The 224,307-nt window shown below is 62.4% G+C and carries 217 protein-coding genes, 1 tRNA gene, 2 pseudogenes and 1 riboswitch (1 of these 221 cut by a window edge); of the genes and pseudogenes, 94 read left to right on the top strand and 126 right to left on the bottom strand.

Annotated elements, in window-relative coordinates; translation table 11 throughout:
- Positions 1–115 precede the first annotated feature (115 nt).
- From ACU5AZ_RS19660 to ACU5AZ_RS19650, 3 genes are read left to right on the top strand one after another with little or no spacing between them, the layout of a single operon-like run.
- Positions 116–850, top strand: coding sequence for a helix-turn-helix transcriptional regulator (locus ACU5AZ_RS19660; RefSeq protein WP_446824001.1), 735 nt, complete (start codon positions 116–118; stop codon positions 848–850).
- Between the two features lie 47 nt (positions 851–897).
- Positions 898–1,275, top strand: coding sequence for a VOC family protein (locus ACU5AZ_RS19655; RefSeq protein WP_446824000.1), 378 nt, complete (start codon positions 898–900; stop codon positions 1,273–1,275).
- 7 nt (positions 1,276–1,282) lie between these two features.
- Positions 1,283–1,744, top strand: a complete 462-nt coding sequence (locus tag ACU5AZ_RS19650) for an EVE domain-containing protein (protein WP_446823999.1) — start codon at positions 1,283–1,285, stop codon at positions 1,742–1,744.
- Here ACU5AZ_RS19650 and ACU5AZ_RS19645 read toward each other — a convergent pair.
- Entirely contained in the window at positions 1,726–2,457 is a 732-nt protein-coding gene (locus ACU5AZ_RS19645) for an ArsR/SmtB family transcription factor (protein ID WP_446823998.1), read from the bottom strand. The genes ACU5AZ_RS19650 and ACU5AZ_RS19645 overlap by 19 nt on opposite strands.
- A gap of 122 nt (positions 2,458–2,579) precedes the next feature.
- Between ACU5AZ_RS19645 and ACU5AZ_RS19640 the strand changes: the two genes are divergently transcribed.
- On the top strand, positions 2,580–2,792 hold the full coding sequence (locus ACU5AZ_RS19640) for a DUF1127 domain-containing protein (RefSeq protein ID WP_446823997.1): 213 nt from the start codon (positions 2,580–2,582) through the stop codon (positions 2,790–2,792).
- 8 nt (positions 2,793–2,800) lie between these two features.
- On the opposite strand, the gene ACU5AZ_RS19635 is transcribed toward ACU5AZ_RS19640, so the two are convergent.
- A complete protein-coding gene (locus ACU5AZ_RS19635; RefSeq protein WP_446823996.1) occupies positions 2,801–3,163 on the bottom strand; it encodes a gamma-butyrobetaine hydroxylase-like domain-containing protein in 363 nt (120 codons plus the stop codon).
- A 173-nt stretch (positions 3,164–3,336) separates the two neighbouring features.
- Here ACU5AZ_RS19635 and moaA point away from each other — a divergent pair, with 173 nt between their 5' ends.
- The 5 genes from moaA (at position 3,337) to mobB (ending at position 7,206) form a co-directional block, all read left to right on the top strand.
- Positions 3,337–4,326, top strand: coding sequence for a GTP 3',8-cyclase MoaA (gene moaA, locus ACU5AZ_RS19630; protein WP_446826062.1), 990 nt, complete (start codon positions 3,337–3,339; stop codon positions 4,324–4,326).
- A 22-nt stretch (positions 4,327–4,348) separates the two neighbouring features.
- On the top strand, positions 4,349–5,011 hold the full coding sequence (locus tag ACU5AZ_RS19625) for a DUF1176 domain-containing protein (protein ID WP_446823995.1): 663 nt from the start codon (positions 4,349–4,351) through the stop codon (positions 5,009–5,011).
- 80 nt (positions 5,012–5,091) lie between these two features.
- Complete coding sequence (locus ACU5AZ_RS19620; RefSeq protein WP_446823994.1) at positions 5,092–6,018, top strand: DMT family transporter; 927 nt, start codon at positions 5,092–5,094, stop codon at positions 6,016–6,018.
- A 28-nt stretch (positions 6,019–6,046) separates the two neighbouring features.
- On the top strand, positions 6,047–6,679 hold the full coding sequence (gene mobA, locus ACU5AZ_RS19615; RefSeq protein WP_446823993.1) for a molybdenum cofactor guanylyltransferase MobA: 633 nt from the start codon (positions 6,047–6,049) through the stop codon (positions 6,677–6,679).
- Positions 6,676–7,206: a molybdopterin-guanine dinucleotide biosynthesis protein B gene (gene mobB / locus ACU5AZ_RS19610; protein ID WP_446823992.1), complete on the top strand. Its 531-nt coding sequence runs from the start codon at positions 6,676–6,678 to the stop codon at positions 7,204–7,206. Before mobA ends, mobB begins: the two co-directional genes overlap by 4 nt.
- A 71-nt stretch (positions 7,207–7,277) precedes the next feature.
- Here mobB and ACU5AZ_RS19605 read toward each other — a convergent pair whose 3' ends face one another.
- Positions 7,278–9,134 (bottom strand): OmpA family protein, encoded by a 1,857-nt coding sequence (locus ACU5AZ_RS19605; protein ID WP_446823991.1) that lies wholly within the window; start codon positions 9,132–9,134, stop codon positions 7,278–7,280.
- Positions 9,135–9,458: 324 nt separating this feature from the next.
- On the opposite strand from ACU5AZ_RS19605, the gene ACU5AZ_RS19600 reads away from it, so the two are divergent.
- From ACU5AZ_RS19600 to ACU5AZ_RS19590, 3 genes are all read left to right on the top strand, one after another.
- Positions 9,459–10,229 (top strand): transporter substrate-binding domain-containing protein, encoded by a 771-nt coding sequence (locus ACU5AZ_RS19600; RefSeq protein WP_446823990.1) that lies wholly within the window; start codon positions 9,459–9,461, stop codon positions 10,227–10,229.
- Positions 10,230–10,323: 94 nt separating this feature from the next.
- Positions 10,324–11,127, top strand: a complete 804-nt coding sequence (locus ACU5AZ_RS19595) for an ABC transporter permease (protein ID WP_446823989.1) — start codon at positions 10,324–10,326, stop codon at positions 11,125–11,127.
- Entirely contained in the window at positions 11,124–11,954 is an 831-nt protein-coding gene (locus tag ACU5AZ_RS19590) for an ABC transporter permease (protein ID WP_446823988.1), read from the top strand. The genes ACU5AZ_RS19595 and ACU5AZ_RS19590 overlap by 4 nt, the downstream gene beginning before the upstream one ends.
- A 48-nt stretch (positions 11,955–12,002) precedes the next feature.
- Here the strand turns inward: ACU5AZ_RS19590 and ACU5AZ_RS19585 are convergent, their stop codons facing one another.
- Positions 12,003–13,454, bottom strand: coding sequence for a diguanylate cyclase domain-containing protein (locus tag ACU5AZ_RS19585; protein WP_446823987.1), 1,452 nt, complete (start codon positions 13,452–13,454; stop codon positions 12,003–12,005).
- A gap of 350 nt (positions 13,455–13,804) precedes the next feature.
- Here ACU5AZ_RS19585 and ACU5AZ_RS19580 point away from each other — a divergent pair, with 350 nt between their 5' ends.
- The 7 genes and pseudogenes from ACU5AZ_RS19580 to ACU5AZ_RS19550 all read left to right on the top strand — a co-directional run bounded on the left by ACU5AZ_RS19580 (position 13,805) and on the right by ACU5AZ_RS19550 (position 20,824).
- Positions 13,805–14,071 (top strand): usg protein, encoded by a 267-nt coding sequence (locus ACU5AZ_RS19580; protein ID WP_446823986.1) that lies wholly within the window; start codon positions 13,805–13,807, stop codon positions 14,069–14,071.
- Between the two features lie 85 nt (positions 14,072–14,156).
- On the top strand, positions 14,157–14,978 hold the full coding sequence (locus ACU5AZ_RS19575) for a methyltransferase domain-containing protein (RefSeq protein WP_446823985.1): 822 nt from the start codon (positions 14,157–14,159) through the stop codon (positions 14,976–14,978).
- Positions 14,979–15,157: 179 nt separating this feature from the next.
- A complete protein-coding gene (locus ACU5AZ_RS19570) occupies positions 15,158–16,066 on the top strand; it encodes a LysR substrate-binding domain-containing protein (RefSeq protein WP_446823984.1) in 909 nt (302 codons plus the stop codon).
- Positions 16,067–16,213: 147 nt separating this feature from the next.
- A complete protein-coding gene (locus ACU5AZ_RS19565) occupies positions 16,214–17,227 on the top strand; it encodes a TAXI family TRAP transporter solute-binding subunit (RefSeq protein WP_446823983.1) in 1,014 nt (337 codons plus the stop codon).
- Between the two features lie 78 nt (positions 17,228–17,305).
- Entirely contained in the window at positions 17,306–19,348 is a 2,043-nt protein-coding gene (locus ACU5AZ_RS19560) for a TRAP transporter permease (RefSeq protein ID WP_446823982.1), read from the top strand.
- Between the two features lie 67 nt (positions 19,349–19,415).
- Positions 19,416–20,297, top strand: a pseudogene (locus tag ACU5AZ_RS19555) (NAD(P)-dependent oxidoreductase); the annotation flags it as partial.
- Between the two features lie 122 nt (positions 20,298–20,419).
- Positions 20,420–20,824: a DUF1810 domain-containing protein gene (locus ACU5AZ_RS19550; protein ID WP_446823981.1), complete on the top strand. Its 405-nt coding sequence runs from the start codon at positions 20,420–20,422 to the stop codon at positions 20,822–20,824.
- Between the two features lie 36 nt (positions 20,825–20,860).
- On the opposite strand, the gene ACU5AZ_RS19545 is transcribed toward ACU5AZ_RS19550, so the two are convergent.
- Together ACU5AZ_RS19545 and ACU5AZ_RS19540 are read right to left on the bottom strand one after the other, a co-directional pair.
- Positions 20,861–21,349: an Lrp/AsnC family transcriptional regulator gene (locus ACU5AZ_RS19545; protein WP_446823980.1), complete on the bottom strand. Its 489-nt coding sequence runs from the start codon at positions 21,347–21,349 to the stop codon at positions 20,861–20,863.
- A gap of 67 nt (positions 21,350–21,416) precedes the next feature.
- Entirely contained in the window at positions 21,417–22,037 is a 621-nt protein-coding gene (locus ACU5AZ_RS19540) for a uracil-DNA glycosylase family protein (RefSeq protein WP_446826061.1), read from the bottom strand.
- A gap of 206 nt (positions 22,038–22,243) precedes the next feature.
- Here ACU5AZ_RS19540 and ACU5AZ_RS19535 point away from each other — a divergent pair, with 206 nt between their 5' ends.
- A complete protein-coding gene (locus ACU5AZ_RS19535; protein WP_446823979.1) occupies positions 22,244–23,782 on the top strand; it encodes a sensor histidine kinase in 1,539 nt (512 codons plus the stop codon).
- A gap of 45 nt (positions 23,783–23,827) precedes the next feature.
- Here ACU5AZ_RS19535 and ACU5AZ_RS19530 read toward each other — a convergent pair whose 3' ends face one another.
- Both ACU5AZ_RS19530 and cobT read right to left on the bottom strand, forming a co-directional pair.
- Positions 23,828–24,208: a diacylglycerol kinase gene (locus ACU5AZ_RS19530; RefSeq protein ID WP_446823978.1), complete on the bottom strand. Its 381-nt coding sequence runs from the start codon at positions 24,206–24,208 to the stop codon at positions 23,828–23,830.
- Positions 24,209–24,293: 85 nt separating this feature from the next.
- A complete protein-coding gene (gene cobT, locus ACU5AZ_RS19525; RefSeq protein ID WP_446823977.1) occupies positions 24,294–25,310 on the bottom strand; it encodes a nicotinate-nucleotide--dimethylbenzimidazole phosphoribosyltransferase in 1,017 nt (338 codons plus the stop codon).
- A 94-nt stretch (positions 25,311–25,404) separates the two neighbouring features.
- Here cobT and cobS point away from each other — a divergent pair, with 94 nt between their 5' ends.
- The 3 genes from cobS to ACU5AZ_RS19510 are packed head-to-tail and all read left to right on the top strand — an operon-like array spanning position 25,405 to position 27,149.
- A complete protein-coding gene (cobS, locus tag ACU5AZ_RS19520; RefSeq protein ID WP_446823976.1) occupies positions 25,405–26,184 on the top strand; it encodes an adenosylcobinamide-GDP ribazoletransferase in 780 nt (259 codons plus the stop codon).
- 36 nt (positions 26,185–26,220) lie between these two features.
- Positions 26,221–26,451: a DUF1289 domain-containing protein gene (locus ACU5AZ_RS19515; protein WP_446823975.1), complete on the top strand. Its 231-nt coding sequence runs from the start codon at positions 26,221–26,223 to the stop codon at positions 26,449–26,451.
- Positions 26,448–27,149, top strand: a complete 702-nt coding sequence (locus ACU5AZ_RS19510) for a retropepsin-like aspartic protease family protein (protein ID WP_446823974.1) — start codon at positions 26,448–26,450, stop codon at positions 27,147–27,149. The genes ACU5AZ_RS19515 and ACU5AZ_RS19510 overlap by 4 nt, the downstream gene beginning before the upstream one ends.
- A 15-nt stretch (positions 27,150–27,164) precedes the next feature.
- Here ACU5AZ_RS19510 and ACU5AZ_RS19505 read toward each other — a convergent pair whose 3' ends face one another.
- The 4 genes from ACU5AZ_RS19505 to ACU5AZ_RS19490 all read right to left on the bottom strand — a co-directional run bounded on the left by ACU5AZ_RS19505 (position 27,165) and on the right by ACU5AZ_RS19490 (position 31,342).
- Positions 27,165–27,926: an ABC transporter permease gene (locus tag ACU5AZ_RS19505; protein WP_446823973.1), complete on the bottom strand. Its 762-nt coding sequence runs from the start codon at positions 27,924–27,926 to the stop codon at positions 27,165–27,167.
- Positions 27,923–28,849, bottom strand: coding sequence for an ABC transporter ATP-binding protein (locus ACU5AZ_RS19500; protein ID WP_446823972.1), 927 nt, complete (start codon positions 28,847–28,849; stop codon positions 27,923–27,925). The genes ACU5AZ_RS19505 and ACU5AZ_RS19500 overlap by 4 nt, the downstream gene beginning before the upstream one ends.
- Before the next feature lie 144 nt (positions 28,850–28,993).
- Positions 28,994–29,818: a sulfite exporter TauE/SafE family protein gene (locus ACU5AZ_RS19495; RefSeq protein WP_446823971.1), complete on the bottom strand. Its 825-nt coding sequence runs from the start codon at positions 29,816–29,818 to the stop codon at positions 28,994–28,996.
- Between the two features lie 276 nt (positions 29,819–30,094).
- Entirely contained in the window at positions 30,095–31,342 is a 1,248-nt protein-coding gene (locus ACU5AZ_RS19490) for an extensin-like domain-containing protein (RefSeq protein WP_446823970.1), read from the bottom strand.
- 208 nt (positions 31,343–31,550) lie between these two features.
- Between ACU5AZ_RS19490 and ACU5AZ_RS19485 the strand changes: the two genes are divergently transcribed.
- The 6 genes from ACU5AZ_RS19485 (at position 31,551) to ACU5AZ_RS19460 (ending at position 40,873) form a co-directional block, all read left to right on the top strand.
- On the top strand, positions 31,551–31,940 hold the full coding sequence (locus tag ACU5AZ_RS19485) for an acyl-CoA thioesterase (RefSeq protein ID WP_446823969.1): 390 nt from the start codon (positions 31,551–31,553) through the stop codon (positions 31,938–31,940).
- Between the two features lie 102 nt (positions 31,941–32,042).
- Positions 32,043–32,876 carry a universal stress protein gene (locus ACU5AZ_RS19480; RefSeq protein WP_446823968.1) on the top strand — a complete coding sequence of 278 codons (834 nt, stop codon included), beginning with the start codon at positions 32,043–32,045 and terminating at the stop codon, positions 32,874–32,876.
- A 182-nt stretch (positions 32,877–33,058) separates the two neighbouring features.
- Positions 33,059–33,556 (top strand): xanthine phosphoribosyltransferase, encoded by a 498-nt coding sequence (gene gpt, locus ACU5AZ_RS19475; protein WP_446823967.1) that lies wholly within the window; start codon positions 33,059–33,061, stop codon positions 33,554–33,556.
- A 295-nt stretch (positions 33,557–33,851) separates the two neighbouring features.
- Entirely contained in the window at positions 33,852–35,744 is a 1,893-nt protein-coding gene (locus ACU5AZ_RS19470; protein WP_446823966.1) for a methyl-accepting chemotaxis protein, read from the top strand.
- Between the two features lie 52 nt (positions 35,745–35,796).
- Complete coding sequence (locus ACU5AZ_RS19465) at positions 35,797–36,369, top strand: hypothetical protein (protein ID WP_446823965.1); 573 nt, start codon at positions 35,797–35,799, stop codon at positions 36,367–36,369.
- Positions 36,370–37,063: 694 nt separating this feature from the next.
- Positions 37,064–40,873: a vitamin B12-dependent ribonucleotide reductase gene (locus ACU5AZ_RS19460; protein ID WP_446823964.1), complete on the top strand. Its 3,810-nt coding sequence runs from the start codon at positions 37,064–37,066 to the stop codon at positions 40,871–40,873.
- A gap of 793 nt (positions 40,874–41,666) precedes the next feature.
- On the opposite strand, the gene ACU5AZ_RS19455 is transcribed toward ACU5AZ_RS19460, so the two are convergent.
- The 7 genes from ACU5AZ_RS19455 to ACU5AZ_RS19425 all read right to left on the bottom strand — a co-directional run bounded on the left by ACU5AZ_RS19455 (position 41,667) and on the right by ACU5AZ_RS19425 (position 47,947).
- The gene (locus ACU5AZ_RS19455) at positions 41,667–42,023 is read right to left on the bottom strand and encodes an endonuclease domain-containing protein (protein ID WP_446823963.1); all 357 of its coding nucleotides are present in this window, start codon (positions 42,021–42,023) and stop codon (positions 41,667–41,669) included.
- A gap of 342 nt (positions 42,024–42,365) precedes the next feature.
- Positions 42,366–42,797 carry an OsmC family protein gene (locus tag ACU5AZ_RS19450; protein ID WP_446823962.1) on the bottom strand — a complete coding sequence of 144 codons (432 nt, stop codon included), beginning with the start codon at positions 42,795–42,797 and terminating at the stop codon, positions 42,366–42,368.
- Positions 42,798–42,960: 163 nt separating this feature from the next.
- Positions 42,961–43,578: an ABC-type transport auxiliary lipoprotein family protein gene (locus ACU5AZ_RS19445; RefSeq protein ID WP_446823961.1), complete on the bottom strand. Its 618-nt coding sequence runs from the start codon at positions 43,576–43,578 to the stop codon at positions 42,961–42,963.
- Between the two features lie 11 nt (positions 43,579–43,589).
- Positions 43,590–44,957 carry an MlaD family protein gene (locus tag ACU5AZ_RS19440; RefSeq protein WP_446823960.1) on the bottom strand — a complete coding sequence of 456 codons (1,368 nt, stop codon included), beginning with the start codon at positions 44,955–44,957 and terminating at the stop codon, positions 43,590–43,592.
- 29 nt (positions 44,958–44,986) lie between these two features.
- Positions 44,987–45,787 (bottom strand): ABC transporter ATP-binding protein, encoded by an 801-nt coding sequence (locus ACU5AZ_RS19435; RefSeq protein ID WP_446823959.1) that lies wholly within the window; start codon positions 45,785–45,787, stop codon positions 44,987–44,989.
- Positions 45,788–45,797: 10 nt separating this feature from the next.
- A complete protein-coding gene (locus tag ACU5AZ_RS19430; RefSeq protein WP_446823958.1) occupies positions 45,798–46,949 on the bottom strand; it encodes an ABC transporter permease in 1,152 nt (383 codons plus the stop codon).
- A 191-nt stretch (positions 46,950–47,140) separates the two neighbouring features.
- The gene (locus ACU5AZ_RS19425) at positions 47,141–47,947 is read right to left on the bottom strand and encodes a UDP-2,3-diacylglucosamine diphosphatase (protein WP_446823957.1); all 807 of its coding nucleotides are present in this window, start codon (positions 47,945–47,947) and stop codon (positions 47,141–47,143) included.
- Between the two features lie 209 nt (positions 47,948–48,156).
- On the opposite strand from ACU5AZ_RS19425, the gene ACU5AZ_RS19420 reads away from it, so the two are divergent.
- Complete coding sequence (locus tag ACU5AZ_RS19420) at positions 48,157–50,469, top strand: NADP-dependent malic enzyme (RefSeq protein ID WP_446823956.1); 2,313 nt, start codon at positions 48,157–48,159, stop codon at positions 50,467–50,469.
- 170 nt (positions 50,470–50,639) lie between these two features.
- The gene (locus tag ACU5AZ_RS19415; RefSeq protein ID WP_446823955.1) at positions 50,640–51,734 is read left to right on the top strand and encodes a DUF2865 domain-containing protein; all 1,095 of its coding nucleotides are present in this window, start codon (positions 50,640–50,642) and stop codon (positions 51,732–51,734) included.
- A 22-nt stretch (positions 51,735–51,756) separates the two neighbouring features.
- Here ACU5AZ_RS19415 and ACU5AZ_RS19410 read toward each other — a convergent pair whose 3' ends face one another.
- Both ACU5AZ_RS19410 and ACU5AZ_RS19405 read right to left on the bottom strand, forming a co-directional pair.
- The gene (locus ACU5AZ_RS19410; protein WP_446823954.1) at positions 51,757–53,244 is read right to left on the bottom strand and encodes a GGDEF domain-containing protein; all 1,488 of its coding nucleotides are present in this window, start codon (positions 53,242–53,244) and stop codon (positions 51,757–51,759) included.
- Between the two features lie 132 nt (positions 53,245–53,376).
- Complete coding sequence (locus ACU5AZ_RS19405) at positions 53,377–55,056, bottom strand: NAD+ synthase (RefSeq protein ID WP_446823953.1); 1,680 nt, start codon at positions 55,054–55,056, stop codon at positions 53,377–53,379.
- Between the two features lie 210 nt (positions 55,057–55,266).
- Between ACU5AZ_RS19405 and ACU5AZ_RS19400 the strand changes: the two genes are divergently transcribed.
- On the top strand, positions 55,267–57,195 hold the full coding sequence (locus ACU5AZ_RS19400; protein WP_446823952.1) for an LTA synthase family protein: 1,929 nt from the start codon (positions 55,267–55,269) through the stop codon (positions 57,193–57,195).
- 35 nt (positions 57,196–57,230) lie between these two features.
- Entirely contained in the window at positions 57,231–57,776 is a 546-nt protein-coding gene (locus tag ACU5AZ_RS19395; RefSeq protein WP_446823951.1) for a DUF1003 domain-containing protein, read from the top strand.
- Positions 57,777–57,782: 6 nt separating this feature from the next.
- Here the strand turns inward: ACU5AZ_RS19395 and ACU5AZ_RS19390 are convergent, their stop codons facing one another.
- From ACU5AZ_RS19390 to rpiA, 5 genes are all read right to left on the bottom strand, one after another.
- Positions 57,783–58,193 carry a GFA family protein gene (locus tag ACU5AZ_RS19390; RefSeq protein ID WP_446823950.1) on the bottom strand — a complete coding sequence of 137 codons (411 nt, stop codon included), beginning with the start codon at positions 58,191–58,193 and terminating at the stop codon, positions 57,783–57,785.
- Positions 58,194–58,289: 96 nt separating this feature from the next.
- Entirely contained in the window at positions 58,290–59,663 is a 1,374-nt protein-coding gene (locus ACU5AZ_RS19385; protein WP_446823949.1) for a class II 3-deoxy-7-phosphoheptulonate synthase, read from the bottom strand.
- Between the two features lie 208 nt (positions 59,664–59,871).
- Complete coding sequence (gene gor, locus ACU5AZ_RS19380) at positions 59,872–61,260, bottom strand: glutathione-disulfide reductase (RefSeq protein WP_446823948.1); 1,389 nt, start codon at positions 61,258–61,260, stop codon at positions 59,872–59,874.
- Between the two features lie 120 nt (positions 61,261–61,380).
- A complete protein-coding gene (locus ACU5AZ_RS19375; protein ID WP_446823947.1) occupies positions 61,381–61,935 on the bottom strand; it encodes a DUF2059 domain-containing protein in 555 nt (184 codons plus the stop codon).
- A 20-nt stretch (positions 61,936–61,955) separates the two neighbouring features.
- Positions 61,956–62,654 carry a ribose-5-phosphate isomerase RpiA gene (rpiA, locus tag ACU5AZ_RS19370; protein WP_446826060.1) on the bottom strand — a complete coding sequence of 233 codons (699 nt, stop codon included), beginning with the start codon at positions 62,652–62,654 and terminating at the stop codon, positions 61,956–61,958.
- A gap of 153 nt (positions 62,655–62,807) precedes the next feature.
- Between rpiA and ACU5AZ_RS19365 the strand changes: the two genes are divergently transcribed.
- Positions 62,808–63,482, top strand: coding sequence for an HAD family hydrolase (locus tag ACU5AZ_RS19365; RefSeq protein ID WP_446823946.1), 675 nt, complete (start codon positions 62,808–62,810; stop codon positions 63,480–63,482).
- Positions 63,483–63,552: 70 nt separating this feature from the next.
- Here ACU5AZ_RS19365 and ACU5AZ_RS19360 read toward each other — a convergent pair whose 3' ends face one another.
- From ACU5AZ_RS19360 to ACU5AZ_RS19345, 4 genes are all read right to left on the bottom strand, one after another.
- Complete coding sequence (locus tag ACU5AZ_RS19360) at positions 63,553–65,454, bottom strand: L,D-transpeptidase family protein (RefSeq protein ID WP_446823945.1); 1,902 nt, start codon at positions 65,452–65,454, stop codon at positions 63,553–63,555.
- 436 nt (positions 65,455–65,890) lie between these two features.
- On the bottom strand, positions 65,891–66,556 hold the full coding sequence (locus ACU5AZ_RS19355; RefSeq protein WP_446823944.1) for an aquaporin: 666 nt from the start codon (positions 66,554–66,556) through the stop codon (positions 65,891–65,893).
- A 175-nt stretch (positions 66,557–66,731) separates the two neighbouring features.
- The gene (locus tag ACU5AZ_RS19350) at positions 66,732–67,235 is read right to left on the bottom strand and encodes an arsenate reductase ArsC (RefSeq protein ID WP_446823943.1); all 504 of its coding nucleotides are present in this window, start codon (positions 67,233–67,235) and stop codon (positions 66,732–66,734) included.
- Positions 67,236–67,247: 12 nt separating this feature from the next.
- Complete coding sequence (locus tag ACU5AZ_RS19345; protein WP_446823942.1) at positions 67,248–67,583, bottom strand: ArsR/SmtB family transcription factor; 336 nt, start codon at positions 67,581–67,583, stop codon at positions 67,248–67,250.
- 171 nt (positions 67,584–67,754) lie between these two features.
- On the opposite strand from ACU5AZ_RS19345, the gene fumC reads away from it, so the two are divergent.
- Positions 67,755–69,155, top strand: coding sequence for a class II fumarate hydratase (gene fumC, locus ACU5AZ_RS19340; RefSeq protein WP_446823941.1), 1,401 nt, complete (start codon positions 67,755–67,757; stop codon positions 69,153–69,155).
- A 9-nt stretch (positions 69,156–69,164) separates the two neighbouring features.
- On the opposite strand, the gene ACU5AZ_RS19335 is transcribed toward fumC, so the two are convergent.
- Positions 69,165–69,458 carry a type II toxin-antitoxin system RelE/ParE family toxin gene (locus ACU5AZ_RS19335; RefSeq protein WP_446823940.1) on the bottom strand — a complete coding sequence of 98 codons (294 nt, stop codon included), beginning with the start codon at positions 69,456–69,458 and terminating at the stop codon, positions 69,165–69,167.
- Positions 69,458–69,721, bottom strand: coding sequence for a type II toxin-antitoxin system ParD family antitoxin (locus ACU5AZ_RS19330; RefSeq protein ID WP_446823939.1), 264 nt, complete (start codon positions 69,719–69,721; stop codon positions 69,458–69,460). Before ACU5AZ_RS19330 ends, ACU5AZ_RS19335 begins: the two co-directional genes overlap by 1 nt.
- A 187-nt stretch (positions 69,722–69,908) precedes the next feature.
- On the opposite strand from ACU5AZ_RS19330, the gene ACU5AZ_RS19325 reads away from it, so the two are divergent.
- Positions 69,909–71,516 (top strand): fumarate hydratase, encoded by a 1,608-nt coding sequence (locus ACU5AZ_RS19325; protein ID WP_446823938.1) that lies wholly within the window; start codon positions 69,909–69,911, stop codon positions 71,514–71,516.
- A 232-nt stretch (positions 71,517–71,748) separates the two neighbouring features.
- The gene (locus ACU5AZ_RS19320; RefSeq protein ID WP_446823937.1) at positions 71,749–72,816 is read left to right on the top strand and encodes a GGDEF domain-containing protein; all 1,068 of its coding nucleotides are present in this window, start codon (positions 71,749–71,751) and stop codon (positions 72,814–72,816) included.
- A gap of 93 nt (positions 72,817–72,909) precedes the next feature.
- On the opposite strand, the gene ACU5AZ_RS19315 is transcribed toward ACU5AZ_RS19320, so the two are convergent.
- Both ACU5AZ_RS19315 and ACU5AZ_RS19310 read right to left on the bottom strand, forming a co-directional pair.
- Positions 72,910–73,527, bottom strand: coding sequence for a pyridoxamine 5'-phosphate oxidase family protein (locus tag ACU5AZ_RS19315; RefSeq protein ID WP_446823936.1), 618 nt, complete (start codon positions 73,525–73,527; stop codon positions 72,910–72,912).
- A 74-nt stretch (positions 73,528–73,601) separates the two neighbouring features.
- Positions 73,602–74,504 carry an alpha/beta hydrolase gene (locus ACU5AZ_RS19310; RefSeq protein ID WP_446823935.1) on the bottom strand — a complete coding sequence of 301 codons (903 nt, stop codon included), beginning with the start codon at positions 74,502–74,504 and terminating at the stop codon, positions 73,602–73,604.
- A gap of 48 nt (positions 74,505–74,552) precedes the next feature.
- On the opposite strand from ACU5AZ_RS19310, the gene ACU5AZ_RS19305 reads away from it, so the two are divergent.
- Entirely contained in the window at positions 74,553–75,020 is a 468-nt protein-coding gene (locus tag ACU5AZ_RS19305; RefSeq protein ID WP_446823934.1) for a MarR family winged helix-turn-helix transcriptional regulator, read from the top strand.
- Positions 75,021–75,123: 103 nt separating this feature from the next.
- Here ACU5AZ_RS19305 and ACU5AZ_RS19300 read toward each other — a convergent pair whose 3' ends face one another.
- From ACU5AZ_RS19300 to ACU5AZ_RS19280, 5 genes are all read right to left on the bottom strand, one after another.
- Positions 75,124–75,375, bottom strand: coding sequence for a DUF1127 domain-containing protein (locus ACU5AZ_RS19300; RefSeq protein WP_446823933.1), 252 nt, complete (start codon positions 75,373–75,375; stop codon positions 75,124–75,126).
- 377 nt (positions 75,376–75,752) lie between these two features.
- Positions 75,753–76,238, bottom strand: coding sequence for a hypothetical protein (locus ACU5AZ_RS19295; protein WP_446823932.1), 486 nt, complete (start codon positions 76,236–76,238; stop codon positions 75,753–75,755).
- Positions 76,235–77,053 (bottom strand): glutamate racemase, encoded by an 819-nt coding sequence (gene murI, locus ACU5AZ_RS19290; protein ID WP_446823931.1) that lies wholly within the window; start codon positions 77,051–77,053, stop codon positions 76,235–76,237. The genes ACU5AZ_RS19295 and murI overlap by 4 nt, the downstream gene beginning before the upstream one ends.
- A 9-nt stretch (positions 77,054–77,062) precedes the next feature.
- Positions 77,063–79,042, bottom strand: a complete 1,980-nt coding sequence (locus ACU5AZ_RS19285) for an FUSC family protein (RefSeq protein WP_446823930.1) — start codon at positions 79,040–79,042, stop codon at positions 77,063–77,065.
- Positions 79,043–79,103: 61 nt separating this feature from the next.
- The gene (locus ACU5AZ_RS19280; protein ID WP_446823929.1) at positions 79,104–79,919 is read right to left on the bottom strand and encodes an RNA methyltransferase; all 816 of its coding nucleotides are present in this window, start codon (positions 79,917–79,919) and stop codon (positions 79,104–79,106) included.
- Positions 79,920–79,984: 65 nt separating this feature from the next.
- Between ACU5AZ_RS19280 and ACU5AZ_RS19275 the strand changes: the two genes are divergently transcribed.
- Positions 79,985–80,260 (top strand): hypothetical protein, encoded by a 276-nt coding sequence (locus ACU5AZ_RS19275; protein WP_446823928.1) that lies wholly within the window; start codon positions 79,985–79,987, stop codon positions 80,258–80,260.
- A 92-nt stretch (positions 80,261–80,352) separates the two neighbouring features.
- Here the strand turns inward: ACU5AZ_RS19275 and ACU5AZ_RS19270 are convergent, their stop codons facing one another.
- Both ACU5AZ_RS19270 and ACU5AZ_RS19265 read right to left on the bottom strand, forming a co-directional pair.
- On the bottom strand, positions 80,353–81,087 hold the full coding sequence (locus ACU5AZ_RS19270) for a class I SAM-dependent methyltransferase (protein ID WP_446823927.1): 735 nt from the start codon (positions 81,085–81,087) through the stop codon (positions 80,353–80,355).
- Between the two features lie 39 nt (positions 81,088–81,126).
- A complete protein-coding gene (locus tag ACU5AZ_RS19265) occupies positions 81,127–81,759 on the bottom strand; it encodes a hypothetical protein (RefSeq protein ID WP_446823926.1) in 633 nt (210 codons plus the stop codon).
- An 81-nt stretch (positions 81,760–81,840) separates the two neighbouring features.
- Here ACU5AZ_RS19265 and ACU5AZ_RS19260 point away from each other — a divergent pair, with 81 nt between their 5' ends.
- The 4 genes from ACU5AZ_RS19260 to ACU5AZ_RS19245 all read left to right on the top strand — a co-directional run bounded on the left by ACU5AZ_RS19260 (position 81,841) and on the right by ACU5AZ_RS19245 (position 85,866).
- Positions 81,841–82,005: a hypothetical protein gene (locus ACU5AZ_RS19260; RefSeq protein WP_446823925.1), complete on the top strand. Its 165-nt coding sequence runs from the start codon at positions 81,841–81,843 to the stop codon at positions 82,003–82,005.
- Positions 82,006–82,065: 60 nt separating this feature from the next.
- Positions 82,066–83,280 carry an NADP-dependent isocitrate dehydrogenase gene (locus ACU5AZ_RS19255; RefSeq protein WP_446823924.1) on the top strand — a complete coding sequence of 405 codons (1,215 nt, stop codon included), beginning with the start codon at positions 82,066–82,068 and terminating at the stop codon, positions 83,278–83,280.
- Positions 83,281–83,401: 121 nt separating this feature from the next.
- Positions 83,402–84,028 carry a glutathione S-transferase family protein gene (locus ACU5AZ_RS19250; RefSeq protein ID WP_446823923.1) on the top strand — a complete coding sequence of 209 codons (627 nt, stop codon included), beginning with the start codon at positions 83,402–83,404 and terminating at the stop codon, positions 84,026–84,028.
- Positions 84,029–84,186: 158 nt separating this feature from the next.
- Positions 84,187–85,866 (top strand): SulP family inorganic anion transporter, encoded by a 1,680-nt coding sequence (locus ACU5AZ_RS19245; protein WP_446823922.1) that lies wholly within the window; start codon positions 84,187–84,189, stop codon positions 85,864–85,866.
- On the opposite strand, the gene ACU5AZ_RS19240 is transcribed toward ACU5AZ_RS19245, so the two are convergent.
- The 3 genes from ACU5AZ_RS19240 to recA form a co-directional block, all read right to left on the bottom strand.
- Entirely contained in the window at positions 85,832–87,085 is a 1,254-nt protein-coding gene (locus ACU5AZ_RS19240; RefSeq protein WP_446823921.1) for a GGDEF domain-containing protein, read from the bottom strand. The genes ACU5AZ_RS19245 and ACU5AZ_RS19240 overlap by 35 nt on opposite strands.
- 327 nt (positions 87,086–87,412) lie before the next feature.
- Positions 87,413–90,076 (bottom strand): alanine--tRNA ligase, encoded by a 2,664-nt coding sequence (alaS, locus tag ACU5AZ_RS19235; protein ID WP_446823920.1) that lies wholly within the window; start codon positions 90,074–90,076, stop codon positions 87,413–87,415.
- A gap of 209 nt (positions 90,077–90,285) precedes the next feature.
- Positions 90,286–91,371 carry a recombinase RecA gene (recA, locus tag ACU5AZ_RS19230; protein ID WP_446823919.1) on the bottom strand — a complete coding sequence of 362 codons (1,086 nt, stop codon included), beginning with the start codon at positions 91,369–91,371 and terminating at the stop codon, positions 90,286–90,288.
- A gap of 231 nt (positions 91,372–91,602) precedes the next feature.
- Between recA and ACU5AZ_RS19225 the strand changes: the two genes are divergently transcribed.
- Together ACU5AZ_RS19225 and ACU5AZ_RS19220 are read left to right on the top strand one after the other, a co-directional pair.
- Positions 91,603–92,547 carry a carbohydrate kinase family protein gene (locus ACU5AZ_RS19225; protein WP_446823918.1) on the top strand — a complete coding sequence of 315 codons (945 nt, stop codon included), beginning with the start codon at positions 91,603–91,605 and terminating at the stop codon, positions 92,545–92,547.
- Between the two features lie 29 nt (positions 92,548–92,576).
- Positions 92,577–93,500 carry a pseudouridine-5'-phosphate glycosidase gene (locus ACU5AZ_RS19220; protein WP_446823917.1) on the top strand — a complete coding sequence of 308 codons (924 nt, stop codon included), beginning with the start codon at positions 92,577–92,579 and terminating at the stop codon, positions 93,498–93,500.
- A 94-nt stretch (positions 93,501–93,594) separates the two neighbouring features.
- Here ACU5AZ_RS19220 and cckA read toward each other — a convergent pair whose 3' ends face one another.
- Positions 93,595–96,204 carry a cell cycle histidine kinase CckA gene (cckA, locus tag ACU5AZ_RS19215; protein WP_446823916.1) on the bottom strand — a complete coding sequence of 870 codons (2,610 nt, stop codon included), beginning with the start codon at positions 96,202–96,204 and terminating at the stop codon, positions 93,595–93,597.
- A 290-nt stretch (positions 96,205–96,494) separates the two neighbouring features.
- Between cckA and ACU5AZ_RS19210 the strand changes: the two genes are divergently transcribed.
- Complete coding sequence (locus tag ACU5AZ_RS19210; protein ID WP_446823915.1) at positions 96,495–97,652, top strand: flagellar biosynthetic protein FliO; 1,158 nt, start codon at positions 96,495–96,497, stop codon at positions 97,650–97,652.
- Positions 97,653–97,848: 196 nt separating this feature from the next.
- On the opposite strand, the gene dksA is transcribed toward ACU5AZ_RS19210, so the two are convergent.
- Positions 97,849–98,268, bottom strand: coding sequence for an RNA polymerase-binding protein DksA (dksA, locus tag ACU5AZ_RS19205; protein WP_446823914.1), 420 nt, complete (start codon positions 98,266–98,268; stop codon positions 97,849–97,851).
- Positions 98,269–98,635: 367 nt separating this feature from the next.
- Here dksA and ACU5AZ_RS19200 point away from each other — a divergent pair, with 367 nt between their 5' ends.
- The 4 genes from ACU5AZ_RS19200 to ACU5AZ_RS19185 all read left to right on the top strand — a co-directional run bounded on the left by ACU5AZ_RS19200 (position 98,636) and on the right by ACU5AZ_RS19185 (position 102,480).
- Entirely contained in the window at positions 98,636–99,136 is a 501-nt protein-coding gene (locus ACU5AZ_RS19200; protein WP_446823913.1) for a SixA phosphatase family protein, read from the top strand.
- 74 nt (positions 99,137–99,210) lie between these two features.
- Complete coding sequence (locus tag ACU5AZ_RS19195; protein WP_446826059.1) at positions 99,211–100,695, top strand: YcjX family protein; 1,485 nt, start codon at positions 99,211–99,213, stop codon at positions 100,693–100,695.
- Entirely contained in the window at positions 100,692–101,765 is a 1,074-nt protein-coding gene (locus ACU5AZ_RS19190; RefSeq protein ID WP_446823912.1) for a YcjF family protein, read from the top strand. The genes ACU5AZ_RS19195 and ACU5AZ_RS19190 overlap by 4 nt, the downstream gene beginning before the upstream one ends.
- A 166-nt stretch (positions 101,766–101,931) precedes the next feature.
- Positions 101,932–102,480, top strand: coding sequence for a hypothetical protein (locus ACU5AZ_RS19185; protein WP_446823911.1), 549 nt, complete (start codon positions 101,932–101,934; stop codon positions 102,478–102,480).
- 51 nt (positions 102,481–102,531) lie between these two features.
- On the opposite strand, the gene folK is transcribed toward ACU5AZ_RS19185, so the two are convergent.
- The 3 genes from folK to folP are packed head-to-tail and all read right to left on the bottom strand — an operon-like array spanning position 102,532 to position 104,292.
- Positions 102,532–103,059, bottom strand: a complete 528-nt coding sequence (folK, locus tag ACU5AZ_RS19180) for a 2-amino-4-hydroxy-6-hydroxymethyldihydropteridine diphosphokinase (protein WP_446823910.1) — start codon at positions 103,057–103,059, stop codon at positions 102,532–102,534.
- Positions 103,043–103,411 (bottom strand): dihydroneopterin aldolase, encoded by a 369-nt coding sequence (folB, locus tag ACU5AZ_RS19175; protein WP_446823909.1) that lies wholly within the window; start codon positions 103,409–103,411, stop codon positions 103,043–103,045. Before folB ends, folK begins: the two co-directional genes overlap by 17 nt.
- Positions 103,408–104,292 (bottom strand): dihydropteroate synthase, encoded by an 885-nt coding sequence (folP, locus tag ACU5AZ_RS19170; RefSeq protein WP_446823908.1) that lies wholly within the window; start codon positions 104,290–104,292, stop codon positions 103,408–103,410. Before folP ends, folB begins: the two co-directional genes overlap by 4 nt.
- Before the next feature lie 94 nt (positions 104,293–104,386).
- On the opposite strand from folP, the gene ACU5AZ_RS19165 reads away from it, so the two are divergent.
- The gene (locus ACU5AZ_RS19165) at positions 104,387–105,025 is read left to right on the top strand and encodes a DUF922 domain-containing Zn-dependent protease (protein WP_446823907.1); all 639 of its coding nucleotides are present in this window, start codon (positions 104,387–104,389) and stop codon (positions 105,023–105,025) included.
- A gap of 283 nt (positions 105,026–105,308) precedes the next feature.
- Here the strand turns inward: ACU5AZ_RS19165 and ACU5AZ_RS19160 are convergent, their stop codons facing one another.
- Together ACU5AZ_RS19160 and ACU5AZ_RS19155 are read right to left on the bottom strand one after the other, a co-directional pair.
- Positions 105,309–105,629 (bottom strand): 2Fe-2S iron-sulfur cluster-binding protein, encoded by a 321-nt coding sequence (locus ACU5AZ_RS19160; RefSeq protein ID WP_446823906.1) that lies wholly within the window; start codon positions 105,627–105,629, stop codon positions 105,309–105,311.
- A 288-nt stretch (positions 105,630–105,917) separates the two neighbouring features.
- On the bottom strand, positions 105,918–106,286 hold the full coding sequence (locus ACU5AZ_RS19155) for an Hpt domain-containing protein (protein ID WP_446823905.1): 369 nt from the start codon (positions 106,284–106,286) through the stop codon (positions 105,918–105,920).
- Between the two features lie 477 nt (positions 106,287–106,763).
- Here ACU5AZ_RS19155 and ACU5AZ_RS19150 point away from each other — a divergent pair, with 477 nt between their 5' ends.
- On the top strand, positions 106,764–112,076 hold the full coding sequence (locus ACU5AZ_RS19150; protein WP_446823904.1) for an apolipoprotein A-IV repeat region-like domain-containing protein: 5,313 nt from the start codon (positions 106,764–106,766) through the stop codon (positions 112,074–112,076).
- A gap of 82 nt (positions 112,077–112,158) precedes the next feature.
- Here the strand turns inward: ACU5AZ_RS19150 and dusA are convergent, their stop codons facing one another.
- Positions 112,159–113,169, bottom strand: a complete 1,011-nt coding sequence (gene dusA, locus ACU5AZ_RS19145; protein ID WP_446823903.1) for a tRNA dihydrouridine(20/20a) synthase DusA — start codon at positions 113,167–113,169, stop codon at positions 112,159–112,161.
- Between the two features lie 120 nt (positions 113,170–113,289).
- On the opposite strand from dusA, the gene ACU5AZ_RS19140 reads away from it, so the two are divergent.
- On the top strand, positions 113,290–113,820 hold the full coding sequence (locus ACU5AZ_RS19140) for a gamma carbonic anhydrase family protein (protein WP_446823902.1): 531 nt from the start codon (positions 113,290–113,292) through the stop codon (positions 113,818–113,820).
- A 174-nt stretch (positions 113,821–113,994) separates the two neighbouring features.
- Here ACU5AZ_RS19140 and ACU5AZ_RS19135 read toward each other — a convergent pair whose 3' ends face one another.
- From ACU5AZ_RS19135 to ACU5AZ_RS19125, 3 genes are read right to left on the bottom strand one after another with little or no spacing between them, the layout of a single operon-like run.
- Positions 113,995–114,420 carry a Fur family transcriptional regulator gene (locus tag ACU5AZ_RS19135; RefSeq protein ID WP_446823901.1) on the bottom strand — a complete coding sequence of 142 codons (426 nt, stop codon included), beginning with the start codon at positions 114,418–114,420 and terminating at the stop codon, positions 113,995–113,997.
- Entirely contained in the window at positions 114,417–115,229 is an 813-nt protein-coding gene (znuB, locus tag ACU5AZ_RS19130; protein ID WP_446823900.1) for a zinc ABC transporter permease subunit ZnuB, read from the bottom strand. The genes ACU5AZ_RS19135 and znuB overlap by 4 nt, the downstream gene beginning before the upstream one ends.
- Positions 115,222–116,130, bottom strand: a complete 909-nt coding sequence (locus tag ACU5AZ_RS19125) for an ATP-binding cassette domain-containing protein (RefSeq protein ID WP_446823899.1) — start codon at positions 116,128–116,130, stop codon at positions 115,222–115,224. The genes znuB and ACU5AZ_RS19125 overlap by 8 nt, the downstream gene beginning before the upstream one ends.
- A gap of 95 nt (positions 116,131–116,225) precedes the next feature.
- On the opposite strand from ACU5AZ_RS19125, the gene ACU5AZ_RS19120 reads away from it, so the two are divergent.
- Positions 116,226–117,134, top strand: a complete 909-nt coding sequence (locus ACU5AZ_RS19120) for a zinc ABC transporter substrate-binding protein (protein WP_446823898.1) — start codon at positions 116,226–116,228, stop codon at positions 117,132–117,134.
- A gap of 3 nt (positions 117,135–117,137) precedes the next feature.
- On the opposite strand, the gene ACU5AZ_RS19115 is transcribed toward ACU5AZ_RS19120, so the two are convergent.
- From ACU5AZ_RS19115 to ccoG, 9 genes are all read right to left on the bottom strand, one after another.
- Positions 117,138–118,748, bottom strand: coding sequence for a glycoside hydrolase family 43 protein (locus ACU5AZ_RS19115; RefSeq protein ID WP_446823897.1), 1,611 nt, complete (start codon positions 118,746–118,748; stop codon positions 117,138–117,140).
- 30 nt (positions 118,749–118,778) lie between these two features.
- Positions 118,779–119,831, bottom strand: coding sequence for an L-glyceraldehyde 3-phosphate reductase (mgrA, locus tag ACU5AZ_RS19110; RefSeq protein ID WP_446823896.1), 1,053 nt, complete (start codon positions 119,829–119,831; stop codon positions 118,779–118,781).
- 137 nt (positions 119,832–119,968) lie between these two features.
- Positions 119,969–120,331, bottom strand: coding sequence for an RcnB family protein (locus tag ACU5AZ_RS19105; protein ID WP_446823895.1), 363 nt, complete (start codon positions 120,329–120,331; stop codon positions 119,969–119,971).
- Positions 120,332–120,612: 281 nt separating this feature from the next.
- Complete coding sequence (locus ACU5AZ_RS19100) at positions 120,613–123,033, bottom strand: glycosyl hydrolase 2 galactose-binding domain-containing protein (RefSeq protein WP_446823894.1); 2,421 nt, start codon at positions 123,031–123,033, stop codon at positions 120,613–120,615.
- Positions 123,034–123,080: 47 nt separating this feature from the next.
- Positions 123,081–124,514 (bottom strand): NADP-dependent phosphogluconate dehydrogenase, encoded by a 1,434-nt coding sequence (gndA, locus tag ACU5AZ_RS19095; RefSeq protein ID WP_446823893.1) that lies wholly within the window; start codon positions 124,512–124,514, stop codon positions 123,081–123,083.
- 94 nt (positions 124,515–124,608) lie between these two features.
- Positions 124,609–124,767 carry a cbb3-type cytochrome oxidase assembly protein CcoS gene (ccoS, locus tag ACU5AZ_RS19090; protein WP_446823892.1) on the bottom strand — a complete coding sequence of 53 codons (159 nt, stop codon included), beginning with the start codon at positions 124,765–124,767 and terminating at the stop codon, positions 124,609–124,611.
- Positions 124,764–127,079, bottom strand: coding sequence for a cation-translocating P-type ATPase (locus ACU5AZ_RS19085; RefSeq protein ID WP_446823891.1), 2,316 nt, complete (start codon positions 127,077–127,079; stop codon positions 124,764–124,766). Before ACU5AZ_RS19085 ends, ccoS begins: the two co-directional genes overlap by 4 nt.
- 21 nt (positions 127,080–127,100) lie before the next feature.
- Positions 127,101–127,595, bottom strand: a complete 495-nt coding sequence (locus tag ACU5AZ_RS19080) for a FixH family protein (protein ID WP_446823890.1) — start codon at positions 127,593–127,595, stop codon at positions 127,101–127,103.
- The gene (ccoG, locus tag ACU5AZ_RS19075) at positions 127,592–129,178 is read right to left on the bottom strand and encodes a cytochrome c oxidase accessory protein CcoG (protein WP_446823889.1); all 1,587 of its coding nucleotides are present in this window, start codon (positions 129,176–129,178) and stop codon (positions 127,592–127,594) included. The genes ACU5AZ_RS19080 and ccoG overlap by 4 nt, the downstream gene beginning before the upstream one ends.
- Positions 129,179–129,493: 315 nt before the next feature.
- Between ccoG and ACU5AZ_RS19070 the strand changes: the two genes are divergently transcribed.
- Complete coding sequence (locus ACU5AZ_RS19070) at positions 129,494–130,645, top strand: efflux RND transporter periplasmic adaptor subunit (protein WP_446823888.1); 1,152 nt, start codon at positions 129,494–129,496, stop codon at positions 130,643–130,645.
- On the top strand, positions 130,642–133,797 hold the full coding sequence (locus ACU5AZ_RS19065) for an efflux RND transporter permease subunit (protein WP_446823887.1): 3,156 nt from the start codon (positions 130,642–130,644) through the stop codon (positions 133,795–133,797). The genes ACU5AZ_RS19070 and ACU5AZ_RS19065 overlap by 4 nt, the downstream gene beginning before the upstream one ends.
- A 204-nt stretch (positions 133,798–134,001) precedes the next feature.
- Here the strand turns inward: ACU5AZ_RS19065 and ccoP are convergent, their stop codons facing one another.
- The 4 genes from ccoP to ccoN are packed head-to-tail and all read right to left on the bottom strand — an operon-like array spanning position 134,002 to position 137,407.
- Positions 134,002–134,874: a cytochrome-c oxidase, cbb3-type subunit III gene (gene ccoP, locus ACU5AZ_RS19060; RefSeq protein ID WP_446823886.1), complete on the bottom strand. Its 873-nt coding sequence runs from the start codon at positions 134,872–134,874 to the stop codon at positions 134,002–134,004.
- 3 nt (positions 134,875–134,877) lie between these two features.
- Positions 134,878–135,030, bottom strand: coding sequence for a cbb3-type cytochrome c oxidase subunit 3 (locus ACU5AZ_RS19055; RefSeq protein ID WP_261929849.1), 153 nt, complete (start codon positions 135,028–135,030; stop codon positions 134,878–134,880).
- Between the two features lie 13 nt (positions 135,031–135,043).
- Positions 135,044–135,775 carry a cytochrome-c oxidase, cbb3-type subunit II gene (gene ccoO / locus ACU5AZ_RS19050; protein ID WP_446823885.1) on the bottom strand — a complete coding sequence of 244 codons (732 nt, stop codon included), beginning with the start codon at positions 135,773–135,775 and terminating at the stop codon, positions 135,044–135,046.
- Between the two features lie 12 nt (positions 135,776–135,787).
- On the bottom strand, positions 135,788–137,407 hold the full coding sequence (gene ccoN, locus ACU5AZ_RS19045) for a cytochrome-c oxidase, cbb3-type subunit I (RefSeq protein ID WP_446823884.1): 1,620 nt from the start codon (positions 137,405–137,407) through the stop codon (positions 135,788–135,790).
- A gap of 203 nt (positions 137,408–137,610) precedes the next feature.
- Here ccoN and ACU5AZ_RS19040 point away from each other — a divergent pair, with 203 nt between their 5' ends.
- Positions 137,611–138,147 carry a hemerythrin domain-containing protein gene (locus tag ACU5AZ_RS19040; RefSeq protein ID WP_446823883.1) on the top strand — a complete coding sequence of 179 codons (537 nt, stop codon included), beginning with the start codon at positions 137,611–137,613 and terminating at the stop codon, positions 138,145–138,147.
- Positions 138,148–138,181: 34 nt separating this feature from the next.
- Here the strand turns inward: ACU5AZ_RS19040 and ACU5AZ_RS19035 are convergent, their stop codons facing one another.
- The 7 genes from ACU5AZ_RS19035 to hemN form a co-directional block, all read right to left on the bottom strand.
- Entirely contained in the window at positions 138,182–139,156 is a 975-nt protein-coding gene (locus tag ACU5AZ_RS19035; RefSeq protein ID WP_446823882.1) for a lipid A biosynthesis lauroyl acyltransferase, read from the bottom strand.
- A 4-nt stretch (positions 139,157–139,160) separates the two neighbouring features.
- Positions 139,161–140,189, bottom strand: a complete 1,029-nt coding sequence (locus ACU5AZ_RS19030; RefSeq protein WP_446823881.1) for a zinc-binding dehydrogenase — start codon at positions 140,187–140,189, stop codon at positions 139,161–139,163.
- A gap of 58 nt (positions 140,190–140,247) precedes the next feature.
- On the bottom strand, positions 140,248–141,534 hold the full coding sequence (locus tag ACU5AZ_RS19025; RefSeq protein ID WP_446823880.1) for a beta-ketoacyl-ACP synthase: 1,287 nt from the start codon (positions 141,532–141,534) through the stop codon (positions 140,248–140,250).
- 13 nt (positions 141,535–141,547) lie between these two features.
- Positions 141,548–142,753 (bottom strand): beta-ketoacyl-ACP synthase, encoded by a 1,206-nt coding sequence (locus tag ACU5AZ_RS19020; protein ID WP_446823879.1) that lies wholly within the window; start codon positions 142,751–142,753, stop codon positions 141,548–141,550.
- Positions 142,754–142,765: 12 nt separating this feature from the next.
- On the bottom strand, positions 142,766–143,248 hold the full coding sequence (locus ACU5AZ_RS19015; RefSeq protein ID WP_446823878.1) for a beta-hydroxyacyl-ACP dehydratase: 483 nt from the start codon (positions 143,246–143,248) through the stop codon (positions 142,766–142,768).
- Positions 143,249–143,348: 100 nt separating this feature from the next.
- Positions 143,349–143,633: an acyl carrier protein gene (locus ACU5AZ_RS19010; RefSeq protein WP_003495848.1), complete on the bottom strand. Its 285-nt coding sequence runs from the start codon at positions 143,631–143,633 to the stop codon at positions 143,349–143,351.
- A gap of 126 nt (positions 143,634–143,759) precedes the next feature.
- Complete coding sequence (hemN, locus tag ACU5AZ_RS19005) at positions 143,760–145,106, bottom strand: oxygen-independent coproporphyrinogen III oxidase (RefSeq protein WP_446823877.1); 1,347 nt, start codon at positions 145,104–145,106, stop codon at positions 143,760–143,762.
- Positions 145,107–145,337: 231 nt separating this feature from the next.
- On the opposite strand from hemN, the gene ACU5AZ_RS19000 reads away from it, so the two are divergent.
- Positions 145,338–146,060, top strand: a complete 723-nt coding sequence (locus tag ACU5AZ_RS19000; RefSeq protein WP_446826058.1) for a Crp/Fnr family transcriptional regulator — start codon at positions 145,338–145,340, stop codon at positions 146,058–146,060.
- Between the two features lie 81 nt (positions 146,061–146,141).
- Here ACU5AZ_RS19000 and ACU5AZ_RS18995 read toward each other — a convergent pair whose 3' ends face one another.
- From ACU5AZ_RS18995 to cobA, 5 genes are all read right to left on the bottom strand, one after another.
- Positions 146,142–146,570, bottom strand: coding sequence for a L,D-transpeptidase (locus ACU5AZ_RS18995; protein ID WP_446823876.1), 429 nt, complete (start codon positions 146,568–146,570; stop codon positions 146,142–146,144).
- 130 nt (positions 146,571–146,700) lie between these two features.
- Complete coding sequence (gene cbiB / locus ACU5AZ_RS18990; RefSeq protein ID WP_446823875.1) at positions 146,701–147,675, bottom strand: adenosylcobinamide-phosphate synthase CbiB; 975 nt, start codon at positions 147,673–147,675, stop codon at positions 146,701–146,703.
- Positions 147,675–148,679: a threonine-phosphate decarboxylase CobD gene (cobD, locus tag ACU5AZ_RS18985; protein ID WP_446823874.1), complete on the bottom strand. Its 1,005-nt coding sequence runs from the start codon at positions 148,677–148,679 to the stop codon at positions 147,675–147,677. Before cobD ends, cbiB begins: the two co-directional genes overlap by 1 nt.
- The gene (locus ACU5AZ_RS18980; RefSeq protein WP_446823873.1) at positions 148,676–149,983 is read right to left on the bottom strand and encodes a cobyrinate a,c-diamide synthase; all 1,308 of its coding nucleotides are present in this window, start codon (positions 149,981–149,983) and stop codon (positions 148,676–148,678) included. The genes cobD and ACU5AZ_RS18980 overlap by 4 nt, the downstream gene beginning before the upstream one ends.
- Positions 149,980–150,786, bottom strand: coding sequence for a uroporphyrinogen-III C-methyltransferase (gene cobA, locus ACU5AZ_RS18975; RefSeq protein WP_446826057.1), 807 nt, complete (start codon positions 150,784–150,786; stop codon positions 149,980–149,982). The genes ACU5AZ_RS18980 and cobA overlap by 4 nt, the downstream gene beginning before the upstream one ends.
- A gap of 94 nt (positions 150,787–150,880) precedes the next feature.
- On the opposite strand from cobA, the gene ACU5AZ_RS18970 reads away from it, so the two are divergent.
- Together ACU5AZ_RS18970 and ACU5AZ_RS18965 are read left to right on the top strand one after the other, a co-directional pair.
- Complete coding sequence (locus tag ACU5AZ_RS18970) at positions 150,881–152,011, top strand: cobalt-precorrin-5B (C(1))-methyltransferase (RefSeq protein ID WP_446823872.1); 1,131 nt, start codon at positions 150,881–150,883, stop codon at positions 152,009–152,011.
- On the top strand, positions 152,001–152,675 hold the full coding sequence (locus ACU5AZ_RS18965) for a cobalt-precorrin-6A reductase (RefSeq protein WP_446823871.1): 675 nt from the start codon (positions 152,001–152,003) through the stop codon (positions 152,673–152,675). Before ACU5AZ_RS18970 ends, ACU5AZ_RS18965 begins: the two co-directional genes overlap by 11 nt.
- Positions 152,676–152,686: 11 nt before the next feature.
- Here ACU5AZ_RS18965 and ACU5AZ_RS18960 read toward each other — a convergent pair whose 3' ends face one another.
- The 10 genes from ACU5AZ_RS18960 to ACU5AZ_RS18915 form a co-directional block, all read right to left on the bottom strand.
- Entirely contained in the window at positions 152,687–153,064 is a 378-nt protein-coding gene (locus ACU5AZ_RS18960; RefSeq protein ID WP_446823870.1) for a helix-turn-helix domain-containing protein, read from the bottom strand.
- Between the two features lie 8 nt (positions 153,065–153,072).
- Positions 153,073–153,384: a type II toxin-antitoxin system HigB family toxin gene (locus tag ACU5AZ_RS18955; RefSeq protein ID WP_446823869.1), complete on the bottom strand. Its 312-nt coding sequence runs from the start codon at positions 153,382–153,384 to the stop codon at positions 153,073–153,075.
- 81 nt (positions 153,385–153,465) lie between these two features.
- A complete protein-coding gene (locus ACU5AZ_RS18950) occupies positions 153,466–154,419 on the bottom strand; it encodes a nucleoside hydrolase (protein WP_446823868.1) in 954 nt (317 codons plus the stop codon).
- 102 nt (positions 154,420–154,521) lie between these two features.
- Positions 154,522–154,977, bottom strand: a complete 456-nt coding sequence (locus ACU5AZ_RS18945; RefSeq protein WP_446823867.1) for a GFA family protein — start codon at positions 154,975–154,977, stop codon at positions 154,522–154,524.
- Between the two features lie 36 nt (positions 154,978–155,013).
- On the bottom strand, positions 155,014–155,805 hold the full coding sequence (gene cobM, locus ACU5AZ_RS18940) for a precorrin-4 C(11)-methyltransferase (protein ID WP_446823866.1): 792 nt from the start codon (positions 155,803–155,805) through the stop codon (positions 155,014–155,016).
- Entirely contained in the window at positions 155,802–157,748 is a 1,947-nt protein-coding gene (cobJ, locus tag ACU5AZ_RS18935; protein ID WP_446823865.1) for a precorrin-3B C(17)-methyltransferase, read from the bottom strand. The genes cobM and cobJ overlap by 4 nt, the downstream gene beginning before the upstream one ends.
- Positions 157,738–158,487 (bottom strand): precorrin-2 C(20)-methyltransferase, encoded by a 750-nt coding sequence (cobI, locus tag ACU5AZ_RS18930; protein WP_446823864.1) that lies wholly within the window; start codon positions 158,485–158,487, stop codon positions 157,738–157,740. Before cobI ends, cobJ begins: the two co-directional genes overlap by 11 nt.
- Before the next feature lie 150 nt (positions 158,488–158,637).
- Complete coding sequence (gene cbiE / locus ACU5AZ_RS18925) at positions 158,638–159,864, bottom strand: precorrin-6y C5,15-methyltransferase (decarboxylating) subunit CbiE (RefSeq protein ID WP_446823863.1); 1,227 nt, start codon at positions 159,862–159,864, stop codon at positions 158,638–158,640.
- On the bottom strand, positions 159,857–160,504 hold the full coding sequence (locus ACU5AZ_RS18920) for a precorrin-8X methylmutase (protein ID WP_446823862.1): 648 nt from the start codon (positions 160,502–160,504) through the stop codon (positions 159,857–159,859). Before ACU5AZ_RS18920 ends, cbiE begins: the two co-directional genes overlap by 8 nt.
- Positions 160,504–161,787 carry a sirohydrochlorin chelatase gene (locus ACU5AZ_RS18915; RefSeq protein WP_446823861.1) on the bottom strand — a complete coding sequence of 428 codons (1,284 nt, stop codon included), beginning with the start codon at positions 161,785–161,787 and terminating at the stop codon, positions 160,504–160,506. Before ACU5AZ_RS18915 ends, ACU5AZ_RS18920 begins: the two co-directional genes overlap by 1 nt.
- 316 nt (positions 161,788–162,103) lie before the next feature.
- On the opposite strand from ACU5AZ_RS18915, the gene ACU5AZ_RS18910 reads away from it, so the two are divergent.
- Positions 162,104–162,889 carry a TSUP family transporter gene (locus tag ACU5AZ_RS18910; RefSeq protein WP_446823860.1) on the top strand — a complete coding sequence of 262 codons (786 nt, stop codon included), beginning with the start codon at positions 162,104–162,106 and terminating at the stop codon, positions 162,887–162,889.
- Positions 162,890–162,900: 11 nt separating this feature from the next.
- Here ACU5AZ_RS18910 and ACU5AZ_RS18905 read toward each other — a convergent pair.
- The 9 genes and pseudogenes from ACU5AZ_RS18905 to ACU5AZ_RS18865 all read right to left on the bottom strand — a co-directional run.
- Positions 162,901–163,086: pseudogene (locus tag ACU5AZ_RS18905) on the bottom strand (EamA family transporter); the annotation flags it as partial.
- 1 nt (position 163,087) lies between these two features.
- A complete protein-coding gene (gene cobO, locus ACU5AZ_RS18900; RefSeq protein ID WP_446823859.1) occupies positions 163,088–163,714 on the bottom strand; it encodes a cob(I)yrinic acid a,c-diamide adenosyltransferase in 627 nt (208 codons plus the stop codon).
- Positions 163,715–163,760: 46 nt separating this feature from the next.
- On the bottom strand, positions 163,761–164,069 hold the full coding sequence (locus tag ACU5AZ_RS18895) for a HigA family addiction module antitoxin (protein ID WP_446823858.1): 309 nt from the start codon (positions 164,067–164,069) through the stop codon (positions 163,761–163,763).
- Positions 164,070–164,080: 11 nt separating this feature from the next.
- Positions 164,081–164,377 (bottom strand): type II toxin-antitoxin system RelE/ParE family toxin, encoded by a 297-nt coding sequence (locus ACU5AZ_RS18890; protein WP_446823857.1) that lies wholly within the window; start codon positions 164,375–164,377, stop codon positions 164,081–164,083.
- Positions 164,378–164,425: 48 nt separating this feature from the next.
- Entirely contained in the window at positions 164,426–168,424 is a 3,999-nt protein-coding gene (gene cobN / locus ACU5AZ_RS18885; RefSeq protein ID WP_446823856.1) for a cobaltochelatase subunit CobN, read from the bottom strand.
- Positions 168,425–168,430: 6 nt separating this feature from the next.
- On the bottom strand, positions 168,431–169,504 hold the full coding sequence (cobW, locus tag ACU5AZ_RS18880; RefSeq protein ID WP_446823855.1) for a cobalamin biosynthesis protein CobW: 1,074 nt from the start codon (positions 169,502–169,504) through the stop codon (positions 168,431–168,433).
- 4 nt (positions 169,505–169,508) lie between these two features.
- Positions 169,509–170,036 carry a bifunctional adenosylcobinamide kinase/adenosylcobinamide-phosphate guanylyltransferase gene (gene cobU / locus ACU5AZ_RS18875; RefSeq protein ID WP_446823854.1) on the bottom strand — a complete coding sequence of 176 codons (528 nt, stop codon included), beginning with the start codon at positions 170,034–170,036 and terminating at the stop codon, positions 169,509–169,511.
- Entirely contained in the window at positions 170,033–170,785 is a 753-nt protein-coding gene (locus tag ACU5AZ_RS18870) for a CbtA family protein (RefSeq protein ID WP_446823853.1), read from the bottom strand. Before ACU5AZ_RS18870 ends, cobU begins: the two co-directional genes overlap by 4 nt.
- 18 nt (positions 170,786–170,803) lie before the next feature.
- Positions 170,804–170,977, bottom strand: a complete 174-nt coding sequence (locus tag ACU5AZ_RS18865; protein ID WP_446823852.1) for a CbtB domain-containing protein — start codon at positions 170,975–170,977, stop codon at positions 170,804–170,806.
- A gap of 50 nt (positions 170,978–171,027) precedes the next feature.
- Positions 171,028–171,397: riboswitch (cobalamin riboswitch) on the bottom strand.
- A 154-nt stretch (positions 171,398–171,551) separates the two neighbouring features.
- On the opposite strand from ACU5AZ_RS18865, the gene speB reads away from it, so the two are divergent.
- A complete protein-coding gene (gene speB / locus ACU5AZ_RS18860) occupies positions 171,552–172,517 on the top strand; it encodes an agmatinase (protein ID WP_446823851.1) in 966 nt (321 codons plus the stop codon).
- Positions 172,518–172,735: 218 nt separating this feature from the next.
- Here the strand turns inward: speB and ACU5AZ_RS18855 are convergent, their stop codons facing one another.
- Positions 172,736–174,196, bottom strand: a complete 1,461-nt coding sequence (locus ACU5AZ_RS18855) for a cobyric acid synthase (RefSeq protein WP_446823850.1) — start codon at positions 174,194–174,196, stop codon at positions 172,736–172,738.
- 669 nt (positions 174,197–174,865) lie between these two features.
- On the opposite strand from ACU5AZ_RS18855, the gene ACU5AZ_RS18850 reads away from it, so the two are divergent.
- The 3 genes from ACU5AZ_RS18850 to ACU5AZ_RS18840 all read left to right on the top strand — a co-directional run bounded on the left by ACU5AZ_RS18850 (position 174,866) and on the right by ACU5AZ_RS18840 (position 177,912).
- Positions 174,866–175,864 carry an ABC transporter substrate-binding protein gene (locus ACU5AZ_RS18850; protein WP_446826056.1) on the top strand — a complete coding sequence of 333 codons (999 nt, stop codon included), beginning with the start codon at positions 174,866–174,868 and terminating at the stop codon, positions 175,862–175,864.
- A gap of 88 nt (positions 175,865–175,952) precedes the next feature.
- Positions 175,953–176,864 carry an ABC transporter permease gene (locus ACU5AZ_RS18845; RefSeq protein ID WP_446823849.1) on the top strand — a complete coding sequence of 304 codons (912 nt, stop codon included), beginning with the start codon at positions 175,953–175,955 and terminating at the stop codon, positions 176,862–176,864.
- Entirely contained in the window at positions 176,857–177,912 is a 1,056-nt protein-coding gene (locus tag ACU5AZ_RS18840) for a quaternary amine ABC transporter ATP-binding protein (protein WP_446823848.1), read from the top strand. The genes ACU5AZ_RS18845 and ACU5AZ_RS18840 overlap by 8 nt, the downstream gene beginning before the upstream one ends.
- A 27-nt stretch (positions 177,913–177,939) precedes the next feature.
- Here ACU5AZ_RS18840 and serA read toward each other — a convergent pair whose 3' ends face one another.
- Positions 177,940–179,178: a phosphoglycerate dehydrogenase gene (gene serA / locus ACU5AZ_RS18835; RefSeq protein ID WP_446823847.1), complete on the bottom strand. Its 1,239-nt coding sequence runs from the start codon at positions 179,176–179,178 to the stop codon at positions 177,940–177,942.
- A 218-nt stretch (positions 179,179–179,396) separates the two neighbouring features.
- Here serA and bmt point away from each other — a divergent pair, with 218 nt between their 5' ends.
- Complete coding sequence (gene bmt / locus ACU5AZ_RS18830; protein WP_446823846.1) at positions 179,397–180,404, top strand: betaine--homocysteine S-methyltransferase; 1,008 nt, start codon at positions 179,397–179,399, stop codon at positions 180,402–180,404.
- 21 nt (positions 180,405–180,425) lie between these two features.
- Here bmt and ACU5AZ_RS18825 read toward each other — a convergent pair whose 3' ends face one another.
- Positions 180,426–181,361, bottom strand: a complete 936-nt coding sequence (locus tag ACU5AZ_RS18825) for a hypothetical protein (RefSeq protein ID WP_446823845.1) — start codon at positions 181,359–181,361, stop codon at positions 180,426–180,428.
- A 4-nt stretch (positions 181,362–181,365) separates the two neighbouring features.
- A complete protein-coding gene (locus ACU5AZ_RS18820) occupies positions 181,366–182,364 on the bottom strand; it encodes a hypothetical protein (RefSeq protein WP_446823844.1) in 999 nt (332 codons plus the stop codon).
- 181 nt (positions 182,365–182,545) lie between these two features.
- Between ACU5AZ_RS18820 and ACU5AZ_RS18815 the strand changes: the two genes are divergently transcribed.
- The 3 genes from ACU5AZ_RS18815 to ACU5AZ_RS18805 all read left to right on the top strand — a co-directional run bounded on the left by ACU5AZ_RS18815 (position 182,546) and on the right by ACU5AZ_RS18805 (position 186,409).
- Positions 182,546–184,258 (top strand): O-linked N-acetylglucosamine transferase, SPINDLY family protein, encoded by a 1,713-nt coding sequence (locus ACU5AZ_RS18815; protein ID WP_446823843.1) that lies wholly within the window; start codon positions 182,546–182,548, stop codon positions 184,256–184,258.
- Positions 184,255–185,973 (top strand): O-linked N-acetylglucosamine transferase, SPINDLY family protein, encoded by a 1,719-nt coding sequence (locus ACU5AZ_RS18810; RefSeq protein ID WP_446823842.1) that lies wholly within the window; start codon positions 184,255–184,257, stop codon positions 185,971–185,973. The genes ACU5AZ_RS18815 and ACU5AZ_RS18810 overlap by 4 nt, the downstream gene beginning before the upstream one ends.
- An 88-nt stretch (positions 185,974–186,061) precedes the next feature.
- Positions 186,062–186,409 (top strand): hypothetical protein, encoded by a 348-nt coding sequence (locus tag ACU5AZ_RS18805; protein ID WP_446823841.1) that lies wholly within the window; start codon positions 186,062–186,064, stop codon positions 186,407–186,409.
- Between the two features lie 5 nt (positions 186,410–186,414).
- Here the strand turns inward: ACU5AZ_RS18805 and ACU5AZ_RS18800 are convergent, their stop codons facing one another.
- From ACU5AZ_RS18800 to ACU5AZ_RS18790, 3 genes are all read right to left on the bottom strand, one after another.
- Positions 186,415–187,170: a phosphodiester glycosidase family protein gene (locus tag ACU5AZ_RS18800; protein ID WP_446823840.1), complete on the bottom strand. Its 756-nt coding sequence runs from the start codon at positions 187,168–187,170 to the stop codon at positions 186,415–186,417.
- Positions 187,171–187,230: 60 nt separating this feature from the next.
- Positions 187,231–187,923: a ferredoxin gene (locus ACU5AZ_RS18795; protein ID WP_446823839.1), complete on the bottom strand. Its 693-nt coding sequence runs from the start codon at positions 187,921–187,923 to the stop codon at positions 187,231–187,233.
- 98 nt (positions 187,924–188,021) lie between these two features.
- Positions 188,022–189,602, bottom strand: coding sequence for a trimethylamine methyltransferase family protein (locus ACU5AZ_RS18790; RefSeq protein WP_446823838.1), 1,581 nt, complete (start codon positions 189,600–189,602; stop codon positions 188,022–188,024).
- A gap of 273 nt (positions 189,603–189,875) precedes the next feature.
- On the opposite strand from ACU5AZ_RS18790, the gene ACU5AZ_RS18785 reads away from it, so the two are divergent.
- The gene (locus ACU5AZ_RS18785) at positions 189,876–190,577 is read left to right on the top strand and encodes a corrinoid protein (RefSeq protein WP_446823837.1); all 702 of its coding nucleotides are present in this window, start codon (positions 189,876–189,878) and stop codon (positions 190,575–190,577) included.
- A gap of 84 nt (positions 190,578–190,661) precedes the next feature.
- Here ACU5AZ_RS18785 and ACU5AZ_RS18780 read toward each other — a convergent pair whose 3' ends face one another.
- Complete coding sequence (locus ACU5AZ_RS18780) at positions 190,662–190,823, bottom strand: entericidin domain-containing protein (protein ID WP_446823836.1); 162 nt, start codon at positions 190,821–190,823, stop codon at positions 190,662–190,664.
- A 114-nt stretch (positions 190,824–190,937) separates the two neighbouring features.
- Complete coding sequence (locus ACU5AZ_RS18775; protein WP_446823835.1) at positions 190,938–191,099, bottom strand: entericidin domain-containing protein; 162 nt, start codon at positions 191,097–191,099, stop codon at positions 190,938–190,940.
- A gap of 54 nt (positions 191,100–191,153) precedes the next feature.
- Here ACU5AZ_RS18775 and ACU5AZ_RS18770 point away from each other — a divergent pair, with 54 nt between their 5' ends.
- The 10 genes from ACU5AZ_RS18770 (at position 191,154) to ACU5AZ_RS18725 (ending at position 199,152) form a co-directional block, all read left to right on the top strand.
- Complete coding sequence (locus ACU5AZ_RS18770) at positions 191,154–191,795, top strand: DUF1638 domain-containing protein (RefSeq protein WP_446826055.1); 642 nt, start codon at positions 191,154–191,156, stop codon at positions 191,793–191,795.
- A gap of 100 nt (positions 191,796–191,895) precedes the next feature.
- Entirely contained in the window at positions 191,896–192,543 is a 648-nt protein-coding gene (locus ACU5AZ_RS18765) for an exopolysaccharide biosynthesis protein (protein ID WP_446823834.1), read from the top strand.
- A gap of 4 nt (positions 192,544–192,547) precedes the next feature.
- A complete protein-coding gene (locus ACU5AZ_RS18760; RefSeq protein ID WP_446823833.1) occupies positions 192,548–193,327 on the top strand; it encodes a formyl transferase in 780 nt (259 codons plus the stop codon).
- A gap of 136 nt (positions 193,328–193,463) precedes the next feature.
- The gene (locus tag ACU5AZ_RS18755) at positions 193,464–193,766 is read left to right on the top strand and encodes a virulence factor (RefSeq protein ID WP_446823832.1); all 303 of its coding nucleotides are present in this window, start codon (positions 193,464–193,466) and stop codon (positions 193,764–193,766) included.
- A complete protein-coding gene (locus ACU5AZ_RS18750) occupies positions 193,759–194,352 on the top strand; it encodes a methylenetetrahydrofolate reductase C-terminal domain-containing protein (RefSeq protein WP_446823831.1) in 594 nt (197 codons plus the stop codon). Before ACU5AZ_RS18755 ends, ACU5AZ_RS18750 begins: the two co-directional genes overlap by 8 nt.
- Complete coding sequence (locus ACU5AZ_RS18745) at positions 194,349–195,446, top strand: methylenetetrahydrofolate reductase (RefSeq protein ID WP_446823830.1); 1,098 nt, start codon at positions 194,349–194,351, stop codon at positions 195,444–195,446. Before ACU5AZ_RS18750 ends, ACU5AZ_RS18745 begins: the two co-directional genes overlap by 4 nt.
- A gap of 58 nt (positions 195,447–195,504) precedes the next feature.
- Positions 195,505–196,473 carry a methyltetrahydrofolate cobalamin methyltransferase gene (locus tag ACU5AZ_RS18740; protein WP_446823829.1) on the top strand — a complete coding sequence of 323 codons (969 nt, stop codon included), beginning with the start codon at positions 195,505–195,507 and terminating at the stop codon, positions 196,471–196,473.
- Positions 196,474–196,528: 55 nt separating this feature from the next.
- Positions 196,529–196,816 carry a BrnT family toxin gene (locus ACU5AZ_RS18735; protein WP_446823828.1) on the top strand — a complete coding sequence of 96 codons (288 nt, stop codon included), beginning with the start codon at positions 196,529–196,531 and terminating at the stop codon, positions 196,814–196,816.
- On the top strand, positions 196,803–197,063 hold the full coding sequence (locus tag ACU5AZ_RS18730) for a BrnA antitoxin family protein (protein WP_446823827.1): 261 nt from the start codon (positions 196,803–196,805) through the stop codon (positions 197,061–197,063). Before ACU5AZ_RS18735 ends, ACU5AZ_RS18730 begins: the two co-directional genes overlap by 14 nt.
- Positions 197,064–197,124: 61 nt before the next feature.
- Positions 197,125–199,152, top strand: coding sequence for an ASKHA domain-containing protein (locus tag ACU5AZ_RS18725; protein ID WP_446823826.1), 2,028 nt, complete (start codon positions 197,125–197,127; stop codon positions 199,150–199,152).
- On the opposite strand, the gene ACU5AZ_RS18720 is transcribed toward ACU5AZ_RS18725, so the two are convergent.
- Complete coding sequence (locus ACU5AZ_RS18720; RefSeq protein WP_446823825.1) at positions 199,153–199,608, bottom strand: acyl-CoA thioesterase; 456 nt, start codon at positions 199,606–199,608, stop codon at positions 199,153–199,155. It abuts the gene before it with no gap.
- Between the two features lie 10 nt (positions 199,609–199,618).
- Positions 199,619–200,521 (bottom strand): LysR substrate-binding domain-containing protein, encoded by a 903-nt coding sequence (locus ACU5AZ_RS18715; protein WP_446823824.1) that lies wholly within the window; start codon positions 200,519–200,521, stop codon positions 199,619–199,621.
- A 122-nt stretch (positions 200,522–200,643) separates the two neighbouring features.
- On the opposite strand from ACU5AZ_RS18715, the gene ACU5AZ_RS18710 reads away from it, so the two are divergent.
- Together ACU5AZ_RS18710 and ACU5AZ_RS18705 are read left to right on the top strand one after the other, a co-directional pair.
- A complete protein-coding gene (locus ACU5AZ_RS18710) occupies positions 200,644–200,847 on the top strand; it encodes a hypothetical protein (protein ID WP_446823823.1) in 204 nt (67 codons plus the stop codon).
- Positions 200,848–201,039: 192 nt separating this feature from the next.
- Positions 201,040–202,050 (top strand): GlxA family transcriptional regulator, encoded by a 1,011-nt coding sequence (locus tag ACU5AZ_RS18705; protein WP_446823822.1) that lies wholly within the window; start codon positions 201,040–201,042, stop codon positions 202,048–202,050.
- Between the two features lie 48 nt (positions 202,051–202,098).
- Here the strand turns inward: ACU5AZ_RS18705 and ACU5AZ_RS18700 are convergent, their stop codons facing one another.
- The 5 genes from ACU5AZ_RS18700 to ACU5AZ_RS18680 form a co-directional block, all read right to left on the bottom strand.
- A complete protein-coding gene (locus ACU5AZ_RS18700) occupies positions 202,099–203,436 on the bottom strand; it encodes a GGDEF domain-containing response regulator (RefSeq protein WP_446823821.1) in 1,338 nt (445 codons plus the stop codon).
- A gap of 133 nt (positions 203,437–203,569) precedes the next feature.
- Positions 203,570–204,427 carry a response regulator gene (locus ACU5AZ_RS18695; RefSeq protein ID WP_446823820.1) on the bottom strand — a complete coding sequence of 286 codons (858 nt, stop codon included), beginning with the start codon at positions 204,425–204,427 and terminating at the stop codon, positions 203,570–203,572.
- 160 nt (positions 204,428–204,587) lie between these two features.
- Positions 204,588–204,851: a hypothetical protein gene (locus ACU5AZ_RS18690; RefSeq protein WP_446823819.1), complete on the bottom strand. Its 264-nt coding sequence runs from the start codon at positions 204,849–204,851 to the stop codon at positions 204,588–204,590.
- 131 nt (positions 204,852–204,982) lie between these two features.
- Complete coding sequence (locus ACU5AZ_RS18685; protein WP_446823818.1) at positions 204,983–207,580, bottom strand: mechanosensitive ion channel domain-containing protein; 2,598 nt, start codon at positions 207,578–207,580, stop codon at positions 204,983–204,985.
- A gap of 93 nt (positions 207,581–207,673) precedes the next feature.
- On the bottom strand, positions 207,674–208,234 hold the full coding sequence (locus ACU5AZ_RS18680) for a DUF924 family protein (RefSeq protein ID WP_446823817.1): 561 nt from the start codon (positions 208,232–208,234) through the stop codon (positions 207,674–207,676).
- A 200-nt stretch (positions 208,235–208,434) separates the two neighbouring features.
- On the opposite strand from ACU5AZ_RS18680, the gene ACU5AZ_RS18675 reads away from it, so the two are divergent.
- Positions 208,435–208,566: a hypothetical protein gene (locus ACU5AZ_RS18675; RefSeq protein WP_446823816.1), complete on the top strand. Its 132-nt coding sequence runs from the start codon at positions 208,435–208,437 to the stop codon at positions 208,564–208,566.
- Here the strand turns inward: ACU5AZ_RS18675 and ACU5AZ_RS18670 are convergent.
- From ACU5AZ_RS18670 to ACU5AZ_RS18655, 4 genes are all read right to left on the bottom strand, one after another.
- A tRNA-Lys gene (locus ACU5AZ_RS18670) sits at positions 208,557–208,632 on the bottom strand. The genes ACU5AZ_RS18675 and ACU5AZ_RS18670 overlap by 10 nt on opposite strands.
- Before the next feature lie 149 nt (positions 208,633–208,781).
- Positions 208,782–209,702 (bottom strand): PhzF family phenazine biosynthesis protein, encoded by a 921-nt coding sequence (locus tag ACU5AZ_RS18665; RefSeq protein ID WP_446823815.1) that lies wholly within the window; start codon positions 209,700–209,702, stop codon positions 208,782–208,784.
- A gap of 70 nt (positions 209,703–209,772) precedes the next feature.
- Positions 209,773–210,492: an NUDIX hydrolase gene (locus ACU5AZ_RS18660; RefSeq protein WP_446823814.1), complete on the bottom strand. Its 720-nt coding sequence runs from the start codon at positions 210,490–210,492 to the stop codon at positions 209,773–209,775.
- An 8-nt stretch (positions 210,493–210,500) separates the two neighbouring features.
- Positions 210,501–211,613: an endonuclease/exonuclease/phosphatase family protein gene (locus ACU5AZ_RS18655; RefSeq protein WP_446823813.1), complete on the bottom strand. Its 1,113-nt coding sequence runs from the start codon at positions 211,611–211,613 to the stop codon at positions 210,501–210,503.
- 174 nt (positions 211,614–211,787) lie between these two features.
- On the opposite strand from ACU5AZ_RS18655, the gene ACU5AZ_RS18650 reads away from it, so the two are divergent.
- Positions 211,788–212,852: an aldo/keto reductase gene (locus ACU5AZ_RS18650; protein ID WP_446823812.1), complete on the top strand. Its 1,065-nt coding sequence runs from the start codon at positions 211,788–211,790 to the stop codon at positions 212,850–212,852.
- 32 nt (positions 212,853–212,884) lie between these two features.
- Here ACU5AZ_RS18650 and ACU5AZ_RS18645 read toward each other — a convergent pair whose 3' ends face one another.
- Together ACU5AZ_RS18645 and ACU5AZ_RS18640 are read right to left on the bottom strand one after the other, a co-directional pair.
- Positions 212,885–214,105, bottom strand: coding sequence for an aminotransferase-like domain-containing protein (locus ACU5AZ_RS18645; RefSeq protein WP_446823811.1), 1,221 nt, complete (start codon positions 214,103–214,105; stop codon positions 212,885–212,887).
- 140 nt (positions 214,106–214,245) lie between these two features.
- A complete protein-coding gene (locus tag ACU5AZ_RS18640) occupies positions 214,246–214,851 on the bottom strand; it encodes a TetR/AcrR family transcriptional regulator (RefSeq protein ID WP_446823810.1) in 606 nt (201 codons plus the stop codon).
- Between the two features lie 69 nt (positions 214,852–214,920).
- Here ACU5AZ_RS18640 and ACU5AZ_RS18635 point away from each other — a divergent pair, with 69 nt between their 5' ends.
- The gene (locus ACU5AZ_RS18635) at positions 214,921–215,412 is read left to right on the top strand and encodes a cupin domain-containing protein (protein WP_446823809.1); all 492 of its coding nucleotides are present in this window, start codon (positions 214,921–214,923) and stop codon (positions 215,410–215,412) included.
- 26 nt (positions 215,413–215,438) lie between these two features.
- Positions 215,439–215,822 carry a hypothetical protein gene (locus ACU5AZ_RS18630; protein WP_446823808.1) on the top strand — a complete coding sequence of 128 codons (384 nt, stop codon included), beginning with the start codon at positions 215,439–215,441 and terminating at the stop codon, positions 215,820–215,822.
- A gap of 81 nt (positions 215,823–215,903) precedes the next feature.
- Here the strand turns inward: ACU5AZ_RS18630 and ilvC are convergent, their stop codons facing one another.
- The gene (ilvC, locus tag ACU5AZ_RS18625) at positions 215,904–216,923 is read right to left on the bottom strand and encodes a ketol-acid reductoisomerase (RefSeq protein WP_446823807.1); all 1,020 of its coding nucleotides are present in this window, start codon (positions 216,921–216,923) and stop codon (positions 215,904–215,906) included.
- A gap of 52 nt (positions 216,924–216,975) precedes the next feature.
- A complete protein-coding gene (locus tag ACU5AZ_RS18620) occupies positions 216,976–217,617 on the bottom strand; it encodes a TetR/AcrR family transcriptional regulator (RefSeq protein ID WP_446823806.1) in 642 nt (213 codons plus the stop codon).
- 614 nt (positions 217,618–218,231) lie between these two features.
- Here ACU5AZ_RS18620 and ACU5AZ_RS18615 point away from each other — a divergent pair.
- The 5 genes from ACU5AZ_RS18615 to ACU5AZ_RS18595 are packed head-to-tail and all read left to right on the top strand — an operon-like array spanning position 218,232 to position 219,662.
- A complete protein-coding gene (locus ACU5AZ_RS18615) occupies positions 218,232–218,480 on the top strand; it encodes a hypothetical protein (RefSeq protein WP_446823805.1) in 249 nt (82 codons plus the stop codon).
- Between the two features lie 29 nt (positions 218,481–218,509).
- The gene (locus ACU5AZ_RS18610) at positions 218,510–218,758 is read left to right on the top strand and encodes a hypothetical protein (RefSeq protein ID WP_446823804.1); all 249 of its coding nucleotides are present in this window, start codon (positions 218,510–218,512) and stop codon (positions 218,756–218,758) included.
- 52 nt (positions 218,759–218,810) lie between these two features.
- The gene (locus tag ACU5AZ_RS18605; protein WP_446823803.1) at positions 218,811–219,059 is read left to right on the top strand and encodes a hypothetical protein; all 249 of its coding nucleotides are present in this window, start codon (positions 218,811–218,813) and stop codon (positions 219,057–219,059) included.
- Between the two features lie 51 nt (positions 219,060–219,110).
- Positions 219,111–219,359, top strand: a complete 249-nt coding sequence (locus ACU5AZ_RS18600) for a hypothetical protein (protein ID WP_446823802.1) — start codon at positions 219,111–219,113, stop codon at positions 219,357–219,359.
- A 51-nt stretch (positions 219,360–219,410) separates the two neighbouring features.
- On the top strand, positions 219,411–219,662 hold the full coding sequence (locus ACU5AZ_RS18595) for a hypothetical protein (RefSeq protein WP_446823801.1): 252 nt from the start codon (positions 219,411–219,413) through the stop codon (positions 219,660–219,662).
- Between the two features lie 105 nt (positions 219,663–219,767).
- Here ACU5AZ_RS18595 and ACU5AZ_RS18590 read toward each other — a convergent pair whose 3' ends face one another.
- Entirely contained in the window at positions 219,768–220,136 is a 369-nt protein-coding gene (locus ACU5AZ_RS18590) for a winged helix-turn-helix transcriptional regulator (protein ID WP_446826054.1), read from the bottom strand.
- Between the two features lie 200 nt (positions 220,137–220,336).
- Here ACU5AZ_RS18590 and ACU5AZ_RS18585 point away from each other — a divergent pair, with 200 nt between their 5' ends.
- A complete protein-coding gene (locus tag ACU5AZ_RS18585) occupies positions 220,337–221,218 on the top strand; it encodes an SDR family oxidoreductase (protein WP_446823800.1) in 882 nt (293 codons plus the stop codon).
- 81 nt (positions 221,219–221,299) lie between these two features.
- On the opposite strand, the gene ACU5AZ_RS18580 is transcribed toward ACU5AZ_RS18585, so the two are convergent.
- Positions 221,300–222,052: a pyridoxine 5'-phosphate synthase gene (locus ACU5AZ_RS18580; RefSeq protein ID WP_446823799.1), complete on the bottom strand. Its 753-nt coding sequence runs from the start codon at positions 222,050–222,052 to the stop codon at positions 221,300–221,302.
- Between the two features lie 432 nt (positions 222,053–222,484).
- On the opposite strand from ACU5AZ_RS18580, the gene ACU5AZ_RS18575 reads away from it, so the two are divergent.
- Positions 222,485–223,168, top strand: coding sequence for a MerR family transcriptional regulator (locus ACU5AZ_RS18575; RefSeq protein ID WP_446823798.1), 684 nt, complete (start codon positions 222,485–222,487; stop codon positions 223,166–223,168).
- A gap of 135 nt (positions 223,169–223,303) precedes the next feature.
- Positions 223,304–223,810, top strand: coding sequence for a DUF4405 domain-containing protein (locus ACU5AZ_RS18570; RefSeq protein ID WP_446823797.1), 507 nt, complete (start codon positions 223,304–223,306; stop codon positions 223,808–223,810).
- A gap of 25 nt (positions 223,811–223,835) precedes the next feature.
- Here the strand turns inward: ACU5AZ_RS18570 and ACU5AZ_RS18565 are convergent, their stop codons facing one another.
- Positions 223,836–224,307 carry the final stretch of an AraC family transcriptional regulator gene (locus ACU5AZ_RS18565; RefSeq protein WP_446823796.1) on the bottom strand. Its footprint extends 509 nt past the window's final position, so the window shows 472 of its 981 coding nt (coding positions 510–981); the start codon falls outside the window, past its right edge; the stop codon is at positions 223,836–223,838.

Here is a 224,307-nt window from a genome sequence, read left to right as displayed (position 1 = left end):
TTCCAGCAAAAGACGGCCTTCGCCTAGTGCAAATACTGACAATAGGAGCGCAAAACAGGAGCCAGTTCATCGACTGCTGACAATATATGTCATCAGTGATAACTATCTCTCCAAGATGTCACGCTCCGAACGCCTGCTGGATCTCCTGCAAATCCTCCGGCGCCACCGCAACCCGGTGGCGGGACAGACCCTTGCCGACGAACTGCATATTTCGCTGAGAACCCTCTACCGCGACATCGCCACTCTTCAGGCGCAGGGCGCCGACATCGAGGGCGAAGCGGGCCTCGGCTACATATTGAAGCCAGGCTTCATGCTGCCGCCGCTGATGTTCACCGAAGACGAGCTGGAAGCCCTCGTGCTCGGCTCGAAATGGGTGGCGGGCCGCACGGACAACGAACTCGCCTTCGCCGCCCGCAACGCGCTCGCCAAGATCGCCAACGTCCTGCCGCAGGATCTGCGCGACAATCTCGACGCCAACAACCTGATGGTCATTCCCGGCGAACCGGTCGCCGCGGGGCCCGTCGACCTGGCGCCGATCAGAAAGGCCATTCGCGCGGAGCGGAAACTGGAGATCACCTATCGAGACGAACGCGGCACCGATACACAACGGATCATCTGGCCGTTTGCGCTCGGCTTCTTCGAAAAGGTGCGCGTTGCCGTCGCATGGTGCGAGTTGCGCCAGGATTTTCGCAACTTCCGCGTCGACAGGATTGCCGATCTGACCGTCACTGAAACGCGTTATCCCCAGCGGCGGGCGGTTCTGTTGAAGAATTGGCGGGACAGGGAGTTCACCGAACACGGCAGGCTCCGGCGCAAGCAACCAACCGGAACAGATGCTGACAAAATCTGACAGCATCTGAATGTATGGTCTCCCCGTCACCAACAAGGAGCCCACCGATGCATACTCCCAACTTCAACCTTCTCTATGTTTCCAACCCGACCGAAAGCGCCGCCTTCTACAGCGACATCCTCGGCCGCAAGCCGGTCGAAGCCTCTCCCGGTTTCGCCATGTTCGTCCTCGACGACGGTTTCAAGCTCGGCCTCTGGCTGAAGAACGCCGTCCGCCCGCTGGTCTCCGCCGAAGCCGGAGGCAGCGAGATGATCCTCGCCTGCGACAGCGACGCCGAAGTCGATCAGCTCCATGAGGCCTGGAAGTCGAAGGGCATCGCCATCCTGCAGGCGCCCGAGACGATGGAATTCGGCTACACCTTTACGGTCGCCGATCCCGACGGTCACCGCCTGCGCGTCTACTGCGTCTCGGAAAATCCGATGTGAGGCGACAATGACCCGCTTCTGGATCGCCGTCGCCTCCGCCGATCACGTCCGAACCGGTCGGACGGGTGGCTTCATGCAGGTTTGCCACGGCAAGTCTGCGCCGCTTGCAAGGCTCCACCCCGGCGACGGGGTGGTCTACTACTCGCCGAAGGAGACGTTTGCCGGCAAGGAGCGGCTGCGGGCCTTCACCGCCATCGGCCGGCTGAAGGCGGGCGCACCGTATCAGGCGGACATGGGCGGCGGATTTTACCCGTTCCGCCGAGACATCGACTGGATGCAGGCGACGGAAGCCTGGATCGTTCCGCTGCTTCCGCATCTGGAGTTTGCCGCCGGCAAGGCGAACTGGGGCGCGCAGTTCCGATATGGGCTGTTCTCGATCAGCGAGCAGGATTTTGTGCTGATCCGAAGCGCCATGAATGCGCTCGAAGTCCGTACGCCGGACGCAAGCGACTATCGCCGCTCGGCGTGAGGGCCGAGGTCCAGCAGGTCCCGGGAAACGCCGAAGACTTCGGCGAAACCCGCCTGCCCCTTCCGCGTCAGGGCAAGCGCCCGGCTGTCCGGCTTCCGCTTCAGCCAGTCGAGTTCGTTTGCCCGGCGCAGCATATCGGCGCCCAGCCGCCCGCCGATATGATACCGCCGCTCGCTCCAGTCGAGACATGTCCGGCAGAGCGGGCGGCGGCTTTTCCCGTCATCGGCGGTGTCGATGCCGAAATCGCAGAAGAAGCGCTGCCCCTCCTCCGTCACCATGCCCGCCCCCTCGCCGAGCCGCAGCAAGCCCTTTTCCACCAGCCGGTCGGTCAGCGCCACCGCCAGACCACCCGCCATGTGGTCGTAGCAGGTGCGGATGCGCCGCATCGCCTCGTCGCGTGGCCCCGTCGGCCGATGTCGCCTGGGGCCGGCCGCCGCGAGCGCTGACAAGGCCTCGATGGCGCTGGCAATCTCCGCCGATGCGAGGCGGAAATAGCGGTGGCGTCCCTGCTTTTCCGGCAGGACGAAGCCGGCGTCCGACAGTTTTGCCAGATGACCGCTGGCCGTCTGTGCCGTGATGCCGGCGCAATGGGCGAGTTCACCGGCGGTCAACGCCCGGCCGCCCATCAGTTCGCACAGCATGTTGGCGCGCGCCGCATCGCCCATCATGGCGGCGATCTCGGCAATCGAATTGGCGGAAGCGAAATTAGTCATGGAGGAAGACTACCGGAAAGCGCCCGTCCCGGTCACGCGCTTTCACTTCGGCCCTCGCCGAAGCATGGACCACGCCGCAACCGCTATGCCTCGGCCTCCCGATCACGAGGAGACAGCCACCCATGTTCCCGTCCGACTTGAAATCCGCCCGCCTCGTCTGGCTGACCATCCAGACTTCGACAGTCCTGAGCGTCCTTCATCGCCACTTGCGGCTTTGGTGGCGCAACGGCTGGAGCCGCTCGCAACTGCGCGATCTCGACGATCATCTGCTGCGCGACGTCGGGCTGACACGAAAGCAGGCCGAGAAGGAAACGCTGAAATGGTTCTGGCAGTAGGCGGTGCTTTAGCGCGGATCGCGGCTCAGCCGCTTTTCCGCCAGTTCGCGCTCGTATTCGGCAAACAGCGCGTCACCCTTTTCGCCAAGCTCGCGCAGATAGGTCCAGGTGAAGATGCCGCTGTCGTGCCGGTCGTCGAAGACGATCCTGACGGCATAATTGCCGACCGGCTGCACCGCCACGATCGTGATGTTACGCTTGCCCGGCACGGTGACCTTCTGCCCCGGACCATGCCCCTGAACCTCCGCCGAGGGCGAAAGAACGCGCAGCATCTCCGCCGGCAGCGCAAATGTCTTTCCGTCGTTGAAGGTGACGGTCAGGCAGGTCTTCTCCCGGTTGACGCGCAGTTCGGTCGGCCACATATCACTCATGAGCACTCAATTCCCTGTTATCCGGGCTCCAACTATGCCTCCGCCACTGGAGGCGCAAGCGCAGTCTGCTATATATGGGCCCGAGAGACCGAAAGAAACCGATCGGAGAAGACGTGAACAGCGTTCCCGGAACATTCGACAAGGCAGCGGAACTTCCGCGTGCTGACGGACCGATGGTCGACCCGTTCGGCCGTCATGTCAGCTATCTGCGCGTGTCGGTCACCGACCGGTGCGATTTCCGCTGTACCTATTGCATGGCGGAGAACATGACCTTCCTGCCGAAGAAGGACCTGCTGACGCTGGAGGAATTGAACCGCCTCTGTTCCGCCTTCATCGCCAAGGGTGTGCGCAAGCTGCGCCTGACCGGCGGCGAACCACTGGTGCGCAAGAACATCATGTTCCTGTTCCGTGAGCTCGGCCGCCATCTGGAAACCGGCGCGCTCGAGGAGCTGACGCTGACCACCAACGGCTCGCAGCTCGCCCGCCACGCCGAAGAACTCTATGATTGCGGTGTCCGCCGCATCAACGTCTCGCTCGATACGCTCGACCCGGAAAAGTTCAGGGCTATCACGCGCTGGGGCGATTTCTCCAAGGTCATGGAAGGCATCGAGGCGGCGCAGAAGGCCGGGCTGAAGATCAAGCTCAATGCCGTTGCGCTGAAGGATTTCAACGAACATGAAATCCCCGACATGCTGCGCTTTGCCCATCAGCGCGGCATGGAGCTGACGCTGATCGAAACCATGCCGCTCGGTGAAACCGGCGAGGATCGCACGGAACAGTATCTGCCGCTTTCCAAGGTGCGTGCCGATCTCGAACGTCAGTTTACGCTGACCGATATCGCCAAGCGCACCGGCGGCCCCGCCCGCTACGTATCGGTCGCAGAGACCGGCGGAACGCTCGGCTTCATCACGCCGCTCACCCATAATTTCTGCGAAAGCTGCAACCGGGTACGGCTGACCTGCACCGGCACGCTCTACATGTGCCTCGGCCAGGAGGATGCCGCAGACCTGCGCGCGCCGCTGCGCGCCAGCGAGGACGACGCGCTTCTGTTTCAGGCGATCGACGAGGCGATCACCCGCAAGCCGAAGGGTCACGACTTCATTATCGACCGCGATCACCGCCGCCCGGCCGTATCGAGGCATATGAGCGTCACCGGCGGGTGACAAAGGCCTATGGGGGGCACACATGAGGCTATCGCGGACCGCACCGCTCGCCGTTTCGGCGGCATTCTTTCTGTTGGCAGGCGTGGGTCACGCTGAAGAAGCCGCGCCCGACGATGATTTGAAGGCCGCCGCCGCTTTCGTTTTCCAGGCTCTTCCCGGCCAATGCGACGAACGTGACGACAGCGATGCGTCAGGGTTCGTTGAGGACGACCAGTCCTACAAGATGAGTTGGAAGAGCGGCTACGACGAAAGCGGTGACGAACAGAAAGCGGTGCTCTTCCGAATCTTCTGCTATGCCGGCGCCTACAACATCGCCAGCGTCTTCGCCATCCGGCCCGCTGACGGCGATTTTGCCCTCGTCGCCTTTGCCGAACCGACGTTCAAGGTCGACTATGTCGAGGGTGACGAGACCTACACGAAACTCAAGGCGGACCCGGCCGCGACGGGATTCGGAACCACCTATCTGCTGGTGAATGCCGATTTCACACCCGAAAACAACACCATATCGAGCTTCTCGAAATGGCGCGGCATCGGCGATGCCTGGACGCAGGGCGAATGGCAGCTGCGCGACGGTCAGTTCGTGCTTACCGGCTTCTCCATCGACCCGATCTACGAGGGCAACCTCGACAATCCGTCCAATGAAGAGATCGACAAGCATTTCCAGCTTTATCCGGAAACAAAATAAGATCATTTCGCAGGATGTCGCCTTGGCATCCACAGTATCGCAGGGCTATGACTTGGTCCGAAACTCACCGGACATGATTCATGGCACTTTCCAACAACGTCAAAGGCGCCCTCTACATGATGATGGCGATGGCGACGTTCACCTGCAATGACGCTCTGGTGAAATCGCTGACGCCGGTGATGAACACCGGCCAGATCATCTTCCTGCGCGGGCTGTTGACCACCGTGCTCCTGCTGCTTCTGGCGTGGCGGCTGAGGGCGCTCAGGCATCCGCGCGTGATGTTGCAGCCGGCCCTGATCGGCCGCACGATCTTCGACGCACTGGCAACGGTCGCCTACCTTCTCGCTCTGCGCGACATGCCGATCGCCAATACCTCGTCGATCCTGCAGTCGCTGCCGCTTGCGGTCACCTTCGGCGCCGCCATCTTCCTGCACGAGCCGGTCGGCTGGCGGCGCTGGTCGGCGATCCTGGTCGGCTTCCTCGGCGTTCTGGTCATCCTGCGGCCGGGACCGGAGGGCTACGGGCTCTCGGCCATTTTCGTGGTCCTGACCGTGCTTTTTGCCGCCGGGCGTGATCTGACCACCAAGCTGGTTCACGCCGACACGCCGTCGACCACGGTCAGCGCCTACAGCTGCGCCATCATCACCGTCGTCGGCGCGGCACTGATCGAACCGCTCGGGGAGTGGCAGCCGGTCACCGGCCATTCGTGGGCCGTTCTCGCGGTGACCTCCGTCCTCGTGCTCGGCGGCTATCAGGGCATCGTCATGGCCATGCGCACCGGAGAAATCTCCTTCATCGCCCCTTTCCGCTACACAAGCCTCCTCTGGGCGATCCTGATGGGGTATCTTATGTTCGCGGATGTACCGGACAGGTGGATGCTGGTCGGCGCGGCCATCGTCATCGGTTCGGGTCTCTACACGTTCTACCGCGAGAACAAGACCCGGTCGAAGAGCGCCGTCAGCCAGCGTTCCTCGGTCGGTCCCAATCCCTGGAAGGTTCGTCCGTAAGGTCGACGCCCAGCAAGGAGACGAAGCGATGCAATGCGCCCTGCCCCACGGAACACGGCCCGGACTGGTCCTCGCCGGCGGACTGTCGCGGCGGATGGGCGAGAGTAAGGCCGACCTTTCCTTCGACGGATCTTCGCTTCTGGCCTTCGTCGCCCGCCGGCTGGCCGCCCAGGTCTCCGATCTCGCCATCAATTCCGACAGCGCGTCGGCAACCGAACTCGCGCTCCCCGTCGTACCCGACATCATCCCCGACCATGCCGGTCCCTTAAGCGGCGTGCTCGCCGGCCTTCGCCATTTTTCCAGCCTTTGCCCCGCCGCCACCCACATGATCACCGTTCCGGTCGACGGCCCGTTCTTCCCGGCCGACCTTGGCGCACGCCTGATGGCGCTTGCCGATACCGACGGCATTGCCATCGCCAGTTCGGCGGGTCGCAGCCATCCGGTCTTCGCGGCCTGGCCCTTCTCGCTCGCCGACGACCTCGAGGCATGGCTTTCCGACCCCCAGAACCGGCGGCTGACCAGCTTCCTCGCCCGCCATCCGCATCGCGAGGTCGCCTTTGCCCTGATCGACACGCCCGCCCGGCCCGTCGATCCCTTCTTCAACATCAATACGCCCGCCGACATGGCCGAGGCGGTTTCTCTGCTGGACGCGATCAGATGAGTACAGAACCCAGGATCTTCGGCATTGCCGGATGGAAGAATTCCGGCAAGACCGGGCTGATGGTCCGCCTTGTCTCCGAATTCACCGCCCGGGGCTTGAAGGTCTCGACCATCAAGCATGCCCACCACGACTTCGACATCGACAAGGTCGGCGCCGACAGCTACCGCCACCGCGAGGCCGGCGCACACGAGGTGGCCCTCGTCTCCGGCACGCGCTACGCTATCATGCACGAGCTGCGCGGAGCGCCCGAACCCTCCTTCGAAGAGATCCTTGCCCGCCTCGCCCCCTGCGATCTCGTGCTGATCGAAGGCTACAAGCGCGAGCCTGTGCCGAAGATCGAAGCCAGGCGCAGCGAATCGCGGCGCAACGAGCCGCTCGCTCCCACTGATCCGCACATCATGGCCATCGCCGCCGACCACTCCGTAACCGGTACGGACCTGCCCGTGTTCGATCTGGACGATACGGCGGCGATCGCCGATTTCATCGCTGCAACGTTGCAGCTGCCGCAGACGTCCACCACGAAATGATCACGCCTTGAACGGCGAAGGCCGCCGGACTTGCGTCCGGCGGCCTTCCTGTTGTCTTTGCTGTCAGTCACTTACTGGTTGGAAGCGACCGGACGGACCAGCGCGGTGATCCGGCGGATCGTGACGCGGCGGTTTTCCTGCGACGCGCCTTCCGTCTGGATCTTCAGGTAGCGCTCGCCATAGCCCTGGGTCACCAGGTTTTCCGGCGGGATCTTGTAGAAGCGGCTCAGCACTTCCGCGACCGACTCGGCGCGTTCATCCGAAAGCACCAGGTTCGATTCGTCTGAGCCGACGGCATCGGTATGACCTTCGATCAGGAAGGTCTCGCCCGGATCATTGTCGATGATCCGCTTCATCGCCTCGGCGACGTTTTCCAGCGAGTCGGCCTGGTTCATCGACACATCGGCACTGCCGGTGGCGAAGTGAATCGTGTCGAGGTCGATGCGACGCATCTTGTCACGGACACGGGCCGAATAGCGGACTTCGTCGAGCGAGTAGACGCGTTCAACATTCTCGACCGGCGGTTCACGCAGGAAGTCGTAGTAGTCGCGATCCGGATCTTCGCCGGCATCGATGATGTACTGGTCGACCGGGATGCGCAGGCGCATCGGCGGCAGGTCGAGACCCGGGTCGCGATATACACGCTGCTCGTTCGGACGATCGTTGAGCTCCGGCGAATAGAACAGCACGGTCTCACGGCCACGGCGATCGACACGCGAACGCTGGATGATGTCGCCGTAGCGGTTGCGGATCGTCACGATCTGCACACCGTTCGGACGCGTCACCGTTTCGCGGACACGGCCATGGGACAGCTGATCATAGGTCGTCTCGCGATCATCACCGAAGCGGCTGGTATCGTCGCTGCGGACGATGATCCGCCCGTCAAGACGCAATACGTCACGACCACGAACACGCTTCTCGACGCTAGAGCCCTGCGGCTCGTCGAATTCCGGCGCACGGCGAATACGCTTGCCTTCTTCTTCTGTCGCCTTCTCGATAATGATCGGCTTTGCCTGTTCGGCGCCGGTACGCTGGGCGTCGGCGTCAGACTTCGGAGCCGGCGGCGGTGGCGGAGCCGAAGGATCGGGTGCCGGAGCAGCCTGCTGCGTGGCCGATGCATCGCCGTCCTTGGCGCTGTCGAGCACCGGACGACGCTTGCCTTCTGCAGTCTTGTCGCGCTTGCGGTCCTTCCGCGGCGTGGCGTCCTGGGTCTGATCGGGTGCCGGGGCCGGGACAGCGTCCTGCGTCTGCGGAACGATCGCCTCAGCCGGCTTCTGTTCCGGTGCGGGAGCGACTTCCGCCGGTGCAGCCTGCTCTTCGGCAGGCTTTCTCTTCTTCATGACCGGCTTGTCATCCGGCTTTGGAGCGGCCTCGGGTGCAGGCGCGGCAGCTTCCGGCTGCGGCTTGACCTCTTCAGGCTTCGGAGCCTGTTCCGGTTCAGGAGCGGGCGCTTCAGCCTTCGGTTCCGGCGGCGGCGGCGCCGGTGCGGGCTCCGGAGCAGCTTCAGCCGGTGCAGGCGCTTCGGCCGGCGCCTGTTCGTTCATTTCCGGCTTGCGGTCGCGCTTCTTGCGCGGTGCTTCGCCCTGATCCGGAGCGGCCTCGGGTGCAGGCTCGGGAGCGGCCTGATCGGCATTCCGGTCCCCGCCGCCGGCAGCCTGAGCCGCCTCGAGTTCGGCTTCCGCCTGCTGCAAGGCAGCCTGCGCAGCCCCCACGTCTCCGCCGTTGGCCATGGCGTCTTCCAGGTCCTTGCGAGCCCTGCGCACGGCCTGGCGTGCCTCCTTGACGCTCATCGCTACCGTGACGACGGCGCCTTGCGAGATGCCGACGGCCGGCTTGAGAGCAGGCATCGCGGCAGCCGGCGACAGCATCAGCGGCAAGCCGACGATCGGCATGAACACGTGTGTAAGCAGAAATTTCTTATTCGTCATTCGGGGGTTTCCTCTCTTTATGATCGGGCACATTGGCTGCGCACTGCAAGAACAGTTCGATCCAATTTTCGTTAGACTATGTGGATGGCCGTGAACCCTGCATGAACGAACGATACAGGCGAAGTTCATGCGATCCGCGCTTTGACCAATGACAATTCATCCGCAAGAACGCGGGGCCTGGCCGTCCGGTTCCCAGTAATCGCCATTGCAATTTCCCCAAAAAAGGTTTGATTATCACCAAAGTTGGTTGCTTTTTCTCAGCCAGCAGCTACGTCCGCATCGAAAAACAAGCAAACGGACGTCAACAGAGAGGAACTATTGAACATGTCCAAACGTCTGATCGCGGTCGCCTCCCTTATTGCGGCCAGCCTCTTCGCCGGCTCGGCTCTCGCCGAAGGGGAGAAATATGTGATTGGCACCGACTCGACCTATCCGCCGTTCGAATATGTCGACTCCGCCGGTAACTTCCTCGGCTTCGACATGGATATCGGCCGGGCGCTCTGCGAAGAGATGAAGGCGGAATGCACCTTCGTTTCCAACGACTGGGATGGCATCATCCCGGCCCTGCAGGCCAAGAAATTCGACATGATCCTGTCGTCCATGTCGATCACGGACGAACGCAAGCAGCTCGTCGACTTCACTGACAAGATCTATAACACACCGCCGGCCATCGCCATTCCGAAGGACAGCGACGTCAAGAGCGTCGAAGACCTTGCCGGCAAGACCATCGGCGCGCAGACCTCCACAACCCACGCCAACTATGTCGAGGCGCACCTGAAGGATTCCGAGCTCAAGCTTTATCCGAGCTCCGACGAATTCAAGCTCGACCTGTCGGATGGCCGCGTTGACGCCGTCATGGACGACGTTGTCGTGCTGACCGAATGGGTCAAGTCGGAAGACGGCGCTTGCTGCAAGATCCTGACGACCATGCCGGTTGATCCGAAGATCAACGGCGCGGGCGCCGGTATTGCCGTGCGCAAGGGTGACGACGCCCTTCGTGAAAAGCTGAATGCGGCCATCGCCGCCATTCGCGCCAACGGCAAGTACAAGGAAATCCAGGACAAGTACTTCGATTTCGACGTCTACGGCGACTGAGCCGGGAAAGTCTAAGGGGCGGGACGCAAAGTCCTGCCCTTTTAAAATGCCAAAGGGCAGACGATGAGCGGCAACGACCGCAAGGGGAATTGGCATGAACGACATCCCGTCCGCGGGCATGTCCTGGTGGGACAGCGTTCTTTACTGGCTTGATCCGCTCTGCGGAAAGATCGGCCTCTTCACATGGCTCGGAGAGGGACACCTCCTCTCCTGCGGCGACACCGGCTGGGGCGACGAACTGGCGAGCGGCGTGCTGATCACCGTGACGCTGGCGATTGCCACGCTGCCGGTCGGCGTCATTCTCGGCTTCCTGATCGCGCTTGCCATGCGCTCGCAGGAAAAATCGCTCCGCCTGGCCGCCGGCATCTACACGACCATCTTCCGCGGCCTTCCCGAACTGCTGACGCTTTTCATCATCTATTACGGCGCGCAGATCCTGGTGCAATCGCTGCTGGCGAGCCTCGGCTACGAACAGGGCGTCGAGATCAACGCCTTCGTCGCCGGCATGGTGGCGCTGGGCGTGGTCAGCTCGTCCTACTTTTCCGAAGTCATCTACGCCGCCATGCAGGCGATCCCGAACGGCCAGTTCGAGGCCTCCGCCTCGCTCGGGCTCAGTCGCCGTCGCACCTACGGCCTGGTGATCATCCCGCAACTTGTCCGCATCGCGCTTCCCGGCGCGACGAACCTCTGGATGATCCTTCTCAAGGACACCTCCTACGTCTCGATCGTCGGGCTGGCGGAACTCCTGCGCCAGACATCCGTCGCCGTACGCGTGACCAAGCAGGCCTTCTTCTTCTACTCGATCGCCTGCCTCATCTACCTCGTCCTCGCCGTCCTGTCCTCGTTCGCACTGCGCTATATCGAAAACTGGGCCAAACGTTCGGAGATCAGCCGATGAGCGTCGCGGAAAAACTCATACCAGCCCAACCGGCACCCCCTCTCCCGCCGCAGAAAATGTCGGGCGCTCGCCTCACTGGCTACACTCTGCTGCTCCTCTGGGGCCTCCTTGCCATCAGTCTCGTGATGATGGTCGTCAACGGCTTCGATCCGGAAAAATTCGCCAAGTACGGACCGCGCTATCTGCACGGGCTGATGACGACGCTCATCCTCGTCAGCATCTCGATGGCCGGCGGCGCGATCCTGTCGCTGCCGCTGACCTTCGCGCGCATGTCCAGCAATCCGTTTCTCAATGGCCTTGCCTATGCATATGTCTACGTCTTCCGCGGCACGCCGCTGCTCGCGCAGCTCTATCTGATCTATTACGGCCTAGGCAATTTCCGCCACGAGCTGGAAGCTGCCCATCTCTGGTGGTTCTTCCGCGATGCCTGGTATTGCGGACTGTTCGCCATGTCGCTCAATACCGCCGCCTATCAGACGGAAATCCTGCGCGGCGCCATTCAGAGCGTTCCAAAAGGGCAGCGCGAGGGAGCGTCTTCGCTGGCCATATCGAAGGCGGTCACCTTCTGGAAGATCATTATGCCGCAGGCGATGATCGTGGCGCTCCGCCCCTACAACAACGAGTTGATCCTGTTGATCAAGGGCTCGGCCGTGGTCGCTATCATCACCGTCTTCGATCTGATGGGCGAAACGCGCTACGCCTTCTCGCGCACCTTCGACTACCAGACTTATCTCTGGGCGGCGATCTTCTATCTGGCGATCGTCCAGACGCTCAGCAACGGCGTCGATTTCATCGAGGCAAGGCTCACCCGCCACCTCAAGCGCTGATATGAAAAAGCCGGCAAATCGCCGGCTTTTTTTTCATCGTGTTCAGGATCACGCCCGCCTGCGGTTCTTCTCGATCGCTTCGTAGTAGCGCTGCTTCTCGAGATACATTTCCGCATCGGCCCGTTTGACCACCGATTCGATCTTCTCGTTGGGCTCGCTGGTGGCCGCCCCCATGGAAACGCTGAGCGTCAGGTCCGAATAGAACCTGTTGTTGATTTCCAGGAGCTTGTTGATGTTGTCGATCAGCGCCAGCGTCGCCGGACGATCATAGCCGGGCAAGAGGATGGCGAACTCGTCGCCGCCGATGCGGGCGCAATGGTTCGGCGGCGTGACGACGCCGTTCAGCACTTCGCCGATGCGCCGCAGAAGCGAGTCGCCGGCATCGTGACCCAGCGTGTCGTTGGCTTCCTTCAGCCCATTGAGATCGAGCAGGATGGCGGATACCGGCCTCAGCGACTTGCGCTCCAGCCGGTTCATCTCGTCCATGTAGAAGGCGCGGTTGTGGAGCTTCGTCAGCACGTCGTGCTTGCCGAGATATTCGAGATAGGCCTCCGCCTTCTTGCGGGCGGTGATGTCGGTCAGCGCCACCTGCACCAGCGACCAGTCCATCTCATGGCCAGGCAGCACGGAGAACTGCAGAAGCACATGCCGTTCGGTGCCGTCGAGGGCGTAGTTCACCACCTCACGGGAATGGAACAGGTTGTTGTTCCAAAGCTCGATTAGCTGCTCGCGGAAGTGATGCTCCATTTCGTCCCGGAAGACATCGCCCAACCGGTGCATGATCGTGTGCTTGTCAGGGGCCACAAAGAGGCTCAGGGTCGCCTTGTTAACGTCGATCAACCGGATTTCACTCATGCACTGGCGAACGAATTCCGGATGAACATCGGTAAAGACGCGGAAGTCGATGATACCGCGCGCCCTCACCTCTTCCAGCAGTGTCCTGATGCGGCTGAAGTCCTCGACCCACAGCGACACCGGAGAATGCTCGAAAATACCCTCGGCATATTGCCGGCTGGCGAGCTCCTGCCGGCGCGCCGTCTCGCGTTCGGTCACGTCCTCCGTTGTCAGCAATACGCGATCGAGCGAATTTTCGGAGCCCGGCAGCACGGCGCCGCGCAACTGGATGTCCAGCCGACGGCCGGAAAGCGTGTAGTTGATGGCGGTGCCGGAAAACTGCTGCTTGCCCTCCCACAACTGCGACAGCTCGTTGACATGGCTTTCCAGCATCTCGTCGCGGAACACCAGTCCGAGATTGCCGACAAGATGGTCGAGGTCACGGGCTTCGAACAGTTCCAGGGTCGCGCGGTTGACCTTCAACACCTTGATCGCCTGCGAACACGCCATGACACGGGACGGATCCTCCCGCAGGAACGCCTTGATGTCGATGACGCCTTCGGCCTTCCACCGGTCGAACAGCGCCTTCACACCGCTGAAATCCTCCACCCACATCGCAATGGGAGCAAGGTCAAACGTGGATTCCGCCGCATCGAAAACAGGCATGGTCAGTCTCTTCAGAAAGTGGGATGTCAAAAATGGTCCAATACAAATGCTGCACTAAACGTTACCGCGAAAGCTAAATATTTGTTAAACCTCACGCTGTCCCGAGGCCTGAAATGCGGCAATCCTCAATCAATTTTGGTAAATAAGCCCGCGGTCTGCATCCCGGATCGCCACTCTCGAGCCTGGCAGCACTCGCGCCACGCGGATGCTAACATATTATTTTAAAAAGAGAAAATACGAACAAGACAGAATTGTAAAGCCTCGGTTAATGATGGCATGCTCAAATCGCTGAAGACCGGGGCCACCCGGCGACAAGAGCGGGAACCATTGATGAACTGCGAGGTCATTGCATGAATCAGGACATGGAAATGCAACTCAAGGGCTATGGTGTGACCACGGCCGAGATTCTCTACCGCATGCCCGATCACCAGACCCTTCTGCAAAGCTATATCTGGCAGCATTATGATCTGGCGCCGGATTTCCCCGAGATGAAGAACTTTCTCAAGTTCTGGCAGGAAAAGCTCGACGGTCCGTTGCATTCCGTCCGCTACGTCCATCGACGGCTGATATCGGCCAGCGAATGGCGGGCGCTGAAAGGGGAATTCATCCTCCACTAGCCTCTGGTCCCCGATTTCGGTTGCGCTGCCCACCCTGGCCGCGTAGATCAGGGCCGACTTGAAGACGGCACCGGAAATTGGGACCATGACTGCGAAAAAGATCGACGAAGAAGCATTGGCCGAGGCCTACAACCGGGCGCTGGCGCTCGAAAAGGCCGGCGACATCGACGCCGCCGTCAAGGCCTATGAAGAGGTGCTTGCCCTCGATCCCGAAGACCATGGCGGCGCGGCCGTGCGCATCGCCTCCATGGGGCGCGGCGAAACCCCGCCGAAAGCACCCGATGCCTATGTCGAGACGCTGTTCGACCAGCACGCGGAAGCCTTCGAGGACATCCTCGTCGAGCAGCTTGGCTATTGCGTCCCGCTGCTGATGCGCCAGCGCCTTCAGGCGCTCGAGCTGACCGGCCCCTATGCCCGCATGCTCGACCTTGGCTGCGGCACCGGCCTTGCCGGCGGCGCGATGCGCGACATGGCCGGCGACATCACCGGCATCGACATTTCCGAAAACATGGTCGAGATCGCCCACGAAAAGGATCTCTACGAGACGCTCTACGTCGCAGAGGCCGAGGACTTTCTCGAAGACAACGACGAGGAACCCTTCGATCTCGTCACCGCCACCGACGTGCTGCCCTATCTCGGTGCGCTGGAGCCCTTGTTCTTCGGCGCCGCCGAAAACATGAACTCCGGCGGCCTGTTCGTCTTCTCGTCGGAGACGGGAAGCGACGAGCTGATGGCCGGACGTCCCTATGCGGTCGGACCGCATCAGCGCTTTCTGCACACCGAGGCCTATGTCCGCGAGCGCCTTGCCGCGACCGGTTTCGAAGTCGTGGAAATCACCGACATCAACGTCCGCATGCAGGACGGTCATCCCTCGCCCGGTCATCTGGTGATTGCCCGCCTGGCCTGAGCGAAGCGGAGCGCGGGGGCGCCTGAAAGGTCAACAGCCGAACGGCGGCGGCGAGTATCTCGAAAATGGCGGACATTGCATGGGCTCCTTTTCAGGAGCTTATGCATCCGCTTGCGCTTTCCGCTCAAACGAGCTTATCGTCGACATCGATTGACTTGAAGTTATGCGAGGGTGAAGAGATGAAGCGCGGACGTCTGCCGCTGACGGCACTCAGAAGCTTCGAGGCCGCCGGCCGGCATCTGAGCTTCACCGCCGCCTCGGAGGAGCTTTTCGTCTCGCAGGCGGCCATCAGCCGGCAGATCCGCCAGCTGGAGACCTTGCTCGGCAAACCGCTCTTCGAACGGCATCACCGCTCGGTGACGCTGACCGACACCGGGCAGAACCTGCTCGACGTGCTGACCACCTCCTTCGACATGATCGGCGGCGTGATCGACGGGATTGCTGCGACGCCTGCCCGCGGACGCGTCAAGGTCAGCTGCGAGCCCGCCTTCGCCTCGAACTGGCTCGGCCCGCACCTGCCGGATTTCCATCATCGCCACCCCGATATCGACGTGCTTGTCGAATCCGACATGCGGATCATCGAGTTCCGCGCAAACGAGGCCGAGCTCGCGGTTCGATTCGGCAGGTCCGACGAATCCTGGCCACGAACACAGGCCCATCGCCTGACCGGCGTCGAAATGAGCCCCGTCCTCTCCCCGGACCTCCTGCACAAGGGGCTGCCGATCAGGACACCGGAGGACCTTCTGAACTTTCCGCTGCTGCACGAAGACGACCGGGCTTTGTGGGGTGCATGGTTTGCCGCCGCCGGCCTCGGCTCGCTGCCAATACCGTCGGGTCCGTACTTCACCGATTCGGCGCTGGTTCAGCAAAGCGCGCTGCGCGGCAGCGGCGTGGCGCTCGCAGACGCGCGCCACGCCGCCGACGACATTGCAGCCGGCAGGCTGGTTCAGCCCTTTGACCTCAGCATCGCCTATGGCGCCTATCACCTCGTCGCCCGCAATTTCTCACGCCTGTCGCCGGCCGCCGCCATTTTCGCCGCATGGATCGAAGCGCAAATGAGGCGCGACGAAACCATCAACGCCGTCTGAGGACTCATCACGAAACGTCATGCAAGGACAGTTTCGGTTGCCAGCGGCGCGCTCAACGCGTTTACTGGCGCCGTTAATATAATTTGATCGACGACCGCGGGAGGGGACCTGCCCAAGGCCGGAGATCATCATAAAGGAGAGGCACTAATGACTATCGTGAACTTCGCGAAGACTGTCGCCGCAGGCGCATTCGCCCTTGCGTCGCTATCGCTCACGGCATCCGCTCAGGATCTCAACTTCTTCACGATCGGCACGGGCGGTACCGCCGCCACCTATTATCCGGTCGGCGGCGTCATCGCCAACGCCATTTCCAACCCGCCGGGTTCGCGCCCTTGCGCAGAAGGCGGCAGCTGCGGCGTCGAAGGCCTGATCGCCTCCGCCGTTTCGTCGCGCGGCTCGGTCGACAACATCAACGCCATCGTCTCCGGCTTGCGCAATTCCGGCTTCGCCCAGTCCGACGTCGCCTACTGGGCCTATTCTGGCACCGGCACGATGGAAGGCAAGGAGCCGGCAACGGACCTGCGCTCCATCGCAGCCCTGTTCCCCGAACACATCCACCTGGTCGCCAGCAAGGACAGCGGCATCAACTCGGTCGCCGATCTCAAGGGCAAGCGCGTCTCGCTCGACGAGCCGGGCTCCGGCACCTATGTCGACGCCAAGCTGATCCTGGAAGCCAACGGCCTGTCGACCGACGACATCGAAGCCGAAGCACTGAAGCCCGACGCATCGTCTGACGCGCTGCGCAACGGCAAGCTGGACGCTTTCTTCTTCGTCGGCGGTTATCCGACCGGCGCCATCGTCGAACTTGCCGCCTCCGCGCCGATCAAGCTCGTGCCGATCGACGGAGCCGCCTCCGACGCTCTGACCAGCGAATACAGCTTCTTCTCGGTCTCCGATATCCCGGCCGGCACCTATGAAGGCGTCGACACCGACACCTCCACGGTCGCCGTCGGCGCCCAGTGGCTGACCAGCGCCAAGGCCGACGACACGCTGATCTACAACATCACCAAGGCGCTGTGGAACGACAACACCCGCAAGCTGCTCGACACCGGCCACGCCAAGGGCAAAGTGATCACGCTCGACACCGCGCTGGACGGCCTCGGCGTTCCGCTGCATCCGGGCGCAGAGAAGTTCTACAAGGAAGCCGGCCTGATCAAGTAAGGCCGATTGCGACGACAGCGAGCCCGGAGCGTCACCGCCCCGGGCTCTTTCTGTCTTGATAATTGCGGGGACAAGAACATGACACACGACGCGACCGGCCACACCCTGACAGCCCAGGAGCTGGAAGAACTCGAGCGCCGCTACGATCCGGAAACAGCCTACCGGCCAACCGGACCGCAAATCGGATTTTTCATCGCGTCGGCGCTCGTCGCCATGTCCGTCTATCATTTCTATGCCTCGGGGTTCGGCAACATACCGGAACTCCTGCACCGCGGCATTCACCTGTCCTTCGTACTCGGCCTCACCTTCCTGCTGTTTCCGTGGAAGAAGGCAGACAGCAACGAGATGCCGCCGGCCGCCTGGTACCGTTTCCAGGGCGTGGCGCTTGCCGACATCCTTTTCAGTGTCCTCGCCGTCGCCGCCGCCATCTACCTGCCGCTCTTGCCGCCGCAGATCGTCGCCGAAAGGGTCGGCAATCCATCGACCTCCGACATTTACCTCGGCACTATCCTGCTTCTGGTGACGCTCGAAGCGGCCAGGCGCTCGGTCGGACCGACGCTGCCGGCGATCGCCATCATCTTCATCGGCTTCGCGATCTTCGGGCCATGGATGCCCGGCGCGCTGAAACACGGCGGCGCCAGCTGGCTCGGCTTCATCAACCACATCTACATGACCAACCAGGGCATTTACGGCGTCGCCATCGGCGTCATGGCCCAATACGTCTTCCTGTTCATCCTTTTCGGCGTGCTGGCGACGCGGATCGGTCTCGGCCAGCTGTTCATCGACCTCGCCATGGTTCTCGCTGGCCGCTATTCCGGCGGCCCCGCCAAGGTGGCGATCTGCGCCTCCGCCTTCATGGGCTCGATCTCCGGCTCCTCGATCGCCAATACGGTGACGACCGGAGCGCTGACCATTCCCGCCATGAAGCGCATCGGCTATCCCGCGCACTTCGCCGGCGCGGTCGAGGCGACGTCCTCGACCGGCGGCCAGATCACCCCGCCGGTGCTGGGTGCCGCCGCCTTCATCATGGTCGAATACCTGCAGGTGCCGCTGCGCGACATCCTCGCCGCTGCCCTCGTCCCTGCCCTGCTCCACTACTTCGGTATCTTCGTCATGGTGCATCTGGAGGCCAAGAAACTCGGCCTCCGCGGCCTGACCAAGGACGAACTGCCGAATGCGCTTCTGGTGCTGAAGGAAAACTGGCTGGCGGTCGTGCCGCTGATCATGCTCGTCTACTTCATCCTTTCCGGCCGCACGCCCGACTTTGCCGCCGTCTACGGCATCATCGCCTGCGTCGTCGTCGGCTTCCTGAAGCCCACCAACCGGCTGACCATCAAGGACCTGTGGAACGCGCTCGCCGACGGCGCCCGCAACACGATCGCAGTTGGCGCGGCCGCTGCCTGCGTCGGCATCATCGTCGGCATCGTCACTCTGACCGGCGTCGGCTTCCGCCTCGGCTTCATGGTCGTGCAGACGGCTTCCGACATGGGCTCGATGTTCTCTGCCATCTGGCCGCTGAGCTACATTCCGCTCAACGAATGGACGTTGTTCTTCTCGCTAGTGCTGATCGCCTGCGCCTGCATCATCATGGGTGCCGGCATTCCGACGACGGCGACCTATATCATCCTCGTCGCGGTCGCCGGCCCGGCCCTGCAGCAATTGCAGGTCCAGCAGCTCGTCGCCCACTTCTTCGTCTTCTACTACGGGGTCCTGGCCGATATCACGCCACCCGTGGCGCTCGCGGCTTATGCGGCGGCAGGAATCGCCGGCTCCAACCCGTTCACCACGGGCAACACCGCCTTCCGCCTCGGCATCGCCAAGGCGCTGGTGCCGTTCGTCTTCGTCTATTCGCCCTCGCTTCTGCTCGTCACCGACGGCTTCACCTGGACCGCCTTCGTCATCACCGTGATCGGGGCCGCTGCCGGTATCGCGCTGATCGGGATCGCGTTTTCCGGCTATCTCTTCGGCCGCATCGGCCGCTGGCAAAGACTGTGGACGGGCCTCGTGTCCTTCTTCTTCATCGCCCCCGGCCTGACGACCATGGCGATCGGTGCGCTTCTCTTCGCACCGGTGCTGATCTGGCAGATGAAGGCACGTGATCCGGCCGGAGCGAACGGATAGCGGCAGGGAAAGACTTGGCCGCCCCCGGCCTTTCCTCTAAACCCGTCGGCAAGGCAAATATCCAAGGGAGTATGTGCATATGGCAAAGGTTGCTTTCATCGGTCTCGGCGTCATGGGTTATCCCATGGCCGGTCACCTGAAGACCAAGGGCGGACACGACGTCACGGTCTACAACCGAACCGCCGCCAAGGCCGAGAAATGGGCCGAGGAATTCGGCGGCACCTCTGCCGCAACGCCCGCAGAGGCCGCGAAGGACTGCGATTTCGTCTTCATGTGCGTCGGCAATGACGAAGACCTGCGTTCGGTTTCGCTGACCGAGACCGGTGCCATCGCCGGCATGAAACCCGGTGCCATCCTGATCGACAACACCACCGCCTCGGCCGAAGTCGCCCGCGAACTGGCGGAGGCCTGCGCGGCCAAGGGCGTCGGCTTCATCGATGCGCCGGTCTCCGGCGGACAGGCAGGCGCGCAGAACGGCGTGCTGACCGTCATGTGCGGCGGTGACGAAGACACCTTCAAGAAGGCCGAGCCGGTGATTTCCGCCTATGCCCGCATGGTCGGCCTCATGGGTCCGGCGGGATCCGGCCAGCTCACCAAGATGGTCAACCAGATCTGCATCGCAGGCCTCGTCCAGGGCCTTGCCGAAGGCGTCCACTTCGGCAAGCGTGCCGGCCTCGACATCGAGAAGGTGATCGAGGTCATCTCCAAGGGTGCGGCCGGCTCCTGGCAGATGGAAAACCGCTACAAGACGATGAACCAGGGCAAATACGATTTCGGCTTTGCCGTCGACTGGATGCGCAAGGACCTGTCGATCGTCCTCAACGAAGCCCGCAACAACGGCGCCAAGGTTCCGGTCACCGCCCTTGTCGATCAGTTCTACGGCGACGTGCAGGCCATGGGCGGCAAGCGCTGGGACACGTCCTCGCTGCTCGCCCGGCTGGAGAAATAACGACTGCCGCCGCGGCTTGCAGAGCGAACCGCGGACGACATCGTGGCCGGCATCCCCGCATGATTGCGCTATGCCGGCCATGCCCTTGCAGGTCCAGCCTCGAACTGAAGGACGGCAAGCCAATGCTCGATCATTTTCTCGCGGCCCAGGCGACGGTCCATGAGACGGCGCTTGCCGAACTTGCGGCCGGCCGCAAGCGCAGCCACTGGATGTGGTTTATCTTCCCGCAGATCGAAGGCCTCGGCACCAGCGAGATGAGCCGGCGTTATGCCCTGCACTCCCTCGACGAAGCCCGCGCCTACCTCGCCCACCCGGTGCTTGGCGAACGGCTGCGCGAATGTACCCGCGCCATGCTGAAGCATTCCGACCGATCCGCACGCCAGATTCTCGGCAGTCCCGACGACATGAAGTTTCATTCCTCCATGACGCTCTTTCACCGCGCGGCTCCAGACGACAAGCTGTTTGCCGACGCCCTTACGGCCTTCTTTGACGGCATGGAGGATGCGGCCACACTGACGCGATTATAGACTCGGGCCGGTCTATCCAAAGACTTCGCTACGGCTTCAGTCGTCGTTCGATTTCGACGCGTCGAGCACCATGTAGTCGAGCGGCAGTTCGGTCGTGTACTTGATCTGCTCCATCGCGAAGGCCGACGACACGTCGCGGATCTCGATCTTGGCGATCATCCGCTTGTAGAAGGCGTCATAGGCGGCAATGTCCGGCACCACGACCCGAAGCAGGTAATCGACGTCGCCGCTCATGCGGTAGAACTCCACGACCTCGGGAAACTCCCGCACGACTTCGGAGAAGCGCTTCAACCACTCCACCGAATGGCTGCTGGTGCGGATCGACACGAAGACGGTGACCTTGGTGTTGACCTTTTCCGGATTGAGCAGCGCCACACGGCGGCGGATGACGCCATCCTCTTCCATCTTCTGGATGCGCCGCCAGCAGGGCGTGGTCGACAGGCCGACCTTCTTGGCGAGGTCGGCAACGGCAAGGGTGGTGTCTTCCTGCAGCAGGCGCAGGATTTTCCGGTCAAGTCTATCCATGGGGAAAGAGCCTTTCGAATATTTTCCTCCCTATACCGCGATTCCGGCGCGGATGAGGAATGCTTTTTCAATGCGTGAGCAAAAATACCTTCTCGCGCAATACCGGCAGAAGTTCGGACTCGAACCAGGAATTTTTCTTCAGCCATCCGGAATTGCGCCAACTCGGATGCGGCAAAGGCAGGACCTGCGGTTGTGTGGAACCTTCGAAGATCGCCTTCCAGTCCCGCACCGTCTCGGTCAGGTTCGCTCGCCGTTCGCCCGGCATATGCCAGGCCTGGGCATACTGGCCGATCGCCAGCACCAGCTCGATCTGCGGCATCGCGGCCATGACGGCTGACCGCCATTGCGGCGCGCATTCCCTGCGCGGCGGCTTGTCGCCGCCCTTGGCGTCGTAGCCGGGAAAGCAGAAGCCCATCGGCACGATGGAAAATTTCGCCGGATCATAGAACGCATCGCGATCGACCCCGAGCCAGTGGCGCAACCGATCGCCGGACGGATCGTTGAACGGAATGCCGCTGTCATGTACGCGAATGCCGGGCGCCTGGCCGGCAATCAGGATCCGCGCCGTCGACGACAGTACCGCGACCGGACGTGGCTCTTGCGGCAGACGGTCTTGCGGTCCCCTGGCGGGGTTGTCACGACAGAGACGGCAAGCCGCAATATCAGCCGACAGCCTCGCGGTATCCACAGTGTTTCTCACGTAACGTAATGCCCTAACGAAAGTTGGTGTGCTGCGCCGGCTTTCAGTCCCCCCGGCCGCGACCGTCGCCTTCTCCACGCCACAGGTCGAAATGAAACCTTGAGAAAGATGGCAAACAAAATCTTAGCTGGCAGCATCTTCTTAAGATTTGTCCGATAGCGTCTCTTCATCCGGATTGTAGCTTGTTTGGAACGATGAGTAAGGGCGTAGTCAGTACCAGTACCGACAAGATCATTGTCGACAAATCGCGCAGCCACCGCAACAAGCCGGTGTCCAAGGCTGTGCGCGCGACCCGTGAGCGTCTGCAAGCCAACCACTCCGGCGCCGGCGTCTTCGACCGCGACGCCATGAAGATGTATGCCGAGGCCTGCCTGCAGGGCGCGGCCATCGCACCTCTCCTCATTGTCCTCATCACCATTGCCGGCCTCCAGTTGACCAGCGACGTCAGCTTTGTCGCCTGGGCCGCCTTCGCCCTGACGGCCAATGCCGTGAACATCCTGATGATGCGCCGCATCAGCCAGTCGGAGATCACCGCCGCCAATATCGGCAAGACCCGCAGACTGATGCTGACCGGACAGGTCCTGATCGGCCTCGGCTGGGCCGGCCTCGTCATCATCGACCATCCGGAGCTGGGGCAGAACTACCAGTTCTTCAAGGGCGTCGCCCTGTTGATCGCACTGTCGGCCAACTCCATGTCCGGCTTCATGCTGCGTCAGGCGACACTGTTCTGCTTCTCGCCTGTTGTCATCGTCCTTGCGGTGCGCGCCGCCGCCAGCCGGGACGTGCACGAGATCGTCCTGACCTCCGGCTTTGCCACCGCCGTCATCTTCTTCCTCTACATCACCGACAAGCTCTACAAGTCGAACATGCGCCTGATCGCCATCCAGTCGGAGAAGGACGATCTGATCGCCGAGCTCGAAGTCGCCAAGTCGATGTCGGACGAAGCACGCCGCCGCGCCGAGGAAGCCAACCTTGCCAAGTCGCGCTTCCTCGCCTCCATGTCGCATGAACTGCGGACGCCGCTGAACGCCATCCTGGGCTTCTCGGAAGTCATGTCGGCCGAGGTGATGGGACCGCTCAACAACCCCTCCTACAAGGAATATGTCGGCGACATCCATCGCTCCGGCCAGCATCTCCTGAACCTCATCAACGAAATTCTCGACCTCTCCCGCATCGAGGCCGGACGCTACGAGTTGAACGAGGCGGCCCTGTCGCTGACCGAGGTCGCGGAAGACTGCATCGGCATGGTGCAGCTGAGGGCGCGGTCGAAGAACATCACCATCAACGAACAGTTCGAGCCGGACATGCCGGACATCTGGGCCGACGAGAAGTCGATGCGCCAGGTAATCCTCAATCTTCTGTCGAACGCGGTGAAGTTCACGCCGCAGAACGGCACGGTCACCGTCAAGGCCGGCTGGACGGCCTCCGGCGGCCAGTACGTCTCCATCAAGGACAACGGACCGGGCATTCCGGAAGAGGAAATTCCGGTTGTCCTCTCCGCCTTCGGACAGGGTTCGATCGCCATCAAGAGCGCCGAACAGGGAACCGGCCTCGGCCTGCCGATCGTTCAGGCGATCCTCGCCAAGCACGAGGGCAAGTTCGTCCTGAAGTCGAAGCTGCGCGAAGGCACGGAAGTCATCGCTATCCTGCCGGCAAGCCGCGTCATGCAGGGCCTTCCGGCTGCCGAAGAGGCAGCCGTCATCCAGCAGCCGCGCAAGAAGAGCTTTGCCTGACCACGGATTCGGGCTCAATCGGCCCCATCAAGCCGGAACGGATATTCAGGACAGGAAGCTGGAAATCACCACATAGGCCGCAAACAGGCCATTGGCGATCAGCATGCAGAAGACGGCGAACGAGCCGAGGTCCTTGGCATGCTTGCCGACCGACGAGATCTCCGGCGAAACCCGGTCGACCAGTTCCTCGATCGCCGTGTTCAACGCCTCAGTCGCAAACAGCACCATCATCAGTACGACGTAGATCAGGAACTCGATGATGGTCGCGCCAATGAGCGCGAACAGGACAAGGCCGACGACGAAGGCGAGCAACTCGTGCCGGAAGGCCGATTCCTTCAGCAGTCTGACGAAACCCTGTCTGGAATATTGAGCGGCGGCAAAGAGGTGGCGCAGGCCGGTTTGCTTCTTGATCGGACCGGAGTCCATGGCGGTGTCCCTGACGTCGATGGTGGCGATGCCGGAGCCCTTGCCCCGGCATTGAGCCGAAAAAGTGGCGATCGGCGCTAAGATGTCAGTCCTTGTTGCTGACGCCGGCGCTTTCGAACGTTGCCATGCCCGAATGGCATGCCGCAGCCGCTTTGACAATACCTGCCGCAAGTGCGGCACCGGTGCCTTCGCCAAGCCGCATGCCAAGCGCCAGAAGCGGCGTCTTGCCGAGCTTCTCGATTGCCCGGAGGTGACCCGGCTCGGCCGAGACATGGCCGATCAGGCAATGATCGAGAGCGGACGGATTGGCAGCCTTCAGGATGGCCGCGGCCGACGTTGCGACATAGCCGTCGATCAGGACGGGGATCTTTTCCATGCGGGCCGCCAGGATCGCGCCGGCCATCGCTGCGATTTCACGTCCGCCAAGGCGCCGCAACACTTCCAGCGGATCGTCGAGGTGATCCTTGTGGAACGCCACCGCCGTCTCAACGGCATGGATCTTCTTCTGCAGGAGTTCGCCATGCGAGCCGGTGCCGGGGCCGACCCATTCTTCCGCCGTGCCGCCGTAGAGCGCGAGATTGATGGCGGCGGCGATCGTCGTGTTGCCGATGCCCATTTCGCCGATGCAGAGCAGGTCCGTGCCGCCGGCGATCGCCTCCATGCCGAAGGCCATGGTTGCCGCACAGTCGCGCTCGGACAGGGCCGCCTCGCAGGTTATGTCGCCGGTCGGATAGTCGAGCGCCAGATCGAACACCTTCAGACCGAGGTCATGGGTGACGCAGATCTGGTTGATCGCCGCACCACCGGCCGAAAAATTCGCCACCATCTGCTTGGTGACGTCCGGCGGGAACGGCGTGATGCCATGCTTGGTAACCCCGTGGTTACCGGCAAAGATGGCGACCAGCGGACGGTTGACCGACGGCGTCCGGCCTGTCCAGGCGGCGAGCCACATGGCGATTTCTTCCATCCGCCCCAGCGCGCCCGGCGGCTTCGTCAGTTGCGAATCGCGGGCTCTGGCTGCGGCGAGCGCCGCCGTGTCCGGACCCGGCAATTCCTTGAGCAGGGCGCGAAAATCATCGAATGGCAGGCCGGTAACACTCATCGAACGACTATCCTTGTAATTCCATTTCAAATGGGCTCTGGTGGCCCGTCTTACCGAGAGGCGAACCGCCCCACAAGAGAACAATGAGCCACAGATGTTCAGCGACTATGGCAAGGACATTTTGCGATCGATCGCCTTTTTGAGCCGGTTACCCGTCCCGGCGCGACTCTTTGACGGCCAGGACCACAGCCTTTCGGTGATGATCCGCGCCTTTCCGGCGGCCGGCTTCATCGTCGCCCTGCCCGCGGCCCTTGTCCTTTTCGTCCTTTCCGCAGCCCACGCCCCGCCTCTGCTCGCCGCCCTGATCGCGCTTGCCGTCAACCTGCTTGTCACCGGCGCGCTGCATGAGGACGGGCTGGCGGACGTCGCCGACGGCTTCGGCGGTGGCCAGAAGAAAGACCGCATCCTCGACATCATGCGCGACAGCCGCATCGGCACCTATGGCGGTCTGGCCCTCATCCTGACGCTGGCGATCCGCGCGACCGCCCTCTCGAGCCTCATCGCCGTCATGTCACCGGTCGGAGTAGCGCTTGTTTTCCTCGGCGTCGCCGCTGTATCGCGCACGCTGATGCTCTGCCACTGGTACGCCCTGCCCGCCGCCCGCATCGACGGTGTCGCGGCGAGGTCCGGTCTGCCGGATCGCACGGCGCTGCTCACCGCTCTCGTTGCCGGAACGGTCATCGCCATCTGCTGCTTTGGACCGGTCATGCCGGTCTATTCCTGGACGACGGCCATCGTGATGGCTCTTGTATTGGCCGGCCTTTTCACCATCTTTTCAGACAGGAAGATCGGCGGCCATACGGGTGACACGATCGGCGCCTCGGAACAGATTTCCGAGATGGCGCTGCTTGCCACGCTCGCCATCGTCGCCTAGCAACGGTCAAAAAGGCCCGGAAAGAAACGAACGCCCTTGGAAACGCCCTGCATCAAACTCTGCGTGATCGACAACCTGACCGGCTATTGCATGGGCTGCGGCCGCACGCAGGCGGAAATCGGCGCCTGGACGGCCATGTCGGACGGAGAACGCCGGGCGCTCATGGACCGCCTGCCCGAACGCCTTGTCGAGATCGCCGAAACACCGCGCCGGCCGCGCCGCATGACCCGGCGTCGGCAGATGACCGGCAAGGATGCCGGCCAATGAACATGCTCACGATCATCCTTGCCATTCTCGGCATCGGGCTGGCGGTCCTGATGTTCAACAACTCCGCCGGCCAGACCTTCGGCATGGACAACGACCGCTTTGCAAGCCTTCTGTACCTGCTGCCAATTACCGCGATGGTGGCTGTCGCCGTCCTGCGCAGCCGGCGATCGCTGAACCAGACGCTGCAGCAGTTCATGGTCTGGGTGGTCATCGTCATGGCGCTGGTGACCGGCTACCTCTACCGCGACCAGTTGCGCCCGATCGCGGAACGGGTGCTGGCCGGCCTGATGCCCGGCCGCCCGGTGATCGCGACGGCCGTCGACGGCGGCAGCGAGGTCATCGTCCACAAGGGGCTGAGCGGTCATTTCCAGATCGAGACGACGGTCGACAAGACGTTTGTCGACATGATGGTCGACACCGGCGCAAGCTCGGTCGTGCTCACCTATGACGACGCCAGGCGCATCGGACTGCCGGTCGACACGCTGAGCTTCACCATGCTCGTCTCGACCGCAAATGGCGAGGCCCACGCCGCCGCCGTGCGCCTAGACAGCATCTCCGTCGGCCCGATCACCCGGACCAACGTTCCGGCGATCGTCACCGAGCCGGGCAAGCTCGACAAGAGCCTGCTCGGCATGAGCTTCCTGTCGACGCTTTCGTCGATGCAGATGCAGCCGGACGAACTGAGGCTCAGGGACTGAGGCCCGCCGTCGCGGTCAGTTCTTCAGCCGGTATCCCGTCTTGAACATCCAGAAGACGATCGACAGGCAGACGAGGAGGAACAGCGAGATCATGCCGAGGCTGATCAGCGGATTGACGTCCGAGACCTCGTAGAAGCTCCACCGAAAGCCGCTGACGAGATAGAGCACCGGATTGAGGTGGCTCACCCACTGCCAGAACGGCGGCAGCATGTTGATCGAATAGAAGCTGCCGCCAAGGAAGGTCAGCGGCGGAATGACCAGCATCGGAATGAGGTTCAGCTGCTCGAAATTCGTCGCCCAGATGCCGATGATGAAGCCGAGCAGGCTGAAGGAAATCGCCGTCAGCGCGAAGAACAAGACCATCAACAGCGGATGCGCGATCGAGATGTCGACGAACAGCGTTGCCGTCAGGAGGATGATCGCGCCGATCATCATGCCCTTCGTTGCCGCGGCCCCCACATAGCCGATGACAATCTCCGTCATCGCTACCGGCGCCGACAGCACTTCGTAGACCGTGCCGGTGAAGCGCGGAAAATAGATACCGAAGGAGCCGTTCGACACGCACTGGCCGAGCAGCGTCAGCATGATCAGCCCCGGCGTGATGAAGGAGCCGTAGGACACGCCGTCGATCTGCTCGATACGCGACCCGATCGCCGTGCCGAAGACGATGAAATAGAGCGACGTGGTGATGACCGGCGAAATGACGCTCTGCAGGATGGTGCGCCGCGTGCGGGCCATTTCGAAGAAATAGATGGATTTGATGGCCTGGAAATTCATGACGCTTCTCCCACCAGCGATACGAAAATGTCTTCGAGCGAGCTCTGCCGGGTCTTCAGATCCCTCAGATGCAGCCCTTCGCTGGAGACATGCCCGAGCAGCGCATTCATTTCGGCCTGTTCGCCGTTCTCGACATAGTCATAGGTCAGCTGATGACCGTCCTCCGAGAGGCTCATGCCGTAGGGCTGAAGCGCGGGCGGAATGTGGGCCAGAGGTTCGCTGAGCTCGAGAATGAGCTGCTTGCGCCCCAGTCGCTTCATCAGCGTTGTCTTTTCTTCGACCAGCAGCAGTTCGCCACTACGCACGACACCCACGCGATCCGCGATCTCTTCGGCTTCCTCGATGTAGTGCGTCGTCAGGATGATCGTCACGCCGGTTTCCCTCAGGCGTTCGACGACCCGCCACATGTCCTTGCGGAGGCCGACGTCGACGCCTGCCGTCGGCTCGTCGAGGAACAGGATGCGCGGTTCGTGCGACAGGGCCTTGGCGATCAGCACGCGCCGCTTCATCCCGCCGGACAGCTCGCGCAGCATGTTGTCCTTCTTGTCCCACAGCGACAGGTCCCGCAGCACCTTTTCGATATAGCCGGCATCCGGCTTCTTGCCGAACAGACCGCGCGAGAAGCTGACCGTGTTGATGACGGTCTCGAACTGGTCGGTCGTCAGCTCCTGCGGGACCAGGCCAATCAGCGCCCGGCTCTTGCGGAATTCCTTGACCACGTCGTGGCCGTCGACCAGAACCTGCCCGGACGACGGATTGACCAGGCCACAGATGATCGAGATCAGAGTCGTCTTGCCCGCCCCGTTGGGACCGAGCAGCGCCAGGATCTCGCCCTCGCGAATGTCCAGATTGACGCCCTTCAAGGCCTCGAATCCATTGCCGTATCGCTTCGTCAGGTCTTTGACGGTGATGATGGATGTCATGATGTCTCACAGATGTTTCATGCGCCGGACGCATGGAATTGGACGGCTCGCCCTCTGCCCCGAAAGAACGCGCGGACACACATATAGAACGCCTGTGACGGTTTGCCACCCAAGGCGGGAATAAAATCAAACAAACGCTGGAATTCAGTCGATGACCGAATAGAAGAAGCGCAGTGCGACAATCAGCAGAAAGATGCCGAAGCCGATCTCCAGCTGCCGGCGGCTGAGCGCGTGCGCGATACGGGCGCCGACCGGTGCCGCCACCATCGTCACCGGAATGACCAGCGCCACGGCGACCCAGTTGACGAAGCCGGTCGAAAGCGGCGGCAGGCCGGGATCGCCCCAGCCGGCGACGATGTAGCCGACAAGTCCCGGCAGCGAGATCAGAACGCCGACGCCCGCCGAAGTCGCGATCGCCTGGTGGATCGGCCGGCCATAGGTCGTCATGAAGGTATTGTTGAGCACGCCGCCGCCAATGCCCATCAACCCGGACAGCAGTCCGATGATGCTGCCGGCGAGAAAGCGGAAAGGATTGGGAGGCAGGTCGTCGCCAAGCTTCCAGTGGCTGCGGTTCGCCAGCATGCGGAAGGCGAGCAGCAGTGCAATCACCGCAAACGTCAGCCGCAGCACTTCGCTGGACGCATAGGCCGCGATGGCCGACGCTGCGACGACGCCGAGCGGAACGGCGATCACCCAGCCCTTCAAAAGCGCCATGTCGGCGAGCCCGCGCCGATGGTGCGACTGGAACGATCGCAGCGACGTCGGAACGATGATGGCAAGCGAGGTGCCGACGCAGAGATGCATCCGCACGCTGTCGTCGACACTGGCGAGCGCGAAGATCTGGTAGAAGACCGGCACGAGGATGGCGCCGCCGCCGATGCCGAAGACGCCGGCAAGCAGGCCCGCGACGACGCCGGCCGCGAGCAGCGCCACGACGAAGGGCGCAATTTCCGAGAAAGAGGCCGTCATCCCATTCCGCTTCCGTTTGAACAGATCCACCAGCGTCGGACGAAAAACCGTCATCACGCTGCAATCTTCTTAGGACATGTTCGACAGGCGACGGCAATGCAGGCAGAGGCGATTTCGGTACGCCGCCCCGATCTCCGGCTGCTGAAGCATTGTGTCATACGGCATGGCCTCGAAACGACCGCCGATGAAGACCGTCGCGCCCGGACCGCCGCTGCCCCCCGCCCCGACCGGGCTCATATTCAACCGGCTCTCGCAGCCGGTTTCTTTATATGTACGTCAGCTGCAATGCCGGTAGCCGGACTTGCGGGCCCTGAGGTCGAGATGGAAATGATCCTTGTGATTGGGATCGCTGCCGGGGCCGAGAACGGTGTTGAAGTATTTGCAGCTGTCTGTGCGCACGGCCTTCAGCAGGCCCTTTTCGCGAAACGCGAAGAAGCCCTTCTTGCTGACATCGATCTCCTTGCCGTTGTTGAGCACGATGCTGCCGATATCGATGGCGTTGCCATGCGCGTGCTCGGACCAGGGGTTGGAGGAACGGCTGTTCATCCGCCGGCAGGAATAGCCGCCCATCGAGACGATCTTCTTCACGCCCGACAGGTAGCGCGTGCGAGCCGCTGGGACCACTTCCTTGCGGACCCACTTGGTCAGCGTCAGCGCCATCTGGCAGTTGAGCGTGGTGTCCGGCGTCACATCGATGCCGCCGCCGAGCCCCTCCAGCTTGATCGGATGTGCGATACCGCAGCTGCCTCCCTTCGAGATCGGGTCGATCTCGTGATACTTGACGCCAAGGCGGTCGAGTTCGCGCCGGCACTGAAGCTCGGATGCAGGCATCGGTTCGAATTGCGGCTGAGCCTGTGTTCCGAGCAGCATCGGATTGTCCGGACGCGACAGCATGGCCACCTGCCGCTCGCCCTCGGCCGGCTGCGGCGCAATCGATACCTGACCGTTTAGAAGCTGCGGGCTGTCCGTGCCGATGCCGTCGACGACCGGCTCGGTCGTCGTTCCTTCGGCGATCTGCAGCGTGCCGAGCGGCTGAGCCGGTGCGCCCCTGCCGCTGACCCCGACCGCATTGTCGATATTGATGCCTTCCGACGTCACGACAAGGCCGTTCGCGCCGGCCTGCTGCACCGGTGCCGGCATGGCCTGTCCCTGGCCACCGTTCAGCGCCAGCGCCTCGTCGCTGTCGATCATCGGCAGGCCCGACGAACGGCGCGGTGCCGCCTGCATTTGCGGCTGGGCATCCACGGCGGGGGAAGTCGCCAGATTGGGGCTGTCGAGATAGCCGAGCGTACCATTGGCGCGCGTCACCGGAGCCGGACCGGAGGAATAGCCGATCTCGTCGACCAGGCCGGCGTCGCGCATCGCCGTCGGCTGCATCTGTGCGGCAGGCACCGGACGGATCGCGCTCACCTGCCCGCCATCGATCGGTGCTGGCGGCACAAGCGACGCCGCCGAGCAGGCCGTCAGGCCGCAGGATAGAAGAAGGACGATCGACCGCCGTCTAAGAAGGGTGGAATACGCCATACAGTTTGACCACTTCTTCGGCAGACCGGATCGGCGGCCCGCATTTTCAGGAAAATCCCCCGAATTTTAGAAAGAAGCGGTAAACGAACCGTTGCCGCGCCGACGGACAAAGGACGGTTACCGGCAACCGCCTCCTTGCATCCGCAAAACGGCCCGCTTACGCTCGCGACAGACGATCGAAAACCGATACTGTTTCAGGAGGCTGCTGATGGCGGAAAAGACGGGTGGTCCGGCGGGTGAACTCACATTGCGGACGCTCGCCATGCCGGCTGACGCCAATGCGGCAGGCGATATCTTCGGCGGCTGGGTCATGGCGCAGATGGACCTGGCCTGCGGCATCCGCGCCGCCGAACGCGCCCGCGGCCGCGTGGTGACCGCCGCCGTCAAGGAAATGGCCTTCGAACTGCCGGTCAAGATCGGCGACACGCTCTGCATCTATACGGATGTCGTGCGCGTCGGCCGCACCTCGATCACCCTGTGGGTCGAGGCCTGGGCGCAACGCTACCTGACACACACGATGGAGAAGGTGACGGACGCCACATTCGTGATGGTCGCCCTGGACAGCAACGGAAAGCCGCAGGCCGTGCCTGTCGAATAGACGCTTTTTCAGGGTTGATCTTTGTCAAGGCAGAAAAAGCCGCAGGTTTGCACTATATTCTCATAGACGAACCGAAACGGCCTTCCCAAGGAGGAAACCGACATGTCCTACCGCACCATCCTGGCAATCCTCGACTCGGCTGCAGATGCAGCACAGACGACCGACTTCGCCGTGGCGCTTGCCCGGCAGTTCGACGCCCATGTCATCGGTCTGCATGTGGAATCCTACGCGACCATGCCGGTGGCGGCGCCGATGGAAATTCCGGACCCGGCGGCCACGCTCGCGCTTCAGGAGCAGGAGCACTCCGTCACCAACGAGGTCGAGAAGATCTTCAAGGAAAAGGCGCGCCGGGAAGGCATTTCCCACGAATGGCGGACATTCGTCACCATGGGCGGCTACAGCGCGGCGCAGGCGATCGACAGCGCCCGTTGCGCCGACCTGATCATCGCCCCGCAGCTCGACAAGAACAGCATGCGCAGCGACTACGACCAGTTGCTGCATGAAGCCGGGCGCCCGACACTCTTCGTTCCCTACATCCTCAAGACGCCAAAACCCGTCAAGAAGGCGCTGATCGCCTGGAACGGCTCGCGTGAAGCCGCCCGCTCGACCTTCGACGCCATCCCGCTTCTCAAGATGGCAGAAGACGTCGAGATCTACACCGTGGACGCCAAGGACAGCGCCAGCCAGTCGGCGGAAACCATCGGTGCCGAGATCGCCTCGACGCTGTCGCGTCACGGCGTCAAGGTGACGCTGGAGAGCCAGAAGAGCGACGGCACCAAGCCGGCCGTGATGATCGAGAACCGGCTTGCCGACGGCAATATCGACCTTCTGGTCATGGGTGCCTACACGCATTCGCCCCTGTGGGAAGTACTGTTTGGCGGCGTGACCAAGGAATTGCTGACATCGATGCCGGTCATGACCCTGATGTCGCGCTGAGCGCATCAGCGCCTTACCTGCCTAAGCTGACGAAAAGGCCCGGCCCCCTTGGACCGGGCCTTTTAGCAACATCCGCGATCTTGCCTTTCGCCCGCAATTGTCGCTAATGCTCTTTCCAACGACAGCCCGTCCAACATGTTGAGGACCGGGCAATGATGGACGATTTTCGACGGAGCAACGACATGTCCCTTCCCGACAAGGCCTTTCCGGTTTCCTGGGATCAATTTCACCGCGACGCCCGGGCGCTCGCCTGGCGCCTGGCGGGCACCGGAACGGAATTCAGGGCCATCGTCTGCATCACCCGCGGCGGCCTCGTACCGGCGGCGATCATCTCGCGCGAATTGAATATCCGCCTGATCGAGACGGTCTGCATCGCCTCCTATCATGACTATGTCAATCAGGGCGAAATGGTGCTGCTGAAGGGCATTACTCCGGACCTCCTGACCGATGGCGGCAAGGGCGTGCTCGTCGTCGACGACCTGACCGATACCGGCAAGACGGCCGCAGAAGTGCGCGCCATGCTGCCCGACGCCCATTTCGCCTGCGTCTACGCCAAGCCCAAGGGCGTGCCGGTGATCGACACCTTCGTCACCGAGGTGAGCCAGGACACCTGGATCTATTTCCCCTGGGACATGGGCTTCACCTATCAGGAGCCGATCGCCAAGGGCCACAAGGGCTGAGCGGCTCCGCAGCCTATCCGGCAGAAATCCAGACAGTCTGATACGACGGCGCTCCACAGCGAGCGCCGTCATTTGTTGTGCGTTTACGGGATTCGCGAACACCCACGAAAATGTCCAATAAATTAATGAGTGCTTAAATATTCATGGTCCATTGTTGCACTCGAGACAAAGTCAGACCTTGTTCGGCATGACGCCGGGCATGTTCGCCCCAGCACTGACCTCATGACGAATTCAAGCAGCATGCGCCCTCCGCAGACGGGAGCCATGCCATGTTATGATGCCAATGAGGGTGTTAATGCGCCATACTCCGTTCTCCCGCCTTTCCCTGACTGCCCGCATCGCCAGTATCATCATCGCCGTCAACGTCGTCGGCCTTGCGATCAGTGCCTATTTTTCCTGGTCGTCCGATGTCGGAACGGCCATCGAACGTGCCAGCGACGATTGGACCAAGAGCACAAGGCAGATTGCGGACGTCGCGCAAGGCGGCATCAAGTGGAAAAAGGCCGAAGTTGTCCAGGATGCCTATTCACTTTACCGCAATGATCTGAACCTCGGCATGACCGATTTCGTTGCGATCAGCGGCGCAAGTGACGTCGTCGACAGATGGAAGGCCGCCGACAACGCCAATCCGGACTTTGATGCCGGCATCACAGCCGTCATCGCCGGCGATCCGCAGGACGTCGTCGTCAATCGCCAGCCGGGACGCATCGATGTCGTCGTGCCGCTCGGCAAGAACAAGAAGGGCGAACAGGTCGGCTATGTCGCCACGTCCTGGTCCACGCAGCCGATCGTTCAGGCGGCCAATACCAAGGCAATGCTGTTTGCCGCCAAGCAGGCAGCCGTCATCGCCGCCGTTCTCGTCGTCTTCCTCATCGCCATGCGGATTTATGTCAGCAAGCCGATGACGGCGCTGTCGGGCCGCATCCGCGCCTTCCAGCAGGGAGATTGGGAGACCCCGGTCCAGTATGCCGACCGAACCGATCACGTCGGCATCATCGCCAAGGCGATCCGCGATGCCATCGAGACCAGCCGGGCCAAGCACCAGCAGGAGCTCCAGGCCGAAGGCGAGCGCCGCGCCATAGACGAAGAGCGCAGCCGTTTCACCGAGAAGGTGCAGGAAACCGCCGCTCACCAGGTCACCATCGTCAACAATATCGGCGCGGCCCTCGCCGCCCTTGCGACCGGTGACTTCACCGTCGAACTGTCGGAACAGGGCCAGGAATTCGAAAAGCTGCGCCGCGATTTCCAGCGCATGGTCCAGGCCGTCTCCGCTTCCCTGCAGGAGATTGCCGGCGCCACGGCACTGATCGAATCGGGTTCGGCCGAGCTTGCCAAGGCCGCCGACCAGCTCGCCCAGCGCACCGAAACCCAGGCAGCATCCCTTGAAAAGACCGTTGCCGCCGTCGACGAGATCACCGTCACCGTCCGCAACACGATGAACATGGCGAACGCCGCCGGCTCACAGGTCTCGACCTCGCGCGAAAGCGCCCGCAAGTCGGCGGACGTCGTCGGCCAGGCGATCGGCGCCATGGACAAGATCCAGACGTCCTCGCATGAGATCGGCGAGATCATCGGCGTCATCGACGATATCGCCTTCCAGACCAACCTGCTTGCTCTGAACGCAGGCGTCGAAGCCGCCCGCGCAGGCGATGCCGGCAAGGGTTTTGCCGTCGTCGCGCAGGAAGTCCGCGAACTCGCGCAACGGACCGCCGAGGCGGCCAAGCAGATCAAGACGCTGATCTCTGCGTCCGGAACCGAAGTTGCCTCCGGCGTCGAGCTCGTCAACCGCACGGGTGAAGCGCTGCGCCACATCGAGGTTCAGATCGCCGAGATCAACGAAAGCATCGACGCCATCGTGGTTTCAGCCCGCGAACAGTCCGCCGGTCTCGACGAGATCAACGGCGCGCTTAAGAACATGGATGCGACCACCCAGCAGAATGCGGCGATGGTCGAGGAAACAAACGCGGCCTGCCAGGAGCTCAGAACGCTCGGCAACAGCCTGAAATCGGCAGTCGGACGGTTCTCGATCCCCTCGTCCGGTAGCCGCATGGCACCGACGGCCAGCCAGCAGCCTGCGAGCCAGTCCCGTCCGGCATCCCATGCCCCGACCCCGCGGCCGCGCGCGCCGGCAACCGCCTATCGTGGTGCCAACGCGCTGGCGGCCGCATCCGACTGGGAAGAATTCTGAGACCCCGTTCCAACCGGCAATACCATTTGAAGCTACCGAGAGGAGACACACCATGAAACTGCATGCCATTCTCGCATCCGCCGCCCTCATCGCACTGCCCGTGCTCGCCCATGCCGAAGAGCCCTATGTCGCCGCCGTCACAGAATATGTGAACAGCGACATCAAGCCCTGGCTGTCCGATCCGACGGTCATCGACGCCATCAAGGCGCAGAACGCCGCCAACGCCAATCTGCAGCAGTCCGACATCGACGCCCTCGACCAGAAATGGCGCGCCGAAGTCGAAGGCAGCGACCACCCGACGGTCGATGGCGTGCTCGCCAATGCCCTTTCGAAATTCCTGGCGGAAAAAAAGGCCGGCTCCGAGGGAGTCGTCACCGAGGTTTTCGTGATGGACAGTCACGGTCTCAATGTGGGCCAGAGCGACCCGACCTCCGACTACTGGCAGGGTGACGAAGCGAAGTTCCAGAAGACCTACGGCGTCGGTGCCGATGCCCTCTTCGTCGACGAAGCCGAGAAGGACGAATCAACCCAGATGCTGCAGTCGCAGGCCTCGATGACGATTGTGGACGAAACCGGCGCACCGATCGGCGCCATCACCGTCGGCGTCAACCTCGACGCGCTTTGAGCGCTCGTTCAATATAGAGGCACAACATCCTGTGCGGGCGGCATTTTTGCCGCCCGTTTTCGTTTTCAGGCCGAGGCGCCCCAATCTGATTCGGCAGCCGCTCACAGTCGGCCGCCGACGCCAATACCGGGAAAGCGGGAGCGGCGAATATTTCGCCAGATTTTCCTCTGCGGTTCATATTCAGGGTTAACGCCCGCCAAGGAACCGCCCGCAAGCGGTTGATTCTAAAGGCCTGTCGCGCTGTCCCCGTTTTCCACAGCTTCAGACCACAACATATAGTGTATAAAAATCTGACACAAACCAGCCCTTGACGAAGCAGGCCGAGTCAAACTTAATGGGCGTCATGTTGCGGCGGCGACTGGATCGGCATGAACGAGGCCGGTTCTTCCTCAAATCGCTGGGTGTTCAGCGGCTTTTTGGCCCATGACGGGCAAGACAGCCGATGCGGTTTAGTGCGCTTTGAAAAAACGTCGCAACTTCGGGGCTTGGGGACTGGCGCAATAATCTGTTAATACTATATTTAGTGTTTGCAGCCACCATCCACACAAGATACAGGGTTCACATCTCACCGAGTTGAACCCAATGTGACACGGACTGAGCACTGGCTGCGCGGATGAAACCGGGCCGCCGGAGATGACATTTGCGCCCGGAATTTAGGCCCGGCGACGCCAGACTTTTTAAGGGGATGAATACGATGCGGATCGAACGGCGATTCACCAAAGACGGCCAGTCACGCTATGCGGAGATCGAATTCCGCAAGGCGGTCAGTGAAATCAAGAACCCGGATGGCTCGATCGTCTTCCGGCTGGCCGACATCGACGTGCCGGCGCAGTTCAGCCAGGTGGCGACCGACGTTCTGGCGCAGAAGTATTTCCGCAAGGCCGGCGTGCCGAAGATCCTGAAGAAGGTCGAGGAGAACGACGTTCCGTCGTGGCTGTGGCGCTCGGTCCCCGATACCGCGGCCCTCGAAGCCCTGCCGGAAGACGAGCGCTACGGCTCCGAAGTCGACGCCCGCCAGGTCTTCGACCGCCTCGCCGGCACCTGGACCTATTGGGGCTGGAAGGGCAAGTACTTCTCCACCGAAGAAGACGCCCTCGCCTTCCGCGACGAACTCGCCTACATGCTTGCCACCCAGCGCGTTGCCCCGAACTCGCCGCAGTGGTTCAACACCGGCCTGCACTGGGCCTATGGCATCGACGGCCCCGGCCAGGGCCATTTCTACGTCGACCCCTTCACCGGTGAACTCAAGCAGTCCGAATCGGCCTACGAGCATCCCCAGCCGCATGCCTGCTTCATCCAGTCCGTCGGCGACGACCTCGTCAACGAGGGCGGCATCATGGACCTGTGGGTTCGCGAAGCCCGTCTCTTCAAGTACGGCTCCGGCACCGGCTCCAACTTCTCCTATCTGCGCGGCGAAGGCGAAAAGCTTTCGGGCGGCGGCAAGTCCTCCGGCCTGATGAGCTTCCTGAAGATCGGCGACCGCGCTGCCGGCGCCATCAAGTCGGGCGGCACGACGCGCCGCGCCGCCAAGATGGTCGTCGTCGATATCGACCACCCGGATATCGAGGAATACATCAACTGGAAGGTCAAGGAAGAGCAGAAGGTCGCGGCCCTCGTGACCGGCTCGAAGATCGTCGCCAAGCACCTGAAGGCCATCATGAAGGCCTGCGTCAACTGCGAGGCCGACAACGACGCCTGCTTCGACCCGAACGAGAACCCGGCCTTGAAGCGCGAAGTGCGCGCCGCCAAGAAGTCGCTGGTTCCGGAAAACTACATCAAGCGCGTCATCCAGTTCGCACGTCAGGGCTACAAGGACATCGAGTTCAAGACCTACGACACCGACTGGGATTCGGAAGCCTACCTCACGGTTTCGGGCCAGAACTCCAACAACTCCGTCTCGATCAAGGACGAGTTCCTGCGCGCTGTCGAAAATGACGGCGACTGGAACCTGACCGCCCGCCGCGACGGCCGCGTGATGAAGACACTGAAGGCCCGCGACCTGTGGGACAAGGTCTCCTACGCCGCCTGGGCATCGGCCGATCCGGGCCTGCACTTCAACACGACGATGAACGACTGGCACACGTGCCCGGCGGCCGGCCCGATCCGCGCCTCCAACCCGTGCTCGGAATACATGTTCCTCGACGACACGGCCTGCAATCTGGCTTCGCTGAACCTCCTGCAGTTCAAGGACCAGGCAACGAAGAACATCCACATCGCCGACTACGAGCATGCCGTCCGCCTGTGGACCGTCGTTCTCGAAATCTCGGTGATGATGGCACAGTTCCCGTCGCGTCAGATTGCGGAACTCTCCTACAAGTACCGCACGCTCGGCCTCGGCTATGCCAATATCGGCGGCCTCTTGATGTCGTCCGGCATTCCGTATGACTCGGACGAAGGCCGCGCGATTGCCGGCGCCCTGACCGCGATCATGACCGGCGTCGCCTATGCGACCTCGGCGGAAATCGCTTCCGAGCTCGGCCCGTTCCCGGAATACGCGCCGAACGCCAAGAACATGCTGCGGGTGATGCGCAACCATCGCCGCGCCGCCTATGGCGAAAAGCAGGGCTATGAAGGCGTCGCCGTCAACCCGGTCGCCCTCATCCACGACGATTGCCCGGATGCCGACCTGATCGCCCACGCCAAGGCTGCCTGGGACAAGGCGCTGGAGCTCGGCGAACAGCACGGCTACCGCAACGCCCAGTCGACCGTGATCGCGCCGACCGGCACGATCGGCCTCGTCATGGATTGCGACACCACCGGCATCGAGCCCGACTTCGCCCTGGTGAAGTTCAAGAAGCTCGCCGGCGGCGGCTACTTCAAGATCATCAACGGCGCCGTGCCGGAGGCGCTGCGCACGCTCGGCTACACCGAAAGCCAGATCGCCGAGATCGAGGCCTATGCCGTCGGCCACGGCAACCTCAACCAGGCGCCGGGCATCAACCCCTCGACGCTGAAGGCCAAGGGCTTCACCGACGAGAAGATCGAAGCCGTCAACGGCGCGCTGAAGGCCGCCTTCGACATCAAGTTCGTCTTCAACCAGTGGACGCTTGGCGCCGACTTCCTTAAGGACACGCTGAAGGTCTCCGACGAGCAGCTCGCCGACATGAGCTTCAACCTGCTCGATCACATGGGCTTCTCGAAGAAGGACATCGAGGCCGCCAACATCCACGTCTGCGGCGCGATGACGCTTGAAGGCGCGCCCTTCCTCAAGGAAGAGCACCTCGCCGTCTTCGATTGCGCGAACCCGTGCGGTAAGATCGGCAAGCGCTACCTGTCGGTCGAAAGCCACATCCGCATGATGGCGGCCGCCCAGCCGTTCATCTCGGGCGCCATCTCCAAGACGATCAACATGCCGAACGAGGCAACCGTCGAGGATTGCGGCGCGGCCTACATGCTGTCCTGGAAGCTCGGCCTGAAGGCGAACGCCCTCTACCGTGACGGCTCCAAGCTGTCGCAGCCGCTCAACGCCTCGCTGATCGAGGACGAGGACGACGAGGACGATGCCGTCGAGGCGCTGGTCGCCGCTCCGGCTGCCGCCCAGGCCGTCACCGTCACCGAGAAGATCGTCGAGCGCATCGTCGAGAAGATCGTCCGCGACCGCGAAAAACTGCCGAACCGCCGCCAGGGCTACACCCAGAAGGCCGTCGTCGGCGGACACAAGGTGTACCTGCGCACCGGCGAATTCGGTGACGGCCGCCTCGGCGAGATCTTCATCGACATGCACAAGGAAGGCGCGGCCTTCCGTGCGATGATGAACAACTTCGCCATCGCCATCTCGCTCGGCCTGCAATACGGCGTGCCGCTGGAAGAATATGTGGAGGCCTTCACCTTCACCAAGTTCGAACCGGCCGGCATGGTGCAGGGCAACGACGCCATCAAGAACGCCACGTCGATCCTCGACTACGTGTTCCGCGAACTGGCCGTCTCCTACCTGAACCGCCACGATCTCGCCCATGTCGACACCTCCGACTTCGGCAACACGGCGCTCGGCAAGGGCATCCAGGAAGGCAAGACCAACCTGATCTCGACCGGCTGGACCCGCGGCCACAAGCCGACGCTGGTCTCCTCCGGCCACGGCCCCTCCTCCGAGCCCAAGGGTTCGGCGGCAGGTGCCCCGGCAACGGCGCGCGTCTCCGGCGGCAACGTCACCGCGATCGGCGCCACCGCGCGCAAGATCGATGCCGTCGCCGTGACCGAGACGGTCACCTCCACCTCGGAAGTCGTCGCCTTCAAGCGTGACTACGAGGAACGCGCCGCGGAACTGGCGGAAGAGATCGCCGACGAGTCGGCCCAGGAGGCAACCGCCCTGTTCTCCGACAAGGCCGCCGCCGACGCCGCCTCCGCCAAGGCCGACGCCAAGAAGCTCGAGACCGAACGCCGCATGCGCTCGATCGCCCAAGGCTACACCGGCAACATGTGCTCCGAGTGCCAGAACTTCACGATGGTCCGCAACGGGACTTGCGAGAAGTGCGATACTTGTGGTGCGACCAGCGGGTGCAGCTGATCGCAATCGCCGGGGATAAGCGGCACTGACCGCTTATCTTCCAGTTGAATTAGCCTAAACTTCTCCCCGCGGTGATTGGGTTCACCGCGGGGATTTTATTATGATTAAAAATATCTCGAAAATTCCACCACAATTGAAATGCACAGCGATGACATCCGGATCTAAAAGACATTTGATGAATGAAGCCCTATCAGCATTTTCCATAGCAGCTACAATATTTTCAGCAATAATTCCTCGTTACTTTCTCAATCAAAATCTCGCACAGCAACAAATTTACATAACAATATCGACATGTATAATTATATCGTTATTGCCAATAATTTTTAAGATCGAAATAGAATTTAGATACGTGGTCGGGCACATCGCTTCATCTGTATTCATACTGTATTTAGCTGGACCACTTCAGCATGGCATTCATATAAAAAATATGATGGCATTGAACGCCGCGCCAGCTGAATCAAAGCTAGGATTCTGTATTTATTTCGCCTCGATCGGTTTGGCTTGCCATAGCATCGGATTGCTGTTGGGCGCCATTTGGCGAAAAGCGAAGCAAATGAAATTTTAAACGCGCGCTCAATCACCGAACCTATGCCGCGCTCTCCCATCTCCCCCTTGGCGGGGGAGAATGGAATTTCAACATCTTAGCGCCAGCTAAGTGTTAGAAATTCCAAGAGAGGGGGTCGGTAAGCGTGGCAACGAAACAGATCCCCTCACCTGAAAAATCTAGCGCTTAGCGCTGCGCGCTAAGACACTGATTTTTCTTCCTCTCCCGCAAGGGGAGAGGCGAAACCCATCATTCACCCGTATTCCTCAGCTCCAGCAATATCTCCCGACAAACATCGGCGACATTGCGTTCAATCTCGTCGTTCCAGAAGCGCAGTACCCGGAAACCGGCCGCACGGAAATGACGATCACGTTCAATATCCCGAACGCTCTCGGCATGTTGGCCACCATCGGCCTCAATGATCAGCCGAGCCTCGAAGCAGACGAAATCGAGAATATAGCCGTCAAGCGGCACCTGGCGTTTGAACTTGAAGCCGTCCAGCTGGCGGTTCTTCAACGCCTGCCACAAGATGGACTCCGCCACCGTGCTATCGGCACGCATGGAGCGGGCGAAATTACGGTGCTGAGGCGGAATGAACTGGCGCATGCAATATGATTGCAGAGGGCTTGCGGAATGCAACCCGTTTTCCAACACGATCCCCTCACCAACAAAATCTATGACTTAGCTGAAGCTAAGATCATGATTTTGTATCCTCTCCCGCAAGGGGAGAGGTGAAGCGCTGAGTTCGCCGCGCTCTCCCATCTCCCCCTTGGCGGGGGAGAATGGAATTTCAACATCTTAGCGAAAGCAAAGTGTTAGAAATTCCAAGAGAGGGGGTCGTGCGGCATGACACGCCGATACCCCCGCCCTTCGCATGGCTTCGGGCGTTCGATGCTTGAAACGATTCACAGGATCGTTTCATCGGCAAAGCCGACCGCATCTCACCCCTCACCCGAACGTCGTCTTCAGGCTGATCGGCACCGCCGCAAGCGCCTTGGAAACCGGGCAGCCGACCTTGGCCTTGTCGGCGATTTCCTTGAACTTGGCCTCGTCCATGCCGGAAACCGTGCCGGCAAGCGAGAGTTCGATGCCGGTGATGGCGAAGCCGTCGTCCTTCTTGTCGAGCGAGACGCTGGCGGTGGTTTCCAGGCTGTCGGCCTTGAAGCCGGCCTCTTCCAGCATCAGCGACAGGGCCATGGTGAAGCAGGCGGCATGCGCCGCGCCGATCAGTTCTTCCGGATTGGTGCCGGGCTGGCCTTCGAAGCGGGTGCGAAATCCGTAGGGCTGCTTGTCGAGCGCGCCGCTTTCGGTAGACACCTGCCCCTTGCCGTCCTTCAGTCCGCCGCTCCAGTGAGCCGAGCCTTTTTTGACGATAGCCATCGCTTCCTCCTGTTGTCGTTGTCGAATGGGTACACCCTATCAATGGCCGGCAGCGCATTCGGTTCCGAAACGCGTGCGAAACACGGCGAAACATGCGCAGCGAACCGGCCAGGCCGATGCTACCCGCAGATCGTGACAGGGGAGAGACCGACGGAAAGGCCGGTCAGATGACGCCGAGCGACCAGCTGACGATCTGGTTGGCGATGTCGGCGAAGGCGCGGTCGAGACCATCGACGAAAGCCGGCGGTTCCGAACCGGAGACCGGCGCCGTCGCGGTGAAGAGCTTCGTCGCCTTCACGCTGCCGTTGCGGTCGTTGAGGATCTTCACCGAAATGGCGATATTGGCCTGCTTGACGCCGCCATAGGCCTGCACCTCGAAGGCGCGGATTTCGGTGACCACCTGCTCGTCGATCGCCAGCCCCTGCCCCGGCACGCCGACGCCGGCAAGCTTGCCGGTCGCCTCGAAGGCCTGCACGAGCTTGGCCTGCACCATGCGCGGCAGCGTGTCGCTCCATTGCGAGCCGGAGAGATACTGCACCTCCGACGGCGAGACGCGGACCATGATCTTCTCGCTGTTGATCGCCTTGATGGCGGACGGCACAGGCACGAGAATCTGCCGGCGCTGGGCGGAGCGATCGGTGGAAACGACGGGAGCGGCCAGATCGAACGTGTCGCTTGGCGGCGTCGTGGAACAGCCGCTCATCAACACCGTTGCCAGCACCCCGGCAGCCAGTGCGGGCATTCCCTTGCGCATGATCGCCAACCTTGCCACTCCACTCATTAAGCCACTCCTCAGCGACGGGTACGCCCGTCATATTCCTTGACACCGCCGCCGCCGAACAGGAGCCGCTGCGGATTGTCGTCAAGATTGTTGATCGTGTCCTCAAGGGACTTCACCGTGCGCCGCGCATCGTCCACCAGGCCCTCGACGTCACGCAGACCGCTGGACGAGAACTTGTTGAGATTGGCTGCGATCGGCCCGACCTGCGCATTCAGGTTGTCGGCCAGCGTCTTGATCGACTTCAGCGTCTCGCTCGCCTGAGCGAACATGCCCTGCGAATCGTCCGAGCTGACCATGCCGTCGACCTTGGCGAGAATGCCATCCACGCGGTTGGAGGCCGCGTTCAGCTTCTTCGCCATTTCGGTGACGTTCTGAATCGTGTCGTCGATATCCTGCTGGTGCTTGTCGACCGTGTCGCCGACATTCTTGAACGAGGCGATCGCCACGCGCGCATCGGCGGCGGCGGCGGCGATGTTGTCGACGGCCATGCCGAGCTTCGCCGGGTCGATCTTGACGATCAGCTTGTCGGCATTGTCGAGCACGTTGGCCGCCTTGTCGCCGGCCTTGCTGATCGATTCCGCCGTGGTCTTGAAGCTCTGGACGGTGGATTTCAGCTCGCCGGAGGAATCGGCCACGTCCTTGCTGACCTTCTCGGCATTGGCGAGAATGTTGTTGATGCGCTCGGCGTCCACCGCCTTGACCAGCTTCTCGATCGCATCAAGCGTCGAATCCAGCCGGCCGGAAAGCCCGGTGACGCTGTCGGAGAGCGCCGAGACGCTCTTCAGGAACTTGTCGATGCCGTCGGCATTGCGGGCGAGCGCATCGGAAAACGTCTTGGCGTTGTTGACGGTCTGTGTCAGCGGCTCGCGCGCATCGCTGATGAAGCCCTGCAACTGGCCGATCGCATCGTCGGCGCGATCGAGGATCTTGTCGGCGGTCGCCAGCAGGTTGGTCACCGACGACTGGTCGGCGACGATGACCGCGCGCTTGCCGGTCCGCATCGCCTCCTGCAGGATGTTATCGTTCGACTTGTCGCCGCCCGAAAGCTCGATATACGCAGCGCCCGTCAGACCCTGGATTTCCAGGACCGCCTTGGTGCTGGAATAGACGGGGGCATCGGCCCGCACTTCCGTGTAGGCGACGGTGAAGCGCGGGTCGTTGTCGATCCTGAGGTCGCGCACGGAGCCGATGGCAATCCCGTTGAAGCGCACCGGCGATCCGACGCTCAGCCCGTTGGCGGATCCGGGAATGCGCACGAGCAGCTCCACGGTCGGTCCCTTGCCGCCGAAGCCGGACATCCAGTAGACGAAGCCGAACGCCGCCGCGATGATGAGCAGCGTGAATATGCCGACGATGGTGTAGTTGGCTTTCGTTTCCATTCAGTCCTTCCACTGTACCGACATGGCGCTCATGTCCGGCCGACGATCGAGCGGGCCCGCTTGCCGCGGAAATAGGATTGCACCCAGTCGTCCTCGAACGAGAGCATGTCTTCCAATGTTCCCTCGACCAATACCCGCTTCTGTCCAAGCACCGCAATACGGTCGCAGACGGAAAACAGGCTATCGAGGTCGTGTGTTACCATATAAACGGTCAAACCCAGCGTATCGCGCAGCCGGGCGATGAGTTCGTCGAATTCCGCAGCGCCGATCGGGTCGAGACCGGAGGTCGGCTCGTCGAGAAAGACGAGGTCGGGATCGAGCGCCAGGGCCCGCGCCAGCGCCGCGCGCTTGATCATGCCGCCCGACAGTTCCGAAGGATATTTGTCGGCAGCGTCGGGCGCGAGGCCCACCATCTGGATCTTCAGATAGGCGAGTTCGTCCATCAGCTCCTTCGGCAGATCCAGATATTCGCGCATCGGCACCTGGATGTTTTCCTTCACCGTCAGCGACGAAAACAGGGCGCCATGCTGGAAAAGGACGCCGAGGCGCATGTCGAGCTGGAAGTGCTCCTTCTCGTTCAGCTCGTCGTAGTTCTTGCCGAGAATGCTGATCGTTCCAGACTGGCGCGGCAGGAGACGCAGCACCGTGCGCATCAGCACCGACTTGCCGGTACCCGAGCCGCCGACGAAACCGAGGATCTCTCCACGATAGACATCGAGGTTCAGGTTGTCGAGCACCAGCTTTTCGCCGAACCCGACGGTCAGGTCGCGCACGGAAAGAATGACCTCCCGCTCGCCCTCGCCTGCCTTTGCCTGTGTGGTCTCATCCATGCCCGCGCCCTCAGAAATCGATGGCCGCGTAGAACATGGCAAAGAGCCCGTCCACGAGAATGACGACGAAGATGGATTTAACCACGGAAGCGGTCACGTGCTGGCCGAGCGATTCCGCGCTGCCGCCGACCTTCATACCCTCGAGTGCGGCGACCACACCGACAATCAGCGCCATGAACGGTGCCTTCACCATGCCGGAAATGATCGTCGAATAGTCGATGGCGTCGCGCAGGCGCGTCAGGAACACCTCGAAGGTGATGCCGGAATAGACCCAGGCGATGATCGCCGCCCCCCCGAGCGCCGCGAAATTGGCGACGATGGTCAGCAGCGGCAGGGCGATGGTCAGCGCCACCAGCCGCGGAAAGATCAGCACGCCGACGGGATTGAGCCCGATAACCTTCAGCGCGTCGATCTCCTCGCGCATCTTCATCGAGCCGATTTCCGCGGTGATGGCGCTGCCCGAACGGCCGGCGATCATGATCGCCGTCAGCAGTACGCCAATCTCGCGCAGCTGCAGGATGCCGACAAGATCGACCACGAAGACCTCGGCGCCGAAATAGCGCAGCTGGAAAGCGCCCTGCTGGGCAATAATCGCACCGATCAGGAACGACATCAGCAGGATGATCGGAATGGCCCGAACGCCCATGCGGTCGACCTGGTTGGCAATCGCCGCCGGCGAAACGCCACTGCCGCGCCCGAGCTTCATCTGCGCCCCGCGTACGGCGGAGCCGAGAATGTACATCGACGCTTCGAAGTCGTTCCAGAAGGCGATCGTCAGACGACCGACGGGTGCAAAGATGCGCTCGGCAAGTGCCATCTGCCGCGGCGCCACCTTTCCGTCCGACACCTTCTCGGGGATCGCGTCAAGCAGTTCCTTCAGGCCGGCGCGTTCGCCCGTCAGGCTGACGCGCGCACCGGATTCGCGCGCCTTCATCTCGATCCGGCGGATAAGCCATGCTCCGGCCGTATCGATGCTGCCGAGGCCGGCGACATCGATCTCCAGAACCTCTGGAAGCCCCTTGGCGGCGAGTTCGCGCAACGGGTCGATGACCGGGGTGATCGTCGTATTGCGCCAGTCACCGGTCAGCACGAGCCGACTGGTGCCCGACGCCCCGGGCGTCTCGAATTCGAAGGCTGCAGGAGTACTCGTTTCGGCTGACAATATGCGCCAATCTTCATTGAATTACTGAGTCTTGCCTATTTACCCTCCGGCAGGCCCAGTGTCACGGCTGCCGGTCGAGACAGTCCCCCATGTCGCGGGAATTTACCGCTCGCATTGCAAACGTGCCACTGTGGTTGCCACCGACAGGACAGGGCCCGGGCCCCTCCTGCAGCGGAAGTCTGCCTCTCGCCTCAGGCCGCCTTGTCGGAACGCAACTTCAGCGGCGGAGCAAGCTGGATCGGCGAAGGCTCTTCGGCGGTCACCTGTTGCCAGGTGATCAGCTCAAAGGTGCCGTCGGCATGCTCGGCAACGGCCGTGCAGCTTTCCACCCAGTCACCGGTATTGATGTAGCGGATGCCATCCAGGTCTTCCATGACCGCGTGGTGGATGTGGCCGCAGATGACGCCGTCGACATTGTGGCGGCGGGCCTCGTCGACGACGCACTTCTGGAACTCGCCGATGAAGTTGACGGCGTGCTTGACCTGCAGCTTGGCCCATGCCGAAAACGACCAGTAAGGCAGGCCGATGCGGCGGCGGACGGCGGCGATCACGATGTTGAGCCGGATGGCCGCATCATAGGCCCAGTCGCCGAGATAGGCGAGAAGACGGATGTTGCGGACGACGACGTCGAATTCGTCACCGTGCAGGATCAGGTATTTGCGGCCATCGGCGGCCTCGTGGATGGCGCGCTCCATGACCTCGATGCCGCCGAAGTGCATGCCGGGAAAATCGCGCAGGAATTCGTCGTGATTGCCGGGGATGTAGATGATGCGCGTGCCCTTGCGCGCCTTGCGCAACAGCTTCTGGACCACGTCGTTGCAGTTCTGCGGCCAGAACCAGCTGCGCTTCAGCCGCCAACCGTCGACGATGTCGCCGACCAGCACGATCGTCTCGGCCTCGTGATAGCGCAGGAAATCGAGGAGGTAATCCGCCTTGGCAGCCTTCGAGCCGAGGTGCACGTCCGAAATGAAAAGGGTCCTGAAACGTCTGGTTTCCATCTTGTCATCCACCGTTCGACTGGTTCACTCCAATTATGACTGTCAAAAACAGAGTCTTGTTTCAGGAAGATGACAATGGCCCTGGCAGGCGTCACGCAGACCGAAAATGCGCGCAATATTGCCGCTGGGACGATATTTTGGATACCGCCGGTTGACGGTTTGATGTAACAGCCATCGGCAAAGCGCCACAAAAGACGGAGAAGCATGGGATGAACGCTCCAGAAAAGCCGAACAACACCACTGGCCCGCGCAGCGGCGATCTGGACGAACAGGCACTCTTCTATCACCGCTATCCTTCGCCCGGGAAACTCGAGATCCAGGCGACCAAGCCGCTCGGCAACCAGCGCGACCTGGCGCTCGCCTATTCACCCGGCGTCGCAGCACCCTGCCTTGCCATCCGCGACAATCCGGAGATGGCTGCCGACTACACCTCGCGCGCCAACCTCGTCGGCGTGATTTCCAACGGCACCGCCGTCCTTGGCCTCGGCAATATCGGCCCGCTGGCCTCCAAGCCGGTCATGGAAGGCAAGGCCGTGCTTTTCAAGAAATTCGCCGACATCGATGTCTTCGACATCGAAGTGGATGAACCGACCGTCGACGGCATGGTGAGCACGATTTCCGCGCTCGAACCGACATTCGGCGGCATCAACCTTGAAGACATCAAGGCGCCCGAATGCTTCGAGGTCGAGCAGCAGCTGCGCGAACGCATGAACATTCCGGTGTTCCACGACGACCAGCACGGCACCGCGATCATCGTCGCCGCGGCAGTGCTGAACGGCCTTGAACTTGCCGGCAAGGAAATCGACAAGGTCAAGATCGTCGCATCCGGCGCGGGTGCGGCGGCGCTCGCCTGCCTCAACCTGCTCGTCAGCCTCGGCGCCAAGCGCGAGAACATCTGGGTCCACGACATCGAGGGCCTGGTCTACGAGGGCCGCGAGGTCCTGATGGACCGCTGGAAGTCGATCTACGCGCAGAAGAGCGACAAGCGCGTGCTGGCCGATTCCATTGCCGACGCCGATGTCTTCCTCGGCCTTTCAGCCGCAGGCGTCCTGAAGCCTGAACTCCTGGCCCAGATGGCCGAAAAGCCGCTGATCATGGCGCTCGCCAATCCGACGCCGGAAATCATGCCGGACCTCGCCCGCGAGGCGCGTCCCGACGCGATGATCTGCACCGGGCGATCGGACTTCCCGAACCAGGTCAACAACGTCCTCTGTTTCCCTTACATCTTCCGTGGTGCGCTCGATTGCGGCGCAACGACCATCAACGAAGAGATGAAGCTCGCCGCCGTGCGGGCGATCGCGGCACTCGCCCGCGAGGAAGTGTCCGACGTGGCGGCCCGCGCCTATTCCGGCGAGACGCCGGTCTTCGGCCCGACCTACCTCATCCCGTCGCCCTTCGACCCGCGCCTGATCCTGCGCATCGCGCCGGCTGTTGCGAAGGCGGCCGAAGAAAGCGGCGTCGCGAGCCGGCCCATCACCGATTTCGACGCCTATCTCGATCAGCTGAACCGCTTCGTGTTCCGCTCCGGCTTCCTGATGAAGCCGATCTTCGCGGCCGCCAAGAGCGCCGAGCGCAAGCGGGTGATCTTCTCCGAAGGCGAAGACGAGCGCGTGCTGCGCGCCGCCCAGATCCTGCTTGAAGAAGGCATTGCCCGACCGATCCTGATTGGCCGTCCGCAGATCCTCGAAATGCGCCTGAAGCGCTACGGCCTGAAGATCAGGCCCCATACCGATTTCGACGTGGTCAACCCGGAAGACGATCCGCGCTTCCGCGAATATGTCGACGATTATTTCGCGCTGGTCGGTCGCCGCGGCGTCACCCCGGAAGCAGCCCGCACGATCGTGCGTACCAACCCGACGGTCATCGGTGCGCTAGCGGTCAAGCGCGGCGAAGCCGATGCGCAGATCTGCGGTCTCGAAGGCCGCTACGACCGGCATCTGCGCGATATCCGCCAGATCATCGGCAAGAAGGAAGGCGTGCTCGACTTCTCCGGCCTCAGCCTGCTGATTTCGCAGCGCGGCGCCACCTTCTTCACCGACACCTACGTCACCTACAATCCGTCGGCCGAAGAGATCGCGGAAATGACCATCATGGCCGCCCAGGAAATCCGCCGCTTCGGCATTACGCCGAAGGCCGCCCTTGTCTCGCATTCCAACTTCGGCTCGCGCGATTCGGAAAGTTCGGCGAAGATGCGCCGCGCCCTGGCGCTGGTGGAGGAAAAGGCGCCGGACCTGGAAGTCGACGGCGAAATGCATGGCGATTCTGCCATTTCCGAGGCATTGCGCAAGCGCGTCATGCCGCAGAGCCGGCTGACGGGCGAAGCCAATCTCCTGGTGTTTCCAAACCTCGACGCAGCCAACATCACGCTCGGCGTGGTCAAGACGATGATGGACGGCCTGCATGTCGGCCCCATCCTGCTCGGCGCCGCCCTGCCCGTGCACATCCTGTCGCCTTCGGTGACGTCGCGCGGCGTCGTCAACATGGCGGCCCTCTCCGTCGTCGAGGCATCGCAGCCGATCTGAGGGCACCCATGACACTGTTGCGGGCAAGCTGTCCCGTTTTGGTCAGCTTGCCGCAACGCACGCCTGTATTATGATGGCCTGCAAAGATCAGGTCCGCCTCTGCTTGCGGCGGGCGCATGGGATGGGCTGCGTGAGATAGGCGCCCGCCTGAAAAACCGGAGGCCTCCGACGTGGCTGCCAACCAGTTCGGCCTGATGATCCTGTCAATCTGCCTGGCTTTGCCGACGGCGGATCGGGCGCTGGCGCAGTCGGACGAGGTTTGCACCACGCTGTATCAGCAGTTGACCTCCGGCACCGAAGTCATCGGCACCACTATCCAGACCCGAGCCCTTCGCCGCGCACTGTTGGACAAGGACCAGGAAATCCGCGCCGCCCGCCAGCGGCTGAGGGACATGGGCTGCTCGTCGGGCAGCGTCGTCGTCATTGGCGGCGCCAACCAGGATGCCTGCAGTGCCCAACAGTCGGCCATCGACGGCATGCGAAAGGCACGCGATGAAATGGCCTCCGGCCGCTTGCCGATCTCCAACCGAAGCGGAGCGACGCGCGAGCAGCGGCAGAAAATCCTCGACGCCATCGCCGCCAACGGATGCCAGAGCGACACGTTTCCAACGCTCGCCTCCACCGACCCGGACAGCGACACCGACATACGCCGGCCCGTCGAGACCTTCATCCCGCCACGCGAGGACAAGAAACACTTCTGGCCATCGGTGATCCGCCCCACGCTCGGTTTCGAAGTTGGCAGTCCATTGAAGACCATGTGTGTCAGGACCTGTGACGGCGGCTTCTTCCCGATCTCGTCCAATGCCAGTCCCGCATCCTTTCAGCGGGACGCAGAGACCTGCGCGGCCATGTGCCCCGGAACGCAAACCGAACTGTTCTATTCCTCGCTTTATGACACCGAGACCGGCGACATGATTTCCGCCGCCACCGGTGAGCCATATTCGCAAATGTCGACGGCCAACCTCTACAAGCAGCGCAAGCCGGGCGCGGATCCCCAATGCGGCTGCGAGATGGAAGCCTATTACAAGGACATCATGCGGCGCGAGAAGCTGCAGCAGACACCTTCCGGCGAAGGCTACTCGACGATAACCACTGTCCCGCCGCCCGCAAAGAAGCCGGTCGCGGAGGCGGTGACCCCATCGTCGCCGCTACCGGCTGCAGACGAACGCGACTATGATCCGGAAAAGCGGAATATCCGTCAGGTCGGCCCGTCCTTCATCGTCGGCGACGACATGACTGAAACGCCCGAAAATCAGGAAAACTGAGCGGACAGACGGGCGTGGCTTTTCAGGCGAACTGCTTGACGATACCCGCCACCGGATGCTCGCCCGACATGACGGCGCAGTTGCGTCCGGCGTCCTTGGCGGCATAGAGCGCCTCGTCGGCCAGCAGCACGAGCTCGCGCACGGACTGCGCCTGCTTGGGGAAGATCGCCGCCCCGGCACTGCCGCCCACCTGAAGGATCACGCCGTCATGGAGCACCGGAACCTGCGCGTCGCGCACGAGGCCGGTGGCGATCGCCATGACCTCGTCGCGGTCGATAACGCCATCGAGGAACGCCATGAACTCGTCACCGCCCAGACGCCCGACAAGTCCCTGCTTGCCGATACGGTCGCGCAGTCTGTTGGCAATGTCCTTCAGCACCGCATCGCCGGCGGTGTGTCCGTAGCGGTCGTTGACCGCCTTGAAGAGGTCAAGGTCCATGGCGATCAGGGAGAACGGCCGCCGTTCGTCCGCCGCCTTGCCAAGCACAGCATCGAAGCCTGCCCGGTTGGCAAGACCGGTCAGCGCGTCATGATTGGCAAGAAAGCTGTTTCTCGCCTCGCTGCGCTGCAAGGCGTGCACCACCGAGCCGAAACGTACGGCGATATAGCCAAGGACCAGAAGCGCGATCAGGACGGCGACGACCACCTTGGGGCCGGCCTTCGACCAGATATAGGTGTCTGGCGTGTTCGGTGTCCAGGCGACGAGATAAGGCCCATCCGTAAAGCCGTTGCCGACAGGCGTCGACGCATCGGCCGGATCCTTGCCCGCTTCGCTGACCACATGCAGGTTGCGGATATGCAGGCGCGTGTCCATCCCGGCAAGCATCGCCTTGGAAATCGGCTTCACGGTGATCAGGAGCCTCGGCCCGTTGAATGGCAAGACGCCGTCCGGGCTGCGCGGCACGACGCCCTGGACGACCACGATGCTCATCTCACCGAAAAGCATCCGCATGTCTGACGCATAGATGTCCGGCATCGGAAGCTCGAGCGAATCCGGATTCGGCGCCGAGCGCGTGATCGACAGACGGCCGCCATCATCCTTCAGGGCAGCGCGAAACTTCTGCTTCGCTTCGAAGATCAGATCGTCGATCCAGAACATCAGGTCGCCGGCGCTGCTGTCTTCCACGCGCTTGCCCTCCTTGATGGCCAGCAGCGGCGTGTTTCCGGCGGAGGTGAAGACGACCCAGGCAAAGCCGAGATCGCTCCATATCGAACGAACGGTAGGATCGGCGGCAAGAAGGTCAGCGCTGTTGGGCGCGCGCAAATAGTCAACGGTCCGGTCGGAATAGGAGAGTTCGGCCTGCAGCTTGGCGACCTGATCGATCTGATGCTGGAATTCCTGCTGCACCAGCTTGCGCTCGCTGGCGATCGCGAAGACTTCCGCCTGCTTGACCGAATAATCGAGGACCATGAAGCCCGCAGCCGCAAAGACACCCGCGATGACGGCACAGGCGAGATAGATGACCGGCACCATCCGGCTGCCCATCACGCTGGCACTTCGATACTGCATACTTGCCCCCTAGGCCACGTCCGGCGGAGGGAACATCATGCCCAACCACCTGATTGTGGAGCAAACGTTAGCATGCAAGCAGCAACGAACGCTTAAACTGCAGAGTAAACAAACGCTAAAAGCACTACGAAATCAGCGGTCGCGGAACCGGTTGGTGATCGGATAGCGGCGGTCGCGGCCGAAGTTCTTCTTGGTGATCTTGACACCCGGGGCGGACTGCCGGCGCTTGTATTCGGCAATGTAGAGCAGATGCTCGACCCGATGCACGGTCGCCGCATCATGGCCACGCGCGACGATATCCTCGACCGACATCTCGCCCTCGACGAGGCATTCGAGAATGTCGTCGAGCACCGGATAAGGCGGCAACGAGTCCTGGTCCGTCTGGTCCGGCCGAAGCTCGGCGGACGGCGCCTTGTCGATGATGTTCTGCGGAATGACCTCGCCGGACGGTCCGAGGGCACCCGGCGGCACGTGCGCGTTGCGCCAGCGCGACAGCGCATAGACCTGCATCTTGTAGAGGTCCTTGATCGGATTGAACCCGCCGTTCATGTCGCCGTAGAGCGTGCAGTAGCCGACCGACATTTCCGACTTGTTGCCGGTCGTCACGACCATCGAGCCGAACTTGTTGGAGATCGCCATCAGGATCGTGCCGCGCGTGCGGCTCTGCAGGTTCTCCTCGGTGATTCCGGCTTCGGTGTCCTCGAAGAGTTCGGAGAGCGCGGAGGTGAAACCTGTCACCGGCTCCTCGATCGGCACCGTGTCATAGCGGCAGCCGAGCGCCAGCGCGCAGGCGGCCGCGTCTTTCAGCGAGTCCTGCGAGGTGTATCGATATGGCATCATCACGCAGCGCACACGCTCTTCGCCGAGCGCATCGACGGCGATTGCCGCACAGATGGCCGAATCGATGCCGCCGGACAGGCCGAGGACGACGTTGCGGAAACCGTTCTTGTTCACATAGTCGCGGAAACCCAGCATGCAGGCACGGTAATCCGCCTCCTCCGGCTCCGGTATCTTGGACATCGGCCCGCCATCGCAGCGCCAGCCGTCCTCGCCAAGTCGCCAGGTGGTGACGGCGAGCGTTTCCTCGAACTGGCTCATCTGGAAGGCGAGCGTCTTGTCGGCGTTGAAGGCAAAGGAAGCGCCGTCGAATACGAGCTCGTCCTGGCCGCCAACCTGGTTCGCGTAGACAAGCGGCAAGCCGCTTTCGATCACCTGACGCAGCGCCACCTGGTGGCGGACGTCCAGCTTCTCGCGGTAATAGGGCGAGCCGTTGGGCACGAGCAGAATGTCGGCGCCAGCCTCGGCCAGCGTTTCGCAAACGCCCGCATCGTTCCAGATTTCCTCGCAGATCGGAATGCCGATGCGCACGCCCCGGAAATTGTAAGGCCCGGTGATGCTGCCTTCGGTGAAGACGCGCTTCTCGTCGAACTCGCCGTAGTTCGGCAGGTCGATCTTGTCGCGCACGGCAACGATCCTGCCACCGTCAAGAAGGGCTACCGAATTGTGCCGGCCCTTTTCACCTTGGCGCGGGAAGCCGATGACGACGCCCGGACCGCCATCGGCCGTGTCGGCCGCCAGCTCCTCAACCGCCTTCAGGCAGACCTTCAGGAACGCCGGTTTCAGCACCAGATCCTCGGGCGGATAGCCGGAGATGAAAAGCTCCGTCAAGAGCAGAAGGTCCGCGCCCTGCGCCGCCGCGTCGGCACGGGCGGCACGGGCTTTTTGCAGGTTGCCGGCAATGTCGCCAAGCGTGGGATTGCCTTGCGCAATCGCAATTCGAATGAGCTTTGGATCGGGCGTTTCTGTCGTCATGAGCGACGTTTAGCGCGACTTGCGCCGACCTGCAACGCGAGATCACCGGGTGCTTCGCATTTGCCGGTTTTGCCTGCTGTCCGAGCGGCAACGCAACAGAATTGCCACGCACGAAATATTTCATTCATGCTCGGTTCAGGCGCCCTTCTGTAAGTATCATGACAGTCGTATGACGCTTGCATGAAACTTTTGTGAAATCTGGAGATTTCCTTGGCCTATTTCATATCCGGTGCACCTGCCCAGAATGCTTATCTTGACGCAGGCGGCACCGCTACCCGCCGCGGTCATCAGGCAACGGTTTTTGCATCGGCCCTGCTCGCGACACTGTTCCTGTCTTTCCTGACGGTCTTCGTCGTCGAATGGATCTCGCGCGGATCGCTGCCGGAAGCACTCTCCTATTTCGCAACCTTCGCCCAGCCGTCCTGGACCACCGTTGGCGTCGTCTTTCTTGCCTATCTGGCCGGTGACGCGCTGCTCGGCCGCGAGCACAAGGCTATCCTGATCTTCGCGCCTCTGCTGGTCGGCATGGCGGTCGTCAACTCGCAGAAGCAGCTCTATCTGTCCGATCCCTTCTACCCGTCCGACATGCTGTTCGGCCGGCAGATCATGGAACTGATGCCTGCTCTCGTCAGCGACCGGCCGCTCACCGCAATCCTGCTTGCCGTGGGCACGATCGTCGTCGCCGCAGCGGTCATCGGCTCTTGGATTTTCGCCTGGCGCACCTTTCCGCGGCTTTCGGCTCGCCAGCGCATCCTGCGGCTTGCCGTCGCCCTGCCGCTGATCGCGGGCTTTGCCCACATGATGGACTACTCGAAGTTCTTCTGGCTGCGCGACCGCCTGCAGGCCGTGCCGATGATGTGGGACCAGAAGGAGAACTACAAGCACAACGGTTTCATCCTTGCTTTCCTCTTCAACGTGCCGATGGCCCACGTCGCCGCGCCCGCCGGCTACGGCCCGGATGCGATCGGTGCGATCCAGAAGGAGCCTGTGGGCCTCGCCGTGCCGGCCAACTACCGTCAAAAGCCTGACGTCATCGTGCTGATGAGTGAATCCTTCTGGGATCCGACCCGGCTGCCGAATGTGAAGCTCTCGCCCGATCCGATGCCCTTCATCCGTTCGATCCAGGGAGGACACGTCTTCTCGCCGGAATTCGGCGGCATGACGCCGAACATCGAGTTCGAGGCGCTGACCGGCTTCTCCAACGCCTTCCTGCCGTGGGGCAGCATTCCCTACCAGCAGTATGTCCGCCGCCCCCTGCCCTCGCTCGCGACCTTCTTCAAGAGCGAAGGCTACACAACGCGCGCCATCCATCCCTTCCAGGAATGGTTCTGGAACCGCTCGAACGTCTACAAGGACTTCGGCTTCGACGAGTTCATGTCCGAGGACAAGATGCCGCCGATGGAAAAGCGCGGGATCTTCGCCTCCGACGAGTCGCTGATGAAGGAAATCATGCGCGAAGCCGACGAGGTCGAAGAACCCTTCTTCTTCTTCGCCGTCACCCTGCAGGGCCATGGCCCGTATGAGCCGCACCGCTACAAGGTCAACACGATCTCCGTCGATGGCAACATTCCGGAAGACGACCGCGAGCGCATCGCCACCTATGCCCAGGGAGTCAAGGAAGCCGACGACAGCCTCAAGCGTCTGACGGAATGGGCAAAGACGCGCGATCGCGAGACGATCATCGTCCTCTTCGGCGACCATCTGCCGCCGCTCGGAACCGCCTATGTCAGCGGTGGCTACATGGAGCAGCAGACAGCCCTGCGCCGCGCCCCCGCCGACCAGATGAAACGGGAACACGAAACGCCGCTGCTGATCTGGTCGAGCAAGACCGGGCCGGTCAAGGACATCGGCACGATCAGCCCAGCATTGCTGCCCTATCGCATCCTCAAGCTCGCCGGCATGGAACATCCCTACTACACCGGTTTCCTTGGCGACGTGTCCAAGCACTACGACATCCTCGACCGCTATATGCTGGAACAGGCCTCCGGCAAGGATGTCTCCGGCTGGCAGCAGAAGAAGGGCGTGGCGCCGTTGATCCGCGATTACCGCTTCCTCCAGCATGACATAATGTTTGGCAAAGAATACGGTTTGAAGCGGTTCTTCCCCGAAAGGGGCGGTGCTATAGATATCGGCACCTGATCCACCGCGCCCATCGGCCATAGACGGTTGACACCATGAAACCGATCGACCTTGCCCAGAAACTGTTCGGCAAATCGCATGAGCAACTCGGCGAAACCGAACGACGGGTGCTCAAGCACATCAGCGAGCGTCGCACGCTTTCGACTGACACGAACGAAGCGTTCGACGCCGACAAGACCTTCGGCGAGCGGCTTGCCGACAACATTGCCACCTTCGGCGGCTCGTGGAGCTTCATCATCAGCTTCGGCGTCTTCATGGCCTTCTGGGTCATCGCCAACACCATCCTGCTCACCCGTGACGTCTTCGACCCCTACCCCTTCGTCTTCCTCAATCTGGTGCTCTCCATGCTGGCGGCCCTCCAGGCGCCGATCATCATGATGTCGCAGAACAGGCAGGCGGCCCGCGACCGTTTCGAGGCCGCAAAGGACTACGAGGTCAACCTGAAGGCCGAGCTGGAAGTGCTCGCCCTGCACCAGAAGATCGACATGCAGGTGCTCGGCGAGATCGCAAGGCTGCGCGAGGACGTCGCCCGCCTCACCCAGGCGCTCGACCGACGATCTGACGACGCGACCTTGCAGTAAGGAATATCACCCGGCGCTCGAGCCGGGAAACTGCGGCAGGCCGTCCTTGATCTCGTAATAGTCGCCCTTGTCGGCGCAATAGATGTGCCGCGTCAGAACGAGCGACGTCGGCAGCTCGAATACGCCGGCGCCGACCGACGTATAATCCCGACCTTCCCTCTTCCAGAACAGGAACGAGCCGCACACGCGGCAGAAGCCGCGGAGAATACCGGGTGTCGCGGAATACCAGGTCACGCCGTCCGCGCCATCAATCTCCAGTTCCTCGTCAGACACATTGATCGACGCCCAGAAGTGGCCCGACTGACGGCGGCACTGGCTGCAGTGGCAGGCGACGACCTTGCTGAGTTCGCCGTGCGCGCGAAACCGCACCGCGCCGCAAAGGCATCCGCCCGAATGGATCTGAAAGTCTGTCGACATTGCCGTAGTCTCCCCGCAAATGATGAAGGGCCAGCATCGCTGCCGGCCCTTCGAATGCAAGTTCAATCGACTGAAACGATCGATCAGCGCCGCTGATCAGCCGTTGACGACCATGCGCTTCTCGTCATGGGCTTCCTTCATGCGCTCGGCGAGAAGGAAGGCGAGCTCGAGAGCCTGGTCGGCGTTGAGACGCGGGTCGCAATGCGTGTGGTAACGGTCGGCGAGATCGTCGCCAGTCAGCGCGCGCGCACCGCCGGTGCATTCCGTTACGTTCTTGCCCGTCATTTCGAAATGGACACCACCCGGGTGGGTGCCTTCCGAACGGTGGATCTGGAAGAAGCTTTCGACTTCCGACAGGACGCGTTCGAACGGACGGGTCTTGTAGCCGTTGAGCGTGATCGTGTTGCCGTGCATCGGATCGCAGGACCAGACGACCTTGCGGCCTTCCTTTTCGACGGCGCGGATGAGGCGCGGCAGATTGTCGGCGACCTTGTCGTGGCCGAAGCGGCAGATCAGCGTCAGGCGGCCGGCCTCGTTGGCCGGGTTCAGGATGTCGATCAGCTCGATCAGTCCGTCGGCGGTCATCGACGGGCCGCACTTCAGGCCGATCGGGTTCTTGATGCCGCGGCAGAACTCGACATGCGCATGGTCGGGCTGACGGGTGCGGTCGCCGATCCAGATCATGTGGCCGGAGGTCGCGTACCAGTCGCCAGAGGTGGAATCGACGCGGGTCAGCGCCTGTTCGTAGCCGAGCAGCAGTGCCTCATGGCTGGTGAAGAAATCCGTCTCGCGCAGGGAGTGGTTGTTTTCGGACGTGATGCCGATCGCCCGCATGAACTGCATGGTTTCGGAAATCCGGTCGGCGAGCTTGCGGTAACGTTCCGCCTGCGGGCTGTCCTTGACGAAACCGAGCATCCACTGATGCACGTTTTCCAGATTGGCGTAGCCGCCCATCGCGAAGGCGCGCAGCAGGTTGAGCGTCGCCGCCGACTGACGGTAGGCCATGATCTGGCGTTCCGGGCTCGGAATACGGGCTTCCGGCGTGAACTCGATGCCGTTGATGATGTCACCGCGGTAGCTCGGCAGTTCCACGTCACCCTGCTTCTCGATGTTCGAGGAGCGCGGCTTGGCGAACTGGCCGGCAATGCGGCCGACCTTGACGACCGGCAGCTGCGCGCCGAAGGTCAGCACGACGGCCATCTGCAGGAAGGCGCGGAAAAAGTCGCGGATGTTGTCGGCGCCGTGTTCGGCAAAGCTTTCGGCGCAATCGCCGCCCTGCAGCAGGAAGCTGTCGCCATTGGCGACGCTTGCGAGCGCGGACTTCAGGCGACGCGCCTCGCCTGCAAATACCAGCGGCGGATACGTGGCGAGCCGCTCCTCGGTCGCCTTGAGAACCGCCTGATCCGGATAGTCCGGCACCTGCTGGATGGGCTTGTTGCGCCAGCTGTCGGGTGTCCAAATCTGTGCCATGTCAATCACCTACTCATGTTCCGGCCGATCGTCCGGACGTACGTCTTCTTCAAGTTGGCGGCTTATAGCGTCTGAACGGCCGCATGTATAGCGCCAATCGCCGGCAATGCCTGCTGCTCCTGCGACAACAACCGGTGGCAACTGCGATCGATCAGGACGCGGGACGCCGGCACTTCTGTCGGCGTCTCCGACTGTATTGAAAAGGTCTTCAGACCCGCGCGCCGTTCCGGATCCGGTATGTCGGCGAATACATCGTCACCAGTTCCTCCGACGCCGTCGGATGCACGGCCATGGTGCGGTCGAAGTCGTCCTTCGTGCAGCCCGCCTTGAGCGTGATGCCGAGGAGCTGCGCCATTTCGCCTGCGTCGTGGCCGAGAATATGCGCACCGACGACCTTCCGGTCCGCGGCATTGACGATCAGCTTCATCAGCGTCTTCTCTTGCCGCCCGGAGAGCGTCGCCTTCAGCGGCCGGAATTCCGCTCTGTAGACCTCGATCTCTTCAAAGGCCTTCGAGGCATCCTCCTCGCTGAAGCCGACGGTACCGATTTCCGGCTGGGAGAACACGGCGGTCGCGATCAGATCATGATCCGGCGACGTCGGGTTGCCCTTGAACTCCGTCTCGATGAAGCACATCGCCTCGTGAATGGCGACCGGGGTCAGCTGTACCCGATCGGTGACATCGCCAAGCGCAAAAATGGATGGAACGTTCGTGCGGGAATATTCATCGACGACGATCGCACCCTTCGAATTCGTCTCGACGCCAGCATTCTCCAACCCGAGCGTCTTGGTATAGGGATCGCGGCCGAGCGCCAGCATCACCTGGTCGACATTCAGCACCTCGCCGCCCTTCAGCCGCGCGGTCCGGCCACCGCTCGACGTCTCGCGCACATCCTCGATAACGTCTTGGCAGATGATGCGGATGCCCTTGGCTTCCATCGCCTCATGCAGCTTGCGGCGCAAATCCAAATCGAAGCGCGACAGGATTTCCTTGCCGCGGTAGACGAGCGTCGTCTCCACGCCGAGGCCGTGAAAGATATTCGCGAACTCGACCGCGATATAGCCGCCACCGGCGATCAGGATGGACTTCGGCAAGGCCTCCAGATGGAATGCCTCATTCGACGAAATGCAGAGTTCGTGGCCCGGCAGGGAGTCATGCGGGTTCGGCGCGCCGCCCACGGCGATCAGGATGCGCTCGGCGGTGACCACCTGCCCCGTGCTGACCAGCCGCACCGCGTTCGGCCCCTCGATCAGCGCCCGCGTCTCGAATACCTCGGCGCCGGCGTTGGTAACGCCCTTGCGATAGAGGCCTTCCAGCCGTTCGATTTCCTTGTCCTTCGCGGCAATCAGGACCTTCCAGTCGAAGCGGCTCTCGCCGACGGTCCAGCCGAAGCCGGCGGCATCCTCGAAATGCTCACTGAACTGCGAGGCATAGACGAAAAGCTTCTTGGGAACGCAGCCGCGGATGACGCAGGTGCCGCCGAAGCGGTACTCCTCGGCGATCGCCACCTTCTTTCCCATGGACGCCGCGAGCCGGGCGCTGCGCACGCCGCCGGAGCCTCCACCAATGACAAACAGATCATAATCGAAGGAAGGCATGGGCGACTCCGGAGTGCAGCAGGAACTTTGAATGTGAAATGCCTAAGCCATATGGGCATGTCAGGCAAAAAAGAAAAGCCCGGCGGACCGGGCTTTTCATGGGATATGACGTAACGGCAATCAGGGCTTGGGAGCCGGCGCTGCGTCGGTTGCGGCCGGTGCCGGCTGCTGAGCCTTGATCTTGGCGTCCATCTCCTTGGCCACGGCTGCCGACAGGTCGCGCGACACACCGGACGCCCAAATCTGAGCCGCCTTGTTGAGTTCGCGGGCGGCGATCGGATTGTACTTCAGGAACTTCTTGCCGAGATCCGAGGAATAGAAGGTCGAGATCTGGTTGAGTTCCTCGAGCGTGAATTCCTTGGCGTAGATGATCGCGGCTTCATGCTCGAGGTCGCCGCGACGCTTGGCAATTTCAAGCGCCTGCTCGTCAACGGTTTCGTTGATTTCCTTCTCCAGGTTCGGAGAAGCCTGGATGAGCTGCGCCTTCAGGCTGGAAGCGATCTGCGGAAGGATGTTGTCGAACGGAGTGGTGGCGCCAAGTGCGTCGAGAACGGTGTAAGCCGCCTTGACCTGCGCTTCGCTCGGGTCGTCCGCCCTTGCCACGGATCCGAAAGCCAGACCGGAAAAAATAAGGGTCACGATTGCCGCCCGGCCAAGACCAGCGAATTTCATCATGCGCTTCAAGCTCCTGTTTTCTATTCTGCCTGCAGGGACCGCACGCCGTCGGCGCCGGCTATGATTGCAAGCGAAGCGATGTTGATAAACAGCCCGTGTTCCACCACACCGGCTATTGAAAAAAGTTCTGCCGACAAGGCCTCTGCATCAGGAATACGGCCAAATGATGCATCCAGAATGTAGTGCCCGCCGTCGGTCGTAAACAGCTCGTCGTCCCGTGTATGCCGCCACGTAAGGGCACCGGGAAGACCGAGCCGGGAGGCCGCTTTCTCGACCGCGAGAAGCGTCGAGGCACTGCCGAACGGGTTGATCTCGATCGGCAACGGATAGGCCCCGAGGGTCTCGACCACCTTGCTCTCGTCGGCGATGACAATCATCCGGTCGGAAGCCGTTGCGACGATCTTTTCGCGCAACAGCGCCCCGCCGCCGCCCTTGATCAGCCGCAACCGGCTGTCCAGTTCGTCCGCGCCGTCGATCGTCAAATCGAGATGGGGAAGTTCGTCCAGGGATTTCAATGGGACCCCGAGTTCGAGGCAGAGCCTGGCGGTCCGTTCGGATGTAGGCACGCCCTCGACCGACATGCCGTCGGCGACCTTCTCGGCCAGCAGCCGGACAAATTCCTCGGCCGTCGATCCTGTACCGATGCCGAGACGCATTCCATTCTCGACGTGAGCAAGCGCCGCCGCGGCAGCCTTGATCTTCATTTGACGGGCGTCCATGCGCCACGTTCCTCCCTTTATTGCACCGGAGTGCTGTTTACACGGCTGAAGCGCCAAACGAAAGCCCCAAGCGCGATCGAAACCGGACATTGCATTCCGTACCGCCTTCCCTTACCGAACCTCAATCGCTCCCGCTTCAAAGAAAGGCCACCCATGACCTCGCCCGTAGTCGTCTTTGACCTCGATGGCACGCTCATCGACACCGCCACTGACCTCGTGACGACCATCAATTACACGATCGGCACGGCCGGCCTCGCCCCCGTCACCTATGACGATCTGACCTTTCTCGTCGGCCAGGGCGCGCGCACGATGATCGAGCGCGCCTTTTCCATGCGCGGTGAAAGCCTCGACGAGGCGCGATTGACCGAATTGATGGGCGTCTTCGTCGAGCACTACCGCGCCGGCATGCCGGGCGAGAGCGCGCCCTACCCCGGCGTCGTCTCGGCCATGGAGCGGCTGACGGATGCCGGCTACAAGCTGGCCGTCTGCACCAACAAGATGGAATCGCTCGCGGTCCGGCTGCTGGACGGCCTCGACCTATCCAAGCATTTTGCCGCGGTCACCGGCGGAGATACCTTCCCCGTTCGCAAACCCGATGCCCGTCACCTGACGGAAACGATCGCGCGCGCCGGCGGCACGCTGAACGGCAGCGTCATGATCGGTGACAGTGTCAACGACATCATGGCCGCCCGCAACGCCAACGTTGCGTCGATCGCCGTACCGTTCGGCTATTCGGACGTACCCGTCGCCGAACTCTCTCCGGGACGGATCATCGCCCATTACGACGAACTGACGCCCGGCCTCGTCCGCGAGCTGACGCGCGCCTGAGCGCCTGATCGTCCAATGAAAAAGGCGGCCCGAGAGCCGCCTTTTCTGTGCGAAAATTTCCGCTTCCCGCTCAGCTGTTTGCGCGGACGTCGCTCGTCGCCTTGAAGGCGCGATCGAGATACATGTCGCGGCTGTAGACATCGTCGAAATATTCCACGACGCCGTCCTTGTTCGGCCAGGCGGTGAAATAGGAAACGTAGACCGGGAACTTCTGCGGCAACGGCACGGCGCGGTTCTGGCCGCTGGCAATTTCCTGGTTCACGTAATCGACGTTCTCACCGAGTACCGCCGCCGCCATCTGGCGCGGTTCGGCAAGGCGCACGCAACCATGGCTGAGGGCGCGCACGTCGCGCTGGAAGAAGCTCTTGGCCGGCGTGTCGTGCATGTAGATCGCATGCGCGTTCGGGAACAGGATCTTCAGGTCACCCAGCGCATTGCTGCTGCCCGGCAGCTGGCGCACGTCAACGCGCGGCGCGCGGCTCCAGTCGATTGCCGAGGACGACACCTTGCGGCCGTTATAGCTGACTTCGTAGCCGTTGCGGTCGAGATAGCTCGGATCGCGGCGCAGCTTCGGCAGCATCTCGTTGATGATGATCGACTGCGGCACGCCCCAGTACGGATTGAACTCAACCGTCTGGATCTCGTCCTGGAAGAAGTAGGTCTGGTGGTTCGGCTGGCCGACCACGACCTTCATAGACAGCTGCTCCTGGCCACCATTGATGTAATAGGCCTTGTAGGCGGGCTGGTTGATGAAGACGTAGCGAGGACCGAGATTGTTCGGCAGCCAGCGGGAACGCTCCATGGCGGCAACTATCTTGTTGATCTTCGCCTGGTTGGTTTCGCCGACCATCGCGTTGATCGTGTTCTTGCCGATGATGCCGTCAGGGCCAAGGCCCGCTTCCTTCTGGAAGCCCTTGACGAGGTCGACCAGTTCCGGCGTGTAGTCCGGGGTCCCCTGGTAGCTTGCCAGTACCGGCGCAAAGCTGGTCTTCAGCTCCTCGGTACCGTGCTTGCGGATCGCGGCAACGACGTTGGCGAGTTCCGGATCGCTCATGCCGGGCTTGATGAAGGTGCCGGGCGCGATCACGATCTGGTCCTGGTCCTTGGCTTCCGCCTGCAGACGCGCCAGTTCAGCCTTCAGTGCCTGGAAATGCTTTTCGGTCGGCTGGCGCTTGTCGAGATAGCTCGCAACATCGGTCGACAGCGACAGAATCGGCAGGATGGCCTTCAGGTTTACGGTCTTCAGCTTGAAGTCGTGATAGCCGGAAATCTTGTTGGGATCGACGCGACCGCGAATGTCGTCCTGCACATAGGCAAGCACCTTCGTCGACAGCTCCAGTTCGAACTGCATGAGCTCATGGTTGCGCGCGACCGGATCGGCGGCGTCATAGCTGTCGGACGGCACCTTGACCGAATAATCGGACGGGTCGAGGCCAACGGATGCTGCTTCCTCGAGCTTGGCAACGGCGGCCTTTGCCTTGTCCGTCACCGTCATGCCGGAGACCCAGATCAACGGCTGGCCGCCGCTGTAATAGGCTTCAACGGCGGCAGCGATATCGTTGGTGGCCCGCACGCGCGCATCGGCCAGCGACTGGCGCTGGTTCGCCCCCGCATCGGTCGACACCTTGACGACGCTGGAACCGTCTTCGTTGACCGAACCGGTGGTGATTTCGTCGGTGGCGTTCTCGGCCTTGACCGCGATCTTCACCAGCCGCATCGCTTCCGGCTTGTAGGTGTAGTAGCGCGGCGAGGATACCGTCGGCGTCGGATCGTAATCATCGGCGCTGATCAGGTTGCGGGACTGGGACTGGCCGGGAGGGGGAGTGAGAACACTGCGGTCACGTTCGCTCGTCCGACCGCGGATGATGTCCATCAGCGTGAGAGCATGTGCCGGCGCCGCTACGCCTGCCGCCGCCGCGCAGCCGAGCATGATTGCCAACATTGACGCGGATGCATGTTTAGAAAGGGTCATACGTGTTTCCAGTTCCCGTAATTCAGTCCAGTTTTGGTGCCGGCCTCTAGCCTTCGTCGAAAGCGGAGCGGCACCGTTTCATTGGCATTCTGCGATGATTTCCCGGTCTACCGCTGCCCAAGCAGACCGTAACGCCCATCGGCCGCAAATCAGCCAGGACTCCCTTTGTCCTGTTTAGCCGATAAGACTTAAATTGAAAAGAAATTGGCAAAACCGTGACCGTTGTTTGACCTGTCACAATTCCGTGAAATGTCTGCACTCCATCCCGATTTCTTAGTTAATTTTATGAAAATACATCTTAATTTTTTATGAATACCTCAAGCCCCTACCCCGCCCATTTCGCGCTGCTGTCGGCCGCGGGCCTGCAAAGCGAAACGCCGTGTCAAAAATGGCACGATCATAAAGCGAACAATTGGGGGCAGAGGCGGTGAGCCGCTCAGATTTCCGACTTCGGCTCGGCCAAAAACCACCGGCAGAACAGGAATGCCACGGCCGCCGAAGCAAGCTGCGCGGCGATGAAGGCTGGCGCGTCGGCGGGCCGAATGCCCGCGAATGTGTGCGAGAAGGCACGCGCAATGGTCACCGCCGGATTGGCGAAGGACGTCGACGCGGTGAACCAGTAGGCGGCCGTTATATAGAGCCCGACGCAGGCCGGCACCGCCTGGGGTCTGGATTTCAGCGCTCCGAGGATGACGGTGACCAGCCCGAAGGTGGCAACCCCCTCGGCCAGCCATTGGCCCGGCCCGCTTCTGATCTTGTCCGAATGCTGCAGTAGATCGAGCCCGAACATCATGTGCGCCGCCCAGACGCCGGCGATGGCGCCAAGCACCTGCATCACGACATAGCCGAGCGCCAGATCGAGGCGGATATCCCTCCGAAGACAGAAGACCAGAGTAACCGCGGGATTGAAATGCGCGCCCGAGACCGGACCGAACACCGTGATCAGCACGAACAGGATTGCGCCCGTCGGGATCGTGTTGCCGAGAAGCGCGACGGCAACGTTACCGCCGGCCAGCGCCTCCGCCATGATCCCCGACCCGACGACGGTCGCCAGCAGAAATGCGGTACCAAGAAACTCGGCGACGAAGTTACGAGAAATCATCAACCGAATGTCCACACATTTCCATTCGCGTCAGACATACCGCCAATCATGACGCGTTCGGCCTTCAGCAAAGTCACGTTCACGCTAACGGCCGACAGCACACGAAACCCATATGCCTCCCTGAACGCGGCGCGGCGATCCCGTACCGAATTATCCGTGTGGAGAATACCGACGCTCAATGTACGGCTTCCTGACTGCCAATAGAATCTATGTGCTTCTGCAGGGACAGACGGTCCAGATCCGCAAGGGGCAGATTGACGAAAATCGAAATTCGATTGTTCAGCATGCGGTATGTCTCCGCGAATGCCAGCCCCTTCTGACTGTCGTTGCCCTCGACCGCGGCGGGGTCGGGTACGCCCCAGTGCGCGGTCATCGGCTGTCCGGGCCAGACCGGACAACTTTCTCCCTTCGCATTATCGCAAACCGTGAAGACGAAATCCATCTGGGGCGCATCCGGTCCGGCAAACTCGTCCCAGCTCTTGGACCGGAGACCGGAGACATCGTAGTGCAGCGACCTCAAAAGCTCGACGGCATGGGGATTGACTTCGCCCTTGGGGTAGGAACCGGCCGAATAGCCGATGAACTTGCCCGCCCCTGCGCGGTTCATGCAGGCCTCAGCGATAATCGAGCGCGCCGAATTTCCGGTGCACAGAAACAGGACATTGTAGATCTTCCCCATGGGCCTCTCTCCTCAGCAACCGCATGCTTTCAACTGATCGAACACTGGTGCGCAAAGATTGCTGTCCCCGCCGCAGCAATCCTCGAGCAGAAATGAAACCAGGCCTGCCATCGTCTCCATGTCCGCCCGATAGCGAATATACCGCCCTTGCCGCTCGCTAGCGATCAGCCCGGCCTGCATCAGCACCGACAAGTTGGCCGACAACGTATTCGGCAACACCTGCAGCCGCTTCGCAATATCGCCCGCGACCAGCCCGCTACCGCCGACTGTGACCAACAGACGGAAGATTCCGAGCCTTTGTTCATGACCGAGCGCCGATAGCGCGACGAGCGCCTTGTTTATTTCCATATTTCCAGAAATCACGAAATTATGAGAACTTCAAATGAAATTTTGATGACAGGGCGACTTCGTACGCCGACCCTACCCAGACAAAACGCCCGACGATTTCCAATGTGGCAATTCCAATATTCGGCAGCCTGCCCTATATGTTCCCACAAAACATGACACGGAGAGTCAGCTATGAGCACGGACAAGACCACCAGGACGGAAACCGACACCTTTGGACCGATCGAGGTTGACGCGAGCCGCTACTGGGGTGCCCAGGCCGAGCGCTCGCGCGGCAATTTCAGGATCGGCTGGGAGAAGCAGCCGCCGGCCATCGTCCGGGCGCTCGGCGTGGTCAAGCAGGCGGCGGCACTCACCAACATGGAACTGGGCCAGCTCGACAAGGATCTGGGCAAGGTGATTGTCACGGCGGCACAGGAAGTGATCGACGGCAAGCTCGATGACCACTTTCCGCTCGTCGTCTGGCAGACGGGATCGGGCACGCAATCCAACATGAACGCCAACGAGGTCATCTCCAACCGGGCGATCGAAATGCTGGGCGGCGAGATGGGTTCGAAGAAGCCGATCCACCCGAACGACCATGTCAATATGAGCCAGTCGTCGAACGACACCTATCCGACGGCCATGCATATCGCCTGCGCCGAGGAAACGGTCCGCCATCTCATCCCGGCGCTGCAGCACCTGCACGACGCGCTCGACGCGAAAGCCAAGGCCTTCACCGATATCATCAAGATCGGCCGCACCCACACGCAGGATGCCACCCCCCTCACCCTTGGCCAGGAGTTCTCCGGCTACGCGGCCCAGGTCGCCTCGTCGATCAAGCGGATCAAGGTGACGCTTCCCGGCCTCTACGAACTCGCCCAGGGCGGCACCGCCGTCGGCACCGGGCTGAATGCACCGGTCGGTTTCGCCGAGAAGGTTGCCGACCACATCGCCAAGATCACCGGCCTGCCCTTCGTCACCGCACCCAACAAGTTCGAAGCGCTGGCCGCCCACGACGCCATGGTTTTCGCGCACGGAGCGATCAACGCGGCGGCTGCCGCCTGCTTCAAGATCGCCAACGACATCCGTTTCCTCGGCTCCGGCCCGCGCTCCGGTCTCGGCGAACTGGCCCTGCCGGAAAACGAGCCGGGTTCGTCGATCATGCCGGGCAAGGTCAACCCGACCCAGTGCGAAGCGATGACGCAGGTCTGCGCCCACATCTTCGGCAACAACGCCGCGCTGACCTTCGCCGGCAGCCAGGGCCATTTCGAGCTGAACGTCTTCAATCCGATGATGGCCTACAACTTCCTGCAGTCGGTCCAGCTTCTGGCCGATGCCGCCGTCTCGTTCACCGACAATTGCGTCACCGGCATCGAGGCGCGCGAGGACAACATCAAGGCCGGGCTCGAACGCTCGCTGATGCTGGTCACCGCACTCGCCCCGAAGATCGGCTACGACAACGCCGCCAAGATCGCCAAGACGGCGCACAAGAACGGCACGACGCTGAAGGAGGAGGCGCTGGCAAGCGGACTGGTCTCGGCGGAAGACTACGACGCCATCGTCCGGCCGGAGCTGATGATCGGGCCGAAGTGAGGGACGGGTTCAGACATCGTCGAAAATAGCATAGATGTCGCGAGAACCGTGGAGAACACGCTCGATGCGAACGGCATCTTTCGTCAAAGAATAGAAAATGAGGTATCGGCGAAAAGGAACAGACCGCAATTCCGACGACAGTTCGGGACGCGGTCTGCCTGCCTCCGGTGCGTCGGCAATACGCTCACATCGCATTCGCAGCTCCGTGATGAATCGTATCGCCGCAGTTGGGTTTTCCGCGTAAATGTAGTCGCCAACCTCCTCGACATCCTGGACGGCCGCCGGAGCAAAGGAGACCAGCATTACCGGTCGCCGCCGCTTCCGCCGTATTTGGCCTCAAGCCTTGCGAACACCTCATCGGCAGGAATGGCAGGCCCGCTCTCGATCCCAGTCCGAATTTCGGCGCGCAACGCCTCCAGGCTTGCTTGACGCCGCTCCTCCCGCTCCTCCCAAAGCCTGAGGGCATCGCGGACGACCTCACTATTGGAGGCATAGGCGCCGGATTTCACCGCGCCCTGCAGCCGCAGTATCTGCTGCGCCGAAAGAGAGATGGTGAGGGTTTTCATTGGTTCGTTCTTCATGAGGATGATGATAGTCGAACTAACAAGAACTAACAATATTTGTTGGCACCCGTCTTACTCTCGCCCGCCCCACGCTCGGACGATCCCGCGTTCGAAACAATTGCATTTGCGCGATGCAGCGCATAGAGAAAGCGGGATTTTTTCCGCTTTCTCGGCTTGAAAGGCATTGCATATGGCTGACGACCTTTTTCCGCTTGGCAAGGACGAAACCCCTTACCGCAAGCTCTCCTCCGACTATGTTTCGGTCGACACCTTCAAGGGTCAGGATATCCTGACGGTCGAACCCGAGGGCATGCGGCTGCTCGCCGAGGCCGCTTTCGCCGACATCAACCACCTGCTGCGCCCGGCGCATCTCAAGCAGCTTGCCTCGATCCTCGAGGATCCGGAAGCCACCGACAATGACCGTTTCGTCGCCTACGACCTGCTGAAGAACGCCAATATCGCCGCCGGCGGCGTCCTGCCCATGTGCCAGGATACCGGCACCGCCATCATCATGGGCAAGAAAGGCCGTCGCGTGTGGACCGAAGGCGGCGACTATTCGGCGCTCGCCAAGGGTGTGCTCGACGCCTACGAGCACAAGAACCTGCGCTACTCCCAGCTCGCGCCGATCAAGATGTTCGAGGAGAAGAACACCAAGAACAACCTGCCGGCACAGATCGACATCTACGAGGAAGGCACCGACGCTTACGACTTTCTGTTTGTCGCCAAGGGCGGCGGCTCGGCCAACAAGACCTTTCTCTACCAGGGAACGCCCTCGCTGCTCACCCATGACCGGATGATAGACTTCCTTAAGGAGAAGATCCTCACGCTAGGAACGGCAGCCTGTCCCCCCTACCATCTGGCGATCGTCATTGGCGGTACGTCGGCCGAGATGAACCTGAAGACGGTGAAGCTCGCCTCCACCAAGTATCTCGACAATCTGCCGATGGAAGGTTCGGAGAGCGGCCACGCATTCCGCGACGTCGAGATGGAGAAGGAAATCCACAAGCTCACCCAGCAGATGGGCGTCGGCGCCCAGTTCGGCGGCAAGTATTTCTGTCATGACGTCCGCGTCATCCGCCTGCCGCGTCACGGGGCATCGCTGCCGATCGGGCTCGGGGTCTCCTGTTCCGCCGACCGCCAGGCCAAGGGCAAGATCACCCGGGACGGCATCTTCCTCGAGGCGCTGGAAACCGATCCGTCGAAATACATGCCGGAGGTAGACGAAGCCGCCCTCTCCTCCTCGGTGGTGAAGATCGACCTGAACCAGCCGATGAGCGCCATCCTTGCCGAGCTGTCAAAGCATCCGGTCAAGACGCGGCTGTCGCTGTCCGGCACGATCATCGTCGCCCGCGACCTGGCCCATTCGAAGATCCGCGAGCGCCTGGAAAAGGGCGAAGGCATGCCGGAGTACATGAAGAACCACCCGGTCTACTATGCCGGCCCGGCCAAGACGCCTGAAGGCATGCCGTCCGGCTCGTTCGGACCGACAACGGCAGGCCGCATGGACTCTTACGTCGACCAGTTCCAGTCGTTTGGCGGCTCCATGGTCATGCTCGCCAAGGGCAATCGCTCGCGCCAGGTGCGCGAAGCCTGCAAGACGCATGGCGGCTTCTATCTCGGCTCGATCGGCGGGCCGGCCGCGCGCCTTGCCCAGGACTGCATCAGGAAGGTGGACGTTCTGGAGTATCCGGAACTCGGCATGGAAGCGGTCTGGAAGATCGAAGTGGAAGACTTCCCCGCCTTCATCGTCATCGACGACAAGGGCAACGACTTCTTCCAGGAACTGAACCTCGGTTAGTATAAAACCCAAAAATGATCGCGGCGACCGAGGACACGGTCGCCGCGCCCTTTTCGGAACAACGAATAAAATCGTTTCAGATCAATTGTTTATTTTTAAGCATATAATCGGTTGACGCACAGGAACGTCTATAAGCAATAGATCACATATTGCTGATTTAATCCTTTCCAAAGAATTCCTGCCTATGCTGCACCAATAATTGCATAGCTGAATTCTTTCTTCGGAGCCTGTCATGAGTGGCCTACCAGCCTCTAAGGCGCAAGTGCCTGATATCGCGGGGCAAGTCACCTACGCCATGCGGACAATGGGCGTCGCGCCCATTCCCAGGAACTACGAACTCTTCTACGAAGCCTATATCGGCTCCAATCCGACTCTGACGAAGGAACTCGCGAGCCTCGGCGGCAAGGCGACCCAGGCGGAACTCGATTCCATCGGCGAGCGCTACTTCGCCACCCATCAGCCGCGTGTCGTCGACAGTGCCCACAACCGCATTCTCGGAGAGCTGGATTCGGTAATGCGCCTCCTGAAGCAGGAGCAGACCTCGCTCGAAAGCTACAGCAAGCTGCTCGGCGAGACCTACAGCCGCATCTCGACCAAGAACACCTCGAGCGCCGACCTGCTGCGCAACGCCATACAGCTTCTGAGCGACGCAACCGGCAACACGATGGCCCACGGCGCCAAGACGGTGGAGAGCGTCGCTGTAAAGTCCCAGGAGATGGATCAGGTCCGCCAGGAACTCGACGAATACAAGCGCATCGCCAACACCGATTCGCTGACCCGCCTGAGCAACCGGCGAGCCTTCGACGAAAAGCTGGCCTCGATCTACAACAGCCCGCTGGGCCGCAGCAATGTCGGCCTCGTCATCGCCGACATCGATCATTTCAAGCGTGTCAACGACACCTATGGCCACCCGGTCGGCGACAAGATCCTGGCGACCGTCGCCAACGTCATCAAGGCGAACCTCCGCCGCGACGTCTTCGTCGCCCGCACCGGCGGCGAGGAATTCGCCCTGATCATTGACGGGACGAGCGAAGAAGAGCTGGTCAACATCTGCGAGCGCATCCGCATGTCGCTCGAACGCACACCGTTCAAGAATTCCAAGACGGGTGTGAATTACGGCCCGATCACCATGTCGCTGGGCTCCTGCCTTGCCGCCCAGGCGGACGATCCGGGCGATCTCTACAACAAGTGCGATATCGCGCTTTACTGCGCCAAGAATGCCGGCCGCAACAAGTCGGCTCACTTCGAGGACGGCATGAAGAAGGAATTCCAGAAGGGCTGGCTGATCTACAAGCGGTAGCAGCAGCACAGAACACCGAGATTGGAAGCGCCCCTCGCGGGCGCTTCTTGCGTTTGGAGCCCCAGTATCCGGCTGCGCTTGAGAGTGGCCGCGTTACCACATGGTCTTGCGGGCGCGCTCCGGCCATTCGCGGTCGTAGCTATCCTTGTCGAAACCAGCCTTTGCCGCCTTGATCATCGCCCCTGCGCTTGGCAAAGCGCTCACGTCATGGAACCGCTCCGGGTTCCACAGATCCGCCCGCATGACAGCGCGGGCACACTGGAAATAGACTTCACCGATCGTTATCACCACCACCGTCCGTGGCCGCTTTCCATCGATCTCGAAGCGTTCGACGACCGCAGGTTCGGTCGTGATGACGGCATGGCCGTTGACCCGCATGACGGTTGCCGAACCGGGGATCAGGAACATCAGCGACACGCGCGGATCGCGCACGATGTTGCGCAGCGAATCGATCCGGTTGTTGCCGCGCCAGTCCGGCAGAAGAAGCGTCCGGTCGTCTTCGATGGTGACCACGCCATCCGGCTCGCCGCGCGGCGAACAGTCGAGCCCCTCCGGGCCGACAGTCGCCAGAGCCATGAAGGGCGAGGCTTCGATCAGTTGGCGGTATTCCGTGGTCAGATACGATGTGACCTTCGCCACGGACGCCTCCGCAAGCCCCGACAATCCGCCGTAGATGGCCTCAAGCGCTTCGATCGACGTAATGGTGGACACGGTGATGGAGCCTCCGACGGGTTGCAGAGCGATATCCGTTGCTATCACAATGATCGGCCAAGGCAAATGCGCTGCTACGCCACAGCACTGTCTTGCGCATGGCTGAGGAAGGCCGACACCTCGGCAATGACGCCAGCATCGCTGATGATCCGGCGATGCCCGAGGCCATTCGCCCAGTAGAGCCGCACGTCGCCGCCGCTATTGGCATAGCGCACCGCATGAGAAGCCGCGACCTCCTTGTCGTCCTCGGCATGCACCGTCAGCACCGGGATCGACAGCCGGTCCATGCCGGCGGCGATGTCGAAAGCCTCGATGCCGACGCCGACCACATGCCGCACATGATCCATCATATGGCCGAGCCCCCTGCGGGAAAGGCCGGTCATCCCGGCAAACCGCCGGAAGACGCCCGCCATCTCGCTCGGCGAGGCGATCGTCACGATCCGTCCGGGTATCACCGGCGGGATGGACGGAATGATGCCGCCGGCAGCCACCATCAGCGCCGCGCCGCCGAAGGAATGACCGACGGCACTGTCGAACGGACCGTATTGATCCGCCGCTGCGGCGATCGCCTGCACCGCCTTCATCATGTTGAAGCGCTTGCCCGAAGATCGGCCGTGACCGGGGAAATCGAGGACGATCACCTCGAAGCCCAGCTTTGCGATGGCCGCAGACAGGGGCGCCATATACTCCGCCCGCGATCCCCAGCCATGAACGACCAGCACGCGCGGCGCGTCCGCGGCATGAGCGCGGAACCGGTAGCCTGCCACCCTGTCCGGGCCCGCCACGAAACTGATCTTTTCCGCCGGCGAAAACAGGGCCTCGCCCGCCTGGAATACCTGCCTCGCCCGGTCCCCCTTCGGCTGCCGCGCCGGGGTACGGCTGAAGAGCTCGAAGGCCAGCCGTCCGGCCAGCCTCGGCGAAACCTTTTCGGTCGCATGCAGCGCCAGGCGGGTGACCTTCAGCGAAAACGATGCCATAGTTGAGATATCCAATTAATGTTCAATTATGAACAATAAAGTACAACGATGAACGAAAATCAATCCCTACCCTGGGATCATCCACGGTTTCGCAGCTGGATCGCCGTCGGAAGGGCCTGCCAGCTCATGCAACAGGTTCTCACCCGCGCCCTGGCGGACCTAGACATCAAGCCGCCGCATCTCGACATTCTCGCCAATCTCTACCGGCACGACGGACTGACCCAGCAAGAACTTGCCCGCAAGCTTCTCGTCGGCCGTTCCAACATGAGCATGCTGCTGCCGCAGATGGAAAAGCGCGGCCTGATCGCGCGCAAGGGCGATCCGCGCGACAAGCGGGTGCTACGCCTCAGCCTGACAGAGCACGGCCGCGAGACAGCGGAGAAAGCGCTGAAGATTCAGACGGAAGTCATCGACAGGACGTTGTCGCCGACGCCCATCGAGCAATGCCTGCAACTGGCCGAAGTGATGGAAGAAACCTTCCACAGGCTTCAGAAGATGGAAGACCAGTTCGACTGAACCATGGCCGGGCGGCCGGCCGTCACAGCACTTGCACGCCCGAAGGCCTTCCTCCGCGAGAACACAAAGCCCCGGACCGCGTCTGCGGCCCGGGGCATGGGTGTTACCACCTGACATCCCACACGCTCAACGGAACGTGCCCGTTGAGACGAGTGGGTCCGCGCGGTTCGGCGGGCAGGCCGATGTCGCGCCGGAGACGATCGTCAAGATGCGCCTCCCTCAGCTTGACGACGGTCTGGCGACGCCGATGCAGCGCCTTGGCGAATGCAGCGAGCATCTGCCACACGCCGTGCTTGTTGAACATGTCATCCAGTGCGAAAGCGAGGCTGTCCGCACGAACAGTTTGCTGTTCCATAACGTTACCTTTTGCACCGGCCCGACTTTAGACGGACCGATCCCTTGTTGAGGTTGGAGTTTTGGACCGATCGCCGGAAATGAGGACGCAATTGTCCCCTGTGGCGAAACGTCATTCAGGTTTTAGGAGGGTGCCCCGTAAGGCGATCACATGCGGGTGAGATAACCCACAATGCCCACGACGATTCCGGCTGGGAAGAAGCCACGTCGCGAGGCGCCAACACCGAGGCGTGTCGTAGAAAAAGCATGAAACATCTTACGCCTCCTTTTGAGGTTGGTGTTGGATGGTGGCAGGATACATGAGGACCGCCGTTGCACAAACCACTTTTTCCCGCATCACGCGCAGGAGCTCAACCTGTGGTTTTTCTGCCACATGATCTATTGCGACAGCCTGGCCAGAAGAGCCAGCCGGGCCAGATCTTTCTCACGGCCGAACTGTCGGCACATGTCGATGATCTCGGCAATCGAGGGGACGTAAAGCATGCCGCCCGCGTGGGACACGACAATCCTGTCGCGCGGCTCCACAGGCGTCCATCCACCCACGGTCATCACCTCGAAACCGCCCATGACTTCGGCTTCGCGTGCAGCGAGCGGCTTTCGCAGGAACACCTCCGAACGAAACCGAGGATGCGGCGGCATCGCGAGAGGCTCGATATTCCAAAGCGTCGAAAGACGGCGCGCATCGTCGGCGCTGACAAGGATGTCGATATCGTTCGGATCGATGCCCTCTACCCCATGCAGCGCCATGGCGGCACTGCCGATGATCCACCAGCGCCCTTCGAAACCCGACATTGCTTCGACCAGCCGGGACAGATCGAGCGCCAGATCCGCGGGAACGGTGGCGATCTGTGGCGCGCCGCTCAAGCCGGCGCCACTTTCAGGCCGAAGCCCTGCATCAGCCGAATGGTCGAAAAATCTGGGTTGCCGGAGGTAAAATAGGCGCTGTCCCTGGCTTCCCCTGCCCCGCCGGCCGCCAGTTCCGGAACCACGCGGCGCACCTGGCGCGCGATCGCCTCCGCCGGATCGAGCCAGTCCACCGGCCAGGGCGCGAGCTTGCGAAACACGTTCGCCATGAAGGGATAATGGGTGCAGGCGAGCACGACGATATCGGTCCGACGACCGTCCTTGTCGAGGAAGCACTGGCTGATCTCGGCCAGGACGGCGTCGTTGTCGACGGGATCCCGGCGGATATAGGCCTCCGCCATGGCGGCCAGGTTGACCGAACCGACGAGCCGGACATGACACTGACTGGCGAAGGACTGGATGAGGTCGCGCGTGTAGGCGCGCTTCACGGTGCCCGGCGTCGCCAGCACGGAAACGAGGCCGGAGCGCGTCCGCTCGGCCGCCGGCTTGATCGCCGGCACCGTGCCGACGAAGGTCATGGCCGGAAATGCGGCCCTGAGCGCCGCGCCCGCCAGCGTGAAGGCGGTATTGCAGGCAATCACGCAAGCAACCGGATCATAGGTCGCGATCAGATTGGCAAACAGGGTCAGAATGCGCTCCGTCAGCGCCGCCTCTTCCCAGTTTCCGTATGGGAAACCGGCGTCGTCGGCGACATAGACGAATCGGCGCTCCGGGATCAGCACGCGCGCCTCGCGCAGGACCGTCAGCCCGCCGATCCCCGAATCGAACACCAGAACCGGCCGGTCGCCCCCATCACTCTGCGCATTCAAAACCATTGCCGCCCGTCACCCCGCCATGGAAGGAGCATCGGCATCGGGGTAGAAGCGCGTGAGCGTCGCCTCCAGCATGCCGAGACTGTCGCTTATCTTCCGCCTGTCGAAATTGGCAGCATCAAGGCGCGCGGCGGTGCGAAGGCGTTCAAGATAGAAACAATCCGCCTTTCGCTCCGCCAGACCTTCGATCTCCTGCAACAGGTCGTCGATCAGCGCCAGAAGCGGTGCGCCCTTCTCGACATGGCCGACCGAGACGTTGCGCGCGAACAGCCGTGCCCAATAGGTCGCCGCGCGGTGCAGTCCGAGCGTCTGGCGCACATGGCCGGGCCGGACCACCAGCTGCCACGGCGCGCCAAGCGGACGGGCCGCCGTCACCAGGTTGCCATAAGCCTCGTCCAGCCGGTGCGACAGGTCGATCAGCTCGCCACCGCGCTCCTCAGACCGCGTCGCCTCCAGCAAGGACTTCAATGCCGCATACCAGCGCGCTTCCGCCTGGTTGAGCGTCGCCCGGGTACGCGTCGGAAAGACCGTCGCCGACACCAGGATGCCCGCGATTGAGCCGATCAGCGTCTCCTCGACGCGCAGCCACATCAGGTCGAGGGTCAGAACGCCCATCAGCGCATAGGCCAGCGCGATCACGATCGAGATGAAGAAGGTCATCCGGCCGTAGGAAACCGGCAGATTGTAGAAAGCGAGGAAGATGCTGGCGAGCGCCAGCAAGGCGATGATCAGCGGATGCGCGCCGAAGGCATAGGCGAGAACGAGCCCGGCGACGATGCCGACCGGTGTGCCGACTGCGCGCTGCACCGCCTTCATCGCCGTATCGCCACGCGACTGCGTGTTGATGAACACGAGAAAGGCGGAGAGCACCGCCCAGAACCAGCGTTCGCGCGACAGGGCCAGTCCCGCCGCCATGGCGATGGCTGCCGCAAGCGTGATCTGGATGGCCGTCCGGACAGCCGGATGCTTCAGGTTAAGCCGCACCGGGCCGGAACCGCCGGTGACCGGCGACGCCGGTGCAAGGGCGGAGATCCTCGCCGCCTGCTGCAACACGTTCGAGCGCGCATCCGCCAGCCATGCGATGGTTGCCGCGCTCTGCTCCGCCTCGGTGCCGGAAGGCTCGGTTTTGCCGTCGCCGGTTTCGACGCCGTCCCTGTTGAGTGCAGCCCGCAGTATGCCGCGTGGCGGCAGCGCCTTCTGCGCCGCGACGATCGCGCTTTCGGCTGCGAGCTGCAGCTCGATCAACCCGACCCGCAGATCGACGACATCGCCGTTCTCTCCACCCTCGTCCGGGCCAAGCGCGCCTATGGCGGACAGCACTGTGCCCTTCAGCCGCTGCGCCTGCATGCGCAGCGTATCGCTGTCGGCCTTGGTCAACTCTCCACCGCGCGCCGATGCCTCTTCCAGCGTGACGAGAATTTCCTCGCAGCGATGCAGCGTCGCCCTCACCGCCCCGCGCATGCTGGCCACCGGATTTTCACGGATGACGGCGAAGCGCACCGTCTGGGAAACGCCTGCCGAAATCGCGATGCCAACGATCGCCCAGGGGACGTCGGCAATGGACGGATGGAAATAGGCGGCCATGAAATAGGCCATGAAGGCGTACATGCCGACGGCGTTCCAGCGCGGCCCGAAGGCACGCGCGACGCAGGCGACGAAGATGACGGCCAGAAAGGCAAGATCGGACATCAGGCGATCGGCCTCCAGCAGCGTGGCAAGCGTCACCGAAAGCCCGGCCGCGAGGACGCCAGCGGCGCGGGTCAGGAACTGCGCACGGCCGGACGTCTCCCGCACCGTCAGGATGCCCTGCACCGAGAGGATGATGCCGAGCCCATAGGCGGCGACCGGCAGCGTGTGCAGATGAGCGGAGAACAGGTAGATGAGCCCGAGCGACAGGCAAACGCTGACGACGACGCGGCTGCCAAGGCGAAGCCGCATCAGCGTGGGGTCCCCGGCAAGAAGCAAGTTTCTCAAACGCAGGCGTTCGAGCATCAGTGGCGGCTCCATTTTACCCTGGGATGGAATAGACCCGGCTGAGGACCGTCAAGGCCGCTCAACCCTCGTTTTCGTCGTCGAAGGTTTCGGGTGGGGCTTTTCCCCGGGGGTTTTTACGGCTGTAGCGGTCGAATGTGGCAAATACACCGCGCATCACGCTGATCTCCTGGCCGGTGAAGGCCCGACGCGACAGCACGGCACGCAGGTTCTCGATCATCCGCGGCTTCTTGGGTTCCGGACGGAAATAGCCGCGCGCATCGAGTGCCTCCTCCACCTGTCCGAAGAGCCCGAACAGCTCCTCCTTCGTCGCGGGGCGCTGCGCGACGGCGCCAAAAGGCGTGTCTCCCAGGTCGTCCATGCCGGACTTCATCCATTCATAGGACATCAGCAGCACCGCCTGGGCGATGTTGAGCGATGCAAACGCCGGATTGACCGGAAACGTGACGATTTCGTCGGCCAGCGCCACCTCCTCGTTCGTCAGCCCCCAGCGCTCGCGTCCAAAGAGGATGCCGGTGCGTTCGCCCGCTGAAAAGCGCCCCCGCAAGGTCGTGGCGGCCGTCACCGGCGAACGCACGGGCTTGAACCCGTCGCGCTCGCGCGCCGTCGTCGCGTAGACGAAATTGAGGTCGGCGATTGCATCCTCCAGCGTGTCGAACACCGTGGTGGCTTCGATCACGTGATCGGCCTTGGACGCAGCCGATCGCGCCTTTTCCGATGGCCAGCCGTCACGCGGATTGACCAGGCGAAGCTCCGCCAGCCCGAAATTCGCCATGGCGCGCGCCACCATGCCGATGTTTTCGCCAAGCTGCGGCTCGACGAGAATGATCGCCGGGCCTTCGGCCAGAAGTTCGCGTTCGCTGTTGGTGCCTGCCATGGGATGCCTTCGGTCTTTGCAAAATCCGGCGTCTCACTGGCACAAAACGACCGGGAAATCAAAGCGTGTCGGCTGCGATGCTATTTGAAATAGCCATAATGCTGCTGCGCCATTCCGATAAACAAACCACCGATTATGAAGGCATCTCCTACCAGAAGGATAAGGAAGTCTCCCGGCGTCTCAAATCGACGCCATTGAAAGCGTCCCGTCCGGAAAAGGCGTGCGATATGAAGAAGCGCACACAGCCCACAGCCAATAAAAAAGGTATAACTCAAAGGCGGCGGCAGCATTTTCTTCTCCCGATTGCAGAGTACGGGAAAGACGTCAACATAAGCGAGTAAACAAATTCCTGCACATTTGTATCGGAGATTTCGTCACACCTCCTGTGCACTCCCACTGCCCGCCACATTCATGCCCTCGAAAGACTGAGCCGCTAGAGCGCGCTTGCCGCGACGAACACCATCTCCTCATGGCGCGTAGCATCGAAGGCCTCGCCCGAAAAGTCACCCTGCAGTGACTTCATCACAAGGCCGCAAGATGCCATCTCCGCCTGTATCGCCTCCGGAGAGAAGAAGCGCAGGCGGCTCGTCGACACCGTCTCGCGATCCGGAAAGATGTAGCGAGTCTCGAAATCGACGAACCCGTTGCCGGACGACAGGATGCGCCTCGAAACGGTGATCGGGCCCGCCTTCGTCTCCAGCAAGTGATCGTGGTTCCAGCGGGTCGGCCAGTCGATCGCCGGATTGCGAGTCTCGAAGACCACCCGGCCCCCATCGGCAAGATGCAGGCGCATCGTCGCAAACAGCGCCCGCACCGCCTCTTCCGTGAGAAACACCTGAAACGCATTGCCGGTCATGACGATGAGATCGAAACGCTCCTCCGAGCGAAACGTCTCGGCGTTCGAACACACCCATTCGATCGCCTCGCCATGCGGTTCCCGCCGGCCGATCTCGATCATCGGCAGCGCCGGGTCGACCGCCGTGACGCGATGCCCGCGCGCCGCATAGGCACGGCTCAAGAGACCGGTGCCGCAACCGAGATCGAGAACCCGGATGGGCGTCACGCCGGCAAGATCGAGGAAATACTGGCGATCCGCGCCCCAGCCGCTGTCGAGATCGTAAAGCGCGGCGAGCGCCGGATCGCTGTAGTGCCTGTCCACCTCTGCCATGTCGCCTGCCCTTCGCGTCCTTCGTCACCCAGCGGTGACCTAGTGCTGCTGCGCGAGATAGTCCTGCATGATCTTCTTCAACGAATCCTGCTCTTCGTCGCCGCGCTTGACGACGATGTCGTCGATCACCGGCTTGCCGTTTTCCTCGATCACCCGGAAATGCGTCTGTGTGACGGATTTCGAATCGCCGTCGTCTCCGAAGCAGCTTTCCGCCTTGAAGCTGGCGACGACATCATAGACACCGTCCTTTTCGCCGGCGAGCTTCACGTCCACATCCTTCAGCGGGCAGAAATCCTGGGCGCCGATCACCGGTTCGTAGTCGATGAAGGGCTCGTCCTTCTCCGCCGCGGTCTTCGAACCCTCGCGATAGAGCTTGGCGATCCCGGCACTGAAATCACGGTCGAGCCATTCGTCGGAGAGGTAGTCGATATAGGGAATGTCGGAATCCTCATCGCCGCCGTCGGTCGCCTGCGCGTCGCTGTTTGCGCCCTCAGCGGACTGGTCGTCGATCCCGGTGTCGCCATCTTCGCCGGTAGCGCCATCCGGGCCGGCATTGGTGACGACCGCCTGCATGACTTCCTTGACCGGCACGAGCGGATCGACGCCGGCCTGCGCGACGGTCGAGGACAGCAGCGAAGCAAGAAAAAGGGCGCAAAGGGATCTGGTTTTCATCAGTCTGACCTTCCTGAAAAGGCCGTGCCGGACGACATATCCGGCGACGCGGCGCGATCGACCGTCGATTAGCAGTTTTTCATGACGATCCCTATCGGCCAGAAAGCCGCGGACGGCAAAAAATCACCGGCCGTTGCAGCACTGCACGCGGCCCCGGCGGCCGGCGCGAAAATTGCCGTCGACAGCGTGATTTTCTCGCACTTTCGCCGCTCCTTATCTTTGCCTTGCCGCGTCACAATGCTATAGGCGACCGGATTTCATTCTTCCGGGCGTTGCGCCCCATTGAGCGAACAAGAAGAGGCATTCATGGAAAAGATCAAGGTAGCAAACCCTGTCGTCGATCTCGACGGCGACGAGATGACCCGCATCATCTGGCAGTTCATCAAGGACAAGCTGATCCTCCCCTACCTTGATCTCGAGATCGAATACTACGACCTCTCGGTCGAAAACCGCGACGCCACCGACGACCAGGTGACCGTTGATGCCGCCAACGCCATCAAGAAGCACGGCGTCGGCGTCAAGTGCGCGACCATCACGCCGGACGAAGCCCGCGTCGAGGAATTCGGCCTGAAGAAGATGTGGAAGTCGCCGAACGGCACCATCCGCAACATTCTCGGCGGCGTCATCTTCCGCGAACCGATCATCATGAAGAACGTTCCACGCCTGGTTCCGGGCTGGACCAAGCCGATCATCGTCGGCCGTCACGCCTTCGGCGACCAGTACCGCGCCACCGATTTCAAGTTCCCGGGCAAGGGCAAGCTGTCGATCAAGTTCGTCGGCGACGACGGCCAGACGATCGAGCATGACGTCTTCGACGCCCCCTCCTCCGGCGTCGCCATGGCCATGTACAACCTCGACGACTCGATCAAGGATTTCGCCCGCGCATCGTTCAACTACGCCCTGCAGCGCGGCGTTCCCTGCTACCTGTCGACCAAGAACACCATCCTCAAGGCCTATGACGGCCGCTTCAAGGACCTGTTCCAGGAAGTCTTCGACGCCGAGTTCAAGGACAAGTTCGAGGCCGCCAAGCTGTGGTACGAACACCGCCTGATCGACGACATGGTCGCTTCCGCTCTGAAGTGGTCCGGCGGCTATGTCTGGGCCTGCAAGAACTATGACGGCGACGTGCAGTCCGACATCGTGGCCCAGGGCTTCGGCTCGCTCGGCCTGATGACCTCGGTCCTGATGACGCCGGATGGCCAGACGGTCGAAGCCGAAGCCGCCCACGGCACGGTGACCCGTCACTACCGCCAGCACCAGAAGGGCCAGGAAACCTCGACCAACTCGATCGCCTCGATCTTTGCCTGGACCCGTGGCCTCGCCCACCGCGCCAAGCTCGACGACAACGCGGCGCTTGCCAAGTTCTCCGACACGCTGGAAAAGGTCTGCATCGAAACCGTCGAGTCCGGCTTCATGACCAAGGACCTGGCGCTGTTGATCGGCCCCGATCAGCCTTGGCTCTCGACCACCGCCTTCCTCGACAAGATCGACGAGAACCTCAAGAAGGCCATGGCGGCCTGATCCGGCTAACCATCGACTTTGACGGAAACCCGGCCTCGCGCCGGGTTTTCTTTTTTCGTCACCGGCTTTTCATCCATGGGCAAAGACGGCAAAGTCTCCCGAAAACGGACGGGAGGCCGACATGTCACAGATCATCTTCTACACGAACCCAATGTCGCGCGGCCGAATCGCGCGCTGGATGCTGGAGGAAGCCGGCGTTCCTTACAAAGCCCGGATCATCCCCTTCGGACCGCCGATGAAGACGGACGCCTACAGGGCAGTCAATCCGATGGGCAAGGTGCCGTCCATCCTGCACGGCGACGCCGTCGTCACCGAATGCGCGGCAATCTGCGCCTATCTCGCCGATGCCTATCCGGAGGCGGGCCTCGCACCCCGCCCGCACGAGCGCGCCGCCTACTACCGCTGGCTGTTCTTCGCGGCCGGACCGCTGGAAGCCGCTGTCACCAATCGGTCGCTGGCCGTCGAAATCCCTTCCGAGCGCCGCGGCATGGTCGGCTACGGCAGCTACGAAGCGGTAATGGACACGCTGGAAGCGGCCGTCTCCGCACATCCCTTCATCGCGGGAGATCGCTTCACCGCGGCCGACGTCTATGTCGGCTCGCATATCAGCTGGGGGCTGAAATTCGGCTCGATGGACGACCGGCCCACCTTCCGCGACTATCATGCACGGCTCTCCGCGCGACCGGCATACCAGCGCGCCGAGGCGCTGGACAACGAAGCGGCGGCCGAACTTCAGAGGAATGGCTGAGGCTCTGGATTGCCACGGCGATCAGAGATCCCTCCAGCGCGATGATCGAATAGCTCACCCGGAAGGAGCCCTCTTCTTATTCGCGAGACTCTGGTGCATCATCGGTCATCTTTCATTGGCCGATGTCCCGACCAATCCTTCAGGACCGAAGTTTAGCCATGACCGACCGCCTGGTTCCAAAACTCGTCACTGTACTGCAGGAAGGATATTCCTCCGCGCGCTTCAAGCAGGATGCGCTGTCGGGGCTGACAGTGGCGATCGTTGCCCTGCCCTTGTCGATGGCGATCGCGATCGCCTCCGGCGTCACCCCGGATCGGGGCCTGTTCACGGCGATCATCGGCGGCTTCTTCGTCTCGGCACTCGGTGGCAGCCGTCACCAGATTGGTGGACCGGCCGGCGCCTTCATCGTTCTGGTCGCGGCGACCGTCAACCAGTTCGGCATTGACGGCTTGTTGCTGGCTACAGCGCTTTCCGGCCTGATGATGATGGCTGCCGGCTGGCTCAGGCTCGGCAACTACATCAAGTTCATCCCCTATCCGGTCACCGTCGGCTTTACCGCCGGTATCGGCGTCATCATCTTTTCCAGCCAGATCAAGGATCTGCTGGGACTGACGCTCACCGCGCCCGAGCCTGGTCCCATCATTCCCAAATACCAGCAGCTCATCGCATCGCTTCCGACATTGAACCCGTCGGCGCTCGCCATTTCGGCCGGAACGATCCTGCTGATCCTCGCCGTCAAGCGGCTGCGCCCCAACTGGCCGAACATGCTGATCGCCGTGGCGCTCGCATCGCTCGCCGCCGCCCTCCTGTCGCTACCGGTCGAAACCATAGGCAGCCGCTTCGGTGGCATTCCCCGCACCCTGCCCGCACCGAGCCTCCCGGAAATCAGCCTCGACAAGGTGCTGGCCGTCCTGCCGAGCGCCTTCTCCTTCACGCTTCTCGGCTCGATCGAGTCGCTGCTCTCCGCCGTCGTCGCCGACGGCATGACCGGGCGCCGCCACCGCTCGAACATGGAACTGGTCGCCCAAGGCGTCGCCAACATCGCCTCGCCGCTCTTCGGCGGCATCTGCGTGACCGGCACCATCGCCCGCACGGCGACGAATGTGCGCGCCGGCGCCACCAGCCCGTTTTCCGGCATGATGCACTCGCTGTTCCTGCTTGTCTTCATGCTCGTCGCAGCCCCGCTCGCCGCCTACATTCCGCTGGCAGCACTTGCCGGCCTGCTGGCGGTCGTTTCCTACAACATGATCGAGAAGCACGCCTTTGCCGCGCTCATCCGCTCCTCCCGCGGCGACGCCATGGTGCTGATCGTCACGCTGGCGCTCGTCATCTTCCGCGATCTGACGGAGGGCATCATCGGCGGCTTCGCGCTCGGTGCCATGCTGTTCATCAATCGCATGAGCAAGGCAATCGTCGTCAGCGAGGCCGCGCGGCGCAATTTTGCGGTGGAGATGAGGGAAGAGGACAGCGAGAAGGAACGGCCGGTTGCCGCCGACGATCCGGATACCGTCGTCTACCACATCAACGGCGTCTTCTTCTTCGGCGCGGCGGCCACGGTCGGCTCGGTGCTGGACCGCATCGCCGACCAGCGTCGCAACTTCGTGCTCGACTGCTCGTCGGTGCCGTTCATCGATTCCACCGCCGCCAGTGTGATTGAAAGCTCCCTGCGCAAGGCCGCGCGCCACAACGTGACCTACATGATCTCCGGGGCAAGCTATGACACGGCGAAAATGCTGCGCGCCCACGGGGTCGCGGAGCCGCGCGTGGCGTTCTACAACACGGTGGAGGATGCCTTGAGCGCGATCAGGACGTCTCGACCAGACGATCCCGGCGAATAGCGGGCGTGCGACCCGGCTTTACAGGAGCACCGTCCACCTCGCCTGCGGCACGAAGCATCAAGGCGGGTTGATAGACGCAAAGCCGGTTGCGGCCCTGTCCCTTGGCCGAATAGAGCGCTAGGTCGGCCGCCGCGGCAAGACCGTCGAAAGCCATAAGACCGCTGGTGCTGGCGACGGCGCCGATGCTGACCGTCACAGCGGGAACGCCCGCCATGCACGACTGATCAAGCCGCTCGGTTTCTCGCCGGATGGTTTCCAGGACTTCGAGCGCATCCTGTTCCGTCAGCCCACCGATGAGCATTGCGAATTCCTCGCCACCGATCCGGCCAAACATGGACGACGGCGGCAAGTGGGCCATCAGGAGCTCGGCAAACCCCTTCAGAACCGCATCGCCGGCCAGATGGCCGTACTGGTCATTGATCGCCTTGAAATTGTCGAGGTCCATCAGAGCGAAGACGAAGGGTTGAGGCTTGCCCGCCAGATGCCGCTCCACGCGGCGGACAAAATAGCCGCGGTTGGGCGCGCCCGTCAGGCTGTCGGTTTCGGCGGCCCGCCGATATTTCGCCTCTGCCCTTTCCTTCACCAGGACGATGATCGCAATGGTCGTAAACAACACGTGTATGAAGGCTTCCAGGGTCAGGAATGCGAACCAGGGCGACCAGGCCGTGCCGAGATATTCGTCTGCGGGGCGGATATAGGCGAGCGGTATGCGGACCAGGTAGGTGACGGCGTGCGTCAAGAAAAACAGGCTGCAGACGAGCGCAGTCGGCAGCCCTTCCCTCTTCCATCCCTTCCAGCATTCGAAAGCGATCGGCAGCGTGTACCCCGACATCAGCAGGGCCATCAGCATGATACGGTTGTTGACGTCCGTTCTGATCCAGTCGAACCCGGCAAGACTGCCGAGCCAGATCAGCATGCCGATGAGGGCGAGCGGCCATTTTGACGTCTTGCCGAAAAACACCCGGAACCCCGACAAGAGAAATCCGTACGCCGCGACAGTCAGAGCGTTGCCGAAACCGACAGTCAGCCAGAACGGCCAGAAGGACCGGGAGGCCAGAAGGATCATCGCGCCCGTTCCAAGCCACATCGTCGCGGCCCACCAGCGCACTGCCGGCTCCTGCGGACGAAAAATGGCATGCATGGAAAAGCCGATGGCGACGAAGACCGTGATGATCGACGTACAGATCATCATCGTCGCGATATTGAGCAGATTTTCCAACGCGTCGCCTTCGAGCCGCTACGGCATACTCAGAATTGAGGCGTCCAATCCGCCGCAACCATCACCAAAATTGATCCTAAAACCATAGCCAAAAGAGATAAATCTTTGGCTAATCTGCAATGACAAATTGAACTGATCAAGGGCGTGGCAGCCTGAAATCGGGGACGCGCAGCGCTTGGACTTGTCACAAGTCAAGCCGGCGACCAGCCTCGAAACAAGACGGAATGACCTGCCTGTCCTGGCGCGGCAGCCGCGATCGACTTCAGAAAGAAAGGGCCGCCCTTGCCGGCGGCCCTTTGCAGGATATTCACTCCAGCGGTGGCAGCGTCAGCCGGCCAGCGCTTCGGCCACGGCCTCGATCGCCGCATCCGCCTTCGTCGCATCCGGACCGCCGGCCTGTGCCATGTCGGGACGACCGCCGCCCCCCTGACCGCCGAGTGCGGCAGACGCCACGCGCACCAGATCGACAGCGCTGAAACGCGCGGTCAGATCCGGCGTAACCGCGACGACGGCGCTTGCCTTGCCGTCTTCGGAAATGCCGATGAAGGTGACAACGCCCGAACCGAGGCCGGCCTTGCCGTCATCCGCCAGACCCTTGAGGTCGCGCGGTGCGACGCCGTTCAGAACCTTGCCGAGATACTTGATGCCGCCGACTTCGCGAACATCGTTTGCGCTGTCGCTCGAATTTCCGCCGCCAAGCGCCAGCTGCCGCTTGGCCTCGGCCAGCTCCTTCTCGAGCTTGCGGCGCTCGTCCATCATCGCGCCGACGCGCGACAGGACGTCCGCAGGCTGCACCTTCAGCGTCGCCGCGAGCGTCTTGACCCGCTCGTCCTGCTCGGCCAGATAGGCGCGCGCACCCTCGCCCGTCACCGCCTCGATGCGGCGAACGCCGGCGCCGACCGCGCTTTCGGAGAGAACCCGCACGAGACCGATCTCGCCGGTCGAGCCGACATGCGTGCCACCGCACAGTTCGACAGAATAAGGCCGATTGGCCTTGGCGCCGCGCACGCCGGTGCCCATCGACACGACGCGCACCTCGTCACCGTATTTTTCACCAAACAGCGCCATGGCGCCCTCGGCAATCGCATCGTCGACGCTCATCAGGCGCGTCGTGACTGGCGAGTTCTGCAGTATGATCTCGTTGGCCATATCCTCGACGACCTTCAGCTCCTCGGCCGACATGGGCTTGGGATGCGAGACGTCGAAGCGAAGCCGCTCGGGCGCGACCAGCGAGCCCTTCTGGGCCACGTGGGTGCCGAGCACCTCGCGCAGCGCCTCGTGCAGCAGATGGGTTGCCGAGTGGTTGGCGCGCAGGCGCGACCGGCGGGCGTGATCGACGGTCAGGACGACCTCCTCGCCGCTCTTGACCACGCCTTCGCTGACCGTGCCGTAATGGACGAAGACACCCTCGCCCTTCTTCTGCGTATCGGTCACAGTGATTGCAAAATCTTCGCCTGTGATGACGCCCGTGTCGCCCATCTGGCCGCCGGATTCACCGTAGAACGGCGTCTGGTTGACGACGACCTGGATTTCCTCGCCCGACTTCGCCTCATTGACGGCAGCGCCATCGCGGACGATCGCCTGGATTACGCCTTCGGCAGTCTCGGTGTCATAACCGAGGAATTCGGTCGCGCCGAACTTTTCCTTGAGCTCGAACCAGATGGTCTCGGTTGCCTTGTCGCCGGAGCCGGACCAGCTGGCGCGAGCCTCGGCCTTCTGCCGCTCCATGGCGTCGGTAAAGCCGGCGAGATCGACGCCGATGCCGCGTGCGCGCAACGCGTCCTGCGTCAGGTCCAGCGGGAATCCATAGGTGTCGTAGAGCTTGAAGGCGGTCTCGCCGTCGAGCATGCCGCCCTTGGAAAGGTCGGTCGTCGCGTCGTTGAGCAGCACAAGGCCGCGCTCGAGCGTCTTGCGGAAACGGGTCTCCTCGAGCTTCAGCGTCTCGGAAATCAGCGCCTCGGCGCGCACCAGTTCCGGATAGGCGCGGCCCATCTCCTGAACCAGCGTCGGCAGCAGCCGCCACATCAGCGGATCACGCGAACCGAGCAGTTCGGCGTGACGCATGGCGCGACGCATGATGCGGCGCAGCACGTAGCCACGGCCTTCGTTCGACGGCAGCACGCCGTCTGCGATCAGGAAGGCGGCTGAACGCAGGTGATCGGCAATGACCCGGTGGCTCGCGCGCTTGTCGCCCTCGGCCTTGACGCCGGTCGCTTCTTCGGACGCCGCAATCAGGGCCCGGAACAGGTCGATGTCATAATTGTCGTGCTTGCCCTGCAGGAGTGCGGCGATACGCTCAAGCCCCATGCCGGTGTCGATCGACGGGCGCGGCAGTTCGAGGCGCTCTTCCTTCGTCACCTGCTCGTACTGCATGAAGACGAGGTTCCAGATCTCGATGAAGCGGTCGCCGTCTTCTTCCGGGGAGCCGGGCGGCCCGCCCCAGATGTGGTCGCCGTGATCGTAGAAGATTTCCGAACAGGGGCCGCACGGGCCGGTATCGCCCATCGCCCAGAAATTGTCGCTGGTCGGGATGCGGATGATCTTTTCGTCCGGCAGGCCGGCGATCTTCTTCCACAAATCGAAGGCCTCGTCATCGGTGTGATAGACGGTAACCATCAGCCGGTTGCGGTCGATGCCGAATTCCTTGGTGATCAGGTTCCAGGCAAGCTCGATCGCGCGATCCTTGAAATAGTCGCCGAAGGAGAAGTTGCCGAGCATCTCGAAGAACGTATGGTGGCGCGCGGTGTAGCCGACATTGTCGAGGTCGTTGTGCTTGCCGCCGGCGCGCACGCATTTCTGCGCGGTCACGGCCGTCGAATAGGGACGGCTTTCCAGACCCGTGAAGACGTTCTTGAACTGCACCATGCCGGCATTGGTGAACATCAGCGTCGGATCGTTGCGCGGCACGAGCGGGCTGGAGGCAACCACCTCGTGTCCGTTCGTCTTGAAATAGTCGAGGAATGTCGACCGGATGTCGTTCACGCCGCTCATGCTTGACCCTTCACTGCCGCCCGCCGTCCGGCGGATTATTCAACAAAACCACTGGCTTTTATCCAACGCCCCCATGACTGTCCAGAACAAACGGAAACGGCTGCACATCGCCTTGATGTGCAGCCGTCAAAGCCATCGATCCCGGGGCTCACCCCGTCCGGATCGTCAGCGGACCGGCGAACGATTGCCCGCCAGGTCGCGTATCGGTCTCAGCCCTCGGCGGCGGCGTCGCCGTCGTCCTCGTCACCGCCCTTGTCCAGGAACTGCTCGGCGATCAGGCCGGCATTCTGGCGCAGCGCCATTTCGATTTCGGCCATCGTGTCGGGATTGTCGCGCAGGAACTGCTTGGCATTCTCACGACCCTGACCGAGACGCTGGCTGTTATAGGAGAACCAGGCGCCGGACTTCTCGACGATGCCCGCCTTGACGCCGAGATCGACCAGTTCGCCGGTCTTCGAAACGCCTTCGCCATACATGATGTCGAACTCGACCTGCTTAAAGGGCGGTGCCATCTTGTTCTTGACGACCTTGACGCGCGTCTGGTTGCCGACAACTTCGTCGCGGTCCTTGACGGAACCGATCCGGCGGATGTCGAGGCGAACCGACGCATAAAACTTGAGCGCGTTGCCGCCGGTCGTTGTTTCCGGCGAGCCGAACATGACGCCGATCTTCATGCGGATCTGGTTGATGAAGATGACCATGCAGTTCGAACGCGAGATCGAGGCGGTCAGCTTGCGCAGCGCCTGGCTCATCAGGCGGGCCTGCAGGCCCGGCAGGCTGTCGCCCATTTCACCTTCGATTTCCGCGCGCGGCGTCAGCGCGGCGACCGAGTCGATGACGAGAACGTCAAGCGCGCCGGAACGCACCAGCGTATCGGTGATTTCCAGAGCCTGTTCGCCGGTGTCCGGCTGCGAGATCAGAAGGTTCTGAAGATCGACGCCAAGCTTGCGGGCATAGATGGGATCGAGCGCATGCTCGGCGTCGATGAAGCCGCAAATGCCACCCTTCTTCTGGGCTTCCGCGATCGTCTGCAGCGCCAGGGTCGTCTTGCCGGAGCTTTCCGGTCCGAAAATCTCGATGATGCGTCCCTTCGGCAGACCACCGACGCCGAGCGCGATGTCGAGCCCGAGCGAGCCGGTCGGAATGGTTTCGATTTCGACGACGTTTTCATTGGAACCGAGCTTCATGATCGATCCCTTGCCGAACGACCGTTCGATCTGGGAAAGTGCAGCTTCCAGTGCCTTGCTTTTATCCACGGATTTGTCCTCTACGAGCCGCAAAGAATTTTGTGCCATTTGATCCACCTTTAGGTTATTGAAGCCGCACAGGCAATGAAGCCGTCGATGACGAATATGTACACATTTTGTTCTCGTTTCGCAAGACCCTTGCAAGCCGATGAAAGAAAATAACAATATGACATTTGTTCTCTTTTCGTTTTCGGGTGTGGAAACAAGAGCTTGCCGCATGCGGCCTCGCGCCTCCCAAAGCCCTGTTTTGTCCGAATCGCGCTCATCAGGCAGGCTCCCATGACCAAGAAAATCCTCGTCATCGGCGGCGCCCATATCGACCGGCGGGCGCGCATTTCGACTGCGACGGTGCCAGGCGCGTCCAATCCGGGCCGGTGGTTCACCGAACCCGGCGGCGGCGGCTTCAATGCCGCGCAGAATCTCGCCCGGCTGGGCCACGCCGTCACGCTCGTCTCGCCGCGTGGCGGCGATCAGGCCGGCGACATGGTTGCGGACGCAGCCAAACGGGCGGGTATCGACGACCGCCCCTTGACCTTTCTCGACAGGCAGACGCCGAGCTACACCGCGATCCTGGAGAAGGACGGCAATCTGGTGATCGGCATCGCCGACATGGAGCTCTACGCCCTCTTCTCGCCGCGCCGCCTTGCCATGCGCCAGATCCGGGACGCGATCGAAGCGGCCGACCTCATCCTGACCGACGGCAACATGCCCGCCGAAACGATCACCGCGCTCGCGGACGTGGCGGCGAAACGCGGCATCCCGCTTGCCGCGATCGCCATCTCGCCGGCCAAGGTCGTCCGCTTCCGTTCCGCGTTGCCGCGCCTCCACCTCCTCTTCATGAATGAGGCCGAGGCCGAAGCCATCGCGGGATCAAGGCCGCAAGAGCCCGCCGGTTGGCCGGACCTGCTGCGCCGCCAGGGATTGCGCGGCGCAGTCGTCACCCGCGGCCGGAGCGATGTCGTCGCCTTCCAGGACGAGACCGTCGCATTGCTCACGCCTCCGGTGCTCGCGGAAATAGCCGATGTCACCGGCGCCGGCGACGCCTTCGCCGCCGGCGTGATCGCGGCGACCCTCGACGGCGATAGATTGCCTCAAGCGTTGCGCACCGGTGCGGCTGCAGCAGTGATCACCCTTCAATCGCCTCTGGCCGCAGCCGAAAATCTCGGCCGTGCCACGCTCGACGCCACCTTGGCGCTTGTACCCGAACCCCGCCTTCTGGCATGAACAAGAAAACAAGTCTGATGGATCCGATTATGACCACACCCGCCCACAATTTCCCGATCACCTACTCGAAGGAAGTCGCCGACGCCAAGGCGCAGGGCCTGCCGATCGTCGCGCTCGAATCGACCATCATCACCCATGGCATGCCCTATCCGGGCAACCTGCAGATGGCGCGCAGCGTCGAGGCGATCATCCGCGCCGAGGGCGCGGTTCCGGCAACGATCGCGGTCATCGCCGGCAAGCTGCATGTCGGCCTGGAAGACACGGAACTCGAAGCGCTGTCGCAGACGACCGGCGCCATGAAGGTCTCGCGCGCCGACATTGCGTTTGCCATGTCGGAACGGCGCACCGGCGCCACCACGGTCGCGGCGACCATGATCGCCGCAGCCCGCGCCGGCATTCGGGTTTTCGCCACCGGCGGCATCGGCGGCGTGCATCGCGGTGCGGAGCTCAGCTTCGACATCTCCGCCGACCTCGAGGAGCTTGCCCGCACGGCTGTCATCGTCGTCTGCGCCGGTGCCAAGGCGATCCTCGACATTCCGAAGACGCTCGAAGTCCTCGAAACCCGCGGCGTGCCGGTCGTCACCTACGGCTCGCATGAATTCCCGGCCTTCTGGTCGCGCTCATCCGGCCTGCCGAGCCCGCTGATGCTGAACAGCCCTGAGGCGATCGCCCATTTCCAGAAGACCCGTGAAGCCATGGTTCTCGGCGGCGGCATGCTGATCGCCAACCCGGTGCCGGAAGAAGCCGAAATCCCGCGCAAGGAAATGGAAATCTACATCACCCGCGCGCTAGCCAATGCCGAGGATGCCGACATCAAGGGCAAGGAAGTCACACCCTTCCTGCTCTCCGACATCTACCGGCTGACCGACGGCCGCAGCCTGAAGACGAACATCGCGCTGGTCGAAAACAATGCCCGCCTCGCCGCCGGCATCGCCGTCGCCATGGCAGGCTGACAGTCACACATCACCGATACAAACAAAAATGCCGGCCCTCGTGGCCGGCATTTTCATGTCTGTAGAAGGCAGCGCTGTTTGCACCGCGACGCGATCAGTCCTTCTGGCCGAGCATGTCCCAGACGGCTTCCGCCAGCTGTTTCAGCGAGAAGGGTTTGGGCAGGAAGCCGAATTTCGCATCTTCCGGCAGGTTCCTGGCAAAAGCGTCTTCCGCATAACCGGAAACGAAGATGAACTTCATGTCCGGATAGATCTTGCGGATTTCCTTCAAGAGGCTCGGCCCGTCCATTTCCGGCATGACGACGTCGGAGACGACGATATCGACCTCGCCGTTCAGCTCCTCGATGATCTCCAGCGCCTCAACGCCGGAGCCCGCCTCGTGAACGGTGTAGCCACGGGTTTCCAGCATGCGCTTGCCGCCACGGCGAACCGCCTCCTCGTCCTCGACCAGGAGAACGACGGCCGACTTGCCGGTGAGGTCCACCTGCTCCGGTGCCTTTGCCGGCGCCAGCGGTGCGGCGCTGGCCGACGCTCCGTCGACTTCGACGACCGTGGGCTGAACCTCCGGAATGTGGCGCGGCAGGAAGATGCGGAAGACGGTGCCCTTGCCGACTTCAGACTCCGGATAGATGAAGCCTCCGGACTGCTTGACGATGCCGTAGACCATGGCGAGGCCGAGACCCGTGCCCTTGCCCACTTCCTTCGTCGTGAAGAAGGGCTCGAAGATCTTGTCCATGATCTCCTTCGGAATGCCCGTACCCGTATCGGCGACCTCGACGGCGACCATTTCCTCCGCCGGCATGCCGGGGTAATTGAAAGCGCCAACCTCGGCGGCGGACAGGTTGCGGGTCCTGATCGTCAGGGCCCCACCCTCCGGCATGGCATCGCGGGCGTTGACGCAGAGATTGATCAGCACCTGCTCGAACTGCGACAGGTCGGTCTTCACCGGCCAGAGATCGCGCCCGTATTCAACCGTCAGCTTGACGTTGGTGCCTGAAATCAGCCGTTCGACCAGCATGCGCAGGTCGCCGATCACGTCGGTCAGGTTCAGGATCGCCGGCCTGAGCGTCTGCTTGCGCGAGAAGGCAAGCAGCTGGCGAACGAGCACGGCGGCGCGGTTGGCGTTGCGCTTGATCTCCATCAGGTCGGAGAAGCTGGCGTCCGACGGACGCGCCTGCAGAAGCAGGTGGTCTGACGAAAGCAGGATCGCGGTCAGCACATTGTTGAAGTCGTGCGCGATGCCGCCGGCGAGCGTGCCCACGGCGTTCATCTTCTGCGTCTGCGCCATCTGCGTTTCGAGCGCCTTCTGCTCGGTCACCTCGACCGCATAGACGATAGCCGCCTCTTCCGGCGCCTCGTCGCTCTGGTCGATGACGGCATTGACGTAGAAGCGGAAGTGCCGCGTCTCGTCGCCCGGATGGCGGCTGTCTATCGGGGCGATGTCACCCTGACGGTCGCGCGCGGCGGCCAGCGCCGCCTCCATCTTCGGACGTTCCACCTGCGCCAGAACCGTCTCGATCAGCGCGCCCTGCCCGACATCGTCGCGGCTGACGATATCGGAAAACAGCTTGAGGAACGGCGCATTGGTCCTGAGAATCCGACCTTCGCCGTCGACCGAGGCGATCGCCATCGGCGTATTGTTGAAGAAGCGGGTAAAGCGCATCGAAGCCGCCGTTGCCGTTCCGTCGCCGCTGGCGGATGCCTGCCGCGTCAGGATCACCGTGCGGCTCTCGCCCGGTGCGCCGTCGCGCGTCGAGCGCACCTGGTGGACCAGATGCACCGGCAGGCTGCGTCCGTCCGAGCGGCGCATGTCGAGGTCGAGGGCCTCCGTCTTCTTTGTTCCGGGCTCGGCCTGGACCGAGTTGATGAGCGACAGCCCCTCGCCCGCCACCAGATCGGCAATCGCCATCGAACCGGGAGAGAAGGTAGCGAGATCCAGTCCCAGCCATTCGGCAAGCGTCGCGTTGATGTAGAAGATCTCGCCCTTGCGGCCGGCCGAAAAGAAGCCGACCGGCGCATGGTCGAGATAGTCGATCGCGTTCTGCAACTCCTTGAAGAAACGCTCCTGGTCTTCCCGCTCGGCGGTAATATCGGTGATCTGCCAGATGAAGAGTTCCGGCTTCTGCGTTCCCTGCGCCGGAAGCGCCCGCGCCTTCAGCCTGTACCAGTGCGCGCCGGATCCCGAGCCGGTCACAGCTCCGCCGAATGGGCGCAGCAGGCGGAATTCCTCCTGGCCCTCCGTCTTTTCCCTCAGCGCATTGGTCAGTTTGTACAGCGCCTCGTTCGACTCGTCGCTGCGCGACAGAAGCGTTTCCAGCGTCTGCACCTCGGTCGCCTTGGTCGCCCCCGTCAGTTGCCCGTAGGCGGCATTGGCATAGATCACCCGGCCGCGAATGTCGGTGATCAGCATGCCGTCCGGATGGCTGTCGAGATACCCGCGTGCCAGCGTGTCGGCCGAGGCCGGCGGCATCACCGAAACGAAGCCGATCACGGTGGAGACCAGGAAGAAGATGCCGACCATGGCGAGAATGCCCAGCAGGCCGAGCACCAGTTCGCTGTCGAGAGATGCCTGGAAATACACGATCGCCGCCGCTGCCACGATCAGTGTCAGCGCCAGGAGAACGATGCGAAGGCCAAGACCCGATTGAGCGCTCCGGTCTATCAACGGTGCGCGTCTTATGTCGCCTGCTTGCAGTCTCGTCATCGACTCCTCGTGTCTGGCGCCCTGTTCGTCCCAGCGAAAAAGGTGGCATGTGATGGAATCGGCGCAGCAACCCTGTTTAGCAATTTGTCAGAAGCGCCAAAAGCTTCCAATGCATCATTAACGCACACATTCACAGACATTCATGACCTTTTGCCGATGTCGTTCGGACAAAAGTCACAACGGTGCCTCTTTGGTGCCAATTTATCTCTGGACAAGTTTCGAAGAATGATTGCGCGTTACACCCAAAAAAGGTTCAATCGAACCGGGCGACACAGGAGTGACTGACGAAGATGGACGACGTGCTGGCGGGCTATGGCGGACGGTTCCTTCTTGCGACGGCGATCGTCTCGGTCGCCCTGATCGTATTTGTAGGCATGCTTTGGATCCTGAAGCGGCGCGCGCCCACCTCCTTCGTCCGCGTGAAGAGGAACAAGAAGAGCCGCCTTCAGGTTCTCGACCACGCCGCCATCGACACCCGCCGCCAGATCGTGCTGATCCGCCGCGACGACGTCGAACATCTGTTGATGATTGGCGGATCGAGCGACATCGTCATCGAAAGCAACATCCCCAACCGGTATTCGGCGGCCGACGGCCAGAATGCCGGCACCTTCGAGAACCCGAGCGCTGCCGACACCTTCGATGTCGGTGCCGCGCAGCCTGTCAGCCCGCAGCCCCCGAAACCCTCGCCCAGGTTTCCGCTGGCGGCGCGCCAGACCGACAACGAACCGACGTTGCGCAAGGTCGAGGACATGGAGCGCGGCCTCGACGAGGCGGTCAGCATGTTGCGCAGCGAAGCGGAACTGACCCGCGTCAAGCCCGATGATGCCGCCCCGCCGGTTTCGGCGCCCGACCAGCCGGCACAGCCTGCCAGTCCGGGCCCCAAGCCCGGCGACCAGACCATGTCCGCCACCGTCACGCCGCAGACGGATGTGTCGCGAGGCAATCCCGTTTCCGTCGAACCGATGGGCTTTTCCACGCCGCCGATGCAGCCGGCCAAGACCATTCTTACGGGCACGGGAAGCATTTTCACGGATGAAGCAGAGGATGTGTTGGAGCGCGCCCGTCAGCGCATCATGAAGCCCTCTCCCCGCCCGCAGAGCGGCGCGAACCACAATCACGACGCACTCCCCGCGGCAGCCAAGGCTGGCCCTGCCATCGACGGCTCGCCGGAGATCAAGGCCCAACAACAGTCATGGACTGCGACCGCTCGGAGCGTTGAGGCGGCCACGCATGAGGTACCGCTGTCCACAACGGACTTCGAGAGCATCCTGCAGGCGGAGATGGATCGCATCCCGATGTCTGCCGCCCCCTCGTCACCATCGGAAGGCCGGCCGGCCCGCACGAGCGCCGCGCCGCCGATCACCGGCGTCAGCCGTGACGAACAGATCCTCCAGAACGAGATCGCGAAAATCTTCGGCGAGATGACCTTCGACCGCAAGAAGAACTAGGCGCGAACACTCTCTTCCGGCAATCCTGCCGACAAAGCCACACGGAATTATAAAGGCCGCGCCTCCCAACCGGAGCGCGGCCTTCGTTAATGTAACCTGCCCTTGAGGCGAATTCAAAATCGAGCGCGCGGCCTCGTGCCGGCGAGACCCGCTCGGTCAGGCGAAACCGACTGCAGCAGACCCGTCGCGGGACGGATCACTCGTCGCGGTAGACCTTCTCGCGCCGCTCGTGGCGCTCCTGCGCCTCGATCGACAGCGTCGCGATCGGCCTTGCATCCAGACGGCGCAGCCCGATCGGCTCACCCGTCTCTTCGCAATAACCGTAAGTCCCGTCATCGATCCGCTGCAGGGCGGCGTCGATCTTGGAGATCAGCTTGCGCTGCCTGTCGCGGGCTCTCAGTTCGATCGCTCGGTCTGTTTCGGAGGATGCCCGGTCCGCAAGATCGGGATGGTTCGCGCTTTCCTCGGCCAGATGGTCGAGGGTTTCGCGGGCTTCACGGAGGATGTCATTCTTCCACGCAACCAGCTTGGCCCGGAAGTATGCCCTCTGATTTGCATTCATGAACTCCTCGTCTTCCGAGAGCTCATAAGTGCTAAGATCGATATTCTCACTCAACGCGTTTCTCCAGCAGAACATCTCACATGGCGGGTGTATATCCCAAGCAACATGCATTATTCAAGCCAAATGCCACCATCATCAACATTTTTGAAAATAATATGAAAATCAGTAGGATAGATGGCATATCAGGCAAAAATCGTCTGAAGCCTGAGGTTGGTTCTGATCAAATTTAGGACAATCGGCGGCTTTGAGACTTTCCGAGGCAAAATGTGGAGGAGAGTCGTGAGTCTTTCATCGCACGAAATTGCCTGATCGCTTGCGGCTGCCCTTCACGGCCTAAAATTTCCGTGAGGCCGCGCAAAACGCGTTCCGGTTTGGCCGCCGATACGCTAAGGCAGAGTGAGTTGCACACCGGGACCGTTCCATGGATCTGCTGACACCGCCTCCCTTCCGCCTCTACCTCATGCGCCATGCGAACGCCGCCTGGCCGGGGCCTGGGCAGAGCGACTTCGACCGCCCGCTCGACGCACGGGGTTTTGCGGAAGCAGAACTGGTCGCCGAAAGGGCGGCGGACCTCGGATACCGCCCGGACCGGGTGATCGTGTCGACCGCCCGCCGTTGCCGGGAAACGGCCGAACCGCTCAAACGCGTCTTCGATGAAGACCTGGACATCCGCTTTTCCGACTCGCTCTATCACGGCTCGGCGAGCGTCTACGCCGAGATCATATCCGCCCAGAGCGACTGCCAGTCCGTTTTGCTGATCGGCCACAATCCGTCCATCGAAGAGCTGTTCGGGGATCTCGCCGGCGCGGAAGCCGTGGCGAAATACGCCGGCTCCGGTTATCCGACGGCAGGCCTTGCCGTCCTCGATGCCTCCGCATCCGTCTGGTCGATCATCCGTTTCATCACCGACATGGACCACTGAAACCGGCACGGGCCTTTCGGCGGCTGGCGACCTTCCCTATATGTTCAGTCGTAACCGCAACCTGAAACGCTGACCTGCCGCCATCCATGACCTCATTCTCCGACGCCGCGCTGATCGCCCTCGACAATCTGGCCGATCGCGCCTCCAATCTGGTCAACCCGTCCGTTCGCCTGGGCGTGACCGGCCTGTCGCGCGCCGGCAAGACGGTCTTCATCTCCTCCCTCGTCCACAATCTGCTGCATGGCGGCCGCCTGCCGATGTTCGAACCGCTGCAGTCCGGCCGTATTTCCGCGATCCGTCTGGAGCCGCAGCCGGACGATACCGTTCCGCGCTTTCAGTACGAGGATCACATCAAGGCACTGGTCGAGGACCGCATATGGCCGGATTCCACCCGCGCCATCTCGGAACTGCGTCTGACCATTGCCTATGAAAGCGCCAGCACCTGGAACCGCCTGACCGGTCCCGGTCGGCTATCGATCGACATCGTCGACTATCCTGGCGAATGGCTTCTTGACCTGCCGCTTCTCGATCAGGACTACGACACCTTCAGCCGGAAGACGAGCGAACTCGCGCGCACCGGCGTGCGCGCCGAGCTGTCGCGAGAGTGGCTGGAACTTGCAGAGAAGGCTGATGCCGATGCTCCCGCCGACGAGATGCAGGCGCGGGCGCTTGCCGAAGCCTTCACCCGCTATCTGAGGGCCTGCAAGACGGACGAGCGCTCACTTTCGACCCTTCCCCCCGGACGGTTCCTGATGCCCGGCGATCTTGAGGGTTCGCCGGCGCTGACATTCGCGCCACTGCCGGATCTGGAAGAAAAGAGCGCCATCCGCGGCTCGCTTCGGGCGATGATGGAGCGCCGCTACGAGGCCTACAAGACGTCCGTCGTCAAACCCTTCTTCCGCGAACACTTCGCCCGGCTCGACCGCCAGATCGTGCTGGTAGACGCGCTGCAGGCGATCAATCGCGGGCCGGAGGCCGTCGCCGATCTCGAACGCGCCCTGACTGACGTGCTGGCCTGCTTCCGTGCCGGCCGCAACACCTTCCTCTCTTCGCTGGTGACGCGGCGCGTCGAAAAGGTGCTGATCGCCGCGACCAAGGCCGACCACCTGCACCATGAAAGCCACCGGCGGCTGGAGGTTCTGACTGCCCGCCTCGTCGACCGCGCCGTCAAGCGCATCGGCATGTCCGGCGCCGGTATCGACGTCATCGCCATGGCCGCCGTGCGCGCCACCCGCGAAGGCACGGTCAAGCATGACGGACAGGAGCTGCCGGTCATCACCGGCACGCCGATCGCCGGCGAGACGATCGCCGGCAAGACCTTCGACGGCAACGAGAAAACCGCCATATTTCCCGGTGACTTGCCGGAGAATCCTGAATCATTCTTTCAACATATGGATGCCGACGCGGCCGGCTTCGGCAACTGGCAGAAGCCGGAGGTCAATGTCGTCCGCTTCCGCCCGCCTCATCTGGAGAAGACCGGCGAAGGCGTCACGCTTTCGGTGCCCCACATCCGCCTTGACCGCGCCATGCAATTTCTGTTCGGAGACCGCCTGGAATGACCGCCGACGAGAATAGACAGCGCCGCGCGCCGGCCTCCTTTCCAATGATGGAGGATCCCACGCCGTCAAAGCCGCAGGGCGCCAAGCCGCGCCAGCCGGAGAGCTTTTCGGTCGAGGTCGTCCCGACGCCCGACCATGAAGACCCCTTCCTGTCGGAAAGCATTGCCGAAGAGAAGCTGCCGGTCGCCGTGCCGAAGCCGCGCAAGCGCTTCTCCTTCGCCAAGCTCGCGGCAGGCGCGTTCGGCGCGGTACTGTCGCTCGCCGCCTGGCTGTGGATCGATCAGCTCATCCGAGACCTTTTCAGCCGGGCCGACTGGCTGGGCTATACCGCGATCGCGCTCGTCTGCCTCGGTGTCCTCGGCCTTCTCGGCATCGTATTGCGCGAAACCATCGGCATTGCGCGCCTGAATGCCGTCCAGAAGATCAAGCAGGAGGCCGCCGAAGCCGCGGCACACACCAGCGCCGCGCCGGCGCGTAAGGCGGTCGCGCACCTCGTGTCCCTCTCCGCCAGCCGCCCGGAAACGGCGAAGGGCCGCGCCACGCTGGCCGCGACCGAAGGCGAGGTCGTCGACGGTGCCGACCTCATACGTCTTGCCGAACGGGAACTGATGGGGCCGCTCGACCGGATCGCCGCCGCGGCCGTCCTCTCGTCCGCCAAGCGTGTCTCGGTCGTCACCGCCGTCAGCCCGCGCGCCATCGTCGATCTCGCCTATGTGCTCTACGAGGCCGCCAGGCTGATCCGAACCATCGCCGATCTCTATGGCGGCAGGCCCGGCTCGCTCGGCATGCTGCGGCTGATGCGCGACGTCTTGGCCCATCTCGCCGTCACCGGCTCGATTGCCGTCGGCGACAGCCTCGTCCAGCAGGTGCTCGGCCACGGCCTGGCGTCCCGTCTTTCCGCCCGGCTCGGCGAAGGCGTCATCAACGGGTTGATGACCGCGCGCATCGGCATCGCCGCCATGGACCTTTGCCGCCCGCTGGAGTTCAAGGCGCTGAAAAGGCCCGGAATTGGCGAATTCTTAACCAAGCTCGCTCCGGAATTCCGTTCCAGCAAGACGACGAAAGAATAGAGATACGCCATCTCCGTCAATGGCTTATGCGAGGATTTCGCGCTGCACAGCGTCTTCCACGGAAGCGGCATCGAAAGCCTTCGCTTGCATCGATTGAAACAAAGCATTAACCATTATCGTGCAAGTATCGGGGTACTTGCAAAGCTGTTTCATTCGGGGAATTTCCATGTTTTCGCACCGCTTCGTCAGTGCAACCGCGATCTTTGCGCTCACGCTTACACTGCCCTTGGCGAATGCCGGCACCGCGCTGGCCTCTTCTCGCGACAAGGCCTTCTTCTCGTCCGTCTCAGGACAGTGGAAGGGTCCGGGAGAAATCGTCGCCGGCAAGTACAAGGGCACGAAGTTCACCTGCAACCTGACCGGCGAGACACCCGGCAGCAGCGTCGGCATGTCGCTCGACGGATCCTGCCGCGTCGGCGTGTTCAGCCAGCCGATGAAGGCGGTCGTCGCGCAGGCCGGCGGCGGCTACAAGGGCAAGTTCCTCGACGGCGCAGCCGGCAAGGGCCTCGACATCGTGTCCGGCACCGTGCGCGGCAACAGCGTCGTCATGGGCATCAACCGCCAGAAGCTGAATGGCGCGATGATCGCCCGCATGGCCGGCGACAACACCATGAACATCACGATCTCGGTCAAGGTCGGCGAAACGCTGGTGCCGGTCATCGGCCTTACCCTGCAGCGCGATCCGGATTCGATTCAGGTCGGCGCCATCAAGTAGGCAGGACGAAAGTCCAGCAGACAGTGCTCAAGGCCGCGGATGCGGCCTTTTTCATGCCGTTCGCCACCAGTCACTGTCGGCGTCGGCAACCTCTATTCCCGCGCGATCCACGCCTGCAAGCCAGTCAGCGACCGATTTGCCCGCGACCGTCAGCTCAGCGGCGATATCGGCGAGCGGCAACAGCACGAAGCCGCGCTCCGTCATGCGCGGATGCGGAATTTCCAGCGGCTTGCTGGAGATTTCGAGAGCGCCATAGGTGAGAATATCGATGTCGATCGTCCTAGGGCCCCAGCGCTCCACCCTCACCCGCTTCATGTCGAGTTCGGTCGAAAGGCAGAGCTCCAGAAGCTCGTCGGCTTCGAGGCTGGTTTCGATCAGCGCACAGGCGTTGAAGAAGTCCGGCTGATCTGTCTTGCCCCAGGGCGGCGTGCGGTAAAGCTTCGAGACGGCGACGACGGACGTGTCGCCACGTCCGTCGATCATGCGCAACGCCTCGCCCATCGCATGCGGCGGATCGCCGATATTGCCGCCAAGCCCGAGCGTCGCGGCAATGCGTGCGCCCTCAGACAAAGTGCTCAATGCTCACCTGTACGTAGTCCAGAACGCCCGGCACCGGCGCGCTCGGCTTGCGCACCGTGATGTGGGCGCGCCGGATCTGCGAGAACCGGTCGCACAGCGCCTTGGCGATCTCGAGCGCCAGCGCCTCGATCAGGTAGCGCCGCTCGCCGGTGACGATGCGCTCGATGACCTGAAAGGCGACGCCGTAGTCAACCGTCGACGTGATGTCGTCCGTCTCCAGCGCATCGCCGGGTTCGACGTCGAGCTCCGCGTCGACGAAGAAGCGCTGGCCCAGCACCTCCTCCTCCGTGTGCAGCCCGTGGCGGGCGAAGAAGGCACAGTTCTTCAGGGTGATCGTATAGGTCTTGGTCATTGCTGCGGCCTCCAGGCCATGCGTTGTTTGGCGACCAGCATAGCATCCGCAACCGCGAGTGCATCCCGGTTCATTGCGACATTATGCACCCGGAAGATCCCCGCCCCCATCAACCGCAGCATCACGGTGGTCGCAGCGGTGCCGGCATCACGGTCCGCCGCCTCCCGTCCGGTCAGCGCGCCGATGAAACGCTTTCGCGAAGTACCGGCCAGAAGCGGCAGCCCGAGCGCATGCAATTCGTCGAAGCGGGCCATCAGGTCAATGTTCAATTCGACGGTCTCCTTGGCGAAACCGAAACCCGGATCGAGAACGACCTGATCGCGCGAAACGCCCGCCTTGTCGGCAATCTCAAGCGACGTCGCGAAGAAGGCTCTCTGATCGTCGATCACGTCAGGAAGCACCGCGCGTCCGCGCCCGGTATGCATCAGCACCAGGCCGGCGCCGGTCGCAGCCGCGACCGCGGCGATGTCGGGCTCGCGCTGCGCGCCATGCACGTCATTGATGATGTGCGCGCCCGCCTCGATGGCCAACCGGGCCGTCTCCGCCCGGTAGGTGTCGGCCGAGATCAGCACGCCCTCATGCGCGGCCAGAGCGGCAATCACGGGAAGGATGCGCTCCTGTTCTTCGCTTGCACTGACCGGGGCCGCCCCCGGACGGGTCGATTCCCCGCCGACATCGACGATCAGCGCGCCCTGCTCCACGCAGGAGAGCGCATGCGCGATGGCCTCATCGGTCGCCTGGTAGAGACCGCCGTCGGAAAACGAGTCCGGCGTCACATTGACGACGGCCATGATATGGCCCTTCGCGCCAAGCGTCGCCGTACGACCATGCGCCAGCCGCCATTCTCTTTCCCGCAGCACCGCTGATGCGAAATCCGTCACTTGACCCGCCTCGTGAAATTATCGCCGCGCCATGTTGCGCTGTCCCCGGCTATGCAGCAAGCTCGCGCCAAGTGCAAGCATACGGAACTGACACATGCGCCACATCCGCCGCCGGACCAGAGCCTCGATCATACTCGCCGCAGCATTGATTGCAGCTGTCGCAATCCCGGAGCGGTCGCAGGCGCAGCCGGTCATTCACAAGTCCTATCGCTACTTCTCGATCCACGGCAAAACCGCCGAGGATCTCGACCGGGAACTGACCCGCCGAGGGCCGAAGAGCCGGACGAGCGGCCTTCATCATCCGGGGCTGACGCGCATCCGTTTCGATGGCAAGGTGACCTACGAGCAGTCCGCCGGCAGATGCCGCGTGTCGAAGGCGCTTGTCATCCTCGACATAAAGATCTTCCTGCCCAAATGGGCCAATCGCCGCCATGCTGACCGCGGCCTCGCCCTCGTCTGGGACACGCTGTCGACCGACATTCGCCGGCATGAGGAGCGCCATGCGGAAATTGCCCGCTCGCACGCCTTCGAAACCGAGCGTGCGCTCCTGGCTTTGCCGCCCCAGCGCGATTGCGACCGGATGAAGGAGAAGGTGGATACCGTGTCCGCCGAGATGCTGATCGCCCACGATGCCGACCAGAGCCGCTTCGACCGGCTGCAGGCTGCTACATTCGATCGTCGTATGATTCGCATGCTGCGGATGAAACTCGACCGCAAAAACCAATCTCAATAGACACGTCTATGAAACTACACCCGCAAGTTCTTCTAGTTTGAAGTTAAAACTTATCTGAAACTTGCGGACAATACTGTGAATAACTGGTCAAATCTGGCGATGGATATTGCCAGCGGGTTCGTTTAGAAATCAAATCAACAAAGGCAGAAATTCACAAGAGTTTTCAATGTTCTCCTGGCGCGTCCTATGCCGCAGGTGTTTCCTCCCTCGCCTGACTGGCGACGTGCCCGACTTGCCTCGCTCCCACAACAGAGCGAGGCTTTTTTTTGCCAGCGTCTGCTGATCAGGCCTGCTTCTCCGGAGTATAGACGATGAGGCCGTCGAGATCCGGCGTCATCTTGATCTGACAGGAAAGCCTGGACGTCGGGCGCACATCGTAGGCGAAATCCAGCATGTCTTCTTCCATGGGCTCCGGCGGTCCGACCTTGTCGGTCCAGGCGTCGTCCACATAGACATGACAGGTGGCACAGGCACAGGCGCCGCCACATTCTGCCTCGATGCCCTGAACGGAATTGCGAACGGCGTTTTCCATGACGGTCGAGCCGTCTGCCACGTCGAGATCGACCCGGCTGCCGTCGAAAGCGACAATAGTCAGTTTGGTCATTGCTACCCTTGTCCGACGAAATTGGGAGGATGTTATTATCCGAACGGTTTCTTCCGACAAAAACACCAGTCAGTCAACCATTGGCGACGGCAATCTCAGGGCCCGCATCGGACCCAGCGGCCCCTCTCCTTTGTCGCCGAGATCCCGGCCGGCAAGGCGCGATACAACACTTCATTAACCAGAATTATGGCTGGACGCGCAAAAGCGGCCGCCGGAGCACGACGGTCGGAAATCGGTGACACCAACGCGGCAATCAGCACCAATTCGGCACGTGCACCGCGGGGACGGTCAGCGGTCGAGTGCCAATATGAAATTGTGGACGTCGATGACGGCGGCGCTGACGGCGGCAAGCTGCGCCGGATCGGTGGGCTTGGCCTCCAGAAGACCGGCCGCCTCGGCGAGTTGGAACGCCCCGATCGATGCCGCCGAGCCCTTGAGCCGATGGGCCGTTGCCGAGGTCTTCTCCGGCTCCGGACCGGACAGCTCGGTCATGTAGATCCGGACCTGCCGGGCAAATGCCCTCAGCACTTCTATTTCAAGGGCCTTGTCGCCCATGGTCTGCCGGGAAAGATGAACCATATCGACCGGCCGTGCCTTGGATGAAAGGGCGCCCGCAGCGTTGTCCGGTGCCGCGAAGGCGATATTGTATGCCGCCATGACTTAACCTCGTCTCCTGTTTGGATGATCGAGTGTGGCGCCGAATATGTGGCTTAAAGCTGAACTGGCTGAATTCGGGACAATGTTTTTGGCGATATGGTTAACAAAGTGTGAGTGCCCGTATTTCCTAGTGTTTTTGGGCTTAAGGATTGTTTATAAAGTGTTAACGACCAGCAGTGACCCTGCCGCGCGACCGGGGGGTTGATTGTGTCTTCGATATGAATGTGTCAGTACGATACTGTTTGGATCAACCGGATTGGCACGCCGCACCGACCAGTGAAAAAAGCTTGGGAAACACGAGCTTCGGTCATATCGGTGCCAGAATGTTGCTTGACGGCTGTGACATATGAAGCAGAAGCTTCTCTTTTGTCACTTCCATATGGGATCCGGCCGCATCAGCCGCCGGACGGAATGTGAAAGTACAGAGATGCCTGGCCGGTGCATGATGCCGACCGATTTGGAGTGAGGCGTAATCGAATGGCGAACAAGAAATCCAGCGGCTCCCTTGATGATGCAGCGTTCAAGGCTCTCGATGACGCCTTGAAGATCGATTTCGATGACGAAGACGACGCGGTAGCCGCCGCGGGCAACAAGTCGACAGCGCAGCGCGCCCAGCCGCGGCAGCAACCTTCGCCGGCCCCGGCCGCCGAGGCGCCGCGCCGTGCCGCGACCCAACCCAAGTCCCCGTCGCTTGCACCCGCCAACGACCGCAGCCGCCGCAACCCGGCGGCCATCATGCGCTCGCTGGAAGGAACGGCGGCAGGTTCGGCCATTCTGAATGCCGTCATCGTTTCGCTCGTCTGGGTCGTCGCCTGCGTCGGCCTCGCACAGCTGGTCTATGGTTCGGACATGTGGAAGGTCGGTTCCGCCGCCGGCTTCATGGCCCTGCCCGGCGCCATCGCCATTGTGCTGATCACCGTCATTCCCGTCATCATGTTCTTCGCGTTTGCGCTGATGATGGCGCGCGCCCAGGATCTGCGCAATACCGCGCGTTCGATGGCCGAGATCGCCATCCGCCTCGCAGAGCCGGAAACCTCGTCCGCCGACCGCATCATGACCGTCGGCCAGGCCGTGCGCCGCGAAGTCTCCGCCATGAACGAAAGCATCGAGCGCACGATCGCCCGCGCCACCGAGCTGGAATCCATGGTTCATTCCGAAGTCTCGGCACTGGAACGCTCCTTCTCGGACAATGAGATGCGCGTACGCGGCCTCGTCCACGAGCTCGGCTCGGAGCGCGAAGCGATCGTCAACCACGCCGAACGCATCCGCTCGTCGATCGTTCATTCCCACGAGCAGCTCAAGGAAGACCTGTCGCTGGCAACCGAGGAAATCTCGGTCCGCCTGGCAACGTCCGGCGAAGCCTTCGCCTCGCTGATCGACACCCGCGTCGCCACACTCATGGAAAAGTCCGACGCGATCACGCAGGACATCGGTTCGCTGCTCTCCGAGCGCGCCGACGCGCTGCTCGACGTCATCAACAATTCCGGCTACGCACTCACCAACGAGTTCGACAACCGCCTGGATTCGCTTGCCGAGAAGCTCTCCACGCGCGGATCGGAACTGCTGACCCAGTTCGAGACCCGCGCCTCGACGCTCGACGCCAACACTGAAAAGCTGAACGCCGCCCTGATGGAACGCGCCCAGCAGTTCAATGAATCGCTGATGGCCCGCACCAAGGAAATCAACGACACGCTGACCGATGGCGGCCGCACGATTTCCGGCACGTTGGAGAGCGTTCTCAACAGCCTGAACACGCAGCTCGAAGACAAGTCGCAGAGCTTCCGCCAGAACCTGCAGGCCAGCGCCGAAGACGCCTTCACCGACTTCGACATCCGCTCGGGCATGATCGAAGGCCGTCTGCAGGGCACCATCAGCCAGCTCGCCACCATCTTCGACGACCGCATGTCGGAACTGACGCAGTCCTTCTCCGACCAGTCGGCCGCCCTCTCGTCCGCCCTGCAGAACGGCCAGTCGCTGTTCGACGCCGCCATGCAGAGCCAGACGGAAAACATCACCCGGACGATCGAAAGCACCTCCAGCCGCGCCGCAGCGGCCATGGAGAACAGTGCTGCCGCGCTCGACACCGCGATGGAAAACCGCACCGAGGAGCTCGCATCCGTCCTCTCCGGCTCGCAGCAGCGCATCGAGGAAATCCTGTCCGACCGCAGCGACTCGCTGCTCAAGCGCTTCGACGACCGCCATGCACGCCTTGGCGAAACCTTGACGAGCAAGGCGCACGTGATCGGCGAAACGATCGACGAAGCAGCAGCCCAGCTGTCGCTGTCGATGGAGAGCCGCACCAGCGCGATCGCCCAGGCGCTTGCCGACGGTCAGCAGAACATTGACCTGTCGCTGGAAGTCCAGACCAGCACGCTCCTGGAAACCGTCAACGAGGCGGAAACGCGCATTTCCTCAAGCTTCGCCGAAAAGGCCGACGGCATCCGCAGCGCCTACTCGGATGGCCAGGACCGCCTCGACAAGTCGCTTTCCGCTTACGGCGAAAACGTCTCCGACATGCTCGCCTCCGGCTCCAAGCGGATCGAAACGACCATCGGCGCATCCACCGACCGTATCGAGACCGTTCTCGGCTCCTCGTCCGAACACATCGAGCAGTCGCTCGCCAACAACCTTTCGCGCATGGAAGGCAGCCTCAACAGCGGCCTCTCCCATCTCGATCATTCGCTCGAGAGCGCGCATGACCGCATCGAGGCGACGCTGCAGGACCGCAGCGAGGCGATCTCTGTCGCGCTCAAGGACGGCAATTCCGCCCTGCACATCACGCTCGGCGACCACGAGGCTTCGCTGCGCGAAACCCTCCACAGCGCCAACAAGGACTTCGACGAACAGCTCAACAGCACCGTCAAGGCCATCGACACCCGTATCGACAGCGCCGCGAAGTTCATCGACCAGAGCGCGGACAAGGCAGCGACCCGCGTCGAGCAGTCGGTAGCGGAAGTCGGCACCCGGTTCGGTTCCCTCGAGAACCGCATCGAGCAGAGCGTCGCAAGCGTTGCCGGCCACCTGGAAGACGGCGCGTCGAAGATCGACGAACGCCTGAGCACCATGGACCGCGCGCTAGAAATGGGGCTCAATAGCGTCCACCAGATGATCGACGGCAAGGCCGCCGGTCTCGCCAACACGCTGCGTTCGTCCGTCATCGAGACGACCCAGGCCATGGACGAGCGCACAGCCGCCCTTGCCGAAACCCTGCGCTCGAGCCTGATCGAAGTCGCCGCCACGTTTGACGACAAGACGACGCGCCTCAACAACGTCGTCCGTTCCAACCTTCAGGAAACCTCGGAAACGATCGATCAGAAGACGACGCAGATCAACGACGTTCTGCGCTCCAATCTGCAGGAAACCGCGGACACAATCGACGCCAAGACGCAGCACCTCAACAATGTCCTGCGTTCGAACCTGCAGGAAGCCGCCGAAACGATCGACGCCAAGACCCTGGCGCTGTCGGAAGACTTGCGCCGCACGGTGCTCGACACCACGCAGTCGATCGGCAGCGAAGCGGAGCGCACCGCCGCCCTGCTCTCGTCGACCGGCGCCGAGTTCTCCGAAACGGTCCACGGCCGCAGCGAGGCATTTGCCGAGAACGTCGAGGCCCGCAGCCGCCAGATCCTGGAAAACGTCGCGGACTCGCAGAACCGCCTGTCCGCCCAGGCAGCCGCTGTCGCCCAGACCTTCGCCGAGGCCGGCAACTCGATCATCGGCAAGGTCGCCGAGGCCGAGACGGTCGTCACCGGTCACATCGCCAGCATCAGCCAGACGCTGGTCGACGCCGAGCAGTCGCTTGAGGATCGCAGCCATTCGATCCGCTCCAGCCTGCTGTCGAGCACCGAGGAACTGTCCTCGACGCTCTCCAACGTCAACCGCGCCCTCGAAGAGCGCTCCAACCGCATCCGCACGAGCCTCGAAGAGAACGCCCGCACGATCGACGCCTCGCTGGCCGATGTCGACAAGGCGCTCGAAGCCCGCGGCGCGGCAATCCGCTCCTCGATCGACGAGCGCAGCCGCGAACTGAACTCGCTGCTGTCCGAGCACTCCACCGAGCTTGCCCGCATCATCGACGAGAAGGCCCGCCCGGTCGTCGACGAATATGCGACAATCGGCCAGACCGCTGCCGAACAGATCTCGTCGGCCGCACAGATGAGCGCCGACCGCCTGCGCAGCGAAAACGCCGCTCTCATCGAGGCGATCTCGTCCCGTTCGAACAGCACCGCCCAGGCGATCAACGAACTGGAAGGCAGCCTGCGCGAAAGCGTCGACGCCCTCGTCGACCGCATCGACCAGAGTAATTCGGGCGTCGTCGACAGCATGCAGCGCGCCAGCGCCGAGTTCCTGTCCTCCAGCGAACATCTCGACGGCGTGTCCAACCGCTTCACCGAGACGGCCGCTCGCGCCACCGACATGGTCTCTGCCTCCACCCGCCTGCTCGAAGGCAAGGTCGACAAGCTGGCGCAACTGTCGGGCGACACGCTCACCCAGATCGGCGAGATCGTCGGCCGCTTCGATGACCACTCCAAGGTTCTCGGTCGCGCCTCCGAGCTTCTCGGCGCCGCCCAGTCGAACCTCGCCAACACGCTGGAAGAACGCCAGGAAGCCCTGCGCAGCCTGTCCACCGGCCTGGTTCAGCGCTCCGAAGAGATCGAGCGCAACATGCAGGGTCTCGCCTCCATGATCGAAAACGCCTTTGCCGGCGCGGAAGACATGGCGAGCGGCTTTGCCAACCGCCTGCGTGGCGGCGTGCAGGAATCGCTGACCGGCATCGGCTCGATGCTCGACGACGCCGACCGCAAGTCCGCCGACACCGCCAACAGGCTGCGCGAGACCATGCGCGAGGCCGTCGAAGAGGCCGCATCCCGCTTCGCCGGCGCCACCGATGACATCCGTCGCTCTGCGCAGGAAATCCGCAACGAGCTCGACATCACCCGTGGCGAACTCAAGCGTGGCGCCTTCGACCTTCCGGAAGAAGCCAAGGAAAGCGCTGCCGCCATGCGCCGCGCCGTTTCCGAGCAGATCCGGGCGCTGCAGGACATCGCCTCGCTCGTCGGCCGCTCCGGCCAGCAGATGGAAGTCTCCGGCCCGACAGTCAGCCAGCCGAAGCCGCGTGCCTATGCAACGGCAGCAGCACCGCAGCCTGCCCCCGCGCCGGCCCCGGCCGTCGCCGCCGCACCGCAGATCGACCGCACCGCGGCAACCCTGCGCGGCACACTGACGGCAGAAGCACCGGCAACGGCGCGCATGCCGACACCGGCGCAGACGGTACAGACGCCGGCACCGGCGCCCGCCGCCGCCCAGGGTCAGCAGGGCGGCTGGATCTCCGACCTCCTGCGCGGCGCCTCGCGTGACGCACAGGCTCCGGCCCAGCAGCAGCCGGCCCGTCCAACCGCCGCCGAAGCCCCGGCCCGCGCGGCCGGCGACAAACGCAACCCGCAGCACGTCGTCGAATCGCTGAACTCGCTGTCGGTCGATATCGCCCGCGCCATCGATCATGACGCCTCGGTCGAGCTGTGGCGCCGCTACCAGCGCGGCGAGCAGGACGTCTTCACCCGCCGGCTCTACACGCTGAAGGGCCAGCAGACCTTCGACAACATCAAGCGCAAGTACGAGACGGAACCGGAATTCCGCAAGGCCGTCGACCGCTACATCGGCGATTTCGAAAAGCTGCTGGGCGACGTTGCCCGCAGCGATCCGGACAAGTCGATCACGCAGAGCTACCTGACCTCCGACACCGGCAAGGTCTACACCATGCTCGCCCACGCCGCCGGTCGCTTCGGCTGATCCGGCAGACAAGCCAGAATACGAAACGGCGCGTCGAAAGACGCGCCGTTTTCATTTGGGTTCATCGAAACGGAGAAACGCTTCAGGCGCTGACGGCATCCGCCGGGGAAAGATCGAGCGCGGCAAAGGCATTGGCGATCACCTCCGGACCGGCACCCGGCCTGGTGGCGTCCGTCGACAGGATCTGCCGGTAGCGCCGCGCGCCGGGCACGCCCTGGAACAGTCCGACCATGTGGCGGGTGATATGGGACACCCGACCGCCCCGGCCGATATGCTCTTCCGCATAGGCCATCATCCGGTCGCGCACCAAGGTCCAGTCCGCTTCGCGCGCTTCTGCGCCGTAGAAGCGGTGATCGACATCCGCAAGCATCGCCGCATGATGATAGACTGCGCGGCCCAGCATCACGCCGTCCATGTGCCCAAGATGCGCCTCCGCCTCGTCGAGCGAGAGGATGCCGCCATTGATGCCGATGAAGACGTCGGGATAGCGCTGCTTCATCCGGTAGACGAGATCATAGTCGAGCGGCGGAATATCTCGGTTTTCCTTGGGGCTCAGACCCTGCAGCCAGGCCTTGCGGGCATGGATCCAGACGGCGGAGGCACCGGCTTCGATCACGCGCTCGAGAAAATCCGGCAGGACGACTTCGGGATCCTGGTCGTCGACGCCGATCCGGCACTTGACCGTCACCGGCAGGCCGGTCACCGCCTTCATCGCCCGAACGCCGGCGGCAACCGTCTCTGGTTCCTTCATCAGGCAGGCGCCGAAGGTCCCCGACTGCACCCGGTCAGACGGACAGCCGACATTGAGATTGATCTCGTCATAACCGTAGTCGCTGCCGATCCGCGTCGCCTCGGCAAGCTTGCCGGCATCCGAACCGCCAAGCTGCAGCGCGACCGGATGTTCACATTCATCGAAGCCGAGAAGCCTCTCGCGATCGCCATGGATCACCGCATCCGCCACCACCATCTCGGTGTAGAGCAGCGCATGACGCGACACCAGCCGGTGCAGGAACCGGCAGTGACGGTCAGTCCAATCGATCATCGGCGCAACGGCGAAGATCTTTTGACCGGTTTTCAGGGCTTCAGCGTACATTCGTTCATCCTTTGGCCGGCCAGATAGCGCATGTCTGGGCAAAAAACCAGTTTTCATCGCTGTCCGCTTTGATGCTAGCATCCGCGACGCATAAACAGAAAAAGCAGCCGGAGGAATCGCATGCCGCTTTACGCGCTCGCAAACACTCAGCCGAAAACGCCGGAAGACGGCAAATACTGGATTGCTCCAGATGCGCAGGTCATCGGCAATGTCATCCTCGGTGAAGACGTCGGCATCTGGTTCGGCGCGGTGCTTCGCGGCGACAACGAACCGATGACGATCGGCGCGCGCACCAATATCCAGGACGGTGTGGTCATTCATTCCGATCCCGGCGCGCCGGCGACGATCGGCGAAGGCTGCACGATCGGCCACCGCGCCATCGTCCACGGCTGCGTCATCGGCGACAATTCACTCGTCGGCATGGGCGCCACCATCCTCAACCGGGCGAGGATCGGCAACAACTGCATCGTCGGCGCCAATGCGCTGGTGACCGAAGGCAAGGAGTTCCCGGACAATTCCCTCATTGTCGGCAGCCCGGCACGGGTGGTCCGCACGCTGGACGCGGACGCTGTAGAAGGCCTGAAGAAGTCTGCCGCACACTACGTCGCCAACTGGCAGCGGTTTGCCAAGGACCTGCGGCGTCTGGATTGAGCGGGAAGGACGCATCCGCAGAAGCACCCCTCATCCGCCTGCCGGCACCTTCTCCCCGCTTGCGGGGGAGAAGAACGCGAGACGCTGACGTCTCGCTCTGTCGGAGGCCATGGGCATTCCCACTCCCCGCCTGCGGGGAGAGGGTCAGGATGAGGTCAAATCAGAAAACGAGGATCAGGCCGCTGCCGCCGCGCAGGCCTCGCACAGGCCGCGGATTTCCACTGTCGTCTTGGTCGCTACAAACTTTTTCGCCTGCGTCAGTGCCGTCAGGCGATCCTCAAGGCCATGGTCGTGAAACTCGCTGACATGGCCGCACTTCTCGCAAATGGCAAAGGCGGCGATGCCGGCGCCATGACCACCGCAGCAGTCCTTGTGGCGATGGGCACAGGCGATGAAGGCGTTGATGCTTTCGAGCCGATGCACCAGCCCCGATTCGGTGAGCTTTTCCAGCGCCCGGTAGACCTGCAGCGGCGCGCGAAAGCCGTCATCGCGCAAAAGGTCGAGGATCTGGTAGGCCGACAGGGCACCGTCGGCGTCGGACAGCGCGCCCAGCACCAGTTCCTGGTTCTTCGTCAGTTTGATCATCTCGTTCATGGTCATGCTCCGGAGCGGCTGCGGGACAGTTTGCGTGAGACCGGCAGCAGTGACAAGAGGAACAGGATCAGCGCCGCGACGACAATCGACGGGCCGGACGGCGTATCATAGGTCAGCGAGCCGTAGAGGCCACCGGTGACTGCCAGAACGCCGATGATCGAGGCCATGACCGCCATCATCTCGGGCGTAGCGGAAAAGCGCCGCGCCGTCGCTGCCGGAATGATCAGGAGCGAGGTGATCAGCATGATGCCGACGATCTTCATGGCGATGGCAATGACGAGCGCCATCAGCACCATGAACAGGAAGCGCGCCCGTTCCGGCTTCAGTCCTTCGGCTTCGGCCAGTTCCGCATTGACGGTTGCCGCCAGCAGCGGCCGCCACAGCGCCACGATGCAGCCGATGACGATGGCTCCGCCGCCCCAGACCATGGCGATGTCGCTCTTGTTGACGGCCAGGATGTCGCCGAACAGATAGGCGAGAAGATCGATGCGCACCCAGGTCATGAAGGCGACGAGTACGAGGCCGATCGCCAGCGTCGCATGTGACAGGATGCCGAGCAGCGCATCCGCCGACAGCGCCTGCCGGCGTTGCAGCAGGATGAGGATGACGGAGATCGCGACGGCGACCGCGAAGACTGCCGCCACCATGTTGAGCTGGAACATCAGATGCAGGGCGACGCCGAGCAGCGCCGAATGCGCCATCGTGTCGCCGAAATAGGCCATCCGCCGCCAGACGATGAAGCAGCCGAGCGGCCCGGCCATCAGCGCCACCGCGATACCGGCGATCAGCGCGCGAACGAAGAAATCGTCAAGCATGGCGTGCGCCCTCTCCGTGATTGTGACCATCATGATCGTGGCCGTGTCCATCGCCATGGGTATGACCGGTGTGGTCATGGGCATGATCGTGATCGTGATGATGGCCGTCGTCGGGATGGCAGTGTTCCGTCACGCTGCCGTCGGCATGGCGCACGCGCCCGTCCGGCAGGTGCGTGTGGTCGTGCTCGTGCGAATAGACCGCCAGCGTCTGCGCGCCGCGCATGCCGAACAGGCTTGCATATTCGGCGCTCTGGCTGACGCTCTGCGGCGTGCCGCGGCAGCAGACATGGCCGTTGAGGCAGATGACCGTATCGGTCGCCGCCATGACGATGTGCAGATCGTGAGAGATCATCAGGATGCCGCAGCCGGTCTGGTTGCGGATCTCGCGGATCAGATCATAGATGGCGATCTCGCCGGAATAGTCGACGCCCTGCACCGGTTCGTCGAGCACCAGGAGGTCGGGCTTGCGGGCGATCGCGCGGGCAATCAGCGCCCGCTGGAATTCGCCGCCGGAGAGCCCCTGCACGGCCGCATCGGCCATATGGTCGATACCGGTCGCCTTCATCGCCTCATCGATGTCAGCGGTCGGCAGCGGCCCGGTGAGCGTCATCAGCCGGCGCACGCTCAAGGGCAGCGTCCAGTCGATAGCGAGCTTCTGCGGCACGTAGCCGACCTTCAGGCCCGCCCGGCGCGTCACCCTGCCCTCGTCCGGCTTCATCACCCCGATCGCCATTTTGGCGCTCGTCGACTTGCCGGAGCCGTTCGGTCCGATGAGCGTGACGATTTCACCCGGCGCGACACTGAACTCGACGCCGCGCACCAGCCAGCGGCCATTGCGGCTGACGCCGGCATTGTCGAGCGAGACAAGCGGCCCGCCATCGCCTTTTATTTTTTTCAGCATATTCGCTCTCATTCAATCTTGCAGGCTCATATCGCATACGTTATAGCATTACACAAGATATGTAACTTTATAACATATTCATCAAGGAGCCTCCCATGAAACTCACCTCCCTCTTCGCCTCGGCTGCCATTCTGTTTGCCGCCGGCCAGGCCGCAGCCGCACCGAATGTCGTGGTCTCGATCAAGCCGATCCACTCGCTTGCTGCCGCCCTCATGGAAGGCATTGGCAAGCCCGGCATCATCGTCGACGGCGCCTCCTCGCCGCACGCATTCTCGCTGAAGCCGTCGGACGCCGGGAAGCTGCAGAAGGCGGATGTCATCTTCTGGGTCGGGCCGACGCTGGAGGCATTCCTGGAAAAGCCGCTCTCCTCTCTCGCCGGCAACGCGACCGTGACCCAGCTCGACGAGGCCAAGGGCCTGATCAAGCTTCAGCCGCGCGAAGGCGGCACGTTCGAGGCGGATGATGACGGCGACGACGATGGCGCCTATGATCCGCATCTGTGGCTGGACCCGGAAAATGCCAAGGCGATTGCCCGCGACATGGCCGCCACGCTGGAAAAGGCCGATCCCGAAAACGCCGCCAAGTACCGCGCCAACGAGGCCAAGCTTGAAAAGCGGCTCGGCGAACTGGACGCGCAGATCACCACGATCGTGGCGCCCATCAAGGACAAGCCCTTCATCGTCTTCCACGATGCCTATCACTATTTCGAGAAGCGCTACGGAGTGAACGAGGCCGGCTCGATCACGGTCAGCCCCGAGACTGCCCCGGGTGCCGCCCGCATCAAGGAAATCCAGGACAAGATCGCCAGCCTCAACGCCACTTGCGTCTTCGCCGAACCGGAATTCGAGCCGAAGCTCGTCAGCGTCGTCATGGAGGGCACGAACGCCAAGGCTTCGACCCTAGATCCGCTCGGCGCCGCCATTCCCGACGGTCCGGACCTCTACTTCACCCTGCTGCACAACCTCGCGACATCGCTCAACGACTGCCTTGGCAGCCAATCGTAAACCTCACTCGAGGATCTGATACAGGAACCGGCTGAAATCGGCCGGTTTCCCTCTGCCCGTCATGTCGAAGGCGAACATGCCGACAAAGGCGCCGGTAAACGAGCAGTGTTCGCCAAGCCCACCCTCGTCCGAGACGACGCTTGCGTCGAGCACCGGGCCGATCGCGTTCCAGTCGTCGGAACCGTCCAGCTTCCAGAAGAAGCGCAGATCGTTGTCCCGTACCTCCATCGCCAGATGCAACGGCCCGTCCGGCACCGAAATACCCATGCCGACGGGATAGGAAAGCTTCATCGACGGATCGCCGGCGCAGGCAAGCACCGTCAGGCAAGGCCCGAGTTCCGCATCCACCGTCGCGGCAAGCGCGAAGAGCTTGTTGCGGTTGTAGTAATGCGTCAGCCCCGCCATCTGCTGATAGGTGTCCGGCGAGAATTCCAGCACGGTTTCGGCCCGGAAGCGATGGTGTTCCTGCCGCCGCGCCACCAGCGCCTGCTCGAACCACGAACCGATGCTTTCCCGCCCGTAGAGCCGAAGCCGTCCAGGACGATCCGTCAGGCTGAAGATGCGCTCCGGCGCCGGTGTGCGCAGCCACTGGAAATCGTCGGGCAGGTCGGGCGTATCGAAGACATGTTCGATCACCGTGGGTTTTTCCACCTGTGCTGCGCCGGAAAGTTCCGGCACTTCCAGCCGCGCGACCGGTGAACCGCTCAGCGGATAGAGCCAGCCGTCCTCCTTCCACACACAGGCCTCCAGCCCCGTCTCGCGGCCGAGCGTGCAGCGGCGAAGCGGCGACAGCGGCCGGCCGCAGAGAAAGGTCGTTCCCGGACGCCCGTCCGGCGTCTCGAAATATTGTCCGTGCCCGGTCCGCTGCAAGGGCGCGTCGCCATGGCCCTTCGCGCTCAACAGATGCTTGTCCGGGTGGGTCTCGTAGGGGCCGGTGATCGACCGCGACCGCGCCAAGGTGATCGCGTGTTCGTAACCCGTGCCGCCCTCGGCAGTGGTCAGATAATACCAGCCGTTATTTTTGAAGACGTGCGGCCCCTCGACGAGCCCGCGATCCGTGCCGGCATAGATGTTGTGGATGGGACCCTTGAGGCTCTTTGTTTCGGCGTCCCACTCCTGCAGCAGAATGCCGTCAAAGGCGGTGTTACCACCGATTGTGCCGTGCGCCACCGGCAGATGGTTCCAGTGCATGTTCATGAACCACTTGCGGCCGTGGTCATCGTGAAACAGCGACGGATCGAAACCGGACGAATTGACATAGACCGGATCGGACCACTCGCCCTCGATCGACGCGGCGGTGACGATATAGTTGTGCGCATCCTTGAACGAACCGTCGAGCCGCTTAACGTCGGTGTAGACGAGCCAGAACAGCCCGTCGGCAAAGGAGAGGCACGGCGCCCAGATGCCGCAGCTGTCGGGATTGCCGCGCATGTCGAGCTGGCTTGCCCGCTCCAGCGGCCGCCGCACCAGCCGCCAGTTCACCAGATCGCGAGAGTGGTGGATTTGCACACCCGGAAACCATTCGAAGGTCGAGGTGGCGATGTAGTAGTCATCGCCAACCCGGCAGATCGACGGATCCGGATTGAACCCCGGCAGGATCGGATTGCGTATCATTAAGGTCTCCTCCCAAAGGCCCCTTGGATCTTACTTCTTCTTGCGCTGCGGTCCCTTCCGTTCGGCGGACGCGGCCCACAGATTGATGTCCGCTTCGCGTGCATGGCGATCGATCTCGGCCAGTTCTTCTGCAGTGAAATCGGGATTGTCGAGCGACTTGACGCAATCCTCGACCTGCGAGGCCCGGCTCGCACCGATCAGCGCAGTGGTGATGCGGCCTTCGCGCAGTACCCAGGCAATCGCCATCTGCGCCAGCGTCTGGCCGCGCCGCTCGGCGATGCGGTTGAGCGCGCGGATGTTTTCAAGGTTTTTCTCGTTCAGGAAGTCGGGATTGAGCGACTTGTCCTGGGCCGCCCGGCTACCCTCGGGAATCCCGTTCAGGTATTTCGACGTCAGCATGCCCTGGGCAAGCGGCGAGAAGACGATCGAGCCCATGCCGAGCGACTTCAGCGTGTCGATGAGGCCGTCCTCCTCGATCCAGCGGTTGATCATCGAATAGCTTGGCTGATGGATGAGGCACGGCGTGCCGAGGCTTTTCAGGATTTCCGCGGCTTCCTGCGTCCGGCGCGAATTGTAGGACGAGATGCCGACATAGAGCGCCCTGCCCGAACGCACGATGTGATCGAGCGCAGCACAGGTCTCTTCCAGCGGCGTGTCCGGATCGAAGCGGTGGGAATAGAAGATGTCGACATAGTCGAGGCCCATGCGCTTGAGGCTCTGGTCGCAGGAGGCGATCAGGTACTTGCGGCTACCCCACTCGCCATACGGCCCCGGCCACATCAGGTAGCCCGCCTTCGACGAGATGATCATCTCGTCGCGATAGCCACGGAAGTCGTTGCGCAGGATTTCGCCGAAGGCGGTCTCGGCGGAGCCGGCCGGCGGGCCGTAATTGTTGGCGAGGTCGAAATGGGTGATCCCGAGATCGAACGCCTTGTGGCAGATGTCCTGCTTGGTCGAATGGGGTGTGTCGTTGCCGAAATTGTGCCAGAGACCGAGAGAAATCGCCGGCAGCTTCAGGCCGGAATTTCCGCAGCGGTTGTACTTCATCTTCTCGTATCGGTCTTCGGCCGGGTGCCACGCCATGAGTGTCTCCTCCCTCGTCGGTTTGGCGGCTAAACTAGTGCGCGCGCATCCGATTGGGAACCACTGCCGAAGAAATTTTTGAAAACGATTTCAGAGAATCTGGAGGCGGACCGAAATCCGCCTCCGTGAGGTCGGCCTTAGTTGCCGAAGATGCTGATGATCAGGCGCGTGCTGCTGTTGATCAGCATGTAACGGCCGTCGACGACCACCCATTCCTGACCACGCGGCGGGGCGTTCAGGTGATGGCGGCGCCACTCGTCACGGGAAGCGACGCGGTAGTCGTGGCGGTCGAGGCGGTGGCCGCGCTTATAGGACTTCTTGATGACTTTCTTCGTCTCGCCATTCTTCTTGTGCTTGACGGTCGTTTCCTTGCAGACGGTCATGCGCGGGTTTTCGCGGCACGTGGTCTTCGTCGTCGTCTGCATGTGCGGCTGAGCGGCGAAAGCCATCGGAGCGCCAAGGACCGAAGCGGAGATAAGGGCTGCAAATATCGCTTTCATGGGGTGTTTCCTTTCCCTTTGTTGATGAGCCGAAGCTAGCGGCTAAATGATGAACCGTAACTGAACGGGAAGATTACAAATAGGTAATGCAACTATCTGGAATCTCTAAAAATTACGCGAGTCCCCAAGCCACCGCAAAATATCGCGGCTGCCCGATGGAGGAGCTCTCGGGATGCAAATCAAGATATCTCGCAGACCGCTTTGCGGCAGCACGTGCTGCATTGCGGCCTGCAGGACAAAGAACGTCCGAATCGTCGCAAGGTTCCCTTACGAAGACAAGTTTACGTTGCGGAATAGCAGGACTGGAGATCGCGCAGCGAAACCGTCGTCCGCGTCCCGGCAACTGCCGGCGTGAACAGGACCGTCCTTGCTTCGCCAGCCGTCAGGTCGAAGACATTGTCGCTGAACGCGCCGGCAACATCGGCTTCGAGCGACACGAACAGCGCGAGACCTTCGGCACGGACGATCACCTCGACAACACCGTCTTGCAGCACCTTCTGCTCGACCACAAGCCCCGCCGGTTCAAGCTCCAGCGCCTTGTAGGTGCCGTGGCAGTAGTGCCCCTCGCCGGCCATCCCGTTCGCCCCGCTGAAACGCCAGAACAGGAGCTCTCCCGCCGCAAGCGCGTCAACCGGCAAGGTGCAGGCTGCAACCGCCCTGTCGGCCGGCACGTCCACAGTCACGGAGCGCAAGGACCGCCGGCGCCCATCCAGCGATACGGCATCGAGGGACAGGTCCATGGTCAGCGCATCGCCCGTATCGTTGACGGCCGAAAGCACGATCTCGGCGCCATCCTCGGACGGGATGGCCGCGACGTTCAGCGGCTGGAAGAAGCGGCGGGCAAAATAATGCAGCGCCTTCCAGCTGCCGCCATAATCGAGGCTCGACCAGGATGCGACGGGCCAGGTATCGTTCAGCTGCCAGTAAAGCGTGCCCATGCAGTGCGGTTTGAGCGACCGCCAGAAATCGACGGCGGTCCTGATCGCCAGCGCCTGCTGGACCTGGCTCAGATAGACGAAATTCTCAAAATCCTTCGGAAAGCGGAAATAACGGAACATCGTTCCGGCAATCCGCTCGTTGCCACCGGCATTCTTCTGGTGAAGCTCGATCACCGGCGAGGCGATGTTCATGTCCTTTTCCGCCGCGAAGTCACGGATCACCGGCATCGACGTATAGGACTGGAAGCCGAACTCCGAGCAGAAGCGCGGGCGCACGGTCCGATAATTGTCGAACGACTTGTTCTCGTGCCAGACCGACCAGTAATGCATGTCGCCGGAGCCGTCGGCGTGCCAGGCGTCGCCAAAATCGAGATAGCCCGACGCCGGGCTTGACGGCCACCAGATGGCGTCCTTGGAGGCAGCCTTCAGCGCCTGCTCGATCGTCCGGTTCAGACGGTCGTAGGACACAAGATAGCGGTCGCGGTTTTCCAGCGACTCCTTGAACCAGGTGAGCGCGCCAACGAGTTCGTTGTCGCCGCACCAAAGGACGATCGATGGATGCGAGATCAGCCGCCGGACCTGATAGTCGACCTCGGCGGAGACGTTTTCCAGAAAGTCGTCGGTCGACGGATAGAGGTTGCAGGCAAACATGAAGTCCTGCCAGACCATCAGCCCCAGCCGGTCGCACATGTCGTAGAACCAGTCATGCTCGTAGAATCCGCCACCCCAGATGCGGATCATGTTCATGTTGGCGTCGGACGCCGCCTGCAGCAGCGCCTCGGTCTTCTCCGGGCTGGTGCGCGAAAACAGCGCGTCGGCAGGAATCCAGTTGGCGCCGCGGCAGAAGATTTCGCGGCCGTTGACCTTGAGGACGAAGCGACTGCCGGCCTCGTCCTTGTCGGTCACCAGTTCCACTTCGCGGAAGCCGATAAGACGCGTTATGCTCTCCGAAGCCGTGCCGACCATCAGCGTCGACAGCGCCTGCTCGCCGCTTCCTGCCGGCCACCAGCGCTTCGGATTGTCGACGCGGAAGACGTGGCGGATCACCGTCTCGCCGGCCCCGATCCCGCAATCGAGCCGCACCCGTTCGCCGTCGAGATCGAAATGCACCGGCAGGATGCCCGGCTCGGCAGCGTGGAAGGTCACCGATACATGCAGGTCGACGCCGTCTTCGTCCCAGACTTGCCGCGTCTCGACATGCTCGATGCGAGCGGTCTCCAGCTTCTTCAGCGCGATCGTGCCGTAGACGCCCAGGGGCGCGATCGCGATGTTCCAGTCCCAGCCGAAATGGCATTGTGGCTTGCGCAGCATGTTGCCATTCGGGATAGGCGAATTGGCCTGCTGGTAGGGAATGTAGAAGGGCTGCGCTGCCTGCCGCTCCGCGCCGACTGCAATGCTGGAATGGATGACGATGCGGATGATGTTCTCGCCGGCCTTCAGCGCCTTCGTCACATCCGGACGATAACGACGGAAGCAGTTGTCGGCCTCGAGCACGACGACGCCGTTGACGGCGACAGTCGCGACCGTATCGAGATAGTCGACATCGAGATACCAGTCACCATCGGCGTCATCGAGCGTGAAGCTGCGCTCCAGCGTCCAGTCGCGATGCGCCACCCATTGCACGACCTCTTCGTTGCGGCCGGCATAGGGGTCCGGGATCACGCCCGCCGCCTGCAGCGCCGAGTGGACGTCACCGGGAAGTGATATGGCGACAGCATGCTCGCCATCGCTCAGCCGCCATTCTCCAGCCAGATCGACCGTCATGATCCCCTCCCAAGGTTGTCAGTGTAGTATCGTCGGAACCAGGGGCCTTACGCCCCCGCTCCTGCACCGCTGCCCCACGGACCATGGTGGCTGTCGGCACCGTCGACGCGGTCGAAACCATGCGCGCCGAAGAAATCGCGCTGCGCCTGAATCATGTTCGCCGTGCCGCGGCTGCGGCGGTAGCTGTCGAAATAAGTGAGCGCCGACGCGAGCGCCGGAACCGGCAGGCCGGCGGCAAGCGCCGCGGTAACGACACGGCGCAGGCTCGGCAGCGATTCCTTCAGCATGGCCGAAAACGCCGGCGTGACGACGAGGTTCGCCGCATCCGGCGTCTCGGTGAACGCCTTGGTGATCTCGTCGAGGAACTGCGAACGGATAATGCAGCCGGCGCGCCAGATCTTGGCGATCACCGGCATCGGCAGCGACCAGTCGAATTCCTTCGACGCGGCAGACATGACTGCGAATCCCTGCGCATAGGCGCCGATCTTGCCGGCAAACAGCGCCAGTTCGAGGTCCTTGAGCAGGTCCGGGCCGTAGCTCGCCGGATAGGATGCGGATTCGAGGCCGAAGATCTTCTCGGCAGCTTCGCGCTCGCCCTTCATCGATGACAACGAGCGTGCAGCCACGGCTGCCTCGATCGCGGTCGCCGGGATGCCCATCTGCTGGCTTTCGATCACCGACCACTTGCCCGTGCCCTTCTGGCCGGCCTTGTCGAGGATCATGTCGACCATCGGCTTGCCGGAAATCGGATCGGCGGCCGACAGCACCTTTTCGGTGATTTCGATGAGGTAGGAGTTGAGGCGACCCTTGTTCCAATCGCCGAAGACGTCGGCCATCTCGCCAGCCGTCTTGCCGAAGCCGTCGCGCAGGACGCCGTAGATTTCGGCGATCATCTGCATGTCGGCATATTCGATGCCGTTGTGGATCGTCTTGACGAAGTGGCCTGCGCCGTTTTCGCCGAGCCAGGCGCAGCAGGGATCGCCGTCATACTTGGCGGCAATAGACGTCAGCACCTTCTCGACGCGCTTGTAGGAGGCCTCCGTGCCGCCGACCATGATCGACGGGCCGTGACGTGCACCCTCTTCGCCACCGGAAACGCCCATGCCGATAAAGGTCAGCTCGGTGTCCTTCAGCCGGTCGAAACGGGCCATGGTGTCGCGGAAATTGGCATTGCCGGCGTCAATCATGATGTCGCCGGAGGAGAGATACGGCTTCAGGTGCTCGATCTGCTGGTCGACGGCCTCGCCGGCCTTGATCATGATGATGATCGGCCGCGGCGGCCGGATAGCGGCGACGAAATCCTCGATGGTCTCGCAAGGAATGATCTTGTCTTTGAGCGCGCCCGCGTCCTTGAAAAACTCGTGCGTCTTCTCGACGGTCCGGTTGAACACCGCGATCTTGTTGCCCTTTTCGGCGATATTGAGCGCGAGATTCGCACCCATGACACCGAGACCGATCAAACCGATTTCTGCCTGTTCCACGTCTTCAATCTCCCTAGAGTCTTGCGGGGGGAGTTGTGGCACTTAGGGTCCGAGACGACAAGTGTCAAAATAATCGATTGAATAACTTGTGATCTCAACCGGCCGCCGGCCTGTCGTCATCGTCGTCGAGCACGCGCCAGGCAGCGCCGTCGAGATCCTCGTACTGGCCACTTTTCAGCGACCAGAGGAAGGCAAAGAGACCGAGACCGCCGAGAAACAGCGCAATCGGGATCAAAAGGACGAGATTGCTCATGACAAAGCCGCCTTGGCATCCACCCTCGGCGCGGCCGTCGAACCGGCCTTGGGCTTTGCGTCTTCCTGCGCCCTCGCACGGCCGAGCCGGTTCAACCGCAGCGCGTTCAGAACGACGATGATGGACGAAGACGACATGGCGATGGCGGCGATCAGCGGCGTTGCCAGCCCCATCAGCGCGATGGGCACTGCGATGACGTTATAGACGATCGCGAGACCGAAATTCTCGCGGATCAGCCGCCCGGCACGCCGAGACACAGCAATCGCCAGCGGCACGGCCTCAAGGCTTTCATGCATGAAGACGAAGTCGGCGGCTTGCCGGCCGATATCGGCGGCCGTCGCCGGGGCCATCGAGACATGCGCCGCCGACAGCGCCGGCGCATCGTTGATGCCGTCGCCGACCATCAGCACGCTGCGTCCCTCTTCCTTCAGCCGCGCGCAATGCTCTGCCTTGTCCTTCGGCGACATGCCGGCTCTCCAGTCGGAAATGCCGAGACGCGCGGCAAACGCTTTCACCACCGGCTCGCGGTCGCCCGAAATCATCGCGGTGCGGATGCCCTTTCCGGCAAGCTCCGCGAGAGCCCGACCGGCATCGGCGCGCATGTGGTCGCGGAACCGGAACACCTGCAATTCGCGACCATCGAGCGACAGGACAACCTCCGAATAGGCTTCCGCCGACGTGTCCGCATGGGCGCCCGCACCGCAGGCGAAGAGACGGCTGCCAAGCCGGTAGACGCCCTCGGCCGTTTCGGCTTGGAGCCCGGCGCCGGGAACCTCCTGAATGGCATCGAAGCGCTGTCCGCTTGCCCGGCCGTGCCGCGCCAGCGCGGCCGACAGAGGATGATTGGAATGTCTGGCGAGCTCCGCGGCAATATCGAGATAGCCGGCATTGAGCTCGTCCTTGCCGACCAGTTCCGGCCGTCCGGCGGTCAGCGTGCCGGTCTTGTCGAAAAGAACGGTGTCGATCTCGGCAAGCCGTTCCATCGCCGAGCCGTCCTTGACCATGATGCCGTTCTTGAACAGCCGTCCGGCAGCAACGACCTGGACGACAGGCACCGCCAGCCCGAGCGCGCAGGGGCAGGTGATGATCAGCACGGCGATCGCCACCAGAAGCGCATGCTTCCAGTCGCCGCCGTAAAAACCCCAGAACAGGAAGGCGCCAAAGGCCAGCAGATGAACGGCAGGCGCATAGATTTCCGCGGCCCTGTCGGCAATCCGGCGATAGCGCGCCCTGCCCCCTTCTGCCGATTCCATCAGGCCGATGATTTCCGCCAGGAACGAGTCGCGCGCCGTCGCGGTCGCCTTCAGGACGACGGGGCCGGTCAGGTTGACGACGCCGGCCTGCAGCGCGTCTCCCGCCACGGCCCTCACCGGCACGCTCTCGCCGGTGACGATCGACTTGTCGAGATCGCTGACACCGCTTTCGATCACGCCGTCGACCGGCACACGCTCGCCGGCGGCAATGGCGATCCTGTCGCCCGGCCGTACATCCTCGATCGGGCGGTATTCGCGGCCGCCCTCATCCGTGATGATCATCGCGCCGCGCGGCGACAGTTTCGCCAGTCCGGTGATCGCCGAACGCGCCCGGTCGCGCATCATATGGTCGAGCGTGCGGCCGATCAGCAGGAAGAACAGGAGTGTGACGGAGGCGTCGAACCAGGCATGCGCGCCGTGATGCATGGTTTCCCACAGCGACATGCCATAGGCGAGAATGACGGCGAGCGAGATCGGCACGTCCATGTTGGCGCGGCCATGCTTCAGCGCGCCCCAGGCGGAGATGAAGAAGAAGCGGCCGGAATAGATCAGCGCCGGCCCGGCAATCATCGCCGAAATCCAGTGGAACATGTCGCGCGTCGCGGCTTCGGCCCCGGACCAGACGGAAACCGACAGCAGCATGATGTTCGCCGCCGCAAAGCCGGCGACCGCGACGGCGCGCAGCAGCTGGTTCAGCATGCCGCGGCTTTCGTCCTCGCCCGGCACGAAGAGATGCGCCTGATAGCCGGTATTGGCAATTGCCGTGGCAAAGGTCAGCGGATCGGTCCGCCGTCCATCGACCTCCTCGCGCCAGACGAAGGAAACCCGTTTCGACGACAGGTTCACGCGGGCGCGCACGATGCCCTTCTGCTTCCGCAGCGCGTTTTCGACTGTCGAGATGCAGGCGCCGCAATAGACGCCGGGCACGCTGAGATCTGTCTGGCGCTCGCCCTGCCCGAGATCACGGGAGGCGAGCCACAGTTCCTCGCGCGAAGGCAGGCTGTGGCTGGCCTGTTCGGCTTCCAGTGCGGCTTCGGTTCCCGGCGCGCAGCAGCTCATCGGGTCATGCTCCTTGGGGTTTCAGTTGGGTTTCACGTAGAAACGGCGGGCTTCGTGCATCACCACGTCCTCGCCGCGCTTCGCAATGATCTCGACAATCCACTGTCCAGCGGGAATGTCATGCGTAGCGGTAAACTCGCCCGGGCCGATCGGCGTCAGAGCCATCGAGAAGTCCTGGTGCTCGCCGACCGGACGGCGGAAGTTCGCCGTCACGTCATCGGCCACCACCGGCCCTTCGCCGGGGATCGCCAGCGCATAATGGACATCGGGGCTGTTGACGGTGAGCACCCCTTTCACCCCGGTTTCAGTGATCGCCCGCATGGCGGCCGCACGAGCATTGAACTTCTGGCTGGCGACGTAGGTGTCCTTGTCCACCAGACCGCTCCAACTGGAACTGGCGAAATAGGCCATGGTGAAGTTGACCGCAATGATCACGCCGAAGAAGCTGACCATGATTGCCAGCATATGCCAGCCGGTGAAGCGGAATTCCCGTTTGGAATTGATGGCGGTGCTCATTTCGTACCCTCCGGGGCGTTGAAGACGGCTTCGTAGCTGTCCTTCTCGAAGCTCGACTTGTCTTCGGCGATGAAGTGGAATTCAGAGACGGCACCCGAGATGCGCTCCTTCGGCACGGTCACGAACACCTTCAGCGGGTCGGCCCTGTCCGGCTGGACCGGGATGGCGAAGCTCACGCCTTCCGGCTGGTCGATGCCGTTGACCTTCATGGTCGCGCCCGGCAGCCCCTCGATCGACAGGAAGATCACCCGTGGCTCGGGGATCATGTTGAGGATCTTCAGCGTGTAGCCGTTGCGGATCGAACCGTCCGACTCCATCACATATTGCGGGTTTCGGTCGTGCAGCACGTTGAGACCCAGCCGGTCGCGCGACAGGAGCGCCACCAGAAGCCCGATGCCGACGGCCGACCAGACGCCCATGTAAAGAAGCGTGCGGGCGCGGAAGATCACCCGCCAGTTGAAATGACGGATCTTGTCGTTGAACGTGCCGTCTTCCGCGCGGATGTTCGAGGGCGTGATCGGCAGGGCGCCGTTGCTGGTAGCAAGTGCCATGTTGGACTGGTACTCGTCGAGCGTCGCATAGGCGATCAGGCCGCGCTCCTTGCCGATCTTGTCCATGACGCCGTCGCAGGCGTCGATGCAAAGCGCGCAGGTGATGCATTCGAGCTGCTGGCCGTCGCGAATGTCGATGCCCATCGGACAGACCGCCACGCAGGCATTGCAATCGACGCAGTCGCCGACCGGCTGGCCGGCAGCCGCCATCTTCTTGGCATGGCGCGAACGAGGCTCGCCGCGCCAGTCGTTATAGGTGACGACCAGCGAGTTCTCGTCCAGCATCGCCGCCTGGATGCGCGGCCAGGGACACATGTAGGTGCAGACCTGCTCGCGCATCAGCCCGCCGAACACATAGGTGGTCGCCGTCAGGATGGCGACGGTCATGTATGCCACCGGCGGCGCACTGCCTTCGACAAAGCTGAGCGCAAGCGCCGGCGCGTCGGCGAAATAGAAGATCCAGGCGCCGCCCGTGGCAACCCCGATCAGGATCCAGATGGCGTGCTTGCTGACCCGCCGCCAGAGCTTGTCGAAGCTCCACGGCGCCTTGTCGAGGCGCATGCGCGCATTGCGGTCGCCCTCGATCGCTCGCTCGACGACGAGGAAGAGATCGACCCAGACGGTCTGCGGACAGGTATAGCCGCACCAGGCGCGGCCGACGGCAGACGTGATCAGGAACAGCCCGAACCCGGCCATCACCAGCAGGCCGGCGACGAAGAAGAACTCCTGCGGCCAGATTTCGATGAAGAAGAAGTAGAAGCGCCGGTTGGCGAGATCGACCAGCACCGCTTGATCCGGCGCATAGGGACCGCGATCATAGCGCAACCACGGCGTCAGATAGTAGATGCCGAGCGTGATCAGCATCACGATCCATTTGAACTGGCGGAATCGCCCCTGCGCACGCTTCGGAAAGATTTTCTTGCGCGCCTCGTAAAGCGGCTTGCGAACCTTGGCGGAGTTGACCGGCTGTGCTTCGAGCCGCTCGACGTCTTCCGCCTGGGTTTCCGGCTTGTCCGACGTGTAAATGTTCATGGAAACAGACCTCGTGAATCTGTCGCCTTTCTCCCATCGGCACCGGCTTGCTGCCTTGACTTATGTCAAGCTGCGGCAAAGCGTCACAAACATATGAAATAGTGAATACAAATGCCGATGATGCTTTCGGATCGTGTCGAAGCGAACGGAGGTGATGCCAACTTGCCACAACCGGGCTCGGCTTTTGCCCCATTTTCTCCACGTTTAATCAAATGATTATTTACATCCAAAATGCCGCCCTTATAAAGTGCGCGGCAACATGCCCCGCTTCAAAGCGATTTTTCAGCCTCACATATTCAGTCAAGGTGATCATTGATGTTTCGAAATTTGACGAAGAAGACCGGTCTGACCGCGGGTCTCGCCATGCTCACGGGCGTGCTGACAGCCCTTCCGGCGATGTCCCAGCAGGCGCCGCCGCCTCCCGCCGTCACAGTGCTCGAGATCAAGCCGCAAACGGTTCCGCTGACATTCCAGTATGCCGCCCGCATCTCTGCCTACAGCAAGGTGGAGGTCCGCGCCCGCGTCGGCGGCATCCTGCTGAAGCGCAATTTCATCGAGGGCTCCGAGGTCAAGAAGGGCGATATCCTCTTCAACATCGATCCGGCTCCCTACGAGGCAGCGCTGGCGCAGGCGAAGGCGCAATTGCAGCAGGCACAGGCCCAGCTCGACCAGGCCAAGCGCGAAGAGGCACGCGCCACCAGCCTGTTCGACCAGAAGGTCGGCAGCGAAAAGTCCCGTGACGACGCCATTTCATCCCGCGAACTGGCCGAGGCGACGGTCGCCGCCGGCCGCGCGACGGTGCAGACCGCGGAATTGAATCTCGGCTATACATCGGTGACCGCGCCGATCGGCGGCATCACCAGCCTTCAGCAGGTGCCGGAAGGCAGCCTCTTGAGCGCCAGCGAGTTCCTGACCAGCATCACGCAACTCGATCCAGTTTACGTCAACTTCTCCTTTTCCGACAGCGAGGCCGCGGAAGTCCGCCACCTGCTCGACATGCGCAAGGCCAAGGGCGAGGAGCCCAAGCTGACCGTCGACATTTCCTTCGGCGACGGCACCAAATATGACAAGAAGGCAGCCGTCGACTTCACCTCCTCGTCGATTGACGTCGAGACCGGCACGCTGCAGGCGCGCGCCATCGTCGCAAACCCGGAAAAGCGTCTCCTTCCCGGCCAGTTCGTGCGCGCCACGGTGACCGGCGTCTCGCTCGACGACGCCATCCTCATCCCGGACGTCGCCCTCATGCAGGGCGCCAAGGGACAGTTCGTCTACACCGTCGGTGACGACGGCAACGCCAAGATTTCTCCCGTCACGCTCGACCGCAAGGTCACCGAGGGCTGGATCGTCGACAGCGGCCTCAAGGCGGGCGACAAGCTGATCGTCGAGGGCATCATCAAGGTGCGTCCGGGTGGACCGGTTCAGGCGACACCGGCCGCCGACGCCGAGAAGGTGGCGGAAAGCAAATGAATTACCGCTTCTTCATCGACCGGCCGGTCTTTGCCGCCGTCATCTCCATCGTCATCGTTCTCGCCGGCTTCGTCACGCTTCGGCTGCTGCCGATCGCCCAGTATCCGGAACTGACGCCGCCGCAGGTGGTGGTCTCTGCCAATTATCCGGGCGCCAGCGCCGAAACCGTCGCCCAGACCGTCGCCGCCCCCTTGGAGCAGCAGATCAACGGCGTCGAGAACATGCTCTATATGCAATCGTCCAGCACCAATGCCGGTACGATGCAGTTGACCGTCACCTTCGCCCTCGGCACTGACGCCGACCAGGCGGCGATCGACGTCAACAACCGCGTCCAACGCGCGACGTCCACCCTGCCCCAGGACGTGACGCGATTGGGCGTCGTGGTCGCAAAGCGCTCCACGTCGATCCTCGGCCTCGTCGCCATGTACTCCCCCGACAACAAGTACGACCGGACCTACATCGGCAACTATGCGCTCTTGAACGTCATCGACGATCTCAAGCGCGTGCCGGGCGTCGGTGACGCGCAGCTTCTCGGTGACATCGACTACTCGATGCGCATCTGGCTGAGGCCGGACAAGCTGGCGCAGTTCAACCTGACGCCAAGCGATGTCTCCAATGCGATCCGCGAACAGAATGCCCAATTCGCCGCCGGTCGTTTCGGCGACCAACCCGATCCCAACAATCTGGCCTTCACCTACTCCGTCACCACGCAAGGCCGTCTTCCGGACGTCGCCGCCTTCGGCAATATCATCCTGAAGTCGGATTCGAACGCCGCGACCCTTCGCCTGAAGGACGTCGCCCGCATCGAACTCGGAACCAAGAGCTACGCGGTTTCGAGCACCCTCAATGGCACGCCGGCGATCCCGATCCTGATCTACCTGCAGTCCGGCGCCAACGCGCTCGACACCATGAGCGGCGTCAGGGCCCGGCTCGAAGAGCTGAAGACCGCCTTCCCCGAGGGCATTACCTACCAGATCCCCTACGACACGACGAAGTTCATCCAGGTCTCCATCGAGGAAGTCATCCATACCTTCATCGAGGCGATCATCCTGGTTGTCGCCGTCGTCTTCATCTTCCTGCAGAACTGGCGGGCGACCTTGATCCCGGTCATCGCCGTGCCGATCTCGATCATCGGCACCTTCGCCGGTATTTACATCCTCGGCTTCTCGATCAACCTTCTGACCCTCTTCGGACTTGTGCTGGCGATCGGTATCGTGGTCGACGACGCGATCGTGGTGCTGGAAAACGTCGAACGTCTGATGTCGCAGGAAAAGCTGCCGCCACGGCAGGCTGCGATCAAGGCGATGAGCGAAGTGACCGGTCCGGTCATCGCGATCGTGCTCGTGTTGTGCGCGGTGTTCATCCCGGTCTCCTTCATGGGCGGCCTCGCCGGCGCCATGTACAAGCAGTTCGCCGTGACGATCGCCATCTCCGTCGTCCTGTCCGGCATCGTCGCCCTGACACTGACGCCGGCGCTCTGCGCGCTCATCCTGAAGCCCGGCCATCAGGAACCGCTTCTGCCGTTCCGCATCTTCAACCGGTTCTTCGACAGCGTCACGGCGGGCTACACGGCCGGGGTACGCTTCCTCCTCAAGCGCTTCGTGGTCGGCCTCGTTCTCGTCTGCGGCCTGCTCGGCGCGACGGCCTACATGTTCACCACCCTGCCCGGATCGCTGGTCCCTTCCGAGGACCAGGGCGTGCTGTTCCAGATCGGCATTCTGCCGCCGGCAGCATCGCTGACGCGCTCCGAAGCGGCCATGGAACAGTCGAGCCAGATCACCCGCCAGCATCCGGCCGTCAAGGACGTCTTCTCGGTCGCCGGCTACGATCTCATTTCCGGCGGCCTGAAGACCAATGCCGGAACGGCATTCGTGACGCTGAAGGACTGGGACGAGCGCAAGACGCCCGATCTTGACGCCCGCAACCTCGCCGGCCCTCTGATCGGCATGAACATGGGAATCAAGGACGCCCTGATCCTCACATTCAACCCGCCGCCGATCCTCGGCCTGTCGACCACTGGTGGCTTCGAAACCTACCTGCAGGACCGCACCGGCCAGGGCGTCGCCGGTCTTGCCGACCAGACCCAGAAGCTCGTCGCCGCCGCGGCAAAGCGTCCGGAGCTGACGAATGTTCGCACCACCTTCGACTCCAACGTGCCGCAGTTCCGGGCCGATCTCGATCGCGCCAAGGCCAAGGCGCTTGGGGTGCCGATCAACTCGGTGTTCGAAGCCATGCAGGCGACCTTCGGCAGCCTCTACGTGAACGACTTCACGCTTTACGGCCGCAACTATCAGGTCAACCTGCAGTCCGAAGCCCTCTTCCGTGAATCGCCGAGCGATCTCCGGCAGGTCTTCGTGCGCTCCGACAGCGGCAAGATGATCCCGCTCGACTCGCTCGTGTCCGTCGAGCGCATCGTCGGGCCGGACCAGCTCGAACGCTTCAACGCCTTCATCGCGGCGAAGATCACCGGCGAGCCGGCGCCCGGCTACACCTCCGGCGACGCGATCAAGGCCATGCAGGCGGTTGCGAAGGAAACGCTTCCGACCGGCTACAGCATTGCCTGGACGGGCTCCGCCTACCAGGAGCTCGAAACCAGCGGCTCCGGCAACCAGGCGATGATCTTCGGCGTCATCATGGTCTTCCTGATCCTGGCGGCGCAGTATGAAAAATGGAGCCTGCCGCTCGCCGTCATCACCGCGATCCCGTTCGCCCTCTTCGGCGCACTGGCGGCGACAATGCTGCGCGGACTGACGAACGACGTCTACTTCCAGATCGGCATGGTGACTCTGATCGGCCTGGCGGCGAAGAACGCGATCCTGATCGTGGAATTCGCCGTCCTGAAGCGACAGGAAGGCAAGAGTGCGGTCGACGCCGCCCTGGAGGCAGCCCGGCTGCGCTTCCGACCGATCGTCATGACCTCGCTCGCCTTCATCCTCGGCGTCGTGCCGCTGGCGATTTCCACCGGTGCCGGTTCGGCAAGCCGGCACGCGATCGGCACCGGCGTCATCGGCGGCATGCTGGCAGCGACCTTCATCGCCACCTTCTTCATCCCCATGTTCTACCGGCTGATCGCCTGGAAGGACCCGAAGAAGGTCGACGAGCACGACACCGCCCATGTCCCGCATGGGGCAAAGGCCGATCCGCAGCACTAACCAGCGGATCGATCAGAACCAGCAAGGCCGCCCGGCTTCAACTCCGGGCGGCCTTTTGTCTTGCCTGCTGGCGGGCTGGTTACCACGCCAAATCTCCTGCATCGGTGATCACCGACTCTGCTGCCTCGCCTACGCCCACGAAAAAGCCGCCCGGCGATACCGGGCGGCTTCGTGTATTCGATACTGCGCGTTGCGAGCTTCGGCTTATTCGCCGCCACCCAGCGAGTGGACGAAGACGGCCAGTTCCTTGACCGTGGTGTCGCCGAGGCGTGCCGTCCAGGCCGGCATGACGCCATGCTTGGGAGCAGCGACCTGTGCCGCGATACCCGCCTCGCCGTCCGCCTTCAGCCAGATGGCATCGGCGAGGTTCGGCGCACCGAAGTCGCGTCCGCCCTTGGCATCCTCGCCGTGGCAGGATGCACAGTTTTCGGCGAAGACCTGCTTGCCGGGCTCGACGAGAGCCGGATCGGACGGCGTACTGGTCAGGCTCCAGACGTAGGCCGCGACTTCCTTGACCTGCTGCGGTTCCAGAATGTCGGCGAAGGCCGGCATTTCGGAGACCCGGGTATCCGGATCCTGGTCGTAGCGGATGCCGTGCGCGATCGTGGTGTAGATCGCATTGACGTCACCGCCCCACAGCCAGTCGTCGTCGTTCAGGTTCGGATAGCCCATGCCGCCGGCAGCACCCGAGCCGTGGCACGGCGCGCAGTTGACCTTGAACGCAGCCGCACCGCCGGCAATCGCAAACTGCGACAGTTCGGGATTGGCGGCGATCTGATCGACCGGAGTGGCGGCGATCTTGTCGAGATACACCGCCTGCTCAGCCTTGGCGTCCGCCATCTGGGCGGCGAAATCGGACCGGTTGGTCTGGTTCAGCACGCCCTTGGTGTTGGAGGTCAGAAGCGGCCATGCCGGATAGAAGATCGTGTAGACGATCGCCCACAGGATGGTTGCGTAGAACGTCCAGACCCACCAGCGCGGCAGCGGGTTGTTGAGCTCTCGGATCCCGTCCCACACGTGGCCGGTGGTCTCGACGCCGCTCAGGTCGTCGACATGCTTGTCATGTTTGTCCGACATCTCTTAGTCCTCCTTCAGAGGGATGGATGCGGCCTCGTCGGCGGCTTTCTTGCCGCCGGGGCGTAGGGTGAAAAGGATCACGCCGGTGAAGAAGAGGAGCATGGCAAGCAGCCCCCAACTGTCGGCGAAGTGACGCATGGCGGTGTAGGTTTCCATGGATCAGACCTCCTTACCGGTAGCCCGAGGCATCGTCGTAGGTCGAGAAATCGACCAGCGTGCCGAGCATCTGCAGATAGGCAACCAGAGCGTCCATTTCGGTCAGCTCCTTGGGGTTGCCGTCGAAGTCGCCGAGGACGGCCTTCGGGTAGCGGGTCTCGATACCGGACGTATCGGCGTCCGGATTGGCCTGCGCCTCCAGGTCTGCCTGGGCGTTGTCGATCATTTCCTGGCTATAGGGAACGCCGACCGTCGCGTTTGCCTTCAGATGTCCCGAGACATCATCGAACTTCAGCGGCGTGGTCTTCAGGAACGAATAGCTCGGCATCACCGATTCCGGCACCACGTCACGCGGTTCCGTCAGGTGCTGGACGTGCCACTCGTTCGAGTAGCGGCCGCCGACGCGGGCGAGATCCGGACCGGTACGCTTCGATCCCCACTGGAAGGGATGGTCGTACATGGACTCCGCCGCCAGGCTGTAGTGACCATAGCGTTCGACCTCGTCGCGGAACGGACGGATCATCTGGCTGTGGCAGACATAGCACCCTTCGCGGATGTAGATGTCACGGCCGGCAAGCTCCAGCGGCGAGTAAGGCCGCATGCCTTCCACCTTTTCGATGGTGTTCTGGAGGTAGAACAGCGGAGCAATTTCCACGATACCGCCGATCGTGACCACCAGCAGGGACGAGACCAAGAGCAGGGTCGCGTTGCGTTCGATGACGCCGTGTTTTTCAAGTATGGACATGGGTCCGGCTCCTTATTCTGCGGCCTGCATCGCGGGCTCCGCACCGGGAATGGGTGCTTCGTTCCGCTGATGGCCAAGAATGGTCATGGTGACGTTGAAGGCCATGATCAGTGCCCCGGCCAGGTACATGGCGCCACCGACGGCACGCAGCACGTAGTAGGGGAACATGGCGGCGACCGACTCGGCGAACGAGTAGACCAGGAAGCCCTGGCTGTCGTATTCGCGCCACATCAGGCCCTGCTGGATGCCTGCGACCCACATCACGGCGGCGTAGACCACGATGCCGAGGGTAGCGAGCCAGAAGTGCCAGTTGACCAGGCGCAGGCTGTAGAGCCGTTCACGGTTCCACAGCTTCGGCACCAGGAAGTAGATCATGCCGAACGAGATCATGCCGACCCAGCCGAGCGCGCCTGAGTGAACGTGACCGATGGTCCAGTCCGTGTAGTGGCTGAGCGAGTTGACGGCCTTGATCGACATCATCGGACCTTCGAAGGTCGACATGCCGTAGAAGGCGATGGCCATGACCATCATGCGGATGATCGGGTCGGTGCGGATCTTGTCCCAGGCGCCCGAGAGCGTCATCAGGCCGTTGATCATGCCGCCCCAGGAGGGCATCCACAGCATGATCGAGAACACCATGCCCAGCGTCTGTGCCCAGTCCGGCAGAGCGGTGTAGTGCAGATGGTGCGGACCGGCCCAGATGTAGAGGAAGATCAGCGCCCAGAAGTGCACGATCGACAGGCGGTAGGAATAGACCGGACGGTTGGCCTGCTTGGGAACGAAGTAATACATCATCCCGAGGAAGCCGGCGGTCAGGAAGAAGCCCACCGCATTATGGCCGTACCACCACTGCGTCAGAGCGTCCTGCACGCCCGAGAAGGCCGAATAGCTCTTAACGCCGAGGAAGGAGACCGGCATGGCCATGTTGTTGACCAGGTGCAGCATGGCGATGGTGACGATGAAGGACAGGTAGAACCAGTTGGCCACATAGATGTGGCTTTCCTTGCGCGTCAGGATCGTTCCGAGGAAGACGACGAGATAGGCGACCCAGACGAGCGTCAGCCAGATGTCGACATACCATTCCGGCTCGGCATATTCGCGGCCCTGGGTAATGCCCAGAAGATAGCCGGTCGCAGCCATGACGATGAACAGCTGGTAGCCCCAGAAGACGAACCAGGGCAGCGAACCCCCGAACAGGCGCGCACGCGACGTGCGCTGCACGACGTAGAAGGACGACGCGATCAGCGCGTTGCCACCGAAGGCGAAGATCACCGCCGAGGTGTGCAGCGGACGCATGCGGCCGAAGTTGAACCACGGCTCGATGTTGAGATCCGGGAAGGCAAGCTGCAGCGCCACCACGACGCCGACAAGAAAGCCGACGACACCCCAGAAGACCGTGGCGATGACACCGTAGCGCACCACGTCGTCGAAATATTCAGATTTCGCGGCAGCGGAACCGGCGCCGGCCGGCGCGAACGTCACCCGCCGCAGCATGACGATCGTCGCGGTAAGCAAACAGAAGAACGCCACCCACATATGGGCGGCAAACAGGCTATCATGGGCAAAGGCCACCCCGAGGAGTGCAAGAAATGCCCCCAAGGCCAATGCCACTGTTTCCAAAGTATAATTCATTGTTGGTACCCCCAACGGCTTAAGAAATTCGCGTCGGGACCGATTCCGCCGAATGCCGGACTCGCCCCCTTCGTCCAGCGAACACTTCTCATTCCGGGACCGCCGCCACCTTGATCCAAATCAATGTTGGGAGCCGCTTTTCAATCGATACAGGAGCCCTGGGGGAACTGATTTGCATGCATCATCACGACCGGAGGGTGAAAATGATAAACACGGGTGAAGGAAACGAAGGTGGAGCACCGCCTATCGGCAGCCTGCTTTCACCGCAGACGCGGCCTCTGGCCTGGCTTCTGGGCATCCATCGCGAGCAGCTGGCGTTATGCGACCAGCTAGAGGAGATCGCCGATTCCCTGCCGTCGAGCGTCAATCGGCAGAAGTGCATCTATGCGGCAAAGGCGCTTGGGCCGCTGATCAAGGGCGCGCACCACTACGAGGAACATGTCCTGTTTCCGTGGCTCCAGCAATCTTCGCCGGGCGATGATTCCCTTCGGGAGACGGTATCCCGGCTGAAGTTCGAACACTGCGAAGACGAGTGCTTCGCCGAAGAGCTGACAGACGCACTGTTGCGGTTGGGATCAGGCAATCCGGTCAACATCGAGGCGACCGGCTACATGCTGCGCGGCTTCTTCGAAACCATGCGCCGCCACATCGCCTTCGAACGCGAGCATCTGCTGAAGAAATATTCGGCGGACACGCTGGTCTCCCCGCCGCAACGGCCGGACCAGACAGAAAGCCACTGAACACTAAGGCCGGGGGGACAAATCTCCGGCCTTTCTAGCGCTTCTTCTTCGGCTTGCTTTTTCTTTTAAGGCCGAGCTTTCCCTTGCCCTGCCAGCGGTCGTGATACCAGAGCCACTGCTCCGGATATTCCCGAACCCAGCTTTCGACCTTGTCGTTCAACATCTGAGCGGTCGCCGTCACGTCGACGGACCCCGCCGCCGTGCGCGGAATCTCCACCTTCTCCTCGATCTCCAGCCGGTAGCGGTTGTCCGGCAGGCGGATGCAGCGCGCCGGATAGACGTCGCAGTTGAACTGACGCACGAGCTTGGCCAGCAGAGGATTGGTCTTCACGTCGCGATCGAAGAACTGGGTTACGAGGCCCTTGCGGAACTTCTGGTCGACCAGCACGCCCACCCCACCGCCGCGATCGAGTTCCGCGGCGAGCGCGAAGGAGGACCCGGCATGCGAGGGCACGAGATTGCCCATGCGGGCGGCGCGGAACTGGAAGATCTTGTCCGCCACATAAGGATTATTTGGCGGGCGAAACAGCACCGAGACGTGCAGGCCATAGGCCGCACTCGCGACCGGCAGCATCTCGAAGCATCCGGTATGGGCGGTAAAGACGATAAAGGGCCGACGGTGTTCCACAAGGTCGAGGAAGATCGGCACGCCGGCGACTTCCACCCTGCCCTCACCCGGGCGCTCGGGATCGAAATCGAACAGCCGGTCGAGATAGACATATTCCGCGGCCATGCGGGCCATGTGCCCCCAACTGCCGACGGCAATCGCCTCGATCTCGTCTTCACTCTTCTCCGGAAATGCCGCGGTGAGATTATGGATCATCAACCGGTGGCGCTGCAGCTTGGGACCGAACTTGCGGCCGATGCTGTCGGCGAAGTTGATCGCCGCATCGGCCGGAAAGATCTTCAGGATTGTAAGAAACCCGAACAGCGCCTGCGCCGCCGCCCATTGGCGGAAGCGATAGAGCGCGACCGCCCATCGGTAGAGAAGCGATTTCAGGACCTTCATCGGCTCAATCGATCTTCAGAACGATCTTTCCGAATACCTGGCGGGTTTCCATCCGCTCCAGCGCCTTGTCGATATCGTCGAACCCGACTTCGGTGTCGATCACGGGATGCACAAGGCCGCGCGCCATCTTCTGCATGGCGTTCGCCATGTTTTCCATACGGCAGCCGAAGGAACCCAGGAGCTTCAGCTGCTGCTGGAACAGCATCATCAGGTTGATGTCGGTGGAAACGCCGGACGTCGAGCCGCAGGTGACCAGACGGCCGCCGCGCTTCAGCGAGAACATCGATCCCGCCCAGGTGTCCTTGCCGACGTGTTCGAAGACGACGTCAACGCCCTTCTTCTTCGTCAGCTTGCGCACCACGCCTTCGAAGCGGTCGGTGCGGTAATTGATGACATGATCGGCGCCAAGTGCCTTGGCGCGCTCGATCTTGTCGTCGGAGCCGACGGTCGTGATCACCGTACAGCCGATCTTCTTGGCAAGCTGGATCGCCGCCGTGCCGATGCCCGAACCGCCCGCATGGATGAGAATCGTCTCACCTGGCTCGAGCTTGGCATTGTCGAACAGCATGTGCTCGACCGTACCGAAGGTCACGGGCGCAAGCGCGGCACCGATTGCGTCGACGCCGGGCGGTGCCGGCACCAGAAGACGGGCCGGAAGGTTGACCTTCTCCTGGGCAAAGCCGTCGAGATGGAAGCCGTGCACGCCGCCGACATGTTCGCAGAGATTGTCGCGGCCCTCGCGGCACGGACGGCAGAGGCCGCAGGTGCGCGCGCCGTAGATCGAGACCAGCTGTCCGGGCAGGACGTTCGACACGCCCGGCCCGATCGATTCGACCACGCCCGCAGCCTCGGCGCCGATGACGAGCGGCATCTTGCGCTTGGCAAACGCCATGCCGCGCCAGCCCCAGACGTCGATGTGATTGAGTGCGACCGCCTTGACCCTCAGCGTCACCTCGCCGACCGCCGGAGCATCAGGCTCGGGAAGATCGGTGATTTCGAGTTTGCGGTCGTCGACCAGTTGCAATGCACGCATAGACAAATCCCCCGCCACACTGGGCGTGATGTTTTCCGTTCGTTTCGTGGTTGTCCGCTTACGCCGGTTCCAGCGCCATGACAAGGCTGGCATTCTGTCCGCCGAAGCCGAAGGAGTTCGACAGCACGGCGTTGACCTGCGTATCCCGCTTGACGTTGGGAACCACGTCCAGCGCGATCGTCGGATCCGGATTGTTGTAGTTGATGGTTGGCGGCAGCGTGCCCGTCAGCATGGACTGGAACGAGAAGACCGCCTCGACCGCACCGGCAGCCGTCAGCGTGTGACCGATCATCGACTTGTTCGACGAGACCGGAATGCCGGCCAGCCGATCGCCGAAGACGGCCAGCATGGCACCGTATTCCATCTTGTCGTTTTCCGGCGTCGACGTGCCATGGGCGTTGATGTAGCCGATCTGCTCTTCGGACAGGCCGGCATCCTCCAGCGCGGCGCGGATCGTGGCGATGGCCGGACCGCCGTCCGGAGACGAGCGAGTGCGGTGGAAATGATCTGCCTTCTCGCCGCAGCCCTTCATGATGCCCAGCACCTTGGCGCCACGGGCAACGGCCGACTCGAGCGATTCCAGCACCAGCGTCGCCGATCCCTCGGCGATGACGAAACCGTCGCGGTCCTTGCTGAACGGCTTGGACGCCTGCTGCGGCGGATCGTTCTGGGTCGAAAGCGCCGAAAGAAGCGAGAAGCGGATGACCGCCTCGGCGCTGATCGAGCCGTCGGTGGCAACCGTCAGCGCGCGCGTCGCACGGCCCTGGCGGATCGCCTCAACGCCGAGCTGGATGGCGGTGGCGCCGGAGGCGCAGGCCGTCGACAGCGTGACCGGCAGGCCGCGCGTGCCGAACCGGTCGGCAAGCCGTTCGGAGATCGCGCCGAAAAGCGCTGCCTCATGGAAGGCCGGGTCCGGGCGTTCATGCATGGCTGCGAGAAAGCGGGCGTAGACGTCGCCAGCCTCGGTCGGCGGGGCGGAACGGTCGGCCAGTTCGAAGCGGGCGCTCCATTCGGGCTCGATCGGCGGCGCGGCAAGGAACAGCGGACCGCCGAAATCGCCGGCAAGCCCGGCCTGCGCCAAAGCCTCGACGGTCGTGTCGCGCGCCATGGCATAGGACCGCTCCACGGCGTTCGGCACAGGAATGTCGATGAAGTCCACCGAACCGCAGATGCGGGTCGACAGCAGATCGGTCGGGAAGCGGGTGATGGTGTGGATGCCGGACACGCCGGATGTCAACGCCGTCCAGTTGTCGGCAAGCCCCTGGCCGAGCGATGTGATGACGCCCATGCCGGTGACAGCGACGATCGGCCGGCCGAGATGATCGAGATAAGCGGATTGGCTCATGCTACCGGTCCTTTCAAGCGTTTGCAGACAAGAGGGCGGCACCCTCGCCGCGCGCGTGCCCGACGGTGGTGACGACGGCCTTGGTCGCCGGAGCGCTCATCTTGGATTCATGTTCGGGATCGAACGTCGGCACTGCGGCCTTTTCGTCGATCGCAAGTGCGGCGAGCGCCAGCCCGAGCGGGAACTGCACTTCGATGGAATGGCCGAACAGCCCGCCATAGCCGCGCACCGGCACGTCGGGAAGCTTGTCACCGAGCACGGCCAACTCTCGCGAAGACAATGACGGGAAGCCCGTCGCGCCGCTGAAGACGACACCATTCGAGGCGGAAACACCGGATACCGTATCATCGAGCAGACGGCCAAAGCGGGCCTCGAACTTGCCCTCGTCGCGGCTGCCACGATCGCCTTCGATGCTGTCGATGGAGGCATAGACATGCGCGCCCCGCGCTTCCGCATGGGCGCGCGATTCCAGAACGAGGAAAGCGCCGACGGAGCCGTAGATCATGCCGCCGTCTTCACCCTCACGCGACCAGAGCGGCGTCCATTCGCCGGCAACGAGGCCGCGGATCGATTCGACCAGCAGCAGCGCGTCGGCACGTTCGGCGACGAAGGCGCCGCCGACGAGCGAATGGGTCGACTGACCGGCCTTGATGCGCGCGAACGCGGTCTCGACGGCGGAAATGCCGGCGCCCTCCTCGCCCATGAAGGTTCGGGACGAACCCGTCACCTTGTGGACGATGGAGATATTGCCGGCGAGAAGATTGGACAGCTGGGCGAGGAACAGCGTCGGGCGCAGTTCCGTCGTCAGCTTTTCATTCAGCAGGACTTCGCGGTCGTTGCGCTTCAGCGCCTCATCGGCAATCAGCGTGTCGACGTTGATGTCGCGCTCGCCGCCGCCGGCCGAAACGATCATGTCCATGGTGCCGCAGGCGTCCGCGTCGTCCTTGAGGCCGGCATCGGCCAGCGCCAGGCCGGCAGCGAAGACGCCGGTGCGCTGCCAGTTTTCCATCTGCCGCTGGTCGCCGCGCTTCGGGATCTGTTCGGACCAGTCGATTTCCGGCAGCGGATGCACCGGATACGGCTTCAGCCGCTCGGTATCGACGACGGGAACAGGCGTATCCTTGGCCGTCAGCACCGCGACATGCGGCGCCTTGCCGACGCCGAGGCTGGTGACGATACCGACACCGGTGATGACGACATCATTGTCCGCTTTAGTCATGCATTATCCTCTTCAAGCGCGTGCGGCTTCGATCGCCTTCATGAGCCCCACCTCTTCGGCACGCTTGCGCACGATGCCGGCAAGCGGCACCTCGTCGAAGGGCATGGTTCTGAGCTTCAGCTGCGCATCGCAGACCTTTTTGCCCGAGGCGGTGATCTTGGCTTTCGTCACCGCGAACCCGGAACCGTCATGCTCCAGAAACGCCTCGATGTCGAGCACCGTCTCCGGTTCTACGAAGGTGCGCATCTTGGCGCCGTCGACCGACATCAGGAAGGGCATGGCGGCGAAATTGGAATGGGCGAGCACGAGAAAGCCCGAAGCTTGGGCCATGGTCTCGATCAGGAGCACGCCCGGTACGAGCGGCATTCCGGGAAAATGTCCCTCGAATACGGGGCTCTTTGCGGGTACCACCGAGCGGACCTTGATCCGCGCCTCACCCTCGCGAAGGCTGAGCGCCTCCACCTCATCGATCATCTGGAAGTATTCCAGCAGCATTCACGCCTCCGGCATCACAATTACCAAAAACCCCGAAAAGTACATATCCGACTTTTCGAGGCCCCGGTTTTACATGCATTACAGGCTGGTTGTCGCCCTGTCAGCCCTTGGCTGCGCGCAACTCGTCGATCTTCGCACAGAGGTTCTTCAGAACGAAGTACTCTTCCGTGGAAACCTTGCCTTCGTTGACTTCCTGCGTCCACTGCTCGAGCGGAATCTTGATACCGAATTCCTTGTCGATGGCGAAGACGATATCAAGGAAGTCGAGACTGTCGATCCCCAGATCGTCAATCGTGTGGCTTTCCGGAGTGATGGTCTCGCGATCGATTTCGCTCGTTTCGGCGATAATGTCAGCGACCTTGTCGAATGTAGCAGTCACGCCCATACCTCTTGATCATTATAGATTCTGCCCCCTCATAGGGAAATATGGCGGGATTGCCAATGCTTTCTGCCGGCTTGCCGGAAATTTGCTGAGGCAGTGTTGCTCCGACGCAAGGTTGCCCGTCCACCCTCAGACGGCAAGCGAGTGCCTGCCCTTGCCATTGGCGAGATAGGCATCGAACACGGCTGCCACGCTGCGGGCGAATGGCCGGCCGTCATCCGTCAGCAAAAAGGCGTCGCCGTCGAGCCGGCAGACCTCCGGCAGGTCGCGCGCCGCCCCCTTCGCCTCGGCAATCACGGTCTCGGCGATTCTCGGGTAGAGCGATCGCAGTTCGGCGAAGGAAAAGCCGAAGTCGCACATCAGCCGCTCGATGACCCGCGCCCGCATCCGGTCGCCATCGGTCAGCGCAATCCCGCGGATGGCGGCAAGACCAGTCTCGTCGACCATACGCTGATATTCGGCTGTCGCATGCATGTTCTGGACATAGCCCTGCGGCATCTGGCCGATCGAGGACGCACCAAGCCCGATCAGCGCGCTCGCCGGATCGTCGGTATAGCCCTGGAAATTGCGCCGCAGTTCGCCGTTGCGCTCGGCAACGGCCAAACTATCGTCGGGCCTGGCGAAGTGATCGATGCCGATCGCCTGATAGCCGGCTTCGACCAGCATCCGCGCCGCCTCCTGCATCTGCCGGAACCGCTCGACCGTGTCCGGCAGCGCCATTTCGGGGATCATCTTCTGATGCTTCTTCATCCACGGCACATGCGCGTAGCCGAACAGCGCGATCCGGTCCGGGCTGAGGCTGACGATGTCGGTGATTGTCTCGCGCAAAGTCTCCAGCGTCTGGTACGGCAGGCCATAGAGAACGTCGCAGTTGACCGAACGAACGCCCCTCGCCCGGACAGCCTCGACAACCGCCTTCGTCTGCTCGAAGGTCTGGATCCGGTTGATCGTTTCCTGCACCTTGGGGTTGAAGTCCTGAACACCGAGGCTTGCCCGCGTCATGCCGATCGCAGCCAGCGCGTCGTAGCGCGACTCATCCAGATCGTTCGGGTCCATCTCGACGCTGATCTCGACCTCGTCGGAGAAGGTGAACGCCGCCCGGAGATCAGCCATCAGCGCCGCCATGTCCTCGGGAAGCAGCATGGTCGGAGAACCGCCGCCGAAATGCACGGCGGTCACGATCGCCTTCTTCGACACTTCCCGGCCTACTTCGGCGATCTCGCGCTTCAGCGAATGGAGATAGGCGCGGATCGGCTCGTACTTCAATGTATGCTTCGTATGGCAGGCGCAGAACCAGCAAAGCCGGTCGCAATAGGGAATATGCAGGTAAAGTGACAGCGTCTCACCACCGCCGAGCGCCCGAAGCCACTGGCGATAGACATTGCTGCCGATACCTTCATGGAAATGTGGCGCCGTTGGGTAGCTGGTATAGCGCGGCACGGCGCCGGAAAATTTTTGAAGTAGAATCTGGCTCACAATTGCGACACTCGTTCCCGTGTAAAGACAGGAACAGTAGATAGGCGATTGCTCTGACAGTGCGATTGATATCGATCAATTCCATAGTCTGAATCAGAATCTCGGGTGCCGAACATACCCATCCCTAGATTTGACCATGGTCAAAAAACCATAGGGGATTACGATAGTGCTGGTTTTGCTAATACAACCGGACTAAGGAAGGCGAGGATGATGATGGGTTCTGCAATGGCCATGCGCGAACGGGAAGACATTCACAACTCTGCAATTCCGGTTGTTTGCCGCGCCTGCGAGGCTCGCCATGGCGGTCTCTGCGGTGTTCTGTCGCCCGAGCAGCTGCAGGAATTGAACAGGCATTCGAGCCGCAAGGCCATCGAGGCCGGCCGTGAGATCATCGCCCAGGGCGAGGAAATCACCTCCTACTCGAACATCCTGAAGGGCGTGGTCAAGCTGTCGAAGATGATGGCCGACGGCCGCCAGCAGATCGTCGGGCTGCAGTTTGCGCCGGACTTCATGGGCCGCCCGTTCCTGGAGGAAAGCGCACTCACCGCCGAATCGGCCACCGAGACCGAAATCTGTACCTTCCCGAAGGCGGTCATCGACCGCATGCTGAACGGTACGCCGAAGATGGAGCATCGCCTCCACACGCAGTCGCTGAAGGAACTGGACGAGGCCCGCGAATGGATGCTCACCCTCGGCCGCAAGAGCGCGCATGAGAAGGTTGCCAGTTTCCTCTACCTGATCGCCACGCATATCGATCCGGAGCACGGCAAGCAGAACGCCTTCGAACTGCCGCTGTCACGCGCCGATATCGCCGATTTCCTCGGCCTGACCATCGAAACCGTCAGCCGCCAGATGACCAAGCTGCGCAAGGACGGCATCATCAATATCGAGAACAACCGCCATGTCACGGTGCCCCGCCTCGACCGCCTGGCCTGGGCGGCCGGCAACGACTGACGGGTAGGAACAGAAGCCGCTACACACGAAAAAGCCGCGGCCCGATGCCGCGGCTTTTCCATTTGCGCCGGTGCGCGACCGTCAGCGCTGAATGACGATGCGCGTATTGCCGAGGCCGTTGGCCTGGGTCAGCGAATAAAGGACTGCGGCATTTTGCGGATGCAGGCGCACGCAGCCGTGCGACGCCGGTGTTCCCAGTCGACGAATATCTGTGGTGCCGTGGACAGCATAGCCACCGTTGAAGAAGATCGAGAACGGCATCGGCGCATTGTTGTACTTGCGCGACCGGTGGTTCTTGGAAAGCCACTTGGCCGAATACGATCCGGTCGGCGTGCGATAACCGCTGCGCGCGGTCGACACCTTCCAACGATACATGGTCCGGCCGTCCTGGATGACGGTCATCGTCTGGGTGGACAGATTGATCTTTGCAATGAGGTTCGCCGCACTGGCGTCGATCGTGAAAAACTGCGCGCATAAAAGCGTCGCCGCAGCAGCAAGAAGTTTACGCATGAAAGCCCCCTCGGCCTGTTATCGGAATATCCGGTTTATCCGCACGGTCACGCACGAATGGACCGTATATCCCGCCCAGCATCAAGAAATGATGAAGACCGCCCCAGCAGCCCCGCCAAACTTTGAAATATCATAAGCTAAAAGTAAAGACGATCAGGACAATTACTGCCAAGGCACAGCAGGCGAGGAAGTACATCCGCAATGCGACATCGATATCCTTGGCCGATGCATGGGTTCTTCCGGCGCCGTTCAACATCGGCTCCATGACGACTTCGCCGTGATAGCGGCGCGGGCCGGCAAGCTGCAGATCGAGCGCCCCCGCCATCGCCGCCTCCGGCCATCCGGAATTCGGCGAACGGTGCAGATTGTTGTCACGCAGGGCCACACGGACAGTGTTGACGGCCGCATCTCGACCCTTCGTCGCCAGCGCTCCGAGTGCGATCAGAAGGACGGAAAGGCGTGCGGCCGGCCAGTTGGCAAGATCGTCGGCGCGCGCGGCGGCAAAACCGAAATCCCGGTAGCGTTCCGTCTTGTGGCCGATCATCGAGTCGGCCGTATTCAGCATCTTGTAGGCAAACAGTCCCGGCAGCCCGCCGATCGCAAACCAGAGCGCCGGCGCCACGGTTCCATCGGAAAAATTCTCCGCCAGACTCTCGATCGCCGCGCGGCAGATGCCGGGCTCATCGAGCGAATTCGGATCGCGCCCGACGATCATGGCCACTGCCCTCCGCCCGCCTTCAAGCCCGCCGGTCCGCAATCCGTCGGCAACGGCGCGGACGTGATCCGACAGGCTCTTCTGCGCCAGGAAGACCGACGCGACCACGGCTTCAATCACGAGACCAATGCCGCCAAGCCGGACGAAGAAGGCATGCAGCAGGATGCCGACGAGGCAAGCGCCGAGGAGGAGGATCGCCAGTGCGACGAAACCGTTCTGCCGGCGCGTCTCTGCGGAAAGCCGTTCACCATTCAACGCTTTTTCAAGGCTGGAGATCGCCTTGCCGAACCAGACAACCGGATGCGGATAGCGCCGCCAAAGCCGATCGGGGTCGCCGACGATGAGGTCGATGACAAGCGCCAGGAGAAGCGTCAGGAAATGCGTGCCCATCACTTGCCCCGGAAATCCGCCAGCGCTGCGGCGAGACGCTGGTCACCGGCCGCGTCCGGAGCAAGCCCCATCCGGAGCCAGGTGTCGCGGTAGTCGAAGCGTCGCACGAGGATATGGTCTTGCGCCAGATGCCGCCAGAGCGCCTGCGCATCTGCCGTCTCGACAAGAGAAAAGAGTGGCGTGCCGCCAACCGGCGAAAGGCCGGCTTCGGTCAGAACCGCGTCCAGCGCCGCCTTGCGTTCGAGTATTCTGTTCCGCACCGCGTTCGTATCCCGCTTGAAGACATTTGCGGCAATCGCCAGCGCCGGCCCGGACACGGCCCAGGGACCGAGCCAATCCGCCAACCTGTCAAGCAGATCGTCCCGTGCAATCACGAAACCGAGCCGCAGCCCGGCAAGCCCGAAGAACTTGCCGAAGGAGCGCAGCACGACGAGACCCGGCATCGCCGCGACCTGCCCCGCGAGGCTCAAGTCCGGCAGGACGTCGCCGAAGGCTTCGTCGACGATCAGCAGCCCGCCTTCCGCATGCAGCCGGTCATGAAGGGAACCGAGTTCGTAGAGGCCCCAGGTCCGGCCATCGGGATTGTTCGGATTGACGACCACCGCCGCCGCATATCCCCCGCCGATCTCGCCGACGGTGCCGACAGTATCAACGGCAAAGCCGTTGGCGGCGAAGACCCGCGCATATTCCCCGAAGGTCGGCGACACGATGGCGACACGACCCTCGCCTCCGGCAAGACGCGGCAGCAACTGAATGACGGCCTGCGTACCGGGTGTGGGAAGCGGCAGGATGGACCCGCTTCCGTAATAGACCGATGCCGCCTCACGGGCCGAATCGTAGAGATCGCTGTCGGGCAGCCGGTGCCAGACGTCCGAAGGAAGTGCGGACGTCGCGCAAGGGTTGGGGTTGATCCCGGTCGAAAGGTCCAGCCAGTCGGCCGGGCTGCCGCCGAACTGCCGCGCTGCCGCCGCAAGCCCACCGCCATGGACAATGCCGCCCGTCACCGGCTTTCTCCCGCAAGATCGATCAGATGGATGTAGGACCCACAGACATTGCCGCGCACCAGCCCTGCCTCGCCGAGATCCGCACCGAGTGCGTCGCTGACGCGAAAAAGCCGCCCGGCATCACCTTCGCTCACCACGGTCGAATAATGGAATTCATGCGCCGTCATCGGCCGATCGAAGGGAGCGCCGGTGAGCGGAACGACGCGCCGATAGCCGAGGTGGCGCTTGCGCTCGGCAAAGCTGGTGACCAGCGGTAAGAGGCCGAGCATGTCATGCCGGACACCGGCCGCGTCGATCAGTCCCTCGCCAAGCACCATGTAGCCGCCGCACTCGCCGTAGATCCGTGCGCCGCGCGCCGCAGCCGCCAGCATGCCCCGTCGGAACGTGGATGCCGAGGCAAGCACACCCGCATGCAACTCCGGATACCCGCCCGGCAGATAGACAGCATCCGCCTCCGCTGAAGGCGCTTCGTCGGCAAGCGGCGAGAAGAAACGGATTTCCGCCCTGGCATCGCGCCAGCCCGCCAGCATGTGTTCGTAGGAGAAGGCAAAGGCCATATCGCGGGCTACCGCAATGATCTGGCCGAGAGGAGCAAGAGGCTCTGCCCCGACGGACATTGTCGAGTTCGGTCCGGAGGTTGCGAGACCGTCGAACGCCTCGAAATCGAACGCAGTTTCCAACGCATCCGCCGCACGCTCGATGAACGCCTCGAGCCCTGCATGTTCGCCGGCCTGCACCAGTCCCAGGTGCCGTTCGGGCAGCGCCAGGCCGGCATCCTGCCGAATGACGGCGAGGATCGGTAGGCCGCCGGCACTCAGCGCGTCCCTCAGCATCGCCTCGTGCCGGTCGCTTCCAACCCGGTTGAGGATCAGCCCGGCGATACGGATATCGCTGCGATGGGACGAAAACCCGCGCACCAGCGCCGCCACCGAATGGGACATCCTGGCGCAATCGACGACCAGCAGAACCGGTAGGCCGAGGAGTGCCGCCAGCTCGGCGGGCGAGCCGCTGCCGTCCGCCGCCCCGTCGTAAAGCCCCATCATCGCCTCGACGACGAGAAGTGCGCCACCCGCCCGCAGCCGTGCGGCCTGTCCGCGAAGCAACTCGGGCCGCATCGCCCAGGGATCGAAATTGAAGCAGGCTTCGCCACAGGCAGCCGCATGGAAGGCCGGATCGATATAGTCCGGTCCCGCTTTTCCCGGTTTCACCGCCACGCCCCGTCGCCTCAGGGCGCGAAGCAGGCCGAGCGTCACCGTCGTCTTGCCGGCGCCGGAAGACGGGGCGGCAATCAGGAAACCGCTCATTCGGCGGCCTTTCGCGGCGAGACGGGCTCGAACCAGGACAGCGATGGCCGGAGCTTCACCACGTCGCCGACGACCACGATCGCCGGCGGCTCAAGTCCAGCGGCGACAAGATCCGCAGCCGCCCGTCCAAGCGTCGTCACCAGCACATGCTGGTCATCGGTGGCCGCATTGCAGACGAAGGCCACCGCCTCGTCGGCCCGGCGCCCCGCCCGCATCAGCTTCTCGGCGATATGGCCCATATGCTTCATCGCCATGTACATGACGATTACCGGCGAGCCACGGCCAATTGCTTCCCAGTCGATCTGGTCTGGCACGACACCGGACGAATCGTGGCCGGTCAGGAAGGTGACGGCATGATTGACCTCTCGGTGCGTCACCGGAATGCCGGCATAGGCGAGCCCGCCGATCCCGGCCGTGATGCCGGGAACGATTCGGAACGGTACCTTGTGGGCGAGAAGCGTCAGGGCCTCTTCGCCGCCCCGGCCGAACACGAATGGATCGCCGCCCTTCAGCCGCAGCACCCGCTTGCCCTCTTTCGCGAGTTCGACGAGGCGAAGCGAGATATCGGCCTGCTTGGCCGAAGGCTTGCCGCCACGCTTGCCGGCATATTCCAGGATGGCGTCGGTGCGGGCGAGCTTCAGGCAGCTTTCATTGACCAGCGCATCGTAGACGATCGCATCCGCCTCCCCGAGCGCCTTCGCCGCCAGAAGCGTCAAAAGCCCCGGATCGCCAGGCCCCGCCCCGGCCAGCCAAACATGCCCAGGCTCCATCGATGCAAGCCCGGAAAGAAGAATGTCGTTCATCATTCAAGCTCTATGAAGAACCAGGCAAAAATGCAATCTGGCTCGCTCCCATCTTCATCTTTCTCTCCGCCCCCGCCTCGCCTATAACCATGCCATGACCAGCGAACCCGACCTAACCGCGTCCCCCGAGGAACCTGCGCGCGACCCCAAGCCGGAAGGCGAGCTTCGGCGTGGTTGGACGACGGGGGCCTGTGCCACGGCGGCCAGCAAGGCGGCACTTCTGGCCCTGATCACCGGCGACTTTCCCGATCCGGTCGCAATCCGCCTGCCGAAGGGCGAAGAACCCGCGTTTCCGCTCGCCTTCGAGAGCCTCGGTGACGGCTACGCTGCCACCGGCATCGTCAAGGACGCCGGTGACGATCCGGACGTCACCCATGGCGCAACGATAATCGCCATGGTCCGCCCGCTCCCGCCCGGAAGCGGTATCCGCTTTGCCGCCGGCGACGGTGTCGGCACGGTGACCAAGCCCGGTCTGCCGATCGGCGTCGGTGAGCCGGCGATCAATCCCGTGCCGAGAAAGATGATGACGGAGATGGCGGAGGAGATTTGCGCCGAATACGGCCTGCCCGCCGATCTCCTCATCACCATCTCCGTTCCCGGCGGCGAGGAGATCGCGGAAAAAACATGGAACCCGCGGCTCGGCATTCTGGGCGGCATTTCCATTCTTGGCACCACCGGCATCGTTCATCCGTTTTCCTGTTCGGCCTGGATCCACTCGATCCACCGCGGCATCGATGTCGCCCGCGCCGAAGGACTGACCCATGTGCTTGGCGCGACCGGATCGACGTCGGAGAAGGCAGCGCAAGAGCTCTACGGATTGCCCGACGGCGCGCTCCTCGACATGGGCGATTTCGCAGGCGGCTTGCTCAAATATCTGCGGCAGCACCCTGTACAGCGCCTGACGATCGCCGGCGGCTTCGCCAAGATGACCAAGCTCGCCCAGGGCGCGCTCGACCTCCATTCCAGCCGCAGCCAGGTGGACATGGGCTTTTTCGAATCGCTGATGAAAGGCGACGAGTTGAATCAATCTCTGAAGGACCGGATTCAATCTGCCAACACCGCACTGGAAGTGCTTGAAGCGACTCAGGGAACCGGCATCGACCTCCCGGCTCGCATCGCCGAAAAAGCCCTGCAGACGGCGCGCGAAACGTTGCGCGACGCGCCCGTCTCGGTCGACATCGTGATCACGGACAGGCTGGGAAAGATCATCGCCCGTGCCGGATAAGATCCTCATTCTCGGCGGCACGCGGGAAGCAGCCGCTTTGGCCGAGGCGCTATCGATGACTGCCGACGTGATCACCTCGCTTGCCGGACGGACCAGGCAGCCCGCCCCGGTCGCCGGCCAGGTGCGCAGCGGCGGGTTCGGCGGCGCCGAGGGCTTGGCCCGCTATCTTGCCGAAAACAGCATCACCAAGGTGATCGACGCCACGCATCCCTTTGCGACGAGAATGTCGGCCAACGCGGTGGAGGCCTGCCGGCTCGCCGGCGTGCCCCTTGTAGTCGTCACTCGCCCGCAATGGCAGAGACAGCCGGGCGACAACTGGACAGAGGTCACCTCCGTCGAGGAGGCGGCGGCCGCACTACCCACCGCAGCCCGCGCCTTTCTGGCGCTCGGCCGGCAGCATATAGCCCCCTTCGGGGCCCGCACCGACTGCCACTTCGTCATCCGCATGGTCGACCCGCCGGAAACGCCTCTCGCCTTCGCCGGGCACGACCTCGTGCTTGGAAAACCTTCGAACACCCCTGAAGACGAAAAAAGGCTGATGCAGCATCACCGCATCAGCCATCTCGTTGCCCGCAATTCCGGCGGTGACGGCGCCTATGCCAAGATCATCGCCGCAAGGGAACTCAGATTGCCGGTGATCATGATCGGCAGGAGCAAGGTCTGAGGCCGAGCCAATCAGGCCGCGACGTCCCCGACAAGCGCGCCCGCCGGAATACCCCACGCCTTGCTCAGCTTGCGGATCTGATCGAGATTGATTTCCCGTTTGCCGTTCAGGAGATCGGCTGCCCGGGACTTCGATCCAATGACAGCGACAAGATCGGCGCGGCTGTAATTATTGGCCTCCATAACCGACTTGACGATATCGACCGGCCTTGCCCGTGGAATTTCGAAATGCCGTCGCTCATACTCCTCGATCAGGAGAACCAGCGCATCAAAATGCGCAGCCGCATCCGTGCCCTCAGCCGGTTCCGTCTCGAAAAAGGGCCGCACAGCGGTCAGCGCCGCCTGATATTCCGCCTCGCTCTGAAGGGTTCTGAAGTCATCAAGTTTCACGGGTCACCTCAAAGCTTCGCCACGTCGATCTTGTCATAATCCGCATGTGTCCCGACGAAGAGCACGAATATGCGCTTGGTCCGATAGGCGACCAGACCGACGATACGGTATTTGTTGCCACCAACGTCAAAGACCACCTTTCCGTCTGCCACGTAGTCGGCGGAATTGAAGGTCTTCTTCAAGTCGTCAAAATGGCTCCACTGGGCATCCGATGCCGTCGTGTGCCATTCCATCATGGCCGCCTGCGCCGCTTTGCGAGGCTGTCCCGCCGGCTGACCTTCCCAGAACCGAACAAGGGCCGACTTGGCGATCACATTCATGAGGAAAACATATAACGTTCCCAGATTGGAAACAAGAGTATTTCCAATCTGGGAATCAAACGAATGACCGGTCGCCCGTGCTCAGCTGCCGACAAGCGTCGTCTTGATCAGGTCGAGCACGCGGTCCTGCTGGATGTCGATGCAGGCCTTCTGGCTCGGATGGCCGTCCCATTCGCTGGGGCCGAAGGACTGGCCGTCCGGCTTCTGGATCGTCTGGCCGTCGGCAACCGAGCCGCAGACGACCCGGATCGGGCCCGAACGCGTCTTAAAGAACTCGGGGGCGACGACATAGACGCACGCGCAGCTGTCGTGGACCGCCATCGTGTCCTTGACCCAGTGCTTGTAGAAGTCGATGTAGAACTGCGAGATGTCGGAGAGCAGCTTTACGTCCTTGCCGCCCTTTTCCACCATCTCCGCCAGATCGGCGCGCGACATCAACGTCTTCATCGTCACGTCGAGACCGACGACGACGACCGGCCAGTCGGCGGTCAGGATGAAATCGGCGGCTTCCGGGTCGCCGTGGATATTGGCCTCGCCGGCCGGCGTGATGTTGCCGTTGACGTCGAAGGCGCCACCCATGATCACCACCTGCTTGACGAGCTTGGCGATCTCCGGCTCGCTCATCAGCGCATTGGCAAGATTGGTCATGCGCCCGACGGCGACCAGCGTCACTTCGCCGGGATGCGCCTTGACCGTGTCGATGATGAACTGGTGCGCCGGGCGCGGATCCGGCTCCAGGTCGATATCGGCCGGCACGCCGATATTGCCGAGCCCGTCATCGCCATGGATGTGGTAGGGAAAATCGCCGCTGCTCTTGCGGTCGGGATTGAAGGTCCGGTCAGCGCCTCTGGCGACGGGGCAGTCGATCCCCCACTCGCGCTTGAGGAACAGCGCATTGCGCGTCGTCGTCTCGATCGAGGCGTTGCCGAAGACGGTGGTGATACCGACGAGATCAATCTCGGGATGGCGGTGCAGGAACAGCAGGGCCATGGCATCGTCGACGCCCGGATCCGTATCGAAAATCACCTTGTGCATGGCGGATAATCCTTGTCTCTTTTCTTGTTGTTGAAAGCGAGGATTAGCCATGTCGTCCCGAAAAAGACAAGAGGCACCGACATCGTCAGCGCCCCTCGCCTTTCAATAGTCGGAGGCGGCGTACTCAGCCATCAGCTCCGGATATTTATCCATCGGCGGGAATTGCTCAAAACTGTGCAGCGCCGGCGTATTCGCCCAGGGCAGCATCTCGCTTGTATAGGTCTCGATGAACGGCCGATAGTCACCACAGTCGTCCAGCATTGTCGCCCGAATGTTGACGAACTGGTCGGTGGGCTCGAACTTCGTGTAGACCCAGCTCATGCAGTTGGGGCAAAAATAATGGCGGATCTCACCGCGCATGCCACCGATCACCGGTTCGCCTGCCGTGATCTCGAACGTGTCCCCGGCATGCAGAGAGCTGAGCGAAAAGGCGCTTGCCGTCATCCGCTGGCAGCCCGTGCAATGGCAGGCCATCGTGATCATCGGTCGGCCATGCACCTTGAACCGCAAGGCCCCGCAGCGGCAACCACCTTCATGCACGGCATCCGACTCACTCATGGCAATCTCCCTGTTGTTCGGACGCACACTATCCCGTCAGCCCTGGCTTTCAACCTTGGCGGGCTTTTTCTTGCCGCGGTTGCGCAGCACATGGCTGAAGCCGGAATTGTAGAGGTCGCTGTCGCGGAATTCGGCCTCGCCGAACACCTTGCCGACCATGATCAGCGCCGTGCGGGTGATCTTCGCCTTGCGCACCTCTTCGGCCATGTCTTTGAGCGTCGTGCGGATGAAGAGCTCGTCCGGCCAGGTGGAGCGGTAGGCGACGATCACCGGGCAGTCCTCGCCGTAATAGGGCGTCAGCGTGTCACGGATATGCGTGAGGTTGCGGATCGACAGGTGGATGGCGAGCGTCGCGCGCGATTTGCCGAGTATCTCCAGCGTCTCGAATTCCGGCATCGACGACGCCTTCATCTCGGTGCGGGTGATGATGACCGTCTGGGCGATCTCCGGCAGCGTCAGCTCCGTCTTCAGCCGCGCTGCCGTCGCTGCGAATGCCGGCACGCCCGGCACGACGTCATAGTCAATGCCGAGTGCATCGAGCCGGCGCATCTGCTCGGCAATCGCGCCGTAGATCGACGGATCGCCGGAATGGACGCGCGCCACGTCCTCGCCGCGCTCATGGGCCGCCTTCATCTCCTCGACGATCTCGTCGAGATGCATCGGCGCCGTATCGCGCACCAGCGCACCATCCGGCGCGGCCTTGACGATTTCCTCGGGCACCAGCGAGCCGGCATAGAGGCAGACCGGGCAGCGCTCGATCAGCTTCAGCCCGCGCACGGTGATGAGGTCCGGCGCGCCGGGCCCCGCTCCGATGAAATAGACGGTCATTCCGCTGCATCCTTGTTCGTTGTCATCCCCGTGCCGGCCTTTCCGGAATAGCCGCGCGGCGTGTAGACCCAGGTCCTGCCCTCGCCGGTCTTCACCGTCCGGCTTTCAGACGAGCCGACGACGACGACGGTCAGCATGTCGACCTCGTCGACGTCGAGACGGCCGAGCGGCACGACCCGCACGCGTTCGCCCTCGCGGCCGAGATTGGTGGCGAGGATCACCGGTGTGTCGTCCGGTCGGTATTTCAACAGTTCGTCGCGGGCATAGGCGAGCTGCGTGCGCCGTTTCATCGACACGGGATTGTAGAAGGCGATGACGAAGTCACCCTCGCCGGCGGCCTTCACGCGGCGCTGGATATGCTCCCATGGCGTCAGCAGGTCAGAAAGCGAGATCGTGCAGAAGTCGTGGCCGAGCGGCGCACCGATGCGCGCGGCTGCGGCCTGCAGGGCGGAAATGCCGGGCGAGACCTGAATGCCGATCCTGGAGGCCGCATCCGAAATGCCGCCCTTGTCCAGAAGCTCGAACACCAGCGTCGCCATTGCATAGATGCCGGCGTCACCCGAGCAGACCAGCGCGACCGACTTGCCCTGTCCGGCGAGCTCCATGGCATGCACGACGCGGGCCTCTTCCTTGCCGAGATCGAAATCGTGGCGCGCCTTGCCGTCAGCCAGCGGTCCGAGCAGATCGAGATAGAGCGAATAGCCGACGAGATCGGTCGAGGCCGAGACCATGGCCGAGACATCCGGCGAACGCCACTGATCGGCGCCGGGGCCGATGCCGACGACATAGAGCATGCCGCGCGCCCGGCCCCTCGCGGAGGAGTCGACCATAGTCGCGGACCGGGCGATCGCCGCCGTCGTGCCCTTCGACTTGATCTTTGCGACCGTCAGTTCCGCGTCCTCGCCGGCCATTGCCAGCGCCGCGCCCTCGGCGACGCCGTGGCAACCAACCTCGGCGAAGACGACGTCCGACGGGTTTTTCAGCCGCGGCATTTCCGCTTCCAGGGTTGCCGCATCGAAGAAGCGCGCAGGCACGCCGAAATGCGCAGCCACCGCATGGATCGCAGCTTCGTCGGCTTTCAGATCGAGCGAAGCGACACAGGCAAGGCTTTCCCGCGCGAATCCGCCCTTCGCCAGGGCCTCTTCCGCCAGCGCAATCGCTTCCGCAGCATCGCAGCCACGTTCGCAGCCCATACCGAGAACCAGTGTCGCAGGGTGGTAGACGAGTTCGAGCGGGGCGGCGTGATGTGCCTGATCGGTGACGGTCAAGGTGACGCTTCCGTCTTCTGCGAAGGGGATGTGGGAGGATTGGAGCCAGGAGGCTCCGTCCCCTCTCCCCGCCTGCGGGGAGAGGGTCAGGGTGAGGGGCAAACTTGAATCATTGCCCTGCCCCTCATCCGCCCTTCGGGCACCTTCTCCCCGCGCGCGGGGAGAAGGAAGGACCAACCGCGCGCTCGATCCCGCCACCAATTCCGCCATCACGGCCTTGGCATTCTCCGCATTGCCCAGCCTCAAGCCAGCCGGCGGCTGGTCGAGCGCGATCCCGAAGCGAAGGTCGCCGGCCGTCGTGATTGCAGCATGGCTGTCGAGAGCGCCGGCAATTCGCCGCGCAAGATCATTGGCTCCGTGATGTCCGCCGAGAAGCGGCACGACCGAAGAACCGTCTTCGGCAATCGCGATCACCGGCGGTTCGCTCGTCTTGTCGGCAAGCGCCGGCGCCAGAAGGCGGATCAGCGCGCCCGACGCCAGAACGGCAATGATCGGCCGGCCGGCGCGAAACAGCGCCTGCGCATGCGCCTTCGTGTCATCGAACGGCACCGCCACGCCCGTGCAGCGCGGCCGCAAACCATGCAGCTCACCGCCCGTGATCGAGGCGAGACGCCCGGCGAGCGTCTTCGCCGCGTCGGACAGGATGAGGATAGCCGGTCTTGTGTCATTCACCATCGGAATTTTCCTTGGCACCGGGCAGGTCCAGATTGGAAATCCAGCCCTCCTGCCCCTTGTAGATCAGGATAATCGAGAAGTATGGCGCACCCGCCGCATCCACGGCTTCGAGAGGCAGGATGCGCTGCTCGGCGAGGCTGATGCGTTCGAGATAGCCGGCCTTGCCGACCAGATTCATTTTCTGAAGAAGAGTGCGTATGCGGTTGAAATGACGCCCGACCTTGATGATGGCTACCGCATCGGCGCTCTCGATCCGGGCTGCCATCTCGTCGTCCGGCAAGGGACCGGGAACGACCGACAGCACATCGTTGCGCGCCGCCAGAGGCCGGCCGAGAGCCGCGGCACCGGCCATGATGGAGGAGACGCCGGGCACGATCTCCGTCTCGAAGCGCGCGGACAGCCGCTCGAAGACATACATGAAGGACCCGTAGAAGAAGGGATCGCCCTCGCACAGGACGGCGACATCGCTGCCGGCGAAGAGATGATGGGCAAGTTCCCCGCAGGCCTTGTCGTAAATCTCCTGCGCCGGATAGCGCTCGACCCGCATCGGCATCACCATCGGGATTTCCAGCTGGTCGGACCGGATCCAGTGCGCGGCAATCTGCCGGGCGAAGCTTGGACCGGTATCGGGCGCCGGATAGGCAATCACCGGCACGCTCGTCAGGATCCGATGCGCCTTCAGCGTCAGCAGTTCCGGATCGCCGGGACCAAGCCCGAGGCCGTAGAGCTTACCGGTCATGACGCAGTCCTCCGCATTGGCCCCTCATCCGCCTGCCGGCACCTTCTCCCCACGCATGGGGAGAAGGCACGTGCCGCACACCAGCTGCCTTCCCTCTCCCCGCATGCGGGGAGAGGGTCAGGGTGAGGGGCAAAGTCACCACACGTTCGCTCATGCCGACCACGCCTTCTCCACCGCCCAGATCGTAACAGGCATCAGCGGCTTCCAGCCGGAAAAGCGACCGACGGGCTCGGCGCGGGCGACGGAGAGCCGCACCATGTCGCCGCCAAGCTGGGCATGCAGCGACGTGAGCGCCATTTCGCCCTCCAGCGTCACCGCATTGGCAACCAGACGCCCGCCGGGCCTCAGCGCTTCCCAGCAGGCTTCGAACACGCCCTCGGCCGTCATTCCACCACCGATGAAGATCGCATCCGGGGTCTTGAGCTCGGCCAGCACATCCGGCGCGCTGCCTTCTACGACAGTGATGCCGGGAACGCCGAGATTGGCGGCGTTCTGGGTGATCATGGCGCAGCGGTCCGCATTTGCCTCGACGGCGACGGCGCGCCCCCCGGCCCGCATCCATTCGATCGAGATGGAGCCGCAGCCGGCACCGACATCCCAGAGGAGAGCGCGCTGGTAGGGCTTGAGATAAGCCATGGTGACCGCCCTCACCTCGCGCTTCGTCAGCTGGCCATCATGGACGAAGGCGCTGTCCTCGATGCCGCCGGTCAGCGCATGGAACGGCGCCTCGCGTACACAGTGGATGCCGATCGTGTTGAAGTCGGCAAATTCTTCCTGGCTGTCGAGCACCTCCTCGACGGTGAAGCGCCGCACCCGCTCGCCGGTGCCGCCCATATGCTCCAGGACATGGATGAACGAGCCGCCGAAGCCCTGGGCCTGCATGATCGTCGCGACATTGCGGATCGTCTCGCTGTCGGAGGTCAGCGCCAGAACGCGCGCCGCCGGCTGCAGGTAGCGGGAAATGGCCTCGACCGGTCGACCGTGCAGCGAGATCTGGTCGACATCCTGCAGCGCCCAGCCGAGCCGCGCGGCTGCCAGCGAGAACGCCGATGGAGACGGAATGATACGCATCTCCTCCGGCGGGAAATTCCGCCTGAGCGTCGCGCCGATGCCGAAATGCATGGGGTCGCCCGTCGCAAGGATGGTGACGGGGTGACCGCGCAGGTCGATGATCTTGTCGAGCACGGTCTTGTAGCCTTCCGCCCAGGACAGGATCGCCTTTGGCGGAAGACCTTCGAGGATAGCATCGAGCCGCTCGGCGACGACGATCGTCTCGGCTTCCCAGACCAGCGACAGCGCCTCGGGCGTCAGGCTGGAAAGCCCATTGTCGCCCATGCCGATAATAGTCAGCCAGGGGCCGTCTTCGATCTCAGCCATTGCCGCCAAGCCCTCCGGCAAGCGCGTTGACCGCAGCCGAGGCCATGGCGGAACCGCCACGCCGGCCGCGCACCGCGATGTAAGGCACGCCGAACCCGCCTTCGATCAGCGCATCCTTGGATTCCGCCGCGCCGACGAAGCCGACCGGAAACCCGAGGATCAGCGCCGGCTTCGGCGCGCCGTCGCGGATCAGTTCCAGCAGACGGAACAAGGCAGTCGGCGCATTGCCGATGGCGACCACCGAGCCCTCCAGGCCCGGTTTCCAGAGATCGACCTGGGCAGCCGACCGCGTCGTCCGGTTCCAGGCGGCGAGCGGCTTCACCCGCATGTCGTTCAACAGGCAGACGACCTCGTTTTCGGCCGGCAGCAGCTTGCGGATGATGCCGCGATCGACCATCTCCGCATCGCAGAAGATCTGCGCGCCCGCCTTCAGCGCCGCCTCGCCGGCTTCCGCAGCACCATCGGAAAAGGCGATGTCGGCGGCGAGATCGACCATGCCGCAGGCATGAATCAATCTGACAGCAAGTTTCTCCATGCCATTGGAAAATCGCGAGAGATCGGCCTCCGCCCGGATCGTCTCGAACGACCGGCGGTAGATCTCGTCGGGATCGCGGATGTAGTCGAGTTCGGCCAAGGTCATCACGTCTTCTTCATGGACTTCGGCCCGAGCGGATGATCCGCATGCGGATATGGCGCATGGTGATGGTCATGGCCATGCCCGTGATCATGGCCAAGATGGTGGTGATCATGTCCGTGATCATGATGATGATCATGATCGTGCGCATGATGTCCGTGGGCAGATTTCTTCGGGCTCTCCGCAGAAAGGATGGCGTCGATGTCGTCTCCGACCGCCGCCGTTTCGAGACCCGCATAGCGGCCGCCGAGCGTGATCGACACGGTGTAGTCGAATGCCGGCGCCAGATCGTTCGGCTCGGCATGCGAATGGACCGGCGTCCAGGGCAGACCATGCTTCTTGCAGAATTCCTCGTCGCGGCAGGAAGCGTCGCAATCGCCGCCGCAGGGACAGTCTTCCAGGCCGCCGCCGATCCCTTCCACGTGATGGTGATGGCTTTCCTGCGGCTGGCCGATATCGGCCTCGAAGCCAAGCACCTGTTCGCGGTACTTGCACATCTGGCAGTTCATCACCGCCGCACCCTCGAGAATTTCGCCGACCCGGTCCTGGAAGGCGTCGAGCACCAATGGATGGTCGTTGAGATAACCGGCCTTGACGAACTGGATGTCCGGATACTTCGCCGCCACCTCGTCGGTGTAGCTGTAGATGCGCTTCACCAGCACGCCGGTGAACAGGAAATACGGAAACACGATGATGCGCTTGTAGCCGAGCTTGGCGGCGTGCGTCAGGCCCGGCTCGACCAGCGGAAAAGTCACGCCGGAGTAGCAGGTTTCGCCCCAGCCGAAGCCCATGCCTTCCCAGAGCATGCGCATGACCTTCGTCGCATTCGAATTGGCGTCGGGATCGGACGAACCGCGTCCGACCACCATCAGCAGCGTCTCGTGCTTGTCGACGAATCCGTGCTCGGCATTGGCGGCGTCGACGGCTTCCTGGATGCGGTCGCCGGCGGCCCGGATCATCTTCAGGTCAATGCCGAGTTCGCGCCCGTAATTGATGACGAAACCGGGATGGCGCGCCTGATAGGTGTTCAGCACCGACGGAATGTCGTTCTTGGCGTGGCCGGCGGCAAACAGCATGCCGGGCACCGCCAGCACGCGGGTCACACCCTTTTCGCGCAGCTTGTCGAGCCCTTCGGCGATAACCGGATTGCAGAATTCGAGATAGCCGTACTCGACCGGCAGGTCGGGATTGCGGGCACGCAGGCCCTCGGCGATGACGGCGAATTCGCGCGCCGCGTTTTGATTGCGGCTGCCATGTCCGCACACCATGATTCCGAGTTTTTCCGCCATATCCGGCCTCCCTGCTTCGTTTTCATTGCCTGTACGAAGCGCCGGCAAACCATCGCAAGACGGGAGCCAAGGCCAATTCGGACAGCTCCGGAATTGGCCCCCTGTTTGGGTCAGCCGCACCGGACACGCTCAGCCTCTTGAGAGAGGCGCCGTCGCACATGGCCCGATGCTTAGCCGAAGCAGCATATGGGGTCAAACCAGAATGCGACGCTCAGATGAAAAGCTGCGGCGTTTCAAGGAAATGCAAATTGCGGCCCGCCCGCAGAGATGATTAAAGGCAATTCGTATCGCGCGTTCCTCCAATTCGAGTCCTCTCTTGCACAACCTAGCGCCGCATCTGATCCTCTTCCTGTTTGTCGCCGCCTTTGCCGCCGGCTTCATCGATTCGATCGCCGGCGGCGGTGGGCTCGTGACCATTCCGGCCATGCTGATCGCCGGAATCCCGCCGCTCGAAACGCTCGGCACCAACAAGCTGCAGGGACTGTTCGGCTCCGGTTCGGCGACCATCGCCTATGCCGCCAAAGGCCATGTGGACCTGCGTGCGCAATTGCCGATGGCGCTGCTCTCCTTCCTCGGATCAGCGGTCGGTGCAGCGCTCGCGACCATTATTCCTGCCGATATCCTCAAGGGCGGCCTGCCCTTCCTGCTGATCGCCATCGCGCTCTACTTCGGTCTGAAGCCCAATGTCGGAGACATCGACCGCCACCAGCGCATGCGCCCCTTCCTCTTCGGCCTGACGCTGGTGCCGGCGATCGGCTTCTATGACGGCCTGTTCGGCCCCGGCACCGGCTCCTTCTTCATGCTCGCCTTCGTGTCGCTACTCGGCTTCGGGATGCTGAAGGCGACCGCCCACACCAAGCTTCTGAACTTCGGCTCGAACCTCGGCGCTTTCGCCGTCTTCGCCGTAAACGGCGTGATCATGTGGAAGCTTGGCCTGCTGTTGGGTCTGGCGCAGTTCCTCGGCGCACAGGCCGGCTCGCGCCTCGCCATGAGGAACGGCGCGAAGGTCATCAAGCCGCTTCTGGTGACCACCTGCCTCATTCTCGCGATCAAGCTGATCAGCGACCCCGCCAATCCGGTCAGGGCTTGGCTCGGCTTTTAGAAGACCGCCAGCACGACCGCTCCGACAGCAATCAGCACGATCGACAGCTTATCGATCGGCGCGACGCGGGAGGTCTCACCGAGATTCAGCGCCCGGAAAGAGGGAAGCCATGACGCACCGGTCGCAAGACCGGAAAGCGTCAGGAAGACCCGGGTCTTCTGCGGAATTGACGATAGGGGCCGCCGTCGCCATGCTCCCCTAGAATTCGATGCCCTGCTGCGCCTTGATGCCGGAGCGGAACGGATGCTTGATCAGCTCCATCTCCGTCACAAGATCGGCAATCTCGATCAGTTCGTCCTTGGCATTGCGGCCGGTCAGCACGACATGCGTCATATGCGGCTTCTGCGTCGCCAGAAATTCGACGACCTCGCCGATATCGATGTAGTCGTAGCGGATGGCGATGTTGATCTCATCGAGCAACACCATGGACTTTTCGCCGGAGGCAATCAATTCCTTGGCCTTCGCCCAGGCGGCCTGCGCCATGGCGACGTCGCGGGCACGGTCCTGCGTTTCCCAGGTGAAGCCCTCGCCCATCGTGTGGAACTCGCAGAGATCGGAAAAGCGCTCGAGGATCAGGTCACGCTCGCCGGTCGACATGCCGCCCTTGATGAACTGCACGACGGCGGACGGCATGCCATGGGCGATGTGACGGAAGATCATGCCGAAGGCGGCCGTCGACTTGCCCTTTCCCTTGCCGGTATGGACAACGATCAGCCCCTTCTCGTCGGTCTTGGTGGCCATGATCTTGTCCCGCGCGGCCTTCTTCTTGGCCATCTTCTCCGCGTGGCGGGCGTCCGGATCGGCCTTGATATCGGAATCTGTCATTGAATTTCTCTCCCTCGCACGGTCGGCCCGTGCTTCCCGTCAAGTTTCAGGCGGCGGTTTGAACCGGCCTGACCTTGTCCAGTTTCTTCTTTACATCATCAGAATGCAGAGCGTTCCACAGATCCAGTCTGCGCTGAACGTTCAGCCAGAAATCCGCACTTGTACCAAACACCTTGGCAAGCAGCAGTGCAGAAGACACCGTGACGGCGCGCCGCCCGGTGCAAAGCTCGTTAATATGCTTGCGCGGAACTCCCATGGCTTCAGCAAGGTGACCCTGCGTCAAGTTGAGCGGCTCCAGAAATTCCTCGATCAATATCTCACCAGGAGAAACCGGCCTTCTCTTCGTCACTGTCATGAACGTCACTCCTAGCGGTAACCGTGATTGTCGAGGTAAAGGTCTGACGCCTCACCGGTTCCGTCATCCCATTTGAAGATCAAGCGCCACTGCCTGTTGATGCGAATTGAACAATAGCCGTCGAGATGTCCCTTCAGCTTCTCGAAATGATTACTCGGCGGCATACGCAGATCGCGATCGTCCGCCGCATCGTCGATCATCTGAAGCTTGCGAAACAGGCGGGCATCGATATCGGAGGGCACTTTTCGGCTACGCACGTCATCTGCGAAATAGGCTCTAAGCCACTCATCGCGAAAACTTCTTATCATAAAGCGCCCCGATCTTGTGGGTTACTGTACCGTCCAACGGGGCTAACGTCAACTCGATCCTAACTCGAAAGCCAGCCTCTCCAGCTCAAACCGCGCCGAATTGCTCCTCGGCACCCACAATCCACGCTCGATTGCCTCCAGAAAACGCTCCGCAAGCTCTTTCAACGCCGGCGCGTTCTTGTCGGCCATGAATTCGCGGACGGCCTCGTTCATGATGAAGGCCTGGTAGGCGGCCTCGAAATGATGGTCCTTGACCGCCCCCGTCGTCGCGGCGAAGGCGAACATGTAGTCGACCGTCGCGGTGATCTCGAAGGCGCCCTTGTAGCCGTGGCGCATGACGCCGGCGATCCATTTCGGATTGACGACGCGGCCGCGCACCACCCGGCCGATTTCCTCCTCCAGCGACCGGATCACCGGCTTTTCAGGCCGGGAATGATCATTGTGGTAGATCGCCGGGCGTTTCCCCTTCAGATGCTCGACGGCGGCCGTCATGCCGCCTTCGAACTGGTAATAATCGTCGCTGTCGAGAAGATCGTGCTCGCGATTGTCCTGGTTCTGGACGACGGCCTGGACGCTGCGCAGCCGTTCTTCGAAAAGCCCACGCTCGGCCTTGCCTTCCTCGCCGGCGCCATAGGCGTAGCCGCCCCAGACGAGATAGCTTTCGGCAAGATCTTCCCGCCGGTCCCAACCCTTCTCGTCGATCAGCGCCTGCAGTCCTGCACCGTAAGCGCCCGGCTTCGACCCGAAGACGCGGTAGCCGGCGCGCCGATCGGCATCCGCGTCGCCAAGCCCCTGCGCCATCAACTCCGCCCGCTCCCGCCTCATTCGCGCGGCGACGGGATTGTCCGCCTCGTCCTCTTCCAGTGCTCCCACGGCGCGGACGGCACGGTCGAACAGCGCGATCTGCTCGGGAAAGGCATCGCGGAAGAAGCCGGAAATCCGAAGCGTCACGTCGACACGCGGCCGCCCGAGCTTCGCCATCGGAATGATCTCGTAGCCGGTCACCCGCCGCGAGGCCATGTCCCAGACCGGCTTGACGCCGATCAGCGCCAGCGCCTGGGCAATATCGTCGCCGCCGGTGCGCATGTTCGACGTGCCCCAGGCCGTCAGGCCGAAGGATGTCGGCCAGTCGCCGTGATCCTGAACGTAGCGGGTGATCAGCATCTCCGCCGATTTGCGGCCGAGCTCATAGGCAGCCGGCGTCGGCACGGCCCGGCTGTCGACGGAATAGAAATTCCTGCCCGTCGGCAGCACATCCGGCCGCCCCCGCGTCGGCGCACCGGATGGGCCAGGCGCGACGAAGCAGCCTGAAAGACCAGTGAGCAGACCGGCAATCTCCGCCGCGCCCGACCGGACGATCGACGGCTTCAGCCGTGTTTCTATCTCATAAAGCACCGCCCGCGTCGCCGCCCAGTCATCGGGGCAGATGATGTCGCCGGAAACCAGCGCGGCGGCCAGCAATTCGATACGCTCGACGGTATCGCCGTTCGTGCGCCACGGATCATCGGAAAGGTCGGCGAGTATGCGCGGCTTTGCGCCGGCCCAGGGGGCCGCCATGTTGCAGTCGAGGGGGTCGAATAGGGCATTGTGCTCACCCCCCTCTGTCACTTCGTGACATCTCCCCCACAAGGGGGGAGATTGGGTCTCCGCCGCTTGCCTCTTGTCGATCTCCCCCCTTGTGGGGGAGATGCCCGGCAGGGCAGCGGGGGGTGAGCTTGACCGCAGATCGGACAATCCCGCATCCCGCGCAATCGCCCGCTGCAGGCTCGCATCGCCACCCTCGCCCATGCAGCGCGGCACCCGCGCCAGCGCCACCGTCAGGTCTGTCAGCAGCCGTCCCTCCGGCGCCAGGCCGAAGATATGCAACCCGTCGCGGATCTGCATTTCCTTGAGGTCGCAGAGCCAGGCGTCGAGCTTTTCAAGCGCCGCATCGTCATCGTCACCCTTGGCAATGCCGGCATCCTGGTCGAGGCCGATGTCGGCGATGAGCTCGAGGATCTGCTTCTTCAGGAGCTTCAGCCGGCGCGGATCGCCGCCCGCCGCCTCGTAATACTCATCAACCAGCGCCTCGAGATCCTTCAGCGGCCCATAGCTTTCCGCCCGCGTCAACGGCGGCGTCAGATGGTCGATGATGACGGCGGAGGTCCGGCGCTTGGCCTGCGTCCCCTCGCCCGGGTCGTTGACGATGAACGGATAGAGATGCGGCAGCGGACCGAACACCACTTCCGGATAGCAGGTCTCGGAGAGCGCCAGAGCCTTGCCCGGCAGCCATTCGAGATTGCCGTGCTTGCCCATGTGGACAATGGCGTCCGCGCCGAATTCCTCGCGCAGATGAGCGTAGAAGGCGATATAGCCATGCGGCGGCACGAGGTCCGGCGAATGGTAGGTCTCCTTCGGGTCGATATTGTAGCCGCGCGCCGGCTGGATGCCGACCGCGACGCCGCCGAGCCGGCACAGCGGCAGCGCGAACACGTCTCCGACCACGTAGGGATCGCGTTCCGGCGCGCCCCAGCGTGACTGAACCTCGTCCTGAATCTGTTTGGGAAGACTTGCGAAGAAGGCCCTGTATCGACTCAAGGAAAGCGTCTCGCGAATTTCCCGTCCGTCATTGCCGGCATTGGTCGGCCCGGCCATCAGGTGCGCCATGAGCGCATCGCCGTCGGCTGGCATGTCGGCCACCGGGTAACCGGCCGCCGCCATCGCGTTTAGAACCTCAACCGTCCCGGCCGGCGTGTCCAGCCCGACGCCGTTGCCAAGACGTCCGTCACGGTTCGGATAATTGGCGAGGATGATCGCCACATTGCGCTCGGCAACCGTCTTGCGTCTCAGCCGCGACCAGTTGGCCGCAAGTTTCGCCACGAAGGCGGCCCTGCCCGGCTCGGGTTCGTGCGTGACGATATTCGCCTCGACATTTTCGTCGAAGGCCGCCGCCGATTTGAAGGAAACCGCGCGCGACAGCACCCGGCCATCGACCTCCGGCAGGGCGACGTTCATCGCCAGGTCGCGGGCGGAAAGCCCTTGCGCGGAGCTTTGCCACGCGTCCCTTGACGACGCCGAAAAGATCGCCTGCAATACGACCGCGCCCGACGCCTCCAGCACCGTACCCTTCGTTTCCGCGCCCGGCGCAGAGACCGCAAAGCCGGTCGCGTTGATCACCACATCCGGCGCAGCCTCGGTAAAGATGGCCTCGACCGTTCCGGCCGAAACCGGATCCTTGAGGCTGGACACAAACACCGGCAGTGCCCGAACGCCTTCGGCCGCCAGCGCCTCGACAAGCGTCTCCACCGGCTTTGTCTCGCCGCTCTGCACCAGTGCGCGGTAGAAGCAGATGGCGGCGGTTGGTGCGCCCCCTCTCCCCGCTTTCGGGGAGAGGGCTGGGGTGAGGGGCAATGCGACGCTTGCATCCGGCTGCCCCTCATCCGCCCTCCGGGCACCTTCTCCCCGCACGCGGGGAGAAGGAAGAGCGGCCAGGTCTTGCCACTCCGCCACCGAAATCACGCCCCTGCCCGGCCACCAGAGCCCCGCCTTCAAAAGCGGCTTGGCCGGTTCCGGCCTTTCGCCGCCATTGAGCAGCGCCGCACAATAGTCGAGAAACCCGCGCGCATTCTCTTCGCCGCCCTCGATCAGGTAGGACCACAGCGCCGCATGGTCGTCGGCATCGAGATTGGAATAGGGCCGCAGTCCGTCATCGGGCTTGTCGTCGCCCGGCAGCACGGCAATCAGCGCACCATTCCTGCCTGCCGCGGTATGCAGCGCCTCGATCGCATATTGGAAATAACTGGCCCCGCCGAGCGCCCGCACCACGATCAGCCTGGCATGCCGCGCCGTGCGCTCGACATAGGTGTCGACCGACATCGGGTGCTTGAGGCTCATCAGGCTGGCAAGCCTCAGGCTCGGCCCCTCCCCCTGGCGCCGGTAAGCGCCGGCAATCGCGGCAAGCTCCGTGTCGGCCGCGGACAGGAAGAGGATATCGCCCGGCGACTGGCCGAGATCGATTGCCTCTTCGCTATCGGCAATCGAGCCTTTCTGGGCGAGCAGCAGGTGCATGATGCATCAGGCCGCGGCGGCGATGGCAGCACGCACGGCATCCTCGTCGATTTCGTGAAGACCGATCACCACGAGGCGCGAGCCCTTGGTCTCGCCCGGCTTCCACGGCCGGTCGAAATAATGCTCGATCCGGCTTCCCACCGCCTGGATGACGAGGCGCATGGCCTTGCCGGGCACTTCGACGAAGCCCTTCAGCCGCAGCACGTCATGCGCATCGATGACGCCTTTCAGCTTTTCGACGAAGGCGGCCGGATCGGCAAGCGCGCCGAGTTCGACGACGAAGCTTTCGAACTCATCGTGGTCATGATGATGATCGTGCTCCGCGCCTGAGGCATGCAGCGCCTCATGCTCCAGTTCATGATGGGACTTGCGGTTGACGATGTCATCCTCCGTGCCCGCGCCGATGCCGAGCAGCACGGCAGACGGCACCTCACCGCCGCGCGCCTCCACCATCTTCGGCTTGCGCGAAATCGCATTGGTCACCGTCTCGCGCACCATGGCGATACCGGCGGCGTCGAGCAGATCGGCCTTGTTGAGGATGATCAGGTCGGCGGCTGTCAGCTGGTCCTCGAACAGTTCTTCCAGCGGGCTCTCGTGGTCCAGGTTGTCGTCCTGCACGCGCAGCGCATCGACCTTGTCGTGATCGTCGGCAAAGCGGCCGGCGGCGACCGCCGCGCTGTCAACCACGGTCACGACGCCGTCGACGGTCACCTGCGTCTTGATGTCCGGCCAGTTGAAGGCGGCGACCAGCGGCTGCGGCAGCGCCAGGCCGGAAGTCTCGATGACGATATGATCGGGGCGGTTCTCGCGCTCCAGAAGCTTCGTCATCGCCGGAATGAAATCGTCGGCGACGGTGCAGCAGATGCAACCATTGTTGAGCTCGACGATATCGTCCTCGGTGCAGTTTTCCGCGCCGCAGCCCTTCAGCACCTCGCCATCGACGCCGAGATCGCCGAATTCGTTGATGATCAGCGCGATCTTCCGACCATCGGCGTTCATCAGCATGTTGCGGATCATCGTCGTCTTGCCGGCGCCGAGAAAGCCGGTGATCACCGTTGCCGGGATTTTTTCCTTCATCATGATCCTAACCCTTCATTTTCAGCGGCAATCCCGCCGCGATAAAATAGACTTCTGCCGCTGTCTCCGCGGCCATCTGGTGGAGCCTGCCGGCGTGATCGCGAAAGGCCCGCGCCATGGCGTTCTCCGGCACGATGCCGAGGCCGACCTCGTTCGACACCAGGATGATCCGGCCCCTTGCCTGCGGCAGGTAATCGGCGAGCGAGCGCGAGGCCGCTTCGACGTCCATATCCGCCATCATCAGGTTCGAGACCCAGAGCGTCAGGCAATCGACGAGAATAACACGCCCCGGATCATCGACCGAGCGCAGACAACCGATGAGATCGACCGGCTCCTCATGCGTCGTCCAGCCGTCACCGGCTCGCTCCTGCTTGTGGCGCGCGATGCGGTCACGCATCTCGTCGTCATAGGCTTGGCCCGTCGCCAGGTAATGCCGGTCGAGGCCGGACTGTCGGGCAAGCCCCTCGGCGAACCGCGACTTGCCCGAACGGGCGCCGCCCAGCACCAGGACGGCGCCGGGCGGTGTCGTCGTCATGCGGCAGCTCCCGCGATCTTGCGGTTGGCAAGCCCCATCAGCAGACCGAGCACCAGCCAGAAGACCAGCGTCGTCGCCAATGCTGCGACAGCGAACTCGGCGGCGAGGATCGCCGGGACGTTGCTGTCGATGCTGTCGGGTTGCGGCGCGCCCCAGAGATGCGGCGCGGCAATCAGCACGAGGCCGAGAACCTTGGCCCAGGCCTCTTCACGCAGGGCCAGAAGCCAGATGCCGGCACCAGACAGTACCACCGCACTCAGCCACCAGATCTGGCGGGCGTCGAGATCGGCGGCCGGAAAGCCCGGCAGTTCCGGCGGCAGGCCGAGAGACGGCAGCAGGTGAACGGCCAGCCAGGCGCAGGCGCCCCAGAAGATGCCGTTCGCAAGCGTGATGTCGCGGCCGGAGACAAGACTGATGCCGGCAAGCAGCAAGGCAAAACCGGCACCGGCCACGAGGTTGGCCATCAGCGTTCCGCCAAAGCGGCTGACGCCGAAGAGCATGCCGCTCTCGTCGTGGCCATCGTCTTCCGCACCATGCGCGAAAGCTGGAGACGGCAGGAAAAGCGATCCGGCGAGTTCGCCGAATGTAGAGTTTTCAGCCTTGGCGGAATGCTCGTGCTCGGGCGCTCCGCCTTCATATTCCTCTGCGTGAAGAATAAGAGGCACGACTTTGACCTGCTGCGCGACGGTCATCACACCACCGGCAACAAGCCCGGCCACCAGAGCGGCCAGGAGATATTTGACAATCATGACAGGTGACCTTCGTCCTTAGTGGCAGGGAAAGCCATAGGAGTGGCGCACGTCATGGGCAGTATCGTGCAGAACCGCCGAATGCGCGAGACCGACGCCGAACACCAGGAACGCGCCGAGAAGGAGCGCAATGAAACCGGCCTTCTGACGGTCGGAAACCGAGAGGGTAGAAGAAGATGCGATCGTAGCCATGACAACCTCCGTGCTGGCATACTGGAGGAGCCTCCTCCGAGGTTTGGGCGAATGCCCGGCACGATATGGCAGGTCTCCTGGCTCGCGGTTTCAGGCATTTCTGCCAGCAGGTCTCCCTCGCCTTCCCGGAGTTTGATGGCAGATCGCGAAAGGCGGACGATTCGTAGACAATAGAGGCGTCCAACCCCGGTTCACGCGACTGCCACTCCAGTGGCTTTTTCCGCCGAAGGCTTTCCTGCCCGCCTGCCGATAGCGCAGACAGCCGGCAGTGCGGCCCTTCGAAGGAATGGAAGACCCTCGCCACTCTACAGTCGCGGGGTCGGCTGCGATTGGAACGCCCTGCTTGGGTCCGTCCCGTCACATTCCCTTTTGATCCCGATTGGCGATTGCCGTTCGGGAACCATCCGTAATTGCAGATGATTATGGATTCCCTTGCCGCCTGTCAATTGCGTGGAAGCGACAGAGACTGTTCTCTGACCGCGGATTGAAGGAAAGCCTCAAATCCCGCTTGCCCGACCGCCAAACCGGTGCAACCTTCCCTGTGGGAAGACCCCAAGACCGCAAAGGACCGCGCATGACGCAAAACAGTTACGACTCCGGACGGTTGAACCTGCCCTTCGTTGGCATTTCCACCTTCGGCAAGCGTCCCTACGAGCCGGACTGGTCGAAGATCGAAGCCGATGTCGCCGTCATGGGCGCGCCATTCGATTTCGGGACGCAGTGGCGGGCCGGCGCCCGGTTCGGACCGCGGGCGATCCGCGAGGCTTCGACCCTGTTTTCCTTTGGTCATGCCGGCGCATACGATCACGACGACGGCGTCACCTATCTCGACGACGTGACGATCGTCGACATCGGCGATGCGGACATCATCCACACCAATACCGAGATGAGCCACGCCAACATCGAGAAGGGCGTGCGCGCCATCCTCGCCGCCGGCGCGCTGCCGGTCGTGCTGGGTGGCGATCATTCGATCAACATCCCCTGCATCAATGCCTTTTCCGATCAGGGGCCGATCCATGTCGTGCAGATCGATGCCCATCTCGACTTCGTCGACGAGCGGCATGGCGTGCGCAACGGTCACGGCAACCCGATGCGCCGCGCGGCCGAAAAGGACTACGTCACCGGCCTCTCGCAGATCGGCATCCGCAACGTGTCCTCGACCGCGAAGGAAGGATACGAGACGGCGATCTCGATGGGATCGGACATCATCACCGTGCGCGGCGCGCGCAGGCTCGGGACCGAGGCGCTGCTTGAGCGAATTCCGGCTGGCATGAACTATTATCTGACGATCGACATCGACGGTTTCGACCCGTCGATTGCGCCCGGCACCGGCACGCCAAGCCATGGCGGCTTCCTCTACTACGAGGTGCTCGACATCATCGCCGGCCTCGCCGAACGCGGCAACGTCGTCGGCATCGACCTCGTCGAGGTCGCCCCCGACTACGACCACACCGGCACCACGGCAATCCTGGCGGCGCAGGTCTTGTTGAACACGATCGGGCGGATCTTTCATTTCCGGAAGTTGAGGGCGGGCACCTGAGGGGTATCGCCAAGGTCCAAACACCCCCTCTCTTGGAATTTCTAACACTTAGCTGACGCTAAGATGTTGAAATTCCATTCTCCCCCGCCAAGGGGGAGATGGGAGCCAGCGGCGCTATCAGCACTTCATCTCTCCCCTTGCGGGAGAGGATACAAAATCATGATCTTAGCTTCAGCTAAGTCATAGATTTTGTTGGTGAGGGGGTATTTCAGGCGACGTCACCCAACCCGCATCACCCCATCGAGCCAGTCCTTGTCCAGGACCGCCTCCAGCTCCGCCGCCACCTCGTCGAGCGCCGCGTCGACGCTCGACGCATAGTTCGTGCGTTCGCCCGAAAGCCCGAAGCTCGACAACAGGCCGGCGCGGTAGGCGTCGCTGGAAAAGAGGCCATGCAGATAGGTACCCATCACCTTGCCGTCCGCCGACATGGCGCCATCCGGCCGGCCATCGATCGTCACCGGCACCCGGGCGCAGTCCGGTCCCTTCGTTTCCCCCAGGTGGATCTCGTAACCTGCGAGTGGCGCCTCATACTCCGTCGACCAGGCCGATGAATTGCGCACGGTCTTTTCGGGCGCCATGACCGTTTCGACGTCGAGAAGGCCGAGGCCCGGCGCCGCGCGCACGTCTCCCTCGATTCCGTCCGGATCGAAAACCATTGTCCCCAGCATCTGGTAGCCGCCGCAAATGCCGATCACCCGGCCGCCACGGCGATGGTGGCGCACGATATCTGCGTCCCAGCCCTGCGCGCGAAAATCGGCAAGGTCACCGATTGTCGACTTCGAACCGGGAATGACGACCAGGCCCGCGTCGTCGGGAATGCGTTCGCCCGGCCTGACGAAGACCAGCTCGACGTCGTCTTCCGCCGCCAGCGGGTCGAGATCGTCGAAATTGGCGATGCGCGAGAGAACCGGCACGGCCACCTTCAGCGCCCCCGTGCCGCGCCGCGCCAGCCGCTCCAGCACGACCGAATCCTCTGCCGGAAGGCGTGCCGCCGCCTTAAGCCACGGGACGACGCCGAAGCACGGCCAGCCGGTAAATTCACCGATCGCGGTAATACCGTCACCGAAGAGTGACACATCACCGCGAAACTTGTTTATGATATATCCGGCGATCGTCGCCCGGTCTTCCGCCGGAAGGATCGCATGCGAACCGACCAGCGAGGCGATCACCCCGCCCCGGTCGATATCGCCGACCAGCACCACCGGAACGTTCGCCCGCGTCGCAAACCCCATATTGGCGATGTCGCCGGCCCTGAGGTTGATTTCCGCAGGCGAACCAGCCCCCTCGACGATGACGAGGTCGGCCCCTTCGCCGGTAATCCGGAAGCTCTCCATAACCGCATCAAGCAACTGCGGCTTCAGCCGCTGGTAATCGCGCCCTTTCGCCTGGCCGAACACGCGGCCCTGCAGGATGATCTGGCTGCCGATATCCGATTGCGGCTTCAGGAGCACCGGGTTCATGTGCACGGAAGACGGCACGCGCGCTGCCATCGCCTGCAGCCATTGCGCACGGCCGATCTCGCCGCCGTCATCGGAAACGGCGGCGTTGTTGGACATGTTCTGCGGCTTGAACGGACGGACCTTCAGGCCCCGGTTGGCGGCAATCCGGCAGAGGCCCGCGACAAGGACCGTCTTGCCGACGTCCGATCCCGTTCCCTGCAGCATGATCGCTTTCGCCATGGTCGCTTCATCCCTCCGTCAAAGGCTGAAAGGGATAAAGCGATCGCGGGCAATTGCAATTGCCCAATGCGTAAAAGATGAAGGGAGGAGCGACATGGCCGGGCCAGAAAAGCCAAGGCCGCGCAATCCCCAAAGGGGACGCGCGGCTCTTCGGCAACAGTGACGGCACGTACTTCAAAACTAAAGCCGTTCAATCTCCGGTACGCAATACCCGATCCGGAGACTTGGAGCGGTTTGAGCCGCTGAAATGGAGTTATATCGGCAGTTCGTTACCGGAGCGTTAGCGGCGAATTGCCAAAAACCCCATATGACAATTTAAAGGTCCCATTCGCACCAGAATTGATACAAGTATATGTTTTTAAATGAATTTTATTTTTCAGTGACAAAACGACATGCGACGGACCCGGCCCGTGGTCAGTCAAGGCAGGCCATCGCGGTTGATTTATCGCCCACATGACCTACCCTACGTATTGAGCAGGTCGAAAATGCGCCTTGGGAACGGGCGCGCGACCATTTTCCGGCGTCCTTTTCGCCATCTTTCACCGTCTTCGCCGACCGATCGGACGCGGGCACGTGAACGTAAGAATTTGCCCCAAGGGTCGGGAGGCATGCAGTGGCCCCCATGACCGATAAAGACGAGCTGCAGGAGGTTGGAGGCCCCCAATGACGATGAAGACAATCATCACCGCCGCCGCATTTGCCGGCGCGGCATGCGCCCTGTCAGGAACGGCGAAGGCTGCCGAATGCGGCGATGTCTCGATTGCCGAAATGAACTGGGCGTCGGCGGGCGTCGCCGCCAATATCGACAAGATCATCCTCGACAAGGGCTACGGCTGCAACGTCACGCTGGTCACCGGCGACACCATCCCGACATTTACCTCGATGAACGAAAAGGCCGAACCGGACGTCGCGCCGGAAATGTGGGTGAACTCCGTCCGCATTCCGCTCGCCGAAGCCGCCAAGGAAGGCAGGCTGATCCAGCTGTCGCAGATCCTGTCGGACGGCGGTGTGGAAGGCTGGTGGGTGCCGAAATACTTTGCCGACGCCCATCCCGACATCAAGACCGTCAAGGACGCGCTGAACCACCCGGAACTCTTCCCGGCGCCCGAAGACCCGTCGCGCGGCGCCGTCTTCAACTGTCCGTCGGGCTGGGGTTGCCAGATCAACAATGTCAACCTCTTCAAGGCCTTCAAGGGCGAGGAACACGGCTTCGACCTGGTCGACACCGGCTCGGCGGCCGGCCTTGACGGCTCGATCGCCAATGCGTTCGAAAACCAGAAGCCGTGGTTCGGCTACTACTGGGCGCCGACCGCCATCCTCGGCAAGTACGACATGGTTCGCCTGAGCTTCGACGTCGACTTCGACAAGCAGGCCTGGGACAATTGCATCACCGTCGTCGATTGCGCCGATCCGCAGCCCAACACCTATCCCGTCTCCGACGTCTATACGCTCGTCACCAAAAATTTCGCCGAAAAGGCCGGCGTCGCCATGGAGTACATGAAGAAGCGCAAGTGGGCCAACGAGACGGTCAACAAGGTGCTCGCCTGGCAGGCCGACAAGCAGGCCTCCAACGAGGATGCCGCTTACCACTTCCTGGAAACCTATCCGGATGTCTGGAAGGCCTGGGTGGAGCCCGATGTCGCCGAAAAGGTGAAGGCGGCCCTCTGAGGCCCTGACGAACGACAGTCACCATATCCTGCGGGCCGGAGACCCTTCTCCGGCCCGTTGGCAATGAAGAAGACAAGAGGGCACGACATTGGCACTGCAATGCACCTTGTTGCCGGACCTGTTCTGCAATTTCCCCGAAATCGACGGCAGCACCATGCGCACGGTCAAGCGCACTATCGACACCGGCTTCAAGGCGCTGGTGCGCCAGTATGGTGACGCGATCGACAACGCCATGCAGCCGCTGCAATGGTTTCTCAACTGGTTCCAGAAGCTGCTCGTCGACACGCCCTGGATCGTCGTCATCGCGGTCGTGCTGGCAATCGTCTTCATCGCCTCGCGCAGCTGGAAGATTACGCTCGGCACAGCACTCTCCATGCTGGCCATCGGCGCCGTCGGGCTCTGGGAAGACACGATGGTCACGCTGGCCATGGTCACCGTCTGCACCCTGCTCTCGATCGTCGTCGGAATTCCCATCGGCATTCTGATGGCCCGCTCCGATCGCTTTCAGGCGATCGCCACGCCCGTTCTCGACGTCATGCAGACCATGCCGAGCTTCGTCTACCTGATCCCGGTGGTGATGATCTTCGGCATCGGCAAGGTGCCGGGCCTGATCGCGGTCGTCATCTACGCCATTCCGCCGATCATTCGGCTCACCAATCTCGGCATCCGCCTGGTCGACAGGGAGGTGCTGGAAGCGGCAAACGCCTTCGGCTCGTCGGCCCGCCAGAAGCTCTTCAACGTCCAGATCCCGCTGGCACTTCCGACCATCATGGCCGGCATCAACCAGACCATCATGATGTCGCTCGCCATGGTCGTCATCGCCTCGATGATCGGCGTCGGCGGCCTCGGCCGTAATGTGCTGCAGGCGATCACCAACCAGTATTTCACGGTCGGTTTCCTGAACGGCTTCGCCCTCGTCGCCATCGCCATCATCTTCGACCGCGCCAGCCAGGCCTATGGCAAGCGCCTGCAGAAGCATTCGGAGGTGGTCCATGGCTAGTCAGGACATCGAGATCCGCAACCTCTTCAAGATCTTCGGCCCCCATGGCGGCCGGTATATCGACGACGTCAAGCGCGGCATGAGCAAGGCCGACCTCAACGAGAAGCACGACCATGTGCTCGGCTTGAAAGATATCAACATCACCATGCCGGCGGGCAAGATCACCGTCGTCATGGGCCTCTCCGGCTCCGGCAAGTCGACACTCATCCGCCACATCAACCGGCTGATCGAGCCGACGGCCGGCGAGGTCTTCTACGAAGGCCGCGACATCTGCGCCATGAACGAACGCGAACTGCGCGATTTCCGCCGCCACAAGACGGCCATGGTGTTCCAGAAATTCGCCCTGCTGCCGCATCGCACGGTCATCGAAAACACGGTCTACGGGCTTGAGATACAAGGTGTTCCCGCCGCCGAACGGCGCCGCAAGGGCCGCCACTGGATCGACCGCGTCGGCCTCGGCGGCTATGAGAACCACTACCCCAACCAGCTTTCGGGCGGCATGCAGCAGCGGGTTGGGCTTGCCCGGGCGCTCGCCAACGATGCCGATATCCTGCTGATGGACGAGGCCTTCTCGGCGCTCGACCCGCTGATCCGCGTTGACATGCAGGGCGTGCTTCTGGAACTGCAGGCCGAACTCAACAAGACGGTCGTCTTCATCACCCACGACCTCGACGAGGCCCTGCGGCTCGGCGACAAGGTGGCGGTGCTGAGCGATGGCGCAATCGTCCAGCAGGGCAGCGGCCAGGAGATCGTGCTCTCCCCCGCCGACGACTACATCGCCTCCTTCGTCAAGGAGGTGAACCGCGGGCGCGTCATTCAGCTGAAGACCATCATGTCGCCGCCGGCGGGCGAGCTGCAGGGCATTTCGCTCGACAGCCACACCGTGCTCGAGGAAGCGGCCCGCCGGATGACCAAGGCCGGTGTCTCCTCTGCCCATGTGCGCGACGAAAGCGGCAATACCATCGGGATGACCGATCTCTCCGCCATCATCAGCGCCATGGTCACGCCAGTCGGGCTCGAAAGGCGGCAGACGCAGGCCGCCCGGTAGAAGACCGGGCCACCCGTCATCGGTTCGTCAGTAGAGCAGACGCGTGCGGATGGTGCCGGGGATCTCGCGCAGCGCATCGAGGATCTCGTCCGCCTGGCTACCGACATCATCGGCCTCGATGACCACATAGCCGGTATCGCCGTGGGTCTGCAGGAACTCGCCGGAGATGTTGACGCCACGCGACGAGAAGATGGTGTTGAGGCTGTTGAGGATGCCCGGCCGATTCTGGTGAACGTGGATGAAGCGGGTGCCGTTCGGATGCGGCGCCAGCTGCACCTGCGGGAAATTGACTGCACCGAGCGTCGAGCCCACGTCGGAATATTCGACCAGCTTGCGCGACACCTCGCCGCCGATGCGCTCCTGCGCCTCTTCCGTCGAGCCGCCGATATGCGGCGTGAGGATGACGTTCTCCAGCCCCTGCAGCGGCGTTTCGAACCGCTCCTTGTTCGACGCCGGTTCCTTGGGGAAGACGTCGACGGCAGCGCCGGCCAGATGTCCGTCCTTCAGCACCCTTGCCAGCGCGTCGAGATCGACCACCGTGCCGCGTGAATTATTGATGAAGATGCCGCCCTTCTTCATCCGCCGCAGTTCGGCCTCGCCGATCATATTCTGCGTCGAGGGCGTTTCCGGCACGTGCATCGTCACGAAGTCGGAGATTTCCATAAGCTCGCCGAGCGAAGCCATCGATTCCGTGTTGCCGTGGCGCAGCTTGTCGGAAAGGTCGAAGTAGCGCACGTTCATGCCCATGCTTTCGGCGAGAACGCTGAGCTGCGACCCGATATTGCCGTAGCCGACGATCCCGAGCGTCTTGCCCCGCACCTCGTGGCTGCCGACCGCGGACTTGTCCCAGCCGCCGTCATGGGCGGAAACGGAGCGCGAGAAGATGCGCCTGGCAAGCATGATGATCTCGCCGATCACCAGTTCGGCAACCGACCGGGTGTTCGAATAAGGCGCGTTGAACACCGGAATGCCGCGGCGGCGCGCCGCTTCCAGATCCACCTGGTTCGTCCCGACCGAGAAACAGCCGACCGCGATCAGCTTCCGGGCGGCGCTGAAGACGTCTTCGGTCAACTGCGTGCGCGAGCGGATGCCGATCATGTGCGCCTCGGAAATCAGCTCCTTCAGCTCGCTGTCGTCCAACGCCTTCGGCAGATGCGTCAGATTGGTGTAGCCGGAGGAGCGGAAGTAATCGACGGCGCTCTGGCTGATGCCTTCGAGCAGCAGGACGGAAATGCGATCGCGCGGAAGTGAGAGAGGCCGGGTCATCAGGGTGCTTTCAGTTTTTCAATGGGGCGACGCTGCGGTCGCATGGGGCCGAAAGGGTTTTGCCGCGTGTTTAGCGGCCCTGCCCCCACTCCTGCAAGGGCAAACTCGGCCCAAACGCCGGCATGGGAGCCTATGCCGCAACCGTTATCCCTGTTCATTGTTGCAATCATATAAAGGAATCTTTATATCCTGTTGCAAACGATAGTCGAGGAACGATCATGACCGTACACAAACCGCTTCAGGACCTTCTGGCCGAAAAGGGCATTCTGCTCGCCGACGGCGCGACCGGCACCAGCCTGTTCGCCATGGGTCTGGAATCGGGCGAAGCGCCCGAATTGTGGAACGAGGCGCAGCCGGAAAAGATCACCAAGCTGCACCAGGATTTCGTCGACGCCGGCGCTGACATCATCCTGACCAACTCCTTCGGCGGCACGCGCCAGCGTCTTAAGCTGCACCACGCTCAGGATCGCGTTCATGAACTGAACAAGAAGGCCGCCGAAATCGCCCGCACTGTGGCCGACAAGGCGCCGCGCAAGGTGATCGTTGCCGGCTCCGTCGGCCCGACCGGCGAACTCCTGCAGCCGCTCGGCGCGCTGACCTTCGACGAGGCCGTCACGTCGTTTGCCGAGCAGATGGCGGGCTTGAAGGAAGGCGGCGTCGATATCCTCTGGATCGAGACGATGTCCTCGCCCGACGAAATCCGTGCGGCGGCCGAAGCGGCGGTCAAGACCGGTATGCCCTACGTCTACACCGGCTCCTTCGATACGGCCGGCAAGACGATGATGGGCCTTGCGCCCCGCGACATCCACGGCGTCGCTGCCGACATCGGCGATGGCCCGACGGCGGTAGGCGCCAATTGCGGCGTCGGCGCATCCGATATTCTCGCAAGCCTTCTCGACATGACGGACGCCGATCCGAATGCGGTCGTCGTCGTCAAGGGCAATTGCGGCATCCCGGAATTCCGCGGCACCGAGATCCACTATTCCGGCACCCCGCCGCTGATGGCCGAATATGCCCATCTGGCGGTCGATGCCGGCGCCAAGATCATCGGCGGCTGCTGCGGCACGACCTGCAACCATCTGGCCGCCATGCGCCAGGCGCTTGACGCCCATACCCCCGGTCCGCGCCCGACGCTGGAAACCATCGTCGAGAAGATCGGCCCGCTGCGCAACAAGACGGCAGACGACAGCGCGCCGGCCCGCGAGCGCAAGCGCCGCCGGGGCTGAGCCCGACAGAAAGCCATCGGCTCAGTCTGAGGACTTGCAGTCGGTGGCCTTCGCCCGAAAAATCCGGAACACGCCGGCCACCTGCTTGTGGAAATAGAGCGCGCAACCGTCCGGCGCGACGCTCGGCGCTTCCACGTAACCCTCGATCGCCGAAATCCGCTCCGGCTCGCCGAAGCGCTCCGACTTGGATGCGCGCGTGGCGACATAGATCGCGAATTCCTGCCCGATCCCCGTTTCGCGCGCCTTGCGATCGGCGCGGGTGAAATAGAGCGTCAGCTCATCCTTGGACGTGCTCGGCGCATATTCCAGCCGGCCGGTGTTGACGTTCTTGAAGATATCCTCGACCCGTTTGGGCCGCTTGAAACTGCCGTCCGACTGGCGGTAGGCGAGCAGGATTTCGGAGCTTTCAAGCTTGCGGTCGATCAGGCTCAGATGGTTCTCGACAAAATAGAGGGTTTCGCCGTCGGCACTGATCTCGTCGTCGATATTGATCCACTGCGGCCGTCGCTTCTGGGCGTTGCCCTCGACATGGGTAACGTCGGTCACCGCCTCGTCAGCGAACTTTCCCTGCCAGAGCGTGTCCTCGGAGCGCTGATAGTCGCGGGGCGAGATGAAGTAGATGTTGCCGTCCTTGTCCATCGACGCGGAATCATCGACGGCATCGGAATTGATGCCCTTCAACGCGCTGACAAAAGTGAAATGCGTGTCGTCCACTTTCGTTGCAAGATAGATATCCGTCCCGTCGCCCGGCCGGTTGCGGTCGTTGAAGAACAGGTACTTGCCGTCGCGCGAGATGAACGGCTGCATCGCCTGCCCGCTATAGCCGGAAATCACCACCGGCTCGGGCGCCTCGAAGTCTGCGGGTCCGGCGAGAGCACCGGTGGGAAAGAGCATTGCGCAATGGCAGATCGAGGCCAGGAGACCTGCCGCTCTCAAGGGATGGCTTCGCCGCTGCAATCGTCTATCCCCCCATCGCCGCCCGGAAAAAGGAAACATAGCCATCCTTCAGGCCTGGTTTGACACGATCGGCCATCAGAAACGCGATCTGCAGCTTTTCCATATGATCCCCGGAGGCCGCCGCCATGTCCACGAGATAGCGGAATTCGGCATCGTAGTTCTCCGGTTTCTGCCGCACAGTGCGCACGAATCCTTCCATGAACGGAGTGACGCCCCTCTGCGCGGCATCGAGCGCCCGGCTACGCCCAAGCGGTGAGCCCGCGCGCGCGACCATGATGAAGGTATCCAGATAACGCAGCAGCACCATGTACCGATTGCTGTCTTCCGAGAGACCGGCGCTGGTGTAGAGCTTCCTGTCGGATTCGGCGATCAGCTCCGGCGTGCTCCATTGGTGGAAATTGTACCGGAACAGGATGGACCCGTCATAGGCCATCTTGCCGCAGGAAAACATGGCCTCGACCTGCGACCAGTCGCAATAGGCGCCCCGCGTGGGGTGAGCGGCATTGAAAAGGTCCAACAGGGAGAGATACGGCTCGCGCCGGAAGATGCTGTAGAAGGCGGAATTGTCGCCGCCGGCGACACCCAGATATTCGTGTATGCGGCCGGCGGGGTCGGAGTTGGCGATCGCAAACTCCTTGCGCCGGATCGTACCCTTGTCGGGTATGAACACCTCCGTCATGGGCCGGACGCCCACATGATCGGCAGGAAGTGTGGAAAGATCAATCGACGGTCTGCCGGGAAGATGATGCAGGAAATCATCATCTCCCATCAGCATCACAAACGGCGTCTTCGCCTGCCCGATGGCAAAGGCGAAATTGGCAACGGCGTCCGGCGCGACGGATTCCACCCGGGTGACGAGGGGCGCCAGCGTCGCGAGATAGGCAGCCTTTTCCGGATCTCCGGAATTGTCGGCGACGATCGCCACCGCGCCCCACGCCTTGCAGAAGGCGAAGGCGCTGTCGATCGACGGACGGCTGCCCTCAAGGTTCCTCTTGCTCGGCATGCAAATGGTCAGCAGCGACATCCCCGGCCCTTCGATCTCTTGTCCAGCATGGCGTCGACTCATTGACAGCCTGATCGCCGAAGCCTTCCCCGTGCTGCTGGTCCTGTCAACTCGGAAGGGACAAAAGCCCTGAGCCAGCTTGAATGCTATGATCGCGCGCAAACGGAAAGGATTCGCCGGAATGTCGGCTCTCTTGCAGCAAGCGCTGATCTTCTACAAGGCAGGGGATTTCGCCCGCGTCACCGGCGAGATCGCACCGGACGCCGTCGGCCTCACGAAGCCTGAGCCGCAGCTGTCACTCGTGCTGGCACAATCCTTCATCAAGCAGGACCTGAAGGCCGAAGCCGCCGACTGGTACTGCCGCGCGGCAGGTCCGATGGGGGAGAAAGGCGCGCAACTGCTGACGCTCGCCGCCGACCTCTATGCCCGATGCCGCAAGCCGGCGCTCGCCATCGAGGCAGCGCGTGCGGCGATACGGCTGACACCAAACGACCCGAAGACGTTGGAAATCTACCGCAAGTGCCTGCGCGAATACCTGCTGTTCGAGGAATGCGCCGCAAGCAATGCCGATCTCTTTCGGCGCCTGCAAGCCGGCGATCCCGCCGCACTGGCGCTGGAAAAGCCGCTCGACCACATTTCCTGGTGTGCCGACGAGGCGATCAACGCCAGCGTCACCCGGATGGATGGCATCCCGTTCGATCCCGCCATCCGCGCCGCCCGCCGCGCCCGCCCGCATCGCTGGGGCGACAGGATCCGCATCGGCTATCTCTCCAATGATTTTTCCAGCGCACACGCCACGATGATCCTCATGCAGGGCGTGCTCGCCGCGCATGACCGCGCCGCATTCGACGTCACGCTGTTCTGCCATACGCCTGAGGCGCTGATTGCGCGCGACAGCGGCCTGCGGACCACCTACGGCCGCATCGTGCCGATCGGCCATCTGTCCGACGAGGACGCGGCCCGGCTGATCCGTGCAACGGAGATCGATATCCTGGTCGACCTCAAAGGCCACACCAAGGATGCCCGCCTCGGCCTCGTCAATTCGGGCCTGGCGCCGATCCAGGCCGCCTGGCTCGGCTTTCCGGGCTCCGGCACCGGCATCGACTGCGATTACGTGATCTCGGACCGGATCGTCACCCCGGATTCATCGAAGCCGCATTACCTCGAAAAGCTCTGCCGACTACCGGATAGCTACCAACCGAACGACAATCGCTACCGTCCCCTCCCCGCAGCCGCCGACCGCGCCGCGCTCGGCCTGCCGCCCGAGCGCTTCGTCTTCGCCTCCTTCAGCGAACAGCGGAAGATCACGCCGGACACCTTCGGCCTCTGGATGCGCATCCTGCGGGCGACCGGCGACAGCCTCCTGTGGCTGAAGATCGAGGATCCGTTCGTCAGGCAGAACGTCCTCGACGCAGCGCGGAAGGCCGGGATCGACGAAAGTCGGATCGTCTTCGCGGGCTGGGCCGCCTATGGCGATCATCTCGCCCGTCTGCAGGCAGCGGACCTCTGCCTCGACACCTTCCCCTATAACGGCCACACGACCACGTCGGACGCGCTCTGGGCCGGTTTGCCGGTCGCCACCCGAAAGGGAACGCATTTCGCCTCGCGTGTCTCGGAAAGCCTGCTCTCGGCCGCAGGACTTGCAGGCGAACTAGTCGCATCGGACGATGACGGTTTCGTCGAACTCTGCGGCGGTCTCTGCAAGAACCCGGAACGCCTCGCCGACATCCGCCGGATACTGGCATCAAACCGCACGAGCGCGCCGCTCTTCGACACAGAGCGTTTCACCCGTCATCTGGAGCGCGCCTACACGATGATGGCCGAGCGGGCGCGAGCCGGACTCGAACCCGATCATATCGACGTCCCGCTGATCGATCGGCCCGCCGCATCATGAGCGCTTTGCTGGAACAGGCGCTTGCCGCCTACCGCGCCGGCGATCTGGCCCGGATCACCGCCGAAATCGCCCCGGCGGCGGAACGCGAGGCCCGGCCGGACAGCCAGCTCTGCCTGATCATCGCTCAGGCCTTCGCCAAGCAGGACGCAAGCCTCTCCGCCGCGCAGTGGTACATTCGGGCCGCCCTGCCACTCGGCGCGAAGGGCGCGGCGCTCTTCGTGCTGGCTGCCAATCTCTTCCGCGGCGCAGGCCATCTGAAACCCGCCCTCGCTGCCGCAAGACAGGCGGTCGCCTTTGCGCCGCAGAACGGGGCGGCGCTCGAGATCCACCGAAAATGCCTTCGCAATGCACTGGCATTCGCGGACATGGCGGAGAGCAACCGGACGCTACTCGCTCGGCTGCAGACCGGCGATCCGGCAGCCCTCCTGCTCGAAACACCGCATTTTCATGTCTGCTGGTGCCCGGACGAGGCGATCAATGCCCGCGTCGGCGCCGCGCATCGTCCGACCGCCTTCACGCCGGAGAGCCGTGCGGCCAGACGCGCCATGCCGCATCGCTACGGCGACAGGATCCGCGTGGGCTATCTCTCGAATGATTTTTTCAGTGCCCATGCGACGATGATGCTGCTCTCCGGCGTTCTGCGGCTGCATGACCGCGACCGCTTCGACATCACCCTGTTCTGCCACACGCCGCCGGACCTCATCGCCAAGGACGACGGCCTGCGCCAGTCCCTGGGAGAGATCGTGCCGGTCGGCCATCTCGGCCCGGACGAGGCCGCGCGGCTGATCCGTGAGCGCGAGATCGACATCCTCGTCGACCTCAAGGGCCACACAAAGGGCGCGCGCATCGACATCATCAATGCCGGCGCAGCACCAATACAGGTCTCCTGGCTCGGCTTCCCCGGATCAGGCCCGGGCATCGACTGCGACTATCTGATCGGCGACCCGGTGGTCACGCCGCAAAGTTCGGCGCCCTTCTACCACGAGAAGCTCTGCCGCCTGCCGGAGAGTTACCAGCCGAACAACAACATCGACCGGCCGCGACCGCCGCCCGCCGAACGGCGCTCGCTCGGCCTGCCGGAAGACCGCGTCATCTTCTCGTCGTTCAACGCCTCCTGGAAGATCTCGCCAGAAGCTTTCGCGATGTGGAGCGACATTCTGAGAAGGACGGGCGACAGCCTGTTCTGGGCGATGGTCACAGAACCGCTGGCACAGGAGCACCTGCGGAGCGCGATGGCGCAAGCCGGTGTCGATCCGGCCCGCATCCTGTTTGCCGGACCGGAATCCTACGAACGCCATCTTGCCCGCGCCCAGGCGGCCGACCTGCACCTCGATCCCTTCCCCTGCAACGGCCACACCACCACCTCCGACATGCTCTGGGCCGGCGTGCCGGTCGTCACCATGAAGGGCTCCCACTTTGCCTCCCGCGTCTCGGAAAGCCTTCTGCGCGCGCTCGACATGCCCGAACTGGTGGCCGACAACCCGGACGCCTATGTCGACCTCTGTCTGTCGCTTGCCGCGGAGCCGCAGCGCCTCCGGAACCTCAGGATCAAGCTTGCGGCAAACCGAAATCGCGCACCGCTCTTCGACACGGAACGCTTCACCCGTCATCTGGAGGATGCCTATCGCCTGATGGTCGAGCGCGCCAAGGCAGGACTGGAGCCGGATCACATCGACGTGCCGGCCCGGCCGGCACGCCAGGAGCCGTTCCTGTGAAAGAAGCCCTCGGCGTTTGGTTGCCGCGGCGGGTCGGGTATCCTGTCGCTATCCAAACTGATTCCAATGAATGACATGAGAGGCCGCCATGCCCGGAAAATCCCTCCCTTTTCCCGACCGCGACACGGTAGCGGCAAAGCTGTCGGCGCTCGGCGAGGATGACGAAGCCTACCTCAATCTGCTGTTTGAGAACTTTCAGCAGGACGAGAACCTGCTCGACGGCCTGGACCTCTATCTGAACAAGGCCGCGCACGCCCCCTTTCTCAACTCGCTGAAACTGGAGAAATGCGGGGAATGGCTGGGAACGCACGCGCCTGCCCGCCTGCAGATCCGGCTGATGGAACTCGCGCGCTCCAGCCAGCACCCGGCCTATGAGGCATTCAGAAAGGGACTGACGAGTTCCGGTGGCCTGGAGAATGCCTTCCCGAAGGTGTGATGGCTCTACGGCAGGCTGCCGACCACGGCGATGATCGTGCCGAGCGGAAACAGCGTATCCTGCCGCTTCATCTCGGGAATGAACTGGCTGGATATGGTCCCGTCTAAAAACAGCGCATTGTCGCAGTCGAGCACGTCGCGGTAGAGCAGCCCGAAATCATAGAAGCGGACCGGATTTTCCGAGGTGGCGAACACCACCCTGCCCTTGCTGTCGACGCCGACACCGTTGCGGACCTTGAAACTATCGCTGTCGGCGAGAAAGCGCGGATGCAGCTTTCCGTCGATCACCAGCATCGGCCCCGATTGCGTCGCATAGTCGGGCTTCAGGCCGCTTGCCGCATAGGCCTGCGTTTCCATCACCCCGGCCTTGCCGTCGCCAACATAGAAGACGCCGTTCGGCAGCAGATGGAAATTGCCCCAGCCGCCGCGGGTGCTGAGCGCCGAGCGCTCGACGCCCTTCTCTATGAAGAGCCCGACCGGCGACATGTCGTAGTGGTACATGCCACCATTGACGGCAAAGCGCATGATCTCGCGATCGCGCCACAATGCCTTGCCGAGCGCCGCGAAGCTGCCATAGGGCTCGCCGCTCTCGTCGGTGTTGAAGATGCGGATATCCGCCTTGGCGGGATCGTAAGTGCAGACGGTATAGTCCGCGTCCATATGCCTGATCGTCCGGCAGGCCTCGCCATCGGCCAGAGCCAGGCCGGTTGAAGACAGCAGCATGAAGATTGCAAGCGCCAAGAAACGCCGGACCATAGGCACACCCCCGAGAATCGCCTGACGACTATAAGCCGGCAATTGCGTCAAAGGCTGGAAACCGCATCAGATTTTCAGCGCGCACATGTGAAATCGCAACTGTTCCACGGGATAGCGATAGGCGTTGCCGACCGGACAGGCGGCACGCGCCAGACAGCCCTGCGCCATACAAGCCGCCTGCCCTTCGGCAGTCCGCAGCCAGTCCCGGCATGGAGCCACGGCGAAGCCGTCTGCCAGGACCGCCCCGGCCGGACAGTGCGAAAGGCACAGCTTGGACGCGCAGGCGTCGCAAGGATGCCCGCCCTCGGGCTCGTCCCAGTCCGGCAGATGCCCGACGAAGCCGATCGCGCCGCGGTAGCCGTGCCAAAGCCCGTATTGCGGATGGATGAGGATACCGAGCGGCGAAGTCCTCAACCCTTCCGCCCGCATCGCCCATTGCTGGAACGGCTGCCAGGGCGGATCGGAGGGGAAATAGGCGGTGCCGCCAAGCGCGCCCGCCACCGGCGCAATCACCGCCTTCGACCAGGCGTCCAGTGGATCGTCGCCGCCATTATCTGCCTGCCTGTCCCGCCAGCCGGAAAAATGCGGCCAGACCGACCCGCCGATATTGCCGAGGAGGACCACAGAGCCGGCGGGCGGGCCATCGGCAAGATTTGGCGCGGCCTCGCCAGGGGAAAAATTGACAACGCCACGAACAAAAACGCCGTGCGGCTGCAAGGCCGCACGGACGCTGTCGATCAGGCTTCTCTCGCCCGTCATTTTCCGCTCTCGCTACGCCAGGGTTGCCATATGCCCTTCTGGACGAAGTCGGCCACCAGCGCGGCGCCGCCTTGCTCCCTGGCGGCGTCGGGCTCCTTTCAAGTGAAGGCGTCCGGCATCGAATCCTTACGCTTGGTGACGAACTCGATCAGGGCCTCGTCGATTGCCGGATCGAGGTAAGGCGCCTCGTAGCTGTCGAGCCACGAGCGGCACAGTGCGTTGGCACGCTCTTCCATGCGCTTCTGGCCTTCCAGTTCCCACTGTTCGAAGGAGTTGTTGTCCATCAGCGGCGACCGGTAGAAGGCCGACTGGAAGTTGGCGCGGGTATGGTCGCAGCCGAGATAGTGGCTGCCGGGGCCGACTTCGCGGATAGCGTCCATCGCCTGGCCGTTCTCCGACAGGTCGACGCCTTCCGCCATCTTCTGCAGCATGCCGAGCTGGTCCTGGTCCATCATGAACTTTTCATAGGAGGAGACCAGCCCGCCTTCGAGCCAGCCTGCGGCGTGCAGCACGAAGTTGGTGCCGGCGAGCAGCGTCGTGTTCAGCGTATTGGCGCTCTCATAGGCGGCTTGAGCATCCGGAACCTTGGAGCCGCAGAGACCACCGCCGGTACGGAACGGCAGGCCCAGACGACGGGCGAGCTGCGCCGCGCCGTAAGAGACCAGCGACGGTTCCGGCGTACCGAAAGTCGGCGCACCCGACTGCATGGAAATCGACGCGGCGAACGTGCCGAACAGCACCGGCGCGCCCTTGCGGATGAGCTGCGTGAACGAGGCGCCGGCCAGCACTTCGGCCAGGATCTGCGTCAGCGTGCCGGCGACCGTCACCGGGCTCATGGCGCCCGACAGGATGAACGGCGACAGCACGCAGGCCTGGTTGTGCCTTGCATAGACCTTCAGTGCGCCGACCATGGTCTCGTCAAAGACCATCGGCGAGTTCGCATTGATGAGGTTCAGCGTTACGGTATTGTTGTCGACATAATCGTCACCGAAGACGATCTTCGCCATGGCGATCGTGTCCTCGGCCCGCTCAGGCGCGGTTACCGAGCCCATGAACGGCTTGTCGGAATATTTGATGTGGCTGTAGATCATGTCCAGGTGACGCTTGTTCACCGGCACGTCGACAGGCTCGCAGACGGTGCCACCCGAAGAATGCACGGACGGCGCCATGTAGGCGAGCTTCACGAAGTTGCGGAAATCCTCGATCGTCGCATAGCGACGGTTACCGTCGAGGTCGCGCACGAAGGGCGGGCCGTAGACCGGGGCGAAGATCGTCGCCTTGCCGCCGACCTGGCAGTTGCGCTCCGGATTGCGGGCGTTCCAGGTAAACGTGCTCGGCGCCGTCTTCAAAAGTTCGCGGCAGAGGCCCTTCGGGAAATGCACCCGCTGGCCCTTCACGTCCGCTCCGGCGTCCTTCCACAGCGCCAGCGCCTCGGCGTCGTCGCGGAATTCGATACCGACCTCCTCGAGCACCGTGTCGGCGTTCTTCTCGATCAGCGCCAGGCCTTCCTCGTCGAGGACCTCGTATTCCTTGATCTTGCGCTGGATGTAGGGAAGCGACACTCCCGGACCGCCGCCCGAGCGCGATGCGCGCCGTGCTGCCGCTCCGCGTCCTTCGCTGCGGGACCGCCGTGCGCGGCCGTCCGAGCTGCCTTCCAGTTCAACCGGTGTATCGTTCATGGTGTTTCCTCAATCCAGCGTCCGAAACATGTTTATCGGCGCGTCCTCTCTTCCACCAATGCTATCCGTTTTGAAAGAGGAAACATTTCTCAATGCGCCAAGGACTGCCGCAAGGCGGACATTCGGCGACCGAAAACGACATTTCGCTCCGTCGTATTTTTGCAAGCCGCACGTCGTTTTCGAAATGCGTTTTTCCGCGAACACGTTTAGACTGCCGTTATCTGTCATGGAAATCACTGGTTTCCATAGGTTTTGTCGCAATGGGAGGCATGCATGTCTGACGATGAAATCATTCTTTCGGAACTGTCGGACGACGATCTTGTCCTGCAGATGCATGACGATCTCTACGACGGCATGAAGGAAGAGATCGAGGAAGCGACACGCATCCTTCTCGATCGCGGCTGGACGCCCTACGACATCCTGACCAAGGCTCTGGTTGAAGGCATGCGGATCGTCGGCATCGACTTCCGCGACGGCATCCTCTTCGTTCCCGAAGTGCTGCTCTCCGCCAACGCCATGAAGGCCGGCATGTTCATCCTGCGGCCCCTGCTCGCCGAAACCGGCGCGCCGAAGCTCGGCAAGATGGTGATCGGCACCGTCAAGGGCGACATCCACGACATCGGCAAGAACCTCGTTGGCATGATGATGGAAGGCGCCGGCTTCGACGTCGTTGACCTCGGCATCAACAATCCGGTCGAGAAGTATCTCGAAGCGCTGGAAACGGAAAAGCCCGACATCCTCGGCATGTCCGCCCTGCTGACGACGACCATGCCCTACATGAAGGTGGTCATCGACACCATGCAGGAAAAGGGCATTCGCGACGAGTATATCGTGCTGGTCGGCGGCGCGCCGCTGAACGAGGAATTCGGCAAGGCCGTCGGCGCCGACGCCTACTGCCGCGATGCCGCAGTCGCTGTGGAAACGGCCAAGGATCTGATTGCCCGCAAGCACAACACCCTGGCATCACGCGCCTGAAGGCAGGCAAATATCATGAAAAAGGCGCGGTCAACGACCGCGCCTTTTTCATGTCCCGAAGGCCTTTGCCTGTCACGTCGCTCGTCACATCGAATGCGCGACGTCCTCGCCGGCATCCTTGGTCGCATCGACCATGTTGGCGGTATCCCGGCCGAGGCCGCGGATCGTGTTGCCGCATGACGACAACGCCGCCGCAAGGGCGAAGAAAACAAGCAGAGCTTTGAATGAATGGCCGAGCCTGAGCATTTGATCTCCCTGAATCACGGTGAACGACCGAGATATGACAGCGAAATCAGACGAAAAGCGAGCCCAATTTATAGAGCATCAGCAGCTTTCAGCCAGCTGCTCAACGCCGATTGGTCAGTTCGCCGACCGCGCCACGTCGTTGCCGGCCGCCTGCGTCGCGTTGACCGTATTGGCCGCGTCCCGACCGACGCCACGGATCGTATTTGCGCAGGATGCGAGCGACAGCACGCCAGCGGCAGCGACACCGGCAATGATTATGCGTTGAGCTTTCGACATGTTAGCCTCCTATGTTGCCTTGAGAACAGACCGACGGCAATCGCCCCGATCATGATGCCTCATAACGTTAAACGGAGAAAGTCGATGTTGGTTCCATCGATACGTGTAATTGCCTGCGGGGCATTGGCGCGGGAGATTCTGGCGGTTTGCAAGACGAACGGATTGTCCCATGTCGACCTCATCTGTCTGCCGGCAATCCTGCACAATCATCCGGAGAAAATCGTTCCCGGCCTGGAGAAGGCAATCGCCGAGGCGCGCGCCGAGGGCTTCGACCGCATCTTCATCGCCTATGCCGATTGCGGCACCGGCGGCGACATCGACAGGCTCTGCGAAAGGGAGGGTGTGGGCCGTCTTGCCGGACCGCACTGCTATTCCTTCTTCGTCGGCAACGAGGCCTTCGCCCGGCAGTGGGACGACGACATCTCCGCCTTCTTCCTGACCGACTTCCTCGCCCGACAGTTCGAGGCATTCGTCGTCGAACCGCTCGGCCTCGACCGTCATCCGGAATTGCGCGACGCCTATTTCGGCCACTATACCAAGCTCGTCTACCTGTCGCAGGAGGAAGACGCCGAACTTCAGGCGAAAGCGCGCAAGGCGGCGGAATTTCTTGGCCTGACTTACGAATATCGCTTCACCGGCTATGGTGATCTCGCAGTCGAACTCCTACATGTTGCCGAAGAGGCACGAAGCAACTGATTTTTCGACGCCCACAGAGCTGCCTTAATAGCTTAATAATCGGCCTGTAAGACAATCAGTACATGAAAGCCCACCAGAAGGTCGAGAAGGCGTAGCAAGAGTGACCGACAGTACAGCATCGTTTTCCGGTATGACGGCAAAATCAAAAGCCGAAGAGCATCCGCCGAGCCTTTCCGATCTGCTGCAGCATATAGCCCTGAATGCCGGGCCGAAAATCAGCCTGCGCGATCTTGCGGTCGCACTCGAAGACCGTTCCTTCGGCGCCTTCCTCGTCGTCTTCGCACTGCCGAACCTCGTTCCGATGCCGCCGGGCGCCACACTGCTCCTCGGCCTGCCGCTGATCTTCGTCGCCTGGCAGATCCTGTCGTCCAACCAGACGCGCATCTGGCTGCCGCGGCGCATTGCCGACTACACGATGGAAAAAGAGACGTTCAATCGTATCGTCGCCCGCGTTGTTCCCTGGCTGCGCTGGATCGAAACCTGGATCAAGCCGCGTTTCTGGTTCCTGGAAACCCGCTGGTCGGAACGCCTGCTCGGCATTTTCACCCTCGTCTTCGCCGTCGTCGTTTTCCTGCCGATCCCCTTCGGCAACTGGCTGCCGGCGCTGGCGCTCGCCGTCATCGGGCTCGCCATGACGGAACGTGACGGCGTGGGTGTCATTGCCGGCGCGATCATCGGCGTCATTTCCACCATCATCGCCACCGCTGTGGCTCTGGCCGCCAAGGCGATCTTCATGGCGATCCTCTGATCAGATGACCGAGACGTCATTCCATCGGCCCGTCGCCGTGGTGACGGCAGGCGGCATGAACCCGCAGATCCTGATCAACGCGCTTTCCGCGCGCTTCCCGAATGTCACCGTGATCAAGGAACAACCCGAGTCGAAATCGGTCATCCTCAAGCGACGGGCGAGGAAGCTCGGCTGGATCAATGCCGGCGGACAGCTCGCCACGATGATCGTCTCGCGCCTCGGCAAGAAGTTTGCCGCGAAACGTCAGGCGGAGATCCTGAAGGAATTCGCCGTCTCGGCCGACCAGAACCCGCATGTGCCGGTGATCCACGTCACGTCGGTCAACACCCCGGATTTCCTGGATGCGGTACACAAGGTCTCACCGGCGGTGATCTTTACGGTCAGCTGCCGGATTCTCAGCGCCAGGACACTTGCAGCCCTCACCTGCCCGGTCGTCAATTTCCATGCCGGGATCAACCCGGCCTATCGCGGCCAGATGGGCGGCTACTGGTCGCTGGTCTCGGGCGATGCCGGCAATTTCGGCGCGACGGTGCATCTGGTCGACGCAGGCATCGACACCGGTGACACGCTTTACGAGAAGCGCATGACGCCGTCGAAATCCGACACGATGCTGACCTATCCTCTCCTGCTTACGGCATGCTGCTCGGACATCGCGATAAAGGCCATCGAGGACGTGCTCACCAGCCGCGCGGCACCATACAAGCCGTCGGGTCCATCCAGCATGCACTACAATCCGCCGATCTGGGCCTGGCTCTGGAACGGGGTCGCCAAGGGCGTCTGGTAGTCCAGCTCACTTCCCTGTCGCGTCTAAAGAGCCGCATTTTTCATCGACGTCGCTTTTCAGCGATTGCGACGTCGTCAAAAGCGTAGTCAGCCGACCGGCAACCGTGCATTCTGCCTTCAATTGGGAGAGCAAGGACATGGCGGACCTGATCGTCGTCTACTGGCGGGACATACCTGCCCAAATCATCGTCAAGAAGGGCCGGACCAACGCCAAGCGCGAGCTGTCACAGCGCTTCGCAGAGGCCATCGACATGGCCGCCATGCGCTCCGGCGCATCCGAGACCGACGATTATCTCGCAGAGTGGCGCAAGGCCGATCCGGTCGCCGTTTCGGACGACCTGGAAGCGGAAGCCGACAAGGCCGCCGCAGCACTTGAGGCCGCCTACGACAAGGAGCGGATCGTCGCTCTCGTCAAGGCCGGGGGCCGCGCAAATGGCTGACGCAAAACCCGCCAAGGGCAACGCCGCCCCCGAAAAGAAGCAGGCCGCCGGCGCCTTCACGCCGGCCGGCGTGTCGCCGAGCCGACGCCAGCGCCGCCGCTACACGATCCGGCTGTGGTCGGTGCGCCATTCCCGCGCGCTGGAATGGATTTACGCCCATTTCGCCGACCTTTTCCTGATGCTTCATCCGGTCTGGAAAAAGCTCGGCTACCAGCGCGTCGAACGGCCCGTCACCTTCCTGGAGCGCAACGTCAAGGGACTGCTCTTCGACTGTCGCATGTGCGGCCAGTGTGCGCTGTCGTCGACCGGCATGTCCTGCCCGATGAACTGCCCGAAGCAGTTGCGGAACGGACCCTGCGGCGGCGTGCGTGAGAATGGCAACTGCGAAGTCGAGCCGGACATGCCTTGTGTCTGGGTGCAGGCCTGGAAGGGATCTCAGAACATGGCCAAGGGCGACGCCATCATGACGGTCCAGAAGCCGGTCAACCAGGCGCTGCGCGAAACGTCCGCCTGGCTGCGCGTTACAGCCGAGAAAGCCGCCGCCAAGGAAGCAGCAAAGCAAGCAGGCAAGGGAGACGCGGCATGATCAACGACATCCATCCCGCCGATCCGAGCCTGCCGCTCGATCCCCTGCCCGGCCACTCGTCGCGCGGACGCCTCGAGCGCGTCCTGCGCCGTGGCGAATTCGCGGTCACCACCGAGCTCAACCCGCCCGACAGCGCCGACCCGCAGGATGTCTACGAACGCGCCGCGATCTTCGATGGCTGGGTCGACGGCATTAACGCCGTCGACGCCTCGGGCGCCAACTGCCACATGTCCTCCGTCGGCATCTGCGCGCTCCTGACCCGCATGGGTTATGCGCCGGTGATGCAGATCGCCTGCCGCGACAAGAACCGCATCGCCATCCAGGGCGACGTGCTGGGCGCCTCCGCCATGGGCGTGCAGAACATCATGTGCCTGACCGGCGACGGCGTGCAGGCCGGTGACCAGCCGGGCGCCAAGCCGGTTTTCGATCTCGACTGCATGTCGCTTCTGGAAACTGTCCGCACCATGCGTGACGAAGGCAAATTCCTGTCCGGCCGTAAGCTGACCACACCGCCGTCCGTCTTCCTCGGCGCGGCGATCAACCCCTTCGCTCCTCCCTATGACTTCCGTCCCTATCGCCTGGCGAAGAAGATCGCCGCCGGCGCGCAGTTCGTCCAGAGCCAGTACTGCTTCGATGTGCCGATGTTCCGCGAATACATGAACAAGGTGCGCGACCTGGGCCTGCACGAAAAATGCTTCATCCTGGTCGGCGTCGGCCCGCTGGCGTCCGCCAAGACCGCCCGCTGGATCCGATCCAACGTGCCCGGCATCCACATTCCCGACGCCGTCATCAAGCGGCTGGAGGGGGCCCAGAACCAGAAGGAAGAAGGCAAGCGCCTGGCGATCGACATCATCAACGAGGTGAAGGAGATCGAAGGGGTTTCCGGCATCCACGTGATGGCCTACCGTCAGGAGGAATATGTCGCGGAAATCGTGCATGATTCCGGCGTGCTGAAGGGTCGCAAACCCTGGAAGCGCGAACCGGCACCGGACGCCGCGCTGATCGCCGGACGCCTGGAGGAAATTCAGGATCGGCCCGTCGAGCACCAGCAGGAGCTCGCCGAAGTCGCTGCCCATATTGCGCCGGACCACTGAGAGACCGGGCGCTGACCGTTGAAGAAGGCGCGCTGCGCCGAGGAGAGGAATACGTAACATGACCCGTACCATCGTCGCATCCGCAACCCGCGAGATCGTCATCGGCTTCGACCAGCCCTTCTGCGTCATCGGCGAGCGCATCAACCCGACCGGCCGCAAGAAGCTGGCAGCCGAAATGGTCGAAGGCAACTTCGACACCGTCCGGAAGGATGCGATCGAACAGGTCGCAGCCGGCGCCACCATGCTGGACGTCAACGCGGGCGTCACCGCCGTCGACCCCAACGCCACCGAGCCGGCCCTTCTCGTCAAGACGATGGAGATCGTCCAGGAGCTGGTCGACGTGCCGCTGTCGATCGACAGCTCGGTGACCGCCGCCATCGAAGCCGCGCTCAAGGTCGCCAAGGGCCGCCCGCTGGTCAACTCGGTGACCGGTGAAGAGGAAAAGCTCGAGGCCATCCTGCCGCTCATCAAGAAGTACAACGTCCCGGTCGTCGCCATCTCCAATGACGAGACGGGCATTTCGATGGACCCCGACGTCCGCTTCGCCGTTGCCAAGAAGATCGTCGAGCGCGCCATGGACTACGGCATCAAGCCGGAAGACATCGTCGTCGACCCGCTCGTCATGCCGATCGGCGCGCTGGGTGACGCCGGCCGCCAGGTCTTTGCGCTGCTGCGCCGCCTGCGCGAGGAGCTGAAGGTCAACACGACCTGCGGCCTCTCCAACATCTCCTTCGGCCTGCCGCACCGCCACGGCATCAATGCCGGCTTCATCCCGATGGTCATCGGCGCCGGCATGACGTCCGCGATCATGAACCCCTGCCGCCCGCAGGAAATGGAAGCCGTGCGCGCCGCCAACGTGCTGAACGGCACTGACGCCAATTGCGCCAACTGGATCATGACCTACCGCGACTACAAGCCGGCAGCCCCAGGTGAAGCGGCCGCCTCCCCGGCCCCTGCCGCCGGCGGACGCCCGGCCCGCCGCGGCGGCCGCGCAGGCCGCGTCGGCGAAGGCGGTGCAACGGAATAAGATTCGTTATGGGTCCCGTTTTACATTTGCATATACAAACGTGTAGTATGGAGCCATGAAGCAAGCGGTCTCCGGTTTCGATTGGGATAGCGGCAACTGGTCCAAATGTGCCAAGCACGGCCTATCGAAAGCGGAAATCGAACAGGTGTTCATGAGGACGCCTTCAATCTACCCCGACCCAGAGGTTGGAGAAGAGCGAAAGCGGGCGATCGGGACAACTGAGGAAGGCCGTTATGTCTTCGTGGTTTTCACCTTGCGCGAAATCGATATCGGAACACTCATCCGACCGATCAGCGCGCGATATATGCATGAACGGGAGATCAGGCGATATGAACAACGGTAAGGGCAAGCAAATGCCGGCCCTGCGTTCGGATGAAGAGGCGGAAGCCTTCGTCGATAACGCGGACCTTTCCGAATACGACCTGTCCGGCTTCAAACCGGTCCAGTTCGAGTTTGAAAAGAAGTCGGCGCAACTGAACATGAGGCTTCCGGAAACCCTGCTTTCGGCGATTAAGGCGAAGGCGCGGGAAAGAGGCATTCCCTATACACGTCTGATCCGCGAAGCGCTCGAAAAGACGGTTGCCAAATAGAGACCGGCCAAGGCCGGACAGAAATTGCTGCGGGCGATACCCGGTGGACCGAGAGACCAGAATGACCGATACCCAAGATCCCCTCGTCCTCTTCATGCCCTCCGGCAAGCGTGGTCGCTTCCCCAAGGGCACCGCCGTCCTCGAGGCCGCCCGCGAACTCGGTGTGTACGTCGAGAGCGTATGCGGCGGCCGCGGCATTTGCGGGCGCTGCCAGATCGACGTGCAGGAGGGCCAGTTCGCCAAGCACGGCATCACCTCTTCCAACGACCATATTTCCCCCTTCAGCCCCAAGGAGGCGCGCTACAAGCAGCTGCGTGACCTGAAGGACGGACGCCGCCTGTCCTGTTCGGCGATGATCGAGGGCGATCTCGTCATCGACGTGCCGCAGGACGTCGCCGTCAATGCGCAGGTCGTGCGCAAGGCCGCCGACGAGCGGATCATCGAGCGCAACCCCGCCGTCCACATGTGCTATGTCGAAGTCGACGAACCGGACATGGAAAAGCCGCTCGGCGATCTCGATCGCCTGAAAGCCATGCTGCAGCAGGACTGGGGCTACGAAAACCTCGAGGTCGACGCGCATCTGCTCCCCCGCGTCCAGTCGATCCTGCGCAAGGGCGAGTGGAAGGTGACCGCCGCCATCTGGCGCGACGACGAGGCCGGCAGGCCGCACCTCATCGCCCTCTATCCGGGATTGAAGAACGAGGCCTATGGCATTGCCTGCGACATCGGTTCGACGACGATCGCCATGCATCTCTCTTCGCTGCTATCGAACCGCACCGTCGCTTCGGCCGGTGCCTCCAATCCGCAGATTCGCTTCGGCGAAGACCTGATGAGCCGCGTCTCCTACGTGATGATGAACCCCGACGGCCGCGAGGGCATGACGAAGGCGGTGCGCGAGGCGATCAACGAGCTGATTGCCAAGGTCTGCGCCGATGGCGGCGTCGACCGCGCCGACATTCTCGACTGCGTCTTCGTCGGCAATCCGATCATGCACCACCTCTTCCTCGGCATCGACCCGACGGAACTCGGCGGTGCGCCCTTCGCGCTTGCCGTCTCCGGTGCAGTCCACCTGAAGGCGAGCGAGATCGACCTCGTCATGAATGCCGGCACGCGCGTCTACACGCTGCCCTGCATCGCCGGCCATGTCGGCGCGGATGCCGCCGGCGCGACGCTGTCGGAAGGCGTGCATCGCCAGGGCGAGATGATGCTGATGGTCGACATTGGCACCAATGCCGAAATCGTTCTCGGCAATTCTGCCCGCACGGTCGCCGCCTCCTCGCCGACCGGCCCTGCCTTCGAAGGCGCCGAAATCTCCTGCGGCCAGCGCGCAGCACCCGGCGCGATCGAACGCGTGCGGATCGATCCGCAAACGCTCGAACCGCGCTTCCGCGTCATCGGCATCGAACCCTGGTCCGACGAGCCGGGCTTCGAGGAGGCCGCTGCCAAGGTCAAGGTCACCGGCATCTGCGGCTCCGGCATCATCGAGGTGATTGCCGAAATGTTCCTGGCCGGCATCATTTCCGAAGACGGCGTGGTCGACGGATCGCTCGCCGCGCGCTCGACCCGCATCGAAGCCAACGGCCGCACCTTCTCCTATGTCCTGCACGATGGCGCGCCGCGCATCGCCATCACCCAGAACGACGTCCGCGCCATCCAGCTCGCCAAGGCGGCGCTCTACGCCGGCGTGAAGCTCTTAATGGACAAGCAGGCGGTGGAAAAGGTCGACCGCATCAGCCTGGCCGGCGCCTTCGGTACCTTCATAGATCCCAAATACGCGATGGTTCTGGGCCTCATTCCGGATTGCGACCTCGACAAGGTGAAGGCGGTCGGCAACGCCGCCGGTGCCGGGGCTCGCATGTGCCTCCTCAACCGCGGCTTCCGCCGCGAAATCGAGGAAACCGTCAGCAAAATCATCAAGATAGAGACGGCGCTTGAATCAAAGTTTCAAGCCTACTTCGTTGACGCCATGGCCCTGCCGAACAAGACGGACCCGTTCCCCGAACTGGCAAAGACCGTCACACTGCCCGAGAAAAGCCAGTCGACGGACGGTGGAGAGGGCGGCGGACGCCGGAGGCGCCGCCCCCGCTGATCACGGCGCGGCAACTTCCATCAGCCGCGCCCTGGTGCGGTCGGAAAAAGCGTGCGAACGGCGCGTCTCGTGGCTCATCTGCACGACGACCGTCGTGGCAAAGGCGGCGCAGCGTCCATTCTGGAACACCGCCTGCTCCATGCGCACCGACGAGCGGCCGACTGCAACGATCCGCGTGCCGATATCGACCGTGCCGGGCCAATTCACCTCGGCCCTGTAATCGAGGTCGAGCTTGGCCAGAACGAAACTGCATTCGGCGTCCGTCATCGGGTCTTCAGGGTTGAAGATCGCCTCGACGCGGCCGGTCTCCATGAAGGTCGCGAACACGGCATTGTTGACGTGTCCCTGCCGGTCGGTGTCGCCGAAGCGAAGCTTGTCATAGGCGCGAAACGGAAAGTCCTCCAGCCGGATGTCGGCATGCGTCGGCGCGGCACTCTTGTCTGCAGAGACATCCATGAACGCGGCCTCAGGCAGCAGCAGCGGCATGCGAGAGCCCGGCAAAGGCATAGCGGATGCTTTCCGCCACGGCTTCGCCGGCGCTGTTCATCTCGGCCGACGCCAGCAGCCGCACCTCGAAGTGGCCGAGCTCCGGCAGACCATCGGCATCACCAAGCGCCTCCATCTGATCGCCGAGATAGCTGCGCGGAATGGGGGCGATCGCAAGATCGGCGACCACCGCCGCACGCTGCGCCATCGTATGCGCGCTGAGATAGGCAATCCGGTAGGAACGCTTGGACTTGTCGAGGCGTGCCAGAGCATCGGCGCGCCAGCAGCAACCCTCCTCCCAGATGGAAATCGGCAACGGATCCTTGCGGAAGGCATTGCCGCACTTGGCGCCGGCCCAGACGAGCTTCTCGCGCAGCACGACTTCCTCGCCGTCGCCCCCGGTGCCCGGATAGGAGTTCACCAGCGCCAGATCGAGCCGTCCTTCCTGAAGCCGCTTGCGCAGATTGGAGGAGGAGTCGATCGTCACGTCCACGAGAATGCCCGGGCAGGCTTCGGCAAAGCGCTTGAGGATATTGGGCAGGATGCGTTCGCCGGAATCGTCCGTCGCCCCAAGCCGGACGACGCCGCTCATTTCCGGGAACCGGAAGCGGGACACGGCCTCGTTGGAAAGCGTCAGGATTTGCCGGGCATAGGCCAGCAGCATCTCGCCATTTTCCGTCAAGGACACCGACCGTGCGTCGCGGCGAAACAGTGTCGCACCGAGCTGCTCCTCCAGCTTCTTGATCTGCATCGAGACTGCCGAAGGTGTTCTGAGCACCATGTCCGCAGCAGCAGAGAAACTGTTTGTCTCGGCAATCGAGACGAACGTCCTGAGGATGTCGGTCTCAAGCAGCGGCAGGGGCTGGCGGAATACGACGTTCACGGCGGCATCCTTTCAATTTTTTTGACCTTAAGATGGATATCATTTCGTTTGATTGAATGTCAACTCTTCCCGATATTGGTCTCAGCAGCGAACCTGCTGCCATCAAGCACAGGAGAACGACGATGTTTCTGGGAAGTGTATTCGTAAGTTTCACAAAGGCATGGAACGGCTGGAACCGAGCTCCGACATCCTCGCGCCATGACATCGAAGGCCTGCCCTACTGGCTGCGCGACGACGTCGGCCTGGAGGCGGACGAAACCGCAATCAGGGAAGAGCGCAGGAAGCTTGCCGACTGGGCCCGGCATTTCCGGGCGTTCGTCCGCTGAGGACAGAAGCAATGCTCCCGCACGCAGGCAAAGCGCAGGCATGCGGGAGCCGGAGAATTTTCACATTGCCTGCCCCGCTCCCTCTTCCATGGCGGGTTCTTCCATGTCAGTGTCGCATTTGAGACATCCAGGTCACTGTTTTCGCGGTGAGACATTCAACCTGGAAACCGTGAGCATGGAAAAGCCTCTCTCATGAGCAAAACGCCGGAAATAAAGCGCTCTATCGTATTCTTCCTCGTCCCCAACTTTTCGATGCTGCCGTTTACCGCCGCCATCGAAGCCCTCCGGATCGCCAATCGCATGCTCGGCTACAGCGCCTACAAGTGGCGCATGGTGTCGACGGACGGAAAGCCGGTCTTCTCGTCCTCCGGTATAGCCATCGAAGCCGACCTTCCGCTTGTCGAGGAGCGACGGTTTCTGTCGAGCGACACGCGGCCGGACATGGTGCTCCTCTGTTCGGGGATCAATGTCGAGGAATTCCAGAACAAGTCGGTGTTCGCCTGGCTGCGCGAGATCTACAATCGCGGCGTCGCCGTCGGCTCTCTCTGTACCGGTGCCTATGTGCTTGCCCAGGCCGGCCTGTTGAAGGGCAAGCGCTGCGCCATCCACTGGGAGAACCTGCCCGGCTTCTCGGAGAAATTCCCGCAGGCGGAAGTCTATGCCGACCTCTACGAAATCGATGGCAATCTCTATACCTGCGCCGGCGGCACCGCCTCGCTGGACATGATGCTCGACATCATCGGCCGGGACTTCGGCGAAAGCCTCGTCAACCGCATCTGCGAGCAGGCACTGACCGACCGCGTGCGCAATCCCCACGACCGGCAGCGCCTGCCATTGCGCGCCCGCCTCGGCGTGCAAAACGCCAAGGTCCTGTCGATCATCGAACTCATGGAAAACCATCTCGCCGAGCCGGTATCGCTGCTCGACATCGCCGACAGCGCTGGCCTCTCCCGCCGGCAGATCGAGCGCCTGTTTCGCCAGGAGATGGGGCGCTCGCCGGCCCGGTACTATCTCGAAATCCGCCTGGACCGCGCCCGGCACCTGCTGGTGCAGTCCAACATGCCGATCGTCGAGGTGGCGGTCGCCTGCGGATTCGTCTCGGCCTCGCACTTCTCGAAGTGTTATCGCGAAGTCTACAATCGGTCCCCGCAGCAGGAACGCGCCGACCGGAAGATGACGCTCGCCACATCCAGAGCGTCCTGACGACCGAGTTTGCGACAGTGGCGAGCTCCGCCGCCGCCCTGCCCGGCCCTATTCGGCGGCGGACACGGAAGCGGCCATCAGCGCGTCGGAATAGACCCGGTTGCGCCCCTGATGCTTGGCCATGTAGAGGAACTGGTCGGCGGCGTTGAGGTGGTTGTCGAAGGTTTCGCCGCCCTCGATGCCGCTGACGCCGATCGACACGGTGATCGTCAGGTCCTCGTCGTCGGCAACGATGCGGACCCGCGACAATTCGTGCCGCAGCCAATCGCAATAATCGGTGCCGGCGGCGGAATCGAGCCCGGTCATCAGGATGCCGAACTCCTCGCCGCCAAGTCGAGACAGAAGATGCGGCGAGCCGTCGAGAAGGTTTTCGAGCTTGTGCGCGACCGCAATCAGCACCCGGTCGCCGATCTCGTGTCCGTAGGTGTCGTTCAGCTTCTTGAAGTGGTCGATGTCGAGGATGGCGATACTGCAAGGAATGGATTCGCGCTGGCCGATGCCGATCTGCCGCGGCCCCCGGTCGAAGAAATAGCGCCGGTTGAAGAGGCCGGTCAGGTAGTCGCAGGCAGCCGCGCGCTTGAGATTGCGGATCTGCTGCAGCATGTCGAGGCTGTTGGCGACGCGGCAGAGAAGCTCTTCCTCGACGAAGGGCCGATAGATAAAATCATTCGCCCCGGCCTTCAGGAAATTTGCCGACAGCAGCCGATCCGAGGAAGACGAAATGCCGATGATGCCGAGTTCATCAGTCTCGAACATCCGTCTCACCCGCTGCGTGAGTTCGTAGCCGTCCATGTCCGGCATCACGTAATCGGTGATCATGAGCTCGACTTCCGGGAAGCGGTTCAGCACGTCGAGTGCCTCCAGCCCGGTTCCCACACCAATGACGTTGTAGCGCTGCAGCTTCAGCAGTTCGACCAGGTTGCTGCGCACGGAGCTCATGTCGTCGACCACTAGGATCGTGTTCGACTGATTGTTGAAGAAGCGCTTCACCGTGTTGACGACCGAATTGATCGCCCGCTCGCTGTCCTTGATCACGTAATCGACAACCCTGCGCTGCATCAGCACATTGCGGATGTCGCGATCGAAGCGGCCGGTGAAGACCACGGTCGGAATGCCCATGTCGGAGGTGTAGTCAACGACCTCGCCGTCGGACGAATCCGGCAGCGTCAGATCGACCACCGCGAGTTCGAAGCGCTCCCCGCGCTCGACCAGGTCTTTGAGCGCTGCCAGCGATGCGACATGCACCACGGAAAGGCCAAGTTCGTCGCAGAACCGGTGACTGAGAACCTTTGAAAAAAGCCGGGTGTCCTCGACCAGGACGACGGTACCCCTGACACCGCTATTGCCACCCTGCCCAACTGCCGTCATGTCGCCGTTAAATGACATTTTCCCCTCAAGCCTTCACCGAAAAGTTGAAAACTCAGACAGCTTGCGCCAGATGGCGCTCCGCCCTCCTGCGATATTCTTCGATATCTTTGCAGGAAAATCGAGAGCGCTTTATCTTAACGCGCCAGAATTTTCAACCTATAGCAGCAGACAATTGAGAAGTGGTTACGGAACCCGCATCGAAGTTGGCGCGAATCTGCGTCAGCGTATCGAGATTCTGGTTGACCCGGCAGTAGAACTCCTCGTCCACGAAGGGACGCAGGATGAAATCGTTGCCGCCGGCCTTCAGGAAACGCGCCGACATCAGCCGGTTCGTGGACGAGGAAACGCCGATGATCCGCAACTGATGCGAACCGATGCTCGCGCGGATGCGCCTCGTCAGTTCGAAGCCGTCGATGTCCGGCATGTTGTAGTCGGTGATCATCAGGCCGATGTCTGGATTCTGTTTCAGGAGCTCCAGAGCCTTCATGCCGCTGTCAGCCTGGCTGACGCGGAAATTGTAGCGCCTCAGCCGCGTCGACAGGAGCGCACGCGCCGTCGGGCTGTCATCGACGATCAGCACGTGGTGGCGCTGATTGGTCAGATAGCGGCAGACCGACTCCGCCAGCATGTCGACGGCGAACATGTTGTCCTTGATGACGTAGTCGACGATTTCCTTCGCCAGGATCTCCTCGCGGATCTTCTCGTGGAAGGCACCGGTGAACACGATGGTCGGAACGCTGAGATCGACGAGATAGCTCAGGGCCTCCCCGCTCTCGGCACCTGGCAGGTTCATGTTGGTGATGGCGATGGCGACCGGCTCGCTGGAGCGCTCGTAGACATACTGCAGCTGTTCGAAATTGCGGCAGACCTCGACGTCAATGTCGAAAAGCTCCTTGAGCCGCTTGCTGATCATCGAAATGTAAACATTGGAATCTTCCGCCAGGAGCACTCTGTGTCCCTTCAAAGAAGCGCCGGAGTAATGCATCCCGGAAATTCCCAAAAACGCCATACGAACCCATCCCCTCAAGTCATTTCAGGATGTTATAGCTTTGACGTTTTTAAAAATGTTTAATCCCCGTGAGCGGATCGGCATCGGTGTTTGGCGGATACTCGCAGCGTGGCTCACGATGGGATTGGTGGCGGTGCGCGAGCGGCACCGCCGGGCAGAGTTACTTGACCTGGGCGGACCCCTTGACGATCTCGACGGTCTCGCCGCCGCTCAGGCCCACGCGGTCGCCGTTCGGCAGGGTGACGAAACAGCCTGTGGGGCAGATGGTTTCGGTCGCGCCCGCGTCGATCGCGACGTCCATGCGGTTTCCGCCTTCCACGACCACCAGAACCACAGTTTCGCCATCCTTATTGGTCACGGTCGCGGCATGCGCAAAGGTTGATCCGGCTCCGGCAATCAGCAGTGCAACAAGAAATCTTTTCATGTTCTTCCGGCACACGGGGCGCCGCCCTCTGTTGTCGTTCCTGTGTCTGGCACAGAGCATGCCACACACGTCATGGCCTTATCCATAGTCGATCGATGATGAATGTTGCCTGAATGATGGCATGACCGTGACTATTGCTGGTTCGGGCCGTCCGCCCCATCCTCGACATTGCCGTCCCCTTCCGGAATATCCGGATGTCCCTCGTTCTCCAGTTCGGAAATATCGGCAGCCGGCCGCTTGCCGCGCTTGCGGCCGGAAAACTCCTCCGGCCAGCGGCCGACGTCGCGCGCCGCCCGAACCGCTTCGGCGATCTTTTCGGACTTCATGTTGATATTGAGATCGCGCTGCGGGAACGGGATTTCGATGCCCTCGGCCTTGAAGCGCTCGTAGATCTGCAGGCGTATTTCGGTGCGAACACCGAGCCCGTCGAGAATGTCGGCAAGATAGGCGCGCAATTCGAAATCGAGCGAGGAATCGCCGAAATTCGCAAAGACCACCATCGGCTCGGGGAAATGCAGGAGCTTGGGATGCCCGTCGGCAATCTCCTTCAGGATCTCCAGCACCCGGCGCGGATCCGAATCATAAGAGACGCCGACCATGATCTCGATCCGGCCGATCTTGTTGCGGTGCGTCCAGTTGCCGACCGAGCTGTTGATGAACTCGGAATTCGGCACGATGATCGTCTGCCGCTGGAACGTCTCGATTTCCGTGGCGCGCACGGAGATGCGCCGGACGAAGCCTTCCGTCGTTCCGGTCACCACCCAGTCGCCCACCTTGAACGGCCGTTCGGCGAGCAGGATCAGTCCCGAGACAAAGTTGGAGACGATGTTCTGCAGACCGAAGCCGATACCCAGTGAAAGAGCACCGGCCACGAGAGCGAGGTTCGACAGGCTGATGCCGGCCGCCGACAGGCCGAACATGATGGCGATGCCGATACCGAGATAGCCGACGCCCGTCTTGACCGAGTTGCGCACGCCCGTGTCCATGTAGGTGCGGCCGAGAACGTTGCGGTCAAGCCAGTTCTCGAAGAGGCGCGAAACAACGAGCGCGATGGCGAAAATGATCAACCCGCCGAGAATTCCGACGATGGAAATCGAGAAGCTGCCGATCGTGATGTTGGTGAAGATCCGGTAGACCCAACGCTCGATATCCGCGAACTGGAAGCCCCAGGACAGGAGAATGAGCGGAAAGCCCGCCAGCAGCGCAAAGATGTAGATGAAGAAGCCGACGGCGAGACCGAGCTGGTCGAGGGTCTTGGCCTCGATCTTGAACCGCTCGCCGATATAGCGCCCGACGGCCGTGCGCGGAAATCCGTTCTGCTCGGAGACGGCCCGGCCGGACAGGATGCCGATATAGACGGTGATCACCACCGCGCCGGTGACGATCAGCTGCGTGGACAGGAAGCGCGCGAGGCTGACATAGCCGGCAAGGCAGAGCAGGATGATCGCGGCACCGCAGATGCGCAGCAGGATCGCCGCGAAATGCGGGAGCGGCCGGCCGGGATCCTTGGGGTCGCCGCTGCTGTTGAGGATGGGCCGGGAAAATGACAGCGCGATCAGCAGCAGGCCGATGATCACCGACGCGATGAGGCTTTTGACCACCGTCAGGATCAGATCCGAGCCTGCGGTGGTGCTGATCGCTTCCAGCACGTAGTCGAAGCCGTTGACAGCCGCCATCAGCGTGAAGACGCGGACAAGCGACTTGGCGCCACCATTCGAGACGTTCACCAGTCGCCACTGGACGTCGCCAGGCGCAAGCGTCGCCTTGCTAAGCCGCCAGACGAAGAAGACCATCCCGGTCATGCCGAAGCAGGCGGCAATGATCGGCGCGACGTCCTGCCTCAATACGTTGAAGCGATCGAAAAGCGTGTAGGAGACTGTGAGGAACGTTGTGAACGACAGCGTCGAGATGGTGGTCGACCAGAAGGCGACCGAAAGCCGGCTGAGATAGCTCGGCGCCTCCTGTGTCCTGTCGCGACGTACAAGCGAACCGAACAGTCGCCTGATCGTCATCATCAGCACAATGGCGAACGCCAGAGAACCCATCAGCGCGCCGCCGAAATAGACCGCCTTGAAGCGCCAGATGAACGAGGTCCAGCTGCCGAACGTCCGTTCGAGTGTGGCCCCCTCCTGGCCGGCCATGGTCCAGGCGGTCGCAAACAGATCCAGCGTGATATCGCGCCGGGCCAGGAGCTTCTTCGAGAACATGTCCCGGCGCGCGATCGTGATGGCGGTGCCAAGCTGGCTCGCCTCGGTCGACAGAGATTCGGCTTGGCCGGTCAGCGCATTGATTTCCGCGCGCTCCGATTTCAGCCGGTTGCGCTCATCGGTGACGATCTGCGCTTCCGCCGGCTGCCCTTCTGCCGGCGGATCGCCGAGTTGCTCGAGGCGGCTCTTGAGCTGATCGAAGCTCGGGCGCAGATCGACGGAGATCTGGATGACAGCGCGACTGACCTTTTCCACCTGGTCCATCATGTCGACGAGCTTGTCGTCGTCGCCAATCGCCGGCGTCAGCTGTTTCTCGATCGCGTCGAGCTGCTGCTTGGCCTGTTCCAGTTGCCGGCGCGCGTCGTCAACCGGGTTCACCGCCGCTTTCGCGGCCTGCTCCGTGGTCGCGGACGCATCCTGCGCGAGCGATGAGGACGCAGACAGCCCTGGCCCAACGGCAAGCAGAACAAGAAGAGCGATCAGGGCCGGAAGGCGGCCGGCGATACCGGAAATGCTGCGCAAACGAATACCTCATCCGTCGTGGAAACGGTCATGCGCTGGTTGGCACATTTTCGACCGCGAGGAAACCCTTGCCGACGCGCGATCCCGGGCAGACTAGAAGCCGGCGCCGGGTTGCGCCAGATAGGATTTCTCCGCGTCGGTGGACTCGCGCCCAAGTATGGCATTTCGATGGGGAAACCGCCCATATTTGGCGATCACCTCATGGTGCCGCCGGGCGTAGTCGAGGAACTCCTCGTTGCCGAGTGTCTCCATCAGCTCCACGCAGCGCGTCTGGTCTTCGATATTCTCCGAATGCTCGTACGGCATGTAGACGAAGACACGCCGTTCGAGGTCGATCTTCCTGTCCACGCCCGTCTGTACCGCGAGCTTGGCCTGACGCAGCGCCAGACCGTCCGTCGCAAAGGCCAGAGGCGTAGCGCGGTACATGTTGCGCGGCAGCTGGTCGAGAACGATGATGGCCGCCAGAAACGCCTCCGGCGTCTCATGCCACTCGTCGCCGATATGATTGGCAAGGCTCAGATGCGTCTCGGCAAACCGCTTGCGGATACTAATATCGAGCTCTGGCGAGGATTTGAACCAGTCCTCTCGCGTCAGTTCCTCGAACCAGAAATGCAGGATTTCCGCCGGCGATGCGATCGCCACATAGTCGGACATGCCAGTCTCCTCCGTGCTAGCCCATGCCGTCGGCGGCACCACCGACATTAGCCTTGGATTGAGATGCGGGGTCAACCCGCGACGTGGATGTGCGAAGGTGCAACTTGAATGCCGAGACAATCAGACTTCCGGTGTGGTCAGCCTCTGCGTGACGGAGCCAAAGACGAGGATTTCTCTTCCAGGCGGTCATCGCAAACAAGATGGCTGCCGACCAGCATCAGCACCAGACGGTTCCTGAGGACAAGCATCTTTCCGCGCCCGTGAGCGGCGCAGAAACTACTTTAATTAATCAGCGGAAGTTTTTGGTTTTCAAGAAAGAATTTGGTGGGTGATCACGGGCTCGAACCGTGGACCCGCTGATTAAGAGTCAGCTGCTCTACCAACTGAGCTAATCACCCACACCCTGCGTTGCTGCAGTGTGTGGGCGATATAGACAGGTTCTTTTTTAATGTCCAGAGACAAAATCATCTTTTTTTCGCAGGTGCCCAAAAGGGCCGGAAACGCGGTGAAAAACGACAGTCTTGCTGTCGGCCACACCCGCGGCCGATCAAATGTCGAGCGTGCCGGACGCGATACGAACCGCCTGTCCGCCGATTCTTGCCGTCGCGATCGCGCCTCCCGCGACGCTCATGTGCAGATGGATGAAGGACGGACGGCCCATTTCCACGCCCTGCTCCACCACGAGGCTGTGATGGCCGTCATTGAGGTCGTCATAGAAGCGGATCGCCCCCGACAGCGCCGCCACGGCTGCGCCCGTCGCCGGGTCTTCGGCAATCCCCATATCCGGCGAAAACATCCTCGCATGGAAATTGGCGTGGTGATGGATGCCGCCGCGCGTATAGACATAGGCCGAGGCAAGCCTCCCCTCCACGAAAGGAACGGCGCGCTCCCAGAGCGTCGGATCGAATTCGATCTGCGAGGCGGTCGCGACATCATGGACGGGCACGAGGAGAAACGGCACGCCGGCGCTCCAGATGCTGATCTGGTGGTTTTCGAAGCCGAGCTGCGCCGGATTGAGGCTCAGCGCTTCGGCGATGCCTTCCTTCTCCAGCGGCAGGGCGATGCTGTTCGATTTGCGCGGCAGGTCGAATTCGGCAAAGCCCGCGCCATCCGAGCGGAGCTTGACGGCGCAGCGCACCGGTCCGACCTCCTCTTCCAGAACCGAGACGACGTCGATGTCGGTGGTGCCGTTGCGCTCGTGCTTTTCCTCCGCCAGCGCCACGGCGGTACCGACCGTCGGATGTCCGGCAAACGGCAATTCGCGGCCGGGCGTGAAGATCCGGATCTTCGCGGTATGGGCCGGGTTTTCCGCCGTCAGCACGAAGACGGTTTCCGACAGGTTCATTTCCCGGGCGATCGCCTGCATGGCTTCCGTGGAAAGACCTTCTGCATCGAATATGACGGCAAGCGGGTTGCCAGCAAGTTTCTTGTCCGTGAACACGTCATAGATACTGTAAGCCCGCGGCACACCTTACCTCCTGAATCATGAACCGGCTGCACCGTGCCTTACAGGCCACCGCCGCGCAACCCCTTGCTGTCTACCCCCGGTCTGACCCGAAATAATGGTGAAGAATTGGCAACATCGCCCGTGAATAGCGATGGGCGTCCGGCCGGCCCGAGGTAATCGCCACCGCATCGGCGATCTCGTCCTCATGCCCGTTGGCGATATGCGCGCGAATGTCGGCAATCAGCGAATCGGCCGTACGGTCGAAATGGAAATATCGGAAGACGGTGAAATGCCGTCCGACGCGGAAGACATGCAAGGCATCCGCCGCTCGCGCATCCTTGAGCGTCAGTCCCGTTTCCTCCAACACCTCGCGCGCCATGTTGCCGGCGAGATCGCAGCGCCCGTCGACGACGTCGCTGTCGTCGATGCCGCCAGCCGGGCAGTAGACGAAGCCGCCGTTCAAGGTGTGCTCCGACATCTTCACGGCAATCAGAGCCCCGTCGCTGGAGACCGGCACGGGAAAGCCGAAGAGATGAAACCCGGCCTTCGGTTCGGCATGACGCCGCCACCAGAGAAAGGTCGCATAATCGACGACAAAACCTTCAGCGCGCAGAACCCGGTCCTCGATCGCGACTCGATCCTGAAACACCACCCGGCCATTGAAGAGCGCCGGCTTGGCGGCCTTCTCCTTGTCCCAGTTTGCGGCAATCGCCGAACAGTTCTCTCGTTCGATGGGATGAACCCCGTCGTGAACGCGCAGATCGAAGGCGTCGATGTCGATCACCTCGCCCTCGCCCGGCAGGTCACTCATAATGCCGCTCATAGGATGTCCAGCGTGATGGCGACCGGGCAATGGTCGGACGCCTTCGGGCGATCCCAACCGGTGCGCGGATAGCGCTCCACCTCCTGGCCCGGCGGAAAGATCGTGCGATAGGGCTGGCCGTTGCGAATGATCTCCGGAACGCGCCGGGCATTGTCTGCGGCAAGCTTGGGCGACAGCCATATATAGTCGAGCTGGCAGAGATGGCGCTCCTGCGGCCCGCGCGAATGATAGAGCGTCCAGCGGTCCATCACGTCGCGGCGCAGGAGCGCGTTCTCGGTGAAACCGTCGCGCGAAAACACATTCAGCGCGCTTTCCGCTTCCTCCACAGGGTCGAAGGCATAGCCGTTCAGCCGGTCGCCGCTGATGACGATCTTTTCCTGATAGTCGTTCATGTCGCCGCAGATCGCGAACCGCTTGCTGGCGCTGCCACCGCGCCCGAATCGTTGCTCTATGATGTGGCGCACCGCCTTCGTTTCCGCCTCGCGGATCGCCATGGTGGCGATACGGCTGTCCATGCCCTGCCGCCCGCCGCCGCTCATCGATTTCAGATGCACGACATAGAGCGTGAACGGCTTGCCGCCGATCTTGAGATCCATCTCCAGGCAGTCGCGACGGAAGATCCGGTCGTCCGGCCGGTTGGTCTCGGCAATCTCCGGCGTATAGAGATCGAGGTCGCGATAGGTGAGCGCCGCATGGCTCTTGATGTCGGAAACCTCGATCGGCTCGCCGTCCGCGGTCTCCTCGCGCATCATCACGGCGACATCGATGCCGCGGCTGTCATTGCCCTCGATCAGGTATTTCTGCCGGTAGCCGGCGCCGACCATGCGAAACAGATAGCCGTATTCGAAGGCCTTCAGGGCGTCGATGTTGTCGACCTCCTGCAGGCAGATGATGTCCGCCCGGGTATCGGCGATCGCCAGCGCGGTGAGCTGCCGCGTATCATCGGCAGACGCCACCATCCGCGCCTCCTCCAGCCGCCGGTACTGCGCTTCGTTGTCGACGTTGAAGAGACGCAGCGCCCGGTCGCGATTGAGTTCATTGCGAAAGCCCGAGAAATCGAAGCGTTCCATCAGGTTCTCGACATTGAACGTGGCAAGGCGCAGCGACATGAAGGCCTTTCTCCGGCTGGGACTCGAAAAACACGACCGGACCCTAGGCGGAAAAGGCGAACCGATCCAGAGCCCGACAACGGTTTCCGCAAGCCGGCCCGTTTCTCGGCCCGCCGCCCTTGGCAAACGCGTCCCGCTTGCTACTTCTACCCTCAAGAGTGAAGGAGGAACCACATGCAGTATCGCCAGCTAGGAAATTCGGGGCTCAAGGTCTCGGTGCTCACCATGGGCACGATGACGATCGGCGGCCAGGGCGCCTTCAAGGCGACCGGCAATACCGGCAGCAATGAAGCCGAGCGCCAGGTCGACATCTGCCTCGATGCCGGCATCAACCTGATCGACACGGCGGACGCCTATTCGGCCGGCACGTCGGAAGAGGTGATCGGTGACATCCTGTCGCGAAACGGCCGCCGCCAGAAGTCGCTGATCGCCACCAAGGTCCGCTTTCCAATGGGCGACGGCCCGAACGATCGCGGCCTTTCCCGCCATCACATCATTTCAGGCTGCGAGGCGAGCCTGAAGCGCCTGAAGACCGACACGATCGATCTCTACCAGGTCCATGAATGGGACGGGCTGACGCCGGTCGAGGAAACCATGGAAGCCCTCGATATTCTCGTGAAGCACGGCAAGGTGCGCTACATCGGCTGCTCCAATTTCGCCGCCTGGCACATCATGAAGGGCCTTGGCGTCAGCGAGCGCAAGGGGCTGTCGCGCTTCGTCAGCCAGCAGATTCACTACACGCTGGAAGCCCGCGAGGCCGAATACGAGCTGGTGCCGCTCTCCGTCGATCAGGGCCTCGGCATTCTCGTCTGGAGCCCGCTTGCCGGCGGCCTGCTGTCGGGCAAGCACCGCCGCAACAAGGAGACGCCGGAAGACAGCCGCCAGTTCGCCGGCTGGACAGAACCGCCGATCCGTGACGAGAACCGGCTGTGGGACATCGTCGATACGCTGGTCGAGATCGGCGATGCGCACGGCGTTTCCGCCGCGCAGGTGACGCTCGCCTGGATGCTGTCGCGGCCCTGGGTCACTTCGCTGGTCATCGGCGGCCGCACAGAAGCGCAGTTCAAGGACAATGTGGCGGCGGCGGAACTGTCGCTGTCGGACGACGAAATCGCTCGACTGGAAAAGGTCAGCCGCCCGCCACTCCTCTATCCCTACTGGCACCAGGCCAGGACGGCGAGCGACAGGCTCGGCCCCGCCGACCTTGCCCTGCTCGGACCGTTCCTCAAAAAAGACTGATGCCCTCGCCTCCGGCCCTCCCCGGTTGGAGTCTAACCCGCCAGCTCTCCAGCCAGAAGACGGCCCAGACGCTCTATGCCGGTATCGATCATTTGGTCGTCGGCACAGGAGAAGCTGAGCCGCAACGTGTTGGCGCCCGATCCGTCCGCGTGGAACGCCCGGCCCGGAACGAAGGCGATCCGGTGGTCCCGGATCGCCTTGGCCAAAAGCTCGGCACCATCCATGCCGTCCGGCAGCGTCACCCACAGAAACATGCCGCCCTCCGGCTTCGTCCATGAGACACCCTTCGGCATGTGCCGCTCCATGGCCTGCAGCATGTGTGTGCGGCGGTGACCATAGGTCTCTCTCAACGTCGCGACCTGTTCGTCGAATATGGCGTTGGCGACTTCGGCGACGACCATTTGGTTGATCGTCGAGGAATGCAGGTCCGAGGCCTGCTTGATCAGCACCATCTTGGCGATGACCTGCCTGGAGGCAACCACCCAGCCGACACGAAGCCCCGGCGCCAGGGTCTTGGAAAACGTGCCGCAATAGAGTGTGCGGGTCTTCTCGATGTCGCCGCCATTGCGGGCGATATCGAGCGCCAGGATCGGCGGCAGGCTTTCACCCTCGTAGCGCAGCTGCTGGTAGGCGGCGTCCTCGATCACCGGAATGTCGAGCGATTCGGCAAGATCGAGGATCTTCTCCCGCGCCGCGACCGAAATGGTCTCGCCGGTCGGGTTGGAAAATTCCGGCACGCAGTAGGCGAATTTCACCCGACCGCCCGCCTTCGCAGCGGCCTCGACATAGGAAGATGGCTCGCGATTGGCGAGCACGTCCAGCCGGTCATAGCTTGGCTCGTAGGCGTTGAAGGCGCCGAGCGCGCCCAGATAGGTCGGCCATGACACGAGTACGGTGTCCTTCGGCGACAGGAAGAGCTTGCCGACATAATCCAGCACCTGCTGCGAACCGGATGTGATCAGCACGTTTTCCGCCGAACAGTCGATGCCGAGCACCTGCATCCGCGAGACGATCCAGTCTCTGAGCGGACGGTAGCCTTCACTGACGGAGTATTGCAGGGCGGCACTCGCCTGTTCGCCGCCGAGGATCTTGGCGAAGGCGGCGTTCACCGCTTCCTTCGGAAACAGCTTGGCGTCCGGAATTCCGCCCGCGAAAGAAATGATGTCCGGCTGCTCCAGAAGCTTCAAAAGCTCGCGGATTTCCGATGCCTTCATGCGCGACGCGCGCGAAGCGAAGACGCTTTCCCAGTCCATGGCGTGTGTTTCCTGTTTATCTTTTATCACACGATTTCAGCACGCAAATCCACATATGTCAACAATGCTGACCTATATGGATTTGTCGTTATTTTGGAATGGGATAATGCCGATTCATTGGCGTCCGAGCAGGCTGCGCCTCATCTCCTGGCGCTCGCGAGGACGCCGGCAAGCAGCATCCGCGCCGCCCAGATCGACACCTCTCGGGCTCTTGCGGGAGAAAGCTCGCATATGTCCTTCAGCACCACCTGCGTCTCGATGCCCGTCATCAGCGACAGACCGTGAATCAGGCGCTCATAATCCTTTGCCGGCAGCTCCTGCTTCAAGGGGTCCAGCGCCTCGCGAAGCCAGGTCAAGCGACGGCCACCACGCTTGGTGGCACTCTTTCCGGTCGCGGAACTCGCGAGAAGGGCGCGAAACATTGGCTCGTTGTCTTCCACCATCGCATATATCTGGCCGACCACATCCGCGAGCCGGTCCTCCGGCGCCTTGCGCACGTCGACGGCGTTCGGCAGCTCGACGGTGATGTTGCGCGCGACCGCATCGAGTGCGGCTTCCCGGATCAACTCCTCCGGCGTCGAGAAATAGCGATAGGCGGTCGCACGGGAAATGCCAGCATGATCCGCCACCTCCGCGACAGACGGCTGAAGCCCCTGCTCCGTCATTTCCTGCGCCGCCCGCAGCAGTTCCGCACGCGTCCGTCGCTTCTGGTTCACCCGTTCATGGCTCTTGTCTTGACTCTTCATGCAATCCTCTTTATGAGACATTTATCTCATTACGAGTTCAACGTATCACAAACATCGAGGGACACAAACATGCAAAACGCCGCATCCGCATTTCCTTCCGCAGAGAAGAGAGAACCGAAGATCGTTCATTTCCTCGGCAATCTTCTCACCTTCCGTGCCATGACGCGGGAAACCGATGGTTCCTTCACGCTGACCGAGTGCCTGACCGCGCCCGGAGCAGGCGCTCCCCTGCATCGGCAGGACGACGAGGAAGCCTTCCTCGTCCTTAGCGGGCGCTACGAGATTTCCATCAATGGCGAAAGCCGCATCTATGAGGCCGGCGATTTCGCCTATGTGCCGCCAAAGGCCGTCCACGCCTTCCGCAACCCGGATGAAAAGCCGGCCAAGATGCTGATCGTGAACCTGCCGGGCGGCATGCACGAAGGCTTCTTCATGACCGTCGGCGACCCGGTGACGCCCGGCGACACCGCCTATCAGGAAATGGGACCGCCCGATTTCGGTCTCCTGGCCCAGACGGCAGCCCGCTACGGCATCGAGATCATGCCACCGCAGGCAGCCTGACGGCGTGTCACCGGAGAGGGACTACCATGCAAAAGCTCGCGCATTTCTGCTTCGTTTCGGCCGCCGTCTATGCCTTCCTCGGCATGGCACTCGGCATCACCATGGCCGCGTCGCACGACCATGCCCTGATGCCGGTCCATGCGCATCTCAACCTGCTCGGTTGGGTATCGATGGGGATTTTCGGACTGTTCTATCAGGCTGCCCCGCACATGGCCCGCCGCAGGATCGCCCGCATCCACGTCGCCTTCGCAACGCTGTCGATCTGGCTTCTCATCCCGGGAATCGCACTTGCCAATCTCGGCATGACGGAGGGCCTCGCCATCATCGGCTCGCTCGCCACCATCCTGTCGATGGGCCTGTTCGTCGCAATTGCCCTGATGGCCGGCTCGCCGGGAGTCGCCGCAAGGTGAATCCAGACAGCGTCCGCTCTAAATGGAAAGGCCGGGGAAGTCGCCCTCCCCGGCCTTTTTCATTTGTGATTGCCGAATGGCTTAGTTGCGGGCCTTGTCGACCAGCGCGCCCTTCTTGATCCACGGCATCATGCCACGCAACTTTTCGCCGACTTCTTCGATCTGGTGCTTGTCGTTCATGCGGCGGATGCCCTTGAAGCGGGCAGCACCCGAATGCCATTCCTGCATCCAGTCGGAGGTGAACTTGCCGGTCTGGATGTCCTTCAGGACGCGCTTCATTTCGGCCTTCGTCTCAGCCGTGATGATGCGCGGGCCGGTGACGTATTCGCCCCACTCGGCAGTGTTGGAGATCGAGTAGTTCATGTTGGCGATGCCGCCTTCATAGATCAGGTCGACGATCAGCTTCACTTCGTGCAGGCACTCGAAATAGGCCATTTCCGGAGCGTAGCCACCTTCGACCAGCGTCTCGAAGCCGGCGCGGATCAGCTCGACGAGACCGCCGCACAGGACGACCTGCTCGCCGAACAGGTCGGTTTCGCACTCTTCCTGGAAGGTGGTTTCGATGATGCCCGAACGGCCGCCGCCGACGCCGCAGGCGTAGGACAGGGCAACTTCAAGCGCATTGCCGGAAGCGTTCTGGTGTACGGCGACCAGGCACGGCACGCCGCCGCCCTTCTGGTATTCGCCGCGAACGGTATGGCCCGGGCCCTTCGGCGCGATCATGACGACGTCGACCGAAGCCTTCGGCTCGATCAGGCCGAAATGGACGTTGAGACCGTGGGCGAATGCGATGGCAGCGCCGTCGCGGATGTTCGGAGCGATTTCCGACTTGTAGATGCCGGCCTGCAGTTCGTCAGGCGTCGCCATCATCATCAGGTCTGCCCAGCCGGCAGCTTCGGCAACCGTCATGACCTTGAAGCCGTCGGCTTCGGCCTTCTTGGCGGTGGCGGAGCCTGCCTTGAGTGCGATCGCCACGTTCTGGGCGCCGGAATCCTTCAGGTTCAGCGCATGTGCGCGGCCCTGCGAACCGTAACCGATGATGGCGACCTTCTTTGCCTTGATGAGATTGAGATCTGCATCCTGATCGTAATAGACGCGCATTGAATTTTCCTTCCCTTTGCTGTCCGTTATCTCTTTATTCCCGCACGCGACATCACATCGCGGCAATTGTCTTCTCGGTGCCGTAGAGCTTGAGGAAGGCGGTGACCGCCTTCTCCGCCCTCGCGGCATAGGTCTTTCCGTCGATCCGCTCGCCAAGCAGCATGCGCACATGCAGGTCGGCGACGATCAGGCCGTAGAGCGCCTCGTAGGCTTCTGCGCCGCTTTCGAACTGCAGCAGTCCGTCGCGGCGGCCATGGTCGAGCAGCGCCCGCGCCCGGCGATCGATCTGCCGGCGGCCGCGCTCCAGAAGCAGGTCGCCGAGCTTGGCGCCGTCACGGCTCGTCTGGCCGATCGCCAGCCGGTTGAGCGCCAGTGACACGTCTCCGGCAAGAACGTCAAGCAGGTCGCTGGCAAATCGCAGGAGATGCTTGCGCAGGTCGTCCGTCGACAGCCGCTCTCCGGCGGGCTCATAGGCCCTGACCTTGGCAGCCTGATGGGTGATCATGGCGGACAGGAGGCCGTCGCGGTCGCCGAACCACTTATAAAGGCTTTCCTTCGAGCAGTTCGCCGCCCGCGCTAGGCCGGACGTGGTCAACGCCTTTTCGCCACCGGCGACAAGCAAATGCAGCGCCGCTTCCAGCACCTCATTCTGCCTGGGAGAGAACTCCCCTGTATTTGCGGATCCGTCGAGCACTGCAATTCCTCTAGGTACCGTACGGTACGGTTCTGTCGTTTATGCGCCATCAAACCACCATTCGTCAAGCCCCTCCTGCATGGCCGGCAGCCGGGCCCCGGGCAACCGTCTGCCATTTGATGAGCCTGCGTTGGCGTATGGTGCCGCTCTCGCTCGACAGAAATTCATCGAGCATCGATGGACAAGAAGAAGCCCCCTTTGAAGTGAGCCCCCGGGCCACCACCGGATTCGAACGGCTGGCACTCCGGCAGCTTCGTCAGCCAAATCAGCCGATTCAACCCGCGGAAGAATCTCTCATAGTGCGGAATCCCATGGCCAATGGCGCATTTCGGGGCGCCGGACGGACCGGAAATAGGGATTGTTTAACACTGAACACAGCGTTCAAAAGATCAGAACAACATTATTTTTCAATCATACGATTGAGTTAATTTTGCATATTTTTCAAACACTTCCCTTCATCTGACTGTCACAAAAGTCAGTCCAGAACGCCAGATCTGACAAAAAATTAATAAGGGAGGCGATTGAAATTTTCGAAAATGGGCATATTTCTTATTCAGTCGCTTGATTAAAACGACTGGCCACACAGGCCCCAAGATACTGAAAGGAATAGAAAAATGAAAACGCTTATTGCAGCAACCCTCGTCATCGCAGCCGCTGGCGCTTCTTCGGCCTTCGCTCTGGAGCCCATCAAGGGCAGCCTGAACTACGGCACCTCGTCTGAAGTCCGCCTGACTAAGGCTCCGGCCGGCAGCGTCTTCACCCACGAGTTCTACGACGAACAGGGCAACCAGGTGAACGAACTCTACAAGGTTCAGCAGGGCGGCTCCGTCGACCTCGTCAACCGTCAGATCACCAACGACTAATTAGTCCGCATTTCCGAAAGGACAAGATCATGAAAAAACTTATTGCACTCTCCATGGTTGCAGCCGTCGCTGGCGCATCCTCCGCCTTCGCTCTGGAACCCATCAAGGGCAGCCTGAACTACGACGGCGCGTCTGAAGTCCACCTGACCAAGGCTCCGGCCGGCAGCGTCTTCACCCACGAGTTCTACAATGAACAGGGCAACCAGGTTCAGGAACTCTACAAGGTACAGCAGGGCGGCTCCGTCGACCTCGTCAATCGGCAGGTGACCGACAACTAAGTCGGTCCCCACCCTTCAAAGACAAAAATTGAAATCAAAAAGGAATACGACAATGAACAAGCTTATTGCAGCAACCGTACTCATCGCCGCAGCCGGCGCCTCTTCCGCCTTCGCTCTGGAGCCCATCAAGGGCAGCCTGAACTACGACGGCACCTCTGAAGTCCACCTGACCAAGGCTCCGGCCGGCAGCGTCTTCACCCACGAGTTCTTCGATGAACAGGGCAACAAGGTGAACGAACTCTACAAGGTTCAGCAGGGTGGCTCCGTCGACCTCGTCAACCGCCAGGTCTCCAACGACTAAGCCGAACCCTCAACCGCACGACCAAACAGACTGACCAAAAGGACAAAGACAATGAACAAGCTTATTGCAGCAACCGTACTCATCGCCGCAGCCGGCGCCTCTTCCGCCTTCGCTCTGGAGCCGATCAAGGGCAGCCTCAACTACGGCACCTCGTCTGAAGTTCGCCTGACCAAGGCTCCGGCCGGCAGCGTCTTCACCCACGAGTTCTACGACGAACAGGGCAACCAGGTGAACGAACTCTACAAGGTTCAGCAGGGTGGCTCCGTCGATCTCGTCAACCGTCAGGTCACCAACGACTAAGTCGGACCTGAAACAGAAAATCCAACCATTCTGACCAAAAGGAATAAGACAATGAAAAAGCTTATTGCAGCAACCGTACTCATCGCCGCAGCCGGCGCATCCTCCGCCTTCGCTCTGGAACCCATCAAGGGCAGCCTGACCTATGGCAACTCGTCTGAAGTACATCTGACGAAGGCTCCGGCCGGAAGCGTCTTCACGCACGACTTCTACGACGACAAGGGCAACCAGGTGGAAGAACTCTACAAGGTTCAGCCGGGCGGCTCCGTCGAACTCGTCAACCGCACGACGCAGAACAACAACTAAGCACTGATCGCTTGGTCGACCTTAAAGCCCCGGGCCTGCGCCCGGGGTTTAATGTGTCCGGCTCCCCTCCTCCTTCAGGCCCTCTTGGGAACCTGTCGAGCCGACCTACTCCGCCTGTTTCATGTCGTCATAATGGGAACGCAGCTGCTTGATGCGGTCGTGATTGCTCTCCGCCCAGACGACCAGTTGCTTCAGCGGCTTCATGAATGACAGTCCCAGATCGGTCAGCGCGTATTCCACGCTCGGCGGCTGCGTCGGATAGACCGTCCGCGAGATATAGCCGTCCCTCTGCAAGTCCCTCAATGTCTGCGTCAGCATTCGCTGAGAGATATCAGGCACCAGCCGGCGCAGCTGGCCGAAGCGCATCGGACCGTCATCCAGCGCGAGCAGCAAGAGCGAGTTCCACTTCCCGCTGATCTTGTCCATCACGTCGCGTACGGGGCACTGCCCGCCGTCAAATGTCTTGCCGCGCATGAATCCGTCAGCGTCGATCAATGTGCCCGGCTTTTCCGCGAGTGCCGTTTTGTTCATGCCATGGTTCCCTGAATGTAACCTTCTTACTCCAAGATGCCTTCTTTACACCGGATACGGAAGCGATATCTAGAGCTGGTCTACAAATGAGACCATGGCCACATGGAATAACCGCCCCCGCAGCGTCGGGGAGAAGGATGCATATGACTGAGACATTGCTCGTAACAGGCGCCTCCGGCAAACTCGGCAAGGCCGTATTGAACAATCTGCTGGAAGCAGATCATCCAGCCGGCAAGATCATCGCCACCACGCGCGACATTACAAAGCTCTCGGACTTCGCCGAGAAAGGCGTTGTCGTCCGCGCGGCAACGTTCGACGAGCCGACCTCGCTGCGGGCAGCCTTTGCCGGAGCCGACCGGCTTCTGCTCATCTCCACCGACGAGCTCATCGCGCCGGGCAAGCGTCTTGCCCAGCACAAGAATGCCGTCGAGGCGGCAACCGCAGCAGGCCTGAAGCACATCGTCTACACGTCCATGCCGAAACCGGAACCCGGCAATCCCGTTCTCTTCGCGCCCGACCACTACGGCACGGAACAGGCCATCATCGCCAGCGGCATGGGCTACACCATCCTGCGCAACACCTGGTATCAGGAGAACCTGTTCCTGGTTCTGCCCGACGCATTCAAGTCCGGCACGCTCTACACGTCGGCGGGAGATGGCAGGATTTCCCACATCGCACATGCCGATTGCGCCAAGGCGGCTGCGGCAGCCCTCGCCCCGACAACGAGTGAAAACCGCATCCTGACGTTGACAGGTCCGGAGCTTTTCACGACCGCTGAAATCGCTGCGCTGGCCACCTCGGTCGTCGGCAAGCCGCTTTCCGTCGTCAACCTTACCGACGAGCAGCTGATCGCCGGCATGGTCGCCCATGGCCTGCCCGAGCCGGTGGCCAAAATCTTTGCGTCATTTGACACCAACACCCGCCAGGGCGGCTTCGACATCCTGACCGATGACTTCGAGATGCTGACCGGTAAGAAGCCGCGTCCGCTCAAGGCATTCTTTGAACAGGTAAAGAGCCAGTTCTGAACGCCTGAAGACCCCACACATGAAAACGGCCGCCTTTCATCGGGCGGCCGTTTTCATGTTGAATGGCAAGATGCAGGCGCTTCAGACGGCCTCTCCGCACGCCCGGCGATAGCGGCGCACAGTTTCCGCCATGCCGTATTCCAGCGCATCCGCCGTCAGTGCATGGCCGATCGAGACTTCGGCAAGGTCCGGAATGTGCTTTATCAGAAGCGGCAGGTTCTCAACGGTCAGGTCGTGTCCGGCATTGACGCCAAGGCCGAATTCGCGGGCGTAACCCGCCGTCCGCCCCAGAGTTTCGGCCCATTGCAGCGCCTCGTCGGGGTTGTCGTAGCAGCCGCCATACGGTCCGGTGTAGAACTCGACACGATCGGCACCTGTCGCCTTCGCCGCCTCCATCTGCTCGCGGCTGCTGTCTCCATCCGCAAACAGCGAGACGCGCATGCCGCCCGCCTTCAGCCGCGATACGACGGTTTTCAGAAATGCCATGTTGGCGATCACATCCCAGCCATGGTCGGAGGTCGCCTGCGCCGGATCGTCGGGAACCAATGTCACCTGCTCCGGCTGTGTCTTCTCGCAGAGCGCCAGGAAGTCTTCGCTCGGATAGCCCTCGATGTTGAACTCGGCGTTCGGATATTCGTCATCGATCAACGCCCGCAGCACCGGCAGGTCGGAAAAGCGGATATGCCGTTCGTCCGGCCGCGGATGCACCGTCAGTCCGTAGGCCCCCGCGGCAAGCGCGATGCGCCCCAGCTCCCGCACGCTCGGCCATGGCAGGTCGCGGCGATTTCTCAGCATGGCAACGGCATTCACATTGACGGAGAGTTTTGCGGTCATCGGCATCTCACTTGCAGAAAATGAACCAGGGCGATTTCAGGCGGCCGATCAACTTCTAGGACTTCCCGCTACCGCGAACCAACAAAAAACACAGATGCACCTGTGGAAAAGTTTGATCGCTGCCACTCACGGTCCCGGCATGGCACAGTTTGAGCGGCAGTTACCGATGCCGGCAACGGTTCGTTGACACTGACGCAAGTTGCGGCTCGAAAGGGGGGCCTTGTTCCTATAGCGACAATTCTAACGATCAGAACTGAAACCGGAAAGAATGCCGAACTAAAGGGGTGACAATCCCCCTCTCCCACGCATACACTGCATCCACTCGCCTTACTTCAAGGGTCTGATCGGGAGCGATAGGAATGGAACGCCGGTGATCCGGCATTGATGCGTGCGGAATGGACCAGTTTGGCGGCAAAGATTGTGGGGATCGACATGCCGGATCTGAGCAAACGCTTGCAGAAGAACGGCTCTGCGAAAAGAGCCCGCAAGACGTTTCGGTACATGCCGTCCGTCCCGGTTCCGCCTGAACTCGACCGCGAAACCATCGCAATCGCCGACATGGCCAACGCCTTTGGCGTCACCCACCGCACATTGCATTTCTACGAGGAGAAGGGCCTGCTTGCCTCTGACCGGGCCGGGCTCATGCGCGTCTACCACGCGTCCGACGCCCATCAGATGGCAGTCGTCAACCTCTGCCGCGAAGTCGGCATGCCCGTCGCCGACATTCAGGACCTGCTCGAGCGCATCCGCGAGGCGGAAACCCAGGAAGACGTCGAGCAGATCTTCCAGGAGGCACTGGAGGCCCGCCGGCGCGAACTGACCGCAAACATGTCGGCGCTTCACCGGCAGATGCAGCAGATCACCGATTATCTGGAGGGCGAGACCGGCGCAGGACCCAACAACGACAACCGCACCGAACACGACCTTTCCGACGCCGAACGGGAATGCCTTGAGCTGATGGCCGAGGGCTACACGCTCACGCGGCTCTCAAGGGCGATGCAGGTACCGACGGAGAAGGTCCAGGAACTCGAACTGTCGATCATCCGCAAGTTCGATGCCAACAACCGCTTCCAGGCCGTCGCCAAGGCCGTGCTTCTGGGAATCGTCAAGACCTGATCCGCCTGGCGCCACACGCAACCGCAGCACTTGATAATTGCCATTCATTACAGGGTTTTAACTGGTTCTCCGTCCTATCGCGATCTACATCGGTGTCGTCTGATATGTGATCTTCATCGCCTAAGGAGCACCAAGATGCCCACCCTGTTTCAACGGTACGCGACCCCCTTCACCACCGGCCTCTTCCTCGTCTCGCTGATCTCGGGCATCGCGCTTTTCTTCCACTATGGATCGGCCTATTTTCACGGCATGCACGAGTGGCTCAGCATGGTGCTGATTGCCCCCTTCCTCCTGCATATCTGGAAGAACTGGCGTCCCTTCGTGAACTATCTCAAGCGGCCGCCGATGGCGATCGCCTCCGGCCTGTCCCTGGCCGCCGCCATTGCCTTTGCCGTTCCGGCGATGACGGAAACCGCAGGGGCCAGCGGCAATCCGATGGTGGCCATCTCGCAGGCGATCACCGGCGGCACGGTTGCCGACGTCGCCCCCCTCTTCGGCCACACGCCGGAAAGCCTGGCCACAGCGCTTCAGGAAAAGGGCCTCACCGTCACTTCGGCCGACAGCACGATCGCCGATGTCGCAAAAGCTTCAGGCGTCGCGGATCGGGAAATGATGTCCTACCTGGCATCCAGCCGGAAATGACCTCCGCCAACGGCCAGGGGTCACGTCACTCTGCGGCGATGGACGAGCGGTAAGCGTCGCCGGATGCAGGCCCTTCGCTGCTTTCCACGTCCGGGCGATCAGCGAAGTTTCGGGCATATTGGCGGGGCGCGCAGCCCATGACCCGCTTGAAGGCGACACCGAAGGCGCTCTCGGACTCGTAGCCGAGCCCAAGCGCGATCGAGGCGACGGAAGCACCCGAATGAACCAGCCGGTCGGCCGCCAGGCGCATGCGCCAATGCGCAAGATAGTCCATCGGCGACTTGCCGGCCGCCTGCTTGAACCTCTCCGCAAAAACGGTGCGCGACATTCCCGCCAGAGCCGCAAGCGACTGCAGCGTCCAGCGGCGGGAGGGATCGGCGTGCATGGCGGCAATCGCCGCTCCGAGCCGCTTATCGGTCAGGGCAAACAGCCAGCCGACAGCGTCTTCCGCACCCTTGTTCATGTGCAAACGGAGGGCTTCGATCAGGATCATGTGG

The organism is Rhizobium sp. PAMB 3182, from assembly GCF_052908355.1.
Note: the sequence above shows the minus strand (reverse complement) of the source record. Positions and strands in the feature narration are given on the sequence as shown.

What these genes read in the sequence shown, in the direction of transcription:
- ACU5AZ_RS19590 (WP_446823988.1), top strand. Translation starts at nt 11,124, where the DNA reads ATGAGCGTCGCGGAAAAACTCATACCAGCCCAACCGGCACCCCCTCTC.
- ACU5AZ_RS19260 (WP_446823925.1), top strand. Translation starts at nt 81,841, where the DNA reads ATGACGATCCCTATCGGCCAGAAAGCCGCGGACGGCAAAAAATCACCG.
- mgrA (WP_446823896.1), bottom strand. Translation starts at nt 119,831, where the DNA reads ATGGCGTGGCACCCGGCCGAAGACCGATACGAGAAGATGAAGTACAAC.
- ACU5AZ_RS19425 (WP_446823957.1), bottom strand. Translation starts at nt 47,947, where the DNA reads ATGGAAACCAGACGTTTCAGGACCCTTTTCATTTCGGACGTGCACCTC.
- ACU5AZ_RS18735 (WP_446823828.1), top strand. Translation starts at nt 196,529, where the DNA reads ATGAAGCAAGCGGTCTCCGGTTTCGATTGGGATAGCGGCAACTGGTCC.
- ACU5AZ_RS19470 (WP_446823966.1), top strand. Translation starts at nt 33,852, where the DNA reads ATGCGCCATACTCCGTTCTCCCGCCTTTCCCTGACTGCCCGCATCGCC.
- ACU5AZ_RS19225 (WP_446823918.1), top strand. Translation starts at nt 91,603, where the DNA reads ATGACCAAGAAAATCCTCGTCATCGGCGGCGCCCATATCGACCGGCGG.
- ACU5AZ_RS19345 (WP_446823942.1), bottom strand. Translation starts at nt 67,583, where the DNA reads ATGGAAATAAACAAGGCGCTCGTCGCGCTATCGGCGCTCGGTCATGAA.
- ACU5AZ_RS19300 (WP_446823933.1), bottom strand. Translation starts at nt 75,375, where the DNA reads ATGGAACAGCAAACTGTTCGTGCGGACAGCCTCGCTTTCGCACTGGAT.
- ACU5AZ_RS19305 (WP_446823934.1), top strand. Translation starts at nt 74,553, where the DNA reads ATGAACGAAAATCAATCCCTACCCTGGGATCATCCACGGTTTCGCAGC.
- ACU5AZ_RS18710 (WP_446823823.1), top strand. Translation starts at nt 200,644, where the DNA reads ATGTTTCTGGGAAGTGTATTCGTAAGTTTCACAAAGGCATGGAACGGC.
- cobO (WP_446823859.1), bottom strand. Translation starts at nt 163,714, where the DNA reads ATGACAGATTCCGATATCAAGGCCGATCCGGACGCCCGCCACGCGGAG.
- ACU5AZ_RS19565 (WP_446823983.1), top strand. Translation starts at nt 16,214, where the DNA reads ATGACTATCGTGAACTTCGCGAAGACTGTCGCCGCAGGCGCATTCGCC.
- ACU5AZ_RS18895 (WP_446823858.1), bottom strand. Translation starts at nt 164,069, where the DNA reads ATGACAGTGACGAAGAGAAGGCCGGTTTCTCCTGGTGAGATATTGATC.
- ACU5AZ_RS18580 (WP_446823799.1), bottom strand. Translation starts at nt 222,052, where the DNA reads ATGACCGCAAAACTCTCCGTCAATGTGAATGCCGTTGCCATGCTGAGA.
- ACU5AZ_RS19485 (WP_446823969.1), top strand. Translation starts at nt 31,551, where the DNA reads ATGGCGGAAAAGACGGGTGGTCCGGCGGGTGAACTCACATTGCGGACG.
- ACU5AZ_RS18750 (WP_446823831.1), top strand. Translation starts at nt 193,759, where the DNA reads ATGGCTGACGCAAAACCCGCCAAGGGCAACGCCGCCCCCGAAAAGAAG.
- ACU5AZ_RS19580 (WP_446823986.1), top strand. Translation starts at nt 13,805, where the DNA reads ATGAATCAGGACATGGAAATGCAACTCAAGGGCTATGGTGTGACCACG.
- ACU5AZ_RS19465 (WP_446823965.1), top strand. Translation starts at nt 35,797, where the DNA reads ATGAAACTGCATGCCATTCTCGCATCCGCCGCCCTCATCGCACTGCCC.
- ACU5AZ_RS18570 (WP_446823797.1), top strand. Translation starts at nt 223,304, where the DNA reads ATGCCCACCCTGTTTCAACGGTACGCGACCCCCTTCACCACCGGCCTC.
- cobW (WP_446823855.1), bottom strand. Translation starts at nt 169,504, where the DNA reads ATGATGAAGGAAAAAATCCCGGCAACGGTGATCACCGGCTTTCTCGGC.
- ACU5AZ_RS18785 (WP_446823837.1), top strand. Translation starts at nt 189,876, where the DNA reads ATGTCTGACGATGAAATCATTCTTTCGGAACTGTCGGACGACGATCTT.
- ccoP (WP_446823886.1), bottom strand. Translation starts at nt 134,874, where the DNA reads ATGTCGGACAAACATGACAAGCATGTCGACGACCTGAGCGGCGTCGAG.
- ACU5AZ_RS18745 (WP_446823830.1), top strand. Translation starts at nt 194,349, where the DNA reads ATGATCAACGACATCCATCCCGCCGATCCGAGCCTGCCGCTCGATCCC.
- ACU5AZ_RS19015 (WP_446823878.1), bottom strand. Translation starts at nt 143,248, where the DNA reads ATGCTGCTGGAATACTTCCAGATGATCGATGAGGTGGAGGCGCTCAGC.
- ACU5AZ_RS18995 (WP_446823876.1), bottom strand. Translation starts at nt 146,570, where the DNA reads ATGCGTAAACTTCTTGCTGCTGCGGCGACGCTTTTATGCGCGCAGTTT.
- ACU5AZ_RS19190 (WP_446823912.1), top strand. Translation starts at nt 100,692, where the DNA reads ATGACCGCCGACGAGAATAGACAGCGCCGCGCGCCGGCCTCCTTTCCA.
- ACU5AZ_RS18870 (WP_446823853.1), bottom strand. Translation starts at nt 170,785, where the DNA reads ATGATTGTCAAATATCTCCTGGCCGCTCTGGTGGCCGGGCTTGTTGCC.
- ACU5AZ_RS19330 (WP_446823939.1), bottom strand. Translation starts at nt 69,721, where the DNA reads ATGAAAACCCTCACCATCTCTCTTTCGGCGCAGCAGATACTGCGGCTG.
- ACU5AZ_RS19445 (WP_446823961.1), bottom strand. Translation starts at nt 43,578, where the DNA reads ATGAGTGGAGTGGCAAGGTTGGCGATCATGCGCAAGGGAATGCCCGCA.
- ACU5AZ_RS19210 (WP_446823915.1), top strand. Translation starts at nt 96,495, where the DNA reads ATGGACGACGTGCTGGCGGGCTATGGCGGACGGTTCCTTCTTGCGACG.
- ACU5AZ_RS19490 (WP_446823970.1), bottom strand. Translation starts at nt 31,342, where the DNA reads ATGGCGTATTCCACCCTTCTTAGACGGCGGTCGATCGTCCTTCTTCTA.
- ACU5AZ_RS18865 (WP_446823852.1), bottom strand. Translation starts at nt 170,977, where the DNA reads ATGGCTACGATCGCATCTTCTTCTACCCTCTCGGTTTCCGACCGTCAG.
- ACU5AZ_RS19000 (WP_446826058.1), top strand. Translation starts at nt 145,338, where the DNA reads ATGCGCGAACGGGAAGACATTCACAACTCTGCAATTCCGGTTGTTTGC.
- ACU5AZ_RS19255 (WP_446823924.1), top strand. Translation starts at nt 82,066, where the DNA reads ATGGAAAAGATCAAGGTAGCAAACCCTGTCGTCGATCTCGACGGCGAC.
- ACU5AZ_RS18755 (WP_446823832.1), top strand. Translation starts at nt 193,464, where the DNA reads ATGGCGGACCTGATCGTCGTCTACTGGCGGGACATACCTGCCCAAATC.
- dusA (WP_446823903.1), bottom strand. Translation starts at nt 113,169, where the DNA reads ATGTACGCTGAAGCCCTGAAAACCGGTCAAAAGATCTTCGCCGTTGCG.
- ACU5AZ_RS19575 (WP_446823985.1), top strand. Translation starts at nt 14,157, where the DNA reads ATGACTGCGAAAAAGATCGACGAAGAAGCATTGGCCGAGGCCTACAAC.
- ACU5AZ_RS19375 (WP_446823947.1), bottom strand. Translation starts at nt 61,935, where the DNA reads ATGATGAAATTCGCTGGTCTTGGCCGGGCGGCAATCGTGACCCTTATT.
- ACU5AZ_RS18655 (WP_446823813.1), bottom strand. Translation starts at nt 211,613, where the DNA reads ATGTCGCTGCGCCTTGCCACGTTCAATGTCGAGAACCTGATGGAACGC.
- ACU5AZ_RS19105 (WP_446823895.1), bottom strand. Translation starts at nt 120,331, where the DNA reads ATGAAAGCGATATTTGCAGCCCTTATCTCCGCTTCGGTCCTTGGCGCT.
- ACU5AZ_RS18810 (WP_446823842.1), top strand. Translation starts at nt 184,255, where the DNA reads ATGAGCGCTTTGCTGGAACAGGCGCTTGCCGCCTACCGCGCCGGCGAT.
- ACU5AZ_RS18915 (WP_446823861.1), bottom strand. Translation starts at nt 161,787, where the DNA reads ATGGCGGAAAAACTCGGAATCATGGTGTGCGGACATGGCAGCCGCAAT.
- ACU5AZ_RS19200 (WP_446823913.1), top strand. Translation starts at nt 98,636, where the DNA reads ATGGATCTGCTGACACCGCCTCCCTTCCGCCTCTACCTCATGCGCCAT.
- ACU5AZ_RS19335 (WP_446823940.1), bottom strand. Translation starts at nt 69,458, where the DNA reads ATGCTGGTCTCCTTTGCTCCGGCGGCCGTCCAGGATGTCGAGGAGGTT.
- ACU5AZ_RS18645 (WP_446823811.1), bottom strand. Translation starts at nt 214,105, where the DNA reads ATGGACTGGGAAAGCGTCTTCGCTTCGCGCGCGTCGCGCATGAAGGCA.
- ccoN (WP_446823884.1), bottom strand. Translation starts at nt 137,407, where the DNA reads ATGAATTATACTTTGGAAACAGTGGCATTGGCCTTGGGGGCATTTCTT.
- ACU5AZ_RS19010 (WP_003495848.1), bottom strand. Translation starts at nt 143,633, where the DNA reads ATGGGCGTGACTGCTACATTCGACAAGGTCGCTGACATTATCGCCGAA.
- ACU5AZ_RS18630 (WP_446823808.1), top strand. Translation starts at nt 215,439, where the DNA reads ATGCAAAAGCTCGCGCATTTCTGCTTCGTTTCGGCCGCCGTCTATGCC.
- ACU5AZ_RS19535 (WP_446823979.1), top strand. Translation starts at nt 22,244, where the DNA reads ATGAGTAAGGGCGTAGTCAGTACCAGTACCGACAAGATCATTGTCGAC.
- ACU5AZ_RS18740 (WP_446823829.1), top strand. Translation starts at nt 195,505, where the DNA reads ATGACCCGTACCATCGTCGCATCCGCAACCCGCGAGATCGTCATCGGC.
- ACU5AZ_RS19080 (WP_446823890.1), bottom strand. Translation starts at nt 127,595, where the DNA reads ATGAGCACCGCCATCAATTCCAAACGGGAATTCCGCTTCACCGGCTGG.
- ACU5AZ_RS19385 (WP_446823949.1), bottom strand. Translation starts at nt 59,663, where the DNA reads ATGGCACAGATTTGGACACCCGACAGCTGGCGCAACAAGCCCATCCAG.
- ACU5AZ_RS19480 (WP_446823968.1), top strand. Translation starts at nt 32,043, where the DNA reads ATGTCCTACCGCACCATCCTGGCAATCCTCGACTCGGCTGCAGATGCA.
- ACU5AZ_RS18970 (WP_446823872.1), top strand. Translation starts at nt 150,881, where the DNA reads ATGACCAGCGAACCCGACCTAACCGCGTCCCCCGAGGAACCTGCGCGC.
- ACU5AZ_RS19140 (WP_446823902.1), top strand. Translation starts at nt 113,290, where the DNA reads ATGCCGCTTTACGCGCTCGCAAACACTCAGCCGAAAACGCCGGAAGAC.
- alaS (WP_446823920.1), bottom strand. Translation starts at nt 90,076, where the DNA reads ATGAGCGGCGTGAACGACATCCGGTCGACATTCCTCGACTATTTCAAG.
- ACU5AZ_RS18680 (WP_446823817.1), bottom strand. Translation starts at nt 208,234, where the DNA reads ATGTCCGACTATGTGGCGATCGCATCGCCGGCGGAAATCCTGCATTTC.
- ACU5AZ_RS19495 (WP_446823971.1), bottom strand. Translation starts at nt 29,818, where the DNA reads ATGACGGCCTCTTTCTCGGAAATTGCGCCCTTCGTCGTGGCGCTGCTC.
- cckA (WP_446823916.1), bottom strand. Translation starts at nt 96,204, where the DNA reads ATGACGAGACTGCAAGCAGGCGACATAAGACGCGCACCGTTGATAGAC.
- znuB (WP_446823900.1), bottom strand. Translation starts at nt 115,229, where the DNA reads ATGCTTGACGATTTCTTCGTTCGCGCGCTGATCGCCGGTATCGCGGTG.
- cobT (WP_446823977.1), bottom strand. Translation starts at nt 25,310, where the DNA reads ATGAGTGTTACCGGCCTGCCATTCGATGATTTTCGCGCCCTGCTCAAG.
- ACU5AZ_RS18590 (WP_446826054.1), bottom strand. Translation starts at nt 220,136, where the DNA reads ATGCGCGGCAAGACATTTGACGGCGGGCAGTGCCCCGTACGCGACGTG.
- ACU5AZ_RS19595 (WP_446823989.1), top strand. Translation starts at nt 10,324, where the DNA reads ATGAACGACATCCCGTCCGCGGGCATGTCCTGGTGGGACAGCGTTCTT.
- ACU5AZ_RS19135 (WP_446823901.1), bottom strand. Translation starts at nt 114,420, where the DNA reads ATGACCATGAACGAGATGATCAAACTGACGAAGAACCAGGAACTGGTG.
- ACU5AZ_RS19020 (WP_446823879.1), bottom strand. Translation starts at nt 142,753, where the DNA reads ATGACTAAAGCGGACAATGATGTCGTCATCACCGGTGTCGGTATCGTC.
- ACU5AZ_RS18705 (WP_446823822.1), top strand. Translation starts at nt 201,040, where the DNA reads ATGAGCAAAACGCCGGAAATAAAGCGCTCTATCGTATTCTTCCTCGTC.
- recA (WP_446823919.1), bottom strand. Translation starts at nt 91,371, where the DNA reads ATGGCACAAAATTCTTTGCGGCTCGTAGAGGACAAATCCGTGGATAAA.
- ACU5AZ_RS18980 (WP_446823873.1), bottom strand. Translation starts at nt 149,983, where the DNA reads ATGAGCGGTTTCCTGATTGCCGCCCCGTCTTCCGGCGCCGGCAAGACG.
- ACU5AZ_RS18840 (WP_446823848.1), top strand. Translation starts at nt 176,857, where the DNA reads ATGGCTAGTCAGGACATCGAGATCCGCAACCTCTTCAAGATCTTCGGC.
- ACU5AZ_RS19165 (WP_446823907.1), top strand. Translation starts at nt 104,387, where the DNA reads ATGCGCCACATCCGCCGCCGGACCAGAGCCTCGATCATACTCGCCGCA.
- ACU5AZ_RS18610 (WP_446823804.1), top strand. Translation starts at nt 218,510, where the DNA reads ATGAAAAAACTTATTGCACTCTCCATGGTTGCAGCCGTCGCTGGCGCA.
- ACU5AZ_RS19120 (WP_446823898.1), top strand. Translation starts at nt 116,226, where the DNA reads ATGAAACTCACCTCCCTCTTCGCCTCGGCTGCCATTCTGTTTGCCGCC.
- gpt (WP_446823967.1), top strand. Translation starts at nt 33,059, where the DNA reads ATGTCCCTTCCCGACAAGGCCTTTCCGGTTTCCTGGGATCAATTTCAC.
- ACU5AZ_RS19055 (WP_261929849.1), bottom strand. Translation starts at nt 135,030, where the DNA reads ATGGAAACCTACACCGCCATGCGTCACTTCGCCGACAGTTGGGGGCTG.
- ACU5AZ_RS18820 (WP_446823844.1), bottom strand. Translation starts at nt 182,364, where the DNA reads ATGCCGAGCAAGAGGAACCTTGAGGGCAGCCGTCCGTCGATCGACAGC.
- ACU5AZ_RS19505 (WP_446823973.1), bottom strand. Translation starts at nt 27,926, where the DNA reads ATGAATTTCCAGGCCATCAAATCCATCTATTTCTTCGAAATGGCCCGC.
- ccoS (WP_446823892.1), bottom strand. Translation starts at nt 124,767, where the DNA reads ATGAGCAATCTCGTCCTTTTGATCCCGATTGCGCTGTTTCTCGGCGGT.
- ACU5AZ_RS19185 (WP_446823911.1), top strand. Translation starts at nt 101,932, where the DNA reads ATGTTTTCGCACCGCTTCGTCAGTGCAACCGCGATCTTTGCGCTCACG.
- ACU5AZ_RS19405 (WP_446823953.1), bottom strand. Translation starts at nt 55,056, where the DNA reads ATGACGACAGAAACGCCCGATCCAAAGCTCATTCGAATTGCGATTGCG.
- ACU5AZ_RS19360 (WP_446823945.1), bottom strand. Translation starts at nt 65,454, where the DNA reads ATGACCCTTTCTAAACATGCATCCGCGTCAATGTTGGCAATCATGCTC.
- ACU5AZ_RS18780 (WP_446823836.1), bottom strand. Translation starts at nt 190,823, where the DNA reads ATGCTCAGGCTCGGCCATTCATTCAAAGCTCTGCTTGTTTTCTTCGCC.
- ACU5AZ_RS18635 (WP_446823809.1), top strand. Translation starts at nt 214,921, where the DNA reads ATGCAAAACGCCGCATCCGCATTTCCTTCCGCAGAGAAGAGAGAACCG.
- ACU5AZ_RS18575 (WP_446823798.1), top strand. Translation starts at nt 222,485, where the DNA reads ATGCCGGATCTGAGCAAACGCTTGCAGAAGAACGGCTCTGCGAAAAGA.
- ACU5AZ_RS19220 (WP_446823917.1), top strand. Translation starts at nt 92,577, where the DNA reads ATGACCACACCCGCCCACAATTTCCCGATCACCTACTCGAAGGAAGTC.
- rpiA (WP_446826060.1), bottom strand. Translation starts at nt 62,654, where the DNA reads ATGGACGCCCGTCAAATGAAGATCAAGGCTGCCGCGGCGGCGCTTGCT.
- ACU5AZ_RS18855 (WP_446823850.1), bottom strand. Translation starts at nt 174,196, where the DNA reads ATGGCGAAAGCGATCATGCTGCAGGGAACGGGATCGGACGTCGGCAAG.
- cobM (WP_446823866.1), bottom strand. Translation starts at nt 155,805, where the DNA reads ATGACCGTCTATTTCATCGGAGCGGGGCCCGGCGCGCCGGACCTCATC.
- ACU5AZ_RS19530 (WP_446823978.1), bottom strand. Translation starts at nt 24,208, where the DNA reads ATGGACTCCGGTCCGATCAAGAAGCAAACCGGCCTGCGCCACCTCTTT.
- ACU5AZ_RS19280 (WP_446823929.1), bottom strand. Translation starts at nt 79,919, where the DNA reads ATGGCAGGCACCAACAGCGAACGCGAACTTCTGGCCGAAGGCCCGGCG.
- ACU5AZ_RS18725 (WP_446823826.1), top strand. Translation starts at nt 197,125, where the DNA reads ATGACCGATACCCAAGATCCCCTCGTCCTCTTCATGCCCTCCGGCAAG.
- ACU5AZ_RS18815 (WP_446823843.1), top strand. Translation starts at nt 182,546, where the DNA reads ATGTCGGCTCTCTTGCAGCAAGCGCTGATCTTCTACAAGGCAGGGGAT.
- cobS (WP_446823976.1), top strand. Translation starts at nt 25,405, where the DNA reads ATGTTCAGCGACTATGGCAAGGACATTTTGCGATCGATCGCCTTTTTG.
- ACU5AZ_RS19640 (WP_446823997.1), top strand. Translation starts at nt 2,580, where the DNA reads ATGTTCCCGTCCGACTTGAAATCCGCCCGCCTCGTCTGGCTGACCATC.
- ACU5AZ_RS18945 (WP_446823867.1), bottom strand. Translation starts at nt 154,977, where the DNA reads ATGAGTGAGTCGGATGCCGTGCATGAAGGTGGTTGCCGCTGCGGGGCC.
- ACU5AZ_RS19160 (WP_446823906.1), bottom strand. Translation starts at nt 105,629, where the DNA reads ATGACCAAACTGACTATTGTCGCTTTCGACGGCAGCCGGGTCGATCTC.
- murI (WP_446823931.1), bottom strand. Translation starts at nt 77,053, where the DNA reads ATGGTTTTGAATGCGCAGAGTGATGGGGGCGACCGGCCGGTTCTGGTG.
- ACU5AZ_RS19655 (WP_446824000.1), top strand. Translation starts at nt 898, where the DNA reads ATGCATACTCCCAACTTCAACCTTCTCTATGTTTCCAACCCGACCGAA.
- ACU5AZ_RS18775 (WP_446823835.1), bottom strand. Translation starts at nt 191,099, where the DNA reads ATGTCGAAAGCTCAACGCATAATCATTGCCGGTGTCGCTGCCGCTGGC.
- cobJ (WP_446823865.1), bottom strand. Translation starts at nt 157,748, where the DNA reads ATGGTGAATGACACAAGACCGGCTATCCTCATCCTGTCCGACGCGGCG.
- ACU5AZ_RS18660 (WP_446823814.1), bottom strand. Translation starts at nt 210,492, where the DNA reads ATGAGTGACCTGCCGGGCGAGGGCGAGGTGATCGACATCGACGCCTTC.
- cbiB (WP_446823875.1), bottom strand. Translation starts at nt 147,675, where the DNA reads ATGGGCACGCATTTCCTGACGCTTCTCCTGGCGCTTGTCATCGACCTC.
- ACU5AZ_RS19455 (WP_446823963.1), bottom strand. Translation starts at nt 42,023, where the DNA reads ATGCGCCAGTTCATTCCGCCTCAGCACCGTAATTTCGCCCGCTCCATG.
- ACU5AZ_RS18595 (WP_446823801.1), top strand. Translation starts at nt 219,411, where the DNA reads ATGAAAAAGCTTATTGCAGCAACCGTACTCATCGCCGCAGCCGGCGCA.
- ACU5AZ_RS18675 (WP_446823816.1), top strand. Translation starts at nt 208,435, where the DNA reads ATGGCTGCCGACCAGCATCAGCACCAGACGGTTCCTGAGGACAAGCAT.
- ACU5AZ_RS18615 (WP_446823805.1), top strand. Translation starts at nt 218,232, where the DNA reads ATGAAAACGCTTATTGCAGCAACCCTCGTCATCGCAGCCGCTGGCGCT.
- ACU5AZ_RS19460 (WP_446823964.1), top strand. Translation starts at nt 37,064, where the DNA reads ATGCGGATCGAACGGCGATTCACCAAAGACGGCCAGTCACGCTATGCG.
- mobA (WP_446823993.1), top strand. Translation starts at nt 6,047, where the DNA reads ATGCAATGCGCCCTGCCCCACGGAACACGGCCCGGACTGGTCCTCGCC.
- ACU5AZ_RS19325 (WP_446823938.1), top strand. Translation starts at nt 69,909, where the DNA reads ATGGCTGACGACCTTTTTCCGCTTGGCAAGGACGAAACCCCTTACCGC.
- ACU5AZ_RS18790 (WP_446823838.1), bottom strand. Translation starts at nt 189,602, where the DNA reads ATGAACGATACACCGGTTGAACTGGAAGGCAGCTCGGACGGCCGCGCA.
- ACU5AZ_RS19450 (WP_446823962.1), bottom strand. Translation starts at nt 42,797, where the DNA reads ATGGCTATCGTCAAAAAAGGCTCGGCTCACTGGAGCGGCGGACTGAAG.
- ilvC (WP_446823807.1), bottom strand. Translation starts at nt 216,923, where the DNA reads ATGCGCGTCTATTACGATCAGGATGCAGATCTCAATCTCATCAAGGCA.
- ACU5AZ_RS19070 (WP_446823888.1), top strand. Translation starts at nt 129,494, where the DNA reads ATGTTTCGAAATTTGACGAAGAAGACCGGTCTGACCGCGGGTCTCGCC.
- ACU5AZ_RS19125 (WP_446823899.1), bottom strand. Translation starts at nt 116,130, where the DNA reads ATGCTGAAAAAAATAAAAGGCGATGGCGGGCCGCTTGTCTCGCTCGAC.
- ACU5AZ_RS19065 (WP_446823887.1), top strand. Translation starts at nt 130,642, where the DNA reads ATGAATTACCGCTTCTTCATCGACCGGCCGGTCTTTGCCGCCGTCATC.
- ACU5AZ_RS19600 (WP_446823990.1), top strand. Translation starts at nt 9,459, where the DNA reads ATGTCCAAACGTCTGATCGCGGTCGCCTCCCTTATTGCGGCCAGCCTC.
- ACU5AZ_RS19320 (WP_446823937.1), top strand. Translation starts at nt 71,749, where the DNA reads ATGAGTGGCCTACCAGCCTCTAAGGCGCAAGTGCCTGATATCGCGGGG.
- ACU5AZ_RS18770 (WP_446826055.1), top strand. Translation starts at nt 191,154, where the DNA reads ATGCCTCATAACGTTAAACGGAGAAAGTCGATGTTGGTTCCATCGATA.
- ACU5AZ_RS19270 (WP_446823927.1), bottom strand. Translation starts at nt 81,087, where the DNA reads ATGGCAGAGGTGGACAGGCACTACAGCGATCCGGCGCTCGCCGCGCTT.
- ACU5AZ_RS19410 (WP_446823954.1), bottom strand. Translation starts at nt 53,244, where the DNA reads ATGCAGTATCGAAGTGCCAGCGTGATGGGCAGCCGGATGGTGCCGGTC.
- ccoG (WP_446823889.1), bottom strand. Translation starts at nt 129,178, where the DNA reads ATGAACATTTACACGTCGGACAAGCCGGAAACCCAGGCGGAAGACGTC.
- ACU5AZ_RS18690 (WP_446823819.1), bottom strand. Translation starts at nt 204,851, where the DNA reads ATGAAAAGATTTCTTGTTGCACTGCTGATTGCCGGAGCCGGATCAACC.
- folB (WP_446823909.1), bottom strand. Translation starts at nt 103,411, where the DNA reads ATGACCAAGACCTATACGATCACCCTGAAGAACTGTGCCTTCTTCGCC.
- bmt (WP_446823846.1), top strand. Translation starts at nt 179,397, where the DNA reads ATGACCGTACACAAACCGCTTCAGGACCTTCTGGCCGAAAAGGGCATT.
- ACU5AZ_RS19545 (WP_446823980.1), bottom strand. Translation starts at nt 21,349, where the DNA reads ATGGATAGACTTGACCGGAAAATCCTGCGCCTGCTGCAGGAAGACACC.
- ACU5AZ_RS18850 (WP_446826056.1), top strand. Translation starts at nt 174,866, where the DNA reads ATGAAGACAATCATCACCGCCGCCGCATTTGCCGGCGCGGCATGCGCC.
- ACU5AZ_RS18950 (WP_446823868.1), bottom strand. Translation starts at nt 154,419, where the DNA reads ATGCACAAGGTGATTTTCGATACGGATCCGGGCGTCGACGATGCCATG.
- ACU5AZ_RS19570 (WP_446823984.1), top strand. Translation starts at nt 15,158, where the DNA reads ATGAAGCGCGGACGTCTGCCGCTGACGGCACTCAGAAGCTTCGAGGCC.
- ACU5AZ_RS18805 (WP_446823841.1), top strand. Translation starts at nt 186,062, where the DNA reads ATGCCCGGAAAATCCCTCCCTTTTCCCGACCGCGACACGGTAGCGGCA.
- gor (WP_446823948.1), bottom strand. Translation starts at nt 61,260, where the DNA reads ATGCCTTCCTTCGATTATGATCTGTTTGTCATTGGTGGAGGCTCCGGC.
- ACU5AZ_RS18640 (WP_446823810.1), bottom strand. Translation starts at nt 214,851, where the DNA reads ATGAAGAGTCAAGACAAGAGCCATGAACGGGTGAACCAGAAGCGACGG.
- ACU5AZ_RS18600 (WP_446823802.1), top strand. Translation starts at nt 219,111, where the DNA reads ATGAACAAGCTTATTGCAGCAACCGTACTCATCGCCGCAGCCGGCGCC.
- ACU5AZ_RS18720 (WP_446823825.1), bottom strand. Translation starts at nt 199,608, where the DNA reads ATGGATGTCTCTGCAGACAAGAGTGCCGCGCCGACGCATGCCGACATC.
- speB (WP_446823851.1), top strand. Translation starts at nt 171,552, where the DNA reads ATGACGCAAAACAGTTACGACTCCGGACGGTTGAACCTGCCCTTCGTT.
- ACU5AZ_RS19085 (WP_446823891.1), bottom strand. Translation starts at nt 127,079, where the DNA reads ATGAGCTGCTGCGCGCCGGGAACCGAAGCCGCACTGGAAGCCGAACAG.
- ACU5AZ_RS18890 (WP_446823857.1), bottom strand. Translation starts at nt 164,377, where the DNA reads ATGATAAGAAGTTTTCGCGATGAGTGGCTTAGAGCCTATTTCGCAGAT.
- cobA (WP_446826057.1), bottom strand. Translation starts at nt 150,786, where the DNA reads ATGAACGACATTCTTCTTTCCGGGCTTGCATCGATGGAGCCTGGGCAT.
- moaA (WP_446826062.1), top strand. Translation starts at nt 3,337, where the DNA reads ATGGTCGACCCGTTCGGCCGTCATGTCAGCTATCTGCGCGTGTCGGTC.
- ACU5AZ_RS19115 (WP_446823897.1), bottom strand. Translation starts at nt 118,748, where the DNA reads ATGATACGCAATCCGATCCTGCCGGGGTTCAATCCGGATCCGTCGATC.
- ACU5AZ_RS19510 (WP_446823974.1), top strand. Translation starts at nt 26,448, where the DNA reads ATGAACATGCTCACGATCATCCTTGCCATTCTCGGCATCGGGCTGGCG.
- ACU5AZ_RS19365 (WP_446823946.1), top strand. Translation starts at nt 62,808, where the DNA reads ATGACCTCGCCCGTAGTCGTCTTTGACCTCGATGGCACGCTCATCGAC.
- ACU5AZ_RS19660 (WP_446824001.1), top strand. Translation starts at nt 116, where the DNA reads ATGTCACGCTCCGAACGCCTGCTGGATCTCCTGCAAATCCTCCGGCGC.
- ACU5AZ_RS19500 (WP_446823972.1), bottom strand. Translation starts at nt 28,849, where the DNA reads ATGACATCCATCATCACCGTCAAAGACCTGACGAAGCGATACGGCAAT.
- ACU5AZ_RS18730 (WP_446823827.1), top strand. Translation starts at nt 196,803, where the DNA reads ATGAACAACGGTAAGGGCAAGCAAATGCCGGCCCTGCGTTCGGATGAA.
- ACU5AZ_RS19635 (WP_446823996.1), bottom strand. Translation starts at nt 3,163, where the DNA reads ATGAGTGATATGTGGCCGACCGAACTGCGCGTCAACCGGGAGAAGACC.
- ACU5AZ_RS18650 (WP_446823812.1), top strand. Translation starts at nt 211,788, where the DNA reads ATGCAGTATCGCCAGCTAGGAAATTCGGGGCTCAAGGTCTCGGTGCTC.
- cobN (WP_446823856.1), bottom strand. Translation starts at nt 168,424, where the DNA reads ATGCACCTGCTGCTCGCCCAGAAAGGCTCGATTGCCGATAGCGAAGAG.
- ACU5AZ_RS18760 (WP_446823833.1), top strand. Translation starts at nt 192,548, where the DNA reads ATGACCGAGACGTCATTCCATCGGCCCGTCGCCGTGGTGACGGCAGGC.
- serA (WP_446823847.1), bottom strand. Translation starts at nt 179,178, where the DNA reads ATGACCCGGCCTCTCTCACTTCCGCGCGATCGCATTTCCGTCCTGCTG.
- cbiE (WP_446823863.1), bottom strand. Translation starts at nt 159,864, where the DNA reads ATGGCTGAGATCGAAGACGGCCCCTGGCTGACTATTATCGGCATGGGC.
- ACU5AZ_RS19420 (WP_446823956.1), top strand. Translation starts at nt 48,157, where the DNA reads ATGAACGCTCCAGAAAAGCCGAACAACACCACTGGCCCGCGCAGCGGC.
- ccoO (WP_446823885.1), bottom strand. Translation starts at nt 135,775, where the DNA reads ATGTCCATACTTGAAAAACACGGCGTCATCGAACGCAACGCGACCCTG.
- mobB (WP_446823992.1), top strand. Translation starts at nt 6,676, where the DNA reads ATGAGTACAGAACCCAGGATCTTCGGCATTGCCGGATGGAAGAATTCC.
- cobI (WP_446823864.1), bottom strand. Translation starts at nt 158,487, where the DNA reads ATGACCGGTAAGCTCTACGGCCTCGGGCTTGGTCCCGGCGATCCGGAA.
- ACU5AZ_RS19350 (WP_446823943.1), bottom strand. Translation starts at nt 67,235, where the DNA reads ATGGGGAAGATCTACAATGTCCTGTTTCTGTGCACCGGAAATTCGGCG.
- ACU5AZ_RS18605 (WP_446823803.1), top strand. Translation starts at nt 218,811, where the DNA reads ATGAACAAGCTTATTGCAGCAACCGTACTCATCGCCGCAGCCGGCGCC.
- ACU5AZ_RS19100 (WP_446823894.1), bottom strand. Translation starts at nt 123,033, where the DNA reads ATGACGGTCGATCTGGCTGGAGAATGGCGGCTGAGCGATGGCGAGCAT.
- ACU5AZ_RS18920 (WP_446823862.1), bottom strand. Translation starts at nt 160,504, where the DNA reads ATGACCTTGGCCGAACTCGACTACATCCGCGATCCCGACGAGATCTAC.
- ACU5AZ_RS19310 (WP_446823935.1), bottom strand. Translation starts at nt 74,504, where the DNA reads ATGGCATCGTTTTCGCTGAAGGTCACCCGCCTGGCGCTGCATGCGACC.
- cobU (WP_446823854.1), bottom strand. Translation starts at nt 170,036, where the DNA reads ATGACGACGACACCGCCCGGCGCCGTCCTGGTGCTGGGCGGCGCCCGT.
- ACU5AZ_RS18695 (WP_446823820.1), bottom strand. Translation starts at nt 204,427, where the DNA reads ATGGCGTTTTTGGGAATTTCCGGGATGCATTACTCCGGCGCTTCTTTG.
- ACU5AZ_RS19250 (WP_446823923.1), top strand. Translation starts at nt 83,402, where the DNA reads ATGTCACAGATCATCTTCTACACGAACCCAATGTCGCGCGGCCGAATC.
- ACU5AZ_RS19390 (WP_446823950.1), bottom strand. Translation starts at nt 58,193, where the DNA reads ATGTCGACAGACTTTCAGATCCATTCGGGCGGATGCCTTTGCGGCGCG.
- ACU5AZ_RS19035 (WP_446823882.1), bottom strand. Translation starts at nt 139,156, where the DNA reads ATGAAGGTCCTGAAATCGCTTCTCTACCGATGGGCGGTCGCGCTCTAT.
- ACU5AZ_RS18585 (WP_446823800.1), top strand. Translation starts at nt 220,337, where the DNA reads ATGACTGAGACATTGCTCGTAACAGGCGCCTCCGGCAAACTCGGCAAG.
- ACU5AZ_RS19440 (WP_446823960.1), bottom strand. Translation starts at nt 44,957, where the DNA reads ATGGAAACGAAAGCCAACTACACCATCGTCGGCATATTCACGCTGCTC.
- ACU5AZ_RS19040 (WP_446823883.1), top strand. Translation starts at nt 137,611, where the DNA reads ATGATAAACACGGGTGAAGGAAACGAAGGTGGAGCACCGCCTATCGGC.
- ACU5AZ_RS19560 (WP_446823982.1), top strand. Translation starts at nt 17,306, where the DNA reads ATGACACACGACGCGACCGGCCACACCCTGACAGCCCAGGAGCTGGAA.
- ACU5AZ_RS19620 (WP_446823994.1), top strand. Translation starts at nt 5,092, where the DNA reads ATGGCACTTTCCAACAACGTCAAAGGCGCCCTCTACATGATGATGGCG.
- ACU5AZ_RS19285 (WP_446823930.1), bottom strand. Translation starts at nt 79,042, where the DNA reads ATGCTCGAACGCCTGCGTTTGAGAAACTTGCTTCTTGCCGGGGACCCC.
- ACU5AZ_RS19265 (WP_446823926.1), bottom strand. Translation starts at nt 81,759, where the DNA reads ATGAAAACCAGATCCCTTTGCGCCCTTTTTCTTGCTTCGCTGCTGTCC.
- ACU5AZ_RS19585 (WP_446823987.1), bottom strand. Translation starts at nt 13,454, where the DNA reads ATGCCTGTTTTCGATGCGGCGGAATCCACGTTTGACCTTGCTCCCATT.
- ACU5AZ_RS19030 (WP_446823881.1), bottom strand. Translation starts at nt 140,189, where the DNA reads ATGCGTGCATTGCAACTGGTCGACGACCGCAAACTCGAAATCACCGAT.
- ACU5AZ_RS19155 (WP_446823905.1), bottom strand. Translation starts at nt 106,286, where the DNA reads ATGGCGGCATACAATATCGCCTTCGCGGCACCGGACAACGCTGCGGGC.
- ACU5AZ_RS19625 (WP_446823995.1), top strand. Translation starts at nt 4,349, where the DNA reads ATGAGGCTATCGCGGACCGCACCGCTCGCCGTTTCGGCGGCATTCTTT.
- ACU5AZ_RS19395 (WP_446823951.1), top strand. Translation starts at nt 57,231, where the DNA reads ATGAAACCGATCGACCTTGCCCAGAAACTGTTCGGCAAATCGCATGAG.
- ACU5AZ_RS19025 (WP_446823880.1), bottom strand. Translation starts at nt 141,534, where the DNA reads ATGAGCCAATCCGCTTATCTCGATCATCTCGGCCGGCCGATCGTCGCT.
- ACU5AZ_RS19150 (WP_446823904.1), top strand. Translation starts at nt 106,764, where the DNA reads ATGGCGAACAAGAAATCCAGCGGCTCCCTTGATGATGCAGCGTTCAAG.
- ACU5AZ_RS18700 (WP_446823821.1), bottom strand. Translation starts at nt 203,436, where the DNA reads ATGTCATTTAACGGCGACATGACGGCAGTTGGGCAGGGTGGCAATAGC.
- ACU5AZ_RS19245 (WP_446823922.1), top strand. Translation starts at nt 84,187, where the DNA reads ATGACCGACCGCCTGGTTCCAAAACTCGTCACTGTACTGCAGGAAGGA.
- ACU5AZ_RS18795 (WP_446823839.1), bottom strand. Translation starts at nt 187,923, where the DNA reads ATGACGGGCGAGAGAAGCCTGATCGACAGCGTCCGTGCGGCCTTGCAG.
- ACU5AZ_RS19355 (WP_446823944.1), bottom strand. Translation starts at nt 66,556, where the DNA reads ATGATTTCTCGTAACTTCGTCGCCGAGTTTCTTGGTACCGCATTTCTG.
- ACU5AZ_RS19605 (WP_446823991.1), bottom strand. Translation starts at nt 9,134, where the DNA reads ATGACGAATAAGAAATTTCTGCTTACACACGTGTTCATGCCGATCGTC.
- ACU5AZ_RS19550 (WP_446823981.1), top strand. Translation starts at nt 20,420, where the DNA reads ATGCTCGATCATTTTCTCGCGGCCCAGGCGACGGTCCATGAGACGGCG.
- ACU5AZ_RS19435 (WP_446823959.1), bottom strand. Translation starts at nt 45,787, where the DNA reads ATGGATGAGACCACACAGGCAAAGGCAGGCGAGGGCGAGCGGGAGGTC.
- ACU5AZ_RS19650 (WP_446823999.1), top strand. Translation starts at nt 1,283, where the DNA reads ATGACCCGCTTCTGGATCGCCGTCGCCTCCGCCGATCACGTCCGAACC.
- ACU5AZ_RS19645 (WP_446823998.1), bottom strand. Translation starts at nt 2,457, where the DNA reads ATGACTAATTTCGCTTCCGCCAATTCGATTGCCGAGATCGCCGCCATG.
- ACU5AZ_RS18955 (WP_446823869.1), bottom strand. Translation starts at nt 153,384, where the DNA reads ATGAATGTGATCGCCAAGTCGGCCCTTGTTCGGTTCTGGGAAGGTCAG.
- fumC (WP_446823941.1), top strand. Translation starts at nt 67,755, where the DNA reads ATGAGCACGGACAAGACCACCAGGACGGAAACCGACACCTTTGGACCG.